Consider the following 226,491-nt stretch of genomic DNA (forward strand, 5'->3'; position numbering starts at 1 on the left):
CCCAAGAAATTGGATTGGTGTCCAACTTCTTGGGGGCAGTCCATTTGATTCGGTTTCGTCAGTTGCGGCACACGTCTGCAATGGCCTCGGCCAGCAGCCCCAGGCGCGTCTCATCAATCCCGGCGACGTTGGCCCGCCCGGAGTTGACCATGTACACGCTGTGTTTTTCCCGCAGCTGTTTCACCTGTTCGGCGCTGAGGCCGGTGTAGGAAAACATCCCGCGCTGCACGCCGACATGGGCAAAACGCTCGGCCAATCCATGGGGCACCAGCGCTTCTACCAACCCCGAACGCAACTGCGCGATGCGCGAGCGCATGCCTTCGACTTCTGCGCTCCAGAGCTGTTTGAGCTCGGCGTCACCCAAGATGGTGGCGACTACCGCCGCACCATGGTCCGGTGGGGTCGACCACAGGTTACGCGCGATAAACGCCAGTTGGCTGCGCACATCCAGCAGTTTCTCGGCATCGTGGGCGCAGACAATCAGCGAGCCTACGCGGTCGCTGTACAAGCCAAAGTTCTTCGAGCAAGAGCTGGTGATCAGTACTTCGGGCAGCTCATCGGCAAACAAGCGCACGGCCCACGCGTCCTGCTCCAGGCCGTCGCCAAAGCCCTGGTAGGCGAAATCGATCAGCGGCAGCAGTTGGCGCTCGCGTACGATCTGCAGCACTTGGCGCCAGTCATCCTGGGACAGGTCGAAACCGGTAGGGTTGTGGCAGCAGGCGTGCAGCAGCACCACGTCACCCTCGGGCACGGTGGCCAGGGTGGCGAGCATGGCTGGCACGTCCAGGCGGTTGTCACTGCCCACGTATGGGTAGTGGCTGACCTTGAGCCCGGCCTTGGCGAAGATGGTTTCGTGGATCGGCCACGTCGGGTTGCTCAACCACACGCCACGGCCGGGCAGGCTGTGGGCGATAAAGTCGGCGCTCAGGCGCAGGGCGCCGGTGCCGCCAGGGGTTTGCGTGGCGCCAGCGCGTTGTGCCTTGAGCAGCGCGGAGCCGGCGCCCAGCACCAGTTCACTGATCAGTCGGCCGAAAGCCGGGTCGCCATGGCCACCGATGTAAGTCTTGGTGGTTTGCTGGTCGACCAGGCGCTGTTCGGCGCGTTTCACCGCCTGCAGGATCGGGGTCAGGCCCTGGGCATCTTTATAGACACCCACGCCGAGGTCGAATTTTTGCGGGTTGGTGTCCTTGGCGTAGGACTCCATCAGCCCGAGGATCGGATCCCCAGGCACCCGGCCAATCGCGGCGAAATGCATCACTTGCGGCCCTCGGCATCCTTGGCCACTTCGTCGGTGCGTGCGGCCATGATGAAGTCGTTGCGGTGCAGGCCCTTGATGGAGTGGCTCCACCAGGTCACGGTGACTTTGCCCCATTCGGTCAGCAGGCCCGGATGGTGGCCTTCGGCCTCGGAGATCTCGCCCATGGCGTTGGTAAAGGCCAGGGCGAATTTGAAGTTCTTGAACAGGAATACTTTTTCCAGCTGCATCACGCCGTCGCGCACTTCGATGTTCCAGTCGGGGATCTGCTTGATCAACACCGGCAGTTCTTCGTCGCTGACTTGTGGGGCGTCGGCGCGGCAGGCTTCGCAATGGGCTTGGTTCAAGGTGGTCATAAAGGTGTTCCTGAAATCGAGTATGTGGAATTCGGTTGCCAGTGGCGTCACCCTAAAGCAACGCGCGGCCAGGGAACAGACTCACCTGGCCTTTAAAGTGGCAGTTCAAGCCGCCTTGGGCTTTGGGGGAAACTTCGGCGCGTGCAACCCCAGCTGCATGCCGCGCTCGACCATGCCCATGATGTCTTCCTGCGCCACTTCGAACAGGCGCTTGAGGTTGGGCAGGGCGAAATACAGCGGCTGCAGGATGTCGATGCGATACGGCGTGCGCATCGCTTCCAGCGGGTCGAAGGCTTGGTGCTCGGGCTCGTCCGACAGGCAGTACACCGTCTCCTTGGGCGAAGACAGAATGCCGCCACCGTAGATGCGCCGGCCTTGCGGCGTGTCCACCAGGCCGAACTCAATGGTCATCCAGTACAGGCGCGCCAGGTACACCCGTTGCTCCTTGGTGGCCGCGAGGCCGAGCTTGCCGTAGGTGTGGGTGAATTCGGCGAACCAGGGGTTGGTCAGCAGTGGGCAGTGGCCGAAGATCTCGTGGAAAATATCCGGTTCTTGCAGGTAATCCAGTTCTTCGCGGGTACGAATAAAGGTCGCCACCGGAAACTGCTTGTTGGCCAGCAATTCAAAGAAAGTCTGGAAGGGAATCAGCGCCGGCACCCGCGCCACTTGCCAGCCGGTGGTCTCGGCCAGCACTTTGTTGATCTCCGCCAGTTGCGGAATACGGTCATGGGGCAGGCCGAGCTTGTCGATGCCGTCCAGGTATTCCTGGCAGGCGCGACCCTCGATCACTTTCAGCTGGCGAGTGATCAGGGTGTTCCACACCGCATGTTCTTCGGGCGGGTAGTGGATAAAACCTTGCGCATCGGGCTCGCGGGCCACGTATTGCGTCTGCTTCATACGGCTCTCCTGCTAGGCATTCGTTCTTGTTATGTCCTGCTATGGGCTTATTGATACTCCGCCTGGCCATGGATTCCACCTGCCTCCAAGGGAAGGCCGTAGGAAAAATCGGCGATTTTCGTAAAGTATTCGTTACGGTTTTGCCGTTGCGCACGCTGCATTGCGATTTGTCGGTTTGAAAAGGTCGGTACCTGTCACATAATCTTGACGACTATCTGCGTCTGGCGACAAAAAGACGCAGCCCGATCAGCCCTCCTACAACAAACCGGGCCTTTACATGCGTATCAAAGTGCATTGCCAGAACCGCATCGGCATCCTGCGAGACATCCTCAACCTGCTGGTGGAGTACGGCGTCAACGTCGCCAAGGGCGAGGTCGGTGGCGAGCACGGCAATGCCATTTACCTGTATTGCCCGAATCTGGTGAACATGCAGTTCCAGGCCCTTCGCCCGCAATTCGAGGCGATTGCCGGGGTATTTGGCGTCAAGCGGGTAGGGCTGATGCCCAGCGAGCGTCGGCATATGGAACTCAACGCCTTGCTGGGTGCGTTGGAATTCCCTGTGTTGTCCATCGACATGGGCGGCTCGATTGTCGCGGCCAACCGGGCGGCGGCGCAGCTGCTCGGGGTGCGCGTGGATGAAGTGCCGGGCATTCCTTTGTCGCGCTACGCCGAGGACTTCGACCTGCCGGAACTGGTGCGCGCGAGCAAGTCGCGGATCAATGGCTTGCGGGTCAAGGTCAAGGGCGATGTATTCCTGGCCGATATCGCGCCGTTGCAATCTTCCGAGCATGACGACAGCGAAGCCATGGCTGGCGCCGTGTTGACCTTGCACCGCGCCGACCGCGTCGGCGAGCGTATCTACAATGTGCGCAAGCAGGAACTGCGCGGTTTCGACAGCATTTTCCAAAGCTCCAAAGTGATGGCGGCGGTGGTACGTGAAGCCCGGCGCATGGCGCCCCTCGATGCGCCGCTGTTAATAGAAGGTGAAACCGGCACCGGCAAGGAACTGCTGGCGCGCGCCTGTCACCTGGCCAGCCCGCGTGGGCAGTCGCCGTTGATGGCGCTCAATTGCGCAGGTTTACCGGAGTCGATGGCCGAGACCGAACTGTTCGGCTACGGCCCCGGTGCGTTTGAAGGGGCGCGTGCAGAAGGTAAGCTCGGGCTGTTGGAGCTGACGGCGGGCGGTACGTTGTTTCTCGATGGCGTGGGCGAAATGAGCGCGCGGTTGCAGGTGAAGTTGCTGCGCTTTCTGCAGGACGGCTGCTTCCGCCGTGTAGGCAGCGATGAAGAGGTTTACCTGGATGTGCGGGTGATCTGCGCGACCCAGGTGGACTTGTCGGAGCTGTGTGCCCGCGGGGAGTTTCGCCAGGACCTGTATCACCGGCTCAATGTGTTGTCGTTGCATATCCCGCCGCTGCGCGAATGCCTCGACGGTTTGCCGCCGCTGGTCGAACACTTTATCGACCAGGCCAGCCGCTTGATTGGCTGCCCATTGCCCAAGCTGGCACCGGCGGCCATGGAGCGCCTCAGTCACTACCATTGGCCGGGCAATGTGCGGCAGTTGGAGAACGTGCTGTTCCAGGCGGTTTCGCTGTGTGAGGGCGGCACGATCAAGGCCGAGCATATTCGCTTGCCGGACTATGGCGTGCGCCAACCGCTTGGCGATTTTTCCCTAGAGGGCGGCCTGGAGGAGATTGTCGGGCGGTTTGAGAAAGCGGTGCTGGAAAGCTTGTATGCCGAGCATCCCAGCAGTCGCTTGCTGGGCAAGCGTTTGGGGGTTTCCCACACCACCATCGCCAATAAACTGCGCGATTACGCAGTGCTCAAGGCCGACAAATAACCCGCTGACACAACGGGATTAAAAATGTGGGAGCGGCGGTGCGACGATTCGACTTGCTCGCTCCCACAATGGATCTGTGTCCATGCCAGGGCCGGTGCTTGCCGCAAGCGGCAGAACTCCGCCGTTTTCCGACTCTCCCCCATCCGCGCAGCAATGCGCAATACCGCCCAACCCCTTGCCCCTCCTGCCTTTCCCCGACTTTTAAAAAGTTGGTGCGCAAATTGCTAAAGACTCCTCAGTACATCGGTGGGCGGCAAACGTCCGTCAGTAAGAGGAATGAGCGTGGACAAGTACCTTTATGTGGCAATGACCGGCGCCAGCCAGAACGCACTGGCGCAGAAGGCTCATGCCAACAATCTGGCGAACATTTCCACCAACGGTTTTCAGCGTGACCTGGAACAGGCCCGCTCGATGCCGGTGTTTGGTGACAGCTTTCCGGCGCGGGCGTTTGCCCTGACCGAGCGGCCGGGCACTGATTTTTCCCCTGGCTCGATGGTCGAGACCGGTCGTGACCTGGACGTTGCCGTCGGCGGCGATGGCTGGATCGCGGTACAGACCCCCGATGGTGGCGAAGCCTACGTGCGCACCGCCAGCATGAATATCGATGCGCTCGGCGTACTGCGGGCCGGCAACGGCATGCCGATCATGGGCAATGGCGGGCCGATTTCCGTGCCGCCCGAGCAGAAGGTCGAAGTCGGCGAAGACGGCACCATCAGCATCCGCGCCATGGGCGAAGGCCCGCGGGTGATGGCTGAAGTGGACCGCATCAAGCTGGTCAAGCCGGACCTGGCCAACATGGTCAAAGGCCTGGACGGCGCGATCCACACCAAGGACGGCCAGCCAGCAGTGGCCGATGCCAGCGTCAAGGTGAATTCGGGCTTTTTGCAGTCGAGCAACGTCAATGCCGTCGAAGAAATGACCGCGGTGCTGGCCCTGTCCAAGCAGTTCGAATTGCACGTGAAAATGATGAACAGCGCCAAAGAAGACGACCAGGCCATGACCCGCGTCATGCAGATGAGCTGATTGCAGCGCCACTGAATACCAATTTCGTAACGCGGCGCCAACAAACAGGCGCACGAAGGAGAACAGCATGCTTCCGGCTCTATGGGTTGCCAAAACCGGTCTGTCCGCCCAGGACACCAACCTGACCGTCATCTCCAACAACCTGGCGAACGTTTCGACCACGGGCTTCAAACGTGATCGCGCCGAGTTCCAGGACCTGCTCTATCAGATCAAGCGCCAGCCGGGTGCGCAGTCGACCCAGGACAGCGAATTGCCGTCGGGCCTGCAAGTGGGTACCGGTGTGTCCATCGTCGGCACCCAGAAGAACTTCACCGCCGGCAACCTGCAGCAGACCGGGCAGCCGCTGGACATGGCGATCAATGGCCGTGGTTTCTTCCAGATCCTGCAACCGGATGGCACTACCTCCTACACCCGTGACGGTACTTTCCACCTGGACTCCAACGGCCAGGTCGTGACCGCCAATGGCTTTGCCCTGGAGCCGGCGATTGTCGTGCCCAACGATGCCCAGACCTTCACGGTCGGCGCCGACGGCACCGTGTCCATCACCATCGCCGGCAACCCGGCGTCGCAAGTGATCGGCAACCTGCAGACCGCTGACTTCATCAACCCGGCCGGCCTGCAAGCCACCGGCAACAACCTGTTCCTGGAAACCGCCGCCAGCGGCGCGCCGCAAGTCGGCACCCCGGGCCTCAACGGGTTTGGCACCACCCTGCAAAGCACCCTGGAAACCTCCAACGTCAGCACGGTGGAAGAGATGGTCAACATGATCACCACCCAGCGCGCCTACGAGATGAACTCCAAGGTGATTTCCACCGCCGACCAGATGCTTTCGTTCGTTACGCAGAATCTGTAATTCAGTCTATGGGGCGCTCGCAAGGCGCCTGCAACACCGTGAGGTAAGGGTCATGAGTCGCTTTGTTTCTGTTCTGGCATTGAGTGGGATTGCCGTGCTCGCGGGCTGCGTTGCCCCGACGCCAAAACCCAATGACCCGTACTACGCGCCGGTGTTGCCGCGCACGCCGCTGCCTGCTGCCGCCAACAACGGTTCGATCTACCAGGCCGGTTTTGAACAGAACCTGTACAGCGACCGCAAGGCGTTCCGGGTCGGGGACATCATCACCATCACCCTGAACGAGCGCACCACGGCGAGCAAGAACGCCAACTCCCAGGTGGCCAAGAACAGCAAGACCGGCATCGGCCTGACCTCGCTGTTTGGCGGAGGCTTGAACACCAACAACCCGCTGGGCAGCGGTGACTTGAGCCTGGACGTCGGCTACAGCGGCGACCGCGCCACCAACGGCAGCAGCAAGGCCGGGCAGGGCAACAGCCTGGTCGGTTCGATCACCGTGACCGTCGCCGATGTATTGCCTAACGGCATCATTGCCGTACGCGGCGAGAAGTGGATGACCCTCAACACCGGCGATGAGCTGGTGCGCATTGCCGGCATGGTGCGGGCAGACGATATCGCCACCGACAACACCGTGCCGTCCACGCGGATCGCCGATGCACGCATTACCTATTCGGGTACGGGTTCGTTTGCCGACGCCAGTCAGCCGGGCTGGTTCGACCGTTTCTTCCTTAGCCCGCTGTTCCCTTTCTAGGTGATCACTTTGAACCTTAAACAGCTGATGGCAGCGGTGTTGTTGCTCTCCTTGAGCGTCGCTGCCCAGGCCGAACGCCTGAAGGACATCGCCAGTATTTCCGGGGTGCGCACCAACCAGTTGATCGGTTACGGCCTGGTGGTGGGCCTCAACGGTACGGGCGACCAGACCACCCAGACCCCGTTCACCCTGCAGACCTTCAACAACATGCTCTCGCAGTTCGGGATCAAGGTGCCGCCGGGTTCGGGCAACGTGCAGTTGAAAAACGTCGCGGCGGTGTCGATCAGTGCCGACCTGCCGGCGTTCTCCAAGCCCGGGCAAGTGGTGGACATCACCGTATCGTCGATTGGCAACTCGAAAAGCCTGCGTGGCGGCACCTTGCTGATGACGCCGCTCAAAGGTATCGACGGCAACGTCTACGCCATCGCCCAGGGCAACCTGGTGGTGGGCGGGTTTGATGCTGAAGGTCGCGACGGTTCGAAGATCACCGTCAACGTGCCATCGGCCGGGCGGATTCCCGGCGGCGCCACGGTGGAACGCACCGTGCCCAGCGGGTTCAACCAGGGCAACAGCCTGACCCTGAACCTCAACCGTTCGGACTTCACCACCGCCAAGCGCGTGGTCGACAAGATCAACGACATGCTCGGCCCTGGCGTGGCCCAGGCCATCGACGGCGGCTCGATCCGCGTGACCGCGCCGCTGGACCCAAGCCAGCGTGTGGATTACCTGTCGATCCTGGAAAACCTTGAGGTCGATCCGGGCCAGGCGGTGGCCAAGGTCATCATCAACTCGCGTACCGGCACCATCGTGATCGGGCAGAACGTCAAGGTGTCGCCAGCGGCCGTGACCCACGGCAGCCTGACCGTGACCATTACCGAAGACCCGATTGTCAGCCAGCCTGGGGCGTTCTCCAACGGCGAAACCGCCGTGGTCCCACGCTCGCGGGTCAACGCCCAGCAAGAAGCCAAGCCGATGTTCAAGTTCGGCCCCGGTACCACCCTGGATGAAATCGTGCGAGCGGTGAACCAGGTGGGCGCGGCGCCCGGCGACTTGATGGCGATCCTCGAAGCCCTGAAACAGGCCGGCGCCTTGCAAGCCGACCTGATCGTGATTTGAGGCCGTAGTCATGGACATGCGCAAGAGCGGTATCGCCAGCACGGCAGACTCGGGTTCCTACTCCGACCTCAACCGGCTTAACCAGCTCAAGTTCGGCGACAAGAACAGCGAAGGCAATATGCGCAAAGTGGCGCAGGAGTTCGAGTCGCTGTTTCTCAGCGAGATGCTCAAATCCATGCGCTCGGCCACCGATGCCCTGGGCAAGGACAACCCGCTGAATACCCCAGCGGCCAAGCAGTATCAGGAAATGTACGACCAGCAACTGGCGGTCTCGCTGTCCCGCGAGGGCGGCGGTATCGGCCTGGCGGACGTGTTGCTGCGCCAGATGCAAAAGAACAAGCCAGTGGAAGGGCAGGCCTCGACGTTGCAGGGCCCGGACGCAGTTGAGAAAAAAGTCGACGTGCCGACACCAATTGCCGCCGGCACCCAGGCCGATGGCCCGCTGGGTCGCGCCAATGGCCAGCGCGCGCTGTGGGCGGCGCGGGTTGAGGTGGCGCCACGGGCCGATGATGGCACCCTGCGCAATGATATGACGCTGATGAATCAGCGGCGCATCGCGTTGCCGAGCAAGCTTACCGATCGCCTGTTGGCCGGCATCGTGCCGGGCGTCGAGGCGACGGGGGCTGCCAAGGCCGCGCCATTGCGCAACAGCGCCGCCGAAGATGGTGTGATCAACGGCGCGGCGCGCACCTTTGCCGCCCGCGATTCGCGCATGCAGATTTACGGCCGCGCCGTGGCCCAGCCACCGCTGGCACCGGCGAAAAAAGCCTTCGGTTCGCAAGATGAGTTTGTCGCCACCATGCTGCCAATGGCCAAGCAGGCGGCCGAGCGCATCGGCATCGACCCACGCTACCTGGTGGCCCAGGCCGCCCTGGAAACCGGCTGGGGCAAATCGGTGATGCGCCAGCAAGACGGCAGCAGCAGCCACAACCTGTTTGGCATCAAGGCCGGCCAAAGCTGGCAGGGGGCCCAGGCGCGCGCGATTACCAGCGAGTTTCGCAATGGCGAGATGGTCAAGGAAACGGCGCAGTTCCGTTCCTACGACTCTTACCAGGACAGCTTCCACGACCTCGTGACCTTGTTGCAAAGCAATGAAAGATATCAAGAAGTGCTGAAGTCGGCCGATAACCCGGAACAGTTTGTACGCGAGTTGCAAAAAGCCGGTTATGCAACGGATCCGGACTACGCCAGCAAGATTTCGCAGATCGCCAAAACCATGAACAGCTACCAACACTACGCTGCCGCTGGCGCATCCACTCATTTATAAGGTTTGAACCATGGGTTTGCTCAATATCGGGATGTCAGGACTCAATGCGGCTCAAGGATCGCTTTCGACCCTGAGTAACAACATTGCCAACGCCAAGACCCCTGGATACTCGCGCCAGCAGACTACGCAGACGGCCAACGGCATGTCCGGCGTCGGCGGTGTGTTCATCGGCAGCGGCACCACGCTGTCGGACGTGCGCCGGGTGTATAACCAGTTTCTTGACACCCAGTTGCAGACCACCACGTCGCTGAACTTCGACGCCAAGGCTTATCTGGACCAGATCGGTTCGGTGGACAAGCTCTTGTCCGACAAGTCCACCGGGGTCGGCGCAGCCTTGAACAGCTTCTTCGCCGCGTTGCAGACGTCTTCGGCAAACCCTAGCGATAACTCCGCGCGCCAACTGGTATTGACCATTGCCCAGACCCTGGGCAACCGCTTCAACTCGATTGCGAGCGAACTGAACAAGCAGAAAGAAGGCATCAACAGCCAACTGGAGACCATCACCGGCCAGGTCAACCAGTTGACCGCCTCGATTGCCTCCCTCAACCAGCAGATCTCCCAGGCCAAGGGCCAGGGCAACGGCGAGCCGGCGAACCTGCTGGACGCGCGCAACGAAGCCGTGCGCTCGCTCAATGAGCTGGTGGGGGTCAAGGTCACTGAGTCGGACGGCCACTTCAATGTGTCCCTGGGCACTGGCCAGACCCTGGTGGCGGACGGCGTGTCGAACAAACTGTCGGCGGTGCCGAGTAAGGATGACAAGAGCCAGTACTCGGTGGTGTTGACCACTGGCGGGCAACCGATGGACGTCAGCTCGGTGGTCAGCGGTGGCTCCATCGGCGGCTTGCTGCGTTATCGCCAGGAGGTGTTGATGCCGGCTATCAACGACCTGGGGCGTACCGCCATGGTCGTTGGTGAAGCGATCAACACCCAGCTGGGGCAGGGTCTGGACGCCAATGGGCAGTTCGGCGCCGCGCTGTTCAATGACATCAACAGCGTGTTTGCCATTGGCCAGCGCAGTGTTGGCGGCTCCAGCAACAGTGCGAACTCCGGCAACCTGAATGTCACGATCAAAGACACCAGCAAACTGAGCACCTTTGACTACAAGGTGACCTTCAGCGACGACAAGATGTACACCGTGCTGCGTTCGGACGGTAAGTCCATGGGCACCTTCGACATCACCCAGACACCGCCGGAAATCGACGGCTTTACCCTGGTCCTTGATGGTAAAGGGCCGGTGGCTGCTGGCGATACGTTCAAGGTCAGCCCGACTGCCGGTGGCGCGATGGACCTCAAGGTGGTGATGACCGACCCCAACAAACTGGCGTTTTCCGCGCCATTGCTGGCCGAGGGCAACAAGAACAACAGTGGTACCGGCGTGTTCACTCCGCCGACCCTGACCTTGCCCCTGGACATCCATGGCGGTGCCGACACCGCGCAGTTGGAAGCGGCAATCAAGAGTTCGATGCCGGTCAAGATGACCTTCGCCAAGCCCGCTGCCGATGGCACCCAGAGCTATGTGATCAATAACGCCCAGGGCCAGCCGATTGGCACCGGCACCATCGTGCCGGGCCAGGACAATAAACTGACGATCAAGGTGCCGTACGTCGACGCCAATGGCGACCCACAGACGTTCGGGGTCGACACGGTGATCCGTGGCGAACCGAAAGCCGATGACAGCTTCAGCGTGTCGTTCAACGCTGGCGGCAAACTGGATAACCGCAACGCCCTGCAATTGCTCGACCTGCAAACCCGCAAGACCGTGGGCGCGACCGATGGCAACGCCGGCGTGAGCATGAGCACCGCGTACAGCCAGTTGGTGTCGACCGTCGGCGGCAAGGCCAGCCAGGCCAACGTCGACAACAGCGCGACCGGGGCCATGCTGGCGGCCGCCACGTCCAATCGCAGCTCCGTGTCCCAGGTCAACCTGGACGAGGAGGCCGGCGACATGATCCGTTTCCAGCAGTACTACACCGCGTCGTCGCAGATCATTAAAGCTGCGCAAGAAACCTTCAGCACGCTGATCAACAGTCTTTAAGGGAGTTTGAGACGATGCGAATCTCGACCGAACAGTATTTCAATACCACGACTGCGCGTTATACCAACAACTTCTCCAACGTCACCAAGACGCAGCAGCAGATCGACTCCGGCGTGCGTATCCAGACCGCAGCAGATGATCCGGTGGGCGCGGCGCGTTTGCTGCTGCTGCAACAGCAGCAGGATATGTTGGGGCAGTACGCGGGCAATATCAGCAGCATGAAGAACTCGCTTAATAGCGAGGAAAGCGTACTTGCCAGTATCGACACCGCCCTGGCGCGCGCGGGTGAGCTGTCGCTCAAGGTGGCGGGCAAGGGCGGTGGCGGTATCAGCGATGACGACCGCAAGGCCGTTGCCGCCGAGATTGGTGAAATCGAGAAACAGGTCCTGAGCCTGCTTAACAGCAAGGATTCGTCCGGCCATTACCTGTTTTCCGGTGGCAAGAGCGATACACCGCCCTATGCGCGCAACAGCGACGGGACCTACAGCTATCAGGGGGATGAGACGCCCTTGAGCCTGAAGGTTTCCGACACCTTGTCGATGGTGGTCAATGACACCGGAAAATCGATCCTGGAAGGTACGGTCAATGCCGGTCGTACTCAGGCCACCGGTTCGGTCAACGATGGCAAGGTGCTGGTTTCGGGCGGGATCGTTACCTCGCCCTCGACCTATGACAGCAGTTTCACCGACGGTCAGCCGTACAAGCTGACCTTTATCAGCAGCACCGAATACACCGTAACGGACGGGGCGGGTAACGACATCACAGCGCAAACGCCCGGCAACGGCAAGTTCGATGCGACCAAGGAAGGCAGTGCTTCGGTCACCGTGCGCGGCGTGACGTTTGATGTCGACCAGAACCTGGGGGGGGCCAAGCCCGGCGCCGAGGCTGATGCGATCTACAAGGATCGTGAATTCACCCTGCAAAGCAAACCGGACAGCTTCAGTATCTCGCGCACGCCGAGCAACCAGTCATCGGCACAGTTGTCGGGCGGCACGGTCACCAGCCAGGCGGACTACAGCAGCACCTTCCCGAACAAAGGTGCGGTGATCAAATTTACCTCGACCACAGAGTACGAGGTGTATGCCCAGCCGATCACCGCCGATAGCAAACCGGTTTCCAACGGCACTGTGGTGCCTGGCACGCCAGCCCAGCCGGGGCCACCGCCTGTTCCCGCAACGCCAGACAGCATCACGGCCGCTGGGGTTAAGTTCGACATCACCGGCGCCCCAGGCATCGGTGACCAGTTCGCCGTGGGCTCCAATACCCACAAGACGCAAAATGCGCTGGATACCCTCAGCCAATTGCGCCAGGCCCTGGAAACCCCGTCCGACGGTGACCCGATTGCCCAGGCCAAGCTGACCGATGTGGTCAACGCAGCCATTACCAACATCAAGGCCTCCCAGGCCCAGGTCGATGGCGTGCGCGGCTCCATTGGCGCGCGGATGAACTCGCTGTCGATCCAGGAAACGGAGAACACCAGCATGGTGCTGGCCAACAAGTCGACCACTGCGGCTATTGGCGACACCGATGTGGCCACAGCCTCGATTGACCTGGCGTTCCAGAAGGCAATGCTGGAGGCCTCGCAGCTGGCCTTTGTGAAAATCTCCCAGTTGAGCCTGTTCAGCCGCATGTAAACGGCCCGGCAAGACCTGACGGCCCACCCTGGAAACAGGGTGGGCCGTTGTCGTTTCTGGCGCAGGCTTTTAAACAAAGCGCACAAAAATGAGTGACCTATGAGTCATAAAGCGCATCTTCACTGTATCGTGTGAAAAGGCCAGACCGCTTTCCAGGCGCTGGCTTCGGTAGTTTCGGCGGGTTTTTGCGGGGTTATCCCCTTTATTGTCAGCGCTCCTGAAGGGTTTTCAGGGGTGTTCTCCAGCTATTTTGTATTGGGAAGCCACAATGATTGGCATAAAAAGCATCGCCAGCTACGTGCCGGCAGAAGGGCTGGACAACTACGCCCAGGGTGCCAAATTCGCCAAGGATGAAGAGTTCATCATTGGCAAGATCGGCTCGGCATTCCTGCCGCGCAAGGATGCAGGCCAGGAAACCTCGGATTTGTGTGTCGAGGCGGTCAACGCCTTGTTTGCCAACAACCCCGAGCTCAAGCGTGAGTCGATTGACGCGCTGATCGTCGTGACCCAGAACGGCGACGAAGAAGGGCTGCCGCACACCGCAGCCATCGTCCAGGACAAACTGGGCCTGCCGACCCACGTCGCGGCCTTCGATATCTCCCTGGGTTGCTCCGGCTACGTCTACGGCATCTACGCGATGAAAGGCTTCATGGAAGCCGCCGGCCTGAAAAACGGCCTGCTGGTGACCGCCGACCCGTACTCGAAGATCGTTGACCCGGAAGACCGCAACACCACCATGCTCTTCGGCGACGCCGCCACCGCCACCTGGATGGGCGAAGACGCCCCCTGGCAGCTGGGCAAGGCCAAGTTCGGTACCGACGGCTCCGGCGCGCCGCATTTGAAGGTCAGCGACGGCGTGTTCTTCATGAACGGTCGCCAGGTCTTCAACTTCGCGTTGCTTAAAGTGCCGGCGCATTTGCACGAACTGCTCAATGAGTCGGACCTGAAGGCCGACGATATTGACGCGTTCTGCATCCACCAGGGCAGTGCGGCGATTGTCGACGCCGTGGCCCGGCGTTTTGAAGATGCGCCGGTGGAGAAATTCATCAAGGACATGGTCGAGACCGGCAACACCGTGTCGTCGAGCATTCCGCTGCTGCTGGAAAAGCACGTGATGGACGCCGAGTGGAAGCGCGTGGCCCTCAGTGGGTTTGGTGTTGGCCTGTCGTGGGGTTCGGCGATTATCTATCGGCCGTGATGCGCTGATAGGCTGCACAAAAAGCGCCCGGGATCGAAAGATCCCGGGCGTTTTTTTGTGCACATCATGGTAGGAGCGAGCTTGCTCGCGAAAAACGTTAACGATAACGCGGGCATTCAGAATGCACGCGGCGCCCTCAGGTTCTTCGCGAGCAAGCTCGCTCCTACAGGGAGGATGTCCTTAACCCGTGATTGCTGGCATTTCGCGCTTCTATAAGGTCTTGAAATACAAGGGGTGGCACAGGGCTAGTAAAAAAATTCAAAAAAATCCTCAAGCAACCTGCTTTCACGACGATAACTATTACGAAGGTTCTCTAGGCCACACCCGGCGGTTGCCAGGGCCGGAAGCCGCAGTATCCAACTCACGAGGATTTCGTCATGGCAATGTCCGTAAACACCAACATTACTTCCCTGGGCGTCCAGAAGAACCTGAACAAAGCATCCGACGCTTTGAGCCAGTCGATGAACCGTCTGTCTTCCGGCCTGAAAATCAACAGCGCCAAAGACGACGCCGCTGGCATGCAGATCGCCAACCGTCTGAACAACCAGGTCAAAGGCCTGAACGTTGCAATCTCCAACGCCAACAACGGCGTGTCGATTGCCCAGACTGCTGAAGGCGCGATGCAAGAATCCACCAACACCCTGCAGCGTCTGCGTGAACTCGCCCTGCAAGCGGCGAACGGTGATAAAAGCGACGCTGACCGTGTTTCCCTGCAACAAGAATTCACCGCTAAAGTCGGCGAGCTGAACCGTATTGCCAGCACCACCACCTTCGGTGGTCGTAACCTGCTGGACGGTTCGTTCAGCAACGTAGCGTTCCAGATCGGCGCCAACGCCAACGAAACTATCTCGTTCGGTATGACCGATGTCAGTTCTACCGCGCTGAAAGGCAACTACAGCGAAGCCACCGTTAACAGCACGGCATTGACCGGTCTGGCCGCTACTACTACTGGCTCGGTAGTTGGTGATAAAGCCACTGCAACGGGTACTGCTGCTGTCGGCACTACTGTGGCTACTGATAGCATCAAAATCAATGGTACAACGATCAATCTGGTTGCTGCCCTTCCTGCTGACAAGGGCGCTGCTGCAGTTGATGCTATCAACAAGCAGACAAGCGTCACCGGTGTTACTGCAAGTGCCGACGCCAACGGCGTTTTGACACTTAGCTCTACCAAAGCCATCACGATTGCAGCGGGTGATGTTGCAGCTGCCATCCCTGGCCCACCTCCTGTCGCCGCTAAAACCGATGGCTTGGCTAACCTCAATCTGGCTGCTGCACCTAGCATTGCCCCTACCAGCAATCTGACCGCTGACGGTTCGATCACTGTGAACGGTGCTGCGGTAACTTGGGCGAAAGGCGATGCCATGTCGACCGTTCTCACCAAGCTCACCAATGCTGCTGGCGGCGCTGCAACTGGTGCTTCCGCTACCTTCACCGATGGTCGTCTCAAGCTGACCTCGGGTAACGGTGCTGACATTAAGCTGGCTAACACTAATAGCGGTTCGCTGTCGCAACTGGGTCTGTCTGCCGGTACCACCCAAGCCAAATTGACCGACGATACCTCTATCTCTGTCAACGGCGTAGAAGTCAAGTTCAAGAAAGGCGACACCTCTGACGCAGTTGTAGCTTCGATCAACAGCGCCAGCACCGGTGTACAGGCCAGCAAAAACGCTGACGGTACTCTGAACCTGTTTGCAGACAAAGACATCACCATCAAGGACGGTAGTGCAGGTACAGGCCTGAAAGCTCTGGGCCTGACGACTGTTGCTGCTGACGGTACCAAAACCGCAGTGACTATGGAAACCAGCGTTTCCGACCTGAGCATCCTGTCTGCCGCTTCTTCCCAGCAAGCCATCCAGGCCCTGGAAGACGCCATGCAGCAGATCGACAGCCAGCGTTCGCAGCTGGGTGCGGTGCAAAACCGTTTCGCCAGCACCGTGGCCAACCTGCAGAGCATTTCGCAGAACTCCTCGGCTGCCAAAGGCCGCGTAGAAGACGCTGACTTCGCTTCCGAAGCCGCTGAACTGACCAAGCAACAAACCCTGCAACAGGCTTCCACTGCGATCCTGTCCCAGGCCAACCAACTGCCATCCGCTGTACTGAAGCTGCTTCAGTAATATCGGCTAGCGGTTAATCAACGGGGGGGTGCTAACGTGCCCTTCCGTTTTTTCAGTTTGGAGGTGATGACATGGACATGAGCATCAAGCTGAACGCGTCTTACCCGGCTGCTACCACCCAGGCTCCTGGTGCTGTGACGACACAGGCCAAACCGCCTGTCGCGCAGACCGATAGCGAGCCCGCCGAGGAACCACAGCGCGTGGCACTGGAAAAAGCTGTCACCGATATGCGTGAGTTTGTGCAGGCTTCACAGCGCAACCTGGATTTTTCCATCGATGACTCCACCGGCAAAGTGGTGGTCAAGGTGATCGCTACCGATAGCGGCGAAGTGATTCGACAAATTCCATCGGAGACTGCGTTGAAACTGGCGCAGAACCTGAGCGATGCCAGCAGCCTGTTGTTTGATACAAAGGCTTGAGTTGGCACGAAACATGTTTCTGATTGCTGCTTGGGCGTTCGTACGCCAAAAAAGCGGCAACCGCAGGACAAGGAGAGTAGCAAATGGCTAGTTCAACGATTTCCGGCCCAGGTTCGGGCTACGACACCCAAGCGATCGTCAAGGCGTTGGTGGGGGCCGAAAGGGCGCCCAAAGACGCGCAGATCACTGCCCAGCAGAAAGACGCCACCGTCAAGCTGTCGGCCGTGGGCTCTGTGAAAACGGCGCTGGAAGCCTACCAGGCGGCAATCACCAAGTTGAACAACCAGGCCGCCTTCAATGGCCTGGCGGCCACGACCTCCGAAGAAAAGAACGCCAAGGTCACCCTGGGTGATGGCGCAGCCCCCGGCAAGTACATCCTCAAGGTCGATAATCTGGCGACCTCGTCGAAGGTCTCCAGCAAAGTTATCGAAGGTGGTGCCTCGGGCAAAGCCAACGCCAGCGATGAAACCCAAACGCTGACGATTACCCAGTCGGGTAAAAGCTACGATGTATTGGTGCCGGGTGGCGCGACCTTGCAGGAGGTTCGCGAATCCATCAATACCCAGCTCTCGGCCCAGGGTATCAGCGCCAACGTACTGAGCGACTCCAACGGCGGGCGTCTGGTACTGACCTCCAATACCAGTGGTAAAGACACTGACATTACCTTGAGTGGTAATTCGGAGCTGGCGGTCGGTTATGACAAGGGTACGGCGCCGGTGAACGCCAAATACTCCATCGACGGCATTGAGATGGAGTCCACCAGCAACAAGATCACTTCCGCGATCAGCGGCGTGACCCTGGAGCTGCTGGATGGCGACCTGACCAAGAAGGTCACGCTGACTGTAGCCAGCAACACCGACACCCTGAAGACCTCGGTGCAGTCGTTCGTCACCGCCTATAACACGTTGATGACCGCCATCAACACCCAGACCAAGGTCACCGCCACCGGCGATGCCTCGACCACCACCGCTGGCGCCCTGACTGGCGATGCGTCGATGCGCCAGTTGGTCTCCAGCCTGCGTTCCGAGCTGGTCAACGGCAAGGGTGCGGGCAGCATGACCAGCCTGGCCCAGATGGGTATCACCACTGACCAGAAAACCGGTTTGCTGAGCCTGGAAGACAAGGCGTGGGACAAGGCTGTGGTCAAGGGCGCAGGGGATATCGCCAAGTTGTTCACCGGCGATACCGGTTTGATCACGCGGATGAACAAGGCGACCAGCAGCTACGTCGGCTCCTCCGGCACCTTGGCGACCCGTGCGACGGATCTCAACACCAAGCTGACCGACCTGACCACCGAGAAGGCTGATCTGGATCGGCGCATGGAAGCGCTGCAAAAATCCCTGTCGGCCAAGTACACCGCCATGGACACCATGATCGCGCAGATCAACGCCAGCAGCTCCAGTATCCTGACCACCCTCAACTCGCTGAACAATCCTAAGTCGAACTGATGGATGGTGCGCCCGCAGGCCCTGAAAAAGGGCCCGGGCACCGGGTAAGGGATTAAAGTTTTTCTCGGCACAGTCGAAAAACTGGTTAAGCAAATCTATTCGACTGTGGCCTGTAACGAGGTAGCAACATGAACCCAATGAGAGCCCTTCGCCAATACCAGAAGGTCAATTCCCACGCCCAGATCTCCGAAGCCAGCCCGCACCGTCTGGTGCAGATGCTGATGGAAGGCGGTCTCGATCGCATGGCCCAGGCCAAGGGCGCATTGAGCCGTGGCGATATTGCCCAGAAGGGCCTGATGCTGGGCAAGGCGATTGAGATCATCTCCGGTCTGCGCGATGGCCTGGAGCCGGAAAAAGCCGAGGATCCAGCGGCGGTGCAACAACTCGATGCGTTGTACGAGTACATGAGTAACCGTCTGGTTGAGGCCAATGGCGTCAACGATGCCGACATGATCGACGAAGTCGCGCGTTTGCTGATTACCGTCAAAAGTGGCTGGGATGCCATCGCGCCACAATAAGGCCGCCGGCCTTGAGGAACACAGCATGAGCCACGCACTGCAACGGATTGACGAAACCCGCGACGCCTTGATCGGCGCGCTGGCAGAACGCAATTGGGATGCTATCGGCGAATTGGACATGGGCTGCCGTGCCTGCATCGACGAGGTGCTCAGTGAAGCGCCGGTGGACGAGGGCGCGCTGCGCGAGAAGCTGGAGAGCCTGTTGGTGGTCTACCAGCAGCTGCTTGAGGTGACGACCGGCGAGCGTCAGGCGATTTTTGAAGAGATGTCGCAGATCAACCAAGCGAAAAATGCGTCAAAGGTTTACCATCTGTTCGGCTGATCTGGCTCAGTTAATCCGAACATAGCGCGTCATAAATTTGACTGTGCAGTCTTTTTTGACTTAACTAGTGCTATTTTCAGACGTCAGATGGCCGTAGCGCAGAAAATGCCTACAGCAATCTAGATTGCCCCGATTCGAGGGCATTAGAGTTTTACTAGGGAAGTTGCTATTGCATGTGGCGTGAAACCAAAATTCTGCTAATCGATGACGATAGCGTTCGCCGCCGCGACCTGGCGGTGATTTTGAATTTTCTTGGCGAAGAAAATTTGCCCTGCGGCAGCCACGATTGGCAGCAGGCGGTCAGCTCTTTGTCATCGAGCCGTGAAGTCATCTGTGTGCTGATCGGGACGGTAAACGCTCCTGGCGCAGTTCTAGGCCTGTTAAAGACACTCTCAACCTGGGATGAGTTCCTTCCCGTGTTGCTAATGGGCGATATTTCTTCCGTGGACTTGCCGGAAGACCAGCGCCGCCGAGTGCTTTCCACCCTGGAAATGCCCCCCAGCTACAGCAAATTGCTCGACTCCCTGCACCGTGCCCAGGTCTATCGCGAGATGTACGACCAGGCCCGCGAGCGTGGCCGTCACCGCGAACCCAACCTGTTCCGCAGCCTGGTCGGCACCAGCCGTGCGATCCAGCACGTGCGCCAGATGATGCAGCAAGTGGCCGATACCGACGCCAGCGTGCTGATCCTCGGCGAGTCCGGCACCGGCAAGGAAGTGGTCGCGCGTAACCTGCATTACCATTCCAAGCGCCGTGACGGACCTTTCGTGCCGGTCAACTGCGGGGCAATCCCTGCAGAGCTGCTCGAAAGCGAATTGTTCGGCCACGAGAAGGGCGCCTTTACCGGGGCGATCACCAGCCGTGCCGGGCGTTTTGAGCTGGCCAATGGCGGCACCCTGTTCCTCGACGAAATCGGCGATATGCCGCTGCCGATGCAGGTCAAGCTGCTGCGTGTGTTGCAGGAGCGTACCTTCGAGCGTGTGGGCAGCAACAAGACCCAGAGCGTCGACGTGCGCATCATCGCGGCCACGCACAAGAACCTCGAAAGCATGATCGAGGTCGGCAGCTTCCGCGAAGACCTGTACTACCGCCTCAACGTATTCCCTATCGAGATGGCTCCGCTGCGCGAGCGTGTGGAAGACATCCCGTTGCTGATGAACGAACTGATTTCGCGCATGGAACACGAAAAGCGCGGCTCGATCCGTTTCAACTCTGCCGCGATCATGTCCCTGTGCCGCCACGGCTGGCCGGGCAACGTACGCGAGCTGGCCAACCTGGTGGAGCGCATGGCGATCATGCATCCGTACGGGGTGATCGGCGTGGTCGAGTTGCCGAAGAAATTCCGCTACGTCGACGACGAAGACGAGCAATTGGTGGACAGCCTGCGCAGCGATCTGGAAGAGCGCGTGGCGATCAACGGCCACACCCCGGACTTCGGTGCCAACGCCATGTTGCCGCCCGAAGGCCTGGACTTGAAGGACTACCTCGGCAGCCTGGAACAAGGGCTGATCCAGCAGGCGCTGGACGACGCCAATGGCATCGTTGCCCGCGCCGCCGAGCGCCTGCGCATCCGCCGCACCACGCTGGTGGAGAAGATGCGCAAGTACGGCATGAGCCGTCGTGAAGGGGATGAACAGGCGGAGGATTGACGCCTGTTTTCCAAGCCGCTGATTAATCAGCGGTTTTTTTTCGGCACGGGTATTGCTACAGCACTCGCAACGTTCCGTTTAACTGACGGTCAGCCAAGCGAGAGAGCACGATGCCCCACGCCGCCCAACTTTCTTCAGTCCCCGACACCCAGGGACTTGTCCCGTCCGTAGAGCAGATCAGCCGGCAAGGGCTTGAGCAGGCGTTTTCGCTGTTCAGCCAGATGTCCAGCCAGTTGACTGACTCCTACAGCCTGCTGGAAGCCCGGGTTTCGGAGCTCAAGGGCGAGTTGGCGGTGGTCAGTGCCCAGCGCATGGAAGAGCTGGCCGAGAAAGAACGCCTGGCCAACCGTCTGCAAAACCTGCTCGACCTGCTGCCCGGTGGCGTGATCGTGATTGACGACCAGGGCCGCGTGCGCGAAGCCAACCCCGCGGCCTGCGACCTGCTGGGCCTGCCGCTGGAAGGCGAGCTGTGGCGCCATGTCATCACCCGCTGCTTTGCCCCTCGTGAAGACGACGGCCATGAAATCTCCCTCAAGGATGGGCGCCGCCTGTCCATCGCCACTCGCTCCCTGGACGCTGAGCCCGGCCAACTGGTGCTGCTCAACGACCTGACAGAAACCCGTCACCTGCAGGACCAATTGGCGCGCCATGAACGCCTGTCGTCCCTGGGGCGGATGGTCGCTTCTCTGGCCCATCAGATTCGTACGCCGTTGTCGGCCGCGTTGATCTACGCCAGTCATTTGACTGATGAGCAATTGCCGGCCGCCACCCATCAGCGTTTCGCCGGGCGCCTCAAGGAGCGCCTGCATGAGCTGGAGCACCAGGTGCGCGACATGCTGGTGTTCGCCCGGGGCGAGTTGCCGCTGACTGATCGCGTCACGCCCGCTGCCTTGATGCAGTCGTTGCAGGCCGCCGCCGCCACCCATGTCCAGGAAGCCTCGGTGCGCTGGCAGTGCGACAGCCACTGGGGCGAGTTGCTGTGCAATCGCGACACCCTGGTGGGCGCGCTGCTCAACCTGATCGAAAATGCCAGCCAGGCCAGCGGCCCGGCAGCGCGCCTCAAAGTGCACTTGTACAGCCGCGAGCAAACCCTGCGCCTGTGCATTAGCGACAGCGGTAGCGGGATTGATCCGCTGGTGTTGCAGCGCCTGGGTGAACCCTTCTTTACCACCAAAACCAACGGGACCGGCCTGGGGCTGACCGTGGTCAAGGCAGTGGCCCGTGCGCATCAGGGAGAATTGCAGTTGCGTTCCCGTGTGGGGCGCGGCACCTGTGCATTGATAACGCTGCCGCTGTTTTCAGGCGCGGCAAGCGCGGAGTAAGGATAAATGGCTATCAAGGTTTTACTGGTTGAAGACGATCGCGCCCTGCGTGAAGCACTGGCTGACACGCTGTTGTTGGCGGGCCATGACTATCGGGCGGTCGGTTCGGCCGAGGAAGCCTTGGAGGCGGTGGAGCAAGAGTCCTTCAGCCTGGTGGTCAGCGACGTCAACATGCCCGGCATGGACGGCCACCAGTTGCTCGGCCTGTTGCGTGCACGCCAGCCGCAATTGCCGGTGCTGTTGATGACCGCTCACGGCGCGGTAGAGCGCGCGGTCGATGCCATGCGCCAGGGCGCGGCAGACTATCTGGTCAAGCCATTCGAGCCCAAGGCCCTGATCGAACTGGTGGCGCGTCACGCCCTGGGGGTGATCGGTGCTGCAGACGGCGAGGGCCCGATTGCCTTCGAGCCGGCCAGTACGCAATTGCTGGAGCTGGCGGCCAAGGTCGCCCGCAGCGACTCCACGGTGCTGATCTCCGGTGAGTCCGGCACCGGCAAGGAAGTGCTGGCGCGCTACATCCACCAGCAATCCCACCGGGCCAGCCAGCCGTTTATCGCGATCAACTGTGCGGCGATCCCCGACAACATGCTTGAAGCGACCTTGTTCGGTCATGAAAAAGGCTCCTTCACCGGCGCCATCGCGGCCCAGGCCGGCAAGTTTGAACAGGCCGACGGCGGCACCATCCTGCTCGACGAAATCTCGGAAATGCCCCTGGGCCTGCAAGCCAAGTTGCTGCGCGTGTTGCAAGAACGCGAAGTGGAGCGGGTGGGTGCGCGTAAGCCGATCCAGCTGGATATCCGCGTGGTCGCCACCACCAACCGTGACCTCGCCGGCGAAGTGGCGGCAGGGCGCTTTCGTGAAGATTTGTTCTACCGGCTCTCGGTTTTCCCATTGGCCTGGCGCCCGCTGCGTGAACGCCCGGCGGATATCGTGCCGCTGGCCGAGCGCCTGTTGAACAAGCACGTCAATAAAATGAAGCACGCCCAGGCGCGCCTGTCGGCCGAGGCCAAGGCTTGCCTGATCAGCTACCCATGGCCCGGTAACGTGCGCGAGCTGGACAACGCGATCCAGCGCGCGCTGATTTTGCAGCAAGGCGGCCTGATCCAGCCCCAGGACTTCTGCCTGGCCATCGGCGTGGGCGCTGCGCCCATGCCGAGCCTGGTTCCGGCGCCGGCTGAAAGCGTTCCGGCAGAAGCAGCCGGTGGCCTGGGGGACGACCTGCGCCGCCGCGAATTCCAGATGATCATCGACACCCTGCGCGCCGAGCGCGGCCGCCGCAAAGAGGCTGCCGAGCGCCTGGGCATCAGCCCACGCACCTTGCGCTACAAGCTGGCGCAAATGCGCGATGCCGGAATGGATGTGGAAGCGTTCCTTTTCGCCAGCTGAGATACACATCAGCTGACAAGGTTTGTCGGCTTTTCTTACAAGTTGCCATGGAGCTGGCACCCTTGTTGCACCACCCGTACTAACCGCTGCGTAGTGTCAAAAAATTGCGGGTCGTCGGAGAGAGAAGTTCATGAGCCAAGGTGTTGAGTTCAATCGGTTGATGTTGGATATGCGATCCATGCAAATGGACGCCATGTCCCAGCCGAAATCCGTCGTGCAAGCGCCGGAATTGGGCCAAAGCAGCTTTGCCGATATGCTCGGCCAAGCCATCAACAAAGTCAGCGATACCCAGCAGGCATCCAGCCAGCTGTCGACCGCCTTCGAAATCGGCAAGAGTGGCGTGGACCTCACCGACGTGATGATCGCCTCGCAAAAGGCCAGCGTTTCCTTCCAGGCCCTGACCCAAGTGCGTAACAAGCTGGTTCAGGCTTATCAAGACATCATGCAGATGCCGGTTTAAGGACGAGATTTAAGTCATGGCAGAAGCAGTCGTGGATAACGTACCCGCCAAGACAGACGGCAAGCCGCCGCTGTTTGGCCTGTCGTTCCTGGAAAACCTCTCCGAAATGACCATGTTGCGTCAGGTAGGCCTGATGGTCGGCCTGGCTGCCAGCGTGGCGATTGGTTTTGCCGTGGTGTTGTGGTCCCAGCAACCCGATTACCGGCCGCTCTATGGCAGCCTGGCGGGGATGGATGCCAAGCAGGTCATGGAAACCCTGGCCGCCTCCGATATCGCCTACACCGTGGAGCCCAACTCCGGTGCCTTGCTGGTCAAGGCCGACGACGTGGCCCGTGCCCGCCTGAAGCTGGCCGGTGCAGGTGTGGCACCGACCGATGGCAACATCGGTTTTGAGATTCTCGATAAAGACCAGGGCCTGGGCACCAGCCAGTTCATGGAAGCCACCCGCTACCGTCGCGGCCTGGAAGGCGAGCTGGCACGCACCATCGCCAGCCTGAACAACGTCAAGGGCGCCCGTGTGCACCTGGCGATCCCGAAAAGCTCGGTGTTTGTGCGTGATGAGCGCAAGCCCAGCGCTTCGGTATTGGTCGAGTTGTTTGCTGGCCGCTCCCTGGAGCCGGGCCAGGTCCTGGCCATCGTCAATCTGGTGGCGACCAGTGTTCCCGAGCTGAGCAAGTCACAGATCACCGTGGTCGACCAGAAGGGCAACCTGCTCTCCGACCAGGCGGAAAACTCCGCGCTGACCATGGCCGGCAAGCAGTTCGACTACAGCCGTCGCATGGAAAGCATGCTCACCCAGCGTGTGCACAACATCCTGCAACCGGTGTTGGGCAATGACCGCTACAAGGCTGAAGTGTCCGCCGACGTGGACTTCAGCGCCGTCGAATCGACCTCCGAGCAGTTCAACCCGGACCAGCCGGCCCTGCGCAGCGAACAATCGACCAGCGAACAACGCACCGCCGCCAATGGTCCTCCGCAAGGTGTGCCCGGTGCCCTGAGCAATCAGCCGCCAGCCCCGGCCAGTGCCCCGCAAACCACCGGCGGCGCCGCCACCGCTGCTGCCGCGATCCAGCCCGGCCAGCCACTGTTGGACGCCAATGGCCAGCAGATCATGGACCCGGCCACCGGCCAACCGATGCTCGCGCCGTACCCGGCCGACAAGCGTTCGCAATCGACCAAGAACTTCGAACTGGACCGCTCCATCAGCCACACCAAGCAACAGCAAGGGCGCTTGAACCGCCTATCGGTGTCGGTGGTGGTGGATGACCAGGTCAAGATCAACGCCGCCAACGGCGAAACCACCCGTGCGCCGTGGACCGCCGATGAATTGGCGCGCTTCACCCGCCTGGTGCAGGACGCCGTGGGCTTCGATGCCAGCCGTGGCGACAGTGTCAGCGTGATCAACATGCCGTTCTCCCAGGAGCGCGGTGAGGTGATCGCCGATATTGCGTTCTACTCTCAACCCTGGTTCTGGGACATCGTCAAGCAAGTGCTGGGGGTGTTGTTCATCCTGGTGCTGGTGTTTGGCGTGCTGCGCCCTGTGCTCAACAACATCACCGGCCACGGCAAGAAGCAGTTGGCACCGTTCGGTGATGTCGAGTTGGGTGGCATGGGCGGCCTGGATGGCGAACTGGCCAACGACCGCGTCAGCCTTGGCGGCCCGCAGAGCATTCTGCTGCCAAGCCCGAGCGAAGGGTATGACGCGCAGTTGAATGCAATCAAAAGTCTGGTGGCAGAAGACCCGGGTCGTGTGGCCCAGGTCGTGAAAGAGTGGATCAACGCAGATGAGTGATAATCGAGCCTCTGTTGCCAAGCTGACCAAGGTCGACAAAGCCGCCGTGCTGTTGCTGTCCCTGGGTGAGACCGACGCGGCCCAAGTGCTGCGCCATATGGGCCCCAAGGAAGTGCAACGGGTTGGCGTGGCGATGGCGCAGATGCGCAACGTGCACCGCGAGCAGGTCGAGCAGGTGATGAGCGAGTTCGTCGAAATCGTCGGCGACCAGACCAGCCTGGGCGTCGGCTCCGACAGCTACATCCGCAAGATGCTCACCTCGGCCCTGGGCGAAGACAAGGCCAATGGCCTGATCGACCGTATCCTGCTGGGCGGCAACACCAGCGGCCTCGACAGCCTCAAGTGGATGGAGCCGCGCGCGGTGGCGGACGTGATCCGTTACGAGCACCCGCAGATCCAGGCGATTGTCGTGGCTTATCTGGACCCGGACCAGGCCGGCGAAGTGCTTGGCCATTTCGACCACAAGGTGCGCCTGGACATCATCCTGCGCGTCTCGTCGTTGAACACCGTGCAGCCAGCGGCCTTGAAAGAGTTGAACACGATCCTGGAGAAGCAGTTCTCCGGCAACTCCAACGCAGCACGCACCACCCTGGGCGGTATCAAGCGTGCGGCCGATATCATGAACTTCCTCGACAGCTCGGTCGAAGGCCAGTTGATGGACTCGATCCGCGAAATCGACGATACCTTGTCGGTGCAGATCGAAGACCTGATGTTCGTGTTCAACAACCTGTCCGATGTCGACGACCGGGGCATCCAGGCGTTGCTGCGCGAAGTCTCCTCCGATGTGCTGGTGCTGGCCCTCAAGGGCTCGGACGAGGGCGTCAAGGAAAAGATCTTCAAGAACATGTCCAAGCGCGCCTCCGAACTGTTGCGCGACGACCTCGAAGCCAAGGGCCCGGTGCGCGTCAGCGACGTGGAAACCGCACAGAAAGAAATCCTCACCATTGCCCGCCGTATGGCCGAAGCCGGAGAAATCGTTCTCGGCGGGAAGGGCGGCGAAGAAATGATCTAAGGCGCCGCGCATGTCGAACAAAGATGAGACGCCCAGCGATCTGATTCGCGCCCGGGACGTCGGCGGGTTCGACGTCTGGTCGCTGCCCAGCTTCGACCCGCACCGGCCCGAACCCGAGCCGGAACCCGTGGTAGAAACCCCGGTGGAAATGGAAGAAGTGCCGCTGGAGGAAGTCCAGCCACTGACCCTCGAAGAGCTCGAAAGCATCCGCCAGGAGGCTTACAACGAAGGCTTTGCCACGGGCGAGAAAGAGGGGTTCCACAGCACCACCCTCAAGGTTCGCCAGGAAGCTGACGCGGCCCTTGTTGTGAAGCTGGCCAGCCTCGAACGGCTGATGGGCAACCTGTTTGCGCCGATCGCCGAGCAGGACTCGCAGTTGGAAAAGGCCATGGTGGATCTGGTGCAGCACATCACCCGCCAGGTCATCCAACGTGAACTGGTGCTGGACTCCAGCCAGATCGAAAGCGTCATGCGCGAAGCCCTCAAGCTGTTGCCCCTGGGCGTCGGCAATGTGCGGTTGTACATCAACCCGCAGGATTTCGAGCAGGTCAAAGCCCTGCGCGAGCGCCACGAGGAAACCTGGCGCATCGTCGAGGATGCCGCGTTGCAGCCCGGTGGTTGCCGGGTCGAGACCGAGCACAGCCGCATCGATGCCACCGTCGAAACCCGCATCACGCAGATCATGGCCAAGTTGTTCGACCAGCTCCATGAACAGGCGCTGCACCCGGCGGCGCCGGACCTGAATATTGACCTGGACGCGCCGGATGCGCCTTGACCGCACCAGCTTTGCCAAGCGCCTGGGGGGTTATATCGAAGCCACCGAGTTGCCCGGCCAGCCGATCCTTGAGGGTCGCCTGCTGCGCATGGTCGGCCTGACCCTGGAAGCCGAAGGCCTGCGCGCGGCCATGGGCAGCCGCTGCCTGGTGATCAACGACGACAGCTACCACCCGGTGCAGGTGGAAGCCGAAGTCATGGGCTTTTCCGGCAGCAAGATCTTCCTGATGCCCGTGGGCAGCCTCGCCGGTATTGCGCCGGGCGCACGCGTGGTGCCGCTGGCTGACACCGGGCGCCTGCCGATGGGCATGAGCATGCTCGGCCGCGTGCTGGATGGCGCCGGCCGTGCGCTGGACGGCAAGGGCGGGATGAAGGCCGAAGACTGGGTGCCGATGGACGGCCCGACCATCAACCCGCTCAAGCGCAACCCGATCAGCCAGCCGCTGGACGTGGGTATTCGTTGCATCAACGGTTTATTGACGGTCGGTCGCGGCCAGCGCCTGGGCTTGTTCGCCGGTACCGGCGTGGGCAAGAGTGTGCTGCTGGGCATGATGACGCGCTTTACCGAGGCCGACATCATCGTGGTCGGCCTGATCGGTGAGCGGGGCCGTGAGGTGAAGGAATTCATCGAGCACATCCTGGGTGAAGAAGGCCTCAAGCGTTCCGTGGTGGTGGCGTCGCCGGCGGACGATGCGCCATTGATGCGCCTGCGTGCCGCCATGTACTGCACGCGGATTGCCGAATATTTCCGCGACAAGGGCAAGAATGTCCTGTTGCTGATGGACTCCCTCACGCGTTTCGCCCAGGCCCAGCGGGAAATCGCCCTGGCCATTGGCGAGCCGCCCGCGACCAAAGGCTATCCGCCATCGGTCTTCGCCAAGCTGCCCAAGCTGGTGGAGCGCGCCGGCAATGCCGAGGCCGGTGGTGGCTCGATCACCGCGTTCTACACCGTGCTGTCCGAAGGCGATGACCAGCAGGACCCGATTGCCGACTCGGCGCGGGGCGTGCTTGACGGGCACATCGTGCTGTCCCGGCGCCTGGCCGAGGAAGGGCATTACCCAGCCATCGATATCGAAGCGTCCATCAGCCGGGTCATGCCGTCGGTGGTCAGCGCCGAGCACATGGTCCGCGCCCAACAGTTCAAGCAGTTGTGGTCGCGTTACCAGCAGAGCCGTGACCTGATCAGCGTCGGCGCCTATGTCGCCGGTGGCGACCGCGAGACCGACCTGGCGATTGCCCTGCAACCGCAACTGGTGACCTACCTGCGCCAGGGGCTGAACGACAACATCAGCATGGCCGAAAGCGAAGCGCACCTGGCGTCGGTGTTCGCACCAGCGCCTGGCGGTTAACCCCTGATGGCCAGCAGTCGCGCCGCGCGTCTTGCTCCGGTGGTGGAGATGGCCGAAAGCGCTGAACGCACCGCCGCCCAGCGCCTGGGGCATTTCCAGGGCCAGGTGCGCCTGGCCGAGAGCAAACTGGGCGACCTGGAGCGCTTTCGCGGCGAATACCAGCAGCAGTGGATCGATCGCGGCAGCAAGGGCGTTTCCGGGCAGTGGCTGATGAACTACCAGCACTTTCTCAACCAACTGGAAAGCGCCGTCGGCCAGCAGCGCCAGAGCCTGGCCTGGCACCAGAACAACCTCGACAAGGCCCGCGAAGGCTGGCAACAGGCCTACGCCCGGGTCGAAGGCCTGCGCAAGCTGGTGCAGCGTTACATCGACGAAGCGCGCGCTCTGGAAGACAAGCGCGAACAGAAGCTGCTCGATGAACTGTCCCAGCGCCTGCCGCGCCAGGATCAATACTAACTACCCGCGCCCGCCCCTGTAGGAGCGAGCTTGCTCGCGAAAAACTGGCGGGCACAGCGGGGCGTCAAGTTTCCCGCGTCATCGTTGACGACCTTCGCGAGCAAGCTCGCTCCTACAGGGGCGGGCGTGAGCAGTTCCGCCAAGGCAAGGTTGCCCACTCTGTGATCACCTGCTACACCTTGTTGCACATGCCCACGACAAGGAAGCAGTCGTATGTCGGTTGAATCAGAAGTATCCCTGGATGGGACGAAGTTGACGATCGCAGTCAAAGGCCGGTTCGATTTCGGCAGTCACCAGGCTTTTCGCGATTCCTACGAGCGGTTCTATAAGGTCCCTGATATCTATGTGGTGGACTTGAAGGAGGCCACCTACCTCGACAGCTCGGCCCTGGGCATGCTGTTGTTGCTGCGTGATCATGCCGGAAGCGATGACGCTGATGTGCGGGTGATCAACAGCAGCTCCGATGTGCGCAAGATCCTCGCCATCTCCAATTTCGACAAGTTGTTTGATATCTCTTGAGCCTGCTGACGGTCCTGATCGCCGAAGACAGCGCTGCCGATCTGTTGTTGCTATCGACCATTGTGCGGCGCCAGGGCCATCGGGTGCTCACCGCGACTAACGGTCAGCAAGCGCTGGAGGTATTCACTCGCGAACGCCCGCAGTTGGTATTGATGGATGCCTTGATGCCGGTGATGGACGGCTTTGAAGCCGCCCGGCAGATCAAGCAACTGGCGGGCGAGACGCTGGTGCCGATCATCTTCCTGACGTCCCTGAGTGGCAGCCAGGCCCTGGCCCGTTGCCTGGATGCCGGTGGCGATGACTTCCTGGCCAAGCCCTACAGCCCGATCATCCTCGCGGCGAAGATCAACGCCATGGACCGCCTGCGCCGGCTGCAGGCCACGGTGTTGCAGCAGCGCGACCAGATCGCCCGCCATCATGAGTACCTGCTGCATGAACAGCGGGTGGCCAAGGCGGTGTTCGATAAGGTCGCCCATTCCGGCTGCCTGAACGCCGCGCGCAATATCCGTTACCTGCAATCGCCTTATGCGCTGTTCAACGGCGACTTGCTGTTGGCGGCCTACACGCCGTCGGGCGACATGCATGTGCTGCTCGGTGACTTCACCGGCCATGGCTTGCCAGCGGCCGTTGGCGCAATGCCGCTGGCCGAGGTGTTCTACGGCATGACCGCCAAGGGTTACGGCCTGGCGCAGACCCTGCGGGAGATGAACGCCAAGCTCAAGCGCATCCTGCCGGTGGACATGTTCTGTTGTGCGACGCTGTTGTGTCTCAGCGCCCAGCGTCGGGTGGTGGAGGTGTGGAATGGCGGGATGCCCGACGGCTACGTCCATGAAGTGGCCACGGGCAGGCGCACGCCGCTGGTGTCGCGGCATCTGCCCTTGGGTGTGCTGGCGCCCGAGGTTTTTGACGACTGCACGCAAGTCTGGCCGATGGCCCTGGGCGATCGGGTGTTCCTGTTGTCCGATGGGGTGATTGATACGGCGGATGCCAATGAGCAATTGTTTGGCGTGGAGCGTTTGCTACAAGTGTTCGCCGCCAACCGTGAGCCTGAGCGCCTGTTTGAGGACATCGAACAAGCCCTTGCCGGCTTTCGCGGCGAGGTGCGTGATGATGTCAGCCTGGTGGAAATCAGCCTGCTGCCTGAGCAGGCTCTGCATGCGTCGGCTATTCAGTACACCGACAGCGGCCAATCCTGCCCGCTGGACTGGTCGGTGAGTTTCGAGTTTCGTGCCGAGACACTCAAGCGTTACAACCCGTTACCGTATTTGCTGCAATTGCTCCTGGAAATCCACGGCCTGCGCGGCCAGAGTGGGGCGTTGTACAGCGTGATGGCCGAGCTGTATTCCAACGCCCTGGAGCATGGGGTGCTGGGCCTGGATTCACGGCTCAAGCGCGATGTGCAGGGTTTTGCCGACTATTATCGCCAGCGCAATGAGCGCCTGGCCCTGTTGAGTAACGGCTATATCCGTGTGCATATCGATGTCTTGCCGACAGGTGCAGGCGGTTGCCTGAGCCTGCGGATCGAAGACAGTGGCGCGGGTTTTGATGTGGAAACAGTCCTGGCGCGGCCGCTGGATATCGACCGTCTGTCCGGGCGCGGGCTGAACCTGGTCCGGCAACTGAGCAGCCATGTACGCTGGTCCGATGGCGGGCGCAGTGTGTGCGTGGAGTTTTGCTGGGAGGCTCTGGCATAATCCGCCGATTCTTGATCAAGGAGCGAACAAGTGACGCAGATACATATGGACCCTGAAGTGTTGATGGGTTTGCAGGAAGTCATGGAAGGCGAATACCCCCATTTGCTCGACACCTTCCTCGATGACTCGCAAAAGCGCGTCGAAGCGCTGCGCCAGGCGCGAGATGATGCCAAGGCGCTTGGGCAGATTGCCCATAGTTTCAAAGGCAGCAGCGGCAACCTGGGGGCCGTGCGTCTGGCGCGGTTGTGCCAGCGCCTGGAGGCCGAGTCGGCCAAGGCGCAGGTCGCCGACCTGGGCAAGCTGGTGGACCAGATCGATCATGAGTTCGCCCTGGTCAAGCCGATGTATGAGTCGGAGCGCCAGCGCTTCTAGGGTTCAATGGGCCGGTTGGCAAAGCTGGCCCGACTTTTGCTCTATCTCTCTTGACTGCGCCCTCGACCCTGCGCAGCGGAGACCAGACCTATGCCTCTCGCCCCTAACTCGCTCCTGCAGGCCGCCCCCGCGGTCAAGCCTCAGGCTTCCTCCGTCAATGCCCAGGCAGTGGCCGTGGACGCGCGGGCCAAAGCGCCAGGCTTTGCCCAGGTGTTCGCCAAGGAGTCCAGCGTTGCGCCTGCCAAGGCCACCGATATGGCGCCCAAGCCAAGCCGTGACAAGCCGGCGGATGTGAGTGCCAAGAAAGAGGTGGGCAACGACAAGCCTGCCGCTGGCACCCCAGCGGTTGCCGATAGCGGCAAGACCTTGCCTGCCAGCCCGCAGGTCAAGGACGACAAGACGGCCAGCCGCGATGACGAGACAAGCACCGGCAAGGATCCGGCATTGGCTGTACAGCCGGTGGCCGATCCGGTGGTTGACCCGGCGCTGATCGCGGCGGTCACGCCGGCTCCGGTTGCTGTCCCGGCCGCCGTGGTGGATGACGCCGTGGCGCCGTTGCTCGTGACCACCGCGCCGGTCACCGAAGAGGTTGCGCCAACCTTCGACCCCGAGGCCGATCCATTGGATGCATTGCCGGCCGTGCGCCTGGCGATGGAGCAGGGCGGGCATGTCTCCGCCAGCAGCCAGGCAGCGCAAAAAGCCGCGCCGACCCAGGCTGAGCCTACCGCCGCGCAGAACTTCACTAACGGCCTGGCGGCGATGGTCGATCAGCAAGCGGCCAAGGACAGTACCGACCAGGGTGGCGAGAAGGCTTTCAGCGGCCTGATCGAAGAGGGCCTCAAGGATTTGAAGGGCGCGAGCAGCGACACCCGCGTCGATGACTTTGCCAATCGCCTGGCCGCCCTGACCCAGGCCGCCACGCCCAAGACCGCCAACGCCTTGCCGCTCAATAACCAGCCGCTGGCCATGCATCAGAGTGGCTGGACCGAGGAAGTGGTGAACCGGGTCATGTACCTGTCCAGCATCAACCTCAAGTCCGCCGATATCCAATTACAGCCTGCCGAGTTGGGCCGCCTGGATATCCGCGTGAACATGACCGCTGACCAGCAGGCCCAGGTCAACTTCATGAGCGGCCACGCCGCCGTGCGCGAGGCCCTGGAAAGCCAGTCCGGGCGCCTGCGGGAAATGTTCGCCCAGCAGGGCATGGGCCAGGTTGACGTGAATGTCTCCGACCAGTCCCGTGGCTGGCAGGGCCAGGGTCAGGAGCAACAGCAGAACCAGGCGCGGGGAGTCAGTGGCAGTGGTGGGCACAACGATGGGCATGACACCGGCCTTGCCGGCGAAGCCACCGAAGTGGCGGCGCCGATAGCCCAATCCGTCATCGGCTCCAGCGCCGTGGACTACTACGCCTGAAACCTGACCTCTGTGGGAGCTGGCTTGCCTGCGATAGCGGTGGGTCAGCAATATAGCTCGTGCCTGACACACCGCTATCGCAGGCAAGCCAGCTCCCACACTGGTTTTGTAGCGTTGCTGAAATCCGTGACAACTCTGGCATAACACTTGCTCTTGCCTTCCCGTGGATCTATGAAACCCCGAATAGTGACGGATTATTGGCATGGCGAAGAGTGACGACGCAGCAACAGCACCTGCAGGCAAGAGCAAGCTCAAGATGATCCTGTTGATCGTCGTGGCCTTGTTATTGGCCATCGGCGTGTCGGTGGGCGCTACCTGGTACTTCATGCACAGCGCCCAGAGCAAGCCTGCACCTGCGGCCGAGACCGCGACCAACGTCAAGCAACCGGCAATCTTCGAGCAGATGCTTCCGGCCTTTGTCGCCAACTACAACCAGAACGGTCGGCAACGCTACCTGCAGGTGAGCATTTCCCTGCTGGCGCGCAACCAGGCGGACCTGGATGCCCTCAAGGTGCATATGCCGGTGATCCGCAACAACCTGGTGATGCTGTTCTCCGGGCAGAGTTTCGACAGCCTGGCCACCCCGGTGGGCCAGGAAATGCTGCGCCAGAAGGTCACTGCCAGCGTGCAGGAAGTGGCCCAGAAAGAACTGGGCAAAGTCGTGGTCGAGCAGGCGCTCTTCACTAATTTCGTATTGCAGTAGGATCACGACATGGCCGTGCAAGACCTGCTGTCCCAGGATGAAATCGACGCCCTGTTACATGGCGTCGACGATGGTCTGGTACAGACCGAAATGGCTGCCGAGCCCGGCAGCGTCAAAAGTTATGACCTGACCAGCCAGGATCGCATCGTCCGTGGACGCATGCCGACCCTGGAAATGATCAACGAGCGTTTCGCCCGCTACACCCGGATCAGCATGTTCAACATGCTGCGCCGTTCGGCAGACGTAGCGGTGGGCGGCGTGCAGGTGATGAAGTTCGGTGAATACGTGCACTCGCTGTACGTGCCCACCAGCCTCAACCTGGTCAAGATCAAGCCGCTGCGCGGTACCGCGCTGTTCATCCTCGACGCCAAGCTGGTGTTCAAGCTGGTGGACAACTTCTTCGGCGGTGACGGCCGTCACGCCAAGATCGAAGGCCGCGAATTCACCCCCACCGAATTGCGCGTAGTGCGCATGGTGCTGGAGCAGGCCTTCGTCGACTTGAAAGAAGCCTGGCAGGCGATCATGGAAGTCAATTTCGAGTACATCAACTCGGAAGTGAACCCGGCCATGGCCAACATCGTCGGGCCCAGCGAAGCCATTGTGGTCTCCACTTTCCATATCGAACTCGATGGCGGGGGCGGCGACCTGCACGTGACCATGCCGTACTCGATGATCGAACCGGTGCGCGAGATGCTCGATGCGGGCTTCCAGTCCGACCTCGACGACCAGGACGAACGCTGGGTCAAGGCCCTGCGCGAAGACCTGCTGGATGTCGATGTGCCGCTGAGCGCCACCGTGGCGCGTCGCCAGTTGCGCCTGCGGGACATTTTGCATATGCAGCCGGGGGATGTGATCCCTGTCGAGTTGCCAGACGAATTGATCATGCGCGCCAACGGCGTGCCGTCGTTCAAGGTCAAGCTCGGTTCCCACAAAGGCAACCTGGCGTTGCAAGTGGTCGAGCCGATCAACCGTCGCTGATTCCCCTCTAACTCCTGTTTTTTGCTGCGCCGAGGACATGTAATGGCTACCGAACACGAAAACACTTCCGCCGAAGACCAGGCCCTGGCCGATGAATGGGCCGCTGCCCTGGAAGAAACCGGCGATGTAGGCCAGGACGATATCGACGCTTTGCTGGCGGCCGATGCTGCCACTGCACCGGTGGGCAACCGCTTGCCCATGGAAGAGTTCGGCAGCGTGCCGAAGAACCATGAGCCGGTATCGCTCGATGGTCCGAACCTGGACGTGATCCTCGATATCCCGGTATCGATCTCCATGGAAGTGGGCAGCACTGAAATCAACATCCGCAACCTGCTGCAACTCAACCAGGGTTCGGTGATCGAGCTTGACCGCCTGGCCGGCGAGCCGCTGGATGTGTTGGTCAACGGCACGCTGATCGCCCATGGCGAAGTGGTGGTGGTCAACGAAAAGTTCGGCATCCGCCTGACTGACGTGATCAGCCCCAGCGAACGCATCAAGAAGCTGCGCTGAGATGAGTCGCTGGGTGGTGGGACTGTTGTGGGCGCTGCCACTGGGCGCATTCGCGGCTGAGCCGGTGGCCTTGGCCGCTGCACCGGCCGTCGGTGGCAATGTGGCCGGGCAACTGACTCAGTTGGTGCTCGGCCTGCTGCTGGTGGTGGGGTTGATCTTCGTCCTCGCCTGGCTGTTGCGCCGGGTGCAGCGGATCGGCCCGGGCAATGCCCAGGTCATCGAGCTGGTGGGTTCGCGGGCCTTGGGCGCGCGGGATCGCCTGGTGCTGGTGCAGGTGGGCGAAGAGCAGATCCTGCTCGGCCTGACGCCTGGTCGTATTACCCCGCTGCACGTGCTCAAGCATCCGGTGAGCGTGGGCCAGACCGAGGCCGCCACCCCGGAGTTCGCCCAGCGCCTGATGGAGCTGATGGGCAAGGACCAGAAGGATAAGAAGTAATGCGCGTTCTATTGGCGCTCATGCTGTTGCTGGCCGCGCCCTTGGCGTTCGGCGCCGACCCGTTGTCGATCCCGGCGATCACCCTGGGCACCAACGCGGCCGGGGCCCAGGAATATTCGGTCAGCCTGCAGATCCTGCTGATCATGACGGCGCTGAGTTTTATCCCGGCGTTCGTCATGCTCATGACCAGCTTCACTCGCATCATCATTGTGTTCTCGATTCTGCGTCAGGCCCTGGGTTTGCAGCAGACGCCGTCGAACCAGATCCTCACCGGCATGGCCCTGTTCCTGACGTTGTTCATCATGGCGCCGGTGTTTGACAAGGTGAACCAGCAAGCCCTGCAACCCTACCTGGCCGAGAAGCTCACAGCCCAGGACGCGGTGGACAAGGCCCAGGGCCCGATCAAGGACTTCATGCTATCGCAGACCCGCTCCAGCGATCTGGAGCTGTTTGTACGCCTGTCCAAGCGTACCGATATTGCCAGCCCCGACCAGGCGCCGTTGACCATCCTGGTGCCGGCGTTCGTGACCTCGGAGCTCAAGACTGCATTCCAGATCGGCTTCATGATCTTCATCCCGTTCCTGATCATCGACCTGGTGGTGGCCAGTGTGCTGATGGCCATGGGTATGATGATGCTGTCGCCGCTGATCATTTCGTTGCCGTTCAAGATCATGCTGTTTGTGCTGGTGGATGGTTGGGCGCTGATTATCGGCACCCTCGCCGGCAGTTTCGGAGGGGTATAGCGCCATGACTCCGGAAGTCGCCGTCGACCTGTTTCGCGAAGCACTGTGGCTGACCACCCTGATGGTCGCGGTGCTGGTGGTGCCCAGCCTGTTGGTGGGTTTGCTGGTGGCGATGTTCCAGGCTGCCACGCAGATCAACGAACAGACCTTGAGCTTCCTCCCGCGTTTGTTGGTGATGCTGGTCACGCTGATCGTTGCCGGGCCCTGGCTGGTGCAGACCTTCATGGAATACATCCTGCAGCTGTACGGCAGTATTCCGCAGTTGATCGGCTGACCTGATGCAGTCCTTGCTGGCATTGACCGACACCCAGATCAGCACGTGGGTGGCCGCGTTCATCCTGCCGCTGTTTCGCGTGGGCGCGATGCTGATGACCATGCCGGTGATCGGCACGACCCTGGTGCCCAAGCGTGTACGCCTGTTCTTCACCGTGGCGATCACTGTGGTCATTGTGCCGACATTGCCGGCGATGCCACCGGTCAATGCCCTGGACCTCAGTGCATTGCTGCTGATTGCCGAACAAATCCTGATTGGCGCCTTGATGGGCTTCTCCTTGACCCTGTTCTTCCAGGCGTTTGTGATTGCCGGGCAAATCGTCTCGATCCAGATGGGCATGGGCTTCGCGTCCATGGTCGACCCCACCAACGGCGTGTCGGTGGCGGTGATCGGGCAATTTCTGACCATGCTGGTGACCCTGCTGTTTTTGGCCATGAACGGCCATCTGGTGGCCTTCGAAATCCTCACCGAGAGCTTCACTACCTTGCCGGTGGGCGAGGGCTTGATCGTCAACCACTTCTGGGAAGTGGTCGGGCGCCTCAGTTGGGTGCTGGGCGCGTCATTGTTGCTGGTGTTGCCGGCGATCACTGCGCTGCTGGTGGTCAACATTGCCTTCGGCGTGATGACCCGTGCCGCGCCGCAGTTGAACATTTTTGCTATTGGTTTCCCGCTGACCCTGGTGTTGGGCCTGGGGATTTTCTGGATCGGCCTGGCCGACATTCTCAATCAGTATCAACCGCTGGCCAGTGATGCCCTGCAGTTCTTACGTGATCTGGCACGGGCGCGCTGAGCCATGGCCGAGAGCGAGAGTGGTCAGGACAAAACAGAAGACCCCACGGAGAAACGGAAAAAGGACTCCAGGGAAAAGGGCGAAATTGCCCGTTCCAAAGAGCTCAACACCCTGGCGGTGATGCTCGCCGGGGCCGGCGGCCTGTTGATCTACGGCGGCGGCCTGGCCCAGGACCTGATGGAGATCATGAAGCACAGCTTTTCCCTGCCCCGGGAAGTGCTGCTTGACCCGCGCGCCATGGGCATCTACCTGCTGCACTCGGGGAAGATAGCGATCCTGGCCTCGCAACCGGTGCTGATCACCTTGCTGCTGGCGGCGCTGATCGGGCCGATTTCCCTCGGTGGCTGGTTGTTCGCGGCCGGCAGCCTGGCGCCCAAATTCAGCCGCATGAACCCGGCGGCCGGGATCAAGCGCATGTTCTCGGCCAAGGCCGTGGTGGAACTGCTCAAGGCATTGGCGAAGTTCTTCATCATCTTGTTTGTGGCGCTGGTGGTGCTCAAGTCGGATATCGACGACTTGTTGCGCATCGCCCATGAACCGCTGGAGCTGGCAATCATTCATAGCGTGCAACTGGTGGGGTGGAGTGCGTTGTGGATGGCCTGCGGGCTGATCCTGATTGCGGCGGTGGATGCGCCGATCCAGCTGTGGGAAAGCCACAAGAAGCTGCTGATGACCAAGCAAGAAGTGCGTGACGAGCACAAGGATCAGGAAGGCAAGCCGGAAGTGAAGCAGCGTATCCGTCAGCTGCAACGCGAGATGTCCCAGCGCAAGATGATGGCTTCGGTACCGGATGCCGATGTGGTCATTACCAACCCGACCCACTATGCCGTGGCGCTCAAGTACGACGCCGAGAAGGGCGGCGCACCGATGTTGCTGGCCAAGGGCAGCGACTTTACCGCCTTGAAAATCCGCGAAATCGCCCAGGCCAACGACATTTTGCTGCTGGAGTCGCCGGCGCTGGCGCGTTCGATCTTCTACTCCACCGACCTTGAACAAGAGATCCCGGCCGGGCTGTACCTGGCGGTGGCGCAGGTGTTGGCCTATGTCTATCAGATTCGCCAATACCGTGCGGGCAAGGGCAAGCGACCGGATCCGCTCAAGGATTTGCCGATTCCGCCGGATTTGCAGCGCGATTCCTGAGTTTTGATGTGCTTGTTCGGACGCCATCGCGGGCAAGCCCGGCTCCCACAGTTGATCTCGGTCAAATGTGGGAGCCGGGCTTGCCCGCGATGGCGTCCGAACAGGTAGCAAGCGCCCGATGCCCGGCCTAACATCGCTTGCCTCCCATGTCTACCTGTCAACTCTGACAGTAGCCACTGCCTCTGCTTCGCGGTTTGATGGCGCGCGGATGTTCAAGCAAGGATTCGGGAGAAGGGCAATGGCAACGGGCACTGTGAAGTGGTTCAACGACTCAAAAGGCTTCGGGTTCATCACGCAGGACGGTGGGGGAGAGGATCTGTTTGTGCACTTCTCGACTATTCAAAGCGGCGGATTCAAGTCCCTGGCGGAGGGTCAGAAGGTGCAGTACGAAGTCGTCGAGGGTCCAAAAGGCAAGCAGGCAGCAAACGTCCAGCCACTCTAGCGGCTAACAATAATCCTCCCCCGGTATGCCTCAAGCAAAAGTTGGAAGGCTTCTTGCACAAGCCCTTCCAAGTCGCCTCCTGGCGTCAAAGTTTTGCTTCAAGGCAACGAGGAATACCGGTGGTGGATCGCTCTCAAATGCTCAACAACGCCCGTGGCACCCTGACGGACCTCTCGCGAGGCAACCTGGGTGTGCCGTTGTTGCTGTTGGTCATGCTGGCAATGATGATGTTGCCGATGCCGCCGTTCCTGTTGGACGTGTTCTTCACCTTCAACATTGCCCTGTCCATCGTGGTGCTGCTGGTGTGTGTATACGCGCTGCGGCCTTTGGATTTTGCGGTCTTTCCCACTATTTTGCTGGTTGCCACGCTGCTGCGCCTGGCCCTTAACGTGGCCTCCACGCGGGTGGTGATGCTCCACGGCCAGGACGGTCACGCCGCCGCCGGCAAGGTGATCCAGGCTTTTGGTGAGGTGGTGATCGGCGGCAACTACGTGGTCGGTATCGTGGTGTTCGCGATCCTGATGATCATCAACTTCGTGGTGGTGACCAAGGGCGCCGGGCGGATTTCCGAGGTGAGCGCACGGTTTACCCTCGACGCCATGCCTGGCAAGCAAATGGCGATCGACGCCGACCTCAACGCCGGCCTGATCGACCAGAACCAGGCCAAGGCCCGTCGTTCCGAAGTGGCCCAGGAGGCCGAGTTCTACGGTTCGATGGACGGTGCCAGCAAATTCGTGCGTGGCGACGCCATCGCCGGCCTGCTGATCCTGTTTATCAACCTGATCGGCGGCATGGCGGTGGGGATCTTCCAGCACGGCATGACCTTCGGCGATGCGGGCAAGGTGTACGCCTTGCTGACCATTGGTGACGGTTTAGTGGCGCAATTGCCATCACTGTTGTTATCCACAGCTGCGGCGATCATGGTGACCCGTGCGTCCGGCTCCGAAGACATGGGCAAGCAGATCAACCGCCAGATGTTTTCCTCGCCCAAGGCCCTGGCCGTGGCGGCCGGCATCATGGCGATCATGGGCATTGTGCCGGGCATGCCGCACTTCTCGTTCCTGAGCATGGCTGCCCTGGCCGGCGGCGGTGCGTACCTGTTCTGGAAGAAGCAGAACACGGTCAAGGTCCAGGCCTTGAAAGAGGTGGAACGCCAGCAGGACTTACTGCCGTCGCCGGCCCGCGCCCAGGAAACCAAGGAGTTGGGCTGGGATGACGTGACCCCGATCGACATGATCGGCCTGGAAGTCGGCTATCGCCTGATCCCGCTGGTCGACCGCAATCAGGGCGGCCAGTTGCTGGCGCGGATCAAGGGTGTGCGCAAGAAATTGTCCCAGGACCTGGGCTTCTTGATGCCCACCGTACACATTCGCGACAACCTCGACCTGGCCCCCAGTGCCTACCGTCTGACGCTGATGGGCGTGACCCTGGCCGAAGCCGAGATCTACCCGGACCGCGAGTTGGCGATCAACCCGGGCCAGGTGTTTGGCACCCTGAGCGGCATCACCGCCAAAGATCCGGCTTTTGGCCTGGACGCGGTGTGGATCGAAGTCAGCCAGCGTAGCCAGGCGCAGTCCTTGGGTTACACCGTGGTGGATGCCAGCACGGTGGTCGCCACGCACCTCAACCAGATTCTGTACAAGCACTCCCACGAGCTGATTGGCCACGAAGAAGTCCAGCAACTCATGCAATTGCTGGCCAAGGCCTCGCCAAAGCTGGCCGAAGAGCTGGTGCCGGGCATCCTGTCGTTGTCGCAGTTGCTCAAGGTGTTGCAGGCACTGTTGGCCGAGCAGGTGCCGGTACGCGACATTCGCAGCATTGCCGAGGCCGTCGCCAACAATGCCGCCAAGAGTCAAGATACTGCCGCTCTGGTGGCTGCGGTGCGCGTCGGTTTGTCGCGTGCCATCGTCCAAAGCATTGTCGGGCTTGACTCCGAGCTGCCTGTCATCACCTTGGAACCAAGGTTGGAACAAATATTGCTCAATAGTATCCAGAAGGCAGGACAAGGCCAGGAAGAGGGCGTCCTGCTGGAGCCAAGCATGGCTGAAAAGCTGCAGCGTTCGTTGATCGACGCCGCACAGCGCCAGGAGATGCAGGGCCAACCGGTGATCCTGCTGGTGGCCGGCCCCGTCCGGGCGATGTTGTCGCGGTTTGGACGCCTGGCAGTACCGAATTTGCACGTATTGGCTTATCAGGAAATTCCTGACAACAAGCAAGTGACTATCGTCGCGACAGTAGGGCCCAACGGCTGAGGTAGTGGGTTATGCAAGTAAAGCGTTTTTTCGCCGCCGATATGCGTCAGGCCATGAAGCTGGTTCGTGATGAACTGGGCGCCGACGCGGCTATTATCGGTAACCGTCGCATTGCCGGCGGTGTCGAGCTGACGGCTGCCCTGGATTACAAACCCCAGGCCTTGGCGCCGCGCGTGCCGAACATGGAACTCGAAGACGAGTTGCGCAAGACCGCCTCGCGCATTGTCTCGGCCCAGGCCGAACTGAGCATGCGTGGCGACAGCGATGCGACCACCAACCGCCAATTGTTTGCCGGCCTGCCGCTGACTGCGGCCGAGCCATTGGTTGAGCCGACCTTCGTCGAGCCGCCGCGTCCTGCTGCGCCGGCGCCGGCTGCGGCGGTCGACCAGCGCGTGTTCGACTCGATGCGTTTTGAACTCAATGGCCTGCGCGAACTGTTGGAAGTGCAGTTGGGCTCGCTGGCCTGGAACCAGTTGCAAGGCAGCAAGCCGCAACAGGCCAACCTCTGGCGTCGCCTGCAGCGCATCGGCCTGTCCGGCCCGTTGTCGCGCGACCTGCTGGAGCTGACCACCGGTATCGAAGAACCTCGCCAGGCCTGGCGCATGCTGCTGGCCCACTTGGCGCGGATGATCCAGACCCCGGAAATCGAACCCCTTGAAGAAGGTGGCGTGATTGCCATGGTCGGCCCTGCCGGCATGGGCAAGACCACCACCCTGGCCAAATTGGCCGCCCGTTATGTACTCAAGTACGGCGCGCACAATATTGCGCTGGTGAGCATGGACAGCTACCGCATCGGTGCCCAGGAGCAGCTCAAGACCCTGGGCCGGATCCTCAATGTGCCGGTGACCCATGTCGACCCGGGCCAGTCCCTGGCCAACGCCCTCGACCCGCTGCTGCGCAAACGCGTGGTGCTGATCGACACCGCGGGCCTGCAAGCCAGCGACCCGGCGTTGCGTATGCAGCTGGAAAGCCTGGCCGGACGCGGGATCAAGTCGAAAAATTACCTGGTACTTGCAACAACCAGCCAAAAACAGGTTCTGACTGCTGCGTACCACAGCTACAAGCGTTGCGGGTTGGCCGGTTGCATCCTGACTAAGCTGGATGAAACCGCAAGCCTGGGCGAAGTGTTGAGCCTTGCCATCAGCCATGAATTACCGGTCGCCTACCTGACCGACGGGCCGCGGATCCCGGATGATTTGCATCTGCCGCGCCGTCATCAACTGGTCAGCCGTGCAGTCAGTGTGCAAATGCAGGACGAACCCAGTGAAGAGGCGATGGCGGACATGTTCGCCGACCTCTATCACAACCCAGCCAAGCGGGTCGGCTGAAGGCAACATGAAACACAGTGCAATGTACCTACATCGATGGTCTGCTACCGCGGCCACCCTATGTAGCCTGCGGCTAAGCAAGACAAGGTAAAGAAAGAACATGGGCAGCATGCATCCCGTACAGGTGATCGCGGTGACCGGCGGCAAAGGTGGCGTCGGGAAAACTAACGTGTCAGTGAATTTGTCCCTGGCCCTGGCAGAGCTTGGCCGCCGTGTCATGCTGCTGGATGCCGACCTGGGACTGGCGAACGTTGACGTTCTGCTGGGACTGACCCCCAAACATACCCTGGCCGATGTCATTGAGGGCCGCTGTGAACTGCGCGATGTGCTGTTGCAGGGGCCAGGGGGGATTCGCATCGTCCCGGCCGCCTCCGGCACCCAGAGCATGGTGCATCTGAGCCCGGCGCAGCATGCCGGCCTGATCCAGGCCTTCAGTGATATCGGCGACAACCTCGACGTGCTGGTGATCGACACCGCCGCCGGGATCGGCGAGTCCGTGGTCAGCTTCGTGCGCGCCGCGCAGGAAGTGTTGCTGGTGGTCTGCGACGAACCCACCTCGATCACCGACGCCTACGCCCTGATCAAGCTGCTCAACCGCGACTACGGCATGAACCGCTTCCGCGTGCTGGCCAACATGGCCCAGAGCCCACAGGAAGGGCGCAACCTGTTCGCCAAGTTGACCAAGGTCACGGATCGCTTCCTCGATGTCGCCTTACAATACGTCGGCGCAGTTCCCTATGACGAGTGTGTGCGCAAGGCTGTGCAAAAGCAGCGTGCAGTCTATGAAGCGTTCCCTCGTTCGAAATGCGCGTTGGCGTTCAAGGCAATTGCTCAGAAGGTCGATACCTGGCCACTGCCCGCCAATCCTCGGGGGCATCTGGAGTTTTTCGTCGAGCGATTGGTGCATCAGACGAGTGCAGGACCGGTGCTATGACAGCCAGCGGCTACAACCTTTACAAAAAATCAGCGCGTGACAGCCAGGGCGAATTGATCGAGCGCTATGCGCCTCTGGTCAAGCGCATTGCCTACCACCTGCTGGCACGCCTGCCCGCCAGTGTCCAGGTCGAAGACCTGATCCAGGCGGGGATGATCGGCCTGCTCGAAGTGTCGACCAAGTACGACGCGAGCAAGGGTGCGAGTTTCGAGACGTATGCGGGTATCCGTATCCGTGGCGCGATGCTCGATGAAGTGCGTAAAGGTGATTGGGCGCCGCGTTCGGTTCACCGCAATACCCGGATGGTGAGTGACGCAATTCGCTCAATTGAAGCAAAAACCGGCCGCGACGCTAAAGATCACGAAGTTGCGGCCGAACTCCAATTGAGTCTCGACGATTACTACGGGATTTTGAACGATACCTTGGGCAGCCGCCTGTTCAGTTTCGACGACCTGCTACAGGACGGCGAACATGAAGGGCTGCACGAGGACGGCGCGAGCGCTCACCAGGAGCCTTCACGCGACCTGGAAGATGAACGCTTCCAGGGCGCCCTGGCAGAGGCGATTGCCAATCTGCCGGAACGTGAGCGACTGGTGTTGGCGCTGTACTACGACGAAGAGCTGAACCTCAAGGAAATCGGTGAGGTCCTGGGGGTCAGCGAATCGCGGGTCAGTCAGCTCCATAGCCAATGCGCGGCCCGCTTGCGGGGGCGTTTGGGAGAGTGGCGAGCGCGCTGACAGGCAGTGTGGGGACAGTGCGAGCGATAACCGCCAGAGCGCAAGCCGGGCGGGAGCGACCTGTGGTGTGCCCTAGCAGTCCTTTTTGTGTAATGCCTGTTGAATGATATGGCGCGCCCAGGTGCTGGACGCGTTTAAGACTGCTTGGAGGTCGAATTGGACAAGAACATGAAAATCCTCATCGTTGATGACTTCTCAACGATGCGGCGGATCATAAAAAACCTGTTGCGTGACCTTGGGTTCACTAACACGGTCGAGGCGGATGACGGCATTACGGCGATTCCGATCCTCAACAGCGGGAGCATCGACTTTCTGGTAACCGACTGGAACATGCCTGGCATGACCGGTATCGATCTGCTGCGCCATGTGCGCGCCGATGAAAAACTGCGCAATCTTCCGGTGTTGATGGTGACCGCCGAAGCCAAGCGTGAACAGATCATCGAAGCCGCCCAGGCCGGGGTCAACGGCTACGTGGTCAAGCCATTCACTGCATTGGCCTTGAAAGAGAAGATTGAAAAAATCTTCGAACGCATCGGTCATTGATGCTGCCACGGGGGAGCTATGGAGCATAAAGAATCATCGCAGGCCGACTTTGAATCGACCCTGAAAAAACATGCTCACCAACTCGTCGAAAGCCTGGAAAAAGGCCAGTTCGGCGACGCAGTGCAGTTGATCCATGAGCTCAACCAGACCCGCGACCGCGGCCTGTACCAGGAAGTGGGCAAGCTCACCCGTGAGTTGCACAGTGCGATCGTCAATTTCCAGATCGACCCGCACATGCCTCAGGCCGAGGAAATCTCGCAGATCACTGATGCCACCGAACGTCTGTCCTATGTGGTCAGGCTGACCGAGGCGGCAGCCAATCGCACCATGGACCTGGTGGAAAACGCCACGCCTTTGGTGAACGGCATGGCCAATGAGGCCAAGGCGTTGAGCGCTGACTGGGGGCGTTTCATGCGCCGCGAAGTGGGCGCAGAAGAATTTCGTGAGCTGGCGCGTCGGGTCGAGGGCTTCCTGTCACGCAGCGAGCAGGACAACCGCACGGTTTCCAGCAACCTCAATGACATTCTGCTGGCCCAGGATTACCAGGACCTCACCGGCCAGGTGATCAAGCGCGTGACCCTGCTGGTCACTGAAGTGGAAAGCAACTTGCTCAAACTGGTGCTGATGGCTGGCCAGGTCGACCGTTTTGCCGGCATCGAACATGACCGCGAAGCGATCCTCTCGGAAAAAGATCCACAAAAACACCTCGCCAAGGGTGAAGGTCCGCAGATTCATGCCGATAAACGTGAAGACGTTATGTCAGGTCAAGATGACGTAGACGATTTGCTGTCCAGTTTAGGCTTCTAAGGAGCACGCAATATGAGCTTCGGCGCCGATGAAGAAATCCTTCAGGATTTCCTTGTAGAGGCCGGCGAAATTCTAGAGCAGTTGTCCGAGCAACTGGTCGAGCTGGAAAGCCGACCGGATGATGCGAACCTGCTCAATGCAATTTTTCGCGGTTTTCACACTGTAAAAGGGGGCGCCGGCTTCCTCCAGCTCCATGAGCTGGTGGAGTGCTGTCACATCGCCGAAAACGTGTTCGACATCCTGCGCAAGGGTGAGCGGCACGTTGATTCGGAACTGATGGACGTGATCCTCGAAGCCCTGGACGCGGTCAACGGCATGTTCAATGAAGTGCGTGAACGCGCACCGATTACCGCCGCCACCCCGGAACTGCTGGCCGCCCTGGCGCGCCTGGCAGAGCCTGCTGCCCTGAATGCCGCCCCGGTGGTTGAAGCCGCGCCTGAACCGGTGGCCGAGCCTGACGTTACCGACAGCGAATTCGAACAACTGCTGGACTCCCTCAATGCCGTCAAGGCGCAGGCAGAAGCACCGGCAGCGGCTGCGCCAGCCATGGTGCCGACCAGCGAAGACATTACCGATGCCGAGTTCGAGTCGTTGCTCGATCAGTTGCACGGCAAGGGCCAGTTCGCCCCGGACGCTGTGGCGGCAACGCCGGCGGCTGTGGAGCCTGCCCAGCCGGTCAGCACCGACATCACCGATGACGAATTTGAAGCACTGCTGGATCAGTTGCATGGCAAGGGCTCGTTTGCGGCTGATGCCTTGCCGGCAGTTGCAGCGGCGGCTGCACCGGTCGCTGCCCCGCCTGCTGCTGTTGCCCCTGCTGCGGATGGCCTGATTACCGATCACGAATTCGAATCTCTGCTCGACGAGCTGCACGGCAAGGGTAAGTTCTCTGAAGTGGCACCTGCAGCAGCGGCCACCGCCACTGCTGCCGTCGCCAAGCCGGCAGCGGTGGCAGCCAAGGCTGCTGCGCCTGCTCCAGCCCGCGCCGCTGCACCGGCACCGGCCCGCGCGCCGGCGGCTGCCGACAAGGCTCCGGCCAGTGAAGCCGAAACCACCGTGCGGGTCGATACCGCGCGCCTGGACGACATCATGAACATGGTCGGCGAACTGGTGCTGGTGCGTAACCGCCTGGTGCGCCTGGGCTTGAGCAGCGGCGATGAAGCCATGCAAAAGGCCGTGTCGAACCTCGACGTGGTCACGGCCGACCTGCAGACCGCGGTGATGAAGACGCGCATGCAGCCGATCAAGAAGGTCTTCGGGCGCTTCCCGCGCCTGGTCCGTGACTTGGCCCGGCAGTTGAAAAAAGAGATCGCCCTGGAACTGGTGGGCGAAGAAACCGACCTCGACAAAAACCTCGTCGAGGCCCTGGCCGACCCGCTGGTCCACTTGGTGCGCAACGCGGTCGACCACGGTGTGGAAACCCCCGAAGAGCGCGAAGCCAGCGGCAAGCCGCGCCTGGGCAAAGTGATCCTGGCGGCCGAACAGGAAGGCGACCATATCCTGCTGTCGATCACCGATGACGGCAAAGGCATGGACTCCAACATCCTGCGCGGCATCGCGGTCAAGCGCGGCGTCATGGACAAGGACGCCGCCGACCGCCTGACCGACACCGAGTGCTACAACCTGATCTTTGCCCCGGGCTTCTCGACCAAGACCGAGATTTCCGACGTGTCCGGCCGTGGCGTGGGCATGGACGTGGTGAAGACCAAGATCAGCCAGCTCAATGGCTCGATCAATATCTATTCGACCAAGGGCCAGGGCTCGAAGATCGTCATCAAGGTGCCGTTGACCCTGGCGATCATGCCGACCCTGATGGTGATGCTGGGCAACCAGGCGTTCGCCTTCCCGCTGGTCAACGTCAACGAAATCTTCCACCTCGACCTGTCGCGCACCAACGTGGTCGACGGCCAGGAAGTGGTGATCGTGCGCGACAAGGCGTTGCCACTGTTCTACCTCAAGCGTTGGCTGGTGGCGTCCGCCGCTCATGAAGAGCAGCGCGAAGGCCACGTGGTGATCCTGTCCGTGGGCACCCAGCGTATCGGCTTTGTCGTCGATCAACTGGTTGGCCAGGAAGAAGTGGTCATCAAGCCATTGGGCAAGATGCTGCAAGGAACGCCAGGCATGTCGGGTGCGACCATTACCGGTGACGGTCGGATCGCGCTGATTCTCGATGTTCCGAGCATGCTCAAGCGTTACGCCGCACGGCGTATTTGATTCGGCCCGGGCAGGGCGGTTGTCCCTCGCCCTGCCTAACGGAGTGGTTATGGTAGTCAAGGTTCTGGTGGTGGACGATTCGGGTTTTTTCCGCCGCCGCGTCTCGGAAATTCTTTCAGCGGATTCCAACATCCAGGTGGTCGGTACGGCCACCAACGGCAAAGAGGCGATTGACCAGGCACTGGCATTGAAGCCGGACGTGATCACCATGGACTACGAGATGCCGATGATGGATGGCATCACCGCGGTGCGCCACATCATGCAGCGCTGCCCGACCCCGGTCTTGATGTTCTCGTCGCTGACCCACGAAGGCGCCCGGGTGACCCTCGATGCGCTGGACGCTGGCGCCGTGGACTTTTTGCCGAAGAATTTCGAAGACATCTCGCGCAACCCGGAGAAGGTCAAGCAGATGCTCTGCGAGAAGGTGCACAGCATCTCGCGCAGCAATCGCAGCAGCTTCCGTGCCCCGGTGGCTCCCGCCCCGGTAGCGGCACCTGCACCGACCAGCAGCAGTTTCGGGCGCCCGGCGCCGGCCCCAGTGGCACGGCCTGCCGTGGCCCCGGCGCGTACAGCGGCGCCGAGCCCAGCGTCGCCTGCGCCCAAGCGCAAGGCCTACAAACTGGTGGCGATCGGTACTTCCACCGGCGGCCCGGTGGCTTTGCAGCGCGTCTTGACCCAGTTGCCGGCCAACTTCCCGGCGCCCATCGTGCTGGTCCAGCACATGCCCGCGGCCTTCACCAAGGCCTTTGCCGAGCGGTTGGACAAGCTGTGCCGCATCAGCGTCAAGGAAGCCGAAGACGGCGATATCCTGCGCCCGGGTCTTGCGTTGCTGGCCCCGGGTGGTAAGCAAATGATGGTCGATGGTCGCGGCGCGGTGAAAATCCTGCCGGGCGACGAGCGCCTGAACTACAAGCCGTGCGTGGATATCACCTTCGGTTCGGCGGCCAAGTCCTACGGCGACAAAGTTCTGGCGGTGGTCCTCACCGGCATGGGCGCCGATGGCCGCGAAGGCGCGCGCCTGCTCAAACAGGGCGGCAGCTCGATCTGGGCCCAGGATGAAGCCAGTTGCGTGATCTATGGCATGCCCATGGCCATCGTCAAGGCTGACCTGGCTGACGCGGTCTACAGCCTGGATGACATTGGCAAGCACCTGGTGGAGGCCTGTCACTGATGGATGTGTTGAGCCTGGTTGGGATACTCCTGGCGTTTGTCGCCATCATTGGCGGCAACTATCTGGAAGGCGGCCATTTGGGCGCCCTGGCCAACGGTCCGGCGGCGCTGATCGTGATCGGCGGCACCGTCGGCGCGGCGCTGTTGCAGTCGCCTTTAAGCTCGTTCAAGCGGGCGATGCAGATCCTGGTGTGGATCATTTTCCCGCCGCGCGTGGACTTGGCCGGCGGCATCGACCGCGTGGTCAACTGGAGCCTTACCGCGCGCAAGGAAGGCCTGCTGGGCCTCGAAGGCGTGGCCGATGCCGAGCCCGACAGCTACGCGCGCAAAGGCCTGCAACTGCTGGTCGACGGCGCGGAGCCGGAAGCCATCCGCAGCATCCTTGAAGTGGACTTCTACACCCAGGAAAGCCGCGATATCAACGCGGCCAAAGTCTTTGAAAGCATGGGCGGCTACGCGCCGACCATCGGCATCATCGGTGCGGTCATGGGCCTGATCCACGTAATGGGCAACCTGGCCGACCCCTCGCAACTGGGCAGCGGCATTGCCGTGGCATTCGTCGCCACCATCTACGGCGTGGCCAGTGCCAACCTGTTGCTGCTGCCGGTTGCCAGCAAACTCAAATCCATTGCCATGCGCCAGTCCCGTTACCGGGAAATGCTCCTGGAGGGCATCCTGTCGATTGCCGAGGGTGAGAACCCGCGTTCCATCGAATTGAAGCTCCAGGGCTTCATGGATTGATGGGCATGAGCATGCGCCTCCCTCTCCCTGTAGGAGCGAGCTTGCTCGCGAAAACCCCGAGAGCGCTGCGTTTAACCTGCCAGCCAGCGTTATCGTTCGCGACTTTCGCGAGCAAGCTCGCTCCTACAGTTGATGTGTGTTGCGAGGGGGATTGCCTGTGAGCCGTCGCCGCCGTGAGCCTGAAGAGCACGTCAACCATGAACGCTGGCTGGTGTCCTACGCCGACTTCATCACCTTGCTGTTCGCGTTTTTCGTGGTGATGTACTCCATTTCCTCGATCAATGAAGGCAAATACAAGGTCATCTCTGAAGCCCTGGTCGGCGTATTCACCGACTCGGACCGGGCCCTCAAGCCGATTCCCATTGGCGATGAGCGGCCCAAGACCACGACCCCGGCCAAGCCCCTGGTCAAGGACAGTGAAGAGACCGACGCCGGCATCAGTGGCGGCAGCGACCCGCTCAAGAGCATCGCCGACGATATCAGCGCGGCATTTGGCGACCTGATCAGCTCCAACCAGATGACCATTCGTGGCAACGAGCTGTGGGTGGAGATCGAGCTCAACTCCAGCCTGCTGTTCGCCAGCGCCGATGCCCTGCCCAGCGATATTGCCTTCAGCATCATCGACAAGGTGGCGGCCATTTTGAAACCCTTCGACAACCCGATCCATGTCGAAGGCTTTACCGATGACCAGCCGATCCATACCGCACAATTCCCCACCAACTGGGAGTTGTCGTCGGCGCGTTCGGCGAGCATCGTGCGTATGTTGGCGATGCAGGGCGTAAACCCTGGGCGCCTGGCGTCGGTGGGGTATGGTGAATTCCAGCCGGTGGCCAATAATGCGACGGCCGAAGGCCGCGCGCGCAATCGCCGGGTGGTCTTGGTGGTGTCGCGTAACCTGGATGTACGCCGCAGCCTGACCGCGACGGGTGCGGCCAATGCACAACCTGATGCAGCAATGAAGCGGGCTGGCACACAAACTGCACCGATGCCCGTAAAACCGCCGGAACGCGGGAGTGCCGTCAATTCTCCGTCACCGGCTCTATAACCTCGTGCTATTTCTCGGTCGAGCCAGCGCCCACCGGAAGGAACAATCCGAATGAGAGTCTGGGCAGTTGCCAATCAAAAAGGTGGGGTCGGCAAGACCACCACCTCCATCGCCTTAGCCGGCTTGCTGGCCGAGGCGGGCAAGCGCGTGGTCATTGTCGACCTGGATCCCCACGGCTCGATGACCAGCTATTTCGGCTATGACCCCGATGCGCTGGAGCACAGCTGCTTCGACCTGTTCCTGCACAAGGGCAGCGTCCCCCAAGGCTTGCCCGGGCAACTGTTGTTGCCCACCAGCAACGACAAAATTTCGCTGTTGCCCTCCAGCACCGCGCTGGCCACCCTTGAGCGCCAATCGCCGGGGCAGAGCGGCCTGGGCCTGGTGATCGCCAAGAGCCTGGCGCAATTGTGGCAGGACTTTGACTACGCAATCATCGACAGCCCGCCATTGCTCGGCGTGCTGATGGTCAATGCCCTGGCGGCCAGCCAGCAACTGGTGATCCCGGTACAGACCGAGCACCTGGCGGTCAAGGGCCTGGAGCGCATGGTCAGCACCCTGACCATGATCAACCGTTCGCGCAAGCAGGCGTTGCCGTTCAGTATCGTGCCGACTCTGTTCGACCGCCGCACCCAGGCCTCCCTTGGCACCTTGCGTGTACTGCGTGACGCCTATCCAGAGACCATCTGGCAAGGCTATATCCCGGTGGATACGCGCCTGCGAGACGCCAGCCGCGCGGGCCTCACGCCTTCGCAGTTCGACGGCAAAAGCCGTGGCGTCCTGGCTTACCGGGCCTTGCTCAAGCATCTGTTGGCCCAACAACTTGTGGCACAGGTGGCGTGAGATGAGCACACATTCAAGTCCACGGGTCATCGCGCCGATAACCTTTGAATACACGGTTAACGGGGCTTGCGCGTGGGCATACAGATGAGCCGTCCAGTCGATATCAAGAGCCGCCCGCAGCTGGCGTTGCAGTCCTACCTGGACGCGCTGCTGCAGGATGCCACCGAGGAAGAACTGCCCGAACCGATCCTGGTGCTGGACGAAGTCGAACCGCTGCCTGTTCTTGAGCCTGAGACCCAGCTGGATGAGTTTCAATTGGCGGTCCTGGAAGAGCAGGCCCGCGATGCGGTGGTGATGCCTGTTGTGGTTGCGGTCGAAGTCCCGGCCCTGGAGGCGCCTGCGCCCCTGGTCCTGGTGCCACCCGTGGCCGAGGTGCATCGCCCGCCAAGCATTACACCGCCACCGGTGGAGACGGATGGCCGGCCGTCCTGGGCCGCCGAGCCGTTTGAATGCCTGCTGTTCGACGTTGCCGGGCTGACGCTGGCGGTGCCGCTGGTGTGCCTGGGTTCGATCTACTCCCTGGAAGGCCAGGAATTGACACCGTTGTTCGGCCAGCCGGAGTGGTTCCTCGGGATCCTGCCGAGCCAGGCCGGCAACCTCAAGGTGCTGGACACCGCGCGTTGGGTGATGCCCGACCGCTACCGCGATGATTTCCGCCAGGGCCTGCAATACGTGATTTCGGTGCAGGGCTACGAATGGGGGCTGGCGGTGCATCAGGTCAGCCGTTCGTTGCGTCTGGACCCCAACGAAATCAAATGGCGCAGCCACCGGGGCCAGCGGCCATGGCTGGCGGGCACGGTGATTGAACATATGTGCGCGCTGCTGGATGTCGCCGAATTGGCGGAGCTGATTGCCAGCGGCGCGGTAAAGGATCTGCCAGGTAACAAACGTACTTGATAAAAGACGCAGCGCCACGGCGCTGCCCAAGAAGAACACACGCCGTGCTCAACGGTATTTGAAGGGGTCAGGGGTATGAACAAGTCAGCGTCCGCACAGGGTTTGGATGATCCGATTCTGCAATGGGTGACCTTCAAGCTGGACAACGAGTCCTACGGCATCAACGTGATGCGTGTGCAGGAAGTATTGCGCTACACCGAGATCGCCCCGGTACCGGGTGCGCCGAGCTACGTACTGGGCATCATCAACCTGCGTGGCAACGTGGTGACGGTGATCGACACCCGCCAGCGCTTTGGCCTGATGCCGACTGAAGTCAACGACAACACCCGTATCGTCATCATCGAAGCCGACAAGCAAGTGGTCGGGATCATGGTCGACAGCGTCGCCGAAGTGGTTTACCTGCGTCAGTCGGAAGTCGAGACTGCGCCGAATGTCGGCAACGAAGAGTCGGCCAAGTTCATCCAGGGCGTGTGCAACAAGAACGGCGAGCTGCTGATTCTGGTTGAGCTGGACAAGATGATGAGCGAAGAAGAGTGGTCGGACCTGGAGAACATCTGATTGATGCTTGAGGTAGCGGTAATCGTCCTGGCCCTGCTGTGGGTCGGGACTCTGGTGGTGTTGCTGCGCCATATGCGCCAGCAACGCGAATTGGCGCTGCAACAGGCCGAGCGCGATGCCGTGCGCGACCAGCGCCTGCGCGAGATGGCCAAGCGCGTCGACAACTACCAGCAAAGCGCCGTGCGGGTAGGGGAGGACGTGCATGAACTGCGCGCCATCCTCGCTCCGTTACCCGACAAATTGTCGGCGCTGGAACAGCGTGACCCGGCCAACCTGTCCTTTGCCCAGGCGGCCAAGCTGGTAGGCATGGGTGCCACGGTGGACGAACTGACCCAATCCTGCGGCCTGACCCAGGCCGAGGCGCAGTTGATGAGCAAGTTGCACAAAAGCTGAGCTTGCCGCAGTTCCAATGTGGGAGCGGGCAAGCCCGCTCCCACATTTTTGATTGGGGTACACCTGCTGGGTTTCAGTAATCATCCCCGCGCGCGGTCACATCCCGCTCAGTCGGCTCAGCCTGAGGGTCATAGCCCACCGGGAACTTGCCCTTCAACGTCCAGGCGAAGGCAATAATCTCGGCGATGGTCCGGTACAACTCTTCCGGGATGCTGTCGCCCAGTTCCATGCGCGCCAGCAATTTCACCAATTCGGCGTTTTCATAAATCGGTACTTCATGTTCCCGCGCCAATTTGAGGATGGCTTCGGCCAGTGCGTCGTCGCCTTTGGCGGTCAGGGCGGGGGCGGCCTTGCCGTCGTATTTGAGGGCTATGGCCTGGCGTGGCGGGTTGGGATTTTTCATGCGGTTTCATCCACCCAGCGTTGTTCAAGCCCGGTCTTTGGCCCGCGTGGCGGGGTGCCGAGGTGGCAGTCGATGTCGCCGACGTTGAGGCCCGATGACACCAGGCGCTCGCGCAGGCTGCCCAGGTGGCTTTCGATCAGGCTGGCGGTGAAGGGGCGGGAGGCCCACAGCTGGCTGGAGAGTTTGCCCTCGCTCAGTTGTGCCTGGACCTGCAACGGGCCCAGAGGCTCCATGTCGAAGGCCAGTTCCACGCGCCACAGCATCTTTTTCGCGTCGCGCTCGATCTTGCGCTCGGGTTCGTCCTTGTCCGGCGCCGGTTCTTCGCGCTGGAACTTGACCTGCAACGGCACGATGTCCTGCAAGGTGCGCAGGGGGATTTCCATCTGCCAGGTGGTTTGCAGGCGACCATCGGCGGTGGTGCCGGTCTGTTCCAGGCTCGACAGTTGATGGCTCTGCAAGCGCGAGATGGCAGCGGCGGCCAGGCGTAGCAGGTTTTCCAGGCTGTTTTCACCGTCCAGGCGCTGCAACAGACGCTCCGGCAGCGGGAAACCGCCCGGCGCGGTGCGGGCGCCCACCTGGCCGAGGGTGCCCAGGGGGCTGCGCACGAAGCTGGGCAGCATCTGCGCCAAGGTGTTGGCGGCCAGGATTGCATTGAGGTTGGTGCTGGCGGGCAGGGCGGGCATCAGTTCGGCCACCAGGCGTAGCAGGCTGCCCTTCATGTCCAAGGGCGGGATCAGCGGGTTTTGCCCGGCCAGCAGTTTGGCTTCGAGGAGCGCGCCACTGTTGTGCAGCAACTGTGCGAGGACCTTGGGGTTGCTGACCTGGGTCAGGTCCGGCATCCCGGCCAGTACCCGTTCCACGGCGGCGCGCAGATCCGCTGGCAGTTCGGCATTGCGCGGCAGGTTTTGCAGGGCGTTGAGCAAACCTTCCAGCGAGCCCTGGCGGCTTTGCTGGGTTGCAAGCTGCTGGCTGATCGCCAGTTGATCCTGGCGTCCGCTCAAGGGCACGAAGTCCAGGGCCTGTGCGCCCTGGACCACGGCACTGAGTAAACTGCCGATGCGCAGCGGCTGCGGGCTTTCCAGGGTCAGGGTCGTGCCGCTCAACGCGTTGTTGAGCACCGATACCAGCGAGCGGTACAGCGCCGGCTGCCCGGCGCCCTGGGGCAGCATCTGCGAGGTCAGCACCTTGGCTTGCAACAACGTGCCCACCGGCAACTGGTTTGTGTCGATACGGGTCAGGGCCGCGACATTGGCACTCAAGGCCTGTTGCAGGCTGATCGCCAGGTCGCCCGAAGCCGTCTGGCTCACCGCCACGTTGCTGCCCAGGGGCAACGGTTGACTGCTGGCGGCCTGCACCAGGGTTTGCCGGCCACCTTCCAGGGTCAGCTTGAGCAGCAGCTGAAAGGCTTCACCGCCTTGTTTGAGCGCCAAGACTTCGGCGTTCACGGTTTTGCCAGCGTCGATCAACCCTGTCTGGGGTTCCAGCAGTTTCAGCAACTCGCCCACCGCAGGCGCAGGCCTGGGCCCGGTAGCGGGTGCTGGGGGAAGGGTCGGAAGGTTGATGTCACCGCTCATCGTGGCCGCCGTCTCAAGGAAATTGCCCTCTTTAGAGTAGGGCATCGCATGTATAATGCCGTCCGTCTGCAAAGAGCGGCGCAAAAACATCACAACTGATTGATCCAGCTCTCTAAAACAGGCCGCCAATGCGTTTATTCTGCATCTCTTTAACGGCCGTTCCACCGCCGACTTGAACCGTAAAGGCCCGCGATCTTGTGACCAGTCCACTACTTGAAGCCGTTGCGCTTGCCTGTGAGCGAGACCTGCGGATGCTGTTCGAACATCTCGAACTGCGTCTGGCGGGCGGCGACATGGTGCAGATCAGTGGGCCCAACGGCAGCGGCAAGACCAGTCTGCTGCGCCTGCTGGCTGGCTTGATGCAGCCGACGGCGGGCCAGGTACGCCTCAACGGCAAGCCCCTGCACGAGCAACGTACGGAGCTGGCGCGCAACCTGGTGTGGATTGGCCACGCCGCGGGCATCAAGGATGTGCTGACGCCTGAGGAAAACCTCAGTTGGCTCAGCGCCCTGCATCACCCGGCCGCGCGCGAGTCAATCTGGCAGGCCCTGGCCGCCGTGGGCCTCAAGGGCTTTGAAGATGTGCCGTGTCACACCCTGTCGGCCGGCCAGCAACGCCGCGTGGCCTTGGCCCGCCTGTATCTGCCGGGCCCGCCGCTGTGGATCCTCGACGAACCCTTCACCGCCCTCGACAAACAAGGTGTGGCGCAACTTGAAGAACATCTGGCAAAGCACTGCGAACAAGGCGGCATGATCGCCCTCACCACCCACCACACCTTGACCCGCATGCCCGCCGGTTACCGTGAGCTGGATCTGGCACGGTGGTCGGTATGAGTGTATTTGCCCTGTTGGTTGCTCGCGAAGCGCGTTTGTTGTGTCGGCGCCCGGCTGAGTTGGCCAACCCGCTGGTGTTCTTCGCGATTGTCATCGCCCTGTTCCCTTTGGCGGTCGGTCCCGAGACTAAACTGTTGCAAACCTTGTCTCCGGGACTGGTGTGGGTCGCGGCACTTTTGTCCGTCCTGCTCTCGCTGGACGGGCTGTTTCGCAGTGATTTTGAAGATGGTTCCCTCGAACAGTGGGTCCTTTCGTCGCACCCCCTGCCTCTTCTGGTACTGGCCAAGGTACTGGCACACTGGGCCTTCTCCGGCCTGGCGCTGGTCCTGCTGGCGCCGCTGCTGGCGATGATGTTGGGCTTGCCTGCCGAATGCCTGCCGGTGTTGCTGGCCTCGTTGTTGCTAGGTACCCCGGTGCTGAGCCTGCTGGGGGCGGTGGGTGCGGCACTGACCGTCGGCTTGAAACGTGGTGGGCTGTTGCTGGCCTTGCTGATTTTGCCTTTGTATATCCCGGTGTTGATCCTGGGCAGCGGTGCCTTGCAAGCCGCGCTCATGGGGATGCCGGCGACCGGTTACCTCTTGTGGCTTGGCAGCCTGACCGCCCTGGCGGTAACCCTGACACCGTTTGCTATAGCGGCCGGCCTGAAGATCAGCGTCGGCGAATAATGAGGTCTGACTAGGCGTTGTCTTAGTCAGTAAAGACCCTAAGCTTCTTGCCACGACAAGAAGCAACCGTGATGGAAACAGCAATGAACTGGACCTGGTTTCACAAGCTCGGCTCGCCCAAGTGGTTCTATGGCATCAGCGGCAAAATGCTGCCCTGGCTCGCCATCGCCGCCTTCCTGCTGATCGGTATCGGCCTGGTCTGGGGCCTGGCCTTCGCGCCGCCGGACTACCAGCAGGGCAATAGCTTTCGCATCATCTATATCCATGTTCCTGCCGCGCTGCTGGCCCAGTCCTGCTACGTGATGCTGGCGGTGTGCGGCATCGTCGGGCTGGTGTGGAAGATGAAGCTGGCCGACGTCGCCCTGCAATGCGCGGCGCCCATTGGTGCGTGGATGACGGCTGTGGCGCTGCTGACCGGGGCGATCTGGGGCAAGCCAACCTGGGGTTCGTGGTGGGTCTGGGATGCGCGACTAACGTCCATGTTGATCCTGCTGTTTCTGTACTTCGGTCTGATTGCCCTGGGCAATGCCATCAGCAATCGTGAGAGTGCGGCCAAGGCTTGTGCGGTGCTGGCGATTGTCGGCGTGATCAACATCCCGATCATCAAGTACTCCGTGGAGTGGTGGAACACCCTGCACCAGGGCGCGACCTTTACCCTCACCGAAAAACCGGCGATGCCCGTGGAAATGTGGGCGCCGTTGCTGCTGATGGTCCTGGGCTTCTACTGCTTTTTCGGCGCGGTGCTGCTGATGCGCATGCGTCTGGAAGTGCTCAAGCGTGAAGCCCGCGCCAGTTGGGTCAAGGTCGAAGTACAAAACAGCCTGGGAGCCCGTGGATGAGCTTCGCCTCTTTCAGTGATTTTCTCGCCATGGGCCATCACGGCCTGTATGTCTGGACCGCCTATGGCATCAGCCTCGCGGTACTGGCCCTGAACGTTGTTGCGCCGATCCTGGCCCGCAAGCGTTACCTGCAACAAGAGGCGCGTCGTCTGCGCCGGGAGACCGAAAAGTGAATCCGCTGCGTAGAAAGCGTCTGTTGATCATCCTTGCCATCCTGGTGGGCGTCGGCATTGCCGTGGGCCTGGCCTTGAGTGCCTTGCAGCAGAACATCAACCTGTTCTATACCCCGACCCAGATCGCCAATGGCGAAGCGCCGCAAGACACGCGCATCCGTGCCGGCGGCATGGTCGAGGCTGGTTCCCTGAAGCGCTCCGGCGACTCCCTGGACGTGACCTTCGTGGTCACCGACTTCAACAAATCCGTGACCATCACCTACCGCGGCATCCTCCCGGACCTGTTCCGCGAAGGGCAGGGCATCGTCGCCCTCGGCAAGCTCAACGCCCAGGGCGTGGTGGTGGCCGATGAAGTGCTGGCCAAGCACGATGAAAAATACATGCCGCCGGAAGTGACCAAGGCCCTGAAAGAAAGCGGCCAATCCGCGCCAACCCCAGCCAAGGAGGGTTAAGCGATGACCTCTACATTGTTTATTCCCGAGTTGGGCCAGTTGGCGATGATCCTCGCCCTGTGCTTTGCCATCGTCCAGGCCATCGTGCCGCTGCTGGGCGCCTGGCGTGGTGATCGGCTGTGGATGAGCCTGGCGCAGCCGGCCGCCTGGGGGCAATTCGCGTTCCTGGCGTTCGCCTTCGCTTGCCTGACCTACGCCTTTATGACCGACGACTTTTCCGTCGCCTATGTCGCCAGCAACTCCAACAGCGCCTTGCCCTGGTATTACAAGTTCAGCGCCGTCTGGGGTGCCCACGAAGGTTCCCTGCTGCTCTGGGCCCTGATCCTCGGCGGCTGGACCTTCGCCGTGTCGGTGTTCTCCCGGCAGTTGCCGCAAGTGATGCTGGCGCGGGTGCTGGCGGTGATGGGCATGATCAGCATCGGCTTCCTGCTGTTCCTGATCATGACGTCCAATCCGTTCGAGCGGATCTTGCCGCAGATTCCTACCGATGGCCGCGACCTCAACCCGCTGCTGCAGGATATCGGCCTGATCGTCCACCCGCCTATGTTGTACATGGGCTATGTGGGTTTCTCCGTGGCCTTCGCCTTTGCCATCGCGGCCTTGCTCGGCGGGCGTCTCGACGCCGCCTGGGCACGCTGGTCGCGACCGTGGACCATCGTCGCCTGGGCCTTCCTCGGTATCGGTATCACCCTGGGCTCGTGGTGGGCCTACTATGAACTCGGCTGGGGCGGCTGGTGGTTCTGGGACCCGGTGGAAAACGCCTCCTTCATGCCCTGGCTGGTGGGCACGGCGCTGATCCACTCCCTGGCCGTCACCGAAAAACGTGGCGTGTTCAAGAGCTGGACCGTGTTGCTGGCCATTGCCGCTTTCTCCCTGAGTTTGCTAGGCACTTTCCTCGTACGTTCCGGCGTGCTGACCTCGGTGCATGCGTTTGCCGCCGACCCTGAGCGCGGTGTGTTTATCCTGATCTTCCTGCTGTGCGTGGTGGGTGGTTCGCTGACGCTGTTCGCCCTGCGCGCGCCGGTGGTCAAGAGCCACGTGGGCTTCAACCTGTGGTCGCGGGAAACCCTGCTGCTGGGTAACAACCTGGTGCTGATAGTCGCTGCCTCGATGATCCTGCTGGGCACCCTGTATCCGCTGGTACTCGATGCCCTGACCGGCGCCAAGCTGTCGGTCGGCCCGCCGTACTTCAACGCGCTGTTCATCCCGTTGATGGGCCTGCTGATGGTGGTGATGGCCATTGGCGTACTGGTGCGCTGGAAAGACACCCCGGTCAAATGGCTGTTGGGCATGTTGACCCCGGTGCTGCTGGGCAGTGCCGCCTTGTCGGTGATTGCCGGGATTGCCTACGGCGATTTCAACTGGGCGGTGCTCGCCACCTTCATGCTCGCTGCGTGGGTGCTGCTGGCCGGTGTGCGCGATATCTTCGACAAGACCCGCCACAAGGGCCTGATCAAAGGCCTGCCGACCCTGACCCGCAGCTACTGGGGCATGCAGATTGCCCACATCGGCATCGCCGTGTGCGCCCTGGGCGTGGTGTTGTCCAGCCAGAACAGCGCCGAGCGCGACCTGCGCCTGGCCCCTGGCGAGTCCATGGACCTGGCCGGTTACCAGTTCGTCTTTGAAGGCGCCAAGCACTTCGAAGGGCCGAACTTCACCTCCGACAAAGGCACCGTGCGCGTCGTGCGCAATGGCAAGCAAATCGCCGTGCTGCACCCGGAAAAACGCCTGTACACCGTACAGAGCTCGATGATGACCGAAGCCGGGATCGACGCCGGGTTCACCCGTGATCTCTACGTGGCCCTGGGCGAACCGCTGGGCGATGGCGCCTGGGCCGTGCGCGTACACGTCAAACCGTTTGTGCGCTGGATCTGGTTCGGCGGCCTGCTGACCGGTTTTGGTGGTCTGCTGGCCGCGATGGACCGGCGTTACCGGGTCAAGGTCAAGAGCCGGGTGCGTGAAGCCCTCGGCATGCAGGGAGCTGCGGTATGAAGCGTTGGTTGATGGTGTTGCCGCTTGCAGTGTTTTTGGTGGTTGCGGTGTTTTTGTATCGCGGCCTGTCCCTGGACCCGGCCGAGCTGCCGTCGGCGATGATCGGCAAGCCGTTCCCGGCGTTCTCGCTGCCGACGGTGCAGGGCGACAAAACCCTGACCCAGGCCGACCTGATCGGCAAGCCGGCGCTGGTCAACGTGTGGGCCACCTGGTGCATCTCGTGCCGCGTGGAGCACCCGGTGCTGAACAAACTGGCCGAGAAGGGCGTGGTGATCTATGGCATCAACTACAAGGACGACAATGCGTCGGCCTTGAAGTGGCTGGCCGAGTTCCACAACCCGTACCAGCTGGATATTCGCGATGAAGACGGCAATCTCGGCCTCAACCTCGGCGTCTACGGTGCCCCGGAAACCTTCTTTATCGACGCCAAGGGCGTGATCCGCGACAAGTTCGTGGGCGTGATCGACGAAGTGATCTGGCGCGAACAACTGGCGGCCAAGTACCAGGCCCTGGTGGACGAGGCCAAGCCATGAAGCGTTGGTTGACCGCCGCTGTATTGGTGCTGGGGCTGGTGGGTGTGGCCCATGCCGCCATCGACACCTATGAATTTGCCCGCGATGGCGACCGCGAGCGTTTCCGCGAATTGACCAAGGAACTGCGCTGCCCCAAGTGCCAGAACCAGGACATCGCCGACTCCAACGCGCCGATTGCCGCTGACCTGCGCAAAGAAATTTTCCGCATGTTGGGCGAAGGCAAGGACAACCAGCAGATCATCGACTTCATGGTTGATCGCTACGGTGATTTTGTGCGCTACAAGCCGGCGCTGACCGGCAAGACCGCTTTGCTCTGGTTTGGCCCCGCCGCCCTGTTGCTGGGCGGCCTGGTGGTCATGGCCGTGATCGTCCGCCGTCGCCGTGCGGCTCCCACCGATGGCTCCGACGCGCTATCTGCCCAAGAGCGCCAACGCCTCGACCAACTGCTGGACAAAAAAACTGATGATTGATTTCTGGCTCGCAGCTGGCCTGCTGCTCCTGGTTGCCTTGAGTTTCCTGTTGATCCCGGTGTTGCGCGTACGTCGCGCCCAGCGTGAAGAAGACCGCACCGCCTTGAACGTCGCGCTGTATCAGGAACGTGTCGCCGAACTGCAAACCCAACAAAGCGAAGGTGTGCTCAACGCGGCGCAACTCGACACCGGCCGCGCCGAAGCTGCCCGTGAATTGCTCGCCGATACCGAAGGCGTGGAAAAACCCCGCGAATCGCGCCTGGGCAAGCCGCTGCCGCTGCTGGCCGCGGTGCTGGTGCCGGTATTGGGCCTTGCGCTGTACCTGCATTACGGCGCCATCGACAAGGTTGAACTGACTCGCGAATTCGCCGAGCCGCCGGTGTCTCTTGCTGATATGACCCAGCGCCTGGAACGGGCGGCGGCGGCGCAACCGGATTCGGCCGAAGGCCTGTACTTCCTGGGCCGCGCCTACATGGCCCAGGACCGTTCGGCCGATGCGGCCAAGGTCTTCGAGCGCGCCGTGGCCGTGGCCGGTCGCCAGCCCGAATTGCTCGGGCAGTGGGCCCAGGCGCAGTATTTTGCCGACAACAAACAGTGGTCACCCAAGCTTCAGGCCCTGACCGACGAAGCGCTGAAGCTCGACCCGAAGGAAGTCACCAGCCTCGGCCTGCTGGGTATTGCCGCCTTTGAAGGGCAGCGTTACCAGGAAGCCATCGACTACTGGAACCGCCTGCTGGCTCAGTTGCCGGAGAAAGACAACTCCCGCGCCGCGCTGCAAGGCGGCATCGACCGCGCAGCCGAGAAGTTGAAAGAGGGCGGCGGTACCGTCGCACCGACTGCCAAGACCGCCGTGATGAAAGTCCGGGTGGACCTGGCGGCCGACGTCAAAGCCCGTGCTCTGCCGACTGACAGCGTCTTCATCTTCGCCCGTGCCGTTTCCGGCCCGCCCGCGCCACTGGCCGCCAAGCGCGTCACCGTGGCTGACCTGCCGGTGACCGTCGAACTGGGCGATGCCGACGCGATGATGCCGCAGTTGAAACTGTCCAACTTTCCCGAAGTCCAACTGGTTGCGCGCATTTCACGGGCCGGTCAACCGACTGCCGGCGAGTGGATCGGGCGCAGTCAACCCCTGGCCAGCAGCACCACCGCGACCCAGCAGTTGACCATCGACAGTCCGGACAAATAATTTCGAGGAAACCCCCATGACCGCCATCGCTCGTATCACCCTGCTCAGCCTGGTATTGGGCCTGAGTGCTTGCGCGGTCCACCGGCCACCTCCTGCCCCTATGGGCCCGACCATTCCACCGTCGGGTCCGTCGACCAAGCCGGTGACCAAACCTTCCGGCCCGGTCACCGCCCCACCCAAAGCACTGCCCAGTTCCTCTCCCACCTTCGCTCCCCCTCCGGGCGCTGCCAGCCACTGGGACGGCAAGATGGGCGTCTACGTGCTGGACGAACAACCGGACACTTTCTACCGCCAGCGCACCTACTACCGCTGGAGCAACGGCTGGAGCCGCTCCATCAGCCCGAACGGGCCATGGGAAGAGACCAATGTGCAGGGCGTACCGCCGGGGTTGAGCAAGCACTACGCGCAATGACAAAAGGCGACCTTCGGGTCGCCTTTTTCTTTCCCGCCTGGAACACCGCCGTCCAGTCAACGCAGATCAAATGTAGGCGCTGGCTTGCCAGCGAAAAACTCCCAGGCGCTGCGGTCATCCTGAATGCCCGCGTCATCGTTGACGTCCATCGCTGGCAAGCCAGCTCCTACAGGGACTCGCTTTCGCGAGCAAGCCCGTTCCCACAAGGGGGCGGCGGCTTCAAGAAACACGTGCTTGCGTCATTCCAACCTTTCACAAAACCTTAACCAAACCGTCCCCCTCCCGTCATGTGCAAGTCATAGGTCTGACACCTGCCGCGCCTACTGTCGTTTGAACTCAAACACAGCCATGGAAGGCTGTTCAAACCAAGACAGAGAAGCCCATGACTCCCGCTATCCATGTCGATCACCTGAACAAGACCTTTGCGAAGAAAACCGCACTGGTCGACCTCGAACTCACCATCGCCACGGGTGAGATGGTCGCGCTGATTGGTGCGTCCGGTTCCGGCAAGTCCACGTTGTTGCGCCATTTGGCGGGCCTGGCCTGTTGCGACAAGGGCAATGGCGGCAGCGTCAAGGTGCTGGGCCGGGAGGTGCAGGCCAGTGGGCGGTTGAATGGCAAGGTGCGCAGGTTGCGGGCAGATATCGGCTATATCTTCCAGCAGTTCAACCTGGTCAATCGCCTGAGTGTGATCGACAACGTGCTGCTCGGTTGCCTGGGCCGCATGCCGCGCTGGCGCGGCAGCCTCGGGTTGTTCAATGCCGAGGAAAAGCAATGTGCCATGCAATCCCTGGCGCGGGTCGGCCTGGCGGACCTGGCCCAGCAACGCGCCTCCACTTTGTCCGGCGGCCAGCAGCAACGCGTGGCGATTGCCCGGGCGTTGACCCAGCGTGCCGAAGTGATCCTCGCCGATGAACCCATCGCCTCACTCGATCCGGAGTCGGCGCGCAAGGTCATGGAAATCCTCGCCGACATCAATCGCCGCGACGGCAAGACCGTGGTGGTGACCCTGCATCAAGTCGATTACGCCATGCGTTATTGCCCGCGTGCCGTGGCGCTCAAGGGTGGGCGCATTCATTTCGACGGGCAGGGTAGCGCGATGAGCAGCCAGTTCCTCAACGATCTGTACGGTGCCGATGTCGACGCCAGCCTGATGATTTGCGACCAGTCCCGCCACGCCGAGCTGCCCCAACGGCTGGCCCTGGCACGCGCTTGAACCCTTACTCACGAGCCACAGGAGCCTGTTCCATGTTGAACCGTATCGGTCATGTTTTTCTGTCTGCGGTGTTGTTGGCCAGCGTCGCCATGGGCAATGCCCAGGCTGCCGACAAGGCGATCAACTTCGGCATCATGTCCACCGAGTCTTCGCAGAACCTCAAGAGCATCTGGCAGCCATTTCTGGATGACATGCACAAGAAGACCGGCCTGACCATCAACGCCACTTTCGCCTCCGACTACGCCGGCCTGATCCAGGGCATGCGTTTCAACAAGGTCGATGTGGCCTGGCTCGGCAACAAGGCGGCAATGGAAGCGGTGGACCGCTCCAACGGCGAGATATTCGCCCAGACCGCCGCCGCCAACGGTGCCGCTGGTTACTGGAGCCTGTTGATCGTGCGCAAGGACAGCCCCCTCAACTCCGTTGAAGACATGCTCAAGAACGCCAAGAACCTGACCTTTGGCAACGGCGACCCGAACTCCACCTCGGGCTATCTGGTGCCGGGCTACTACGTGTTCGCCAAGAACAATGTGGACGCGGCCACCGCCTTCAAGCGCACGCTCAACTCCAGCCATGAAGTCAACGCACTGAGCGTGGCCAAGGGGCAGTTGGACGTGGCCACTTTCAACACCGAAAGCTGGGACCGCCTGGAGGTCACCCAGCCGGACAAGGCCGCGCAACTCAAGGTGATCTGGAAGTCGCCGCTGATCCCCGCCGACCCGCTGGTGTGGAGCAAGGCGTTGACCGACAGCGAGAAAACCAAGATCCGCGACTTCATCTTCAACTACGGCAACACCGATGAAGAGAAGGCGGTACTCAAGAACATGCAACTGGGCAAGTTCCTCGCTTCCAACGACGACCAGTTGCTGCCGATCCGCCAACTGGAGCTGTTCAAGCAGCGCACCACCATCAGCGCCGACAGCAAGCTGGCCGAAGCCGACAAGGCCAAGAAACTGGCAGAGATCGATGCTGACCTGGCCAAGCTGCAACAGCGCCTGACCGAGCTGGACAAGAAAACCGCCGCCAACAGCTAACCCCCTGTGGGAGCGGGCTCCCACAGGGGCCCAGTTCCTACAATCATCGAGAGTGACCCATGACTACGTTGCACGCTGAAGCCGTCGGCAAGCGCACCTGGCCGCAATACCTCGGCTGGGGCCTGTTCCTGGTGCTGCTGGCCTGGGCCTGGAAGGGCGCCGAGATGAACCCGCTGGCGCTGTATCGCGACTCGGGAAACATGGCGACCTTCGCCGCCGACTTCTTCCCGCCGGACTTCCATGAATGGCGCTCTTACCTCAAGGAGATGATCGTCACCGTGCAAATCGCCCTCTGGGGCACGGTACTGGCGATTGTCTGCTCGGTGCCCCTGGGCATCCTCTGCGCCGACAACATCACCCCATGGTGGATTCACCAGCCGCTGCGCCGGGTGATGGATGCCTTCCGTTCGATCAACGAAATGGTGTTCGCCATGTTGTTCGTGGTGGCGGTCGGCCTGGGTCCGTTTGCCGGCGTCCTGGCCTTGTGGATCAGCACCACCGGGGTCCTTGCCAAGTTGTTTGCCGAAGCGGTCGAGGCTATCGACCCAGGCCCGGTGGAAGGGGTGCGCGCCACCGGTGCCAGTGCCTTGCAGGAAGTGATCTACGGCGTGATCCCGCAAGTGATGCCGCTGTGGGTGAGCTACGCGCTCTACCGCTTCGAAGCCAATGTGCGCTCGGCAACGGTGGTGGGCATGGTCGGCGCCGGCGGGATCGGGGTGATCCTGTGGGAGAACATCCGCGCCTTCCAGTTCGTCCAGACCTGCGCGGTGCTGCTGGTGATCATCGTGGTCGTGAGCCTGATCGACGTGCTGTCCCAACGCCTGCGCAAGCGGTTTATCTGACTTCGGAGGGGTGCCTGAGGGCGCTTTTTTAAAGCATGCAGTTGTCTAGACAAGATGAGCCGGTGTACCGCGAACTCGCCGATATCCTGCGTCGCGAACTCAGCGACTACCAGGCCGGTGACTTCCTGCCGGGCGAGGTGCAATTGGCCGAACGTTTTGGTGTCAACCGCCACACGCTGCGTCGGGCCATTGATGAGTTGGTGTTCGAAGGCAGCCTGCTGCGTCAGCAGGGCAAGGGCACGCAAGTGCTGGACCGGCCGCTGATCTACCCGATGGGTGCCGACACTGCCTACAGCCAATCGCTGTCGGCCCAGGGCCACGGGGTGCAGGCGCTGTTGCTCAAGCGCCGTTATTGCTACGCCAGCCGTGACGAAGCGCAGCACCTGGGGATCGCCGAGATGGCGCCGATGATCGAGCTGCAAACCCTGCGCAAACTCGACCAGCAGCCGGTCAGCCTGATCCGCCATCGCTACTGCGCCAGCCATGCACCGCTGCTGGCGGACTACAACGGCGGCTCCCTGCGTCAATACCTGCGCGAGCGCGACCTGCCGCTGACCCGCACCCAGAGCCTGATCGGTGCGCGCCTGCCCAACCGTGATGAAGCCGCGCTGCTGATGATGCCCCGCCACTTGCCAGCCTTGACCGTATTCACCCTTTCCCGCGATCGCGATGGCCGCCCGGTGGAGCTGGCGCAGTCCACCAGCCGTTCGGATCGCTTCCAGTACCAGGTGCTGACCTGATGGAGACTTTGATGAGCCTGTCCCCGCGTCAACACTGGATCGGCGTGCTTGCCCGCGCCCTTCGCAGTGAGCTGATCCCCCACGAAGCGGCCCTGCGCGACGCCGATTACCAACTGATCCGCGCCCCGGAAATCGGCATGACCCTGGTACGCGGGCGCATGGGTGGCAATGGTGCGCCGTTCAACGTCGGCGAAATGAGCGTGACCCGTTGCGTGGTACGCCTGGCCGATGGGCGCACCGGCTACAGCTACCTGGCGGGGCGCGACAAGGTGCATGCCGAATTGGCGGCCCTGGCCGATGCCCATCTGCAAAGCGCACAGCCGAGCCAATGGCTCAGTGATTTGATCCGCGTACTGGCCAACGCCCAGGCCCGGCGCCGCGCGCAAAAAGAAGCCGATACCGCCGCCACCAAGGTCGAGTTCTTCACCCTGGTGCGAGGAGAAAACTGATGAATGCTCAATTATTACAACCGGCGTTTGTCGATCCGGTCCTGGATGCCCAACGCAGTTTTCGTGCAGCGCTCAAGGCCTTGGCCGAACCGGGTTTGATCCAGCCTCTGCCTGCGGCCCCGCACCTCGAAGGCCTGGCGCCGGCCACCTACGCCTTGTGCCTGGGGCTGCTGGATGCAGACACGCCGTTGTGGCTGGCGCCGAGCTTCGATACGCCGCTGATCCGCGCCAACCTGGCCTTCCACTGTGGCTGCCCGCTGGCCGCGCGCCGCGAAGACGCGGTGTTCGCCTTGTTGGGGGAACATGACCTGCACGACCTGAGCGGCTTCGACCACGGCAATGACCGTTATCCCGACCAGTCGTGCACCTTGCTCGTCCAGTTGAGCGACCTCGATAGCGGGCGCGGCCTGAATTGGAGCGGCCCGGGCATCCAGGCCCAGCGCCAGGTCAGCCTGCCACTGCCCCAGGCGTTCTGGCTGGAACGCCAGCGTCGCGAGGCGTTCCCCCGTGGCCTGGACGTGCTGTTCGGCGCCGGCCACTACCTGCTCGGCTTGCCCCGCAGCACCCGCGTCGCAGAGGAGTGTGCCTGATGTACGTAGCCGTCAAAGGTGGCGAACAAGCCATCGACAATGCCCACCGCCTGCTGGCGAAAAAACGCCGGGGCGACACCGCAATTCCTGAGTTGAGTGTGGAGCAGATCCGCCAGCAACTGCCGCTGGCCGTTGCACGGGTGATGACCGAAGGCTCGTTGTACGACGAAGAACTGGCCGCACTGGCAATCAAGCAAGCGGCGGGGGACCTGGTGGAAGCGATCTTCCTGTTGCGCGCCTACCGCACCACGTTGCCACGCTTCAGTCCCAGCCTGCCGATCGACACCGCGCAGATGCAGCTCAGCCGACGCTTGTCCGCAACCTTCAAGGATGTGCCCGGCGGCCAGTTGCTTGGCCCGACGTTCGACTACACCCATCGCCTGCTGGATTTTGCGCTGCTGGCCGAAGGTGAGTATCCCGGCCCGCAGACCTCTGTGGATGCGTGTCTGGAACCTTGCCCGCGTGTGCTGGGGTTGTTGGCCAAAGAAGGCTTGATCAAGAACGAAGCCGACGACAATGCCCGCGTTGCCGATATCACCCGCGACCCGCTGGAGTTCCCCGCCAGCCGTGCCGAGCGCCTGCAAGCCCTGGCCCGTGGTGACGAAGGGTTTCTGCTGGCGCTGGGCTACTCGACCCAGCGTGGCTATGGGCGCAATCACCCCTTTGCCGGGGAAATTCGCATCGGTGACGTAGAGGTGTGGATTGATCCCGAAGAGCTGGGCTTTCCCATTTGCCTGGGCAGCATCGAAGTCACCGAGTGCGAGATGGTCAACCAGTTCGTCGGCTCGGCCACTGAGCTGGCGCAGTTCACCCGTGGCTACGGCCTGGCGTTCGGGCATGCCGAGCGCAAGGCCATGGGCATGGCGCTGGTGGACCGTTCACTGCGCGCCGAAGAGTTCAACGAAGAGGTGGTGTCGCCGGCCCAGCGTGAAGAGTTTGTGCTGGCCCACTGCGACAACGTCGAGGCAGCCGGTTTTGTCTCGCACCTCAAATTGCCTCATTACGTGGACTTCCAGGCCGAACTGGAGCTGATCCGCAAACTGCGCCAACCGGCTGAGGGTTCCCGCCATGAATGACATTACCCAGATACCCACGCGTGATCCGGCGTACAACTTCGCCTACCTCGACGAGCAAACCAAGCGTATGATCCGCCGCGCCTTGCTCAAGGCCGTGGCAATCCCGGGTTATCAGGTGCCATTCGGTGGTCGCGAGATGCCGCTGCCCTATGGCTGGGGCACCGGTGGCATGCAATTGACCGCGGCAATCCTGGGCGCCGAGGACGTACTCAAGGTCATCGACCAGGGCGCCGACGACACCACCAACGCCGTGTCCATCCGCCGTTTTTTTGCGCGCACCGCCGGCATCGCCACCACCGAGGCCACCCCCGACGCGACGGTGATCCAGACCCGCCACCGCATCCCCGAAACGCCGTTGCAGGCCGGGCAGATCATGGTCTATCAAGTGCCGATCCCCGAGCCGCTGCGTTTTATCGAACCGTCGGAAACCGAGACCCGCACCATGCACGCCCTCAATGACTACGGGGTGATGCACGTAAAACTCTACGAAGATATCGCCACCTTTGGCCATATCGCCACGGCCTATGCCTACCCGGTAATGGTCGACGAACGCTATGTGATGGACCCCTCGCCAATCCCCAAATTCGACAACCCCAAACTCGACATGAGCCCGGCGCTGATGCTGTTTGGTGCCGGTCGCGAAAAGCGCTTGTACGCAGTGCCGCCGTACACCCAGGTCAGCAGCCTGGACTTCGAGGATCACCCGTTCGAAGTGCAGAAGTGGCAGCACTGCTGTGCGATCTGTGGCAGCCACGAATCATTCCTCGACGAGCTGATTCTGGATGACGCCGGCACCCAGAGTTTCGTGTGTTCCGATACCTGGTATTGCGCCCAACGGGTCAAGGAGAACAACCAGTGAGCCAGCCCTTATTGCAAGTGCGTGATCTGTCCCTGTTATACGGCCCGCAGAAGGGGTGCCAGGGCGTGAGCTTTGATCTGTACCCCGGCGAAGTGCTGGGGATTGTCGGCGAGTCCGGCTCGGGCAAATCCACCTTGCTCTCGCTGTTGAGCGGACGCTTGCCACCCCAGGCCGGCAGCATCGGTTATCGGAGCAAGGAGGGCGAATGGCTGGACCTGTACAGCGCCAGCGAAGCCGAACGGCGCACTTTGCTGCGCACCGAATGGGGCTTTGTTGAACAAAATCCCCGCGACGGCCTGCGCATGGGCGTTTCGGCTGGCGCCAACATCGGTGAGCGCTTGATGGCCCAGGGCGTGCGCAACTACCAGCAGCTGCGCGGCGCCGGCCTGGATTGGCTGAGCCAGGTGGAAATCGACCCGCAGCGTATCGACGACTTGCCGCGCACCTTCTCTGGCGGTATGCAGCAACGCCTGCAAATCGCCCGCAACCTCGTCTCCAGCCCGCGCCTGGTGTTTATGGATGAGCCGACCGGCGGCCTCGATGTGTCGGTGCAGGCGCGCTTGCTTGATCTGTTGCGCGGCCTGGTGCGCGAGCTGGACCTGGCGGTAGTCATCGTCACTCACGACCTGGCCGTTGCGCGTCTGCTGGCCGACCGCCTGATGGTGATGCGCCGTTCACGGGTGGTGGAAACCGGCTTGACCGACCAGATCCTCGACGATCCACAGCACCCTTATTCCCAACTGCTGGTGTCTTCGGTATTGCAGCCATGATGAATACGTTGATTGAGGTCCGAGACCTGTCTAAAACCTTCACCTTGCACCAGCAGAACGGCGTGGTGCTGAACGTGCTGCGCGGGGTGGATTTCAGTGTGCAGGGCGGTGAGTGCCTGGTGCTCCACGGCCAGTCCGGCGCCGGTAAAAGCACCTTGCTGCGCACCCTGTACGGCAACTACCTACCAGCGGGCGGCAGCATTCGCCTCTGCCACGACGGGCAATGGCTGGAACTGGTGGGCGCACAGCCCCGGGACATTCTGCAGGTGCGCCAGCAGACCCTGGGCTATGTCAGCCAGTTCTTGCGGGTGATCCCACGGGTGGCGTGCCTGGATGTAGTGATGGAACCGGCATTGGCCCGTGGTTGGCCGAAACCTCAGGCCCAGGCGCGGGCCGAGCACTTGCTGGCGCGCCTGAATATCCCGCAGCGCCTGTGGCAGTTGGCGCCGGGCACGTTTTCCGGTGGCGAGCAGCAGCGGGTCAATATTGCACGCGGTTTCATGGTGGCCTGGCCGGTGATGTTGCTGGACGAACCGACAGCGTCCCTGGATGACAGCAACCGCCAGGTTGTCCTGGAACTGATGAACGAAGCCAAGGCCGGCGGTGCCGCACTGATCGGCATCTTCCATGATCGCGCCGCCCGTGAGGCGGTGGCCGATCGTCACTTGGACATGACACCTGCCCATCAAGCCGAAGAGGAATACGCTCATGCCCGCTGAACAGATCCTCAGCAATGCCCGGCTGGTCACGGCTGATCGTGTATTTCTCGGCAGCGTGGTGCTGCGTGACGGGATGATCGTCGATCTCGCCGAAGGCCGCAGCCAGTTGTCCCAGGCCCAGGACCTGGGCGGCGATTTCCTGCTGCCGGGGCTGGTGGAGTTGCACACCGACAACCTGGAAAAGCACATGACCCCACGGCCCGGCGTGGACTGGCCGTCGACTTCGGCGGTGCTCAGCCATGACGCGCAAATCATCGCCGCCGGTATCACCACGGTGTTCGACGCGGTGTCCATTGGCGACGTCAATCCCAAGGGCAACCGCATGCAGAAACTGCCGGCGATGCTCAATGCCATTGCCTCGGCGCAAGAGGCTGGCCTGACCCGCGCCGAACACCGCCTGCATCTGCGTTGCGAGCTGTGCCACCCGGACACCTTGAGCGTGTTCCGCGACCTGGTGGAAAACCCGCTGGTGCAACTGGTGTCGGTGATGGACCACTCACCGGGCCAGCGCCAGTTTGTGCTGGAGTCCAAGTACCGTGAGTACTACATGGGCAAGTACCACCTGAACGACGAGACCATGGACGCGTTTATCGTGCTGCAAATGGCCAATTCCAAGGCCTACAGTGACCGCTATCGTGCGGCGATTGTCGAGCATTGCCTGGGGCGCGGCCTGTCGGTGGCCAGTCATGACGATGCAACGTTGGCCCACGTCGAGGAGTCGGCGCGCTACGGCATGAGCATCGCTGAGTTCCCCACTACCCTGGAAGCGGCGCGTGGTTGCCGGCAACTTGGGATGAACGTGCTGATGGGCGCCCCGAACGTGGTGCGCGGCGGGTCGCACTCGGGTAATGTGGCCGCCGCCGGCCTGGCCGCCGAAGGATTGCTGGATATACTTTCCAGTGACTATTACCCCGCCAGCCTGCTACAGGCGGCGTTCGTCCTGGCCGATCAGCAGGACGGCGGCGATCTTTCGCGTGCGGTCAGGATGATCAGCCTGGCTCCGGCACGCGCTGCGGGCTTGAACGATCGCGGTGAAATTGCCATTGGCCTGCGGGCGGACCTGGTGCAAGCTCGGAGCCGTGAAGGGCTGCCAGTGGTCCAACAAGTCTGGCGACAAGCCAAGAGGGTGTTTTGATGGCAGGCAGGTTGATCTATCTCATCGGGCCATCGGGTTCGGGCAAGGACAGCCTGCTGGATGCCGCACGCCTACATTTGGCCGAGCGCGGTTGCCGCATTGTGCGGCGAGTGATCACCCGCTCGGCGGAGGCGGTGGGTGAGGCGGCCGAGGGGGTCAGCCCCGCACAATTTGCGGCGATGAACGCCGAGGGCGCCTTTGCCCTCAGTTGGCAGGCCAATGGTCTGTCCTATGGCATTCCCCGGCAGATCGACGACTGGCTGGCGGTGGGGGACGATGTACTGGTCAACGGCTCGCGCGGTCATCTGGCGCAGACTCGCGAGCGTTATCCGACGCTGTTGGTGGTGTTGCTGACGGTTGATCAGGCGGTGCTGCGCCAACGCCTGCTGGCGCGGGGGCGTGAGTCGGTGGCAGAAATCGACGCACGCCTGGCGCGCAATACACAGTTCACTGACAGCCTGACGGCGACTCCCGGCGTATTTCTGCTGGATAATTCCGGGTCGCTGGCACATACCGTTGAACGTTTGTTCAGGTGCCTGGACGCAGGGCACTCGGCATGCGCCTGACCTTGTTGGGCACCGGTGACGCCCGCCAGGTCCCGGTGTATGGCTGTGAATGCGCCGCCTGTGCCCTGGCCCGCAGCGATGCACGCTTGCGTCGCCGCGAATGCAGTGCGTTGGTCGAGTGCGGTGACCAGCGCTGGTTGATCGACAGCGGGCTGACGGACCTGACCGAGCGCTTCCCGCCACGCAGCCTCAGCGGCATTCTGCAGACCCACTACCACGCCGATCATGCCCAGGGCCTGCTGCATCTGCGCTGGGGCCAAGGCCTGACTATTGCGGTGCATGGCCCGGCAGACCCCGAAGGCCTGTCGGACCTCTACAAACACCCCGGCATCCTCGATTTCAGCCAGCCCTTCGCCGAGTTCGAGACCCGGCAGTTTGGCGAGCTGACGGTCACCGCGTTGCCGCTGCAACATTCCAAGCTGACGTTCGGTTACCTGCTGCAAGGGCAGGGCCGGCGTATCGCTTATCTCACCGACACCACGGGCCTGCCCCCGGCAACCGTCGACTGGTTGCGGCGCGAACCCCTGGACGTACTGGTCATCGACTGCTCCATGCCGCCGCAACCCCAGGCGCCGCGTAATCACAATGACCTGACATTGGCCTTGCAATGCATCGAAGCATGCGGCGCCGAGCTTGGCGTACTGACCCACGTCGGGCATACGCTCGATGCCTGGCTGTTGCAGTATCGCGGTGAACTGCCGCGCCACGTGACGGTGGGCTGGGATGGGCGGGTGCTTTAACTCAAGGCCTTCAGTTTTTCAATATCCGGCAAAACAACCGCCAGTCTGTTCCGGTAAATCTGTGCTTGAGTAAAGATAACTCTAGGGTTACTTTTATTCGGGCCAGAGCAAGGAGGCTGTGGTGCAAAGCAGGTTATTGATCAAGGAACTGCAAGAGGCGGGCTGGGTGCTGGATCGGGTTACGGGCAGCCATCATATTTTCACCCACCGTTATAACCCGTACACGATACCGGTGCCTCATCCCAAGAAGGACCTACCCTTAGGCACCGTGCGAAGTATCAGGCGGCGCGCCGGGCTGTTTTCGTTCTAGAACGGTTTTTCAGGAGAATATTCATGCAATACCCAATCTGTATCGAATGGGGCGATGACTTTACCGCCTCCGGTATCCAGATCCCCGATATTCCAGGTGCGGTGACCGCCGGGGACAGTTTTGAAGAGGCTTACAACGCCGCAGTGGAAGTGGCCCACATCATGCTGCAAGAGATGGCCAGCGAAGGCCGTGCGATTCCCATGCCGACCTCGGTCGCGGCGCATCATGGCAACACGGAATATGCCGGGATGGGCTGGGGCATGCTGGAGCTGGATATTTCGCCTTACCTGGGCAAGACCGAGAAGGTCAATGTGACCTTGCCAGGGTATGTGATCCAGCGCATTGACCGTTATGTACGCGAGCACAAAGTCAAAAGCCGTTCGTCATTCCTGGCGGATGCCGCGTTGGAGAAATTGGTGCGTTCTTAGTGGGTGGCCCCTCCATAGGTGAGGGAAAGTGCCTGACGTTGAGGTTGAAAATGTAGAGAGGATATTTCTTAAGATAGCGACGGTTTGGATTATACAAGCGTGTTCTTTTTTACGTTTTCTTAGTGGTGTCAGCGACTTGAACGCGCATTTTCGAGGCCGGGTGACACCGGGTAAATGTAAAAAACCATGTGTTTTGTCAGCAAACTAAACCGCAGCTCAACGCGTTTCAATAAGACTCAAAGCCCAGGTGGCGAGGTGGTTTTCTGCATGAAAGATTAGAGACGGATGACGCCGGCTGAGGCAGCTTTCTGCGATGAAAGGCGACGCCATTGGACGCTGTTATCCCTGTCATTAATCGATTTGGAGATCGCCATGAGTCAAATAAACAACGGTGTTACTCATCCTGGTTGCTGCCCGGAAGAAATGTATGGACCGTCCAAGGAGCAATTTTCCGCTCGCGGGAAACGCACCATCAGTACTGATCAGGCCGCCCAGCATCTTACGCGAGAGGGGACGCGCTTTCATGATCGGGATAGGGACGGCAAGACGCAGGTGTCTTTCAACTTGAGTAGTTTCACCGAGCAGCAAAAAACCTGTGCCCGCCGGGCGATGCAGGCTTGGCAAGACGTGGCCGACATCAGTTTTCATGAGAATGCCCGCAAGGCTGACGGTTCTATTCAGGTATCCGGCGCCCATAACTCGGACAGGGGGGTGGCATGGCGATCTGGCGAGCAAAACTCCAAGACAACCGCGCAGATCGGCACAAAAGGTGTGTCACATGACCCAAAGCCTGGGAGTCATTTTCACACCACCATGATTCATGAGATCGGTCATTGTCTTGGGCTCGCCCACCCCGGCCATTACAACGGCGGAGGTACGTACGAGAAGAATGCACAGTTTGCGCAGGACACGAAGGCTGGCACAGTCATGAGTTATTGGTCTGAACGCGAGAACGCTGGCCACAACTTCAACAACAAGGGGCCCTCGGCGCCCATGATGTACGACATCGCGGCCGCCCAACGTCTTTATGGTGCAAACCGCGCTACCCGTAACACGGACACGACCTATGGCTTCAATTCCAACACCGGGCGTGAGTCGCTGAGTGTCAAGAGCGCTGCTGATTCAGCAATATTTTGTGTGTGGGACGGTGGCGGGAACGATACGTTGGATTTTTCCGGGTATTCACAGAACCAGAACATTAATCTTAATGAACAATCATTCTCGGACGTCGGGGGAATGAAAGGTAATGTTTCCATCGCCAAGGGCGTAACACTGGAAAATACCATCGGCGGTTCAGGTACTGACGTGATTACGGGAAATGATGCGGACAATCGTCTCAAGGGTGGCGGGGGCTTAGACAGGTTGAGAGGGGGAGGCGGCGCTGACACATTTGTCTACGACAAAGCCAGCGAGTCCACATCGAAGAACTCAGACCTGATCGAAGATTTTACCAGCGGTGTCGACAAGATCGATGTTTCCGGCGCCTTGAGAGAAGCCGGTATCAAAGGTCTCAACTTTTCCAGTCAATTCAATGGCCGGCCCGGTAACGCAGTGCTGAGCCATGACCCGAACACAGGGCGTGGCAGTTTGGCTATCGATATGAACGGCAATGGCAAGTCTGACTTGCTGGTTACCACAGTGGGCAAAATTCAATCCGCCGATATCGTGACGGGAGGGCAGGTGCCAGCACCGGCACCAACACCGGCACCAACACCGGCACCAACACCAACACCAACACCAACACCAACACCAGAACCCACTGCTTCTCTACTTGCTACGCTGGGAAGTGTTCTGCACGGAACCCTCATGATGTTGCAGGGGCTTGTCCGTCTGTTGGAGAAAAGCCCGTCAGAGCAGCGATAAACGATAGGCAGGATCCTGAGCGTGTTGATGAGATATCGAACGTCAGGCGCTCACTGTCGAAGCGGCTCTGGACACACTCAGGAATCGTAACAGTGCCACCAGCGGGAACAGGCTGCCGACCACAATCACCCCAAGCCAGCCGCCATGTTCATACACACTGCTGGCAATCGCCGAACCGAAGGCCCCGCCGATGAAGATGCTGGTCATGTAGAGCGCGTTCAGGCGACTGCGGCTGTGGGCGTCCAGGGCGTAGATGGTGCGCTGGCCGAGGACCATGTTCATCTGCACGCAAAAATCCAGGACCACGCCGGTGACCATCAAGCCGATGACGCTGTAGGCCGGGTGTACCAGCGCTGGCAGAAAACTCAGGGCCGCCAGCAACATCGCCAGCAATGAGGCGCGATGGGTGTGGCCAGCGTCTGCCAGGCGTCCGCTGATCGGTGCGGCGATGGCGCCCAAGGCCCCAACCAGGGCAAACAGGGCAATCTCGCTTTGGCTCAGGCCATGGTTGCGTGAGAGCTCCAGCGGCACGGCGGTCCAGAACAGGCTGAAGGCGGCGAACATGCAGCCTTGATAGAACGCCCGTTGGCGCAGCGATGGCTGCTCGCGCAGCAAAGTGCCCAACGAGCGTAGCAACTGGCCATAGCTGGCGCTGTGGTCTGGCTGGCGCTTGGGGACAGTCAACAACAGCACCACGCTGATCACGGCCATCATCGCCGCTGCGGTCATGAACATCGCCCGCCAGCCGAAGTGGTCTGCTACCAGGCTGGAAACCGGACGCGCCAGCAGAATGCCCAGCAACAGGCCGCCCATGATACTGCCCACCACCCGGCCCCGTGATTCGGCGGGCGCCAGGTGTGCAGCCAGGGGGATCAGGATTTGCACCGATACCGAACTGAAGCCGATCAACAACGACACCAGCAGGAACAGGTTCGGCTGTTCGGTAAAGGCCGCGCCCAACAGGCTGGCGATGGCAACCACGGTGGTGATGATCATCAACCGGCGGTTTTCCAGCAGGTCGCCCAAGGGCACGAGGAAGAACAGGCCCAGGGCATAGCCGATCTGGGTCAGGGACACGATCAGGCTGGCCATGGCCGGGGTCAGGCCGATGTCCGGGGCAATCAGCTCGATGATCGGTTGGGCGTAGTAGATGTTGGCGACAATAGCCCCGCAGCAGAACGCGAATAGCAGCACCATGCCACGGGTCAGGGTGGCGGTCGCGGGTGGGGTAGCGGTCATGGTGTTCTCGTTAAAGCGGGGAAGGAGGGCGTGAAGGGTAAAGGGTAGGCGAAGGAAGGGAGTAAGTGTTACTGATGATTTCAGTCATGCCTGGCATTGATGCCTTACGCGCAAGCCAATGTGGGAGCGGCGGTGCGACGATTCGACTTGCTCGCGAAGGGGGTGTATCAGTCAAAAACTATTTGTCTGACCCACCGCATTCGCGAGCAAGTCGAATCGTCGCACCGCCGCTCCCACACAAGCCGGCTCTCACGGTCAGTTATTGGCCGCTGTAGATCTGGTCAAACACCCCGCCATCATTGAAGTGGGTCTTCTGCACGGTGCGCCAGTCACCAAAGGTCTTCTCCACCGACAGGAAGTCGACTTTCGGGAAGCGGTCGGTGTACTTGGCCAGTACCGCCGGGTCACGCGGACGCAGGTAATTGTTGGCGGCGATTTCCTGGCCTTCTGGCGACCACAGGTATTTGAGGTAGTCATCGGCCACTGTACGGGTGCCTTTTTTGTCGACCACTTTGTCGACGACCGACACCGGCGGCTCGGCTTCGGCAGAGACGCTTGGGTAGATCACTTCGAACTGATCACGACCGAATTCACGGGCAATCATTTCTGCTTCGTTTTCAAAGGTCACCAGCACGTCGCCGATCTGGTTGGTCATGAAGGTCGTGGTGGCGGCACGGCCACCGGTATCGAGCACCGGTGCTTGTTTGAACAGCTTGCCGACAAACTCCTTGGCCTTGTTTTCATCGCCGCCGTTCTTCAGCACATAACCCCAGGCCGACAGGTAGGTGTAGCGCCCGTTCCCGGAGGTCTTGGGGTTGGGCACGATCACTTGTACGCCATCCTTGAGCAGGTCCGGCCAGTCTTTCAGAGCCTTGGGGTTGCCCTTGCGCACGATGAACACGGTGGCGGAGGTGAACGGCGCGCTGTTGTTCGGCAGGCGCGTGACCCAGTTATCGGGCACCAGTTTGCCGTTGTCCGCCAGGGCGTTGATGTCGGTGGCCATGTTCATGGTGATCACGTCAGCCGGCAGGCCATCGATCACCGAGCGTGCCTGTTTGCTGGAACCACCGAAGGACATCTGCAAGGTCAGCTTGTCGTCTGGGTGCTCGGCTTGCCAGTGCTTCTGGAACGCGGCGTTGTAATCCTTGTAGAAGTCGCGCATCACGTCGTAGGAGACGTTGAGCAGGGTGGTCGATGCGGCCTGGGCGCCGATAGACAGGGCGAGGCCGGCGGCCAGGAGAGAAGCGCTAACGAGTTTTTTCACTGCTCATTCCTTGTTGTTCGAGAAGGTAGTGGCTTATAGCCCACGACTATAGCCGGGGCGGCATAGACGCTTAAAGATTAAAAAGAACTTTGCTTATTCTGCTTTGCGATAAAGCCCGTTGCCACACCGTGAGCAAAAGGCTGCGTTGGGTTCATGGCTGCTTTTCTTGCACACCGGGCAATCGTGTTGCAGTTGCTCTCCGCGCATGGCGTTGGCCAGCTCGGCGGTAAAAATCCCGGTGGGTACGGCGATGATCGAGTAACCGGTGATCATCACCAGCGACGAAATCACCTGGCCCAGCGGGGTCTTGGGCACGATATCGCCAAAGCCCACGGTGGTCAGGGTCACGATAGCCCAGTAGATGCCCTTGGGGATGCTGGTAAAGCCGTGTTCCGGGCCTTCAATCACATACATCAAGGTACCGAACACGGTGACCAGGGTGCACACGCTGACCAGGAACACCACGATCTTCTGCTTGCTGCCGCGCAGCGCCGACATCAGGTAGTTGGCCTGCTTGAGATACGGACCCAGCTTGAGCACGCGGAAGATTCGCAACATGCGGATGATGCGGATGATCAGCAGGTACTGGGCATCGCTGTAGTACAGCGCAAGGATGCCGGGGACGATGGCCAGCAAGTCCACCAGCCCGTAGAAACTGAAGGCATAGCGCAACGGTTTGGGCGAGCAATACAGGCGCAGGCCGTATTCGATGGCGAAGATGATGGTGAAGCCCCACTCGATATAGGCCAGCACATCGGCGTAGTTCTGGTGGATCTGGTCGATGCTGTCGAGCATCACGATCACCAGGCTTGCGAGGATGGTCAGCAACAGGATGCCGTCGAAGCGCCGCCCGGCCGCGGTGTCGCTCTGGAATACCATGACGTAGAGGCGCTGGCGCCAGTCGTTGTTGCTGTCCATGAAGTTCGCCTGAATCGAAGGTCTGCGAAGCCTAGGGGGATTCGAACGGGCTGTCCATGTTGGGCCTTTGCAGCAGGCGCCGCGTCGCGCGTACCAGCCAGCAGGCGAGGATAAACGGCGCAGTCAGCGGCGCCAGGTGCAGGCCGGCGAAGCCTGGGGTCAGGATGATTGCCAGCAGGATGCCGAACAATGGCAGCCAGGGCTGGCGCCGGAACTGGCTGAGGGCCAAGGCGGCGAGTGCCGGGTTATAGCTGTGCAGGCCGAACAGGGCGCCAGCGCGGTCATCGAGCAACAGGCCCATCGCCACGCCGCTGCTGGCGCCGATCAAGGCCCACAGCATCGCGCGTCGGTCAGCCAGCCATAAACCGAAGGCAATCAACAGGCCGGCCAACGGTTGATCGAGCAGGACGATCTGCCCCAGGCCAACCAGCGGTGCGCCGAGCCACGCCAGGGTATCCGGCGGGCTGATCGTCAACGCCGCAGGTGAGACCGTGCCGAGCAACAGCCAGCTCAAACCGACAAAGGGCGCGGTGTAGGCGGGCAAGTCATCGCTATGGGCCACGCGCTTGATCCATTGGCGCGTCAGGATCGCACTCAGGCCGCCGCACGCCAGGATCAGCGGCGGCAACAGTGCCGACCAGGCAAAGTGCTGGCTGATCAGCAACCCCAGCAGCACACCGTTGTAGCTATAGAGCCCGGCCTGGCGCTCGGCCTTGGGATAGTCACGACGCTGGGCCGTGAGCAAACCGGCGACCCCGCCCAGCAGCGCACCGCCGAGCAGGGCCGGGGCACAGGTCAGGATCGCCAGCAGGCAGAGCAGGCCACACAGCGGGTGGCGCTGCAGGAAGATCTGGCTGAAACCGTTGAGCAGGGCTTCGGCCCAGTCGGGGCAGGTTGGGTTGGACATGGTGGTGGTCGCTCCCCTGTAGGAGCGAGCTTGCTCGCGAAGGTCGTTAACGATGACGCGTACTTTTTGAATGGACGCGTCGCTCTCAGGTTTTTCGCGAGCACGCTCGCTCCTACAGTAGCGTCTCGATACGCAGCGAGTTGGTCGACCCCGGCTGCCCAAAGGGCACCCCCGCCGTGATCAACAACGTATCCCCACGCTGGGCCATGCCTTGGGCCTGGGCGATTTCCAGCGCGGTGGAACATACCTCGTCCACCTGCCGCAACCGATCATTGACCACCGAGTGCACGCCCCAGGCCACGCTCAGGCGCCTGGCGGTGGACAGGTTTGGCGTGAGGTTGAGGATCGGCACCGCCGGCCGCTCCCGCGCTGCCCGCAGGGTGGATGTGCCGGACTCGCTGTAGTTCACCAGCACCGCCACCGGCAGGATGCTGCTGATCCGGCGGATCGCACAGCTGATCGCGTCGGACACCGTGGCATCGGCCTTGGGTCGGCTTACATCCAGTTGGGTCTGGTAATCCGGGCCGTTCTCTACCTGGCGGATGATCTTGCTCATCATCTGCACGGCTTCCAGCGGGTATTCGCCAGAGGCGGTTTCGGCCGAGAGCATCACCGCATCGGCGCCTTCGGCCACGGCGTTGGCCACGTCCGTGACTTCGGCGCGGGTCGGGGCCGGTGAGAAGCGCATGGATTCGAGCATCTGTGTGGCGACCACCACCGGTTTACCCAACTGGCGGCAGATGGTGATGATGTCTTTCTGGATTTGCGGCACGCTTTCGGCCGGGACTTCCACGCCCAGGTCCCCTCTGGCGACCATGATTGCATCGCTCAGCTCGGCGATTTCCTGCAAACGCTGCACGGCCGAGGGTTTCTCGATCTTGGCCATCAGGTAGGCTTTGTCGCCAATCAGTTCGCGGGCTTCGCGGATGTCTTCCGGGCGCTGCACAAACGACAGGGCGACCCAGTCCACCCCAAGCTCCAGGCCAAAGCTCAGGTCACGCCGATCCTTGGCGGTCAATGGGCTCAACTCCAGCAAGGCTTGTGGCACGTTCACGCCTTTACGGTCCGACAATTCGCCACCGTTGAGCACGGTAGTGTCGATGGCGTCGCTGTATTTGGCGGTCACCCGCAGGCGCAGCTTGCCGTCGTCCAGCAACAGGTCCATGCCCGGTTCAAGGGCGGCGATGATTTCCGGGTGCGGCAGGTTGACCCGGCGCTGGTCGCCCGGGGTGTCGTCCAGGTCCAGGCGCAGGGCCTGGCCGCGCACCAGTTGCACCTTGCCTTCGGCAAACCGGCCGACGCGCAGCTTGGGCCCTTGCAAGTCCATCAGGATGCCGAGGGGGTAGTTCAATTGCCGCTCGACCTGGCGGATCCACTGGTAGCGCTGGGCATGGTCGGCGTGGTCGCCATGGCTGAAGTTGAGGCGGAAGATGTTCACCCCGGCTTCCACCAGTTCGCGGATGTCATCGATACCGTCGGTGGCCGGTCCCAGGGTGGCGAGGATTTTAACCTTCTTGTCAGGCGTCATGTTCAGGACTCTCAAGGATCAGAATGGCGCGCAAGTCGTTGACGTTGGTCCGGGTCGGCTCGGTGACGATCAACGCGTCGAGTGCCGCGAAATAGCCGTAGCCATTGTTGTTGTCCAACTCATCGCTGGCCGACAGGCCCAGGGCTTCGGCACGGGCATAGCTGGTGGGGGTCATGATCGCCCCGGCGTTGTCTTCGGAACCGTCGATGCCGTCAGTGTCCCCGGCCAGCGCGTAGACACCGGGCAGGCCCTTGAGGCTGTCGGTCAGGCTCAGCAGGAACTCGGCGTTGCGTCCGCCACGGCCATTGCCGCGTACGGTCACGGTGGTTTCGCCGCCGGACAGGATCACGCAGGGCGCTGCCAGTGGCTGGCCGTGCTGGATGATCTGCCGGGTGATGCCGGCGTGGACCTTGGCCACGTCCCGCGCTTCGCCTTCCAGGTCGCCGAGGATCAGCGGGCTGAAACCGGCCTGGCGCACTTTTACCGCCACGGCTTCCAAAGATTGTTGTGGCCGCGCGATCAGCTGGAAATGGCTGCGCGCAAGGCACGGATCGCCGGGTTTGACGGTCTCCGACTCAGGGCTCTGCAACCAACTGCGCACCGAGGCAGGGATGTCGATCTGGTAACGCTTGAGGATCGCCAGCGCTTGTTGCGAGGTGCTCGGGTCGCCCACGGTGGGGCCGGAGGCAATCACCGTGGCTTGATCGCCCGGTACATCGGAAATCGCATAGGTGTAGACGGTGGCGGGCCAGGACGCCTTGGCCAATCGCCCGCCCTTGATTGCCGAGAGGTGCTTGCGCACACAATTCATCTCGCCAATGGTCGCGCCGGATTTGAGCAGGGCTTTGTTGATCGCCTGCTTGTCGGCCAGGGTAATTCCCGCTGCCGGCAAGGCCAGCAGGGCCGAGCCACCGCCGGACAAGAGGAAGATCACGCGGTCGTCTTCGTTGAGGTTGCTGATCAGCTCCAGCACGCGTTTGGCCACGGCCTGGCCTGCGGCATCGGGCACCGGGTGCGCGGCTTCGACCACTTCGATTTTCTGGCAGGGGGCGCCGTGGCCGTAGCGGGTGACCACCAGGCCCGAGACTTGGCCTTGCCAGCTGTTTTCCACGACCAGGGCCATGGCGGCGGCGGCTTTGCCCGCGCCGATCACGATCACGCGGCCGCTGCGGTCGGCAGGCAGATAAGGTTCGAGGACTTGCCGGGGGTGGGCTGCGTCGATGGCTGTGGCAAACAGCTCGCGAAGCAGGTGTTGCGGATCGACCGACATAAGCGGGCTCCCGGATTCTTGTTATTGGATTTGAAATGTGGAATGCAATCAAAATGTGGGAGCTGGCTTGCCTGCGATAGCGGTGTGTGGGGCGATTAATCTGTCACTCAAAGACCGCTATCGCAGGCAAGCCAGCTCCCACAAGGTATTGCTTTCCAAAAGGGGAGGTTACTTATCGCGAATCGAGAAATTCGCCATATGCTCCAGGCCCTTGATCAGCGCCGAGTGGTCCCAGTTGCCGCCGCCGATCGCGGTGCAGGTGCTGAACACTTGTTGGGTGCCGGCGGTGTTGGGCAGGTTGATCCCCAGTTCCTTGGCGCCGGCCAGGGCCAGGTTCAAATCCTTCTGGTGCAGGTTGATGCGGAAACCCGGGTCGAAGGTGCCCTTGATCATCCGCTCGCCATGCACTTCGAGGATCTTCGACGAGGCGAAGCCACCCATCAGCGCTTCGCGCACCTTGGCGGGGTCTGCACCGTTTTTCGAGGCGAACAGCAGCGCTTCGGCCACGGCCTGGATGTTCAGGGCGACGATGATCTGGTTCGCCACCTTGGCGGTCTGGCCGTCGCCATTGCCGCCCACCAGGGTGATGTTCTTGCCCATGCTCTGGAACAGTGGCAGGGCGCGTTCGAAGGTCTGTGGCGCGCCGCCGACCATGATGCTCAGGGTCCCGGCCTTGGCGCCGACTTCACCGCCGGATACCGGGGCGTCGAGGTACTGCGCGCCGGTGGCGTTGATCTTCGCGGCAAACGCCTTGGTGGCGGTGGGCGAGATCGAACTCATGTCGATCACCACTTTGTTCGGTGACAGGCCGGCCGCCACGCCATCGGCACGGAACAGTACGTCGTCGACCTGTGGGGTGTCGGGCACCATGACAATGATAAATTCTGCTTCCTGGGCCACTTGCTGCGGGTTGGCCAGGGCCACGGCGCCAGCGGCGACCAGTTCGGCGGGTGCCTTGCCGTGATGCTCGGAGAGGAACAGTTGGTGACCTGCTTTCTGCAGGTTCGCGGCCATGGGTTGGCCCATGATGCCGGTGCCGATAAAGCCGATTTTAGCCATGATCAAAATCCTCTTTTTATTCGTTATGCAGGTTGTGCACTGCCCCCTGTAGGAGCTGGCTTGCCTGCGATGGCTTCACCTGGGTATGCCTGATACACCGAGGTGTCTGCATCGCAGGCAAGCCAGCTCCTACAGGTTTTTATGGTGTTGGTCAGATCGCGTTATGGGTCTTGAGCCAGCCAAGACCGGCTTGGGTCGTGGTCAGCGGCTTGTACTCGCAGCCCACCCAGCCCTGATACCCGATGCGGTCCAGGTGTTCGAACAGGAAGCGATAGTTGATCTCGCCCGTGCCCGGCTCGTTGCGCCCGGGGTTGTCCGCCAACTGGATATGGTTGATCTGATCCAGGTGCGTTGCCATGGTGCGGGCCAGGTCGCCCTCCATGATTTGCATGTGATAGATGTCGTATTGCAGGAACAGGTTGGCGCTGCCCACCTGTTCACGGATCGCCAGGGCCTGCGCCGTGTTGTTCAGGTAGAAACCAGGGATATCGCGAGTGTTGATCGCTTCCATCACCAGCTTGATACCCACCGCTTGCAGCTTGTCGGCGGCGTACTTGAGGTTGGCGACGAAGGTTTTTTCGACGCTAGCGTCATCCAGGCCTTGTGGACGGATGCCGGCCAGGCAGTTGATCTGGGTATTGCCCAGCACCTGGGCATAGGCGATGGCCAGGTTGACGCCGGCACGGAACTCCTCGACCCGATCCGGGTGGCAGGCCAGGCCGCGCTCACCGTTGGCCCAGTCACCGGCCGGCAGGTTGAACAGCACTTGGGTCAGGCCGTGGGCGTCAAGCTGCGCCTTGATTTCGGCGGAGCTGAACTCGTAGGGGAACAGGTATTCCACACCACTGAAACCTGCGTCGGCGGCGGCTTTGAAGCGGGCTAGGAAGTCCTGCTCGGTGAACAGCATGGACAGGTTGGCGGCAAAACGCGGCATGGGAATCTCCTCAAAAGCGTTCCCGCGTCGGACGCGGGAACGTGCAGTCATTAATCGAGCAGTGAAATCGCGGTAGGCGCGTCATTGCCCACCAGTGCCAGGTCTTCGAATTCGTTGACGGCGTTGATCTCGGTGCCCATGGAAATATTGGTCACACGCTCCAGAATAATCTCAACGATCACCGGAACCTTGAATTCCTCGATCATTTCCTGAGCCTTGCGCAACGCCGGCTGGATCTGTGCCGGTTCGAACACGCGCAGGGCCTTGCAACCCAGGCCTTCGGCGACGGCGACGTGGTCAACACCATAGCCGTTGAGTTCCGGGGCGTTGAGGTTGTCGAAAGACAGCTGCACGCAGTAGTCCATTTCAAACCCACGTTGGGCCTGGCGGATCAGCCCCAGGTAGGAGTTGTTCACCACCACGTGGATGTACGGCAGCTTGAACTGCGCGCCCACGGCCAGCTCTTCGATCATGAACTGGAAGTCATAGTCGCCCGACAGTGCCACCACCTTGCGGCTCGGGTCGGCCTTGACCACGCCCAGCGCAGCCGGAATGGTCCAGCCCAGCGGGCCGGCCTGGCCGCAGTTGATCCAGTGGCGCGGCTTGTAGACGTGCAGGAACTGCGCGCCGGCAATCTGTGACAGGCCGATGGTGCTGACGTAGCAAGTGTCTTTGCCGAACACCTGGTTCATCTCTTCATACACGCGTTGCGGCTTGACCGGTACGTTGTCGAAGTGGGTCTTGCGGTGCAGGGTGGCTTTGCGCTGCTGGCAATCATGCAGCCAGGCGCTGCGGTCCTTGAGCTTGCCGGCGGCTTTCCACTCGCGGGCCACTTCGATAAACATTGTCAGTGCGGCGCCGGCGTCGGAGACGATGCCCAGGTCCGGGGTGAACACGCGGCCGATTTGTGTTGGCTCGATGTCAACGTGAATGAACTTGCGGCCCTCGGTGTACACCTCCACCGAACCGGTATGGCGGTTGGCCCAGCGGTTACCGACGCCCAGCACTACGTCCGACTTGAGCATCGTCGCGTTGCCGTAGCGGTGCGAGGTTTGCAGACCGACCATGCCCACCATCAGCGGGTGATCGTCGGGGATGGTGCCCCAGCCCATCAGGGTCGGGATCACCGGGATACCGGTCAGTTCGGCGAACTCCACCAGCAACTCGCTGGCATCGGCATTGATCACGCCGCCACCGCTGACCAGCAGCGGGCGCTCGGCTTGATCGAGCATGGCCAGGGCTTTCTCGACCTGGATGCGGGTAGCCAGTGGCTTGGCCAGTGGCAATGGCTGGTAGGCGTCGATATCGAACTCGATTTCGGCCATCTGCACGTCGAATGGCAAGTCGATCAACACCGGGCCTGGGCGGCCGGAGCGCATTTCATAAAAGGCTTTCTGGAACGCATAGGGCACTTGGCCCGGTTCCAGCACGGTGGTTGCCCACTTGGTCACCGGCTTGACGATGCTGGTGATATCCACGGCCTGGAAATCTTCCTTGTGCATCCGGGCCCGCGGTGCTTGCCCGGTGATGCACAGGATCGGGATCGAATCCGCCGAGGCACTGTACAGGCCGGTGACCATATCGGTGCCCGCGGGGCCCGAAGTACCGATGCACACGCCGATATTACCGGCCTTAGTACGGGTGTAACCCTCGGCCATGTGCGAAGCGCCTTCCACGTGGCGAGCGAGGACGTGATCGATGCCGCCGACCTTTTGCAGGGCCGAATACAACGGGTTGATCGCGGCACCTGGGATGCCGAAGGCGGTGTCCACACCCTCACGGCGCATCACCAGAACGGCGGCTTCGATTGCTCTCATTTTGCTCATGGTTTTGGTGCCTCTTGCGTTTTGTAATTGTATACAAGTCGGTTGGGTCAAAGTGTATTCACGGCGAGCAGCGCAGGTCAATCCATTTTGTTCTAGCGCCTGTGCATTCGTCGGAAGGCATTTTGCAGGGAGTATTTCGACGTATGGTGCGTATGTTTCGAAAAATTGTATACAAAAAATAAATATATTGTGATCTATTTGTCGTATCAGGCTTCTGATCAGTCAGAGCCCCCAGGCTTTCTCAATAACAAAATAAGGACGGCACCCATGAGCGCTTTAACCTTGAAAGTCGCAGTCAACCTGGTCAGCCAGGCCATCACCGCAGGCCGCACCATTGCCGCTGCACCGCTGACCATCGCGGTGCTCGACAGCGGCGGGCACCTGATCACCCTGCAACGAGAAGACGGCGCCAGCCTGCTGCGCCCGCAAATTGCCATCGGCAAGGCCTGGGGCGCGATTGCCCTGGGCAAAGGCTCGCGCTTGCTGGCACTGGATGCACAGCAGCGACCGGCGTTTATTGCCGCCTTGAACAGCCTGGGGCAGGGCGGTGTAGTGCCGGCGCCGGGTGGGGTGTTGATTCGCGATCAGGCGGGGTTGGTGCTGGGGGCGATCGGGATCAGTGGGGATACGTCGGATATTGATGAGCAGTGCGCGATCAGTGCGATCGAGGGGGTGGGGTTGTTGGCGGATGCGGGGGTGAGTGCTTGATTTTGTAGTGACTGGGAGGGCCTCTTCGCGAGCAAGCCCGCTCCCACATGGTGGGAGCGGGCTTGCTCGCGAAAGCGGCGACTCGGTCTTGCATCTATACCCAAACCGCATCCCACAGCGGATAGTCGCCAACCCTCTCCACCAATCCCGCCCTCAATGGATTGGCCACCACATACCTGGCCATCTTCACCAGGTCATCTTCCTTGCGCAGCGCGCGATCATGAAAGCTGGTCTGCCAAAGCCGACCCTTGCGGCCAGTGGCGCCGTTGACTGATCGAGTGCTTTTGGATTTGACCTGGCACATCAAGTCACCCAGCGAGCCTTTTTGCAGTTCGATCAGCCAGTGGAAATGGTCGGGCATCACCACCCAGGCCAGGGAGTGCGCCAGCCCTTGATAGTGGGCGAGCCTGAACTGCCAGACCACCAGGCGTCCCAGGTAGAAGTCGCTGAAGATCGGCACGCGTTCGTGGGTGTTGGTGGTGATCAGGTAGGTGTGGTTGGTTTCGTTGAACCGGCCAATGCGTAGGCGGTGTGAGGTGGCTCGATCAGGCATTCCGTTGCCTCTCTTCAGATGGGGTCTTGAGAGGCTAGATCGGGGAGTCTGAGGCTGATGGGCAGGCTTTTGGCGGGATGTGTCTGGGAGGGCGCATTCGCGAGCAAGCCCGCTCCCACATTGGCTTTGCGGTGTTCATACAAGCTGTGTCTGGTGCAGATCCAAATGTGGGAGCTGGCTTGCCTGCGATAGCCACACCACCGCCCATCAGTCCGGCTCACACCCCTTCAACACCAACCGGATAATCGTCTGCGCCGCCGCTTCATAATCGGCCTCATCCAGCTTGGCCTTGCCCGTGACCGCTGAGATCTGCCAGTCAAAATCGGCATAGGTCTGGGTGGCCGCCCAGATGCTGAACATCAGGTGATTGGGGTCAATGGCGGCGATCAGGCCGCGATCTACCCAGCTCTGGATGCATTGGATGTTGTGCTTGGCCTGGGCGTTAAGCTGTTCCACCTGTTCGGGGCTCAGGTGCGGTGCGCCGTGCATGATTTCGCTGGCGAACACTTTTGAGGCAAACGGCAGGTCGCGGGAGATGCTGATTTTCGAGCGGATGTAGCCGCTCAGCACTTGCCTGGGATCGCCATCCGGATTGAAGGGCGTGGAAGCGGCCAGGATCGGCTCGATGATGCTTTCGAGCACCTCGCGGTAGAGGTTGTCCTTGGACTTGAAGTAGTAATAGACATTGGGTTTGGGCAGCCCGGCCTTGGCGGCGATATCACTGGTTTTGGTCGCGGCGAAGCCCTTGTCGGCAAACTCCTCGCTGGCAGCCCGCAGGATCAGTTCTTTGTTGCGCTCGCGAATGGTGCTCATAGACCAGATGATTCCTTGCCAGGACAGGCGGTTGCGCATGGTAGCACCGGCGATCCGCGAGCCTCAAGAATGTGCCCGTGACGCCTTGTACCACGCTATGCTGAGAAATATCCCACATTAAGGACGTCCGATTCATGGCAGGAAGCAGCTTGTTGGTTTTGATTGATGACATTGCGGCCGTTCTCGACGATGTGGCCTTGATGACTAAAATGGCCGCCAAGAAAACCGCCGGGGTGCTGGGGGACGATCTGGCGCTCAATGCCCAGCAAGTCTCTGGCGTGCGCGCCGAGCGGGAAATCCCGGTGGTATGGGCCGTCGCCAAGGGCTCGTTTGTCAATAAACTGATCCTGGTCCCCGCCGCGTTGCTGATCAGCGCCTTTGCACCGTGGGCGGTCACGCCGTTGTTGATGCTGGGCGGTGCCTATCTGTGCTTTGAAGGCTTTGAAAAGCTCGCGCACAAGTTCCTGCACAGCAAGGCGGACGATCAGGCCGAGCATGCCCAGTTGGTCGAAGCGGTGGCCGATCCCGCAACGGACCTGGTGGCGTTTGAGAAAGACAAGATCAAGGGCGCGATCCGCACCGACTTTATCCTCTCGGCAGAAATCATTGCCATCACCCTGGGCACCGTGGCCGATGCACCGTTGATGCAGCAAGTGATCGTGCTGTCGGGCATTGCTCTGGTCATGACCGTGGGGGTCTATGGTTTGGTGGCCGGCATCGTCAAACTCGATGACCTGGGCCTGTGGATGGCGCAAAAGCCTGGCCAACTGGTGCGCGATATTGGCAACGGGCTTCTGCGGGCCGCGCCGTACATGATGAAAAGCCTCTCGGTGATTGGCACCGCAGCGATGTTCATGGTCGGTGGCGGTATCCTGACCCATGGCGTGCCTGCGGTGCATCACTGGATTGAGAGCGTGAGCCAGAGTATTGGGGGGATCACCTGGTTGATGCCAACCTTGCTCAATGCCATCGCGGGGGTCATTGCCGGGGCGGTGGTTCTGGCGCTGGTCTCGGTGGTGAGCAAGCTCTGGAGGAGTTTGAAAGCCAAGCCATAGAGAGACAGGCGACGCTTTTTGAGCAACGGCACAGTTTGTGCTGGTGCTCGGCGCTGATAAGGGGTGTTTGAGCATGGTTTCTCGGGCAGTTTCTTTTACAGAGCGATAGTCAGCCACCGTTCTGTCGGTGTTATGGCTTGGGTCTGGCTTTATGTCTGGACCTTGTCACAAAACAGATCTGAATGCCTGGTAACCAATATGAAAAAAACTGGAAAACATATCTGCTTTTGTACGATAGCCTCCGTATCTGGTACCGGGTGTAACATCACCTAGAGGGTTTTCTGAGGTGATATTTATATTTTCTCCTCCTTTCAAGCTTTCAACGTAGTTAAAAGCAGTAATGATGTCATAGAGTGCGTCGGCACGTGATTCCGGGTCGCGGTTGTGTACACTCCAGTCGCCAACTAGATTGTTGAAGGTTAAGTCGTTGTCTCTGATATGAGCATTTTTATTGAAGAAAAATTCAATTTTCTCAAAAGTTTTCTTGTTGTCATTTATAAGCTCTTCTGCTGTTCTATTGTCTCCCCGTGGGCGGCCTGTTGGGTAGGTTGGTGCTTTGAGGACTCGCTGTTCACCTTTGTATATCAGGCTTGAATAGCCTTTTTCGATGAATTCAGAAAGCAAGGCATGTTCTGAGTGTTTTTCAGTACGATTTGAGGGTAATAAACCAGAAAGAAAACCGTCGTTGTGTTGACCGAAACGCACAGTGTGTGCATCCGGTGAGTCTATAAAGTTGAACAAACGAGCAGCGTTGTATGCAGCATCGGCTCGGGACTCCGGGTTTGTGTTGTTCTCTGACCAGTCCCCGGTATGTTTATAAATACCGTTGAGGTAGCTATTCGTTAGAGGCCTCTCTATGGCTTCATTTTTATAGATAGTTGGTTCGAGGTTCAGATTTTTTAGGGTGGGGTTGGCATTGATGATGTCTTCTGCCGTTCGGCGATCGCCTTCCGGCCGACCCGTTGCGCCTGTCGGACGCACCGCGCTGTCCGGGCCTCTTAGTGCCGCTGGTAGGTGGACGTTATGGCTGAAGCGCTCGGTATGTAGTGCTTCACTGTTTTGTGTCGATTTGAATGTGTCGGTGTCTATGCTGTTAGTGTGGTCGATGCTTTTTAAAGAGGTTGTGCCGATAGCGGGGGTAAGATTGATATCCATAGTTGGCCTTTTGTTGGTTTTTGTTAGTGGAAATTTGTGCGTGAAGAAAATCAGTATTTTTATATTGTATTGGTCGGCAGGGCTGTGTGGTTCCATGTGTTTCTGATTCATAGTGTTAACTATTGGAGCGTGAGGCCGTGGCTCCCTGGTCTGGTAATAACTATATAGAAAGAAACAAAGTCAACATGCAGGATTTGGATGTTGGTAGCGAACAAACTATGGCGTGCCTTGGGAGGGGGTTGGCGAGTAGGCTAATGGCTCTCTATTTGAGAGAGCCTGGCCAAAAAGTGACGCTAATTGGATTGTTACAGCGCGCTGTAGCCTTTTTCACTGAAAGCCTTGAGCTTTTGTGCTTCCGATCCTGCTGAAACACTACCGAACTGGCCGAAGCCTTGTATGTGTTGATCGTTCTGTTGGGCCGGATCCTGGCGCTTGATATCTGCGCGGCCATTTAGGTGGTTGACCACCTCAGCCAGGTTATAGGCAGCATCGGCGCGTGATTCGGGGTTGCGGTTGGCAGGGCTCCAGTCGCCGGTTTGATTCTTGAGTTGATTGAAGAAGTTGTTCGCAAAAGGACCGTTTTGTTTAAGAACATCTTTCAGGATCGGGTTGTCCTTGAAGATTTGTTCTGCGCTGCGAGTATCGCCGGCAGGTCGGCCATGGGCGCCTTTGGGGGCTTGTTGGTTGGACGTAGTTGAAGTCTGGGGCTCGATTGTCACTGAGCCGGGGACGGTAGGGGGGGTGATACCAGATATCGTCATGTTGAAATTCCACTGGAAAGTTCGAGGTAGGCAGCGCAGTCAGCCTGTTGTTTGTCAGGCGTATCAGCGCGCGTGCCAGGATGTACGTGGCAAACATGTACGAAAGGGTTCCGAGTGGTACCGAAAGTGACTCCTGCGCGCATTAAAAAAGGCCATCGAGGTGTTCGATGGCCTTTTTGTTTGTACCGAGTATTACTCTGCTATTTGTAGCTTTCGCGACTCGCTGTACACGTACCGAACTTTTTCATACTCGAACGGCGAGTTCATCTGGCCGTAGCGAAAGCTCGTCTGGTAGCGCTTGTCTACCGCACGCAGGGCCCAGATTTCCGGGTGGTTGGAGCTGACTTCGGCGACGTTGAGGAAGTTGATCTGCGATTCGGCGGTGTAGTCCACCAGCAGGCCGCCGGTGTCGCGCAGGTTTGACGGGCCGAGGATCGGCAGGACCAGGTAGGCTCCACCGGGCACGCCGTAGAAACCCAGGGTCTGGCCGAAATCTTCGCTCTGGCGCGGCAGGCCCATGGCGGTCGCCGGGTCCCACAGGCCGGCGATGCCGAGGGTGGTGTTGACCAGCAGGCGGCCAGTGGTTTCCAGGGAGCGGTGGCCCTTGAGTTGCAGCAAGCTGTTCAGCAGGTTGGGCACATCGCCCAGGTTGTTGAAGAAATTGCTGACGCCCGTGCGCAGGAAACTTGGGGTGACGTAGCGATAGCCGTCGACCACCGGCAGGAACACCCATTGGTCGAAGCGATAGTTGAAGTGGTACACCCGACGGTTCCACGACTCCAATGGGTCATAGACGTTGAGGGCGTTGAGGGTCGAGCGCTCGAACTCGCGCTGGTCCAGGCCGGGGTTGAACTTGAGTTTGCTCAAGGGCTCCTTGAAGCCATCCTGATCAACCACGGTCGGCGCGTGAGCCTTGCTGTTGTCCGCGTTGGCAACGCCTGCACAGAGTAAGGCCGCAAGAAGCAGGAGATGTTTAGCCACGGAAGAACTCCAGCATGGCGTCGGCGTTGACGCGGTAATTGAGGTTGCCGCAGTGGCCGCCCAGTGGGTAGACGGTCAAGCGATCGCCGAACGTCTTGCGCAAGAAGCCCAGGTCGCCAGGGCCGAGGATCACGTCGTCGGCGTTGTGCATTACGGCGATTTTCGGGCTGTCGCGCAGATAGTCCTCAAGGGCATACAGGCTGACCTGATCGACCAGTTGCAGCAGGCTGCCGCCGTCGGAGCGGGCGCGCCACATCGGGATCACTTGTTCGGTGAGGTAGCAGTCGAAATCACACTGCAGGGCACGCTTGAGGAATGGTGTGAGGCTGGTGCTTTCGGTGATCGGGTACTTGGGCGGGATGATCAGGCCGCGACGGTTGATCAGGTCCGAAGTGAAGGCGATATCGGCCGCCGAGAAGCGGAACGAGGTGCCGATCAGCATCGCCATCTGCTCGTTGGTCAGGTGCTCCTTGGAGTTCTGGAAGTCGTAGAGCAGGGCGTCGTTAAGGTCGATATAGCCCTTTTCCTGGAAATAGCGGGTCAGTTTGGCCAGTACCAACTCATAGAAAGTCGTGCTGTTGTTGATGCCCTTGACCTCGGTCTGCACCAGCTTGTCGAGGTTGGTGATGGAGGTGTAGAGGTTGACCGGCGGGTTGAGCAGCAACACTTTCTTGAAGTTGAAGCTGCGGCGGGTCTCGTCCAGCTTGCTGACGAATGCCGCGTCCAGCGCACCCAGGCTGTAGCCGGTGAGGTAGAAATCGGTGACCGGCAGCGTGGCATTTTGTGCGCGTACGGCCTGCATTACGCGGTACATGTCCTCGGCGTCTTCCTGGGTGATGCCGGGGGTGGCAAAGCGCGAGGCGGCGCTGATGAAGTCAAAGCTGGTGGGCGACGACAATTGGACGACGTGGTAACCCGCCTTGTAGTACAGCTTTTTCAGGTATTCGTTGAGGGTGCTGTCATAGCGCGCACCGGTACCGGCGATCAGGAAAATCAGCGGTGCGGCGCGGTCTTGCTTGGCAATGCGGTAGGTGAGTTTTTTCACCGGCCAGAAGTTGTCGGGCAGGCTGAATTCACGCTCCGGGCGCATGGTCAGGCTGTAGTCGGATTGGTTGATGTCATCGATGGATGGCAAATCCGGCCGCAGATCCGGTGGCGTGGTGGCGATGGTCGCCTCGAACGGGTTGGTCAAAGGGTAGCCATAGCTGGCCGGGTCGACATCGACCGCCAGTGCTGACGCACTCAGAAAAAGGCCACCCAACAGGGCAGCACAGCGCAAGGAACGGAGCATGACTAAATCCCTAAGAGGAAAACGTGCTGAATGAAGTTCGCAGGCTATGACCACCGCGTTATCGCCGAAGTGCCAACCATCTGCACTAAATATCGGAAAAAAACGTAGGAATCGAGGTAATAGTAGCCAGACGATACACTTTGGCACGCTTTGATGAATAGTTATCTGCGTGCAGCCCTTGCCAATGGCCCCGGGGAGATTAAGCTGGGCGCCGTTTTCGCCTATCGGAGTGCCCTTATGTCCCCTCGTTTGCCGCTGATCCTGCTGCTGTTGACCGTGCCGTTATGGCTGGCCGCCAGTTATGGCGCCCGTTATGGGTTCATGGAAGATGGGCAGTGGGTGGGCATCTGCGCTGACGACGCCAGCCGTTGGGAATGCCAGTTGCGCGCCAATCTGGGGTTGATGATTCACTTTCGGGTGTTGGGCTGGGCTGCGTTGGTCACGTCGGTACTGGCGTTTTTTGTGCCAGGTCGTGCCGGATGGGGCTTGGCGGTGCTGGGGTTGGCGTTCGGGATTCCGGCGTTGGCGTTGTACAACACCAATTTTGCGGTGTTTGCGTTGGTGATTGCCGGGTTGCGGTTGGTCAGGAAATTTCGGGCTGCCTGATAGGGCCAATGGCGAGCAAGCTCGCTCCCACATTTTGATCTGTGAACACATTCAAATGTGGGAGCGGGATTGCTCGCGATAGCAATCTCAAGCCTTGCGCACCCGCAGGCAACGCCACAGGGCAACAACCATCAACCCACTGACCAATGCCCAGCCCAGCGCTTGCTGGTTCATCAGCCCTTCTTGGTAAAGCTGCGGCGCAATGCCGGCACCGATGATGAAGGCCAGCAGGGCAATTTCCCGGCGTGGCCCGGTAACAGGGCGCAGCAGGTAGACCAGTGCTGGCAGCAGTAGGGCTGCACTGGGGAAGCTGCGGTAGCGCGGGTCGAACACCAGCGCCAGCATCATGACCGCCGCGGCGAATCCGGCAAATGCTATCAGCCAGCCAGCGCGTTGCTCCAGCCAGGCAAAGGCCCGCTCGCGCCAGCCCTGGCGAGCGCTCAAGGCCAGGGCGGCGTGTGCCAGCACCAACAGGTTCAATGCCAGCAGCAGTGCTGCCCAGATCCATTCATCGGTGAAGCGTGCGGTCAACCGGGTCAGTTCGGCCCAACTGCCAATCGAACCGGCGGCCACTGCGCCGAGTAACGGCAGCAGCAGGGCAGAGCGGGTCGTGCGCACACGCCCGCCGAGCACCAGGGTACCCAGCAGGATCAACCCGCCAACGCCCAGCCACACCGGCCAGTACGGCACGTTGGTGACCGGGCCGGCCAGAATGCCCTTGTCCTGGCGATCGGCATCAAACAGTCCCCAGTAGCCGCCAACCGCACCTTCGCTGGCGCGTTTCCATGGCTGGTCAAAGGCTTCGATCAGGTTGTAGTGCCAGCCATTGGCTTCGGCCATGGCGACAAAGCCGCGAATGAACTTCGCTTCGTTGACCCGGCTCGGCACGGCGGTTTCGCGCTGGCGGCCTTCGCTGGGCCAGCCGGTCTCGCCAATCATCACGTCCTTGGGCGCAAAGCGGTTACCGAAGGTCTGGCGGATATCACCGACGTGGCGCAGGGCCTGATCAATGCCCGCCGGGTCATCTTCCCAGTACGGCAGCAGGTGGATGGTCAGGAAATCCACTGCCGGGGCGATCTCCGGGTGTTGCAGCCAGAACTCCCAGACGTCGGCGTAGGTGACCGGCTGCTGGATCTGGCTTTTGACCTTCGCGATCAGCTTCACCAACTGCGTGGCGGTGATTTCCTTGCGTAGCAGGGCTTCATTGCCGACGATCACCGACGTGACCACGTCGGGGTTGGCATTGGCCGAGGCGATCAGCAGGTCGACTTCCTTGGCGTTGTCCACCGGGTTGCTGTTGATCCAGGCGCCGATCATCAACTTCAGGCCGTGCTTGCGCGCCAGGTCAGGCAGGGCTTCGAGGCCGGTCATGGAGTAGGTGCGGATGCACTCAAAACGCGTGGCCAGCAGTGCCAGGTCGGCGTCCATGCGCTCGGGGCGCAGTTTGAACGGCTGGTCGAAGGGCGATTGGTCCTTGTCGAATGGCGTGTAGGACGCGCATTGCAGCTTGTGGCTGGCGCTGGCCACATCCGGCAGCACCACCGGCTGGCCAAGGCCGTACCAGTAGCCGCCGAGTGCAAACAGGCCGAGCAGCAAGGCAAATACATAAGGCAGGAAGGGGAAGCGGGCAGTCGCGGTCATGGTCAGGCCGTGTGGGAGCAAAGCCGCGCATCTTACCTGTATTTGCCGGTTTCCAGTGGGGCCGCATAATTTTGACATGCAAAGTTCGGGCGGAATTTTGACGGAATTTCCTACAGTTCGTCCTGCTGGCAACTTGATGTCGTTTCTTGCTTACCCGAGGTCGCAGTCAGAGCAGGTCGCCAGGGGCGGCGGGTTGATGATCGAACAGCACCATAGAACAACAGGTTGACGTCGCTCGGCATCCGTCGGGCGCAGCACTTTCGGGGATGCACTATGAAGATGCGACGACTCTTGGGCGCAGCTGCCACGTTGGTAGTTGCGATGGGTTCCACGCTGGCCAGCGCCGACAGCAAGACCCTGAGCATCGGTTATGTGGACGGTTGGTCGGACAGCGTTGCCACCACCCATGTGGCAGCTGAAGTGATCAAGCAAAAGCTCGGCTATGACGTGAAGCTGCAAGCGGTCGCCACCGGGATCATGTGGCAGGGCGTGGCCACTGGCAAACTCGACGCGATGCTCTCGGCCTGGCTGCCGGTGACTCACGGCGAGTATTGGACCAAGAACAAGGACAAAGTGGTCGACTACGGCCCCAACTTCAAGGATGCGAAGATCGGTTTGATCGTACCGGAGTACGTCAAGGCCAAGTCCATCGAGGACTTGAAGACCGACACCACCTTCAAGAACAAAATCGTTGGCATCGATGCCGGTTCAGGCGTGATGCTCAAGACTGACGAAGCCATCAAGCAATACGGCCTGGACTACAAGCTGCAAGCCAGCTCCGGCGCAGCCATGATCGCCGAATTGACTCGCGCCGAAGACAAACAGGATTCCATCGCGGTAACTGGCTGGGTGCCACATTGGATGTTCGCCAAGTGGAAACTGCGCTTCCTTGATGATCCAAAAGGCATTTATGGTGCTGCCGAGACCGTCAACAGCATCGGCAGCAAGGGCCTGGAAAAGAAAGCCCCGGAAGTCGCGGCGTTCCTGAAGAAATTCCAGTGGGCCTCCAAGGACGAAATCGGCGAAGTCATGCTGGCGATCCAGGAAGGTGCCAAGCCTGATGTGGCGGCCAAGGATTGGGTGGCCAAGCACCCTGAGCGTGTGGCCGAGTGGACTGCCAAATAATCGGATAAACCTGTAGGAGCGAGCTTGCTCGCGAAGAACGCAAAGACGCCGCAATCCTCCAGGGTGTGCGCGTTATCGTTGACGTTTTTCGCGAGCAAGCTCGCTCCTACAATTGTTTCTGGCGCGCCGTAAACCCTCGCTACACGGGTTCTAAGACTAAGGTCGTCTGGAACCTCTCCCGCAGCCGCATACAGTGGATATGTTCCAATAATAAAAAAGCTGTGCTGCGAGGATAAAAACAATGAACGACAGCATTTACCTCTCGATTCAAAACAGCCCGCGCTTCAAGGAGCTGGTCAGTAAAAGGGAAAAGTTCGCCTGGATTCTCTCGGCGATCATGCTTGGGCTGTACTCCGGATTCATCCTGTTGATTGCCTATGGACCACAAGTTCTGGGAGCCAAGATCAGCCCTGAATCGTCCATAACCTGGGGAATCCCGATCGGGATCGGCCTGATTGTCTCGGCCTTTGTGCTCACAGGCATCTATGTGCGACGCGCCAACGGCGAATTCGACGACCTGAACAATGCGATTCTCAAGGAGGCTGCGCAATGATCCGTCGTCTATTGGCTGTATTCGGCGCTTCGCTGTTTGCTCCTGCCGTTTGGGCGGCGGACGCATTGACGGGTGAAGTGCACAAGCAACCGTTGAATGTCGCGGCTATCGTGATGTTTGTCGCCTTCGTCGGCGCTACCTTGTGCATTACCTATTGGGCGTCCAAACGTAACAATTCGGCGGCTGACTACTATGCGGCCGGCGGCAAGATCACCGGTTTCCAGAACGGCCTGGCGATTGCCGGCGACTACATGTCGGCGGCATCTTTCCTGGGGATTTCCGCGCTGGTATTCACCTCTGGCTACGATGGCCTGATCTACTCGATCGGCTTCCTGGTGGGCTGGCCGATCATTCTGTTCCTGATCGCCGAGCGCCTGCGTAACCTGGGCAAGTACACCTTCGCTGACGTGGCGTCCTATCGCCTCGGGCAGACCCAGATCCGCAGCCTGTCGGCCTGTGGTTCGCTGGTGGTGGTGGCGTTCTACCTGATCGCGCAGATGGTTGGCGCGGGCAAGCTGATCCAACTGCTGTTCGGCCTTGATTACCATGTTGCGGTGATCCTGGTGGGTATCCTGATGTGCCTCTATGTGTTGTTCGGCGGCATGCTGGCAACCACGTGGGTACAGATCATCAAGGCAGTGTTGCTGCTGTCCGGTGCTTCGTTCATGGCGCTGATGGTGATGAAACACGTCAACTTCGACTTCAACATGCTGTTCTCCGAGGCGATCAAGGTTCACCCTAAAGGTGAGGCGATCATGAGCCCCGGCGGCCTGGTGAAAGACCCGATTTCGGCGTTCTCCCTCGGCCTGGCCCTGATGTTCGGTACCGCTGGCCTGCCACACATCCTGATGCGCTTCTTCACCGTGAGTGACGCTAAAGAAGCCCGCAAGAGCGTGCTGTATGCCACAGGCTTCATCGGCTACTTCTATATCCTGACCTTTATCATCGGCTTCGGCGCGATTCTGCTGGTCAGCACCAACCCGGCGTTCAAGGATGCAGCAGGCGCTCTGTTGGGCGGCAACAACATGGCGGCGGTGCACCTGGCCAATGCGGTGGGCGGCAGTATCTTCCTGGGCTTCATCTCGGCCGTGGCGTTTGCCACCATCCTGGCAGTGGTTGCCGGTCTGACCCTGGCGGGTGCTTCGGCGGTGTCCCATGACCTGTATGCCAGCGTGATCAAGAAAGGCAAGGCCAACGAGAAGGATGAGATTCGCGTCTCGAAAATCACCACCATCGCCCTGGCTGTCCTGGCGATTGGCTTGGGTATCCTGTTCGAAAGCCAGAACATTGCGTTCATGGTCGGCCTGGCATTCTCCATCGCGGCCAGCTGTAACTTCCCGGTGCTGCTGCTTTCCATGTACTGGAAAAACCTCACCACCCGTGGCGCAATGATTGGCGGTTGGCTGGGCCTGGTCAGTGCCGTAGGCCTGATGATCCTTGGCCCGACCATCTGGGTCTCGATCCTGCACCATGAAAAGGCGATCTTCCCGTACGAGTACCCGGCGTTGTTCTCGATGATCATTGCGTTCGTCGGTATCTGGTTTTTCTCCATCACCGACAAATCGGCGGCGGCGGTGAAAGAGCGTGCGCTGTACTTCCCGCAGTTTGTGCGTTCACAGACTGGTCTGGGGGCGAGCGGGGCGGTTAATCACTAAGGTTGTCGCTCAATAAGAAATGCCCCGGTCGAAAGGCCGGGGCATTTTTTTGCCTGGGGTTCTGTGTTGCCTGGGCTACTGTTTTCGCGGGCAAGCCCGCTCCCACAGTTGACCGTGTACATCCTTTGAAATGCGGTCGAATGTGTGCGGGCGTGCTCGCGAAAACGGTAGGTCAGGCAGCACAAACAAAAACGGCCTCCACTAAGGGAGGCCGTTCTCAATGCAACTAAGCAGTTGAATGCTTACTTGCGGTCTTCCAGCTTGGTAATGTCACGCGACTCGTAGCCGGTGTACAGCTGGCGCGGGCGGCCAATCTTGTACGGGCTGGAGAGCATTTCTTTCCAGTGGGAGATCCAGCCCACGGTCCGCGCCAGGGCGAAGATCACGGTGAACATGCTGGTTGGAATGCCGATCGCCTTGAGGATGATCCCCGAGTAGAAGTCGACGTTCGGGTACAGCGAGCGTTCGATGAAGTACGGGTCGGTCAGCGCGATCTCTTCCAGGCGCATGGCCAGTTCGAGTTGCGGATCGTTGTTGATGCCCAGTTCCTTCAACACTTCGTCGCAGGTCTGCTTCATTACGGTGGCGCGTGGGTCGCGGTTCTTGTAGACCCGGTGACCGAAGCCCATCAACTTGAACGGATCGTTCTTGTCCTTGGCCTTGGCGATGAACTTGTCGATGTTGGACACATCGCCGATTTCATCGAGCATGGTCAATACGGCTTCGTTCGCACCGCCGTGGGCAGGGCCCCACAGAGCAGCGATACCGGCGGCGATACAGGCGAACGGGTTGGCACCCGAAGAACCTGCCAGGCGTACGGTGGACGTCGAGGCGTTCTGTTCGTGGTCGGCATGGAGGATGAAGATCCGATCCATGGCCTTGGCCAGCACCGGGCTGATCGGTTTGATCTCGCACGGGGTGTTGAACATCATGTGCAGGAAGTTTTCCGCGTACGTCAGGTCGTTGCGCGGGTACATCATGGGCTGGCCCATGGAGTACTTGTAAACCATTGCGGCCAGGGTTGGCATCTTGGCAACCAGGCGGATCGCGGAGATTTCGCGATGCTGCGGGTTATTGATGTCCAGGGAGTCGTGATAGAAGGCCGACAGGGCGCCGACTACGCCGCACATGACGGCCATCGGGTGGGCGTCGCGACGGAAGCCGTTGAAGAAAGTCTTCAACTGCTCATGAACCATGGTGTGGTTCTTCACGGTGCTGACAAACTGGGCCTTTTGCTCAGCTGTTGGCAATTCGCCATTTAGCAGCAGGTAGCAGGTTTCCAGGTAGTCCGATTTCTCGGCCAGTTGTTCGATCGGGTAGCCGCGATGTAGCAGAATGCCATTATCGCCATCGATATAGGTAATCTTCGACTCGCAAGAGGCGGTCGACATGAAGCCAGGGTCGAAAGTGAAACGGCCCGTGGCCGTCAGGCCCCGTACGTCGATAACATCGGGACCAACGGTGCCGGTTAAAATGGGCAGCTCGACGGGGGCTGCGCCCTCGATGATCAACTGCGCTTTTTTGTCAGCCATGTGGCCTCCTATTTATGCTTCAAATCATCAGACAGACCCCCCACGCAGGGCCCGCACCACTATATTGATATAAATCCAGATGTCAATTTGCCTAAAGTCTTGCCCCAGAAGGCTTTAACCGTACTTTTTCCTCGAAATTGCCTGCCGTTTACGCCTTTTATCCCGTCAGCGCAATCAGCTATTAGGGTGAGGAGCGCGCGTTGTCATTAGTAGCCTAACTGTCTATACTCGGCCACCGACCGCCAAGGGCTTTTGGGCTTGCTTTCATTGGGGGTCGCACTCCCTGGGTGGTGCTTACCTGACCAGTGCACTCCCCAACAACTTTGCCCTGATTGTTAGGGGCTCTTCAGTGTGAAAAAAAGCCGTGAATAGCCAACGACCTGTAAACCTAGACCTAAGGACCATCAAACTCCCCATCACCGGCGTTACGTCGTTCCTGCACCGTGTTTCCGGCATCATCCTGTTCCTGGGCTTGGGCATCATGCTTTATGCATTGAGCAAATCCCTGGGTTCCGAGGAAGGATACGCCGAGGTGAAGGCATGCTTGACCAGCCCGCTGGCCAAGTTCGTAGCATGGGGCCTCCTGTCCGCTCTGCTGTATCACCTGGTAGCCGGTGTGCGCCACTTGATCATGGACATGGGCATCGGTGAGACGCTGGAAGGCGGCCGCCTGGGCTCGAAAATCATCATCGCCATTTCCGTGGTGCTGATCGTTCTGGCAGGAGTTTGGATATGGTAACCAGCGTTACGAACCTTTCGCGTTCGGGCCTCTATGACTGGATGGCGCAGCGTGTGTCTGCGGTCGTTCTCGCGGCTTATTTCATTTTCCTGATCGGGTACCTCGTTGCAAACCCTGGCATTGGCTACGCCCAATGGCATGGTCTGTTCTCCCACAACGGGATGCGTATCTTCAGTCTGCTCGCCCTTGTGGCCCTGGGCGCTCACGCCTGGGTTGGCATGTGGACCATCGCGACCGACTACCTGACGCCGATGGCGCTGGGCAAGTCCGCGACTGCAGTACGTTTCCTTTTCCAGGCAGTATGCGGCGTCGCGATGTTCGCTTACTTCGTCTGGGGTGTGCAGATTCTCTGGGGTATCTGATTCATGGCTAACATTCCAACGATTTCTTTTGACGCCATCATTATTGGTGGCGGCGGCGCCGGCATGCGCGCCGCGCTGCAGCTGGCCCAGGGCGGTCACAAGACGGCCGTGATCACCAAGGTGTTCCCGACCCGTTCCCACACCGTATCGGCCCAGGGTGGCATCACCTGCGCCATCGCATCTGCTGACCCGAACGATGACTGGCGCTGGCACATGTACGATACCGTCAAGGGTTCCGACTACATCGGTGACCAGGACGCTATCGAGTACATGTGTCAGGAAGGCCCGGCCGCGGTGTTCGAACTGGACCACATGGGTCTGCCGTTCTCCCGTACCGAGCAAGGTCGTATCTACCAGCGTCCATTCGGCGGCCAGTCCAAGGACTACGGCAAAGGCGGCCAGGCTGCACGTACCTGCGCAGCATCCGACCGTACCGGTCACGCCCTGCTGCACACCCTTTATCAGGGCAACCTGAAAGCCGGCACCACGTTCCTGAACGAGTACTACGCGGTAGACCTGGTCAAGAACGCGCAAGGCGAGTTCGTCGGTGTGATCGCGATCTGCATCGAAACCGGTGAAACCACCTACATCCGCGCCAAGGCTACCGTTCTGGCGACTGGCGGTGCAGGTCGTATCTACGCGTCGACCACCAACGCCCTGATCAACACCGGCGACGGCGTTGGCATGGCCCTGCGTGCTGGCGTACCGGTGCAAGACATCGAAATGTGGCAGTTCCACCCAACCGGCATCGCCGGCGCCGGTGTACTGGTTACAGAAGGGTGCCGTGGTGAAGGTGGTTACCTGATCAACAAGCACGGCGAGCGTTTCATGGAGCGTTATGCTCCGAACGCCAAGGACCTTGCTGGTCGTGACGTGGTTGCCCGTTCGATGGTTAAAGAAATCATCGCTGGCAACGGTTGCGGTCCGAACGGCGACCACGTGATGCTGAAGCTTGATCACCTGGGTGAGGAAGTGCTGCATAGCCGCCTGCCAGGTATCTGCGAACTGTCCAAGACTTTCGCACACGTTGACCCGGTGGTTGCTCCGGTTCCAGTAGTTCCAACTTGCCACTATATGATGGGCGGCGTGCCGACCAACATTCACGGCCAGGCAATCACCCAGAACGCCGAAGGCGTGGACGAGATCATTCATGGTCTGTTCGCGGTAGGCGAAGTGGCTTGCGTATCGGTTCACGGTGCCAACCGCCTGGGCGGCAACTCGCTGCTCGACCTGGTGGTATTCGGTCGTGCTGCCGGCCTGCACCTGGAAAAAGCCCTGACCGACGGCATCGAATACGATGACGCCACCGACGCCAACATTGAAGCTGCCCTGGCGCGTCTGAACGCGCTGAACGAGCGCACTGATGGCGAAGACGTGGCAACCCTGCGTCGCGAGCTGCAAAACTGCATGCAGAACTACTTCGGTGTATTCCGTACTGGCGAATACATGCAGAAGGGTATTGCCCAGCTGGCTGACCTGCGCAAGCGGATTGCCAACGTCAAGATCAACGATAAGAGCCAGGCGTTCAACACCGCTCGTATCGAAGCCCTTGAGCTGCAAAACCTGCTGGAAGTGGCTGAAGCGACTGCGATTGCCGCCGAGGTTCGTAAAGAATCCCGTGGTGCCCACGCTCGTGAAGACTTTGAAGATCGCGATGACGAAAACTGGTTGTGCCACACCCTGTACTTCCCGGGTGACAAGCGTGTAACCAAGCGTGCCGTGAACTTCTCGCCGAAGACGGTTCCGACGTTTGAACCGAAGATTCGGACTTACTAAGGGTGGCTGCCATGTTGAAAGTCAGTGTTTATCGCTACAACCCTGATCAGGACGCCGCGCCGTTCATGCAGGAATTTGAGGTCGATACCGGTGGTAAAGACCTGATGGTGCTGGATGTGCTGGCCCTGATCAAAGAGCAGGACGAAGGGTTCTCCTATCGTCGCTCTTGCCGTGAAGGTGTCTGTGGTTCCGACGGTATGAACATCAACGGCAAAAACGGCCTGGCTTGCGTCACGCCGCTGTCTGCCGTGGTCAAGAAGGGCAAGCTCGTTGTACGTCCGCTGCCAGGTTTGCCGGTTATCCGTGACCTGGTCGTCGATATGAGCATCTTCTACAAGCAATACGAGAAGGTTAAGCCATTCCTGCAGAACGACACGCCGGCTCCGGCCATCGAGCGTCTGCAGTCCCCGGAAGAGCGCGAGAAGCTCGACGGTCTGTACGAGTGCATCCTGTGCGCTTGCTGCTCGACCTCTTGCCCGTCCTTCTGGTGGAACCCGGACAAGTTCCTGGGTCCAGCTGCACTGCTGCAAGCCTATCGCTTCCTGGCAGACAGCCGTGACACCAAGACGTCCGAGCGTCTGGCTTCACTGGATGACCCGTTCAGCGTATTCCGCTGCCGCGGGATCATGAACTGCGTCAACGTATGTCCTAAAGGCCTGAACCCGACTAAGGCCATTGGTCACATCCGTAACATGCTGCTGCAGAGCGGCGTGTAAGACGTTGTAGCAAAAGCAGGACCGTTGTGCCCGTAAATGCTACGGCGCAGGCTTCAACCGGCGCCGTAGTTTTAACTTGAGCAGCGACTTACAAAGCCGCAGCTCTTATTTTGAAGAAATGAGACAAGCAGGGGCATTCGGGTTGGTACCCGAACTATCAGCGTGATCCTAAGTGGCTTGTTTTGGTCGCTGCACTTGGCCTTTTGCAAGCAAACTCGGTGTTTTCGCCGGTGGTGTCCCCAAATCGAGGGTGACCAAGCATGCAAGAAAGCGTGATGCAGCGCATGTGGAACAGCGGCTATCTTTCAGGTGGTAACGCTGCCTATGTGGAAGAGCTTTATGAGCTCTACCTGCACGACCCTAACGCTGTGCCAGAAGAATGGCGCACCAAATTTCAGACGTTGTCTTCAGACGGCAACGCTGCCACCGATGTATCGCATGCAACAATTCGCGATCAATTTGTGCTGCTGGCAAAGAACCAGCGCCGCGCCCAACCGGTTTCCGCCGGGAGCGTGAGCAGTGAGCACGAGAAGAAGCAAGTTGAAGTATTGCGACTGATCCAGGCCTACCGTATGCGTGGCCACCAGGCAGCCCAGCTTGACCCGCTGGGGCTGTGGCAGCGTCCTGCACCTGCAGACCTGTCGATCAATCACTACGGCTTGACCAATGCCGATCTTGATACGACCTTCCGTGCCGGCGACCTGTTCATCGGCAAAGAGGAAGCGAGCCTACGCGAAATTCACGAAGCGTTGCAGCAGACATATTGCCGCACCATCGGCGCTGAATTCACGCACATCACCGATTCCGAGCAGCGCCACTGGTTCCAGCATCGCCTTGAAGGCGTGCGTGGGCGTCCGGTGCTGTCCGCCGATGTGCGCGGTCACCTGCTTGAGCGCGTAACCGCTGCCGAAGGCCTTGAGAAATACCTGGGCACCAAATACCCGGGCACCAAGCGTTTCGGCCTGGAAGGCGGCGAAAGCCTGATTCCGATGCTCGACGAGTTGATCCAGCGTTCCGGTTCCTACGGCACCAAGGAAATCGTGATCGGCATGGCTCACCGTGGTCGCCTGAACGTGTTGGTCAACACCTTCGGCAAGAACCCGCGCGAGCTGTTCGACGAGTTCGAAGGCAAGAAGAAGGTCGAGCTGGGTTCCGGTGACGTTAAATACCACCAGGGCTTCTCGTCCAACGTGATGACCACCGGCGGTGAAGTTCACCTGGCCATGGCGTTCAACCCATCCCACCTGGAAATCGTTTCTCCAGTGGTCGAGGGTTCGGTACGTGCTCGCCAGGATCGTCGCAACGATTCCACCGGTGAGAAGGTCCTGCCGATTTCCATCCACGGTGACGCGGCATTCGCCGGTCAAGGCGTGGTCCTGGAAACGTTCCAGATGTCGCAGACCCGCGGCTTCAAGACCGGCGGTACGATCCACATCGTCATCAACAACCAGGTGGGCTTCACCATCAGCAACCCGCTGGACGCGCGCTCTACCGAGTACGCGACCGACGTTGCCAAGATGATCCAGGCGCCGATCCTCCATGTGAATGGGGATGATCCGGAAGCCGTGTTGTTCGTGACTCAACTGGCCATTGACTACCGCATGCAGTTCAAGCGTGACGTGGTCATCGACCTGGTCTGCTACCGCCGTCGAGGTCACAACGAAGCGGATGAGCCGAGCGGCACCCAACCGTTGATGTACCAGCAGATCTCCAAGCAGCGCACTACCCGTGAGCTGTACGCCGAAAGCCTGACCAAGGCCGGCGTGCTGGATGAAGCGCGTGTTCAGGCGAAAATCGATGAATACCGCAACGCGCTGGACAACGGTCTGCATGTAGTAAAAAGCCTGGTCAAAGAACCGAACAAAGAGCTGTTCGTGGACTGGCGTCCATACCTGGGCCACGCCTGGACTGCGCGTCACGACACCTCGTTCGATCTGAAGACCCTGCAGGAACTGTCCGCCAAGCTGCTGGAAATTCCGGATGGCTTCGTGGTGCAGCGCCAGGTTGCGAAGATCTACGAAGACCGTCAGAAGATGCAAGCCGGCGGCCTGCCGATCAACTGGGGTTATGCCGAAACCATGGCATACGCGACCCTGGCGTTCGAAGGTCACCCGATCCGCATGACCGGCCAGGACATTGGCCGTGGTACGTTCTCGCACCGTCACGCGGTATTGCACAACCAGAAAGACGCGGGCACCTACATCCCGCTGCAGCACTTGTACGAAGGTCAGCCACGTTTCGACCTGTACGATTCGTTCCTGTCTGAAGAAGCCGTACTGGCGTTCGAATACGGTTACTCGACCACTACGCCAAACGCGTTGGTGATCTGGGAAGCCCAGTTCGGCGACTTCGCCAACGGTGCCCAGGTGGTTATCGACCAGTTCATCACCAGCGGCGAGCACAAGTGGGGCCGCCTGTGCGGTCTGACCATGTTGCTGCCACACGGTTATGAAGGTCAGGGTCCGGAGCACTCCTCGGCCCGTCTGGAGCGTTACCTGCAATTGTGCGCCGAGCACAACATCCAGGTGTGCGTGCCGACTACCCCGGCCCAGATCTACCACTTGCTGCGTCGCCAGGTGATCCGCCCGCTGCGCAAGCCGCTGGTAGTGTTGACCCCGAAATCGCTGTTGCGTCACAAATTGGCCATCTCGACCCTGGAAGATCTGGCCGATGGTTCGTTCCAGACCGTTATTCCGGAAATCGACACCCTGGACGCGGCCAAGGTCACTCGCCTGATCCTGTGCAGCGGCAAGGTTTACTACGACTTGCTGGAAAAACGTCGTGCCGAAGGCCGCGAAGACATCGCCATCGTGCGTATCGAGCAGCTTTACCCGTTCCCGGAAGATGACCTGATGGAGGCCATTGCGCCTTACACCAACCTCACCAATGTGGTGTGGTGTCAGGAAGAACCGATGAACCAGGGCGCGTGGTACAGCAGCCAGCATCACCTGCGTCGCAGCATCGGCAACCACAACAAGGCCCTGGGCCTGGAGTACGCCGGTCGTGATGCTTCTGCTGCACCTGCTTGTGGTTATGCATCGATGCACGCCGAGCAGCAGGAAAAACTGCTGCAAGATGCTTTCACTGTTTAACGCCTTCGCGCTGACTGAAACCGAATTTTAAGGACCCACAGATAATGGCTATCGAAATCAAAGCCCCGTCATTCCCGGAATCGGTTGCCGATGGCACCGTTGCCACCTGGCACAAGAAACCAGGTGAGGCCGTCAAGCGTGACGACCTGATCGTCGACATCGAGACCGACAAGGTTGTACTGGAAGTGTTGGCCGAAGCCGACGGCGTCCTGGGCGCCATCATTGCTGAAGAGGGCGCTACCGTCCTGTCCAACCAGGTACTGGGTTCGATCGAAGCGGGCAGTGCTGCTGCCGCAGCTCCAGCCGCCGCTGCTGCTCCGGCTGCCGCACCTGCTGCTGCCGCTCCGGCCGCTGGTGGTGAAGATCCAATCGCTGCACCGGCTGCGCGTCAGCTGGCTGAAGAAAACGGCATCAACCTGGCTTCCATCAAGGGCACCGGCAAAGACGGCCGTGTGACCAAGGAAGACGTGGTTGCCGCTGTTGAAGCCAAGAAAAACGCCCCGGCTGCCGCACCTGCCAAGGCTGCTGCCCCGGCTGCCGCTGCTCCTGTGTTCGCTGCTGGCGACCGCACCGAGAAGCGCGTACCGATGACCCGCGTGCGTGCCACCGTGGCCAAGCGCCTGGTTGAAGCACAGTCGAACATGGCGATGCTGACCACTTTCAACGAAGTCGACATGACTGAAGTCATGGCCCTGCGTTCGAAGTACAAGGATCTGTTCGAGAAGTCCCACAACGGCGTACGCCTGGGCTTCATGTCGTTCTTCGTGAAAGCGGCCACCGAAGCACTCAAGCGCTTCCCGGCAGTCAACGCTTCCATCGACGGCAGCGACATCGTCTACCACGGCTATGCGGACGTCGGCGTTGCCGTCTCCAGCGACCGTGGCCTGGTGGTACCGGTCCTGCGTAACGCCGAGCTGATGAGCCTGGCTGAAATCGAAGGCGGCATCGCCGGCTTCGGCAAGAAGGCCCGTGACGGCAAGCTGACCATCGACGAGATGACCGGCGGTACCTTCACGATCACCAACGGTGGTACTTTCGGTTCGATGATGTCGACCCCGATCGTCAACCCGCCGCAAGCTGCGATCCTGGGCATGCACAACATCATCCAGCGTCCGATGGCCATCAATGGCCAGGTCGTGATTCGTCCGATGATGTACCTGGCACTGTCCTACGATCACCGCCTGATCGATGGTAAAGAAGCCGTGACTTTCCTGGTGACCATCAAGAACCTGCTGGAAGATCCAGCTCGTCTGCTGCTGGATATCTGATAAAGCGGCCGTGAGCTGCAAGTTTCAAGCTGCAAGCAATTGCAGCCTGGCTTGTGGCTCGGGCTTGAAGCTTTTTTGCTAAAGAGGATTTTTTTTCATGTCGCAGAAATTTGACGTTGTAGTGATTGGTGCGGGCCCTGGCGGCTACGTTGCCGCCATCAAGGCCGCTCAACTGGGCCTCTCGACTGCTTGCATCGAAAAATACACCGACAAGGAAGGCAAACTGGCGCTGGGCGGTACCTGCCTGAACGTTGGCTGCATTCCTTCCAAGGCGCTGCTGGACAGCTCCTGGAAATTCCACGAAGCCCAGGACGGTTTTGCCATCCACGGCATCAACCACGCTGGCGTGACCATGGACGTGCCAGCAATGGTCGGCCGCAAGGCCAACATCGTCAAAGGCCTGACCTCTGGCGTTGCTACCCTGTTCAAGGCCAATGGCGTCACTTCCCTGCAAGGTCACGGCAAACTGCTGGCCGGCAAGAAAGTTGAAATCACCAAGCCAGACGGTTCGACCGAAATCATCGAAGCCGAGAACGTGATCCTGGCTCCAGGTTCGCGTCCGATCGACATTCCACCGGCTCCAGTTGACCAGAACGTGATCGTTGATTCGACCGGCGCCCTGGAATTCCAATCGGTACCAAAACGCCTGGGCGTGATCGGCGCTGGCGTGATCGGCCTGGAACTGGGTTCCGTCTGGTCCCGCCTGGGTTCCGAAGTGACCGTGCTGGAAGCCCTGGACACGTTCCTGCTGGCTGCCGACACTGCGGTGTCCAAAGAAGCGCTGAAAACCCTGACCAAACAAGGTCTGGACATCAAGCTGGGCGCACGCGTGACCGGTTCGAAAGTCAACGGCGAAGAAGTGGTCGTGACCTACACCGACAAGGATGGCGAGCAGACCATCACTTTCGACAAGCTGATTGTTGCCGTTGGTCGCCGTCCAGTGACCACTGATCTGTTGGCAGCTGACAGCGGCGTGACCATCGACGAGCGTGGCTTTGTCCATGTCGACGATCACTGCGCTACCACCGTTCCTGGCGTCTACGCCATCGGTGACGTGGTTCGCGGCATGATGCTGGCGCACAAGGCATCCGAAGAAGGCATCATGGTGGTTGAGCGCATCAAGGGTCACAAGACCCAGATGAACTACGACCTGATCCCTTCGGTTATCTACACCCACCCGGAAATCGCATGGGTCGGCAAGAACGAACAGCAGTTGAAAGCTGAAGGCGTTGAAGTTAACGTCGGCACCTTCCCGTTTGCCGCTTCTGGCCGTGCCATGGCAGCAAACGACACTGGCGGTTTTGTTAAAGTCATCGCTGATGCCAAGACTGACCGCGTATTGGGCGTCCACGTGATTGGCCCAAGCGCTGCAGAACTGGTTCAGCAAGGCGCTATCGGTATGGAATTCGGCACCAGTGCCGAAGACCTGGGCATGATGGTCTTCTCCCATCCGACCCTGTCCGAAGCGTTGCACGAAGCAGCGTTGGCTGTGAATGGCGGCGCCATCCACATCGCCAACCGCAAGAAGCGCTAAGCGAGATAATAAGAAACCACGGCGGAGTTGCCCGTCGTGAGCCTTGCGCGCAAGACTCACCGCGGAATATCCGCTGGACGCAGTCTTGCGCAGCTTTGCCGGCCTTAGGGCGATGAAGCTGGGCAAGCAGCAGTCACAGGTGGCGCGGCACTCATAATGAGCGCAGCGCCGAATGCGCAGTACCTAACGAAGACGGTAAAAAGCATGAATCTTCACGAGTATCAGGGTAAGCAGCTGTTCGCTGAATACGGCCTGCCAGTTTCCAAGGGCTACGCAGTAGACACCCCGGAAGCAGCAGCAGAAGCTTGCGACAAAATCGGCGGCACCGAGTGGGTTGTCAAAGCCCAGGTCCACGCTGGTGGTCGCGGTAAAGCGGGCGGCGTTAAGCTGGTTCGCAGCAAAGAAGACGCCAAGGCCTTCGCACAGCAGTGGCTGGGCAAGCGTCTGGTGACTTACCAGACTGACGCCAATGGCCAGCCAGTCACCAAGATCCTGGTTGAATCGTGCACTGATATCGCTAAAGAGCTGTACCTGGGCGCTGTCGTTGACCGTTCGAGCCGTCGCATCGTGTTCATGGCTTCCACCGAAGGTGGCGTGGACATCGAGAAGATCGCTCACGAAACCCCAGAAAAAATTCTCAAGGCCACTATCGATCCACTGGTTGGCGCTCAGCCATTCCAGGGTCGCGAGCTGGCTTTCCAGCTGGGTCTGGAAGGCAAGCAAGTTGCCCAGTTCGCCAAGATCTTCGTTGGTCTGGCCAAACTGTTCCAGGATCACGATCTGGCCCTGCTGGAAGTGAACCCGCTGGTGATCAAGGCTGACGGCGATCTGCATTGCCTCGACGCCAAGATCAACATCGACGCCAACGCCATGTACCGTCAGCCTAAGCTGAAGACTTTCCACGATCCGTCGCAAGACGATCCGCGCGAAGCGCACGCTGCCAAGTTCGAACTGAACTACGTAGCCCTGGAAGGTAATATCGGTTGCATGGTCAACGGTGCTGGCCTGGCCATGGGTACCATGGACATCGTCAACCTGCATGGCGGCAAGCCAGCCAACTTCCTCGACGTAGGCGGTGGTGCTACCAAGGAACGCGTTACCGAAGCGTTCAAGATCATCCTGTCCGACTCCAACGTCGCTGCAGTACTGGTCAACATCTTCGGCGGCATCGTTCGTTGCGACATGATTGCCGAAGGCATCATCGGTGCAGTGAAAGAAGTCGGCGTGAAAATCCCGGTTGTTGTACGCCTTGAAGGTAACAACGCTGAACTGGGCGCTAAAGTACTGGCAGAAAGCGGTTTGAACATCATCGCTGCTACCAGCCTGACCGACGCTGCTCAACAAGTTGTCAAAGCTGCGGAGGGCAAATAATGAGCGTCCTGATCAATAAAGACACCAAAGTTATCTGCCAGGGTATTACCGGTTCGCAAGGTAGCTTCCACACCCAGCAAGCCATCGAATACGGCACCAAGATGGTTGGCGGCGTAACTCCAGGCAAAGGCGGCACCGAGCACCTGGGCCTGCCAGTGTTCAACACCGTGAAAGATGCTGTTGCTCAAACTGGCGCTACCGCCAGCGTGATCTACGTTCCAGCTCCTTTCTGCAAGGACTCGATCCTGGAAGCAGCATTCGGCGGCATCAAGCTGATCGTTTGCATCACCGAAGGCATTCCTACCCTGGACATGCTGGACGCTAAAGTTAAGTGCGACGAGCTGGGTGTTACCCTGATCGGCCCTAACTGCCCAGGCGTGATCACTCCAGGCGAATGCAAGATCGGCATCATGCCAGGTCACATTCACTTGCCAGGCAAAGTCGGTATCGTTTCCCGTTCCGGCACCCTGACCTACGAAGCTGTGAAGCAGACCACTGACGCCGGTTTCGGTCAGTCGACTTGCGTCGGCATCGGCGGTGACCCGATCCCAGGTTCGAACTTCATCGACATCCTGAAACTGTTCCAGGAAGACCCGAAGACCGAAGCGATCGTCATGATCGGTGAGATCGGCGGTTCGGCTGAAGAAGAAGCGGCTGCCTACATCAAGGCACACGTGACCAAGCCGGTTGTTTCCTACATCGCTGGTGTGACTGCCCCTGCGGGCAAGCGCATGGGCCATGCTGGCGCAATCATCTCTGGCGGCAAGGGCACTGCAGACGAGAAGTTTGCTGCCCTGGAAGACGCAGGCGTGAAAACCGTGCGTTCGCTGGCAGACATCGGCAAGGCTTTGTCCGAGCTGACTGGCTGGGCTGTCAAGTAAGCCTCGCGCTTAACTGACGCTTCACCACACAAAGGCCACCTTCGGGTGGCCTTTGTGCTTTCTGCCGGTTGCTGAAGATCAAAATGTGGGAGCGGGCTTGCTCGCGAATGCGGTGTATCAGTTGATGCATTCAGTGCTGACCCAGCGCATTCGCGAGCAAGCCTGCTCCCACAGTGGACTGCATTGCCAAATTAAGTATGAAAACGCGACATTCAAGTGTCGCTTATCGGACAGTCCGCCCCGCAACAGTGCGTTTGTCAGGCAAATTCTGTACGCTAGCCGCCTCTTTATGCGCCCGCATCCCAAAAGGAAGCCGCGTGCTAGACCGGTCGGCCACTATCAGGGCCGGCAGCATTTCCCTCATCCATAGGGAATCCCTCTCTAAATTCCGATTCAGTAGTGTGGTATTTCCTCAAATGAAAGTGTTGAAAAGCCAGGATATCCTGGCGTTGGGCTTTATGACTTTTGCCCTGTTCGTGGGCGCCGGCAACATCATCTTCCCGCCTATCGTTGGTTTGCAGTCCGGGCCTCATGTCTGGATGGCGGCGTTGGGCTTCCTGATCACCGCCGTGGGTTTGCCGGTGGTTACCGTTATCGCGCTGGCCAAGGTTGGTGGTGGCATGGATGCCTTGAGCAGCCCCATCGGCAAGGTCGCCGGTGGCATCCTGGCTGCAGCGTGCTACCTGGCTGTCGGCCCATTGTTCGCCACGCCACGTACCGCAACGGTTTCGTTCGAAGTAGGCCTGGCGCCATTGACCGGCGAAAGCCCGCTGGCCCTGTTCCTCTACAGTTCGGTGTACTTCCTGCTGGTGTTCTTCATCTCCCTGTATCCAGGGCGTTTGCTGGATACCGTCGGCCGTTTCCTCGCGCCGCTGAAGATCATTGCACTGGCGGTCCTGGGGATCGCAGCCTTCGCCCTGCCTGCGGGTGATATCGGCGTTGCAACGCCTGAATACGTCGCCGCACCGTTCTCCCAGGGCTTTATCAATGGCTACCTGACCATGGATACCCTGGGCGCGCTGGTGTTCGGCATCGTGATCGTCAACGCCATTCGCTCCCGTGGCGTCGAGTCGCCACAGCTGATTACCCGCTACGCGATCATTGCCGGGCTGATTGCCGGCGTGGGCCTGGCGCTGGTCTACGTCAGCCTGTTCCGCCTTGGTTCGGGCAGCCATGAAGTGGCCGCCGGTGCAGCCAATGGCGCAGCGGTATTGCACGCCTACGTGCAACACACCTTCGGTTCCCTGGGCAGCGGTTTTCTTGCGGTGCTGATCTCCCTGGCGTGCCTGGTCACGGCGGTAGGCCTGACCTGTGCCTGCGCCGAGTACTTCAGCCGGGTGTTGCCACTGTCCTACAAGACCCTGGTGGTAATCCTGGCCGCGTTCTCGCTGCTGGTGTCGAACCTGGGCCTGACCAAGCTGATTGCATTCTCGATCCCGGTACTGACCGCCATCTACCCGCCGTGCATCGTTCTGGTGGCCCTGAGCTTCTGCAAGGACTTCTGGCATGAGCATGGCCGCATCCTTGGCCCGGTGATGCTGGTGTCGTTCATCTTCGGCACCATCGACGCTCTCAAGGGCGCTGGCCTGGCCGGTTGGATGCCTGCGCAAATGGCTAACCTGCCATTGAGCGAGCAAGGCCTGGCGTGGCTGGTACCTTGTGTGATTACCCTGGTGGCTGCATTCGCGGTTGACCGCATGCTGGGTAAGCGCAGCGAAGCCATCGCTTAAAGCGATCTGACATACGCTGAAATCGAAATGCCCCGTATCAATCGATCCGGGGCATTTTTTATGGGCGACGAGCAGTGTCTTTTTTCGTGGACTAACGTCGAAGGGGTACGAAATTCCAAAGTTGGAACGCAGAGCAATGTTGGAGCAAGCCCACTCCCACATTGTTCTGCGTTCGTCAGACTCATCGTGTAAAGGACCCGCATGTCGTTCGTTGAAGCCAACCTGATCCACTTGCTTGCCGCGCTCTGGTTTGTCATCTGCTGGGGCGGTTACACCCGCTACGCCAGTTGGAAAGCCCGGGACACTGCCTGCCTTGCCAGTGTGCTGCATCTGTACCGCGAAGACTGGATGCGTCGCATGCTGCTGCGCGACAACCGCATCGCCGATGCCAGCGTGATCGGCAACCTGGAGCGCAACGCTTCGTTCTTCGCCTCCAGCACCCTGATCATCCTTGCCGGTATCCTCACTGTGCTCGGGGCCTCGGAGCGTGCGGTCTCGCTGCTGGCGGATATTCCCATGGTGCAACAGGCGTCCCAGGGCATGTCGGAGATCAAGCTGCTGTGCCTGGCCCTGGTGTTTGTCTATGCCTTCTTTACTTTCAGTTGGTGCATGCGCCAGTACAACTTCGCAGCGATCCTGATTGGCTCGGCGCCGATGGTCGGTGAGCGGCATGTCTCAGAGCAGGAACGCAAGGCGTTTGCCTCGCGGGCGGCGCGGGTGATTTCCATGGCCGCCAACCAGTTCAACTTCGGCCTGCGTTCCTATTACTTCGGCATGACCATGCTCGCCTGGTTTGTCAGCCCCTGGCTGTTCATGCTGATGAGCAGCGGGGTGGTGCTGGTGCTGTACCGGCGGGAATTTCATTCCGATGTTCTGGAAGTCATGGTTTATACCCCGACAGAGGCACCTTTGCCTGAGGCAAATAAAGAGGCCGCTTCCTGACTAGATCGTTTATTACGGCTGCTTAGTCCGGCTTTCCGGTTTGGCGGCTCACAAAAACAGCGCACAAAGTAAAGCCCGCTATTAAGCGGGCTTTCTTTTGCAACATGGTATTTAAACCGCGGTATCAGGAACCGCTTGCAGGTGTAGCTGGAGCATTTTCTTTAGCCGCGGCTGCGTCAGATTCAGCTTGGGCTTTGGCGGCTTCGGCGTTTTCTTTTGCAGCGTCGTTCACTTTATCCTGAGCTTCGCTCATTTTTTCCTGAGCTTGTTCAGCATGCTGAGTGGCATCCTGAGCTTTGTCCTCGGATTTCTTATCGCAGGCAGCGAGGCCAAGGGCGGCAGCCAACATCAAGGAAACAGCGAAAGTCTTGCGCATGGGGTGTTTCTCCTTATTGAAGATATCTACTGGCCTTTCGAGCATGGGGTGCCTGTATTAGTTCCTTTAATCCCACAGATATATAAGCCGTTTCTCCAAGGAACTTTCTTCCGGGGTACTTGTTTCGCCGGATCACTACTAATAAGAGTCTTTATCGAATGACCGATAACCCCCTTTTAGAGCGTGCCGCACGTTTTGTCTCAGCCCTGCGTCACTGTCAGGTACTGGGTATCGAGGTGCATGACGCGAGCGCGGACGGCATGACCTTGCTCTTGCCGTATAGCCCGCAGATCGTTGGCGATCCGCAAACCGGGATCATTCATGGTGGCGCCTTGACCTCGTTGATGGACACGGCCTGCGGCATGGCCACCTTGTGTGTGCTGCCGGAATTTGAAGTGTGCCCCACCCTGGATTTGCGCATCGATTACATGCACCCGGCCGAGCCGCACAAGCCGGTGTTCGGGTTTGCCCAATGCTACCGGGTGACCACTGATGTGATTTTTACCCGTGGTTTTGCTTATCAGGATGACCCCGAGCAACCGATTGCCCATGTGGTGGGCACATTCATGCGCATGGGCAAGCGTTTGAAGGGCACGCGGGGATTTGGCAGCAGCATCAAGGGAGAACAGGCATGACACACCAATTCAAGACCCGCATGGAGCAGGCCCACCAGCGCGGCGACTACAAGGCGCTGCTCGACCTGATCCCCTATGCCCGGTTAATCGGCATCGAATGCACGCGCCTGGGGGATGAGTTGCTGTTTCGCATGCCTGCCAACAAGGACAATATTGGTAACCCGATATTGCCGGCCATCCATGGGGGCGTCATCGCAGGCTTTATGGAGCTGTCGGCGGCCTTTCATTTATGGGTAGCCACGGAGGCTCCAGGGGTTGAAAGGAGCTTGCCCAAGATCGTCGATTTTTCCCTGGATTACCTGCGGGCCGGGCAGTTTCGCGACACTTACGCCACCTGTCAGGTGTGGCGCCAGGGGAGGCGCGTGGCCAATGTCGCGATCACCGCCTGGCAAAGCACCCCGGCCGAGCCCATTGCCACCGCTCGGGCGCATTTCAAGATTCAGGAGCAGGGCCACCCTTGAAATCCTGGTCTTAGCCCCCAACTTTGATGACAACCCGCCGCCAACCCTTTCGGGGGCGGCCATTGCCATCCAATTGGAGTTTGATGACCATGAGTGTGGAAACTCAAAAGGAAACCCTGGGCTTCCAGACCGAGGTGAAGCAACTGCTGCACCTCATGATCCATTCGCTGTATTCCAACAAGGAAATCTTCCTTCGCGAATTGATCTCGAACGCCTCTGACGCTGTCGACAAATTACGTTTCGAAGCCCTGTCCAAGCCTGAGTTGCTGGAAGGTGGCGCCGAACTGAAAATCCGTGTGAGCTTCGACAAGGACGCCAAGACCGTCACCCTCGAAGACAACGGCATCGGCATGAGCCGTGAGGACGCGATCACCCACCTGGGGACAATCGCCAAATCCGGCACCGCCGATTTCATGAAGAACCTGTCGGGCGACCAGAAAAAAGATTCGCACCTGATCGGCCAGTTCGGCGTGGGCTTCTATTCGGCCTTTATCGTCGCCGACAAGGTTGAAGTGTTCAGCCGCCGTGCCGGCCTCGCTGCTGGCGAAGGCGTGCACTGGTCTTCTAAAGGTGAGGGCGAATTTGAGATCGCCACCATCGATAAGGCCGACCGTGGTACCCGTATCGTGCTGCACCTCAAGGACGGTGAAGACGAATTCGCCGATGGCTGGCGCCTGCGCAATATCATCAAGAAGTACTCCGACCATATCGCGCTGCCAATCGAACTGCCGAAAGAACAAGCGGCAGCCGAAGGCGAAGAGGCTCCAGCCCTGGAATGGGAAGTGGTCAACCGCGCCAGCGCCCTGTGGACCCGTCCTCGCACTGAAGTGAAGGACGAGGAATACCAGGAGTTCTACAAGCACATCGCCCACGACTACGAAAACCCGTTGAGCTGGAGCCACAACAAGGTCGAAGGCAAGCTGGAATACAGCTCGCTGCTCTACGTCCCGGCCCGTGCCCCGTTCGACCTGTACCAGCGTGAAGCGCCCAAAGGCCTGAAGCTGTACGTACAGCGTGTGTTCGTGATGGACCAGGCAGAGTCCTTCCTGCCGCTGTACCTGCGCTTTATCAAGGGCGTGGTCGACTCCAATGACCTGTCGCTGAACGTGTCGCGGGAAATCCTGCAGAAAGACCCGATCATCGACTCGATGAAGTCGGCGCTGACCAAGCGTGTGCTCGACATGCTGGAAAAACTGGCGAAGAACGAGCCTGAGCAATACAAAGGCTTCTGGAAAAACTTTGGCCAGGTCATGAAGGAAGGCCCGGCAGAAGATTTCGCCAACAAGGAAAAAATCGCCGGCCTGTTGCGCTTTGCCTCCACCCAGGGCGAAGACGGCGAGCAGGTTGTGTCCCTGGCCGAGTACCTGGCACGCGCCAAGGAAGGTCAGGACAAGATCTACTACCTGACCGGTGAAACCTACGCCCAGGTCAAGAACAGCCCGCACCTGGAAGTCTTCCGCAAGAAAGGCATCGAAGTGCTGCTGCTCACCGACCGTATCGATGAGTGGCTGATGAGCTACCTCAGCGAGTTCGACGGCAAGAGCTTTGTCGACGTGGCCCGTGGTGACCTGGACCTGGGCAACCTGGATTCGGAAGAGGACAAAAAAGCCGCTGAAGAAGTGGCCAAGTCCAAAGAAGGCCTGGTTGAGCGGATCAAGGCCGCCCTGGGCGATGCTGTCAGCGAAGTGCGGGTTTCCCACCGTCTGACCGACTCCCCGGCGATCCTGGCCATCGGCGAGCAGGACCTGGGCATGCAGATGCGCCAGATCCTTGAAGCCAGTGGGCAGAAGGTGCCGGACTCCAAGCCGATCTTCGAATTCAACCCGGCTCACCCGTTGATCGAGAAACTCGACGGCGAGCAGAGCGAAGAGCGTTTTGGCGACCTGTCGCACATTCTCTTCGACCAGGCGGCGCTGGCCGCAGGGGACAGCCTGAAAGACCCGGCGGCTTATGTACGCCGGCTGAACAAGCTGTTGGTTGAACTGTCGGTTTAACAACGTTGCAAGAAAACCCCGCTTCGGCGGGGTTTTTCGTTCTGGCTCTACTGTAGGAGCGAGCTTGCTCGCGAAAAACGTGAGATCACCGCATTCATTCAGCATTTGCGCGTTATCGTTGACGTTCTTCGCGAGCAAGCTCGCTCCTACAGGGAGCATCGTCAATCCATCTAAATTGGAGAAAATGATGAGCCAAGTCACTGTGCGTTCCGTGGTCTATCAGATTGATGGCCAGCCTTATGAAAGCCGCCTGGCCTTTGATGCCAGTCACAAGGGCCCGCGGCCGGGCTTGCTGATGGCACCGAACTGGATGGGTGTCAGCGCAGGCGCCGAAGAGATTGCCAAGGCCGTGGCCGGCAAGGGCTATGTGGTGCTGATCGCTGATCTGTACGGGCAAACCGTACGCCCGTCCAATGGCGATGAAGCCGGGGCGGCGATGATGCCGTTGAAGAATGACCGTGGGTTGCTGAACAAGCGGATGCAGGCGGCCTTTGAGCAACTGCAAGGCCAGGTCGAAGTCGCTGTCGATACCACGAAACTGGCGACCTTTGGCTTCTGCTTTGGCGGTTGCTGCTCCCTGGAGCTGGCGCGTACCGGGGCGTCGTTGAAGGCTGCGGTGTCGTTCCATGGCACCCTGGACACGCCAAACCCGGCGGACGCGCAGAACATCAAGGGTTCAGTGCTGGTGCTGCATGGCGCTAGCGATCCGTTGGTGCCCAGGGAACAACTGCCTGCATTTGAAGATGAGATGAACGCGGCCGGCGTGGATTGGCAATTACTCAGCTACGGCGGCGCGGTGCATTCGTTCACCGACCCGCAGGCCAATGTGCCAGGCAAGATGATGTATGACGCCAAGACAGCGGGGCGGGCGTTCCAGGCGATGCATAACCTGTTGGATGAAGTGTTCAAGGGCTGAGTCTTCAGCGCCTGTTAGGGCCTTATCGCGGGCTTGCTCGCGATAGCTATTTGACAGGCAACTCAATTCTGCCGGTCTCCCCCGGCACCGTTGGCCAATCCCCTGCCGCCCAACGCTGGCGAGCCTGCTCGATCAACGCCGAGTCACTGGCCACAAAATTCCAGTTGATCCGCCGTGGCCCATCCAGCGGCGCGCCACCGAAGATCACCAGGTGGCATTCTGTCTCGGCAAACAGCGCCATGCTCTGGCCCGCCGGCAACACCGCCAGGCTATGGGCCTCCAGGGGCTCACCGTCCAGTTGCGCATCACCCTGCAGCACATACACCGCGCGCTCGGCATGTTCATCGGGAATTAGCAGGGTGGTGGCCGTCTGCATCTGCACTTCGGCATACAGCGTCGGTGACAGCACCGGTACCGCTGACTCCAGGCAAAACCCATTGCCGGCGATCAGGCGGATGCTTACGCCGAGGTTGTCACTGACCGGCAGGCTCGCCGCCGGGTGATGGCTGTAATGCCCCGGTCCCTGCTCGTGTGCCTTGGGCGACGCCAGCCACACTTGCAGGCCATGCAGGTTGAAACCCTTGGCCTTGAGGGCGTCAGGCGTGCGCTCGACGTGGGCAATCGCGCTGCCGGCAGTCATCCAACTGACGTCACCGGCCTTGACCACCTGATCAGAACCGAGGCTGTCCTTGTGCAGGAGTTCGCCTTCAAACAAGTAGGTCAGTGTCGACAAGCCAATATGCGGATGCTGGCGGATATTCATGCCGCTGCCAGGGGCGTAGCGGGTTTCGAGCATATGGTCGAAGAACACGAAAGGTCCGACGCTGCGGCATTCCCGCGAGGGCAGGGGGCGCAGGATAGGCTGCCCCTCGACATCTTCGGCGCGTGGGCGAATTACGGTCACGGTGGTCATGGTGCATCCCTGTCTGAGCGGGTTAGATGGGTTTGAGCATAACCCGCCCGGCAGGAAATCGGTGTTATTGGCTGAAGGCGCTTTCCGAGAGTCGGGTCTCGATGCTGATCTCGGCGGTGGTCATCAGCTTGTGTACCGGGCACTTGTCGGCCACACGATGCAGTTCATCGCGCTGGGCATCAGTCAGCACGCCCTTGAGGGTCAGCTTGACGTTGAGCTTGTATTTGCCCTTTTGCTCTTCGGTGCTGTCGTGGGTGACTTCCACGGTCACGCCCGTCAGGGGGATATCCTTTTTCTGTGCATACAGCTTGACGGTCAGCGCTTTGCACGAGGCCAGCGCGGCGTCGAAGTAATCGTGGGGCGAAGGCGCCGAGTCGTCGCCACCCAGGCTCTTGGGCAGGTCGGTAAACAGCTCATGCTGATTGATGTTGACGCTGTGTCGAAAGTTGTCGGCATTCAGGGTATTGACGATAACAGGCATGGCAAACCTCGGAAGGTGGCAGGATGAAGGTCATGCAGTTATAGAGCATGCTGGCACTTGAGTGTTCCGCATTTTTTGCGCGGTGAACCCCCGTGCAATGCCTGCGGTCTACCTGACTTGCCCCTGGATTGAGGTTTTATCGTGCCCTGGACCCGCCTGAGTATTGCCCTGTTGCTCGCCGCCAGCAGCCTTGCCGTGCAGGCTCGCGACTATGCCTACAGTGACGCGCACCTGCATTACGTCGATTTCTTCCAGGAGACGGCGGGCATGGACAAGTTACTCAAGGCCATGGCCGATAACCGTATCGAACACGTGATGATTTCCGGCGTCCCGGTGGCGAAGAAATGGCATGAAGACGAACCCAAGCGCCCGCGCTACTACGCCGGCGATGACGCCGATGCCTATTGGTACAGCGCCACCGATGTGATCGTCGCCGCAGCGGTCAACAAGCTGACCCCGCAGCAACGCCAGCATTTTCATCCCTTCTTGAGCGGCTTCAACCCCAATGACAAGAACTCAGAGGCGCATATCCAGCGCATGCTGGACCTCTATCCTGGGCTGTGGCAGGGCATTGGCGAGGTGTTCACCCGTCACGATGACCTGACGGCCCTGACCTCAGGCGATACCCCGCGGGCGAACAACGAGGCGATGACGCGGATCTATCACCTGGCCGCCGAAAACGACCTGCCGGTGCTGGTGCATTCCAATATCACGTCCAAGCGCGAGCGCAATCCCCTGTACCTGGCAGAGATTGAAGCGCCGCTGCGCAATCATCCGCACACTCGGTTCATTTGGGCCCATGCCGGCACCAGCATGGAGATCCACCGTCACCAGACGCAGCTGGATTTCCTGCTGCCCACCTTGAGTCGCATGCTGGAGGCTTATCCCAACCTGTATATCGACCTGTCCTGGAGCATGCTCACGCCTTATCTGCTGGACGAGGCGGGAAAGCCCCGAGCCGAATGGCTGGCGCTGGTAGAGCGCTTTCCGGAGCGCTTTATGCTGGGTTCTGATGTTGTAGGGCGCTTCAACAAGTTGGGTAAGGAAATGCGCAGCTTCAATCCCTTCCTTGATGCTTTGCCGCAAGACGTTGCGCGAAAAGTCGCGCGGGACAATTTCCTGGCGATTTTGCCCAAGCCTCGCTGATCGGGTTTGTCATCGTCCGGTCATACCGGTGTCATAAGCTCCCGCCATCTAATCCAAGGAGCCCACTATGCACCTCACCCGTTTAAGCGCCCTGGCGGCATTGATGATGATCAGCGGCATGGCCAGCGCCGAAGTCCGTATCGAAGGCCCGGTGGAATTCGGCGTGTTTGAAGGCCCGAAAGCCGAGCTGCAGTCGGGCGAGCGCGTGTTGCGCCGCAGCAACGAGCAGATCCAGGCCACCACCGTGGTGCCGGCCAAGCTGGGGACTAAGTTTGGCCTGCGTTACCAGTTGCTTGGCAAGGTCGCCGAAGACACGCCGCTGACCTTGCTCTACTTCACTCCAGGCATCCGCACGGCCGACGGCCAGCGGCATGACAAATTCGAAGTGACCCAGAAGTTGGTGCCTGGCGCGCCTCAGGACGTGATGGCCTACGAGTTCACCGAAAGCCACGAAGTGGTGCCGGGCGAGTGGCGATTCATGGTGTTCCAGGGTGATCGCCTGCTGACCCAGAAGAGCTTTACCGTGCGCTGAATCGCTACAGTTATAGGGTCGGTAGATAAAGGCGTTTTGATATCGCGTTTTCGTCTTACGCAAAAAGTCGAAGACGCCGATACCTTTCATGAGCAACCCGCTGCAGGTGGATGCAGCGCTCTTGAAAGGAATCCGAGCAATGAGTATCAGAAGTCTCAATATCGCTCCTCGTGCAGGCCTGGGTTTTGGATTGTTGGCGTTGATGGTGTTTGTACTGGGCGGGTTCGCCTTGATGCAAATGGCCAACATGCGCGAGCAGTCGGACCAGGTGGAAACCAACTGGCTGCCCAGCGTGATGGCGGCCGGCGAAATGAATCAGGACCTGCTGCGGATACGCGCCTTGACCTTGCGTCTGCTGATTAACCGCGATCCTCAGGCGGTGGCCCAGAATGAACAAAAAATCCTCGATATCAAAAAGCAGCTGCATACCGCACAGAAGCTGTATGAAGCGTTGATTATCCTGCCCGAAGACCAGGTGCTGTTCGACCGCTTCAAGGTTGAGCAGCAACAGTATTTGCAACGCCAGGAGCAGGTCATGGCGTTTTCCCGGCAGAATCAGCTGGAAGACGCGCTCAAGGTGGTCAATGGCGAGATGAATCACCTGGCGGATACCTTGGCCGGTACCCTGGGCGAGTTGGTCATCCTCAACAAGGTCAGCGCCAACCAGGCGGCAGACTTGGCGCAGCAGGTATTCAGCCAGTCGCGGATCTGGGTGATCGGCATGATCGCCATGACCGCGTTGATTACCATCGGTCTGGCCGTCCTGTTGACCCGTAGTATCGTGTTGCCACTGGCGCAGTCGGTGAGGGTCGCCCAGGGAGTGGCCAGCGGCGACTTGACCGGCGAGATCACCGTCAGCGGCAAGGACGAGCCGGCGCGCCTGCAGCAGGCGCTCAAGAGCATGCAGGAAAACCTGCGTGAGACGATCCGGCGCATTTCCGATTCCTCCAACCAACTGGCCTCCGCTTCCGAGGAGCTCAGTTGTGTCACCGAAGACGCTACCCGTGGCCTGCACCAGCAAAGCCAGGAAATCGAACAGGCTGCCACGGCGGTCAATCAGATGACGGCGGCGGTGGAGGAGGTGGCCAGTAATGCGGTGGCCACTTCGCAGGCCTCGCGCGAATCCGATCGCATTGCCCAGCAAGGGCGTGAGCAAGTGCATCAGACGGTGTTGTCGATCGAGTCGCTGGCTGATGACGTGACGGCCAATGCCACCCAGGTCGAGGACTTGGCGCAGAAGGTATACGGCATCAGCAAGGTGTTGGATGTGATTCGCGCAATTGCCGAGCAAACCAATCTGCTGGCGCTTAACGCGGCGATTGAGGCGGCACGGGCTGGTGAGGCCGGGCGCGGGTTTGCGGTGGTCGCTGATGAGGTGAGGGCCCTGGCTCATCGTACTCAGCAATCGACCCAGGAAATCGAGCAGATGATCGGCGGGATCCAGCAGGGCACCGATCAGGCGGTCAACTCGATGCAGCAGAGCAACAGCCGGGCGCGTTCGACCCTGGATATCGCCAAGTCGGCGGGCACCGCGCTGGAGGAAATTGCCTCGGCGTTCACCCTGATCAACGAACGCAACCTGGTGATTGCCAGCGCTTCGGAGCAGCAGGCGGCGGTGGCACGGGAGGTGGATCGCAACCTGATGAACATTCGCGACCTGGCGATGCAGACGTCGGCGGGCGCCAACCAGACCAGTGCGGCGAGCCAGGAGTTGTCGCGGTTGGCGGTAGACCTGAACACCATGGTGGCGCGGTTTTCGGTGTAGGGCTTTAAACCGGGTTGATGCTATCGCAGGCAAGCCAGCTCCCACATTTTGATTTGCGAATACAGTCAATGTGGGAGCTGGCTTGCCTGCGATGAAGACGACTCGGTCTACTGGTAAACCCGCCCAATAAAAAACGCCCCGAACCAGTCGGGGCGTTTTCACATGATCAACCTGCGGGGCTTACTTGCCCTGCCAGCGTTTCAGTACCAGGGTAGCGTTGGTGCCACCGAAGCCGAAGCTGTTGCTCATCACGGTGTTGATGGTTGCATCTTCACGGGTCTTGGTCAGGATCGGCATATCAGCAACGGCTGGATCCAGCTCGTCGATGTTGGCCGAACCCGCCATGAAGTTGCCTTCCATCATCAGCAGGCAGTAGATCGCTTCGTGCACGCCAGCGGCGCCCAGGGAGTGACCCGACAGGCTCTTGGTGGAGCTGATGGCCGGTGCCTTGTCGCCGAATACCGCACGTACGCCTTCCATTTCCTTGGCATCGCCCACTGGAGTGGAGGTGCCGTGGGTGTTCAGGTAGTCGATTGGCGTATCAACGGTGGCCATGGCCATCTGCATGCAACGAATGGCACCTTCGCCGCTTGGCGCAACCATGTCGTAGCCGTCGGAAGTCGCGCCGTAGCCGACGATTTCCGCGTAGATCTTTGCGCCACGGGCCAGGGCGTGTTCCAGCTCCTCGACCACGACCATGCCGCCACCGCCGGCGATGACGAAACCGTCACGCTTGGCGTCGTAGGCACGGGAGGCCTTTTCCGGGGTTTCGTTGTATTGAGTGGACAGCGCGCCCATCGCGTCGAACAGGAACGATTGGCTCCAATGCTCTTCTTCACCGCCACCGGCGAACACGATGTCTTGCTTGCCCAACTGGATCTGTTCGACCGCAGTCCCAATGCAGTGAGCACTGGTGGCGCAGGCGGAGGAGATCGAGTAGTTCACGCCCTTGATCTGGAATGGAGTGGCCAGGCACGCAGAAACGGTGCTGCCCATGGTCCGCGTGACACGGTACGGGCCGACGCGCTTGACGCCTTTCTCGCGCAGGATGTCCAGCGCTTCCATCTGGTTCAAGGTCGACGCGCCGCCGGAGCCGGCGATCAGGCCGGTACGCACGTTGGACACCTGGTCGTCGCTCAGGCCGGAATCGGCAATCGCGTCTTTCATGGCCAGGTAGGCATAGGCTGCTGCGTGGCCGACGAAGCGATAGATCTTGCGATCGATCAGTTCTTCGAGTGGTAGGTCAATGGAGCCGGAAACCTGGCTACGCAGACCCATTTCGGCATATTCCGGGTTGAAGCGGATGCCAGGGCGACTTGCACGCAGGTTAGCGGTGACGGTCTCTTTGTCATTGCCCAGGCACGAAACGATGCCCAGACCAGTGATAACGACGCGGCGCATGCGGATAACCCTTAAAAGTTGTCAGTGGAAGTGAACACGCCGACCCGAAGGCCTTCGGCAGTGTAGATCTCGCGCCCGTCGACAGTGACCGAACCATCGGCGATGGCCAGGTTCAGCTTGCCCTTGAGGACGCGTTTGATGTGAATGTTGTAGGTGACTTTCTTGGCGGTCGGCAGGACCTGGCCAAAGAACTTCACTTCGCCCGAACCCAGGGCACGCCCGCGGCCCGGCAGGCCTTGCCAGCCCAGGTAGAAACCGACCAGCTGCCACATGGCGTCGAGGCCCAGGCAGCCCGGCATGACCGGATCGCCTTCGAAATGGCAGGCGAAAAACCACAGGTCAGGGGTGATATCCAGCTCGGCGACCAATTCACCTTTGCCGTACTTGCCACCCTCTTCGCTGATATGGGTGATGCGATCCACCATCAGCATGTTCGGGGCGGGCAGTTGCGCGTTACCTGGGCCGAACAGCTCACCGCGACTGCAGCGCAGCAGGTCTTCCCGGGTAAAGGCGTTTTGTTTGGTCATGCGAGCTCCTCAATAATCCCATGCGGCAGGGCCGGGTAAATCTTCCCGACCGACTGAAGCGTGCTTGCCTCACGTCGGCAGCCTACAGGTAGACTATTGCGTTGTAGTGAAAGTCACAGCATCAAGGACATGAATGTACACTTGTGCACTGAAATTTTAAACCGGGCTTATTTATGGGCCCGCTCGGGTGCCTAAGACTGCCGCACTTTCGCCTTTCACGCCAGTCGCAGTTGGCTGATGATGCCCATCTAATGCACCCAGCGCTGTAGGATTTGCTGCAAATCCGTACGTTTGAACGGCTTGGCCAGGTAATCGTTCATCCCGGCGGCCAGGCACGCTTCGCGATCGCCCTGTAACGCATTGGCCGTCAGGGCAATGATCGGCAGGTCGGCGCAGCCAGGCAGCTGACGAATCTGACGGGTGGCTTCATAGCCGTCGATCACCGGCAGTCGGCAATCCATCAAAATCGCCGTGAAAATCAGGCTTTCGGCACTGCGAATCGCTTCGGCGCCATCAGTGGCGATGCTCACCTCGAACCCCAGGCTGCGCAGCATGGCCTCGACCACGGTGCGGTTGACCGGGTTGTCTTCCACCAGCAGCACATTGCGGCCGTCACCGGCGCTGGCTTTATGCGGGGTGTCCGCAGCAATCTGCGGCAGGCTTTGCTGGTAGATCGCCAGCGGGATTTCCAGGGTGAACACCGAACCCAGGCCTTCTTCGCTCTGGGCGCGCAGGGTGCCGCCCATCCGCTCGGCCAGGGTGCGGGCAATCGGCAGGCCCAGGCCGGTACCGCCGTAACGCCTGGAGATAGAGCTGTCAGCCTGTTGAAAGGCGTCGAACATCAGCTCCAGGCGCTCGGCCGAAATACCAATCCCGGTGTCGCGTACCGTGCAGGTGAACCACAGCAGTTCATGGTCCAGGGTTTGCCAGTTGGGCTCGACGCTGACCGTGCCCTGTTCGGTGAACTTCAGTGCATTGCCGATCAGGTTCACCAGGATCTGCCGGATCCGCGTCGGGTCACCCTGCACGCGCAACGCTTCCATGCCCGGCGGGATTGGCAACTCCAGGACCAATCCGCGCTGTATGGCGCTGTGCTGGAACGCTTGGGCGCAGCTGTTGATCAGGTCAACCAGATTGAACGGAATATGCTCCAGCTCCAGGGCCGAGCGTTCGATACGCGAGAAGTCGAGGATATCGTTGATGACTTTGAGCAGGTGTTCGGTGGACTCCGAGGCCAGTGCGGCGTACTCGGTCTGTTCGTCGGTCATGGAGGTGGTTTCGAGCAATTGCAGCATGCCCAGTACGCCATTCATCGGCGTGCGCAATTCGTGGCTCATCATCGCCAGGAAGTCGGATTTGGCGCTGTTGGCACGCTCGGCTTCCTCGCGCGTCTGGATCAACTGGGCCATGGCTTGCTGCTGCTCGCGACTGGCGTGGTGCAAGCCTTCGGCCAGGTTGTTGATATGGCGGGACAGGTCACCCAGTTCGGAGTCATCGACAATTGGCAGTGGGGTTTTGTAGTCGCCCCGCTGGATTGCCTTGACCGCATGCCCCATGGCGCTGATCGGTTGCGACAGGCTGGCAGCCAGGCGCCGCGCCAGCAGGAAGGTAAAGAGCAGGGCAAACAACGCAAGGATCCCGGCCTTGAAGAGGATTTCCTGTTGGCGCTGACTGAAGGCGTCGTTGGACATGCCGACGATCACCCGGCCCAGATAGTCGGCCTTGGGGGCCTTGGGCTGCGCGGTGTTGTCCTGGAAAAAGTCGTTGCCCAGCTGGATATGCTGCAAGCGAATCGGGGCCTGGAAGATTTTTACCGACAACGAGCGGTCATGCTTTTCCGTGGGTTGTTCGACATAGACCAGGATGTTTTCTGCGCTGTCCTGGATTTCCAGGAAGCGCACATGCGGCGTGGCCAGGGTCGCCCGCAGCAGGCTGTCGAGCACGTCGTTGTTGCCCGAGATCACGCCATACTCGGTGGCTGGCGCCAGTTGGTTGGCGATCAACTGGCCGGTGTGGTCCAGTTCCTGGCGCAGGTCCTGGATCCGCACGAAGGTAAAGAAGCTGATCAGCAGCAGTGTCAGCAACAGGGCCGGGCCCAGGGTGATGATTTGGGTTCGGGTATTGATATCCCAACGGCGACGCAAGGTCATGGGTGTTTCTCCCCTTCGGCCAATCGGGTCGCGACGGCGGTCTCGTCCACCTGTTCGATCCCCAGCGAGCGCGCCACTTGCGGGTTGCCCACGACTTTGAAGTGTTCCGGGTACAGCGAGCGCGGCCAGCCGGCCGGCGGGTGATCGAGCAGGCGGTTGAGCACATCCAGCCAGTCAGCCTGGTCGCTGTAGGTACTGGCCAGGCTGCCGGCCCGCACGAAACCGGCGTTGGGCCCGATCAGCGGCAATTGCCTGGCGTAGCTGCTCAACAGCAGGTTTTTCACGGTCTTCGGGTTGTATAGCTTTGGATCATCCAGGCCCAGTAACACATCGCTGCTTTTAAACAGGCTGAGCAGAGGGCGACTGTCATTAATGTTGTCCCAGGGCTGGGCGACGATTTCCAGGCCCAGGGCCGTGGCATGCTGGCGCAGTTCCGGCAGCAGGAACTCGCTGTCGTTGCCGTACAACACGCCAATGCGCTGGGCCTGGGGCAAGATATTGGCGATCAGGCGCAACTGCCGGTCCAGGGACGGGTCGCTCCACAGCAGGCTGATCTTGCCGGGCACATGGTTGCCCAGGCGTTGGCGGGCTTGCAGGCGGCTGATGCGCAGCACCAGCGTCGCCGGGCCCTGGGTGTCCTGCAGGCGCCAGTCGAGGCTGGGCAAGTCCAGCAGGATCAGGCGGGTGCTGGCCGGCAATTGACCGGGTGCGGGCATGTCTTGCAGCGCCTTGAAGGTGACCTCATCAACGGGGCGTTGCACGCGCAGGGCCTGGGCAAAGGCCTGCACGCCAGGGCTGTCTTGGGCGGCGGTCAGCAGGATTTCGGCGCTCCACGCGGGCATGGCCAATGCCAGGCTGGCGAGCAGCAGGCAGCGGCGCCAGAACCTGGTGCCGGGAAGGGCGGTCATCCTTGACTGGGCAGGGGTCATGTCAGAACTCTAACTCCGCGCTGAAGTAGAGCACATGGCGTTGGTCGTAGTTGTTGTCGATCTGGGTGGTGGGCTGGTTATCGAGGCGTTGTTGCAGCATGCCGGCCAGCTCCAGGTTGGCCTTGCCCAGGGCGATGCGCTTGGCGACCCGCATGTCGACCCGTTCAAAGCGATATTGGTTAAGTGCATCGTCCCCATAATAGAACAGCGCGCTGGACCAGCCATGCCCCCACTCGCGCATCCAGCCGGCCGAACCGCTGTTGCGCGCGGTCTGTTGCTGGTCCAGCGGGTTGCTGGCGCTGGCATCGACGTAAGCATAGGTCAGGCGTAGCCGGTCGGCGCTACTGACGTGCCAGTCCAGTTGGGTTTCGGCGCCGGCAAACCGTGAGCGGTTACTGTTGCTGGCAATGTACTGGTTATTGCGCAGGGGCTCGCTGATCATGCCGGTGATTTCGTCATAGAACAGCTTGATGTCGAGGTTCAGCCCGCTATCGGCAAAAAAGCCGTTGTAGCCCAACTCCCGGGAGCGCATCAGTTCCTTGTCGAGGTTGCCCGGGCCGCGGGTCTTGACGAAATACTGGCCGGTTGTCTGCCCGTAGGCGGGGGAGCTGAGGCCAGTGACCCGGTAGCTCCAGTTGACGTTGTTCTCGAACATGTCCGGCGAGCGGATCGCTTCGGAGTACACCGCGCGCAACCCGTGGCGCGGGTTGATCAGGTAATTGACCGCAACCCTGGGCGTGAGCGAGTTACCGCTCAAGTGGGTGTTTTCGTACATCGCCCCGCCCTGCAACAACCAGTGTTCGCTGGCCCGCCATTCCAGATGGCCGAACAGGCGCCAGGTGGTGTCGTCCAAGGTGCCATTGAAATAGGTGTCAGAGTCGGCGCGGTCGTAGCGGTAATTCATCCCACTGACCAGTCGCAGGCTGTCGGACAGGCTCAGGGTGTCTTGTACTTCGAGGTCGTAGCGGCTTTCCTTGGTGCTCTGGTCGATATTGCCGCAGACGCTTTCCTTGCCGCCGTTATTCCATTGCTTCAGGACCTCTTCGGCCAGCGCCTGCTCGGCGGCAGAGCCTGGCGGTGGGCTGCCGTTTTCATAGTCCTTCATGTGCCGCGCCAACTGCTCGGCGTAGTTGGGGTTCATCTGCCACAGTTGCGTCAACTGCGGGCTGAACGACACCTTGGCGTCGCAGGCTTTCCAGACCTGCCGACGGTCCCATTGTTGCGCCGAACCCTGGATATACAGGCTGTGATCGGGGTTGAAGTCGAAGTTCCAGCGCAGGGATGCGGCGTAGTCCTTGGCGGTGACGTCGGAGTCGGTGCCACCGTCGGTAATCCCGGCGAACACTGGCTTGTAGGTGTATGGCCGCTGATTGGTCCCTTCCTTGGCGTTGAGTTGCCAGTCGATGCTCTGCTGCTGGTTCAGCACCTGGCTGACCGCCAGGCTGAAGCGGCTGAGCCGCCGGCTGTCGCGGTAGTCGGCGCCGACCCGGTCGCTGTCAAAGCCATCATCCTGTTGCCCGGACAGCGACAGTCGCAGGTTGCCGGTGTCCCAGCCCAGGCCCTGGCTGGCATACCAGTCGTTGATCCCGCGCTCGCCCCGGGTCATTTTCATCCGGGTACCCAGGCTGTTGGCCGGCGAGCGAGTGAGGATATTGACCACCGCCATCAGCGCATTGGCGCCATAGCTGACGGTATTGGGGCCACGGAACACTTCGATCCGCTCGATATCTTCCATGGCGACTGGAATGTCGCTCCAGTCCACGGTGGCCAGGCCGGCGCGGTACACCGAGCGGCCATCGATCAGCACTTGCATGCGCCGCGCTTCGTTGGCGCTGGTGCCGTGGTAGTTGACGGCGGCCTGGTTGCCCGAGGTGTAGCCCACCATCATCCCCGGCACCAGGCGCAGCAGCTCGGCAATATCGCGTGCACCACTGGCCTTGATCAATTCGCTGTCGATCACCGTCATGCTGCCAGGCACGGCGGCGGCCGACTGCTTGAGCCGGGTTGCCGTCAGGACTTGGGGCAGCGGCTGGTTGTCGAGGAACAAATCGTCGGCCAGCAACGGCGTACTGACCAGCAGCGCCAGTAACAGAGATGAACGAGGAGGAGGGCCCAAATACACGGCACGGCCTTGATAATTACGGATAGCCGACCATGTTAACTGAGGCGAGCGCTTTTGCCAGTCGGCGCTATCGCAATTACTGTGGTCCATTCGGCCATTTTCCGACAATCGTGGGAAATCACAGAAGGGCTGGTCGCCGTCAGGTCGGCCCGTATAATGCCGCCATCGCCACTGGTATGGATTAACGGATTGCATATGACTGAACAGCGCCCAATTGCGGTCCTGGGAGGCGGAAGTTTTGGTACCGCCGTGGCTAATCTACTGGCTGAAAACGGCCATCAGGTGCGCCAGTGGATGCGCGATCCCGAACAGGCCGAGGCCATCCGGGTCAACCGGGAGAACCCGCGTTACCTCAAGGGTATCAAGATTCATGCGGCGGTCACGCCGGTCACCGACCTGCAGGCCACCCTGGATGACTGCGACCTATGCTTTGTCGCGTTGCCCTCCAGCGCCCTGCGCACGGTGTTGGCACCCCATGCCGAGCGGCTGGCGGGCAAGATGCTGGTCAGCCTGACCAAAGGCATCGAGGCCCAGACCTTCAAGCTGATGAGTGAAATTCTTGAGGAAATCGCGCCCCAGGCCCGTATCGGTGTGCTTTCCGGGCCGAACCTGGCACGCGAAGTGGCTGAACATGCCTTGACCGCGACCGTGGTCGCCAGTGAAGACGAGGCTTTGTGCGAGCGCGTGCAGGCGGTGCTGCATGGCCGTACCTTCCGGGTCTACGCCAGTGCCGACCGCTTTGGCGTGGAACTGGGCGGTGCGTTGAAAAACGTCTACGCCATCATCGCCGGCATGGCCGTGGCCCTGGGCATGGGCGAAAACACCAAGAGCATGCTGATCACTCGCGCCCTGGCGGAAATGACCCGCTTTGCGGTCAATCAGGGTGCCAACCCCATGACTTTCCTCGGCCTGGCCGGAGTCGGTGACCTGATCGTCACCTGTTCGTCACCCAAAAGCCGCAACTATCAGGTGGGTTTCGCCCTGGGCCAGGGCCTAAGCCTGGAAGACGCCGTCACCCGCCTCGGTGAAGTGGCCGAAGGGGTCAATACCCTCAAAGTACTGAAGGCCAAGGCCCAGGAAACCGGGGTCTATATGCCGTTGGTCGCCGGCCTGCACGCGATCCTGTTCGAAGGGCGCACCTTGAACCAGGTCATCGAGTTGCTGATGAGGGCCGAACCCAAGACCGATGTCGACTTTATTTCCACCAGTGGTTTCAACTGAGGAACGCGCGATGAACGATCCGAAAACAGCACCCAAGTATGAATCCATCGGCCTGCGCATCCTGTGGATGCTGGTGTTTGCCCTGGTATGGCAAGTGGCCCAGTTCCTCCTCGGGGCGTTGGTGGTGGTGCAGTTGATCTACCGCCTGATCTACGGCGCGCCGAACCTGGGCCTGATGAACTTTGGCGATAGCCTCAGCCAGTTCCTCGCCCAGGTTGGCCGTTTTGGCAGCTTCCACAGCGAGCAGAAACCCTGGCCCTTCGCCGACTGGCCAACCGCGCGCGCCCCGGAAGGCGAGGCCGCCCACAGCGTGCCGCCGGCCCCGCACCCGGTGCGTGATGAAGAGCCCAAGCTATGAAACTGTGGGTATTGCGTCACGGTGAAGCCGAGTCCCATGCGCCGAGCGATGCCCAGCGCAACCTGACCGAGCGTGGTCGCCAGGAGGCGTTGCATAGCGCTGCCCACCTGATCGGCGCTGACATCAAGGCCATCATCGCCAGCCCCTACGTGCGGGCGCAGCAGACCGCGCAACTGGTGCGTGAGGCGTTGGGCTTTGCTCCTGAAATTCGCACGGCTGCGTGGCTGACGCCGGATGGCAATCCGTTGCAAGTGCTGGAGAAACTCGACACCGATGACAATGTGCTGCTGGTCAGCCATCAACCCTTGGTGGGCAACCTGATCAGCTTTTTGCAGCACGGTCACCAGCGCCAGCCCCAGCCGATGCACACCGCCAGCCTGGCGGAGCTGGAAGGGGACTTTCCGTTGGCGGGGTTGATGAGCCTCAATAGCGTCAAAAACCCCTGATTTTTCAGGCACAACACAATCAAGCTGTGGGAGCGGGCCCTTTCCCAAATAAGTATTTTCCACCGTTTGATTGTGTTATGCCTGCAAGGAACTTGCAGTGCTCCTTTGTGCATGGAATAGTCAACCAAGCAAGTGCTTGGTTGGCTGCCATCTGAACACACAGGAGCGCGTCCCATGTCTGTCGCTTTTCGTTTGCCGCTGCAGGTCTTCTTTGAACGTGAGGCGCGCCATCCGCGCCAGCGCTTCCTGGTCCAGCCCATTGGTGGCGGCGAGGTGCAGACCCTCACCTGGGGCGAGGTCGGCCATCAGGCACGTTGCGCTGCCCATTGGCTGCGCGCTCGTGAACTGCCCCAGGGCTCGCACATTGCCCTGATCTCGAAAAACTGCGCGCACTGGATCATCGCCGACCTGGCGATCTGGATGGCCGGGCATGTCTCGGTGCCGCTGTATCCCAACCTTACCGCCGACTCCGTGGCCCATGTGCTGGAGCACTCCGAGGCGGCGTTGGTGTTTATCGGCAAGCTCGACGACTGGCCGGCCATGGCCCCGGGCGTCAAGGCCGGGCTTGCGACTATCAGCCTGCCGCTGTGCCCCGAGGGCCAGTTCGATTTCACCTGGGCCGACCTGCAAGCCTGCTCGCCGATCCAGGATGACCCTGCGCCGGCGGCCACAGATCTGGCCACCATCATCTACACCTCCGGCACCACCGGCTTGCCTAAAGGCGTGATGCACACCTTCGGCGGCCTGGGGTTTGCGGCGACCCGCGGCACCGAGCTGTTTGGCCTGGGGGAGGGCGACCGCCTGCTGTCCTACCTGCCGCTGTGCCATGTGGCCGAGCGCATGTTTGTCGAAATGGCCTCGATCTACACCGGGCAAACCGTGTTTTTTGCCGAAAGCCTCGACACGTTCCTCTCCGATCTCCAACGCGCCCGGCCCACGGCCTTGTTTGGCGTGCCGCGGATCTGGACCAAGTTCCAGATGGGCGTCTACGCAAAAATCCCGGAAAAACGCCTGGAATGGCTCTTGCGTCTGCCGTTTATCGGCAAGCGGGTTGGCCACAAAGTCCTCGCCGGCCTTGGGCTGGACGCGGTGCGGGTGGCCCTGTCCGGCGCCGCGCCAGTGCCCGAAGCGCTGCTGCGCTGGTACCTGCGCCTGGGCCTGGATGTGCTGGAGGTATATGGCATGACCGAAAGCTGTGGCTATTCCCATGTCTGTCGCCCCGGCCAGCAGAAGATCGGCTGGATCGGCCTGGCGTGCCCGGACGTGGAGGTGCGCATTGATCCGGCCGGCGAAGTCCAGGTGCGCAGCGGCGCGACCATGCTCGGCTACTTCAAGGACCCGCAGAAAACCGCCGAGACCCTCACCGAGGACGGTTTCCTGCGCACAGGTGACAAGGGCGAGCAGGATGGCGAAGGCCGCTTGCGCCTGACCGGGCGTCTCAAGGAGATCTTCAAGACCAGCAAGGGCAAGTACGTCGCCCCGGCGCCCATCGAAAACCGCCTGGCGGAGCATGGGCGCATCGAACAGGTGTGCGTGGTCGGTGATGGCCTGAGCGCACCGATGGGCTTGTGCGTACTGTCTGCGGTGGGCCTGCAGGAGGCCGCCAGCGAGGCCCGGCATTCATTGCACGGCAGCCTGGAGCGCTTGCTGGAGGAGGTCAACCAGGCGCTGGATAAACATGAGCGCTTGCGTCAACTGGTGGTAGTGAAAGACAGTTGGGCGGTGGAAAACGGCTTTCTGACGCCGACCCTGAAGATCAAGCGCAACGTCATCGAGTCAACCTACGGCCCACAGTTCCAGGCCTGGAGCACGCGCTCCGAGGCCGTGCTGTGGCAGGATTGAGCATTCAATAAAATCAATAAGGACACTGCAATGAGCCTGTGGCGCACCGTTCCCAACATCGAGCAAATCAACGCCAGACAGAAAAACACCATTGGTGAAATGCTGGATATCCGCTTCGAGAGCTTCGACGACGAATCCCTGACCGCGAGCATGGTGGTCGACCATCGCACCCATCAACCCTATGGGCTGCTGCACGGCGGGGCCTCGGTGGTGTTGGCCGAAACAGTGGGCTCCGTGGCCAGCTACCTGTGCATCGACGCCAGCAAGTTCTATTGCGTGGGTCTGGAAATCAATGCCAACCACTTGCGCGGCCTGCGTTCCGGGCGGGTGACGGCGGTGGCCCGGGCGATCCATATCGGGCGCACCACTCATGTCTGGGATATTCGCCTGACCAGCGACGAGGGCAAGGCCAGTTGCGTATCGCGCCTGACCATGGCCGTGGTGCCCCTGGGCGAAAACCCGCCGGCGCGATAGGCGTGGCGTGAGTGTCATCATTCCTGGCAGTTACAGTCATTGCTGTGGCGGCCGGGCATGGGGACAATCGATTTCTGTTTTGGATGATGGGCTGGTTATGTCGCAACATGTGTTTTTCACTCATGCCAATGGCTTCCCTTCGGCGACCTACGGCAAATTGTTCGACGCCCTGGCGCCGGAGTACGCGGTGGCGCACCTGTCGCAGCACGGTCACGATCCGCGGTTTCCGGTGGACGACAATTGGCAGAACCTGGTGGACGAGCTGATCCACCACCTGGAGCAGCAACCGGAGCCGGTGTGGGGCGTGGGCCATTCACTGGGTGGGGTGTTGCATTTGCACGCGGCCCTGCGCTGCCCGCAGTTGTATCGCGGGGTGGTAATGCTCGACTCGCCGGTGCTGACCCTTGCCGACCGTTGGGTGATTCGCGCGGCCAAGCGTTTTGGCTTGATTGATCGCCTGACGCCTGCTGGCCGCACCCTGGGCCGGCGCGAAGAGTTCTCCGACCTGGACGCCGCCCGCCAATATTTTTCCGGCAAGACGCTGTTTCGCGGGTTTGACCCCGAATGCCTGGAGGCCTACCTGCAACACGGCTTGCACCAGGTTGGCGATCGCCTGCGCCTGCGGTTTGACCCGGCAACCGAAATCAGTATTTACCGGGGCGTGCCGCATACCAGCCCTGGCCAGACTCGCCAATTGAAAGTGCCACTGGCCGTGGTGCGCGGTCGGCAGAGCCGGGTAGTGATGCGCCACCACGCCAGCGGCGTCGCGCGCCTGCCCATGGGCGAGATGCTGACTATGCCCGGCGGCCACATGTTCCCCCTTGAGCGTCCGCAGGACACGGCGGCCTTGATCAAGAACCTGTTTACCCGCTGGGAAGCCCGCGAGCGCAGCTGCGCATGACCACACCCGTCGAAGAAGTACGCCTGAGCCTGCCGCATATCGAGCTGGCGGCCCACCTGTTCGGCCCGGAAGACGGCCTGCCGGTGATAGCCCTGCATGGCTGGCTGGACAACGCCAACAGTTTCGCGCGCCTGGCGCCCAAACTGCAGGGCTTGCGCATTGTCGCCCTGGACATGGCCGGTCACGGCCACTCGGCCCACCGCCCGGCTGGCGCCGGTTATGCCGTGTGGGATTACGTGTTTGATGTGTTGCAAGTGGCCGAGCAACTGGGCTGGAAACGTTTTGCATTACTTGGCCACTCCCTCGGCGCGATTGTCTCTACGGTGTTGGCCGGGGCCTTGCCAGAACGTGTGACGCACCTGGGGTTGATCGACGGTGTGATCCCGCCGACTGCCACCGGCGAGAACGCCGCCGAGCGCCTGGGCATGGCCTTGCAGGCGCAAATCAATCTGCAAGACAAGCGCAAACCGGTGTACAGCACCCTCGACCGGGCCGTGGAGGCGCGGATGAAAGGCGTGGTCGCCGTCAGCCGCGAAGCCGCGGAACTCCTGGCCCAGCGCGGCTTGATGCCGGTGCCGGGCGGTTATACCTGGCGCAGCGACAGTCGCCTGACCCTGGCATCCCCGATGCGCCTGACGGAAGAACAGGCCATGGCCTTCGTGCGTCGGGTGGCGTGTCCTACGCAGTTGGTCGTTGCGCAAGAGGGCATGTTGGCCAAGCATCCCGAGTTGCTTGCGCAGCTTCCTTTCACTGTAACCACCCTTGCAGGTGGCCATCATTTGCACCTGAACGACGAGTCGGGGGCTGCTCTTGTTGCAGACTGTTTCAATCGGTTCTTCACCGCGCCTTGACTTGACGGGGTCAACTGTCGAGGCTGGGCGGATTGAAAGGGAGTCAACCATGAACAATCCGAATACCGCGAAGGCATCCACCGGCCAAGGCGCACCGATCCGATGAGTAGTGCCAAGGGAGTTATCCGTGTACTTGGGCTGTGCTGTATCAGCCCGTTGGTCTTCGCTGCCGATGTACCAGGGAGCCAGGATTTGCCCAGCGTAGTCCGTCAGGTGGATGCGCAGATTGTCGACTACCGGCCCGCCGAAGAAAAAGAACGCATCTACCCCATGGGCGCGATCCGCAAGATCAGCGGCCAGTTGCGTTACGAAGGCCAGGCCACGGCGCGTGGCCAAGTGACAGCCATTACCTATGAGTTGCCCGCCGAACACAGCTCCAGCGCGGCCTTCAAATCCACGCGTGAGGCATTGCAAGAGCAGGGTGCGCAGTTGCTGTTCTGGTGCCAGGCCCGCGATTGTGGCGAAAGCAGCCTCTGGGCCAATGAAGTGCTGGGTAATGCCAAGCTGGTCGGTGCCGATGGCCAGCAGGAATTCCTGCTGCTACGTCTCGCAGCCCCCCAGGACAATTCCCTGGTGGCGCTGTACGGCATCACTCGCGGCAATCGTCGGGCTTACCTGCATGTCGAACAAATGGACGCCAGTGCGCCACTGGGGCAATTGCTGCCGACCTCGGCCACGCTGCTGCGCGAATTGAAAAGCACCGGCGACCTGGATTTCCCCTTGTTGGGCACTGAGCCCGACACAACGTGGTTGACCCTGATTTCCCGTGGATTGAACCTCGATACTACCTTGCGGGTCAGTTTGAGCGGGCCCAACGCCGAAGCCTGGCGCCAGGGCCTGATCGACAAGGGCGTACGCGCGGCGCGATTGGAAACCGGCACGGGTGAGGCCAAGGGCCTGCATCTGCAAGTGATCCGCTGATCGTTCCAGGGCGAACGGACCCGTGCCGTTCGCCTAAGCTCTAGCTCTACAAACTTCTTTTCGAGAAACCACATGCTCAACAATGATCGCCTGCTGGTGCAGATCCTGCTCCTGGTGCTGTTTGGTGCCAGTTTCTGGGTGATGGCGCCGTTCTGGTCGGCGCTGTTCTGGGGCGCGGTGCTGGCATTTGCCAGTTGGCCGCTGATGCGCCTGTTGACCCGCGCCCTGGGCGGCCGCGAATCCTTGGCGGCCGGGATCCTGACCTTGGGCTGGATGTTACTGGTGGCGGTGCCGCTGGTGTGGTTGGGCTTCAACCTGGCCGACCATGTACGTGACGCCGTGACGCTGATCAAGGATGTGCAGGTCGATGGCTTGCCCGAAGCACCGACGTGGCTGGGTTCGATTCCCTTTGTCGGGGAACGGCTGGTGGGCATGTGGGACAGCATCGACCAGCAGGGCGCGGCCTTGATGGTCACGATCAAGCCGTACCTGGGACAGGTCGGCAACTGGTTGCTGGCCCGTAGCGCACAGATTGGCGGCGGCATCCTGGAACTGACCCTGAGCCTGGTGTTTGTGTTCTTTTTCTACCGCGATGGCCCGCGCCTGGCGATGTTCGTCCACCGTTTGCTGGAGCGCTTGATCGGTGAGCGTGCCGGTTACTACATCGACCTGGTGGCCGGTACGGTGCAGCGGGTGGTCAACGGTGTGATCGGCACTGCTGCCGCCCAGGCACTGCTGGCACTGATCGGCTTCCTGATCGCCGGAGTGCCCGGGGCGCTGGTACTGGGTATCGTCACCTTCCTGCTGAGCCTGATTCCCATGGGCCCGCCACTGGTCTGGATCCCGGCCACTGCCTGGCTGGCCTGGAAGGGCGATTACACCTATGCGGTGTTCCTCGGCGTCTGGGGCACATTCGTCATCAGCGGCGTGGACAACGTACTCAAACCGTACCTGATCAGCCGCGGCGGCAACCTGCCGTTGGTGATCGTGTTGCTGGGGGTGTTTGGTGGGTTGATTGCGTTTGGCTTTATCGGCTTGTTTATCGGGCCGACATTGTTGGCGGTGGCGTACAGCCTGTTGACGGATTGGAGTGCGAGCCAGGCGCAGGTGCGCCGGGAAGACAAGGCAGGCTGATCCCTTTAGGAGCCTGCAAGCCGGCTCTGACGGCCTTGAGGCTTGCGGTAAACGAATGTATCGGCTTTGAAATATTAGCCCGTTCTCCCTGTTAAATGAGCGCTTGCCGAGGATTTACCGATCATCGGATCCCGCAAAGCCGCTGCTTGCGCTACAATCCGCGCCGATTTCGACTTGCCTGAGAGCCCATTCCAATGTCCGTCTGCCAGACTCCTATCATCGTCGCCCTGGATTACCCCACCCGTGACGCCGCACTGAAGCTGGCTGATCAGTTGGACCCCAAGCTTTGCCGGGTCAAGGTTGGCAAGGAACTGTTCACCAGTTGCGCCGCAGAAATCGTCGGCACCTTGCGTGACAAGGGCTTCGAAGTATTTCTCGACCTGAAATTCCACGATATCCCCAACACTACCGCGATGGCGGTCAAGGCTGCTGCCGAAATGGGCGTGTGGATGGTCAATGTCCACTGTTCCGGTGGCCTGCGCATGATGGCCGCGTGCCGTGAAGTGCTGGAGCAACGCAGCGGTCCCAAGCCCTTGCTGATCGGTGTGACCGTGCTGACCAGCATGGAGCGTGAAGACCTGGCCGGTATCGGCCTGGATATCGAGCCTCAGGAGCAGGTCTTGCGCCTGGCGGCCCTGGCGCAGAAGGCCGGCCTCGATGGCCTGGTCTGCTCGGCGCTGGAAGCCCAGGCGTTGAAGGCCGCCCATCCGGCGCTGCAATTGGTGACTCCGGGGATTCGTCCAGCGGGCAGCGCCCAGGACGACCAGCGTCGTATCCTGACCCCGCGCCAGGCGCTGGATGCCGGTTCCGATTACCTGGTGATCGGTCGCCCGATCAGCCAGGCGGCTGACCCGGCCAAGGCCCTGGCGGCCGTGGTCGCCGAAATCGCCTGATGTCCTTGGGCTAAAAATGTGGGAGCTGGCTTGCCTGCGATAGCATCACCTCGGGGTTACTGAAAAACCGAGGCGTCTGCATCGCACGCAAGCCAGCTCCCACATTGGTTTGTGGTGTATCAGTTGACCTTCAGCACCAACTTGCCAAAGTTCTCGCCGTTGAACAGCTTCATCAGCGTCTCCGGGAATGTCTCCAGTCCTTCGACAATATCTTCCTTGCTCTTGAGCTTGCCCTGGGCCATCCAGCCGGCCATTTCCTGCCCGGCCGCGGCAAAGTTCGCCGCATGATCCATCACCACAAAGCCTTCCATGCGCGCCCGATTGACCAGCAGTGACAAGTAGTTGGCCGGGCCCTTCACGGCTTCCTTGTTGTTGTACTGGCTGATGGCTCCACAGATCACCACCCGCGCTTTCAACGCGAGGCGGCTGAGCACTGCGTCGAGGATATCGCCGCCGACGTTATCGAAATACACATCCACGCCTTTCGGGCATTCGCGCTTGAGGGCCGCCGGCACGTCTTCGCTCTTGTAGTCGATGGCCGCGTCGAACCCCAGTTCATCCACCAGAAACTTGCACTTGTCGGCGCCACCGGCAATCCCCACCACACGACAGCCCTTGATCTTGGCGATCTGCCCGGCAATGCTGCCCACCGCACCGGCGGCGCCGGAGATCACCACGGTATCGCCAGCCTTGGGCGCGCCGGTATCGAGCAGGGCGAAGTAGGCGGTCATGCCGGTCATGCCCAGCGCCGACAGATAACGCGGCAGCGGTGCCAGTTTCGGATCGACCTTGTAGAAACCACGCGGCTCGCCGAGGAAGTAATCCTGCACGCCCAGGGCACCATTGACGTAATCGCCGATCGCGAACTTCGGGTTGTTCGAGGCGATGACCTGGCCTACGCCCAGTGCACGCATGACTTCGCCGATGGCTACCGGCGGGATGTAGGATTTGCCTTCATTCATCCAGCCACGCATGGCCGGGTCGAGGGACAGGTATTCGTTGCGCACCAGCACCTGGCCATCTGCCAGGTTACCCACCGGCACTTCCTGATAGGTGAAGGTGTCCCGTGTGGCCGCGCCGACCGGGCGTTTGGCAAGCAGGAATTGGCGGTTGGTCTGGGCAGTCATGGCAAGGACTCTGGGTAAATGGACCTCAAGTGATAGACCTTCCAGGCCATGGGAGCAAGCTCGGCCGATCACTGCGAATGCTCGCCGATAGGCTGGGTTGATAGTGAGCCCAGCAGGCTTATCACTGCCACGCATGGGCGTCCAACCGGCCCTCTGATAGTGCTGACGCGCGGCGCTGGCTCCTGGCTATGCTGGGTCCAAAGGCATTCATCCAAGGATAATAAGCATGAGCATGACGTTTTCCGGCCAGGTTGCCCTGGTCACCGGCGCCGCCAACGGCATTGGCCGCGCCACGGCGCTGGCATTTGCCCAGGAAGGCTTGAAAGTGGTGGTCGCCGACCTGGATGTGGCGGGCGGCGAGGGTACGGTCGCGTTGATCCGCGAGGCAGGCGGCGAAGCGGTGTTCGTGCGCTGCAACGTCACCCTGGAGGCGGATGTACAACAACTGATGCAGCAGGTGTTGAACAGCTATGGTCGCCTGGACTATGCGTTCAACAATGCCGGCATCGAGATTGAACAGGGCAAGCTGGCTGACGGCACCCTGGACGAGTTCGACGCCATCATGGGCGTCAACGTCAAGGGCGTGTGGTTGTGCATGAAGTATCAGTTGCCATTGCTGCTGGCCCAGGGCGGTGGGGCGATCGTCAATACCGCATCGGTGGCCGGGTTGGGGGCTGCGCCGAAGATGAGCATTTATGCAGCGTCCAAGCATGCGGTGATCGGCCTGACCAAGTCGGCGGCCATCGAATATGCGAAAAAGAAAATCCGCGTCAACGCGGTGTGCCCGGCGGTGATTGACACGGACATGTTCCGCCGTGCCTATGAAGCCGATCCGCGCAAGGCCGAATTTGCCGCCGCCATGCATCCGGTCGGGCGTATTGGGACAGTCGACGAGATTGCCAGCGCGGTGCTCTATCTGTGCAGCGATGGTGCTGCGTTCACCACCGGTCATGCGTTGGCCGTAGATGGTGGTGCGACGGCTATTTAGGACCTGCTGCCCTGCGCCACTGAGAAAGTGATTTCGAGTGCTGTGGGGCGTTTCCGCAGGTGGCAAGATGCCCTGATTCATTGTGTTTCAATAGGTAAATATCTCAATAAAATCAATGATTTAATAAAAATATGAGCGAAGTGATCCTGACCTTCTGTGCTTAACTGTTTTGAGTTAAATGCCAAACAGTTGAAGGGGGTGGCTCATGGATTTAGGGATCAATCGACAAGCCCTTGTACCGGTGGTTCAGCAAATCGTCAGTGCCATTGCTGCGTGGATTCGGGAGAGCGGGGTCAGCCCTGGAACGCGCCTGCCTTCCATCCGGCAACTGGCCCATGACAACCTGCTCAGTCAATCCAGTGTGATCGAGGCCCTTGAGCGCATGGTGGCTGAAGGGGTGCTGGCCTCAAGAGCCGGCTCGGGGTTTGTGATCGCGGCACAACCGACTGCCAGCAGCTCACTGGCTGAGTGCCAGTGGTATGAGGGCGCGGAGCGCAGGTGGGGGGCCTTTACCGATAACCAGTTGGGCGAATTGAAGCTGGGGTGCGGTTGGCTGCCGGACTCCTGGCGTGAAGCGGATGACATCAGCTACGCGATTCGCGAAATCAGCCGCACCGATACCGCAGGGGTTTTCAACTACAGCACGCCCCTGGGGTTGCCGGTGTTGCGTGAACAGTTGCACAAACGCCTGGCCCAGATTCAGGTAGCCAGCAGCGCCGAGCGGATCCTCACCACCCACGGTGCCAGTCATGCCCAGGATTTGTTGATACGCACCTTGCTCAAGGCTGGCGACACAGTGGTGGTTGAAACGCCTGGCTACGGCAACTTGTATCGTCAGTTGGCTTTTCATGGTGTCAGGTTGCTGGAGGTCCCCAGGACCCGCAGCGGCCCGGATATTCAAACCCTGGAAACGCTTTTGGTCAGCCACCACCCCAAGTGCCTGTTCATCAACAGCCTCTACCACAACCCGACTGGCACCAGCCTTTCACGCGGGGTGGCCGAGCGCCTGTTGCACCTGGCCAGCACCCACGACTTCCTGATTGTCGAGGAAGATGTCTATGGCGACCTGCAACACGCTTCCTGTATCCGGCTGGCGGCGCTGGCCCATGATGATCGGGTCATCTATGTTTCAAGCTTTTCCAAGACCCTGAGCAGCGCCCTGCGGGTCGGCTATCTGACCGCCAGCACGGCGCTTATCAGCCAGGTGCTCAAGCTCAAGACCTTGACGGGCATGGGCACCTCACGCTTCGCCGAAGCCATGGTGGCCAGCCTCTTGGCCAATGGCACCTACCGCAAATGGGTGCAACGCCTGCGCCGACGGTTGAGCGCGGAGATGGCGAAGACCTTGCAGGCGCTGGAGGACGAAGAGTGGGAAGTCTTTGCAGTGCCAGCGGGCGGCATGTTTGTTTGGGCGCGCCCAGGGCCAGGGGGTGGCTCAAGGTTGCACGCACGGGCCCGACAGCTTGGGGTCTTGCTGTCTTCCGGGGAGCTGTTCAGCCCGACTGGCGAGCATGCTGACTGGCTACGGATCAATGTGGCCTACGCCTGCGATCATCGGGCCTTGGCGTTGTTCAAGGCCATGGGGCCTGCGGGATCGACCTCCACCATTCTGAAAACGACGGGGATGTAGCTTTTTGCCATTATTGTGCTGGCAATGACTTGTGCTCCGGGGGGTGTCGTTGCGAATCTCGTTGCATGCAAACCCGGCCTGCCGGGATTCGCCACGCCAAGAGGGTTAAGCGTAATGATTTCGGCCGTGCAACGACGATTTGCCAATCTTGGGTTGGCCCGGAAACTGGCGCTGGGCTTTGCCCTGGTCTTGCTGTTGACTGCCTTGGTGGCGGCGATTGGCGTGTGGTCCCTGCAAAGCGTTGGCCAGCGTTTTGTGGGGCTCAAGGGCATGTCCTCGCTCAATCAGGGGCTGCTGAACGTGCGCTTGATCGAGCAGGAGTATGCGTTGCGCACCGATGCCAAGTCGGTCGAGACCCTGCATGAACGGGTCGACAGCCTGGTGGCCGAAGCCCTGGCACTCGACATGACCGAGGTCGAGCAGGCGTTGGGTGCCTATCGCAAGGCGTTTGACGAGTTTGTCGAGCTGACCCAGGCCAAGGACCTGGCACTGGAAATGGCCAGTTGGTCGGTGTCCAGCGTCGCCAATAACCTTGATGTCTTGCAGGCCGGCCTGGCCGACGACGGGGCCTATGGCCTCAAGGAAAGCCAGGGCAGGGAGGGCGGCGAGTTTATCGAGCAGGCCGGGCAGGTGGGGCAGGTCTCGCGACTGATGTTGCAAGCCATGAATGAAGCGCGGGTGCGCCTGGACCAAAGCCGCAAGGGTGATGAGGACAGTGCCGGGCAGGGCCGCATCGAACAGGCTGACCAGGCCCTGGCCCAGGCCGAGCAACTGAAGACCCTGGTCAAGGACCCTGGCTATCAGACCGTGCTCAATGAAGTGGTTGGGCATATCGGCGCCTTCAGCGAAAAACTCACCGAATACACCGGCCTGCTGGCCCAGGAGAAAATCGTCTACCAGCAGTTGCATGAGCGGGCGGCGCAGGTGGTGTCACAGGTCAACCAGGCCTATGCGACGCAGGACCAGTCGATGCAGGCGCAGTTGGCCAAGAGCAGCCTGCTGATCATTGTTTCATCGGCCCTGGCCTTGTTGGTGGGGGTGATTGCGGCGTGGGTGATTACCCGGTTGATCGTCATGCCGCTACGCAGCGTGATTGCCGTGGCCCGGCAGATTGCCGCAGGGGATCTCAGCGGGCGCATGGAGATGAGCCGACAGGACGAGATGGGCCAATTGATGCAGGCGATGCAGCAGATGGGCGGTGGCCTGAGCAACATGGTTAGCGGGTTGCAGGCTGGGATTGAGCAGTTGGCCAGCTCGGCCCAGTCGCTGTCCAGCGTGACCGAGCAGACGAATATCGAAGTCAGCAGCCAGAAAGAAGAGACCGAGCAAGTCGCCACCGCCATGAACCAGATGGCCGCCACGGTGCACGATGTGGCTCGCAATGCCGAGCAGGCCGCGCAAGCGGCACAGACCGCCGACGATAAAGTCGACAGCGGCCAGCAGGTGGTACGCCAGAGCTTGCAGCGCATCGAGTTGCTGGCCAGTTCGGCGACATCCGCCAGCTCCAGCATCGAGAGCCTGAGTGCCGAGATCCAGAACATCGGCAGCGTGTTGGAGGTGATCAAAAGCGTCGCCGAGCAGACCAACCTGTTGGCGCTCAACGCGGCCATCGAGGCGGCACGCGCCGGCGAGCAGGGGCGAGGTTTCGCGGTGGTCGCCGATGAAGTGCGTGCATTAGCCAGGCGCACCCAGCAATCGACGGAGGAAATCGAACGTCTGGTCAGCACCTTGCGCAGTGCTGCACAGTCTTCAGTGCGGGATATCCAGCACAGCGGCGAGCTGGTGAAACTGGCCGTCAGTGATGCCCTGGAAACCGAAAGCGCCTTGGGCAGCATTGCGGCGGCGGTCTCGCTGATTCAGCAGATGAACCAACAGATCGCGGCTGCGGCCGAGCAGCAGAGTTCAGTGGCCGAAGAGATTAACCGCAGCGTCACCAGCATTCGCACGAGTGCCGATCAATCGGCGCTGAGTATGCAGGGCAACGCTGCATCGAGTGTCGAGCTGGCGCAGTTGGGCGCGCAGCTCAAGGGCATGGTGGGGCACTTTCGTCTGTGATCAGGTGTGAGTGGCCAGGAAGGTCAGCAGCGCCCCGTTGACGAACTCGGGGTTTTCCCTGCTGGAGATATGCCCAGCGTCCGGGATCAACACCCATGGGCAGCCGATCAGCTCGGCCATTTCCTTGGTTTCTGCAGGTGGGCGCGGCTGGTCCTCGTTGCCGCACATCACCAGCGTGGTGTCGGCAGGCAGGCGGCACAACCCTTCCAGCGCATCCTCGCGACCGAAGATCAGGCGGCCCAGGGGAACAATGCTGTCGAGAAGGCGCTCCCTGGGGAATTCGCGCAGGGACTGACGGAAGTCCTGATACAGCGCGCAGGTGGGGTCGATGCCGGGACGAAAGAAGATCGGCACGATGATATCCAGCAGCGGCTCGGGGATAGCGCCAGCGGCCTCGATTGCATTGAGCAGGGCGAAGTATTTTTCGCGGGTCGCGTCGGGCTCTGCGCCCAGGTAAGTGTCCATCAGCACCAGGCTGTTGATCCGCTCGGGTGCCAGTAGCGCCAGCGGGGCGCCCCACATGCCGCCTACCGATAAACCGACCAGGTTGACCTTGGCGATATTCAGGTGGTCCAGCAGTGACAGCATCTGGCGCGCCAGATCGTTTATGGAGCGGGTCTGGGATGGCAGTGGCCCGGATTTACCGTGGCCCCACAACTCGGGAACAATCACCCGGTAGTGTTGTGACAGGGCCTCGATCTGCGGCGCCCACATCTGGTGGTCCCACAGGTAGCTCTGCCCAAGCAGGACAGCCGGACCGCAGCCTTGGTCCACGTAGTGCAAGGGTTGATCATCAATGACGACAATAGGCATAGCGGGCCTCGTTCGTTAAAAGAAGCGCTATTTTCTACGCGAATGTCAGGGGCGGCGATAGGTGCAGAATGATGGCAACGGATGCAGAAAATGCACCCGTCAGTCCAGTGCAGGAGGGATCAATCGTAGATGACTTTCTTTTTCCATTCGGCATCCGCGTCATCGGCTTTCAAGCCTTCGGTCAGCTCATTGACCTCTTCTGCGGTTTGCTGGCTGTTGGTCAGCACCATGGAGTTGGCGCGTGCCAATTGTTTCTCCAAAAGTTGCAAGTGCTGGCTGTAGGTCGCCGGTTCAGGCTGCTTGCGCAGGTACTGCACACCGCGTTCGAACGCCAGGCGTGCCTGGCCGGGTTGCGCCTGTTGCAGGGCGTGCTGGCCCAGATTGTTGAAAAACTCGATATGCAGCAGCACCAGCAGGTGGCGGATTTCACGGATCCAGTGCTTGGCCTCATTGGTCGGCAAAAAACCGTCCTGGGCGGCACGGGTGACTTGACCGTGCAGCGCTTCCAATAAGAAGCGCACATCCTTGGCCTTGGCTTCGGTCTGGATCGGCCCCGGCGGGTTGTTCACCGGAATCGATTCGCCCTGGCCAACCAGTGTTTCCAGTTCGGCAATACGCGCCTTGATGGTTGCGCTGGATTTGTTGAGGTGGAGCATGCGTTGGTTGACGTTCAGTTCCAGGCGGGTCAGCAGCAGTTTGAGCTGCGGTGTCATCAATTGACCGGGGAACGTCTCGGTGATCTCTCCGCAGCGCCGCAGCCGGTCGTTGAGCTCAATCTGGGCCCGGGCCTTTTCCAGTTTGTTGTTTTCCACCACATGGTTCATGTAGCCAATGGCGATCAGTATTACGATCCCGGCTATTACCAGCAGGGTGATCATGAGTGGTGTCACCGGTGTGACCTCTTTATGGGATGTGCGTTGAAGTGTAGTGATTGGCGCATGCGGCGGATAGGACTCTTCGACGAGATGAGTCAGTGCTTTCCTCTATATAGATAGGCTTTGCCTGAGTAGATGCACATTGCCATCATTTGCCGGCGGGGACTATAACGTCTTGTCGGGCGTCAGAATATAGGCGTCAAAGCCTGGACAGCGAGAAACCCTGACGGTGCTTGTAAAGCAGGGCGAAGTCATTGATTTAAATAAATTTATCCTTGGGGGTTGACGACCTTTCAATCCATCCATAGAATGCGCGCCACTTACAGCGTAAAGCACACAGCGAAACGCGGTAGGGAGTGAATGTTGTACGTGTGTCCCCTTCGTCTAGTGGCCTAGGACACCGCCCTTTCACGGCGGTAACAGGGGTTCGAGTCCCCTAGGGGACGCCATTTGCGGGAATAGCTCAGTTGGTAGAGCACGACCTTGCCAAGGTCGGGGTCGCGAGTTCGAGTCTCGTTTCCCGCTCCATTTTTAAACAGTGTGGCTTTCGGGCGGCACTGAGTGAAACCAGGACCAAGTCTTCGGACAAGGCCTCTGGGCACTGGAATACACACCATGTGTTTCAGTTAGCGTGTCCCCTTCGTCTAGTGGCCTAGGACACCGCCCTTTCACGGCGGTAACAGGGGTTCGAGTCCCCTAGGGGACGCCATTTGCGGGAATAGCTCAGTTGGTAGAGCACGACCTTGCCAAGGTCGGGGTCGCGAGTTCGAGTCTCGTTTCCCGCTCCATATTCAACAAAAACGCCGATCAGTGATGATCGGCGTTTTTGTTTGTCTGCGATTTATGGCTGGCGGGCTCAAACGGCTGGTCAATGGTTCGATAAACCCGAATGAGCCTCTGATTCATGGGAGGCCGCATCTCACTGGTGAGTATTCTCATGGAGTCGCTCGGGGGTGGATTATGACTGGCCGTAAGTGCGGTCACTTTAACGTGGCGGCTTGCGGGTCTATCGCGTCATAACAGCCAATGGGAAGTGTCATGAAAAATGTTAGCGAATTGATCGAAAGCCGAATCTCAGCGAATGCGTTCGATACGAGCCGTCGGCTCTCGGATGAGCAAATCGAAGAGTTGGTTCGTCTCGCCACGCTGGCCCCTTCATCATTCAATGCGCAAAACTGGAAAGTGATTGCCGTGCGCACGGCCGAGGCCAAGCAGCGCTTGAAAAAAGTTGCTTATGAGCAGCCAAAAATCGCCGAGGCGGCCGTTACCTTTATCATCTGCGGAACGCTGGCCCCACACAAAGGCTTGCCGGATGCTCTGCTGCCATCGGTTGAACAAGGCATTATCGAGCGTTCGGTTTTCGACACTTGGGTTGCCATGGCCAATGGGATGTACGAAGGCAATGAGGTGTTTCAGCGTGATGAAGCCATTCGCTCGGCATCACTGTGTGCAATGACCTTGATGCTGGCAGCGCAGGGGCAAGGGCTGGCTTCAGGCCCGATGATCGGCTTTGACCCGGCCGGAGTTGCCCGTGAGTTCCAACTGGCTTCGTCCGAAGTGCCTGTGATGCTGATTGCTGTCGGCTATGCACTGGCTGAAAACTGGCCACAAAAACCGCGCAAGGCCCTCAAGCAAGTACTGACTCTGGTCTAACAGCCAACACGCTCACGGGTTGTTGATTCAGCCTGTGGGTGTGTGACGGGTGACGGTTGAGCCAAAGAAGGGCACCAGTGCTGCAAATACTCCTGGCAGAAGTCCAGGTAGACGCGCACCAGTCGCGAAGGGTGACGGTGAGACTGATAGAGCAAATGCACAGGGTTTTCTGGCATTGGGTAGTTGTCCAGCACTGACCGCAGGCTGCCTTCTTTAATGGCCTGTACCGCCAGAAAGGGGGGTAGTTCGGTAATGCAGTCGCCATTAAGTGCGCAGTTGCGCAGGTGCAGGTAGTTGTTTGTCGTAACGATGGCAGCAGGTTCGAGAGTCTGGTTACCCAGGGTCCACTGGCTGCGCGTGCTGGAGTCTTTTGACCAGGTTGCACAAGGAAACCTGAGCAGGTCATCAGGTATATGAGGTTCGCCCAGACGCTCAAGCAGGGCTGGACTGGCAACGAGTTGATGTCGATAGCTGATCATATAGCGTGCAATCAACGTATCTTGTTCAATGGCGCCAACGCGAAGCGCTACATCAATACCTTCGGCGATAAGGTCCATGCGTTGCTCCGTAAAGTAAACCGCCAGCTCTATTTGCGGATAACGCCGTTGGAAGTCGCGCAGCAATTGCCCCCAGGGTTCAAATGCGACGGGAAGTGCCACTCTCAGGCGGCCCCTGAGTTCGTCCTGATCACTTATCAGCGCTGATTTACCTTGCGCAAAGGCTTCTATGCCGCGGCTGGCATACTCATAGAGTTTCTCTCCAGCCTGAGTCAACCTTGTGCCCCGCATAGAGCGCTGCAGGAGTTGCACGTTCAATTCATGTTCCAGCTCACGAATGCGTCGACTTAAGGTTTGCAGTGGAATGTCCAGATGGATGGCGGCAGCTGACAGGCTTCCCATCTGGGCGACAGCCACGAACATTTGTATCGCGTTGAGATCCATCGTCACCTCTCTTATCGTTATCTGAGGTCTTGACCATGGCAGATGTTGATCGTTGCATCGCTCTGGCTGAAAAACATCAATACCTTCTGGCTTGCCATCTCGTCCTGCCCGCAGGTGCGGGCAGTTACATGAGGCGCTTTACATGTAGCAGAGCAAAGTTCAGGTAGGTTCGCACGAGGTTGGATGGATGCCGGTGCGATGGATAAAGCAGATTGATCTCCATTTCCGGGAAGGGGTGCTTTTCCAGGAGCACGACTAATTGCTTGTTCCTTATCGCCTCCATGGCCATGAACGGTGGTAACTCGGTTACCAGGTCCCCGGCCAGCGCTCGGGTGCGTAAATGAGCATAATCGTTGGTTGCTATTATGGGGTCTGGCTTGAATGCCTCTTTGCCGAGTTGCCAGGTAGCCGTAGCGTCCTGGCTCCAGGCGCCGCAGGGATAATTGTGTAAGTCCGCGACTTTATCGGGCATGCCTGAACGCGTCAGCAGGGTGGGAGAAGCGACGAGGATGTGGCGATAGGCCAACATCCGGCGAGCCACCATGGAGTCATGGGTAATAGGACCGATGCGCATGACCACATCAATGCCATCTTCGATCATGTCAATCCGCCTGTCGCTGGTATAGACCTGCAACTGGATGTTTGGATAGCACTGCTGAAACGCCGACAACACTTCCCACCAGGGCTCCAGCGATGGGGGAAGCGAAAGCCGTAAGCGCCCCCTGAGTTGTGCCTGGTCGCTGATCAGGGCCCGTTCGCCATCGACCAGCATTTCCAGCCCTCGGCTGGCGTGTTCGTACAGCCGTGTGCCCGCGTCGGTGAGGCGCGTGCCATGGACCGAGCGCTCCAGCAACTGCACTTGCAATACACGTTCTAGTTCCCGGATTCGCCGGCTGAGTGTTGCGAGTGGCATTTCCAGGCGCTCGGCCGCGGCCGTGAAGCTGCCACATTTGGCAGTGGTGACAAACATTCGAATGGCATTGAGGTCCATGGTGCTACTTCTATTCTCTGAGTGCAGTCTTGACCGTAAAGACATTGTTTGTTGTGGTGCAGTTAAAGGCTGTACCAAGAGGGAAGGTTTAAAAAGGGGCAGGCTTGTGGAACGGGGTGTGAAGGTGGGTTCGCACCCCGTTAGTACACTTTTATGCTGTTCGAAATTAACCTTCGCCCTGTATGGGGTCAGTGTTAAACGTATACAAGACAATCTTCCAACCTTGGCTGGTTTTGTTGAGCACGAAAACTTCGCGGTTCAGGTCAGTGACAGGCTTGCCATTCTCCATAACGGTCGCACCTTTATGGTGATGTGTACGGATGACCGCCGCATCGCCATACAGGTTAATTGCGTCATAGGCGAAGACGGTTTTGAATTTGGCTATTTTAAATAATGCATCGTAGCCTTCGGTCTTTTGCTGGGCGGTCGTATAGGTAGGCTTGTTATTCCACTCTGCAACGCTGTCGGCGGCAAACAAACTTACTATTTTTTTGGTGTTGCCTTCGTTCAGTGCTTGCTCATATTGGCGGACGACATTGTAGGCTTCTTGTTGCACGCTCTTTATTTGCGGATCACTGGAGTACGGCAGTGCATCATTGCCTTCTGCCGCGGTTGCGCTGGCGGCGGTGAAGAAGGTAAAGGCGCTGGTCATGGCTAATGTAAGAAGCTGGCTGCGAATCAGATTTGTTGTTTTCATGCATTCCCTCTACAGGTGTTTCGTGTGGCATTGATTACGAAGTTGTAATGTAGGCATCGGTCAATGCACTACTGGCCGCCAGTGGCAAACAGTGATTGTCATGTCGCTGGTGTCAGTATCCTGCCTTACTTTTATCCCAGGATGAACTGTCAGGGATGATAGGGAGCCATCTATAAATGAGAGGATGTTGTTTTGCAGCGAGAAAGTGTTTGCGCTTCAATACTGTTTCTCTTGGAAGGTCCTGTGCTGTTTTGTTTAAAGGGTTCGGGTTTTATTGCCTTTCACATATGGGAGTCGGTATCTCATTTCTGAGGGTTAACACTCAGTGGTGATTGCTGGATATTAAATTTAGATAGCGCCGGGCAAGCCATTGACTGAGGTGAGATGATGAAAGGTAAAATCGTTCTTGAGGAACACGTAAGTTCTGAGCTGAACAACAGTGTGTGGGACTCTTCGGGCGAGGCAGCCAGGAATGGTCAGGCTTATATGGATGACGTTGAATGGCGCTTGCTCGACAGTGACCGTCGAGTTGAGGAAATGGATGAGAACGCTATTGATATCTCAATCGTCTCCCTGACGTCGCCTGGTGCCCAGGGCCTACTCGATACTAAAAAATCTATCGATTTTGCCAGGCAAACCAATGACTACATTCGTGAGCGCTTTGTGGACAAGCATCCCTCGCGTTTAAAAGCATTTGCCACTGTAGCGCTTCAGTCACCTGCTGCTGCGGCTGACGAATTGGAGCGTGCGGTCAAGGATTTGGGGTTTGTCGGTGCATTGATCAACGGTTACACCAATATAGGCAATGTCGACAGCGCCCAATACCTGGATGAGTCGCCTGTCTGGGAGTTTTGGGAGCGTGTAGCGGCGTTGAATGTTCCCGTCTACCTGCACCCTCGTGAACCGTTGCCCAGTCAGCGCCGTATCTATGAAGGTTATCCATCTCTTGTCGGTTCAGCCTGGGGGTTTGCCCATGAAACGGCCACCCATGCGATTCGTTTGATGCTCAGTGGGCTTTTCGACAAGTATCCCAACCTGACTGTCATTCTCGGGCATTTGGGTGAAGGTTTACCGTTGATGCTGCCACGGTTGCAGCATCGTCTGAACATGCAGCGTGAGGGTGTGGGGCTTGGCAATGCCAAACAATCAGTCGGGCATTATTTATCGAACAACTTTTATTTAACCACGGCAGGGCACTTTCACACGAAAGGCTTGCTGGACTCCATCAGTGAAATTGGCGTAGACCGCATGCTGTTCTCCGCTGATTACCCTTATGAAAGCATGAAGACCGCCAGCACATGGTTTGATAATGCGCTGATCAGTGATAACGACCGTATGAAAATCGGCCGTGAGAATGCGCTCAAGTTATTTGCGTTGTAAATAGTCACCGTGTTGTCGCGGGTGGAAGTTGTTTTGATCCGCTGGTGGAGGTCTTTTCCGTGTTGAGAATATTGGCTCTTAAAAATACGCGTCTCTGGATATTAGTGGTTGCATTGTCTGGCGCTCCGATCTCGATGGTCAGTGCTGACTCATCCAGAGCTGATAACCGTACAGAAGTGAATGCTGCACAACAGGCGATCACACAATTGATTGATCAGTTTGTTGCGAGTTGGAATCTGCATGATGCCAAAAAACTCAGCGAGCTTTTTGCGGTGGATGGAGATTTTATCGGTATTACCGGAAGCAAATGGGATAACCCGGCAAAGATTTACCAAGTTCACAGTGAATTATTCAAGGGGCGTTATGACAAGAGCGTCTATGCCATCAGCGGTGTTCCGCAAATCAATCTTGTCAGCCCGGATGTAGCGATTGTGCACTGGCGCTGGAGCATCAAAGATGTTCGAGACGACAGCGGCAAAGTAATGCCTCCCTATTCGGGGATATTTACCTGGGTCCTGGTGAGGAGCAATTCGAACTGGAAAGTGCGCTCGGCACAAAACAATACCATTACCCAGCCTTAGCGATTGAGCAGGAGAAATAATATGACGAGTACTCTTGGTACTATAAACGTGATTATTGTCGGTGGTGGCTCCGCCGGTGCGGTACTTGCCCGTCGCTTGAGTGAAAGCAACGGGCGCCAGGTAGTCCTGCTCGAAGCTGGGCATAGTTATAACTCCAGCAACTATCCCGAGATCATCGCCAAGAGCGATATTGTCGGAGCCAATGGCAACCCCGAGTTTGAATGGGGATACAAGACCCAGCCCGGCTACATCGACCATCCCATTGGTGCCGTGCGCGGCAAGGTGCTGGGAGGCAGTTCGGGTGTCAATGGTGCTGTAGCGATTCGTGCCCGGGAGGCTGATTTCCAGCGCTGGAATCTGCCTGGCTGGAGCTTCGAGCAAATGCTGCCCTGGTTCAAAAAACTGGAAACCCACAGCGGCGGCGAGAGTGCCTTGCATGGTCATGACGGGCCGCTTCCCGTGCATCAATTGAGCCGCGCGGATGTGACCCCCATGCAGCGTGCTTTTATCGACGCTACGGTGGCCAATGGTTTCAAGGTGATCGAGGACTTTGACGGGTCGCAGGCCGACGGAGTCGGGCCATATCCGATGAACGTGGTCAACGGCGTGCGCGTCAATACGGGCATGGCCTATCTGACAGACCCCGTCCGCTCGCGCCGCAACCTGCATATTCGTCCCGACACGTTGGTGGATAAGGTGTTGTTCGATGGCAAGCAGGCCACGGGGGTGCAACTGGCCAATGGCGAAAAGCTCCTGGCCGACGAAGTTATCCTTTGTGCCGGTACCTATGGCAGTGCCGCGATCCTGCTGCGCTCTGGCATTGGTCCTGCTGCGGATCTGCAGGGCCTGCAGATTCCACTGGTGGCGGACCTGCCAGTGGGTCAGCACCTGGTGGATCATCCGTTCTACTACAACGCGTATGCCGCGCAGCCCGATGAGATCGGCAGTCAATCCCCGGCAATCGGCGCCAAGCTCTGGACTCATAGCAGCACAGCCCAGGGCGGTGAACTGGATTTGCATATCACCGCCACCCACTTGTTCCCGCATGAGCAGAGCCCGACCAAGGTGGGGTTTGTGCTTGCCGTGGCGCTGACTCGGCCTTTGTCCACGGGCAAGGTGACGCTGGTCAGTCGCGACCCGCTGGTGGCCCCGAAGATCGACCTCAACTTTCTTGCCCAAGAGCAAGACCGCCAGCGCCTGCTGGAAGGGATTCGCTTGTCTCGCAGGATCGGTGCGAGCGCGCCCTTGAGCCAGTTTGTTCATTCAGAACTCAATCCCGGTGCGGGCGCCGACTCCGACGAGGCGCTGCTGGCCAGTGTTCGGGCAAGTCTTGATACCTACCATCACCCCACGTCTACCGCGCCTATGGGCCATGCAGGCGATCCGCGGGCGGTGGTTGACCTGGAAGGCCGGGTCCTGGGGCTGCATGGCCTGCGGGTGGTGGATGCTTCGATTTTTCCTGATGTGCCTTCTGTCGCGATCAATATCACGGTGATTGCCACCGCCGAAAAAATTGCCCACCTCTATCGCTGAGTGAATTTATAAAATGAATCCAACTACCGCGCTGAACTGGATTGATGGTCAATGGCTTGATTCTGGCGACTACAAAGAGTCCTTTGATCCCGCGACCTCCAACGTCATTGGTCGCTATGCCAATGGCGGACAGAATGAGGCACAGAAAGGCATCGAGGCGGCACGTCGGGCATTTGTGCAAACGGCCTGGAAAGACGACCGCCACTTGCGTGCCCAGGTATTGCTGGAGTTGGCGGATGCGTTTGAGCGTAACACTCCCGCGTTGATCGAAATCCTCGCGCTGGAAAATGGCAAGATCAAGCCCGAGGCACAGTTTGAAGTCAGCATGGTGCCCTCCAAATTGCGTTATTACGCGGCGCTCGCCAGGGCCGAATACGGACGGGCCGCCGAGCCGAAGCCCGGCAAGATTTCCCTGGTCATCCGCCAGGCCGTCGGGGTGGCAGGCATCATTGCGCCTTGGAACTCACCGGTTGTACTGATGATTCGCTCCCTGGCCCCGGCCCTGGCGGCGGGCTGTACGGCGGTAATCAAAATGCCCGGCCAGACAGCCCAGACCAACACGTTGGTATCGCGGATCATGTCGCAAGCCGTCTCGTTGCCCAAGGGGGTCATCAACTTGTTCAGCGAGCTCGGGCCGCAAGGTTCCAAGCATCTGGTTGAGTCCCCCGACGTACCGGTGATCAGCTTTACCGGCAGCACGAGTACCGGTCGCAGCATTTCAGCCGTCGGCGCGCAACACCTCAAGCGCTTCGGCCTGGAGCTGGGGGGGAAAACCCCCATGGTGGTGTTTGCCGATGCTGATCTTGAGGCGGCAGTGCCGACCCTGGAAAAGGCCCTGACGGTTTTCGCCGGACAGTTTTGCATGACCGGCTCGCGTCTGCTGGTGCAGCGCGATATTGCACCTGTATTGATTGAGCGCCTGGCCGCCCGTCTCAAAGCGGTGCGCGTCGGCCCGGCAGCGGATCCCGCGAGTGAAATGGGACCCTTGATCGACAAGGCCAACGTGCAACGCGTCAATAAGGTGGTTGAGGCGGCGATTGCTGCCGGAGCGCAGGTCATCGTGCGCGGTGGTCCGGTCACTGAGGGACCGTTGGCGCAGGGGGCGTTTTACCGTCCGACGCTGCTGCAAGTAAACGACGCGGATATGTCGATCGTGCAGTATGAAACCTTTGGGCCGGTACTGACCCTGCAAGTCTTCGACACTGAAGCCCAAGCCATCGAGTTGGCCAACAACAGCGAATACGGCCTGGCCGCGAGCATCTGGACACGGGATATCGACCGTTCCCTGCGGGTTGCCCGTGAGCTTGAGGCGGGGACGGTGTGGGTCAACGATTGGGCGGTGGTCTACGACGAGTTCGAAGAGGGCGGGTTCAAACAATCAGGTCAAGGGCGGCTCAACGGGATGGCGGCCATGGATGATTTCGTTGAATACAAACACATTGCCCTCAACCCTGGCCCGCGCCAGTGACTGTGCAGGTTTGAGTTCGTGGGCTTCTTGAAACCACTGGCGACGGTAGTGCTGACAGGGATGCTCGCAATCTCTGGGCCAGTAGTCGCCAATCAGGATAAGTTGCAGATCCAAAGGAGCGTGCCTATGTCACAGAGTCAGCTGTACGACGCGTTGCTAGACGCTCTCTACGCAACGTTTGGCAACCATCCGGGGTTTCGCATTGCGCATGCCAAAGGCGTATTGGTCGGCGGTACATTTGTTGCGTCACAAGCTGCGCAAGGCCTGAGTAGGGCGGCTCACTTTCAGGGAGAAGGTGTGCCCGTGCTGGTACGGTTCTCGAACTTCAGCGGTGTGCCGTCCACCCGCGATGGTGATCCCAGTGCGAGTCCCCATGGCATGGCCATTCGATTTGAACTGCCGGGTGGCCAGTCAACGGATATTGTCGCGCACTCTTTCGACGGCTTTCCCGTTGCCACCCCTCAAGCGTTTCTGGCATTTTTGCAGGGGATTGCTGCCAGCGTCGCATCGCCTGCCAATCCGGCGCCGCTACAGGCGTTCCTGGCAGATCACCCCAGGGCGCAGGCATTCCTTGAAGCGGTTAAGCCGGCTCCTCGCAGTTACACTTCGATCGAGTATTTTGGGGTCAATAGCCTGGTGTTTGTTGATGCCCAAGGCGGGCGCCATATTGGTCGTTATCGCATCGAGCCGCAGATCAGGGAGCCGTTGCTCGGTGATGAGCAATTGGCCACGATGCCTGATGATTATTTGCAACAGGCAATGGCTGGGCGCCTGGGTGTCGGGCCTGTGAATATGCGCCTGATTCTGCAACTGGCCGCGCCCGGCGATGCCGTTGATGACGGTTCCATCCCGTGGCCTCGCAAAGGGGCGCAGGCCCACCGTGAAGTCGAACTGGGCATATTGACGTTGCGCACCCTGGTCCCGGCATCGCAGCAAGCCTTGGCCCAGCAAGTCATGGCCTTTGACCCTGGGCGCCTGGTAGATGGCATAGAAACCAGTAGTGATCCGATGATTGCTGCGCGGCACGAGATCTATCGGCGCGCCGCTTTGCGTCGGCGTCAACCGTAAGGGCGCGCGCGGTGTTATCGACCAACGCTTGCTTTTTCATGATCGACTCTCGCCACCAGGGCTGATGTAAGCGGCAGTCTCAAGCACCCGCCACAGGATGGGGGTGCTCAAGTGCGACGGTTAGCGGCTGCAGGCGGTAACAGCGGCCTGATCAATAAACGCGGCAACTTCGACCGGTCTTGATGCCAGCGAAGCGTGACTGGCGTGCAGGGTGATGACCTTTTGCGCATTGAGTCGGTTGGCCATGCGCTGTTCGTTTTCGGGGGCGATCATGCGGTCATCACTGGAGATCTGATACCACGAAGGTTTTTTCTTCCAGGCCGGGGTGCTGATGGTGTTGGCGAAGGTACTGACCAATGGTGCTTTTTGCGTGACGCCCATCACGATGGCTTCATCGGCGCTGAGGTCCTGGCAGAAGCTCTCATGGAACAGTTCGGGCTTGACCCAAAGATAGCCGTCGCTGTCAGGCACAAGGTTGGCGGCTGCGACAGGCGGGTGTGCCTGGGTGATGCTTGCAGGGCTCTCGCCTGCGTCAGGTGCAAAGGCGGCTATGTACACCAGGCCGATGACATTGGGTTGGTCACCCGCCTCGGTAATGACTGCACCGCCATAAGAATGGCCCACCAGCAGAACCGGCCCCGATTGTTGGGCGATCATCTTGCGAGTGCGTTCAGCGTCTTCGGCCAGTGAGGTCAGCGACAGTTCAACGGCATGGATGTTCGTATAGCCTTTGTGTGTCAGCTCAACGATAACCTTGCTCCAGTGTGCAGCCCCGCCCCAAAAACCGTGTACCAATAGCACAGCAGGTTTAGTTGTCATGTGTGTCACTCCTCAGTGCATGGATGCGTTTGCACGCTTTGAAAAAGCTAATGCCATTTGAATTTCATGAGTAGGGTCGCTGGCGAGAGGCAGGATCCCGTTCTTGAGAGAGGAGATGACTTATGCGTGAGTCAGCTCGGTCGAATGGGCATCGAACCGTGCAGGATGCTTTATGTGCTGCCGGGCAAAATCCAGATAGGTCTGCACAATGGGCGAGGGATGCGGGTGTGAAGCGTAGTGCAGTGTGATCTCCAGGTCAGGGAGCGGGTGATCCTCCAGCAAGGCAACCAACTGCTGGTTTTTGATGTGCTCCATTGTCATGAAGGGAGGCAGCTCGGTCACCACGTCACCGGCCAGGGCGCGGTTGCACAAATGGGTGTAGTCGTTGGTGACGATCGTCGGCTCAGGTTTGAATATTTCCTTTCCCAGGCGCCAATAAGCCGTGGTGCCTTGGCTCCAGACGCCACAAGGGAACTGGTGCAAGTCTTTGACCCTGGCGGGCACCCCCAGGCGCTGAAGCAATGCGGGGGCCGCCACCAGCACATGGTGGTAAGCGAGCATCCGTTGAGTGCTCAAGGAGTGCCCGGTGCAACGGCCAATGCGCATGCTCACATCGACACCTTCTTCGATCATCTTGATGGGCCTGTCGCAGGTCCGGACCTGCAGCACAATGCCTGGGTAACGCTGCTGGAACCTTGAGAGCATCTCCCACCATGGCGTGAGCGAGGACGGTAGTGAAAGCCGCAAGAGCCCTTTAAGCCGAGCCTGATCGTTGAGCAAGGCGCGTTCGCCATTGGCCAGTATCTCAAGGCCCCGGTTGGCGTGCTGGTATAGGCGCATGCCGGCGTCGGTGAGGCATGTGCCGTGCACCGAGCGTTGCAACAGCTGCACATTGAGCTCGCGCTCCAGGTCCCGGACCCGACGGCTGATGGTGGCAAGTGGAATGCCCAGGTGCTCGGCAGCGGCCGTCAGGCTGCCGGATTGCGCCGTGGCCGCGAACATGCGGACCGCATTCAGATCCATGCTGCAGTTTCTTGGGGTTTTGAGTCACAGGCACATCGCCTGGATAAGGTTGTCGTGGCGACGGCGTCTGCCAGGCCCTGAAGCAGCCGCCGCTCACTGTTCTCGCTATCGGGGTTGGCGCACACGATCAAGGGGTTCTTGAAGGCCGCCCGTAGCCATCGGCAAAAGCCTTCGGGGTAGGCCGGCCCTGTGCCCGGCAGCCATTGCACCAGGTGCAGGTAAGCAATGTTGCGGTGGTTAAGTTCCTCGGCCAGGTACAGGGCCATGGCGTGGGGTTCGCGATCTTCAATGTCATTGAGGGTGCCCCAGGGGGACAGGCGCACACCAATGCGCTGCGCGCCTAGCACCCTGATCAACTGATCGACGATTTCCAGCAGGAACCGGGCACGGCTTTCCAGCGATCCGCCATATTCGTCCTGGCGCAAATTGGTACCAGTGGCCAGGAACTGCTCAATCAGATAGCCGCTGGCGCCATGAATCTCAACCAGGTCAAACCCGGCAGCCATTGCATTGATGGCGGCGTCCACAAACGCCTGTTGGGTCACGTGAATGTCTGCCAGGGTCATTTGCCTGGGGCTCGCGGCCGGCACTCCGATGCCTGCGCCTTGGCCATTGCAGATGAACACCTCTGAGCGGGCTCGGATTGCCGAGGGGGCAAGGGGCGGGTGATTGTCCGGTTGCAGGTCACGGTGGGACACGCGACCCACATGCCAGAGCTGGGCGGCAATCAAGCAGCCGGCTTGATGAAAACGGTCGGTAACGACTTTCCAGCCGGCGACCTGCTCGGCTGAATAAAGACCCGAGGCATCGGTATGGCCCTGGCCTTCGGGGCAGACAGGTGCCCCCGATGCAATCACCAGCCCGGCATCCACGCATTGAACGCTGCAAGGCCTGGCTGACTGGGACGAGGAGGGCACTTGGGGGGTAAAAATCCTGCGGTTTTTCAGCGTCACAGTCCCGATATCCAGGGGTGTAAGTAAGCGCGTTGTCACGGAGTGCATCCTCTGGTACCGCCAGGAAAACCGGGGCTATATACATAACGATCGCTATGTAATAATTCAGGGCAAGTGATCGTGTCAATATTTTTTGTAGTGATCGTTATTGTCAGGAGGGGGAAACATGGCTGAACGAGGAAGGCCGCGCGCCTTTGACCGCGGGCACGTGCTGGAACAGGCAATGGATGTGTTTTGGTTGCGGGGATACGAAGGGGCATCGTTGACCGCACTGACCCAGGCCATGGAGCTCAACCCGCCAAGCCTGTATGCCGCCTTCAAGAACAAGGAAGGTTTGTTCCGCGCCGCGCTGGATCACTACCTCACCCATCATGGCGCCTATCGCTACAGCGTCCTGGCAGACGCTGCGACGGCTCGCGAGGCGGTGGAGGTTTTGCTCAAGGAGACGGTCACGCGGTTTTATCGCAGCCATCCGCCCCGTGGCTGCCTGGTGGTGCTGGCGGCGTTGTCCGGAACCCCGGAAAGCCAGGTAATCCAGGACGAGCTCAGCGCACAGCGCAGAGAAACCCACCGACTGATCGAGTCGCGCATTCACCAAGGCCTGTGCGACGGAGATGTGCCGGCAGAGACGAATGTTCAAACCCTGTCGTGTTTCTACACCACCGTCATGTTTGGCCTGAGCGTGCAGGCCAAAGACCAGGTCCCGTATGAACAGATGATTGCGTTTGTGGACACCGCGATGGGCGTATGGCCACCGTTGCCGGTGTGATTCTGTAAGACGTCAGGGCGATACCCTACTGTTCTTGTCCTTCCATAGATGAGAGAAAGGTTGTCATTCTGAGTGGTTAATATCCAAACCTGATTGATAGATAGTGACGTCACTGGCTCAACGCCGGAACCTTCAAATCAATCGGAGCTTCATGATGACCATCAAATCTGTTCTCAGCCGTTACGAAACAGCCCTCAACACTAACGACATCAAAACCATCCTCGACTTGTACGGCAGCGAGCCGGTGTTCATGCCTCAGCATGCACCTGCCCTGGTCGGCCGTGACGCCGTGCAAGCTGGTTACGAGCAGGTCTTCGCCACCCTCAAACTGAATGTCAAGTTCACCATCCACGAGATAGAGGAAGTCGGTAACTGGGCCTGGGTGCGCACCTCCTCGGCGGGTACCACACACATTCTGGCGGCCGGGATTGATGTGACCGAGGGCAACAATGAGTTGTTTGTGTTCCGCAATGAACAAGGTAACTGGAAGATTCATCGCTACCTGTTCGCCACCACTCAACCACGCGCCTGAGGTCATCACCATGAAAGCTTTTGTCATTGAACAAGCTGGCACGCCTGATGCCTTGAAGCTACGCGACATTCCCTCTGTGCAACCCTCGGACGATGAAGTCAGGATCCGTGTCCGGGCATTGGGCCTCAACCGTGCCGAGACCTACCTGCGTGCCGGGAAAATGGGCCCGATCACCGCTCCCCGAGTGCCAGGTATCGAGGCAGTGGGTGAGGTGATTCATGACCCGTCGGGCACTTTTCGCACCGGCCAGCGTGTTGCTACGGCCATGGGAGGGATGCAGTTCGCCCGCAATGGCAGTTATGCCGAAGAGGTGACGGTGTTGCGCAGCAACGTGATCTCCCTGGACGGTTCGACGCTGTCATGGGAAGAGCTTGCCGCATTGCCTGAAGCCTACCTCACGGTGTGGGGCGCGCTGGACAAGAGCCTGGCGATTGAGCCAGGGCAGACGTTGCTGGTGCGGGGTGCGACGTCTTCGGTCGGCCTGGCGGCACTGACCTATGCCAAGGCCCGTGGCTTGAAAGTGATTGCCACGACCCGTTCGGCAGACAAGATCCAGCGTCTGCGTGAGATGGGGGCTGATGAGGTGGTGGTCGACAACGGCGCGATTGCCGAGCAAGTGCGCCAGTGGGTGCCTCAAGGGGTGGATGCGGTACTGGAGGTGGTCGGTGCGGCAACCCTGCGCGACAGCCTCAAGACCGTGCGCCCATTCGGGGCGGTCAGTGTGATCGGTTTGCTGGGCGGCGCGCCGATCCTGGAGCAGTTGCACTTGATGCAGGACCTGCCTTCGGCGGTGAAGCTGAACTTCTTTGGCAGTGGCTTGCTGGGCACGCCGGACATGCCCCTCAAGGACAGCCCCCTGTTGTGGATTGCCAAAGAAGTCGAAGCGGGGCGCATACCGTCGATCCGCACGAAAACCTTCGATTTCGAACAGATCCCTGATGCTCATCGCCTGATGGAAAGCGATGGGGCCCTGGGCAAACTGGTTGTAAAACTCTGACATTAAGGAGTACATCATGCGGACTTCATTCCTGGCGCTGACCTTGGGCGCCTTGCTCCTCCCCGCCCTTGCCCTGGCCGCTCAACCGGCCCCTGAAAAAGAGGATGTGAAAGAGGCGGTCACAGCCCAACTGAACCATTATCAGGCGGCGCTGAACGCTTCTGACCTGGATCAGGTGATGGCGCTTTATGCACAGGACGCGGTGTTCATGCCGCAAAACAGTTTGCCGGCGGTCGGGCGTGACGCCGTACGCCAGGCCTACCAGCAGGTCTTCGCCGCGATCAAACTCAACATACGCTTTACGATTGACGAGATTCGACCGCTGTCACGGGATTGGGCTTTTGCCCGCACGCGCTCCAATGGCACCGCCACGCCACTGGCAAGTGCTCAACCTGGTGGTGCTGAAGGGAATCAGGAAATCTTCTTGCTGCATCGGGAGGCCGATGGGAAATGGCGTTTTGCGCGTTACATTTTCTCTTCTACCAACGCTCCCAGGTAGTTGCGAATGGAGGCCATGCCTCGGATGGCAGGCACACAAAAACGCCGCTCGGTTATGAGCGGCGTTTTTGTGTGTCAGCGATTCAAACTCGGGGAAATGGACCCGCCAACAGAGCGGATCCAGACAATCAGTCAGAGTTTCGGCAACTGCCCGATACGCCCCATCATTTCGGTGACGATCTGCAGGTCCAGCAGGAACTGCTCGGTGGTCTTGAACTCGTTGTCGGTGTGGCCGGTGTATTTGACTTCAGGTCGTGCCAGGCCGAATTGCACGCCGTTGGGCAGGTCATGCACCGACGTTGCTCCGGCCGAAGTACCGAACTCGGGCTTCATGCCCAGGTTCTCGGTGGACACGGCCAGCAACGCCTTGACCCACTCGCCCTCGGGGTTGCGATACATCGGCGCGGCGATCGAGTAATCGAAGGCCGGCGTGATATGGGCCTTGGTGCTCCAGGCGCTCAACTTGTCGGCGATTTCTTTCTTGAGTGTTTCTGGCGACTTGCCTTTTGGCACCCGCAGATTGACGGCCAGCTTGAAGGCTTTTGCATCCATGCCGACAAACGTCAGGGAGGTGGTCAGCGGGCCCATGAAGTCATCGGAGAAGCCCACGCCCAACTTGCCACCCAGGTAATCCAGGCCCCAGTTGTCGGCGGCATAGCGGGCGGCGTCGGTGATCTCGTTGTGCTTGAGCGCTACCTTGCCGTCCAGGCCATTGATGAAGCCCAGCATCCGCGCCACCGGGTTGATGCCCGATTCGGGTTCGGAGGAGTGCGCCGAGACGCCCGTCACGGTCAACTTGACCTCTTTGCCGACGACTTTGGCATCTACCGTGAAGTCACCACCATTGGCCTTGGCATACGCAGCGCCAGCCTGTTGCAGGCTGGCGGCCAACTCGGTGGGCTTGTCGCTGCGTAGCGTTACCACCGATGCCGAAGGAATTTGGTTGGTCGCAAGCCCGCCGGTCATCGAGAGGATTTCGGCACCTTTGCCCTCGGCCTTGCGCTTGGCGAAGGTTGCCATGACGGTGCCATAGCCTTTCTCGGCGATGACTACCGGATAGCCGCCATCCAGGGCCAGGTTGTAGTTGGGCGTCGGGTTGCGTTCAAAGTAATAGGGGATGGCGTCGCCGGTGGTTTCTTCGGTGGTGTCCACCAGCAGCTTGAAGTTGCGTGCCAGTGGCAGGTTTTCTTCCTTGATCACTTTCATGGCGTACAGCGTGACCACGATGCCGTTCTTGTCATCTTCGGTGCCACGGCCATACATGCGGTCGCCGATCAGCGTGACTTTGAAGGGATCGAGTCGGGTGCCGTCCTTTAACACCCAGTTTTCCGGGGTTACCGGCACCACGTCGGCGTGGGCATGAATGCCGACGACCTCATCACCTGCGCCTTCCAGGGAGATTTCATAGACGCGGTCGTCGACATTGCGAAAGTTCAGGTTGAAGGACTGGGCCAGGGCCTTGATCTTTTCGGCAATCTTTTTGAATTCAGGGTTGTCGTGCTGGGCAACACCCTCAACCTGGAAGGTCGGGATGGCCACCAGTTCACGCAGGGTTTCGGTGGCGGCTGTACCGTATTTCACTCGGGCATAGAGGCCCAGCAGGCGATGGATATCGTTCTGTTGCTCGGCGGTCAGCGTCTTGTTGTCGAGGAAGGCAGTGATGGCCGGGCCGAGATTGGCGGTTTTCGCTACGTCACTTTTGCCCAGGTTGCCGAGGAACGTGCGGAAATCCTTGATCGAGGCGTCATTCAGGGTTTTGAGAATAGTCGCACTCTGTTGCGGGTTGATGCTGGCGACGGCAGACACGCTAACCGAAGACAGGCTGGCAATCATCAAGGTGGCAGCGGCCAGGTGCTTAAGGGAGAAGTCCATTGCTGGGGCATTCCTTTGCTGGTGGTGTGTGAGAAATGTCTGAATTGTGTATCGGAAACATTTCCACACACTAGCATCACCGACGCGGTGCTGGGGAGCCCTCGGCGGGGTCATGTCCTATCGCAATACGAAAACGCCGCCTCTGGCCAACACGGATGCCCTCAGGTTGATAGCGGTTGAGTCAGTCCAGGCTGTAGCGCACCGACAGGGTGCCTTTTTTCTCGGACAGGCCGAGGATGGTGACCTGGCCCACTTGGGCAAGCGCTTGCACATGGGTGCCGCCACACGCGTAGGGCGGCAGGTCGCCAAAGCCGACTTCCCGGCTATCGCCGTCCAGCACCATGTGGCGTGGCAAGTCTGCGGCGATCCACTGGTTGACCTGGTCCTGCAGGGTTTCGGCCTCCATGACTTGCGCCGACTCGCCACGGATAAAGCTGATCTTGCCTTCGCCGGGCCAGTGGTGGGCCTTGATCGGCATCCAACCCAGGGTTTCGCCAGCGTTGCCGATCAAATGCCCGGCCGAATGCAGGCGCGTATGCAAGGCGCGCCGTTGTGCGTCGATGCGGGCCTGGGTGGGGCCCGGCGTGAGGGGGCGGTCGACGTAATGCACGATGCGCCCGGCTTCCTGCACGACTTTCACGACGGTGCTATCCCCCAGCCAGCCGGTGTCAAAGGGCTGGCCGCCGCCCTGGGGGTGGAAAATGGTCGATTGCAGTACCACTGCAAACTGCTGTTCATGGGGCGTGCACTCCAGCACATCGACATCGGCAACCAGGTGGTCGTGGGTAAAAAACAGGCGCTGGGTCATGGTCTACATCCGCATCAGGGTTCTACCGGGCAGTATAAATAGTGCTCAAATGAGTGATAATCCATTCAAATATCAATGGACCTGTGCGTCATGAGCATCAATCTTCCTCTGCCACTGCTGGGCGAAATGGCGATTTTCGTCAAGGTTGTGGAAACCGGCAGTTTCTCCGAAGCGGCGCGCCAACTGGGCGCTTCGCCATCGTCCGTGAGCCGCAGCATCTCGCGCCTGGAGCAGGCCCTGGCCACGCGTTTGTTGCAGCGCACCACGCGCAAGTTGCGCCTGAGTGAGGGTGGCGAAGAAGTCTTCAAGCGCTGCCAGGAGATGGTCAACGCGGCGCGCTCGGTGATGGAAATCAGCGGCCAGTACACCCACGAGGCCGAAGGACTGGTGCGGGTCAGCGTGCCCAAGGCGGTGGGGCGGTTTGTGGTGCATCCGCACATGCCGGAGTTTTTGCGGCGTTATCCCAAGGTCGATGTGCAATTGATCCTGGAGGATCGGCAGGTGGATATGATCGATGACAATGTCGACTTGAGCATCCGTATCACCGACAGCCCGCCGCCGGGGTTGGTGGGGCGCCAGCTGTTGCCGATCGAGCATCTGCTCTGTGCCACGCCGCAGTATTTGGCCGCGCACGGCACACCGCTGCATCCCCATGACTTGCTGGAACACAGTTGTATTTACCTGGGAGAAACCCCCGGGGACGCACGCTGGAAATTCCGCCAGGCAGGCAAGACGGTGACGGTCGGCGTGCGCGGCCGGTACGCGGCCAACCACACGGGAGTGCGGTTGGATGCGGTGCTGCAGGATGTCGGGATTGGCAGCTTGCCGTACTTCACCGCGCGGCATGCATTGGAGGAGGGGCGCCTGGTGCAGGTCTTGCCGCACTGGGATTTCATTGCCTCGTACCATGGGGATGCCTGGTTGCTGCATTCACCCACGCGGTACCTGCCGCCGAAGCTGCGGGTGTTTATTGATTATCTGGTGGAATGCATGGCGAAGGAGCCGACGTTGCGCAGGCCGTAGGAACAATGCGGTCGAAAACAATATGGGAGCGGGCTTGTGTGGGAGCGGGCTTGCTCGCGAATACGGTGTGTCATTCAACACATCCAGCGACTGATTCACCGCTTTCGCGAGCAAGCCCGCTCCCACACAAGCCCGCTTCCACATTTGATATCCAGTGCTTTCGGGATCAGTGCTTGGACTGGTCGTGGGGCATGGCCAGCAGCTGTTTTTCCTGGTTCCAGTCGAACGGTTCGTCGTTTTGTTCGGCTTCGAAGCGGCGTTCTTCCAGGGCCTGGTACATATCCAGTTCATCGTCGGGCATGAAGTGCAGGCAGTCACCGCCGAAGAACCACAGCAGGTCGCGCGGTACCAGATGGGCAATCTGCGGGTAGCGCAGGATGACCTGGCTCATCATGTCCTGGCCCAGGTATTGGCTTTCGATCGGGTCGATGGGCAGCAGGGCCCGCAGTTCATCAAAGCGTTCCAGGAACAAGACGTGGCTTTCCTCGGGAACCTGTTCGGCTTCGCCGACGGCTACCAGGATGCTGCGCAGGTGGTCGAGCAAGACGAGATGATCGGCAACGACGTTGGACACGAGAGTAAGTCCTCAAAAGCAAAAACGGGCGCGAGAGTATATAGCTCTCGCGCCCGCTTTTATATGACCGCTGGCTTAACGGACCCTGCCAGGGGCCTGGGCCAGCTCCTCCTTGCTGAAGTCATCCACGTCGATCACCTTGCGTCGCGCCGCTTCAGCCTCACGCAGGGTCTGTGCTTCAGCCGCTTGCAATACGCCAGCTTCCAATGCGGCATCGATGGCGTGTTCCCCGGCGCGAGGCTTGACCTGGCCACTCTTGAGCGCGCTGTGGAGTTTTTTCTGCAGCGGGTGGCTGGCACCCAGCAGGTCGTAGGCCTGTTGCAACGCGCCCACCGGGTCTTCGGCTGATTGTGGGCGGTAGCAGCCAGCCAGTAGTTCTTCGAGGGTCGGATCGCCCTTGGCCCGGCCAATCACGGCGGCGACTTCGGCATCCAGTGCATCGGATGGGCCTGTATGGCGACGGCCGAACGGGAACACGATTACCCGCAGCAGGCAGCCCAGCACTTTATTAGGGAAGTTGCTGAGCAGTTCATCCAGCGCACGCTCCGACTGGCCGAGGCTTTCTTCCATGGCCCAGGCAAACAGCGGTTCCAGGTGATCCGGTGAATCCAGGTCGTGGTAGCGCTTGAGTGCCGCCGAGGCCAGGTACATGTGGCTGAGCACATCCCCCAGCCTTGCCGACAGGCGTTCGCGACGCTTCAACTCGCCGCCCAGCAGCATCATGCTCAGGTCAGCCAGCAGGGCAAACGCGGCGGCCTGGCGATTGAGCGCGCGGAAGTAGCCCTGGCTCAAGCGGTTGCCTGGCGCTTTTTCGAAGTGGCCCAGGCCGAGGTTCAACACCAGGGTACTGGCGGCGTTGCTCACGGCAAAGCCGATGTGCTGCATCAACAGGCCATCGAACTCCTTGAGCGCCTGGTCGCGGTCTTCACGACCGGCGAGGGCCATTTCCTTGAGCACGAATGGGTGGCAGCGGATCGCGCCCTGGCCGAAGATCATCAGGTTGCGCGAAAGGATGTTCGCGCCCTCCACTGTGATGAAGATCGGCGCCCCTTGCCAACTGCGCCCCAAGTAGTTGTTGGGCCCCATGATGATGCCCTTGCCGCCGTGCACGTCCATGGCGTGGCTGATGCACTCGCGGCCGCGCTCGGTCAGGTGATACTTGAGAATGGCCGAGAGTACCGAGGGTTTTTCGCCCAGGTCGACGGCGTTGGCGGTGAGCATGCGGGCGCTGTCCATCAGCCAGGCGTTGCCGCCGATGCGGGCCAGGGCCTCCTGGATGCCTTCGAAAGCCGACAGCGGCACATTGAACTGTTCGCGCACCTGGGCATATTGGCCGGTCACCAGGCTGGTGAACTTGGCGGCCCCGGTGCCCACCGCCGGCAGGGAAATCGAACGGCCTACCGACAGGCAGTTCATCAACATCATCCAGCCCTTGCCGAGCATCTCCTGGCCGCCGATCAGGAAGTCCAGGGGAATGAACACGTCCTTGCCAGAGTTGGGGCCGTTCATGAACGCGGCACCGAGTGGCAGGTGACGGCGGCCGATGTCCACGCCCGGGGTGTCGGTGGGGATCAGCGCCAGGCTGATGCCCAGGTCTTCTTCTTCACCCAGCAGGTGGTCCGGGTCATGGGCCTTGAAGGCCAGGCCCAGCAGGGTTGCGACTGGACCGAGGGTTATGTAGCGTTTTTCCCAGTTCAGGCGCAGGCCGAGGGTTTCCTTGCCTTCCCATTCGCCTTTGCAGATCACCCCGGTGTCGGGCATCGCACCAGCATCGGAGCCGGCCAGCGGGCCGGTCAGGGCAAAGCACGGGATGTCATCGCCACGCGCCAGGCGCGGCAGGTAGTGGTTGCGTTGCTCGTCGGTGCCGTAGTGCAGCAGCAGTTCGGCAGGGCCCAGGGAGTTGGGGACCATGACGGTGGAAGCGAGGTCGCCGCTGCGGGTCGCCAGTTTCATCGCTACCTGGGAGTGGGCGTAGGCCGAAAAGCCCTTGCCGCCGTATTCCTTGGGGATGATCAGGGCGAAGAAGCCATGTTGCTTGATATGGTCCCAGGCCGCCGCCGGCAGGTCCATGGCCTGGCCGATTTCCCAGTCGGTGACCATGGCGCACAGTTCTTCGGTCGGGCCGTCGATAAAGGCCTGTTCTTCTTCGGTCAACTGCGCCTTGGGGTAGGCCAGCAGTTTGTCCCAGTCGGGGCGGCCGCTGAACAGCTCTCCGTCCCACCACACGGTGCCGGCGTCGATGGCATCGCGCTCGGTCTCGGACATCGGCGGCAGCACTTTCTGGAACCAGTTGAACAGCGGTGCGGTGAAGTACTGGCGGCGCAGGTCGGGCAACAGCAGCGGTGCGGCGACTACCGCGATCAAGACCCAGAACACCAGTAGCAGCCAGCCCGGTGCATGGCTGAAGGCACCCATCGCCAACAGGTAGACGGCGACCACACCCAGGGCGGGCAGGGGCGCGGTGCGACGGTGTGCCAGGTAGGCAATGCCGAGCACCAGAACCAGTATCCACAACAACAGCATATTCAATCCTCCGTGAAACCAGGGGCAGAAGCACCCTCAGAGCTTAGTCGGCATCCGAAAAAGCGGTGCCTGAGGGTGTTACGTGTGTGGCGGGAAGTGCTCTCCAGTCACAGGCAGCAGGCGCCGACATTTGGCCGAATCGTCGTTATCCCTCGGTCGGGCCTGTGGTTAGACTCCAGGCTCGCCTCGGAGAAAATCCCCATGAATGCGTACTTGAGTCCCAGCCGCTTCATCGATAGTGACCACCCCACGGTGGTGGAGTTCGCCGAAAAACACCGCGGTGCGAGCCGCGACCCCCGTGACCAGGCAGTCAGTCTGTACTACGCCGTGCGTGAAGCGGTGCGCTACAACCCTTACACCTTCAGCCGCGATCCGCAAACCCTGGCGGGCAGTTACGCCCTGGCCACCGGGCAGAGTTATTGCGTGCCCAAGGCCACCCTGCTGGCCGCCTGCGCCCGGCATTGCGGCATACCGTCGCGTATTGGCCTGGCGGACGTGCGCAATCACTTATCGACCCCGCGCCTGATCGAGCTGCTCAAGAGTGATGTGTTCGCCATGCACGGCTACACCGAACTGTATCTGGACGGGCGCTGGGTCAAGGCCACGCCAGCGTTCAACAGCCAGTTGTGCGAATTGTTCGATGTGCCGCCACTGGATTTCGACGGGATCAATGACAGTGTGTTCCACCCCTTCAACCGCCAGGGCAAGCGCTCCATGGAGTACGTGGTGGACCATGGGCAATTTGCCGAGGTGCCCGAGGAATTCTTCTTTGCCCACCTGGAGAAATGTTACCCACACCTGTTTGGCGAGCAGTCGCCGCAGCTGTTAGGCGATATGCAGAGCGATTTGAGTCGCGGCTGAACCGGCGTATGCTGCCCCGGCATTCATCTATTCAGAGGTCGATCATGCTGAAGATCTGGGGTCGTAAAAATTCATCAAACGTCAGGAAAGCACTGTGGTGCGCCGAGGAACTGGGCCTGGACTATGAGGCAATTGATGCGGGCGGGGCTTTTGGCGTGGTCGATACCCCGCAATACCGGGCGCTGAACCCCAATGGCCGGGTGCCGATGATCGAAGATGGCGATTTTGTGTTGTGGGAATCCAACACCATCGTGCGCTACCTCTGCGCCAAACAGGCATCGAGTTGGTACCCAAGCGACCTGCAGGCGCGGGCCAATGCCGAGAAATGGATGGATTGGACCACCTCCACACTGGCCGAGCCGTTCAAGATCGTATTCTGGGGCGTGCTGCGCACCCCCGCCGAGAAACAGAACTGGGACAACATCCATGCCGGTCGCCAGGCCTGCATCGAGGCTCTGGGCACGGTGGAGCAGGCCCTGGCCACGCAGCCCTACCTGTCGGGCAACGAGATCGGCATGGGCGATATTCCCCTGGGCAGCTTTATCTACGCCTGGTTCGAGATGCCTATCGAACGGCCCTCGATGCCTAATCTGGAGGCCTGGTACCAGCGTTTGCAGCAACGCCCGGCCTATCAAAAAGCGGTGATGACCGCGTTGACTTAATACTGACTATTAATACGGGTGACTGTACTTGTGCGGCGCACGCAAGCACCATGCCTGCCGTGCCCCGCAGTTGTATTGCGTGCAGTGCGCCCTTATCTATTGTTTCTATTCCCTTCCTTGGTGCGTAATCCGATATGAGTTCCGCTCTGTCCATCCGGCAGCTAACCAAAACCTACGGCAACGGTTTCCAGGCCCTGAGTGGTATCGATCTGGATGTCGCTGAAGGTGATTTCTTCGCCTTGCTCGGCCCTAACGGCGCCGGCAAGTCCACCACCATTGGCATTCTCTCGACCCTGGTCAACAAAACCAGTGGCACGGTGAATATCTTTGGCCATGACCTGGATAAATCCCCGGCCGCGCTCAAGCGCAGCATTGGCGTGGTGCCCCAGGAGTTCAACTTCAACCAGTTTGAAAAGACCTTCGATATCGTGGTGACCCAGGCCGGTTACTACGGCATCCCGCCGAAAATCGCCAAGGAACGCGCCGAGCAGTACCTGACCCAGTTGGGCCTGTGGGACAAGCGCGACGTGCCATCACGCTCCCTGTCCGGCGGCATGAAGCGCCGCCTGATGATCGCCCGCGCCCTGGTGCACGAGCCGCGCCTGCTGATCCTCGACGAGCCGACGGCCGGGGTGGACATCGAATTGCGTCGCTCGATGTGGACTTTCCTCACCGAGCTGAACCAGAAAGGCATCACGATCATCCTCACCACCCATTACCTGGAAGAGGCTGAACAGTTGTGCCGCAACATCGGCATCATCGACCACGGCACCATCGTCGAAAACACCAGCATGCGTAACCTGCTGGGCCAGTTGCATGTCGAGACGTTCCTGCTCGACCTGAAGAACAACCTGTCCGTGCCGCCCCAACTGATCGGCTACCCAAGTCGCCTGGTGGACAGCCACACCCTGGAAGTGCAGGTCGATAAAGCCATGGGCATCACTGCGCTGTTCAGCCAGTTGGCCACGCAGAACATTGAAGTGCTGAGCCTGCGTAACAAAACCAATCGCCTTGAGGAGTTGTTCGTGTCCCTGGTGGAGAAAAATCTGGCGAAGGTGGCGGTATGAGTTCCGAGTTCCAACCCAACCTGGTAGCGCTTAACACCATCGTCTATCGCGAAGTGAAGCGCTTCATGCGCATCTGGCCGCAGACCCTGCTGCCGCCAGCGATCACCATGGTTTTGTACTTCGTGATCTTCGGCAACCTGATCGGCCGGCAGATTGGCGATATGGGTGGCTTCACCTACATGGAATACATCGTGCCGGGGCTGATCATGATGTCGGTGATCACCAACTCCTACGGCAACGTGGTGTCGAGTTTCTTTGGCAGCAAGTTCCAGCGCTCCATCGAAGAACTGATGGTCTCGCCGGTCTCGCCGCACACCATCCTGATCGGCTACACCCTGGGCGGCGTGCTGCGTGGCCTGATGGTCGGGGCGATTGTGACGGTGCTGTCGATGTTTTTCACCGACCTGCAGGTGCATCACCTGGGGGTGACCATCCTGGTGGTGGTACTGACGGCGACCATCTTCTCGCTGCTGGGTTTTATCAACGCAGTGTTTGCGCGCAACTTCGATGACATCTCGATCATCCCGACTTTTGTGCTGACGCCGTTGACCTACCTGGGCGGGGTGTTTTACTCGATCACCTTGCTGCCGCCGTTCTGGCAGACCGTATCGCTGGCCAACCCGGTGCTGCATATGGTCAACGCCTTCCGCTACGGGATCCTCGGCGTGTCGGATATCAAGATCAGCGTGGCGATCACCTTCATGATCGTGGCCACGGTGGTGTTGTATATCGGGTGCGCGCGGTTGCTGGTGAGTGGGCGTGGGATGCGGACCTAAGCATCCAGCCGAACAGGCTCAAAAATGTTGGGGTAGGCTTGTGTGCGGGCTTGCCCTAATGCCAGTCAGTTAAGCGGTCATCGCCCTCTGTAGGAGCGAGCTTGCTCGCGAAGGACGTCAACGATAACGCGTGTTTGCTAGATAACCGCGGCGCTCTCAAGTTCTTCGCGAGCAAGCTCGCTCCTACATTTGGATTTGTGTGTGGCTCAGGGCTGCAGGGCGATTTCGATTAGTTCATGCAGCTCTTCAATCTGCATCGGCTCGGTAGCAAATAGAATCCGAAATACTGTTGGCGCCGCCAGCAAGTTGATCAGCCGATCTACGCTGGGCAATGCCTGGCCGCTACCCTGGTAACGATCCAGGATCACCTGCAACTGCCCGCCCAGAATCGTCACGCAATACCCCGGCGTCTGGCTGCACTGCACGTCGCGCATCATGTTACGCCCCGGTTCCGAACTCATCTCGTCCAGGTATTGCTCGGCCCAGGCCCGCAGGTCGCCGCGCAAGCTGCCGGTGTTGGCCGGTTCGCTGTCCGGGCGCATGCGCGCCAGGGCGACGTCGGCGAGCAGGGCGGCCAGATCGCCCCAGCGCCGGTAAATCGTCGAAGGTGTCACGCCTGCGCGCGCGGCGATCTGGGGCACGGTCACGCTGGTGCGCTCTTGCTCCTGGAGCAACTGACGCACCGCCGAATGAACCGACTCTTGTACCCGGGCACTGCGGCCCCCCGGGCGGAGGCCTTCTTTTATCGCCATGCCAAAACCTTAACACAAAGAATTTGCTTTAAGCTCGATGCAGTAGCACACTGCGCAAAAGCAAAATATTAGCTTTAGCGGAGCGTGCCCATGTCCAGCGTCACTTCTCACCGTTTCAGCCTGGTGTTCCTGGCGATCACTCTGCTGACGTTTCTCGCGGCCTCCAGCGCGCCGACGCCGTTGTATCACCTTTACCAGGAAGGCCTGCATTTTTCCGCCGGTACCCTGACGCTGATCTTTGGGGTGTATGCCTTGAGCCTGTTGGCGGCGTTGCTGACGGTCGGCTCGTTGTCGGATCACCTGGGGCGCAAACCCGTGATCTTTGTCGCGTTGGTCCTGAATATGCTGGCGATGCTGCTGTTTATCCACGCGGACAGTGTCGCCTGGCTGATCGCTGCCCGTACCTTGCAAGGGTTTGCCACGGGCATGGCCACCGCCGTGCTGGGGGCCGCGTTGCTCGATACCGACCGCCAGCAGGGCCCGTTGGTCAACAGTGTCGCGCCGTTGCTGGGCATGGCCTGTGGCGCCATGGGCAGCAGTTTGCTGGTGGAGTTCGCGCCGCTGCCCACCCAGTTGATCTACTGGGCCTTGTTCGGGCTGATGCTGTTGCAGAGCCTGTCTGTGTGGCGGCTGCCGGAGAGTGTCAGCCGCATGCCGGGTGCGCTGGCTTCGCTATGGCCGACTTTGCACGTGCCGCCCCAGGCGCGCAGGGCCTTGTGGCTGTCGTTGCCGGTGGATATCGCCGTGTGGGCGATGGGCGGTTTCTACTTGTCGCTGGCACCGTCGCTGGTGCGGGCGGCGACCGGATCGACCTCCAACCTGATCGGTGGCGGTCTGGTCGCGGTGCTGACCTTGAGCGGTGCGCTGATGATCTTCAGCCTGCGCAATCGCCCGGCAGACAAGGTGCTGCGCCTGGGGGCAAGCCTGTTGGCTGTGGGTGTCGCGTTGATCCTCGGCGCTGTCCACAGCGCCAGCCTGCCGCTGTTTTTCTTCGCCACGCTGATTGCTGGCAGCGGATTTGGTGCAGGTTTTCTTGGGGCGGTGCGCAGCGTGGTGCCCCTGGCGTTGCCCCATGAGCGGGCCGGGTTGATGTCGGCGTTTTACGTCCTGAGTTACCTGGCGTTTTGCCTGCCGTCTTTGCTGGCAGGCAACCTGACCCGCAGTTTTGGCCTGATCGCGACCACTGACGGCTACGGTGTGGTGCTGATCATATTGGCGCTTGGCGCCTTGATTGGCCTGATGAAGCAAGCACCCGTCAAAGCTGTATATAGGTAAAACAGATAACAGTTAGAGATATTACCCGTTATATAGATATTCGTTCGGCTTCTATCATGGGCTCAACCTCATACGAGGAAGAGGATTTAGCCATGACGTGCCCCAATAGCATCACCAGCAGTTACAAACCGTTCAGCCACCTGGCCGGCCCCAGGGAAGTGATTCGCCAGTTCACCCCCAACTGGTTCGCCGCCACCATGGGGACCGGCGTGCTGGCATTGGCCCTGGCGCAATTGCCGGTGCAACTGCCGGGCGTCTATGCCATCGCCGAAGGGCTGTGGCTGCTGACGATTTTCCTGTTTGTGTTGTTCAGCGGCTTATATGCGGCGCGCTGGGTGATGTTCTATGACGAGGCACGGCGGATTTTCGGGCACTCCACGGTCTCGATGTTTTTCGGCACCATCCCCATGGGCCTGGCGACCATCATCAATGGCCTGCTGCTGTTTGGCCTGCCGCGCTGGGGCGAGGGCGTGGTGCAACTGGCTCAAGCCCTGTGGTGGCTGGACGTGGCCATGGCCTTGGCGTGCGGGGTGTTGATCCCGTTCATGATGTTTACCCGTCAAGAGCACAGCATCGACCAGATGACGGCCGTCTGGCTGCTGCCGGTGGTGGCCGCCGAAGTCGCCGCCGCCAGTGGTGGCTTGTTGGCGCCGCACCTGGCCGATGCCCATGCGCAACTGGTGATGCTGGTGACCAGCTACGTGCTCTGGGCATTTTCCCTGCCCGTGGCCTTCAGCATTCTGACCATCCTGATGCTGCGCATGGCTCTGCATAAACTGCCCCACGCCAATATGGCGGCGTCGAGCTGGCTGGCCCTTGGCCCGATCGGCACCGGCGCCCTGGGCATGTTGCTGCTGGGCCAGGACGCGCCGGCCATCTTCGCCGCCAATGGTTTTGCCGGGATCGGTGAGATTGCCGCAGGCCTGGGGTTGGTTGCCGGCATCACCCTGTGGGGCCTTGGCTTGTGGTGGATGTTGATCGCGGTGCTGATCACCCTGCGTTACCTGCGCGCCGGTATTCCGTTCAACCTGGGCTGGTGGGGCTTTACCTTCCCGTTGGGGGTGTATGCCCTGACCACGCTGAAACTGGGCAGTACCTTGCACCTGGCATTTTTCAGCGTGACCGGCAGCGTGCTGGTCGCCGCCCTGGCCCTGATGTGGCTGGTTGTCAGCAAGCGCACGGTGCAGGGGGCCTATAAAGGTGAGCTGTTTGTTTCACCGTGCATTGCAGGATTGGGGAATAAGTAAGCAGGATTAGGTAAAGTCGTGGCCTGAAAACCAATAAAGCCTTCAGGCCACGCAGGAACACGGACCGATGAGTCACCCCTCGCAATTCACTTTGCTGCGCAAACGGCGCTTTTTGCCGTTCTTCATCACCCAGTCCCTGGGGGCGTTCAACGACAATATCTTCAAGCAGTCGTTGATCCTCGCCATTCTCTACAAGCTGGCCATCGAGGGCGACCGCTCGATCTGGGTCAACCTCTGCGCTTTGTTGTTTATCCTGCCGTTTTTCCTGTTCTCGGCCCTGGCCGGACAGTTTGGCGAGAAATTCAACAAGGATGCGCTGATCCGCGCGATCAAGATCGGCGAGATCGTGATCATGGCCGTCGGCGCCGTGGGCTTCATGACCAACCACCTGGAACTGATGCTGCTGGCCCTGTTTGCCATGGGTACCCATTCGGCGCTGTTTGGTCCGGTGAAGTACTCGATCATGCCCCAGGCCCTGCGTGAAGAAGAGCTGGTGGGCGGCAACGGCCTGGTGGAAATGGGCACGTTCCTGGCGATCCTCGCCGGGACCATCGGTGCCGGGGTCATGATGTCCTCAACCCACTACGCGCCGGTGGTGTCCACCGCGATTGTCGCCATTGCCGTGCTGGGTTACCTGGCCAGCCGTGGCATCCCTCGCGCGGCGGCATCGAGCCCCGAGATGCGCCTGGACTGGAATATCTTCAGTCAATCCTGGGCCACCTTGCGCCTGGGCCTGGGGCAAACGCCCGCCGTGTCGCGCTCGATTGTCGGCAACTCGTGGTTCTGGTTTGTCGGGGCGATCTACCTCACGCAAATCCCGGCCTACGCCAAAGAGTGGCTGTATGGCGATGAGACCGTGGTCACCCTGATCCTCACCGTATTCTCGGTCGGTATCGCCCTGGGCTCGATGCTCTGCGAAAAACTCTCCGGGCGTAAGGTGGAAATCGGCCTGGTGCCTTTTGGCTCGTTCGGCCTGACGGTATTTGGCCTGTTGCTGTGGTGGCACTCTGGCGGCTTCCCGCAGAACGTCCAGGCCAATGACTGGCTGACGGTCTTGAGCTATGGCCAGGCCTGGTGGGTATTGGCCGATATCCTTGGCCTTGGGGTGTTTGGCGGTTTCTACATCGTGCCGCTGTACGCCCTGATCCAGTCGCGCACCGCCGAGAACGAGCGGGCGCGGGTGATTGCCGCCAATAACATCCTCAATGCGCTGTTCATGGTGGTTTCGGCGATTGTCACGATCCTGCTGCTGAGCGTGGCCAAGCTGTCGATCCCCGAGCTGTTCCTGGTGGTGTCGCTGCTTAACATTGCGGTCAATACCTACATCTTCAGGATTGTCCCCGAGTTCACCATGCGCTTCATGATCTGGCTGCTCGGCCACTCCATGTACCGCGTGCAGCATCGCAACCTGGAACATATCCCGGACGAAGGCGCGGCGTTGCTGGTGTGCAACCATGTGTCGTTTGTCGATGCATTGCTGATTGGCGGTGCGGTGCGTCGGCCGATTCGTTTTGTGATGTATTACAAGATCTACCGTTTGCCGGTGCTCAACTTTATCTTCCGCACGGCCGGGACGATTCCGATTGCCGGGCGCCATGAAGACCTGGAGATCTACGAAAAGGCCTTCCAGCGTATCAGCCAATACCTGAAGGACGGTGAGCTGGTGTGTATCTTCCCGGAAGGCAAATTGACCGCCGACGGTGAGATGAACGAGTTCAAGAGTGGGGTGACGCGGATTCTTGAGGAAACCCCGGTGCCGGTGATTCCCATGGCGTTGCAAGGGTTATGGGGGAGCTTTTTCAGCCGCGATCCGAACAAGGGGATCTTTCACCGGATCTGGTCGCGGGTGACGTTGGTGGCGGGGCCGTCGTTGACGGTGGAGCAGGCGACGCCAGAGGCATTACAGGAACAAGTGCTGGCATTGCGTGGCACCACCCTGTAGGTGCCCGGCTTGCCGGCGATGGCGTCCGCAAATCCATTACGGGATTCAAGGGCCTCATCGCCGGCAAGCCGGCTCCTACAACAGCATCAGGCGCTGACCTTGAGACCAATCAACCCGGCAATGATCAACGCCACACTGGCCAACCGGAACAGCGCCATGGACTCGCCAAACAGGATAATCCCGGCGATCACCGTGCCCACGGCGCCGACACCGGTCCAGATGGCATAGGCGGTGCCCAGCGGCAACTCCTTCATGGCCAGCCCCAACAGGCCAAGGCTGACGGCCATGGCGGCAATCGTCAGGGCGGTGGGCAGCGGTTTGCTGAAACCATCGGTGTATTTCAGGCCGACGGCCCAGCCAACTTCAAACAGCCCGGCGAAAAACAGAATGACCCAGGACATAAAGACCTTCCTTTTAGAAGTGGGGCCGTCCCCGGATTGAATGCTCAAACGAGTCGCGGGGTCGTCCCCGCGAAGGTGCGTAGAGTGCCGAAAAGCCCGCGTCCGATCAAGTTTCGGCGAGGGCCTTGCGGTCTTCTTTTTCGCTCATCCGGCGGAAATACGTCGACAATAACGCCCCGGAAATATTGTGCCAGACGCTGAACAAGGCGCTGGGTACCGCCGCCAGCGGCGAAAAGTGCACGCTGGCCAGCGCGGCTCCCAACCCCGAGTTCTGCATGCCCACTTCCAGCGCCAACGACTTGCGTTGCGCCAGCGGCAGTTTGAACACATGGCCGGTGAAGTAACCGAGCAAGTAGCCGAAGCTGTTGTGCAGCATCACCACCGCCATGATCAGCAGGCCCGATTCGGCGATCTTCGCCTGGCTCGCTGCGACTACGGCTGCGACGATCAGCACGATGCTGACCACCGATACCAGTGGCAATACCTCAACGGCGTGCCGCACACGAGCCCCCAGCAGGCGTTGGGCTGCTACGCCAAGGACGATAGGCAGCACCACCACTTGCAGGATCGACCAGAACAACTCCATGAACGACACCGGCAGCCAGGCCGAAGCCAGCAGCCAGATCAGCGCTGGCGTCAGCAACGGGGCGAGGAGGGTGGTGATGGAGGATATGGCCACCGACAGCGCGAGGTCGCCACGGGCCAGCCAGGTCATGACATTGGAGGAGGTGCCGCTTGGGCAACAACCGACCAGGATCACACCGACGGCGATTTCCGGCGGCAGTTGGAAAACCTGGCACAGCAACCAGGCCACGCTGGGCATGATCACAAACTGTGCGGCCACACCCAGTGCCACACGCCACGGGTGACGAGCGACCTCGGCGAAATCTTCAAGTTTGAGGGTCAACCCCATGCCAAACATCACCAGGCCCAGCAGCGGCACGATGGCGCCTTTGAGGCCGATAAACCAAGTGGGCTGCAGGAACGCAACCACGGCAAAGATCAGCACCCAGTAGGCGAAGGTATTGCCGACGAAGCGGCTCAGGGCGGCGAGTGCACGCATGGGGATGTCCTTATTATTAGAGTGCTGGGAGTGGCAACCCAATCAACTGTAGGAGCTGGCTTGCCAGCTCCTACATTGATCGTGCCTGTTTAGATACCTTGCGGGGTCTCTTCACCGCCGAGTGCTTCCACCAGCGCCGGCAGGAAGTCGCCAAAGGTCAGCATCATCAAGGTAAAGCTGGCATCCAGTTGGCCCAGGGCTTCGTCACCGCCGTCCTGTTCAGCCTGGTCTTGCAGCAGGTCTTCGAACTTCAGGCGCTTGACCGTCATCTTGTCGTCGAGCATGAAGGACAATTTGTCCTGCCAGGCCAGGGACAGTTGGGTCACGACTTTGCCGGTGCTCAGGTGCAGCTGGATTTCTTCGCCAGTCAGGTCCTGGCGCTTGCAGCGCACGATACCGCCGTCTTCGTGGGTGTCGCGCAGTTCGCACTCGTCGAGGACGAAGAAGTCATCGGCCGGTTTCTGGGTGGTGACCCAGTCGGTCATGACGGCGGTTGGCGCGGTTTTCACGGTCAGTGGGCGTACCGGCAGGGTGCCGATCACTTCACGCAGGGTCGACAGCAGGTCTTCGGCGCGCTTGGGGCTGGCCGAATTCACCAGGATCAGCCCCTGTTTCGGCGCGATGGCGGCGAAGGTCGACGAGCGACGGATAAAGGCACGTGGCAGGAACGCCTGGATGATTTCATCCTTGATCTGGTCGCGTTCCTTTTTGTAGACCTTGCGCATTTGCTCGGCTTCGATCTCTTCGACCTTTTCCTTCACCGCATCACGCACCACGCTACCCGGCAGGATACGTTCTTCCTTGCGCGCAGCGATCAGCAGGAAGTCACCGCTGACGTGCACCAGGGGCGCGTCTTCACCTTTACCAAAAGGCGCGACGAAACCGTAAGTGGTCAACTCCTGGCTTGCACAAGGGCGCGCCGGTTTGGTGGCCATTGCAGTTTCCAACGCCTCGGCATCAACAGGCAGATCTTGGGTCAGGCGATAGATAAGCAGGTTCTTGAACCACATGGGGTGAGTCTCTCCTTTATACAAAGTGGGGCATTATTCTCTTGATAGCGTCTGAGGCCAACCCTGCCTAAGCCATTGGAAGGGCTGAAAAAAAAGATTTAAGAAAGTGCTTGCCAGACTTGGGGTCGCTCCGTAGAATGCGCGCCACACCGAAACGAAGGGTGATTAGCTCAGCTGGGAGAGCATCTGCCTTACAAGCAGAGGGTCGGCGGTTCGATCCCGTCATCACCCACCATTCGCTTCATGTGTTACGCGCAGCGGTAGTTCAGTCGGTTAGAATACCGGCCTGTCACGCCGGGGGTCGCGGGTTCGAGTCCCGTCCGCTGCGCCATATTCGGTAACCTGGAATGCTGAACGCCAGGTGACCACAGAAAGCCCGCTCATTGAGCGGGCTTTTTGCTGTCTGGGGTTTGTCTTACTATCTGTAGGAGCGAGCTTGCTCGCGAAGATTGTTAATGATGACGCGGGCATCCTGAGTGCACGCGGTGCTCTCAGGTTCTTCGCGAGCAAGCTCGCTCCTACAGGGGTTGTGTTAAAAAACGCCCCCGGTCATTTCCGATGACCGGGGGCGTTTTTTATTGGAGGTTTAGAAGTTCCAGGGTGTGGTGACCCTGAAGTTGCGCGGTTCACCGTAGGCGGCGCAGCTATAGAAGCCGATAAGCGCCGGTTTTCAAGGGTGTATGCCGTTGTGGAAAAGATATTTCAAATAAATTGCATTTAAATCAACACATTGCGAAATTTTCGTATATGATGCGTCCCACACCGAAAGTGAAGGGTGATTAGCTCAGCTGGGAGAGCATCTGCCTTACAAGCAGAGGGTCGGCGGTTCGATCCCGTCATCACCCACCATTCGCTTCATGTGTTACGCGCAGCGGTAGTTCAGTCGGTTAGAATACCGGCCTGTCACGCCGGGGGTCGCGGGTTCGAGTCCCGTCCGCTGCGCCATATTCGGTAACCTGGAACGCTGAACGCCAGGTCACCACGCAAAGCCCGCTCACTGAGCGGGCTTTTTTGTGCCTGGGGTTTGCTGTTCTACAACCCCACCAGCCGGTAACCCACCTGCAGTTCGGTAATGAAATACTGTGGCTGCGCCGGATCCACCTCCAGCTTTTGCCGCAAATGCGCCATATGCACCCGTAGATAATGTGCGCGGTCGACGTAATCCAGCCCCCACACTTCCAGCAGCAACTGCCGGTGCGTCAGTACGCGGTTCTGGCCGCGAATCATTGCGCAGAGCAAGCGGTATTCAATGGGCGTCAAGTGTACCGGTTGGCCTGAGCGCCACACTTGATGGGTCGCCAGGTCGACTGCAATCTCGCCAAACGCCACCTTGCTGGTGGCCACCACGGTGCCGGTATGCCCATGCCGGCGCAGTTGGGCGCGGATGCGTGCGAGTAACTCGGGCACGCCGAACGGCTTGGTCAGGTAATCATCGGCACCCGCATCCAGGGCGGCGACTTTCTCTTCTTCACGGTCACGCGCCGACAACACCAGGATCGGCACCGCCAGCCAGCCACGCAGTTCGCTGATCAGTTGCTTGCCATCGCTGTCTGGCAAGCCAAGGTCGACAATCACCAGGTCCGGCTGACGGCTGGCGGCATGGATCAGCGCACGCTTGACGCTGTCGGCCTCGAACACCTGAAAGCCTTCATCTTGCAGGGCTATGCGTACAAAACGGCGGATATTGGCCTCATCTTCAACGATCAGAATGCGTGCAGTGCTCATTAGGGTTCCATGGCAGGCGGGGTGCCTGCGGGTAGCGTGAGGGTGAAATGCATGCCGCCCTTGCGGCCGGGGTTTGCTTCGATATGCCCGCCGTGGGCCTCGACGATGCGCTTGACCAATGCCAGGCCCAGGCCGATGCCGGCCACCGACGATTCCTGCTGGCCGCGCGTGAAGGGCTCAAACAGATTGGCCGGCGCGCAACCGGGGCCAGTGTCGCTGACCTCCAGCACAATGTGCTCGCCGGCCTGGCTGGCGGTCACGCTGATGGTGGTGCCTGGCGGGGTGTATTTGGCGGCGTTGTCCAGCAGGTTGACCAGCACCCGCTCGATCAGCAGCGCGTCGACTTCCACCAGCGGTAAGTTTGCGTCGAGCGTGGTGTGTACGCGGTGCCGCGCCAACGGTTCGCGCAATTGGCGCAGGGCGCTGCCGACGATTTCTTCCAGCAAGTGCCATTGGCGGTTCAGGCGCACGCCGCGCTCTTGCATGCGCGCCATGTCCAGCAGGTTTTCGATCAGCCGCTGCATGGAAGTGGCTTGTTCATGGATGCCGTGCAGCAGCTCGTTCAGTGGCCCCGGCGGGGCGTGGGGCAGGGCGGTCTCGGCGGCGCCGATCAAGGTGGTCAGTGGGGTGCGCAGGTCATGGGAAATCGCCGCGAGCAGGGTGTTGCGCATTTTCTCGCCTTCCATCTGCACCAGGGTACTTTGCGCCACTTCGACGAAATGCACACGCTCCAGGGCAATCGCCAGTTGGCTCATGCAGGCTTCCAGCAGGCGGCGTTCCTGCGGGTCGTGCAAGCGATCGCGTTGGGCCAACTCCAGCACCAGCACGCCGCGCACGCGCATCGGCGCCTTGAGCGGCAAGTAGCAGCCCTTGGCCGCCGACAAGGTGTCGGTGCCGTGGCCGGCGGGGTGGCCGTGGTCGTAGGTCCATTGCGCGATGCTGTCGTCGATCGGCAGCCCACCGGCGCTCACGCTGTGTACACCATCGGCGGCGTCCGGCAGGGCCAGGCCCACCCGTGCTTCGAAGACGCCGCTGAAGGTGCGTAGCGCGACTTCGCTGATTTGTTCTACGGTCAGCGCCGCCGACAGGTCGCGGGCCAGGCGCGCCAGGGAAGTTGCGCGGCGCTCGCGTGCGGCGGCGGTGCGCGCTTCGTGCCGCAGGCGCGCGGTGAGTTGGCCGGTGATCAGGGCGATGCCGAGCATCAGCGCAAAGGTGAAGAAATACTGGGTGTCGTTGACGGTGAATGAATAGCGCGGCTGTACAAAAAAGAAGTCGAAACACAGTACTGCAAGCATCGCCGCCCACACGCCGGGGCCGCGTCCAAAGCGTAGCGCTACCAGCACCACCGTGAGCAAAAACAACATGACCACGTTGGCCAGGTCGAACACTTGCAGCAGCAGCGCGGCGACGGCGCTGGCGGCGAAGCAGGCCAGGCTGGCCCAGAGGTAGGCCAGGCGAGTGCCAGGCAGCGTTGCGGTTTTTTCGAGCGCGACGGGCTTGCTCGGCAGCAGGCCGTGGGCAATCACGATCTGATCGATTTGCGGGTGGTGGCGGCTGATCCGATCGCTGACCGACTGATGCCAGAACCGCCACCGACGGCGCGGATGATGGCCGAGTACCAGGCGATTGGCATTGTGCTCACGGGCACAGGCCACCAGGGCTTCGGCGACTTCCATGCCCGGCAGTGTGGCGGTATCGGCGCCGAACTCTTCGGCCAGGGCCAGGGCTTTCATCGCGCTCAGGTAGCGCTTGGCGCCGCGCCCCTGGGCCGAGGCGACATGGACGACAATCCAGTCGGCTTCCAGTTTTTGCGCCAGGCGCGCCGCTTCACGCACCAGGCGTTCATCGCCGGTATCACCGGCGATACCGACCAACAGCCGTTCGCGGGCCGGCCACAGGGTCTTGATCGACTGTTCGCGGCGGTACACGCGCATCTGCGTGTCGACCCGGTCGGCCGTGCGCCGCAGGGCCAGCTCGCGCAGTGCCAACAGGTTGCCCTTGCGGAAAAAATGCCGTGACGCGCGCGCCGCCGCCGGACCCAGGTACACCTTGCCGTCCTTTAAGCGTTGCAGTAGATCGTCTGGCGGCAGGTCGATCACCACCACTTCGTGGGCGTTGTCGAACACATGGTCTGGCACCGTTTCCCGCACGCGTATGCCGATGATCCCGCTGACCAGGTCATTCAGGCTTTCCAGATGCTGGACGTTGAGGGTGGCCCACACGTCGATGCCGGCGCTGAGCAGTTCTTCCACGTCTTGCCAGCGTTTGGGGTGGCGCGAGCCGGGCACGTTGCTGTGGGCCAGTTCGTCCACCAGTACCACGGTAGGATGGCGCAATAGGGCGGCATCGAGATCAAATTCGGTCAGGGCGAATTCACGGTGCAGGTGCTGGGCGCGGGGCAGTTGTTCGAGGCCGTGGAGCAGCTTGGCGGTTTCCTCGCGGCCGTGGGTTTCCACCACGCCGGCCAGCACATCGCGGCCCAGTCCGGCTTCACGGCGCGCCGCCGCAAGCATCGCGTAGGTCTTGCCCACGCCGGCGTTGGAGCCAAAGTAGATACGCAGCTTGCCGCGCAAGGCGGCCTGTTCTTCCTGTTGGACACGTGCCAGCAGGGCGTCGGGATCGGGGCGTTCGTTGTTTAAGGCAGGCATGTCATTCCTCTAGTTGTCTGTAGGAGCGAGCGTGCTCGCGAAAAACCTGATGGCGCCGCTGGGTGTCAGGTTTTCCGCGTTCTCGTTAACGCCCTTCGCGAGCAAGCTCGCTCCTACAGTGGATGGGGCGTTACACGAGGCCCAATCCCGTCAGCAGCATGTCGATCAGCTTGATCCCGGCAAACGGCACCAACACCCCGCCCAGGCCATAGATCAGCAGGTTGCGGTTGAGCAGCGCCGCCGCGCCGATCGCGCGGTAAGTCACGCCACGCAGGGCCAGGGGAATCAACGCGACAATGATCAGCGCGTTAAAAATCACCGCACTGAGAATCGCCGAGTTGGGGCTGCTCAACTGCATCACGTTCAATGCGCCGAGCTGTGGATAGGTCGCGACAAACGCCGCCGGGATGATTGCAAAGTACTTCGCCACGTCATTCGCCACGCTGAAGGTGGTGAGGGCGCCGCGGGTCATCAGCATCTGTTTGCCGACCTCGACCACTTCGATCAGCTTGGTCGGGTTGCTGTCGAGGTCGACCATGTTGCCGGCCTCCTTGGCGGCCTGGGTGCCGCTGTTCATTGCCACCGCCACGTCCGCCTGGGCCAGCGCCGGTGCGTCGTTGGTGCCGTCGCCGGTCATGGCCACGAGCTTGCCCTTGGCCTGGTAGTCGCGGATCAATTGCAGTTTGTCTTCCGGGCGAGCCTCGGCGAGGAAGTCATCCACGCCGGCTTCTACCGCAATGGCGGCGGCGGTCAGGCGATTGTCGCCGGTGATCATCACGGTCTTGATGCCCATGCGCCGCAGCTCGGCGAAGCGCTCCTTGATGCCACCTTTGACCACGTCCTTGAGTTCCACCACGCCCAGCGCCGTGGCGCCGTCGCTGACTACCAGCGGTGTGCTGCCGCGCCGTGAGACTTCATCGACCTTGGCCTGCAAGGCTGTCGGAAAACTACCGCCCAAGGCCTCGACATGGCGGCGAATCGCGTCCGCTGCACCCTTGCGAATCGCCCGGCCTGCGGGCAGGTCGACACCGCTCATGCGGGTTTGTGCGGTGAAGTGCACAAAGCTTGCGCCCAACTGGTTGATGTCCCGCGCGCGAATGTCGAACTTCTGCTTGGCCAGGACCACAATACTGCGGCCTTCCGGGGTTTCATCAGCCAGGGAGGCCAGTTGTGCGGCGTCCGCCAAGTCGGCCTCCTTTATTCCCGGCGCCGGCAAAAAGCTGCTGGCCTGACGATTGCCCAGGGTGATGGTGCCGGTCTTGTCCAGCAGCAACACGTCCACGTCACCTGCGGCCTCGACCGCCCGCCCGGAGGTGGCGATGACATTGGCCGACATCATCCGGCTCATGCCGGCCACGCCGATGGCCGAGAGCAGGCCGCCGATGGTGGTGGGGATCAGGCACACCAGCAGGGCCACCAGTACCGTGGCGCTGACCACACTGCCGCTGCCGCTCATGGCCACGGCGAAGATCGAGTAAGGGCTCAGCGTGGCGATCACCAGCAGGAACAGCAGGGTCAAGCCCACCAGCAGGATGGTCAGGGCTACTTCGTTTGGGGTTTTCTGGCGCTTGGCCGACTCGACCATCGAGATCATGCGGTCCAGAAACGACTCGCCCGGGTTGACGCTGATGCGCACCACCAGCCAGTCCGACAGCACGCGCGTGCCGCCGGTGACCGAGGAAAAATCGCCACCGGACTCACGAATAACCGGCGCCGATTCGCCGGTGATCGCGCTTTCATCCACCGACGCCACGCCCTCGATCACGATGCCATCGAGCGGCACCAGGTCGCCGGCTTCGACCAGCACCACCTGATCCTTGCGCAGCAGCGACGCTTCGGTCGGCAGCCACGCCGCACCGTGCTTGGGTTGTTGCAGCAGCTTGGCCAATGTCTGGCGTTTCATCCCGCGCAGGCTGGCGGCCTGGGCGCGGCTGCGGCCCTCGGCCAAGGCTTCGGCGAAGTTGGCGAACAGCACGGTGAACCACAGCCACAAGGTGATGCTGAGGATAAAGCCACTGGGCGCTTCCCCCTGGCCACCCAGGGACTGGAACCACAGCAGGGTGGTGAGGATGCTGCCCAGGTAGACCACGAACATCACCGGGTTTTTCCATTGCGCCTGGGGCAGCAGTTTCTTCAGCGCATCCCCACACGCGGTGAGCACGATGGCGCGATCAAACAGAGGTAAACGAGCATTCTTCATAAGGGCAATCTCTTACTCACTGGCCGCAATAGGAGGCGATGGCAGGCGGGCGTCCAGCGCAAGGTTGAGTTGCAGCACATTGACCCGGGGTTCGCCGAGCAGGCCGAGAGTACGTGCGCTGGTGTGCTGGCTAACCAGTTGCAGCAGCTCGGCTTCGGGGATCTGCCGCAGACGTGCCACCCGTGGCAATTGCAGCCGCGCGTTGGCCACCGAGATATGCGGGTCGAGGCCCGAGGCGGAGGCGGTGACCGCGTCCACCGGCACCTGGGCGTCGGCGGCCAGGCCGTTGGCCAGGCGATAGACCTGCACGCGTGCGGCCACCTGGTCCACCAGTTTCTGACTGGTTGGCCCCAGGTTGCTGGCGCCGCTTGCGCCGGCGTTATACGGCTGCGACACGCTTTTGCTCGGGTCTTGTGGGTCGGCGCCCAGGGTCATGCTCGGGCGGCCGTGGAAGTATTCCGGCCGGGTGAAGTGCTGGCCAATCAGGGTCGAGCCCATGACCAGCCCATCGCGTTCAATCAGCGAGCCGCGGGCTTGGAACGGGAACATCAGTTGCGCGGTCACGGTGGTGAACGCGGGGTAGGCGAACCCCGTCAACAGCATGAAAAACACCGCCGAAACCAGTACCGGGCGCAACAGCCCCTTGAATATCGATTGAGTCGTCATCTACGTGTCCTCAGTTGTACGTCTGGCCGGACAGCAACTGCAGTTGCTCCACCAGCGGGCCGAGCGCGAGCGCTGGCAAAAAGGTCAGGCCGCCAACCACCAGCACCACGAACACCACCAGCAGCATGAACAGCGGGGTTGCGGTGGGGATGGTGCCGGCACCGGCCGGTACGGTCTTTTTCATCGCCAGGGAGCCGGCCACGGCCAGCATCGGCAGCATGGTGAAGAAGCGCCCGATCAACATCGCCAGGCCAATGGTGGTGTTGAAAAATGGCGTGTTGGCGTTCAAGCCGGCAAAGGCCGAGCCGTTGTTGGCGGTGCCGGAGGTGTAGGCGTACAACACCTCGCTGAACCCATGGGGGCCGAGGTTGTTGAGGCTGGCCATGGTGTCGGGCCACAGGGCGGCGAGGGCGGTGAAGCCGAGGATGCTGATGGGGTGCGCGAGCACCGAGAGCATCACCAGCTTGATCTCCCTCGCCTCGATTTTTTTGCCAAGGAACTCCGGGCTGCGGCCGATCATCATGCCCACCAGGAACACCGTCAGCAGGGCGTACTGGATCAGGTTGATAAAGCCCACGCCGTCACCGCCGAACACGCAGTTGAGCATCATCTGCGCCAGGGGCACGAAGCCACCCATGGGGGTCAGCGAGTCGTGCATGGTGTTGACTGAGCCAGTGGTCGCCGCCGTGGTGGTGGCAATGAACAGGCTGCTGTCGGCGATGCCGAAGCGCAGTTCCTTGCCTTCCATGTTGCCGCCGCTGTGCTCCAGCGACAGGGTCTGGTTGGCGCCGGCCTGGGTCAGCAGCGGGTTACCGTTTTGTTCGGCGCCATAGACCAGGGCGAGGAAGCCGATGAACATCACCAGGAAGGTGCCGAAAAACACCCAGCCCTGACGACGTTGCAGCAGCATGCTGCCGAAGGTGTAAGTCAATGCCGAAGGGATCAGCAACATGCTGAGGATATGCAGGATGTTGGTCAGCGGCGTCGGGTTTTCGAACGGGTGCGCGGCGTTCATGCTGAAGAAACCGCCGCCGTTGGTGCCGATGTGCTTGATCGATTCAAAGCTGGCCACTGCGCCGACAATCAACTGTTGCTGCGCCCCTTCAAGGGTGGTGGCCAGGGCCTGGGAGGCGAAAGTCTGTGGCATGCCCTGCCAGACATACACCAGCGCCATGCCCACGCACAGCGGCAGCATCACGCGGTACAGCGTGCGGGTGAAGTCGACCCAGAAGTTGCCGATATCGCCCGAACTTGAGCGGCTCAAACCACGAATGAAACCGGCCGCCGCGACCACGCCGGAGGTGGCGCCGACGCACATCAGAAAGGTGATGACCGCCATCTGGCTGAAGTTCGACAGGCTGGTCTCGCCTGCGTACGCCTGCCAGTTGGTGTTGGTAATAAAGGACGCGGCGGTGTTGAACGCCAGGTCCGGCGTTTGTGCGGCTAGCCCCAGCGGGTTGATCGGCATAACCGCCTGCAAGCGCAGGACCCAGTAGCCCAGCAGCATCATCGCCGCGTTCGACAACAACAGCGCCGAACCGAAGCGGGCCCAGCCCATGGTTTCCTGTGGGTCGATGCCCAACAGGCGATAGGTATAACGTTCCGGCAAGGCATGGTGGGTCCCGGTGAATACCCGGGTCAGCCATTTGCCCATCAGTACGGCGAGCCCCGTCATTACCCCCAGGACCAGCGCAAATTCCAGCAGCGTGCTTAACATGTCGTGGCTCCGTTCAAATCTTGCCCATGGCGACAATGGCCATGGCAGTCGCAACAAAAAACACCAGGGAAAGGCTGATAAACATCAGGTCGTACATGGCCAGCTCCCTAGAATTTCTCTGCGCGAATAAGGGCGTAGCCCAAGTAAACGAACAGCCCCACAGCACATAAGCCGCTGGCGATATAAATGAACGTGAGTGTGAGCACGGTGTAACTCCCCTGAATGAATAAGCCGCAATTGCGGACGCGGGGAGGTTAATCCCTGGGGTATCAAGTTCTGGCACTGATTACACGAAGCGGTATTAAGACGACATATAGAAAAGTTATGTCGGGCGCACGAAAAAAAGGGATAGCCCGCCGCCCGGGTATCCCTTTAAACACTGGGGTGCTGCTGGTGTTGACGAGCCGCTTATTTGGCTTTCTTTTTCTTCTCGCCGCGGGTGGCGAGGTGTTCAAAGCAAAATGCGGCGGTACCGAAGAGCGCAATCATTGACAGGACGATCATGCCTAAAGTTGAACTTTCCACGATGACTTTCTACGGGTGTTGGGGGTAGGAAGTGACGGTAGAGTGTCTGGGCTTAGTGCTCAATAGAGGCGACGTAATCGTTATGGGGAATAGGGAATTTATATGAACTCTTTACGTGGGAGTGGGTAAGTTCACGGGACTTGCCCGCGACCCTCACCCATTTTACGAGCCGCCCGGTCAGCGGCCTTCCAGCAACGCCCCAGCCTGGTCCAACAAAGCCAACGGGTCGCTAGCTTTATGAATGTCCACCGACAACAACTGTCGAAACTTGCGCGCCCCAGGAAACCCAGTACCCAAACCCAACACATGCCGCGTAATGTGATGCATCGACCCTCCATTGGCCAAATGCTCAGCGATATAAGGCCGCAACTGCGCCAACGCCTCGGCCCGGCTGATGACCGGCGCCGTACTGCCAAACAAGCGCTGATCCACCTCTGCGAGCAAATACGGATTGTGATACGCCTCACGCCCCAGCATCACCCCATCAAACACCTGCAAATGCTCGTCGCATTGCTCCAGTGTCTTGATCCCGCCATTGAGAACAATCTCCAGCTCGGCAAAATCCCGCTTCAACTGCGCCGCTACGTCATAGCGCAACGGTGGAATGTCCCGATTTTCCTTGGGCGACAAGCCCTCCAGAATCGCAATCCGTGCATGCACGGTAAAACTGGTACAGCCCGCGTCTTTCACCTGTCCGACAAAATCACACAACTGAGCATAACTGTCCCGGCCATTGATCCCGATGCGATGCTTCACCGTAACCGGAATCGACACCGCATCACGCATCGCTTTCACACAATCAGCCACCAGGGCCGGGTGCCCCATCAGGCACGCGCCGATCATATTATTCTGTACCCGGTCGCTGGGGCAGCCGACGTTCAGGTTCACTTCGTCGTAGCCTGCATCCTGGGCCATGCGAGCGCAGGCGGCTAAATCTGCTGGAACACTGCCGCCCAGTTGCAACGCTAACGGGTGCTCGGCTTCGTTGTGGCGCAGGAAGCGTTCGTGGTCGCCGTGCAGGATTGCGCCGGTGGTGACCATTTCGGTGTAGAGCAGGGCGTTTTTGGAGAGTAGGCGCAGGAAGAAGCGGCAGTGGCGGTCGGTCCAATCCATCATAGGTGCAACGCTAAAGCGCCGAGACAGTGCGGGGCTTGATTCTGCTGGGCTAAAGCTCTGTTTATCTAGCATTTTACTCAACGTGTTCTTGGCGTGTTTTAGGGCGTTTTCAGGCGTTTTTCAGGGCTCGGTGGTACGATGTACCACCTCAAAACTGACGCGTACCACTTTCGATATGGCGACTATCAGGGCAAGAAAACTGGCGGATGGGACTGTGAGCTACACGGCTCAGATCCGCATCAAGCGCGACGGAGTGCAAGTCTACCAAGAGAGCTAGACCTTCGCCCGAAAACAGGCAGCCCAAGCGTGAATCGGAGCTGGACCAGCCCGGCGCGATCGAACGGGCGAGCCGGCAGGGCGTCACCGTCAAAGACATGATCAAGCAGTACTTGCTGGAAGTGGAAAAGGCCCGGCCGTTAGGCAAAACCAAGAAGGCCACGCTTGAAGCCATCGGCAAGATGGATATCGGTAAGCTCAACGATACCGACGTCACAACCCAGTGCCTGGTCGACTTCGCCCTATGGCGAATGAGCCGTGAGGGTGGTGGGGTTCAGCCACAAACCGCTGGCAACGACCTGGCGCATCTCGGCGCTGTCCTGGCCATCGCCAAAGATGCCTGGGGCTACCAGGTCGATCCGCTCTCCATGGGCGGTGCCAGGCGTGTGCTGCGCAAGCTGGGCTACAACCTGAAAAGCCGGGAGCGTGATCGCCGGCCGACCTTGGACGAGTTGGGAAAGGTGCTTGTGTACTACCAGGCCATGCAGGCCAGGCGCCCGACCGCCATCAATATGTTGAAAGTCGTTGGGTTTGCCCTCTTCTCCACACGCCGCCTGGATGAAGGTGCGCGATATGAAGAACCCCGGCCAGAAGATTGGCAACGATGTTTGGTGTTTCCTGCCGGACGAGCTGGTACCGCCGCTGGCGAAGTACATGCGCCTCTGGCAAGGATGGTCGGCAGTTCATGGTTCAAGGGTGGAAGGAAGAACATGAATTTGAACCGGGCACCGTCTTCCACCTACGCGAGGTGGATCTGCACCAGGAGGTGTACGGGCTGCCTGAGTGGATCAGTGCGTTGCAGTCGGCGTTGCTGAATGAATCGGCCACGCTGTTCCGACGCAAGTATTACGAGAACGGCAGTCATGCCGGCTTCATTCTCTACATGACCGATGCGGCGCAGAACGAAGCGGACGTCGACTCACTGCGCAAGGCGCTGAAGGACTCCAAGGGGCCTGGCAACTTCCGCAACCTGTTTGTGTACTCGCCGAACGGCAAAAAGGACGGACTTCAGATCATCCCTGTAAGCGAAGTGACCGCCAAGGACGAATTCAACTCTATCAAAAACCAGACGCGGGACGATGTACTGGCCAGCTTGCGCATTCCTCCGCAGCTAATGGGCATCGTTCCTCAAAACGCTGGGGGCTTTGGATCGATCAGGGAGGCGGCGGAGATCTATGTGGCAAATGAGATTGAGCCCATTCAGGCGCGTATGCAGCAACTAAATGATTGGCTGGGAGAGAACGTCATCCTTTTCCGCCCTTACGCAATTGGCAGGGAGGCGTAAAGCTCCTGTGTAATAAACGTAGCGAGTAAGTGCGGTAAGACCAAATCGACTCTGAATTACTCGAACATTGCGAGCTAAAACTTTGTATGCCTAAGCGTGTAAAACACTCCACCACAGTTGCGCCCTATGAGGTATTCAGCAACTCCGTTGGTGATGTTCAGTTTTGACATGAAGGTATGGCTGTGCCCCTATTTGCGGTAGTGTCGGTTCCTGCCCCGCATACGAGGCGATGGAAAGGCCTGAGCCGGAACCTCCTTTCCTACTCCAGCTCAGGCAGTGAGGCATCAAAAGTCGGTGGGTAGTTCAGGCTGGCCCACCATAGCGACCATGGGAACATTATGCTGTTCGACAGTATTAGGAGCTCGTATCACTTCAATGCGGGGTGCAGATTTTACTGTAGCTATAGTGTCGACAAAGCTTTGCGTTTGTTGTTCTAAACTCAGAGCGAATGGATCACTTGCCATCTTGTTCGCTATAGCCGAAGTAGGCTTGCTGTAGGTGAAATAGACATCGGCAATTTCCCGTGTTTCACCCGATTCCAGCATGTAGTCGGATACCCACTTAATAGTGTTGCCATTCTTGTCTGGGCGATAGGTTGCCTCAACATCTTCAAGCGATATTGATCTGATTTTTGCTTCTTGCAAGCTCATCAGCTCTCCTGCTTCGGAGATGGTGTTCTGGTTTTTGTCCTGCCACACTCTCAGCTTATCGAAAAAATCGTCAGCAGCGTCAATCCGTCCATCTAGGTTAGAGTCAAGTCTACTTAGCAAAGTAAACCCATCTTCTGAAGCACTACCGAATAACTCTCTACCGTTGTCAATGATGCCATTATCATTCTCGTCAAAAGCAAGAAATCCACTTTCGCGATCTAGCCAGCCGTGGTATGCATTCTTTTCGCCTGGAACAAACTCAAACCCTTTAATTTTATCGAAAATTGACCGGGTCTTGATTCCATCCCCACTTAGATCGAGTACTAACGGTGTGAATTCTCCAAACGCCTCTTGCATGTCAGCCTTTTTTTCCTCAGTCTTTTTACTGACCTCGGCGGCTTTTCCCCCAAGAGCTTTGTCGGCTTTACCGAAATCGCTATTAATGAACTCTTGCATGCTTTTTTCCGCTGAATTAATGCGGTCCATCTTCTGGTTGAAGTTACTTTGCCAGCTGTAACCGCCGTTGAAAATATCAAGACCGTTGTTCTCAAATACATGTTCCTGGAATGCAGCTACACCTCCATTCCAGCTCGTTATACCGTTATAGTCCTGGTAGAGAAAGCCATTGCCAGGCTTGACCAAATCCGATAGTGAGAAGTTGAACTCGTTTATTTCTTTTTGCATTTGCGCTATAAAATCGCGCTCGGCGATTCGCTCATTTCGCAGTCCAGTGTCTGATAGATTGCTCGACACATCTCTCTCGTCAAGCCACAAACACATCTGAAGTTCATCTGAGTTGTAGTAATCTCCACGGCGGGTTAGGTCGTCACGAATAATTTGGGCGCCAAAACTATCCAGGAGATTTTTTATTGGAACTATATTTGCTGCCGGTAAAAGGGAGCCTTCAAATTCCTTTTCGTTATATCCGATGGTTTTTAGTGATGAGTAAACGAAGTCTACACAGCTGTTGGTTAGAACGTTATATGTTGAAGCATCAAAACCAGCTAGTTCGGGGTTTTTTGAAAAGCTAATTAGATTGCTATATTGAGCCTCAGTTAGTTGTATGGTGACTTCGTAAATTGTTTTTTGATACGCTGCGTCATCAAATGCAGAAACAGCTCCTTCTCCACTCATCTGTTCAAATGCTGAAGTAAAACCATAACTGTTTTTTGTTGTGCCATCACTAACGCTATACCACATATGCCCAGCAAGGGATTGATGAGTGTCCCCTGCTTTATTGCCCGCCTTATCTTGTTGATAAATGTAATCTGCTCCCATTCCTGCTACTTTATAGGTGACGCTGTGATTTTTATCAGGCATGCCATCAAGTCCTTTGATAGTTGGGTAGGGTGGTGGTGTTAGATTTTAGGGTTGTAGTAAGAGAACTTAACGTAAGTTTCTGTTTCGCTAAAAGCTTCTGTGGCCTCAGTTGTGCTGACTTCAACTAGGTATCTGCCCGGTGGTAAAGTGAGGTGCTTTATATCTCTAAGCTGTACGCTCTTGCGTGCACCGTCGTAATCAAAGGAAAAAGTCGAATTGGTACCGCGAGTCAGGATTAGTTCGTTAAAGAAGATCTTGTCATCTTTCATTATGCGTAGATGAATAGGTATGGGAGTGCCCCCGTTATTCTCGCCCCATACGCCCCATAATTTACTTTGCGCATCCATCTTGGATTTGTCTTTTCCCCAAGCAAATAATAGCGCAAACCTATAGTCGCCAACCTCTTTTACCTCAAACTCTGCCCTAACGGTTTGATCTGGTGTAGAGATATTAATTGGCTTGGTTATCGAGATTGGGCTCGAACAGCCAAGTAATACAGAAAATAAATAAAGTACAGAGAATACTTTGCATGTTGCTAAGGCCCTGCTAAATACAGTTTTATTTTTAATCATAGATCCCTCTTAATAAAAAGTTGCATTTCAAATCTCCAGTTCCCCGGCTGTACTCTAAGCCCGGTAATTTTGGGCCTGTCGGGTACCAGTCCAAGTACACTCCAGTTCCCGTTTCAACCGACTATCGAAATCGCAGGCAGAATGGTTGGAAACCAAAACTTTGCTTTGACTGGCCATTCGCTCCCTTACGAAAGGTTCAATTTCGGCAGTCTGCTCAGACAAACGTTTGTAGATCTGCCTGAGCACCATTTGGATTGCGAATCCCAAGTGCCTCTTTCAAGTCGTGCCTGATAGTAGAGTCAGCTCATCCTCAAGCAAGGTCCAAATCTCCTTCGCTATGCGAATCAGCCATAGCAATACCTACAGTTGCATTGACGAGAAACACGAGGATAGCACCAATGATGATATTGATTCTCATTAAAAAATAAATGTAAGCCGAATTCATTTTTGGGGTTTCGCTAACGCACATCCGGCGCGCGCCGTCGTCCCCCCACCTCGCCTGCGGGCTAAAGGGGTCGTTTTTTCTGCACACCTGCAACCCCCTCAACACGGCGCTGGCTGGGGGCCGCTTTCCGATTTCCGAACCCGGAAATACCTGCGGAACCCTGCACCGAGGGAGTATTTTGTGGAAGGGCCTTGGAGGCTCTGCTGTTGATGGGGAGGGGGGGGAGTCTCAAAAAGAGTAATTTCAGTAATCTCCCCACGGAAACGGTCTGGAGGCCGCGTATTCTGTGGGTTAGGAGATTACAAAAAGGAGTAACAGAGAAGTAATTGAAAAGGTAATTTTCTATCAAAGTATTGATTTTAAAGGGTTTTATAAAAGGTGGAGAATTACATTTATAAAGAGTAATCAGATTACTTCAATGTTACTTAAATATTACCTTTTGCCGTGATGAAAAATCCTTTGTTTTCAATAGGTTGGTTGGGTCAGGCGCAAAAAATTACTGATGTTACTCTTTTTTATAGCCCAGAAAATTTCGAGGCATTGGCGTCCAATGCGCATGCGCGCACGTACGATTGCCAGCTGCGGGTTGTGATGATTCGTTGGGGGCGTAGCTATTAGCTATGGGCGACTGGATAGCGCAGGAATTTGAGCTATGGGCAATTGCAACATCAGGAGACGGTGTGACTGTTGGGCAGGGGGGGATGTTGTGGAGCAAGTTAGAATCAACGGTGATGTAGGTTACTATGGTCTGGTGGTGCGCCTACTTCCCCCAGATGAGCGGCACATGAGCCGATACTTATCAACTCTTGGGCCGCTATTGTTGCTTTTTTAGTGTTACTTGAAATGTTTGGCCTCGCCCTCTACAGCTTTCAATGATTCTATTTCGTTATTGAAAGAGTTTATGAAGTATGAATAGTTGTGAGCGTATGAGGGGCGGCTCTTTATCCACGCCTCAGGGTTCCATCCGCATTCAATAATGTCAGATGCGGAGAATACAAACTCTAAAGCGTCCGTGAAAAATGGCAAAAAACTTTCATACTTTTTATAGTCGAAATCGTCACTGCCGTGGACGAAATGGTTTCGCATTTTTATTGCTAAAACTAGTGCGCGATCAATTCCATTGTTTATGTTCGGAATATTGTTTTTTACGATTTGAGCTCTGTGAAGAACTTTGCTACGAAGGTTAGCTCTACCCCATCGTTTCATCACCCCGATGGCTGCGGCTCGGTCTTCTGAATGGGGTAAGGCTTCGAGTATTTTAATGCACTCGGTTCGTGCATCAATATATTGTTCGGAGATTTCTTTATTTGGTACGGTTGCTGCTGACGGCAATATGTCAAAGGCATTTGCGGCAGATACAAGTCTATCGGTATCGTAGGAGCGATTTTTATTTAATCCATTTAAATATTGAGTCCGTCCCACGCTCCATTCGGACTCTCTCTCGATCCAGGCTTGTAGTACGGTGGAAAACTCAACGGGCCTATGAATTGGGCTTAAAGGGGTATCGTTTATGCCTCGAAGAGGAGGGGCTGTGACTGTTGAGCTGTAGCTGCAGTATATGTCTATGTATTTACCTGGTAAGGAATCAGTTTTTTTGATTTTTATATCGCTGGCTTTTTGAGTGCGGCCGGCGATGATTGAAAAAAATCTAGCAAAAGTCGAAATGTGGCTAATTGTCTTTTCGAAATTAATAGGCTCATCGAGCTTAAGGTTTGCGCTAATATTATTTTCGCAAGTTATGCCGGTTTTTCCGTCTGTGGAAAAGCTAGGGCTATGAGTTATCGTCAACAAGCCAATTTTTGTTTGACATTGAAAGATATCTATCTTGCCGGTCCAATAGAACAGGTGTGGGGTCTCTGCGATTTCTGGTAGTAGGAGTTCGTAGTTGAAGGATGAGCTATTTATTATTTCATCGTGGTTGTCGGATAATAGAGTCTTCAATTTGTTTTCAGTGCTAAATAAATGACCAAATGCACTGCGATCATTGAATAATGTTGGTAGATCGTTTGTCGTAAAGCAAATTTCGATAATGGTGTTTTCGTTGGAGTCGAGTCCCTGATCACCAATTGAAACGAAATGAGGAAAGACCGACGCGGTATATTCGACGCCACCATGATGGTAGCTATGTTGGAACCCTACATCAATGCAGTTTAAGCATGAGATGATTTTGTGGTCGAATCCAGCCCCATTTACGGTGTGGATCGTGGTGAGGGAGGGTATAGGGGATTTGCTTTTAAATGTGAGTAGAGTGTCTTCGTTGTCAAGTTTTAAAGTGCCAAAAAAATCTTGATCAAGGATTTTAAAAAAGCCATTCACTTCTTTTAAGTTTGCGTCCATTTGGAAGTCCTATTGGTGCTATTCCTTGGTGGAACGATATGTCTCTAGGTCGAATATAGACTGGCAGCATACAGGTCTTTTAGCAGATGCATTATGGAGCGTTGTGAGTGTTAACGCTGAAATATAGTGATTGGTTTGTATGGCGGTGGTACGAAAATGGTACGCGAAAAATTGGGTTGGTTTGGAGGCCTTTAGGAATGGGGTCTGTGTAGATAGTTTGTCCAATCCATAACCGAAAAGGCTGATGTTTTTCACTCATGATCGGCAGCAGTCGACCCAAAGCAGCCCCCGCGACGCATAGCGCCCCATTCGCGTGTGGCTGCTACTCGGCCAGGAGCTGCGTGATTTATACTGAATTCAGTAAACCCTCATCGTTAGGCTTTCAGAATGTATAAGCGTGCCGCAATCACTATGCTGGCCTTTCTCATAGCACTCCCTTCAGCCTACTGGTTGCTTGGTGAAGCAGTTGTGATGTTTGAAATGGCGAGCACGGGAGCCAAATCAAGAGCTGAGTTAGCAGATGACTTTGGTCTTGGCTTACTGGTGCTCTTCGTTGTCATGCCAGGAGCCGTAATTGGTGCATTTATCACCGCGGCATTAGTGTGGCGGGTAATGAGACCCAGAAGGGTGGGCTAAGTGATTAACACATCATCCCTGCCGGCTCGTTAACGCTAACGCTGAATTTCACTGGCAGCGTCCGCTTCTGGCCGGTAGCTGCCTGCCACGACGGGTAGCAACCGGCCAAAAGTGGCCTTTCATGACCGGCTGTAAGCCACCTGTAACCTCGCGCTGCACCCGGATCGCGACCCATCGTCAGGCTTTGCGAAATGTCAGGCAGGCCATACCATACCTTCACGTCATCAAAGGCTAATGGAATGGCACTACAACTCAGACAAGCACGTGTTACCGATCTTCCGGCCATCTACAGAGGCGAGGAGAGCTATATCCGCTGTTGGGAGCCCGAGCATGAAGCATCGTGGCGAGCTCAACTGGAACGGCACATGACGCGTTGGGTAGAGAATTTTGACCGTCTGAACGTCGCGTTCATGGGTAATGCCTTCGCAGGTTACTCACTCTGGATACCTGAGCAGAGTTACGCAGAACTTTGCACTATCCATGTAAGTCCAGAACATCGGCGTAGCGGGGTGGGAATGGCCCTCTTGGAAGCCTATGCACTGGACGCGGCACGGCACGGATTCACGCAGTTGCGGTTGAGTGTGCGACCTGATAACCCCGCGAAGAGGATGTACGAGAAGGCGGGGTTTTTATGCACCGGTACCGGTGCCCATGATTACCTGACGTATAAGCGCCACGCGTGAGGGGTGTTCGGTGCGGGTCCGCTTCTGGCCGATTGCCGCATGTCTTGAGGAGCACGGCGTCACTGCTTGGAAGTAGTGTTGGTACGAAAGTGGTACGCAGCTTTCAGGTCGGCTCTGTAGAGCAAGGAGTACGTGGCCTACAGGATTAGTAATTCCAATCCATCATAGGTGCAACGCTAAAGCGCCGAGAGAGTACGGGTGATGCAATGTGTAGGGGCATTGGGGTATCTGGATGGGGGCGGCGAAGGGCGATCAGTTTATCAGGATCGGAGTGGCCTCGTTGAGGCCAGGTATTGAGCGCCTCCGCATATTCAGTCGACACGGCCCGGTAGCATGCCTGTCAGTACCTTGTCTTTATCAATAAAGTGATGTTTCAGCGCTACAACCACATGCCCACCCACAAGGACTCCGCATAGCCAGGAGGTGTAGGTATGGATCGCCTTTGCCAGGTCATAGAGGCTTTTATCTGCCTCCACCAGCGGCGGCAGCAAGAATAAGCCCGCAACCAGGATGGGTTTGTCGGCGACCGAACTCCAGTACCAGCCGGATATTGGCAATCCAACTAGCGCTACGATGTACAGCAGCAGATGGCCGATGAACGCCGCACGTTTGATCAGTGGCGTCATCGTATCGGGCATCGCGGGTGCTGGATGGGCCAGGCGCCAGGCGATGCGCAGGACGATAAGGAATAGCAGCGTGCTGGCCATCGCCTTGTGTAAAAAGGTGAGTTGATGCTGTGGATTGAATTCATCGCGCCAGTGAACGGCCACGATCCCCACGACCCAGGCGACAATCCAGATGAGCGCCATGCCCCAGTGCAGCCACTTTGCCGTGGCCGTATAGCTTTTTGCCTCAGTCATCTGGATACGCGCCTCCCTTTTGAGAAGACGCGATTATCGACAATTGGGCCTGTCGGAAAACCGTAAAAACTCGATGATTCCCATCGGTTTTTCTGATTTCTGAATTTCCCGACTTTGCCCCGTTACTCGTCTGGCACGAAGTCTCAGACTTCAGGATGCGCCAGCAAAAAGCCGAGCAAGTGTTCCAAAAAAGCCTCCGGTGCCTCCTCCATTACAAAATGCCCACAATTCGTGATGATCGCCCCGCGCAGGTCAGTTGCGCGACCCTGGAGCGTTATCAGTGGCGCATCGTTGGTGGCATGTTCAGCACCGATGGCCAGTACTGGCATTTCCAGCATGCGGGTAGCGCGTTCGGTGTTTTGCCGGATTGTTTCGGGAATCGCGCGGTAATAGTCGAACCCCGCACGCAAGCCGCCGGGTGTCGAGTAGGCGCGAATGTAGACGTCGGAGGCGACGGCGTCGCGGTGGAATGACCAGCGATCGAACATGAAGTTGAGGTAGGTTTCTTCCCGACCGGTAATCAGGGCCTCGGGCAGGTCCTGGATCTGGTTGAAGAGGAAGTGCCACAGGAAGATGTTGTGTTCCGGCGCGACAAAAATCGGTGGCGGTGTGGCCAGGCCGGGTATGACGGCTTCGGTTACGGTTAGTGTGCGCACGGCGTGTGGCTGGTCGCTTGCCAGGGCATAGGCTACCCACATGCCGACATCGTGCCCGACCAGGTGATAGCGTGGGATCCCGAGCCCCAGCATCGTCCGATGGAGCACGTCGGCAATATTACCGGTGTCGAAGCCCAGTGCAGGCCGGTCTGAGTTGCCAAGGCCGGGCGGGTCGACAGCAATGGCCTGGAAGCCCTGAAGTGCGAGGGCTTGCATGATATGCCGGAAGGCGTACCAGGTTTGTGGCCAGCCCGGGATCAGCAACACTGGCTCCCCAGTTCCGGCCATGACGCAGTGGATTTTCTTGCCATCGATTCGCACATAGTGATGTGTGAAATCGTCGCCCGTACGCAGCGATGTGGCGGTGTGCGCGCTCATGGTCTTGCCTCGTGCTGCAGGCCGAGCATAGCCTGGATCTGCCGCTGATCGACCGGTGCACCGGCGAAGTCGTCAAAGGCCCGGTTGGTGACTTCAATGATGTGTCGATTGATAAACTCGACGCCTTCGCGGGCTCCGTCTTCCTGGTTTTTCAAGCAGCACTCCCATTCCAGCGTGGCCCAGCCTGGATAGTCGTATTGGGCCAGCTTGGAGAAAATGCCTTTGAAATCCACCTGACCGTCACCCAGTGAGCGGAAGCGTCCGGCACGGTCGGCCCAGTCGCTGTATCCGCCGTAGATACCCTGGCGGCCGGTGGCGTTGAACTCGGCGTCCTTGACGTGAAACATGCGGATGAACGACTGGTAAATGTCGAGGTAGCTCAAGTAGTCCAGTTGTTGCAATACGAAATGGCTGGGGTCGAACAGGATTCGGCAGCGCGGATGCTGGTCAACCCGTTCGTAGAAGCGCTCGAAGCTGGTGCCGTCGTGGAGGTCTTCGCTGGGGTGGATTTCGTAGCAGAGGTTGATGCCTTTCTCATCGGCGAGATCCAGGAGCGGTCGCCAGCGTCGGGCCAACTCATCGAATGCGGCATCGATAAGACCTTCTGGGCGTTGCGGGAAGGGGAATAGATAAGGCCAGGCGAGGGCGCCGGAAAATGTGCCCAGGTCTTCAAGACCGAGCCTTTGCGAGGCAGTGATGGTCAATTTCATGCGCTCGATCGCCCATTCTGTACGGGCCTGGGGTTTACCTCGCAGCGGCGCTGGAATGGAGGCGTCCCACAGGGCGTCATAGGCAGGATGAACCGCCACCAGTTGGCCAAAAATGTGGCTGGTCAGTTCACTGATCTGCAGGCCATGGTCGCCGAGCATGCCCTTGATGTCATCGCAGTACGCTTGGCTTTGCGCGGCCAGTTCAACATTGAAGAATCGGCTGTCCCACGCCGGAATCTGCAGCGCCTTGAAACCTTGTGTCCTGGCCCACTGGGCGATGTTCTCCAGGCTATTGAAAGGCGGCTCGGCGGCGCTGAATTGCGCCAGGTGCAAACTAGGTCCTTTAAGCGTACGCATCAGATTGTTCCTATTGTTTGTCGATCGACAAAGAATAGGCCTGCCCATTCATTACCGTCAACTCGATATGAGTTAAAGTGATGAAATCACACCCACAGGTAAGCAATTAATGGCCGGACGTCCGCGCGAATTTGATAGGGAAGCGGCATTGCAGCGCGCCATGTTGTTGTTCTGGGAGCAAGGGTACGAGGGCACCAGCATGTCGGCGCTGGTGGAGGCGCTGGGCATTGCCTCGGCGAGGATTTACGCCGCTTTTGGCAGCAAGCAGGCGCTGTTCCGTGAGGCGGTGGCTTTATATGAAAGCGGCGAGGGTGGCTTTGCCGACTATGCGCTGGCGCAGGCAGACCTGAGAAGCGCGATCAGGGGCATGTTGGACGATGCCATCAGCACATACACGCAATCGGGTCGTCCCGGCGGCTGCCTGGTGGTGAGTGCCGCAAGCAGCACCAGCCCGGACGGTGTCGAGGTTCAGCAATGGCTGTGTGAGCACCGCCGGCAACGTACCCAGTCGATTATCGACAGATTGCAATACGGGCAGGAAAGCGGCGAGCTTGGCGAGGATGTCGATGTGCAGGCGCTGGGGGACTTTTATGCGACCTTTTTGCACGGTATTTCCATCCAGGCGAGGGATGGCGTTACGCCTGAGCGTCTTCGCCAGTCTGTCGAGGTAGCGCTGGGCCTGTTGCCAACACGACCACCAAGTCCAGAACAGACGCCCGATCCAGCCGGACCATGATATTCTGCGCGCCATCTTGGTCTATTCTCTCTCTGGTACGCACTCCCGAATGCGTACCGGCAGGGTAGCTGTCGCCGAGGTAGCTGAAGCCAATAATGATAAGAAGTCAGCGCAGAAGGGACATAAAAGTGAGGTCGATACGTCGGCCTTGTGTGCCCACCCTGCAGTTCTTGCGAGTACGGGAACCAGCAAAACATTGCCTGATGTTTTGTGAACAACGGTTGCCGGAAGGTCGAGGACGGTAGGGCGGAAGGCGTTTTATCATAGGTGCTACGATGTTTAAAAAAGTGAACACTGCCCTGCTGGGGCTGGCTTTGTCGATGGGGATTACTTCCGTTCAGGCGGAAGAGGCAAAGAAAGTTGATGTGCTGCTGATCGGCGGGGGCATCATGAGTGCGACCCTGGGTGTCTGGCTCAATGAGCTGGAGCCGCAATGGTCGATGGAGATGGTCGAGCGCCTGGACGGCGTCGCCGAAGAAAGCTCCAACGGTTGGAACAACGCCGGTACCGGTCACTCGGCCCTGGCTGAGTTGAACTACACCCCGGAAAACAAGGACGGCACCGTTGAGATCCCGAAAGCGGTCGAGATCAACGAAGCATTCCAGATTTCCCGCCAGTTCTGGTCGTGGCAGGTTCAGCAAGGCGTTCTGAAGAACCCGCGCTCGTTCATCAATTCCACTCCGCACATGAGCTTTGTGTGGGGCGATGACAACATCAAGTTCCTGAAGAAGCGTTACGAAGCATTGCAGGCAAGCCCGTTGTTTGCCGGCATGGAATACTCCGAAGATCCGGTACAGATCAAGAAGTGGGTTCCGTTGATGATGGAAGGGCGTGACCCGAGCCAGAAAATCGCGGCTACCTGGTCTCCGATCGGTACCGACGTGAACTTTGGCGAGATTACCCGTCAGTTCGTTGCTCACCTGCAGACCACGCCGAAGTTTGATCTGAAACTGTCGAGCGAAGTGCAGGACATCACCAAGAACGCCGACGGTTCGTGGCGTGTCAGCTACAAAAACCTGAAAGACGGCACCAAGACCGAGACCGACGCCAAGTTCGTGTTCATCGGCGCGGGCGGCGGTGCTTTGCACTTGCTGCAAAAATCGGGCATTCCTGAAGGCAAGGAATATGCAGGCTTCCCGGTTGGCGGCTCGTTCCTGGTAACCGAGAACCCAACGATTGCCGAGCAGCATCTGGCCAAGGCCTACGGCAAGGCTTCGGTGGGTTCGCCACCGATGTCGGTTCCGCACCTGGACACCCGTGTGCTGGATGGTAAGCGCGTGATCCTGTTTGGCCCATTCGCGACCTTCTCCACCAAGTTCCTGAAAGAAGGCTCGTACCTGGACCTGCTGACCAGCACCACCACCCACAACATCTGGCCAATGACCAAAGTCGGTATCCGCGAATACCCACTGGTCGAGTACCTTGCCGGCCAACTGATGCAGTCGGATGACGACCGCTTCAAGGCGCTGCAAGAGTACTTCCCGAACGCCAAGAAAGAAGACTGGCGCCTGTGGCAAGCCGGTCAGCGTGTGCAGATCATCAAGCGTGACGAAGAGCAGGGCGGCGTCCTGAAACTCGGTACCGAAGTGGTCAGCTCCGCCGACAACACCATCGCCGGCCTGCTGGGTGCATCGCCTGGTGCGTCCACCGCAGCGCCGATCATGTTGACCGTGCTGGAAAAAGTGTTCAAGGACAAGGTCGCCACCCCGGCCTGGCAGGAAAAACTGAAGCAGATCGTGCCTAGCTATGGCACCAAGCTGAACGGTAGCCCTGAGCGTGTTGCGCAAGAATGGGCCTACACCGCCAAGGTTCTGCAACTGACGCCTCCGCCTGCCATTCCTGCAATGCCCGCTCCGCAAGCGACCGAGGCTGCCAAGCCTGCGACCGAGCCGAGCAAGCCGGCGGCTGATATCGCGCTGTAAGCGGTTGACCAGGTTCTGAAACAGGATTGAGTCGACACTTGAAAACCCGCTGAACCGGTAACGGTCAGCGGGTTTTTTGATTGCGGCTTTTTATCGAAGAGGTTTAGGGCTGGGCTCTAGCTCGGTTTTTTTGTTCCCAACAGCCGCACTTCCTTGAGCAACGCCGCCCCCAGTTGCTCGGTACCCAGTTCCTTGTACCCCACCGCCTTGATCTCACCATTTTGTTCCGCCTGGATGATGATTACTGGTGTCTCCTTGCCTGTACCCGCTTCGACGTGCAGGGCGTATTGGGGAATATCCATCTTGATCGGTGTACCTGCCGCCTTGCCTTTCACATTGATCAGAAACGCCGCACAACCATTGTCGACATCGTCGTTGGTGGCAGACCGCCCGCTGACGAAACAACTCTCGGGCAGGTCGGGCCAGGCGATGGTTTGCGCCTGGGCCAGGGCGGGTGTCAGGAGCAAGGCAGCGAGCAGAAGCGTGCGCACGTTGGGCGGTCTCTCAAGGGGCGGTGGAATACAGGTTTTACCAAAGCAGATGCATTGCAGCAACGCCAGGGATCAGTCCAGGCGTCGCATGCCGGTGGCCTTTGCGGCGTCGATATCAAAGGTGGCGGTGTATTCGCACCCGGCAGCGTGGGCACAGCGCTCGATCAGACAGTCGGCGAAATCAGCCTTGGTCGTGGTAAATCGGCGCACAGCCTGCCAGATGAGTTCGGTATGTTCGATGATCAGCTCACGGGTGCGCAGCAGGGTTTCCAGAACCGCCACCACTTGCGTCTTGGGGCATTGGTAGCAGCTTTGTAATACCCACACCAACTCCACCACCGAAACCAGGCTGACAAACCCCGGTGAAGTGGCAGTGAAGGATTCGATCAGGCTTGAGGCCTTGGCCGATTGAACCGGATCATCCTGGGTGACATAGCGCACCAGCACATTGGTATCCAGGCCTATCATCCAGCCTTCGCTCCCTGTGTGGCGATGGCCTGGTTCATCTGTTCAATGCTGACGGCCTGGGCGGGTTTGCGGATCAGGCCCTTGAGGTCCTGGACGCTATGGTTGGCGGCGATGATGGCAAACTTGCCATCTTCCATTTCGACAAACTCCACCCGGTCTCCGGTGTCCAGGCCCAATGCGGTCCGAACTTGAACGGGGATAGTGATTTGCCCTTTTGAGGTGAGTGTGGCGGTGGCCATAATGAAGATCTCCATCGGGATATTCCTTACCCTAGGGTAAGGAATGATGGAAGACAAGATCCGTTGGTCCATAGGTCGCTCTTTAGGTGTCGGTGGGTCGGAATAGATAAAACCTAGTCCGGATTCCTGCCAACGACACCTGTAAAAGGCCCTTAAAACACTACAACATATGACCTGGCAGTTTGCCTGTTACTGCACCACGCGATAGCACGGCACATACGCCGCTCCACCGGGCAATTTCATCCGGTGCTGTTCCACAAATGCCTTCAGCAGCTCATCTAGTGGCTTCATGATGGCCAGGTCGCCGTGGATTTCGTACGGGCCGTTTTGCTCGATAAGGCGGATGCCTTTGTCCTTGACGTTACCCGCCACGATCCCGGAGAACGCCCGGCGCAGGTTGGCTGCCAGCTCATGGGGCGGCAGCGCGTGGCTCAGTTGCAGGCTGGCCATGTTTTCGTGGGTCGGGTCGAACGGGCGCTGGAAGCCTTCGTCGATCTTCAGCAGCCAGTTGAAGTGGAAGGCGTCGTTGCGCTCGCGGCGGAATTGTTTCACGGCTTTTAAACCGGCAGTCATCTGCCGCGCGACTTCAGCGGGGTTGTCGATGATGATCTGGTAGTGGGCCTGGGCCGCCTCGCCCAGGGTCGCGCCGACAAACGCATGCAGTTGTTGCAGGTACGGCGCGGCCTGTTTTGGCCCGGTGAGGATCACCGGGAACGGCACGTCGCGGTTGTCCGGATGCATCAGGATACCCAGCAGGTACAGGAACTCTTCGGCCGTGCCCGCGCCGCCCGGGAAGATGATGATGCCATGGCCTACGCGCACAAAGGCTTCCAGGCGTTTTTCGATATCCGGCAGGATCACCAGTTCGTTGACGATCGGGTTTGGCGCTTCGGCGGCGATGATGCCGGGCTCGGTAAGGCCCAGGTAGCGCCCGCCGGTGATACGTTGTTTGGCGTGGGAAATGGTCGCACCCTTCATCGGACCTTTCATCACGCCAGGGCCGCAACCGGTACATACATCAAGGCTGCGCAGGCCCAGTTCATGCCCGACTTTCTTGGTGTATTTGTATTCTTCGGTATTGATCGAGTGCCCGCCCCAGCACACCACGATCTTCGGCTCGACTCCGGGCCGCAGCGTACGCGCGTTGCGCAGCAGGTGGAACACGTAGTCGGTGATGCCCTGGGAGGTGCTCAGGTCGATGCGCTGGCTGTCCAGTTCGTTCTCGGTATAGACGATGTCGCGCAGGGCGCTGAACAGCATCTCGCGGGTACTGGCGATCATTTCGCCATCCACGAACGCGTCAGCCGGTGCGTTCAACAGTTCCAGGCGCACGCCACGATCCTGTTGATGGATGCGCACCTCAAAGTCCTTGTAGGCGTCGAGGATGGTCTTGGCGTTGTCGATATGAGCGCCGGTGTTGAGGATTGCCAGGGCGCACTGGCGAAAAAGTGTATAGATGCTGCCGGAGCCGGCTTCGCTCAGTTGCTGGACTTCACGTTGCGACAGCGTTTCGAGGCTGCCCTTGGGGCTGACGGAGGCATTGATGACTTGGCGTTGAGGCATTCTTATTCCCTGAAAGCGCAGCCACCGGGTGATGAACAGCCAGTGGCATGAGGATGACGAGCGCCGAATACGGTCGCACAGGACGGGCATTTTCCCTGCCCTACAGGCAGGACGCAAACTCCGTACAGCCTCATCATGCCGCAGAATGTGCTGAATCTGCGTTCATGTCGGAAAAATAGAGTGCCTTTCCCCGCTGTGGATTGGATTTTGAGAACAGAAGAATTGCGACTATCGTGACGCTTCGGTTTTTCGGACGTCATAGACCAGTACGATTGACGCCGTAATGGCCACCATTGGCCATCGGCACCTTGGAAGAGGCAGAAATTTTATGATCATCAAACCGCGGGTTCGTGGCTTTATCTGTGTGACCGCTCACCCTGTTGGCTGCGAAGCGAACGTCAAAGAGCAGATCGACTACGTGACCGAACACGGTGCCATCGAAGGCGGCCCGAAGAAAGTCCTGGTGCTCGGTGCGTCCACCGGCTATGGCCTGGCAGCGCGTATCAGTGCCGCTTTTGGTTGTGGCGCCGATACCCTCGGCGTGTTTTTTGAGAAAGAAGGCGAAGAAGGCAAGCTCAGCTCTGCCGGCTGGTACAACAGCGCCGCTTTCCACAAGTTTGCCGCGCAAAAAGGCCTGTACGCCAAGAGCATCAATGGCGATGCGTTCTCTGACGAGATCAAGCGCCTGACCATCGAAACCATCAAGAAAGACCTGGGCAAGATCGACCTGGTGGTCTACAGCCTGGCCGCGCCACGCCGTACCGACCCGCAAGGCGTGGTGCACAACTCCACCCTCAAGCCGATCGGCAAGGCTGTGACCCTGCGCGGGATCAACACCGACAAGGGCGTTGTGGTCGACACCACACTGGAACCTGCAACCCAGGAAGAAATCGACGGTACCGTCAAAGTGATGGGTGGCGAAGACTGGCAGCTGTGGATCGACGCCCTGCGCGACGCCGACGTGCTGGCCGAAGGCGCCAAGACCACTGCGTTCACCTACCTGGGTGAAAAGCTGACCCAGGATATCTACTGGAACGGCTCCATCGGCGAGGCCAAGAAAGACCTCGACAAGAAAGTCCTGACCCTGCGCGACAACCTCGCGGCACTCAAGGGCGATGCCCGTGTATCGGTGCTCAAGGCCGTGGTCACCCAGGCCAGTTCGGCGATCCCGATCATGCCGCTGTACCTGTCGCTGCTGTTCAAAGTGATGAAAGAGCAGGGTACCCACGAAGGCTGCATCGAGCAGGTCTACGGCCTGTTCAAGGACAGCCTGTACGGCAGCGAGCCTAAGCTGGACGCCGACGGTCGCCTGCGTGCCGACCTGGCTGAGCTGGAGCCGAAGGTCCAGGACGCCGTAGCGGCGCTGTGGAACCAGGTCACCGACGACAACGTCAACGAGATCAGCGATTTTGCCGGCTACAAGGCTGAGTTCCTGCGTCTGTTCGGTTTTGAGATCGATGGCGTGGATTATGAGGCCGACGTCAATCCGACCGTGAAGATCGAAGGTCTGGTCCAGGCTTAACCCTCTGTAGGAGCCGGCTTGCCGGCGAAAAACCTGAGAACAACGCGGGGTGCCAGGCACCCCGCGTGATCATTGAAGATTTTCGCCGGCAAGCCGGCTCCTACAAAAAAGCTCACATTTACGAACCGTCCTACCGTCCCTCGTTTGTCCTTTCGTAACCTCGCTGTGCCAGACTGCATCCGTTATCACACTGAGCTAACGGAGGATCTCCATGACGATTCGTGCAGTAGTTTTTGATTTCGGCGGTGTCCTGTTTGATTGGAGCCCGCAGCACCTGTATCGCAAACTGATTACCGGTGACGAGGAGCGGCAATGGTTCCTCGACAACATCTGCACCCAGGCCTGGAATACTGAACAGGATGCTGGGCGCACCCTGGCCGAGGCCACCCGCACCCTGATCGCCAAACACCCGCAACATGAGGCCTTGATTCGGGCCTACTACGAGCGCTGGCATGAAATGCTGCGCGGCCCGCTCGCAGATGGCGTGGCGATTCTTGAAGACCTGCATGAAGCCAAAGTGCCGCTATTCGGCCTGACCAACTGGTCGGCTGAAACCTTCCCCTATGCCCGCGCCAACTATCCATTCCTGAAATACTTTCGCAATATCGTGGTGTCCGGCGAGGTCAAGCTGATCAAGCCTGACCCGGCGATCTACCGCGCGAGCCTCGATCAGGTGCGTGCTGATTTGCCGGACATCGAGCCTGAGCAAGTGGTGTTTATCGACGATGTGGCCGAAAACGCCAATGCCGCCAGTGCCTTGGGCTGGCGTGGCATTCATCACGTATCACCCGAGCAGACCCGCCGCCAACTGCAGGCCCTGGGGCTGAGTTTCTAGCGCGCCCATTGTTCGATCACGAAGTCGACAAAGGCCCGCAGCTTGGGCAGGCGATAGCGGTCCTGCGCATAGAGAAGATGCATCGAGCGCGAAGGTGACTGATAGCCTGGCAGCAGCGCCACCAGCCTGCCCGCCAGCAGGTCGGCGCCGACCAGGGCGTCGGGCAGCATCACGATGCCCATGCCTTCGACGGCGGCACGATGCAGGGCCTGGGAACTGTTGATGGTCATGGGGCCGGACACGGCGACTTCAACTTCACCCTCGGGGCCCCGCAGGCGCCAGAGTTTGTCGGCGTTGCGCCAGTCATCGGTCGAAGGGTAGGCAAACGCGAGGCAGTCATGGTCCTGCAAATCCATGGGCTGCTGGGGCGTACCCCGGCGCGCCAGGTATTGCGGCGAGGCGCACAGGGTCATGGTGTAGTCCTGCAACGGCCGGGCGATCAGGCTGGAAGGTTGCAGCTCACCCAGGCGGATTGCCACGTCGAAGCCGCTGTCGATCAGGTCCATGGCTTGATTGCTCAGCACCACGTACAGCTGGATCTGTGGATAGCGCCGGGAAAACTCACTGAGCGCCGGTGCCAGGCGCTCGGCACCAAACGCCGGCGGGGCGGTGATGCGCAGCAGCCCTTGTGGCGCCTCGGTATGGATTTGCTCAGCCAACTGCTCGGAGTTGGCCACCAGCCCCAGCACCTCCAGGCAGCGCTGGTAATACAGGCCACCGAACTCGGTCAGGCTTTGCTTGCGGGTGGTGCGCTTGAGCAGGCTGACGCCGAGGCGGTGTTCCAGGGCACGCAGGTGATTGCCGACCATGGTGGTCGACAGTCCACAGGCCTGGGCTGCCGCAGTCATGCTGCCGGCCTCCACCACTTTGACGTAGACGGTCATTGCCTGGAACAGATCCATTATCAACCCTTGATTCAAAGTCATTGCATATATGTGCAGTTTATCCAGCTTGAGTGGCTAACGATACTAAGGCCCTGACCCCGATGGAGCCCGATGCCATGACCGCCGCTTGCCTGATGACCACCTATCAACCCCTGGCCCTGAGTTTTACCCGTGGCCTGGGCACACGCCTGTGGGACCAGCAAGGCCGTGAGTACCTCGACGCCGTGGCCGGGGTGGCCGTGACCAATGTCGGTCACTCCCACCCACGGCTGGTGACGGCAATCAGCGAGCAGGCCGGGTTGCTGTTGCATACTTCCAACTTGTACGGCATTGACTGGCAGCAGCGCCTGGCGCAACGGCTGACCCAGTTGTCGGGCCTGGATCAGGCGTTCTTCAACAACTCCGGCGCCGAAGCCAATGAAACAGCGTTGAAACTGGCGCGCCTGCATGGCTGGAAAAAAGGCATAGAGCAGCCGCTGGTGGTGGTCATGGAGAATGCCTTCCACGGCCGTACCCTAGGCACCATGGCCGCCAGTGATGGGCCATCAGTGCGCCTGGGGTTTCAGCGTTTGCCGGGGGATTTCATCAAGATTGGCTTTGGTGACCTGGCGGCATTGGAGGCGCTGACCCGTGAGTTCGGTCCCAGGGTCGTCGCGGTGTTGCTGGAGCCGATCCAGGGTGAAAGTGGCGTGCAACTCGCCCCGCCGGGCTATCTGAAAGCCTTGCGTGCGCACTGTAGCCAGCACGGTTGGCTATTGATGCTCGATGAGATCCAGACCGGCATTGGCCGTACCGGCACCTGGTTTGCCTTCCAGCAGGAGGGCATTGTCCCGGACGTCATGACCCTGGCCAAGGGGCTGGGCAACGGTATCCCGATTGGCGCCTGCCTGGCGCGTGCCCCGGTAGCCAAGCTCTTCACCCCCGGCAGCCATGGCAGCACCTTTGGCGGTAACCCACTGGCGTGCCGTGTGGGTTGTACGGTGCTGGATATCATTGAGGAGCAAGGCCTGCTGGAGAACGCCGCGCGTCAAGGCGAGCGGCTGCTGGCGCGGCTGCGGGTGGAATTGAGCGAGCACCCGCAAGTGCTGGCGATCCGTGGGCGCGGTTTGATGATCGGCATTGAACTGGCTACGCCGCAGCGCGACCTGGCCGAGCGGGCCGCACGGGAGCAGGGTTTGTTGCTCAATGTCACGCGGGGCAAGGTCATTCGCCTGCTGCCGCCCCTGACCCTGGATAGCAAGGAAGTGGAGATGATCGTGCGGGGCATCGCGCGGTTACTGTAAACCTGGCCCGTTCAGCCATTCCTGGTTCATCGTTTCGCTATCCCCCAGGTATTCCAGCAGCCAGGTCATGGCCGGGGACAGTTTGTTCTGCGCCCAGGCCACGCAGGACGGGCTGGCCGGGAAGGGCCGGGACAGTTGCAGGGCGGCCAGTTCGCCGCTGTCGATCAGCGGTTGCACCAGGTGCGCCGGAACCATGCCGACGCACAGCCCGTCTTGCAGGCAATCCATGGCCGATGCCCAGTTGGGGACTACCAGGCGTCGCTGGTTGTCCAGGGTCCAGGTATCGCGCTTGGGCAGGTTGCGCGAGGTGTCGGTCATACACAGTGATGCAAAAGGCCGCAGTTGATCGTCACTGAGTAAACCCTCGACCTGCGCCAGCGGATGCCGGGCGCTGACCACGCACAGCCAGTTCAACAGCCCCATGTCGCGAAACGTGAAGTGGCTGGCCACCGGCACCGCACTGGTGGCGCCGATCACGATGTCGGTGCGCTCGTCCGCCAGGGCGTCCCACACCCCGTTGTACACCTCGTATTCCAGCAACAATTCCACTTCCGGGAACTGGCGATAGAAATCCAGTACCAGTTGCCGGCACCGCTGCTGCTTGACGATGGAATCCACCGCCACTTTCAACTGGCCGCTCCAGCCATTGGCCACCTGCTGGCACAGCCGGCGGGTGCCGAGCATGGTTTTCATCACGCCGCGGGCTTCGTCGATAAACAGGCGGCCGGCAGGTGTCAGTTCCACATCACGGTGGCGACGGATAAACAACGGTACTGCCAACCATTCCTCGATCTGTCGTACTGTGTAGCTGATGGCCGAGGGCACGCGGTGCAGTTCCTGGGCGGCGGCGCTGAAGCTGCCGTGACGCGCCACCGCATCCACCACATCCAGGGAGTATTCGGACCACATGGGTTCTGCCTTCAAAAATATTGATAAGAGTGTCCAACTATTATCGCTTCACAGGGCGGCTGTCAGCTTCATAATAGGCGCCAGTCAGCAAATTGTTTGATGGCAGGACCTACAAGGCTTCAATGAAAAACTCTTTTGGTTTCACCTGGTACCTGGCGGGGCTGAGCATGCTCGGCTACCTGGCCATGGATATGTACTTGCCCGCGTTCGGCGCCATGGGCGAACACCTGCAGATTTCACCCGGTGCGGTGGGCGCCAGTCTGAGCATCTTCCTCGCCGGTTTTGCCGTGGGGCAACTGCTCTGGGGGCCGCTGTCTGACCGCCTGGGGCGCAAGCCAATCCTGCTGGCCGGCCTGAGTCTGTTTGTGCTCGGCTGCCTGGGGATGTTCTGGGTCGAGACCGCGCCGCAACTGCTGGCGTTGCGGTTTGTGCAGTCGATCGGGGTGTGCAGCGCCGCTGTCAGTTGGCAGGCGCTGGTGATTGACCGTTACCCGGCCGACAAGGCGCATCGGGTGTTTGCCAGCATCATGCCGCTGATGTCCCTGTCACCGGCGCTGGCGCCGCTGTTGGGCGCGGTGGTGTTGAATCACTGGGGCTGGCAGGCGATCTTCGCCGTGTTGCTGGGCGTCTCGCTGTTATTGCTGGTGCCAACGTTGTTGCTCAAATCCATGCCCAAACGCCTGGCTGGCGACGGCGAAAAAGCCCGGTTGGGCTACGGGCAACTGTTCAAGTCGCGGGTGTTCACCGGCAACGTGATGATCTTTGCCGCATGCTCCGCCAGTTTCTTCGCCTGGCTGACCGCATCGCCGTTTATTCTCGGTGGCATGGGTTACAGCCCCAATGACATTGGCCTGAGCTATGTCCTGCCGACCCTGGCGTTTCTGGTGGGTGGCTACAGTTGCCGCAGTGCCTTGCAACGGTTCCAGGGCAAAGTCCTGTTGCCCTGGTTGCTGGTGGCGTACTGCATCAGCATGGTGGCGCTGTATCTGGTGGCGACCCTGACGGTGCCGACACTGACCACCTTGCTGATTCCGTTCTGCCTGATGGCCCTGGTCAACGGCGCCAGCTACCCGATTGTGGTGGCGAATGCGCTGATGCCTTTTTCGGAAAACTCCGGCAAGGCTGCCGCGCTGCAAAACACCCTGCAACTGGGCTTGTGCTTTGTCGCCAGCCTGCTGGTGTCGTCGCTGATCGAGGAACCCTTGCAGATCACCGCAATCGTGATGCTGGCGACCGCGCCGCTGGCAGTGCTGGGGTATTGGCTGGCGCGGCCCAAGTCGGATGAGTCGGAGCTGGCGGCGGCTTAAAACGTCACTTCCATGTTCACGGTTGGTGTCGAGGTGCGGCTACCACGGCCGCCATCCACACCGAACTTGTTATGCCAGTATTCGTAGCCCACGCCCAGGTACAGGTTGGGCTTGACGCTTTTGCCTGGCCGTACCGCGACCATCAGCGCGGTGCGCATCAGGGTCTCGGCCGCAGTGTCGCGACTGTTGTAGTCGTGGCCCTTGTCTCCGACATGGTTGATGAACCCCTGGAATTTTGCGCCATGGTTGCCGATCTCGAACGGGCGCATCCAGGTCAGGTTGAGCATGTAGGTGTCGTCGAAGGTGTGGTTCGGATCCTTCGCCCCGGGGATGCCGGAATGGTTGTTTTCCTTGTAGTACATCAGGCTCAGGTCCAGCACCCCGACCGTGTTGAACTTCAGGGTCGGCCCGATCACCAGGGCGCGCTTTTTCGCCGAGGCCAGGTTGTTGTTGCGGTTGGCGTCGAACCCCAGGGTCAGCGCGTAATCCTTGATCAGCCCCGTGCCCAGCGGCTGGTCAAATATCCGTGACGCATACAGCTGGTGCCGATAGACCGCATACACTTCACTGCCGCCGTGATCGGTGCCCTTGCGCGGGTCGCGGCTGTCGGACAGGAACACGTCGAGGTTGAGGAAGTTACTGCCGTACTGGTAGCCGCTGGCGTGGGTGAAGCTGTAGATGCGTTTGCTGAAGTCGTCGGGGTTGTTCGGATTGGTGAACTGTTGCCCGTAGCGAAATCCTACGCTGTTGTTCATCCACTCCACCGCGACAGCCTCCCCGCCGCCGAGGAGGGTGAATAATACGGTTGCGCCGTGCAGTGCCTTTTTCATTGTTTTAATTCCTTTGGCGTTTTGGCTCTTGGCAGCCGTGCAAGGGCTGCCGGGCGCAGTATCGGCACAACCGCGGTGACGCTCAAAGAACAGAATGTCGACTGGGCCGCTGCCGAATCGGCAGCACTGAAGTTGGCCGAAAGGTCAGGAAATGCGTGGTGTACAGGGTAATTCCTCGCGTTCACGCAAAGCGATTTCCTCGCTGATCAGGTGGGCCATCGACTCGACTGCCGTAGGCAAATCCCGACCCTTGCGCGCATACAGCCCCAGGTCGCTGAACATTCCGCCCTGATCACTCAGGGGGATATGCAGCAACTCACCCCTGGCCAAATCGGCCTCGATCCCGATCCGCGTCTGGAACGCCACCCCCAACTGCTGACGCGCCAACTGCCGCGCCAGTTCCATGGAGTTGCTTTGCAGCAACGGCTTGTGCGCAGCCGGCGAACGCTTGTGCAGCGGGGCGATCAAGTGATGGATCGACAGCTCGCTGTTGGCCTGGATCACCCCGTGTTCAGCGCACAGGGTGTAGCTGACGCTGGCGTGGGAGGCCAGTGGGTGACCCGGAGCCACCAACGCACCAAGGCGGAAATGGCCGACACACAGTTGCGTGGTTTCTGCGCTGCGCGGCAGGGCAAAAGCCAGCCCCAGGTCCGCCTGGCCGTTGATCACCGCTGCCGGAATCGATTGTGAACCCTGTACGGTCACACCGATGGTCACCGCCGGATAGCGCTGGCGCATGCGCTTGAGCACGGCCGGCAACAACTCCACCGTGGCGCCTTCCACCGTGGCGATTTCCACATGCCCGGTCTGCACTTGGTTCAATCCTTCCAGTTCGCCGCGTACCCGTTCCACATCCTGCAGCACCAGGGTCACATGGCGGGTCAGGATTTCCCCGGCAGCGGTCAGGCGCAGCCCGCCGGGCAGGCGTTCGAACAGAGGCGCGCCGACTTCGCCTTCAAGCTTGAGAATTTGCCGGTTCACTGCGGACGATGCCACGTTCAGCCGGCGTGCGGCTTCGCGGATCGAATGGCAGCGACGGACCATATCGAAGTAGCAAATGGCCGCAGAGTGAATGCGCAGCGTGCGGTTGAGCATTTTTTTCAGGTCCTTGTGGGCACGGCTTCAAGCCTTGGGGCAGGGCGGCTGAATGGATTTTTGTAACGTCGATGGCAGGTATCTTGTGGAAATGATTGTATACAACTCTATGGACATCCAATCTTTCTATTGCATACAGTGAGCGCACAACAAAAACAGAGATCCCCTCACCATGACTATCCCGAAGGCGTCACCGCAACGGCCAGAAGATGAGAATCTTGGCGTCGCTGCCAACATGGCTTACGGCCTGCAGCATGTACTGACCATGTACGGCGGCATCGTCGCCGTGCCGTTGATCGTTGGCCAGGCGGCCGGGTTATCTCCAGCCGATATTGGCCTGTTGATCGCGGCGTCGTTGTTTGCCGGTGGCCTGGCCACGTTGTTGCAAACCCTGGGCCTACCGTTTTTTGGCTGCCAGTTGCCGCTGGTGCAAGGGGTGTCGTTTGCCGGCGTGGCGACCATGGTGGCGATTGTCGGCAGCGATGGTGCGGGCGGTGTGCCGGCGATCCTTGGCGCGGTGATGGCCGCGTCGTTGATCGGGTTGCTGATCACCCCGATCTTTTCGCGAATTACCAAGTTTTTCCCGCCCCTGGTGACCGGGATCGTGATTACCACCATCGGCCTGACGCTGATGCCGGTCGCCGCCCGTTGGGCCATGGGCGGCAACAGCCGTGCCGCGGATTTCGGCAGCATGCCGAACATTGGCCTGGCGGCCATCACCCTGGTGCTGGTGCTGCTGTTGAGCAAGGTGGGCAGCGCCACGATCTCGCGCCTGTCGATCCTGCTGGCGATGGTGTTTGGTACGCTGATCGCAGTGTTCCTGGGCATGGCGGACTTCTCTACCGTGACCCAAGGCCCGATGATCGGTTTCCCCACGCCGTTCCATTTCGGCATGCCGACCTTCCATGTGGCCGCGATCCTTTCCATGTGCATCGTGGTCATGGTGACGCTGGTGGAAACCTCGGCGGATATCCTCGCGGTGGGCGAGATCATCGACACCAAGGTTGACTCCAAGCGCCTGGGCAACGGCCTGCGTGCGGACATGTTGTCGAGCATGTTCGCGCCGATCTTCGGCTCGTTTACGCAAAGCGCCTTCGCCCAGAACGTCGGCCTGGTGGCGGTGACCGGGGTCAAGAGTCGTTATGTGGTGGCCACGGGCGGCCTGTTCCTGGTGATCCTTGGCCTGTTGCCCTTTATGGGCCGGGTGATTGCGGCGGTACCGACCTCGGTACTGGGCGGCGCCGGGATCGTGTTGTTCGGCACCGTGGCGGCCAGTGGGATCCGTACGTTGTCCAAGGTCGATTACCGCAACAACATGAACCTGATCATCGTCGCCACCTCCATCGGTTTCGGCATGATCCCCATCGCGGCACCAAGTTTCTACGATCAGTTCCCCAGCTGGTTCGCCACCATTTTCCACTCGGGGATCAGCTCCTCGGCGATCATGGCGATCCTGCTGAACCTGGCGTTCAACCACTTCACCGCCGGTAACTCAGACCAGCAGTCGGTGTTCGTCGCCGGCACCGAGCGTAGTCTGTGCTTCCAGGATGTGGCGGCACTGCGGGATGGGGATTACTTCAGCAAAGGCAAATTGTTCGATGCCGACGGTAAGGAAATTCCGGTGGTGGCGAACTCGCAGCACACAGCGACGGCGCCGGGCAGGGCTGAAACCAGCGAGGTTTAGCCCGAACACCACGCACTAAATGTGGGAGCGGGCTTGCTCGCGAAAGCGGTGGATCAGTCGGTACATCCGGCGACTGAAAAACGGCTTTCGCGAGCAAGTCGAATCGTCGCACCGCCGCTCCCACATTTGATATGTGTGGTTTCAACATCGGGGGTGACAGGCCTCATCCAAAAACTTCACCACAGTGCCCATGCAAGCCTGGCGCTCTTCGACATGGGGCATATGGCTGGAGTCTTCGAACAACGCCTCGCGCACATCGGTGATTTCATCGAGGAACACCTTGAATTCCAGTGGTATGACCTGGTTATGGCGCCCGCAAATCATCAGGGTCGGTACTCGGATCTGCGTTAGCTGGCCAATCCTGATCGGGCCGTGCAGGGCGTTGTACACCGTAGGATCGGCCGCCATCTGGGCGAAGGTGCGTGCCACTTCTTCGGGCCACGGGTTGATCCGGCACAGAGGCTGGTCATCGAAGCCGGCAGCCAGGTTGGCGGCGATAAGTGCGCACAGGCCCTTGGGTTGGCGAATCGCGTGTTCACTGCCGAGCCTGGCGCCCCAGGCGTGCCCGAGGATCGCGTAATGGTTGCTGATGCGCAGATGGTCGAGCAGGTTGTCCAGCTCTTCGAGAAACAGTTCAACCGTCCAGAAATCGGCGGGCTGGTGGGGCAGGTGGGTGGAATGGCCATTGCCCAGTTGGTCGTAATGAATCACCGCATGGCCACTGGCAGCTACGTCCTTGAAGGCGTCCAGATAGTCATGGGTACCGCCGGGGCCACCATGGAGGATGACCAAGGGGGGCTTGCCGCTGTCGAGGTTCCCGGTCACGCGATACCAGGTCTGGTAGCCGCGAAAGGCGGCGTAGCCCTGGTGGGTCTGTTCGATGAATTCCATTTCCGGCCCTGCCATCAGCAATTGGTCGGGTACACGATAGTTTGAACAAAGCGTTTAAGTAACTGGCAAAACGGCTAGGTTTTCCTGCTGACCCAGGTGGGAACCGGTAACCCGGCTCCCGCCCAGGTTTGGCTTATTGCTTCTGCGGATCAAACTGCTTGTCACGGATAAACAGCGCCGGGATCACCCCGCAGATAAAGTACGCCGCGCCCATCACCATAAAGCCCACGCCAATCGAGCCGTGGGACGCCAGGAAGCCAATGGCCGCCGGCGCTACTGCCGCGCCAACCCGGCCGATGTTGTAGGCGCCGCCCACGGCCGAGCCGCGGAATTTCGCTTCGAAGCTTTCGGTCATGTAGGTCGCATTCACGCCGTAGGGAATGCCGTACAGGAAGCCGAAGGCAATCAGCAGCCAGAGGATGTTGTCCGGGCTCTGGTACAGCACGATCACCGGCAGGAACACCGCCGTGCCGAGGGCACCGAAGGCAAACACCACACGCCGACCCAGGCGATCAGCCGCGAGGCCGGCGAGGATCTTGCCGAAAATCATCGCCGCGTAGGTACCGACCATGTAGCTGGTCATCGACTTGAAGTTCATCCCCAGTTCGCCTTCCAGGTAGGACGGCATCCAGTTGTTGACCCCGTAGTAGCCGAACTGCAGGAAGCCTGCGGTCAGCGCCCAGAGCAGGAACATGCGGCTGGCCCTGGGGTCGCTGAAGATCAGCTTGAACATGCCATCGGGCTTTTTCGCCGAAACGCGCTGGATGCCTTCGGCTTTTTCCCGCGCACGTTCGGCCTGGGCGTTGAGCCAGGCCTGGGGTTCTGGCACCAGGCGTTGCATCAGTACGGCGAGGATCACCGGGATGATCGCCACGTAGAACAGCCAGCGCCAGCCGTGGTCCGGCAGGATCCAGCCGGCCAGCAAGGTGGCGACGATGTAACCCACCGACCAGCCGGCCTGCAGGGTGCCGAGCACGGTGGTGCGGTAGCGGGTCGGTACGTATTCGGCCATCAGGGTATTGCACGCGACATACAGTGCGCCCAGCCCGAGGGAGGCGAAAAAGCGGGTGGCCGCGAACTGCCAGTAGCTGTGGGTCAGGCCGAGGATCGCGGTGCCTACCGAGAACAGCACGATGCTCCACACCACGGTCTTGACCCGGCCAAAGCGGTCACAGGCCCAGCCCCCATAAATCCCGCCGACCGCCATCCCGGCCAGGGTGAAACTGCCCAGGCTGCCAGCTTCGACACTGGTCAGGCCGAACTCGGCCTTCAGGCTGCTGAGGCTGTAGGAAAGTAGCATCAAGTCTGCGCCGTCGATCAAAAGACCGAGGAAGCAGAAGATGAAGACAATGATCCACAGGTTGTTTTTTGCGGGCGACAACGCCCCCGTCGATGTGGCGACTTCCATAGCGATACCTTGTTGTAGTTGTAGGGCACTGGTTATGGGTGTTGCATGAACAATGAATATCTACTGTGGGAGCGGGCTTGCTCGCGAAAGCGGTGGGTCAGTTAATAAAAAGTTGACTGACACTGCGCCTTCGCGAGCAAGCCCGCTCCCACACAAGCCCGGTTCCCCCCAAAGGGTTGTGTGGGGTTTAGTGCTGGGCCTCGCGAATCATGTTGCGCGCGATCACCAACTGCTGGATCTGCGTGGTGCCTTCATACAGCCGGAACAGGCGCACATCGCGATAGAACCGCTCGATCGCGTATTCGCTCACATAGCCCGCGCCGCCGTGGATCTGCACGCAACGGTCAGCCACCCGACCGCACATTTCCGTGGCGAACATTTTTGCGCAGGAGGCTTCGGTGCCGATATTCAGGCCCTCGTCACGCTTGCGCGCGGCGTCCAGCACCATGCAGCGGGCCGCATAGATTTCAGCCTTGCTGTCGGCGAGCATGGCTTGGATCAACTGGAACTCGGCAATCGGCTGGCCGAATTGCTTGCGGTCGATGGCGTAGTGCAGGGCATCGTCGAGCATGCGCTCTGCTGCACCGACGCTGATAGCCGCGATATGCAGCCGACCCTTGTCGAGTACCTTCATTGCCGTCTTGAAACCCACACCCTCGATGCCGCCGATCAGTTGCTCGGCAGGCACCCGTACATTGTCGAAAATCACGTCGCTGGTATGGGCGCCTTTCTGGCCCATCTTATGGTCGCGCTTGCCCAGGGACACGCCCGCCGTGTTGCGCTCGATGATAAATGCGCTGATGCCACCGGAGCCCTTGATGTGCGGGTTGGTGCGGGCCATCACCGTGAAAACCCCGGCGTGGGGCGCGTTGGTGATAAAGCGCTTGGTGCCATTGATCACGTAATGCTCGCCATCGCGCACGGCGGTGGTTTTCAGCGAGGCGGCGTCAGAGCCGGAATCCGGTTCGGTCAGACAGAACGAACTGAGCAACTCGCCGCTGGCAAGCTTGGGCAAGTAGTGTTGTTTCTGCGCCTCGGTGCCGTCCAGCAGAATGCCAATGGCGCCGATGCCATTGTTGGTGCCGAAGTAGGAGCGGAACGCCGGCGAGGTGCGACCCAGCTCGAAGGCAATGCTCACTTCTTCTTCCATGGTCGCGCCCAGGCCGCCATAGGCTTCGGGCAAGGTCAGGCCGAACAGGCCCATGTCCTGGAATTGCTGGACGATATCCGCCGGGATTTCATCAGTCTCGGCGACTTCGTTTTCCCGGGGGATCAGCGCTTCGTTGACGAACTGGCGAATGGAGTCCAGCAGCAGGTCAAGCGTTTGCGGGTCTCGGATCATGTACATTCCTCGGCGGCCCGTTCGGCGGGCCTGTTGTATTGAATCTGCCGAGGCCATGCACCGATCTGTCTAGCGGGCGGCGGCCTCGATGTTATTGACCATGTGCTTGAGACGCGGCCCGATGTCGTCTTCGAGTTTTTCCCGGGAAAGGTGAAAACTCGGCCCGCCACAGTTGAACGTCAACAGCCCATGTTGTGAGTGCAGCATGGGCACGGCGATGGCGTTGACATCGCGGTGCCACTCACCGATCGACATGCAGTAGCCGAAGTCGGTGTAATCCCGGAACGCGCGCTCCAGCCCTTTGCGAATCTTTGGCCAATCCTCCGGATGGCGCTGGCGGATATGCTCAAGCATGAATTCACGCTCGTTCCCCGGCATCGCCGCCAGGCACGCGCGCCCCGCAGAACTCAAGTGCAGCGGCAAGCGCGTGCCGACCTGGCGGCGCATGGTCATGTTCGCTTCGCCCTGGACCACGTCCAGGTACACCATGTCCAGGCGGTCCCGGGTAGCCATCGCGACGGCGGCCTGGGCGTACTTGGCCATGGTCTCCATCACCGGGTGGGCCACGGCCCGCACCGACAGGTTGGAAAGCATCGCGTAACCAAACGCCATCACGCCCACATTCAACTGGTACCGGCCCGACTGCGGCAGGTGCTTGAGGTAACCCAAGCGGGTCAGGGTGTGGGTCATGCGGGTAATCGTCGGTTTCGGCAGGCCGGTCTTGCGCGCCAGCTCCTGATTACTCAACACGCTTTCGCTAGGGGTAAAGCAGCGCAGCAACTCCAGGCCACGGGCCAGTGCCGTGATGAACTGGCGATCCTTGTCTTCCTCCTCTTCGGTGTTCATCGGATCCACCAGCAGGTGTTCGAAAGCAGTGCTGCCTGCAGGTGTCTCTGGTGTGTTCGGGTCCTGGCTTCGACGGCGCATGGTAGACATCCTTCTTTTATAAAATCAACAAAACAAAACCATATTCCGCAGTGCGAAACAACTGGAATTGTTGAGTTTTAACGGTGTCTTTATATTTATTCGTTTTTAAACAGTCACTTAGGATTATTTTTATTGGTGTTTTAGGTTTTTACGTTTACATCCTCCATGCCGCTACATATGATTTGTGGAAAATACGAAATGTTGTTTCGCACTGCAAAATTAGTCATGGGTTTTTAATCTATAATCCACAGTCGGCGATACAGACCTTCAGGAATAAAAACAATGGGTGCTTTAACAGGTTTGCGGGTACTGGATTTGAGCCGGGTATTGGCCGGTCCCTGGTGTGGCCAGGTGTTGGCGGACCTGGGCGCAGAAGTGATCAAGATCGAACGCCCGCACAGTGGCGACGACACACGAGGCTGGGGGCCGCCGTGGATGAAGACCGACACCGGCGAGTCGTCCGGGCAGGCGTCGTATTACCAGTCCACCAACCGTGGCAAGCTGTCGGTGGCCATCGACCTGGCCAGTGCGCAAGGCCAGGAACTGGTGCGGGCACTGGCGGCCAGCTCCGACGTGCTGATCGAGAACTACAAGGCCGGCTCCCTGGCGCGCTACGGCCTGGACTATGCGACTCTGGCCGAGGTCAATCCACGTTTGGTGTATTGCTCCATCACCGGTTTCGGCCAGACCGGCCCACGTGCCGAAGAGCCCGGTTACGATTTCATCATCCAGGGTATTGGTGGGCTGATGAGCATCACCGGCGAGCGCGATGACTTGCCGGGCGGCGGCCCGCAAAAGGTCGGCGTGGCATTTTCTGATCTGATGACCGGGCTGTATTCCACCGTGGCGATCCAGGCCGCGCTGCTCAGCCGCGAACGCAGCGGCGTCGGCCAGCATATCGATATGGCCCTGCTGGATGTGCAAGTCGCGACCCTGGCCAACCAGAGCATGAACTACCTGGCCTCCGGCAAAGTGCCCCAGCGCTTTGGCAATGCCCACGCCAACATCGTGCCGTACCAGGTGTTCCGTGCGGCCGACCGCGACTTCATCATCGCCTGCGGCAACGACAGCCAATTTATCGCGTTGTGCCAGAGCATCGGCCTGCCACACCTGCCGGATGATCCGCGCTTTCGGCGCAATGCCGATCGCGTTGCTCATCGCGCCGAGATCGTCGAGCTGTTGTCGGCGCACTTTCTTGGACGCACGGCGGATGAGTGGGTCGCCTGTATCCATGCCTCGAAAGTCCCGGTGGGCGCGATCAACAACATCGCCCAATCCCTGGAAGAGCCACAGGTAATCGCCCGCGAACTGATGGTGAAGATTCCCCATCCGCAAAACCCTGACTTCGCCATGGTCGGCAGCCCGATCAAGATGTCCGGCACCC

General features: G+C 59.8%; 213 protein-coding genes, 8 tRNA genes and 5 pseudogenes (1 of these 226 only partly in view). 152 read left to right on the forward strand and 74 right to left on the reverse strand.

From position 1 onward, the window contains the following. Positions 1–58 precede the first annotated feature (58 nt). The 3 genes from H097_RS08560 to phhA form a co-directional block, all read right to left on the reverse strand. Positions 59–1,258, reverse strand: coding sequence for an amino acid aminotransferase (locus H097_RS08560; RefSeq protein ID WP_162237636.1), 1,200 nt, complete (start codon positions 1,256–1,258; stop codon positions 59–61). Next, on the reverse strand, positions 1,255–1,611 hold the full coding sequence (locus H097_RS08565; RefSeq protein ID WP_017134918.1) for a 4a-hydroxytetrahydrobiopterin dehydratase: 357 nt from the start codon (positions 1,609–1,611) through the stop codon (positions 1,255–1,257). Before H097_RS08565 ends, H097_RS08560 begins: the two co-directional genes overlap by 4 nt. Before the next feature lie 105 nt (positions 1,612–1,716). Beyond that, positions 1,717–2,508, reverse strand: coding sequence for a phenylalanine 4-monooxygenase (phhA, locus tag H097_RS08570; RefSeq protein WP_032858996.1), 792 nt, complete (start codon positions 2,506–2,508; stop codon positions 1,717–1,719). A gap of 277 nt (positions 2,509–2,785) precedes the next feature. Here phhA and H097_RS08575 point away from each other — a divergent pair, with 277 nt between their 5' ends. The 23 genes from H097_RS08575 to fliJ all read left to right on the forward strand — a co-directional run bounded on the left by H097_RS08575 (position 2,786) and on the right by fliJ (position 29,246). Further along, positions 2,786–4,348, forward strand: coding sequence for a sigma-54-dependent phenylalanine hydroxylase transcriptional regulator PhhR (locus H097_RS08575; protein WP_029292472.1), 1,563 nt, complete (start codon positions 2,786–2,788; stop codon positions 4,346–4,348). Between the two features lie 282 nt (positions 4,349–4,630). Continuing rightward, positions 4,631–5,371, forward strand: a complete 741-nt coding sequence (locus H097_RS08580; protein WP_032859644.1) for a flagellar basal body rod protein FlgF — start codon at positions 4,631–4,633, stop codon at positions 5,369–5,371. 67 nt (positions 5,372–5,438) lie between these two features. Further along, complete coding sequence (flgG, locus tag H097_RS08585; protein ID WP_032858999.1) at positions 5,439–6,224, forward strand: flagellar basal-body rod protein FlgG; 786 nt, start codon at positions 5,439–5,441, stop codon at positions 6,222–6,224. 52 nt (positions 6,225–6,276) lie between these two features. After that, positions 6,277–6,972, forward strand: a complete 696-nt coding sequence (flgH, locus tag H097_RS08590; protein ID WP_032859002.1) for a flagellar basal body L-ring protein FlgH — start codon at positions 6,277–6,279, stop codon at positions 6,970–6,972. A gap of 27 nt (positions 6,973–6,999) precedes the next feature. Then, complete coding sequence (locus tag H097_RS08595; protein ID WP_029292480.1) at positions 7,000–8,088, forward strand: flagellar basal body P-ring protein FlgI; 1,089 nt, start codon at positions 7,000–7,002, stop codon at positions 8,086–8,088. Positions 8,089–8,098: 10 nt separating this feature from the next. Beyond that, positions 8,099–9,355, forward strand: coding sequence for a flagellar assembly peptidoglycan hydrolase FlgJ (flgJ, locus tag H097_RS08600; RefSeq protein WP_032859005.1), 1,257 nt, complete (start codon positions 8,099–8,101; stop codon positions 9,353–9,355). 10 nt (positions 9,356–9,365) lie between these two features. Beyond that, entirely contained in the window at positions 9,366–11,390 is a 2,025-nt protein-coding gene (gene flgK, locus H097_RS08605; protein WP_032859008.1) for a flagellar hook-associated protein FlgK, read from the forward strand. Between the two features lie 14 nt (positions 11,391–11,404). After that, the gene (locus H097_RS08610; protein ID WP_032859010.1) at positions 11,405–13,024 is read left to right on the forward strand and encodes a flagellar hook-associated protein 3; all 1,620 of its coding nucleotides are present in this window, start codon (positions 11,405–11,407) and stop codon (positions 13,022–13,024) included. A 268-nt stretch (positions 13,025–13,292) separates the two neighbouring features. Then, a complete protein-coding gene (locus tag H097_RS08615) occupies positions 13,293–14,222 on the forward strand; it encodes a ketoacyl-ACP synthase III (RefSeq protein WP_032859011.1) in 930 nt (309 codons plus the stop codon). A gap of 377 nt (positions 14,223–14,599) precedes the next feature. After that, entirely contained in the window at positions 14,600–16,339 is a 1,740-nt protein-coding gene (locus H097_RS08620; protein ID WP_032859013.1) for a flagellin, read from the forward strand. Positions 16,340–16,410: 71 nt separating this feature from the next. Next, complete coding sequence (locus H097_RS08625; protein WP_032859016.1) at positions 16,411–16,758, forward strand: flagellar protein FlaG; 348 nt, start codon at positions 16,411–16,413, stop codon at positions 16,756–16,758. An 83-nt stretch (positions 16,759–16,841) separates the two neighbouring features. Next, on the forward strand, positions 16,842–18,206 hold the full coding sequence (gene fliD, locus H097_RS08630) for a flagellar filament capping protein FliD (protein ID WP_032859018.1): 1,365 nt from the start codon (positions 16,842–16,844) through the stop codon (positions 18,204–18,206). A gap of 128 nt (positions 18,207–18,334) precedes the next feature. After that, positions 18,335–18,724, forward strand: a complete 390-nt coding sequence (gene fliS / locus H097_RS08635) for a flagellar export chaperone FliS (protein ID WP_029292498.1) — start codon at positions 18,335–18,337, stop codon at positions 18,722–18,724. 25 nt (positions 18,725–18,749) lie between these two features. Next, entirely contained in the window at positions 18,750–19,046 is a 297-nt protein-coding gene (gene fliT / locus H097_RS08640; RefSeq protein WP_029292500.1) for a flagellar protein FliT, read from the forward strand. A 173-nt stretch (positions 19,047–19,219) separates the two neighbouring features. Further along, positions 19,220–20,695: a sigma-54 dependent transcriptional regulator gene (locus H097_RS08645; protein WP_032859021.1), complete on the forward strand. Its 1,476-nt coding sequence runs from the start codon at positions 19,220–19,222 to the stop codon at positions 20,693–20,695. A gap of 110 nt (positions 20,696–20,805) precedes the next feature. Next, the gene (locus H097_RS08650; RefSeq protein WP_032859024.1) at positions 20,806–22,017 is read left to right on the forward strand and encodes an ATP-binding protein; all 1,212 of its coding nucleotides are present in this window, start codon (positions 20,806–20,808) and stop codon (positions 22,015–22,017) included. 6 nt (positions 22,018–22,023) lie between these two features. Continuing rightward, on the forward strand, positions 22,024–23,403 hold the full coding sequence (locus H097_RS08655) for a sigma-54 dependent transcriptional regulator (protein ID WP_032859026.1): 1,380 nt from the start codon (positions 22,024–22,026) through the stop codon (positions 23,401–23,403). A 130-nt stretch (positions 23,404–23,533) separates the two neighbouring features. Then, positions 23,534–23,863, forward strand: coding sequence for a flagellar hook-basal body complex protein FliE (fliE, locus tag H097_RS08660; protein ID WP_029292509.1), 330 nt, complete (start codon positions 23,534–23,536; stop codon positions 23,861–23,863). Positions 23,864–23,879: 16 nt separating this feature from the next. Beyond that, entirely contained in the window at positions 23,880–25,655 is a 1,776-nt protein-coding gene (gene fliF, locus H097_RS08665) for a flagellar basal-body MS-ring/collar protein FliF (protein ID WP_032859033.1), read from the forward strand. Continuing rightward, positions 25,648–26,667, forward strand: a complete 1,020-nt coding sequence (fliG, locus tag H097_RS08670) for a flagellar motor switch protein FliG (protein ID WP_032859035.1) — start codon at positions 25,648–25,650, stop codon at positions 26,665–26,667. Before fliF ends, fliG begins: the two co-directional genes overlap by 8 nt. Before the next feature lie 10 nt (positions 26,668–26,677). After that, a complete protein-coding gene (fliH, locus tag H097_RS08675; RefSeq protein ID WP_032859037.1) occupies positions 26,678–27,442 on the forward strand; it encodes a flagellar assembly protein FliH in 765 nt (254 codons plus the stop codon). Further along, positions 27,432–28,790 (forward strand): flagellar protein export ATPase FliI, encoded by a 1,359-nt coding sequence (fliI, locus tag H097_RS08680; protein ID WP_032859039.1) that lies wholly within the window; start codon positions 27,432–27,434, stop codon positions 28,788–28,790. Before fliH ends, fliI begins: the two co-directional genes overlap by 11 nt. Before the next feature lie 6 nt (positions 28,791–28,796). Further along, complete coding sequence (gene fliJ, locus H097_RS08685; protein ID WP_029292520.1) at positions 28,797–29,246, forward strand: flagellar export protein FliJ; 450 nt, start codon at positions 28,797–28,799, stop codon at positions 29,244–29,246. 17 nt (positions 29,247–29,263) lie between these two features. Here fliJ and H097_RS28655 read toward each other — a convergent pair. After that, positions 29,264–29,380 (reverse strand): annotated as a pseudogene (locus H097_RS28655) (outer membrane lipoprotein carrier protein LolA); the annotation flags it as partial. A gap of 79 nt (positions 29,381–29,459) precedes the next feature. On the opposite strand from H097_RS28655, the gene H097_RS08690 reads away from it, so the two are divergent. The 27 genes from H097_RS08690 to H097_RS08820 all read left to right on the forward strand — a co-directional run bounded on the left by H097_RS08690 (position 29,460) and on the right by H097_RS08820 (position 53,719). After that, positions 29,460–29,765, forward strand: coding sequence for an STAS domain-containing protein (locus tag H097_RS08690; RefSeq protein ID WP_032859041.1), 306 nt, complete (start codon positions 29,460–29,462; stop codon positions 29,763–29,765). Then, positions 29,762–31,459 carry a fused response regulator/phosphatase gene (locus H097_RS08695; RefSeq protein ID WP_032859043.1) on the forward strand — a complete coding sequence of 566 codons (1,698 nt, stop codon included), beginning with the start codon at positions 29,762–29,764 and terminating at the stop codon, positions 31,457–31,459. The genes H097_RS08690 and H097_RS08695 overlap by 4 nt, the downstream gene beginning before the upstream one ends. A 30-nt stretch (positions 31,460–31,489) precedes the next feature. Continuing rightward, the gene (locus H097_RS08700; RefSeq protein ID WP_032859044.1) at positions 31,490–31,831 is read left to right on the forward strand and encodes an Hpt domain-containing protein; all 342 of its coding nucleotides are present in this window, start codon (positions 31,490–31,492) and stop codon (positions 31,829–31,831) included. 90 nt (positions 31,832–31,921) lie between these two features. After that, entirely contained in the window at positions 31,922–33,244 is a 1,323-nt protein-coding gene (locus H097_RS08705; RefSeq protein ID WP_032859046.1) for a flagellar hook-length control protein FliK, read from the forward strand. 202 nt (positions 33,245–33,446) lie between these two features. Beyond that, positions 33,447–33,947, forward strand: coding sequence for a flagellar basal body-associated protein FliL (gene fliL, locus H097_RS08710; RefSeq protein ID WP_032859047.1), 501 nt, complete (start codon positions 33,447–33,449; stop codon positions 33,945–33,947). Positions 33,948–33,956: 9 nt separating this feature from the next. After that, complete coding sequence (fliM, locus tag H097_RS08715; RefSeq protein WP_032859049.1) at positions 33,957–34,925, forward strand: flagellar motor switch protein FliM; 969 nt, start codon at positions 33,957–33,959, stop codon at positions 34,923–34,925. 42 nt (positions 34,926–34,967) lie between these two features. Then, complete coding sequence (fliN, locus tag H097_RS08720) at positions 34,968–35,435, forward strand: flagellar motor switch protein FliN (RefSeq protein WP_032859051.1); 468 nt, start codon at positions 34,968–34,970, stop codon at positions 35,433–35,435. A gap of 1 nt (position 35,436) precedes the next feature. Next, positions 35,437–35,871: a flagellar biosynthetic protein FliO gene (fliO, locus tag H097_RS08725; protein ID WP_032859052.1), complete on the forward strand. Its 435-nt coding sequence runs from the start codon at positions 35,437–35,439 to the stop codon at positions 35,869–35,871. Further along, a complete protein-coding gene (gene fliP / locus H097_RS08730; RefSeq protein ID WP_032859054.1) occupies positions 35,871–36,614 on the forward strand; it encodes a flagellar type III secretion system pore protein FliP in 744 nt (247 codons plus the stop codon). Before fliO ends, fliP begins: the two co-directional genes overlap by 1 nt. A gap of 4 nt (positions 36,615–36,618) precedes the next feature. Then, entirely contained in the window at positions 36,619–36,888 is a 270-nt protein-coding gene (gene fliQ, locus H097_RS08735) for a flagellar biosynthesis protein FliQ (RefSeq protein WP_003192936.1), read from the forward strand. 4 nt (positions 36,889–36,892) lie between these two features. Next, positions 36,893–37,678, forward strand: coding sequence for a flagellar biosynthetic protein FliR (gene fliR, locus H097_RS08740; protein ID WP_032859057.1), 786 nt, complete (start codon positions 36,893–36,895; stop codon positions 37,676–37,678). A gap of 3 nt (positions 37,679–37,681) precedes the next feature. Next, positions 37,682–38,818 carry a flagellar biosynthesis protein FlhB gene (gene flhB / locus H097_RS08745; RefSeq protein WP_032859059.1) on the forward strand — a complete coding sequence of 379 codons (1,137 nt, stop codon included), beginning with the start codon at positions 37,682–37,684 and terminating at the stop codon, positions 38,816–38,818. 238 nt (positions 38,819–39,056) lie between these two features. After that, positions 39,057–39,260, forward strand: coding sequence for a cold-shock protein (locus H097_RS08750; protein WP_032859645.1), 204 nt, complete (start codon positions 39,057–39,059; stop codon positions 39,258–39,260). Between the two features lie 122 nt (positions 39,261–39,382). Next, positions 39,383–41,512, forward strand: coding sequence for a flagellar biosynthesis protein FlhA (gene flhA / locus H097_RS08755; protein ID WP_032859647.1), 2,130 nt, complete (start codon positions 39,383–39,385; stop codon positions 41,510–41,512). An 11-nt stretch (positions 41,513–41,523) separates the two neighbouring features. Then, complete coding sequence (flhF, locus tag H097_RS08760) at positions 41,524–42,840, forward strand: flagellar biosynthesis protein FlhF (RefSeq protein ID WP_029292553.1); 1,317 nt, start codon at positions 41,524–41,526, stop codon at positions 42,838–42,840. Positions 42,841–42,940: 100 nt separating this feature from the next. Then, a complete protein-coding gene (fleN, locus tag H097_RS08765; RefSeq protein ID WP_003192912.1) occupies positions 42,941–43,774 on the forward strand; it encodes a flagellar synthesis regulator FleN in 834 nt (277 codons plus the stop codon). Beyond that, positions 43,771–44,511, forward strand: coding sequence for an RNA polymerase sigma factor FliA (fliA, locus tag H097_RS08770; RefSeq protein ID WP_029292560.1), 741 nt, complete (start codon positions 43,771–43,773; stop codon positions 44,509–44,511). Before fleN ends, fliA begins: the two co-directional genes overlap by 4 nt. Before the next feature lie 168 nt (positions 44,512–44,679). Then, positions 44,680–45,054 carry a chemotaxis response regulator CheY gene (locus H097_RS08775; protein ID WP_162237637.1) on the forward strand — a complete coding sequence of 125 codons (375 nt, stop codon included), beginning with the start codon at positions 44,680–44,682 and terminating at the stop codon, positions 45,052–45,054. A gap of 18 nt (positions 45,055–45,072) precedes the next feature. Then, positions 45,073–45,861 (forward strand): protein phosphatase CheZ, encoded by a 789-nt coding sequence (locus tag H097_RS08780; RefSeq protein ID WP_032859063.1) that lies wholly within the window; start codon positions 45,073–45,075, stop codon positions 45,859–45,861. Between the two features lie 12 nt (positions 45,862–45,873). After that, positions 45,874–48,075 carry a chemotaxis protein CheA gene (locus H097_RS08785; RefSeq protein WP_032859065.1) on the forward strand — a complete coding sequence of 734 codons (2,202 nt, stop codon included), beginning with the start codon at positions 45,874–45,876 and terminating at the stop codon, positions 48,073–48,075. A 49-nt stretch (positions 48,076–48,124) separates the two neighbouring features. Further along, positions 48,125–49,246 carry a chemotaxis response regulator protein-glutamate methylesterase gene (locus H097_RS08790; RefSeq protein ID WP_032859067.1) on the forward strand — a complete coding sequence of 374 codons (1,122 nt, stop codon included), beginning with the start codon at positions 48,125–48,127 and terminating at the stop codon, positions 49,244–49,246. After that, positions 49,246–49,986, forward strand: a complete 741-nt coding sequence (locus H097_RS08795) for a flagellar motor protein (RefSeq protein ID WP_032859068.1) — start codon at positions 49,246–49,248, stop codon at positions 49,984–49,986. Before H097_RS08790 ends, H097_RS08795 begins: the two co-directional genes overlap by 1 nt. Positions 49,987–50,143: 157 nt before the next feature. Beyond that, entirely contained in the window at positions 50,144–51,031 is an 888-nt protein-coding gene (gene motD, locus H097_RS08800) for a flagellar motor protein MotD (protein ID WP_032859070.1), read from the forward strand. 51 nt (positions 51,032–51,082) lie between these two features. Continuing rightward, complete coding sequence (locus H097_RS08805; protein WP_032859072.1) at positions 51,083–51,871, forward strand: ParA family protein; 789 nt, start codon at positions 51,083–51,085, stop codon at positions 51,869–51,871. 84 nt (positions 51,872–51,955) lie between these two features. Then, positions 51,956–52,768 carry a CheW domain-containing protein gene (locus H097_RS08810; RefSeq protein WP_032859074.1) on the forward strand — a complete coding sequence of 271 codons (813 nt, stop codon included), beginning with the start codon at positions 51,956–51,958 and terminating at the stop codon, positions 52,766–52,768. 75 nt (positions 52,769–52,843) lie between these two features. Next, positions 52,844–53,326, forward strand: a complete 483-nt coding sequence (locus tag H097_RS08815; protein ID WP_032859076.1) for a chemotaxis protein CheW — start codon at positions 52,844–52,846, stop codon at positions 53,324–53,326. Further along, positions 53,327–53,719, forward strand: a complete 393-nt coding sequence (locus H097_RS08820) for a DUF2802 domain-containing protein (protein WP_032859078.1) — start codon at positions 53,327–53,329, stop codon at positions 53,717–53,719. A 73-nt stretch (positions 53,720–53,792) separates the two neighbouring features. Here the strand turns inward: H097_RS08820 and H097_RS08825 are convergent, their stop codons facing one another. Beyond that, entirely contained in the window at positions 53,793–54,122 is a 330-nt protein-coding gene (locus H097_RS08825; protein WP_032859079.1) for an EscU/YscU/HrcU family type III secretion system export apparatus switch protein, read from the reverse strand. Then, a complete protein-coding gene (locus tag H097_RS08830) occupies positions 54,119–55,696 on the reverse strand; it encodes a flagellar hook-length control protein FliK (protein WP_032859082.1) in 1,578 nt (525 codons plus the stop codon). The genes H097_RS08825 and H097_RS08830 overlap by 4 nt, the downstream gene beginning before the upstream one ends. A gap of 197 nt (positions 55,697–55,893) precedes the next feature. On the opposite strand from H097_RS08830, the gene ccmA reads away from it, so the two are divergent. The 26 genes from ccmA to H097_RS28400 all read left to right on the forward strand — a co-directional run bounded on the left by ccmA (position 55,894) and on the right by H097_RS28400 (position 76,588). Continuing rightward, positions 55,894–56,529 carry a cytochrome c biogenesis heme-transporting ATPase CcmA gene (ccmA, locus tag H097_RS08835; RefSeq protein WP_032859084.1) on the forward strand — a complete coding sequence of 212 codons (636 nt, stop codon included), beginning with the start codon at positions 55,894–55,896 and terminating at the stop codon, positions 56,527–56,529. Then, entirely contained in the window at positions 56,526–57,194 is a 669-nt protein-coding gene (ccmB, locus tag H097_RS08840; protein ID WP_032859085.1) for a heme exporter protein CcmB, read from the forward strand. The genes ccmA and ccmB overlap by 4 nt, the downstream gene beginning before the upstream one ends. Before the next feature lie 83 nt (positions 57,195–57,277). Beyond that, positions 57,278–58,033, forward strand: coding sequence for a heme ABC transporter permease (locus H097_RS08845; RefSeq protein ID WP_032859086.1), 756 nt, complete (start codon positions 57,278–57,280; stop codon positions 58,031–58,033). Continuing rightward, the gene (gene ccmD / locus H097_RS08850; RefSeq protein ID WP_032859088.1) at positions 58,030–58,206 is read left to right on the forward strand and encodes a heme exporter protein CcmD; all 177 of its coding nucleotides are present in this window, start codon (positions 58,030–58,032) and stop codon (positions 58,204–58,206) included. Before H097_RS08845 ends, ccmD begins: the two co-directional genes overlap by 4 nt. Further along, entirely contained in the window at positions 58,203–58,658 is a 456-nt protein-coding gene (gene ccmE / locus H097_RS08855; protein WP_032859090.1) for a cytochrome c maturation protein CcmE, read from the forward strand. Before ccmD ends, ccmE begins: the two co-directional genes overlap by 4 nt. 3 nt (positions 58,659–58,661) lie before the next feature. Beyond that, complete coding sequence (locus tag H097_RS08860) at positions 58,662–60,650, forward strand: heme lyase CcmF/NrfE family subunit (protein WP_032859092.1); 1,989 nt, start codon at positions 58,662–58,664, stop codon at positions 60,648–60,650. Then, the gene (locus H097_RS08865; RefSeq protein WP_032859094.1) at positions 60,647–61,183 is read left to right on the forward strand and encodes a DsbE family thiol:disulfide interchange protein; all 537 of its coding nucleotides are present in this window, start codon (positions 60,647–60,649) and stop codon (positions 61,181–61,183) included. Before H097_RS08860 ends, H097_RS08865 begins: the two co-directional genes overlap by 4 nt. Further along, on the forward strand, positions 61,180–61,653 hold the full coding sequence (locus H097_RS08870; protein ID WP_032859095.1) for a cytochrome c-type biogenesis protein: 474 nt from the start codon (positions 61,180–61,182) through the stop codon (positions 61,651–61,653). Before H097_RS08865 ends, H097_RS08870 begins: the two co-directional genes overlap by 4 nt. Then, positions 61,646–62,839, forward strand: coding sequence for a c-type cytochrome biogenesis protein CcmI (ccmI, locus tag H097_RS08875; protein WP_032859097.1), 1,194 nt, complete (start codon positions 61,646–61,648; stop codon positions 62,837–62,839). Before H097_RS08870 ends, ccmI begins: the two co-directional genes overlap by 8 nt. Positions 62,840–62,855: 16 nt before the next feature. Then, positions 62,856–63,251: a lipoprotein gene (locus tag H097_RS08880; RefSeq protein WP_032859100.1), complete on the forward strand. Its 396-nt coding sequence runs from the start codon at positions 62,856–62,858 to the stop codon at positions 63,249–63,251. A 382-nt stretch (positions 63,252–63,633) separates the two neighbouring features. Next, positions 63,634–64,467, forward strand: coding sequence for a phosphonate ABC transporter ATP-binding protein (gene phnC, locus H097_RS08885; protein ID WP_032859101.1), 834 nt, complete (start codon positions 63,634–63,636; stop codon positions 64,465–64,467). Positions 64,468–64,499: 32 nt separating this feature from the next. Further along, positions 64,500–65,501, forward strand: coding sequence for a phosphonate ABC transporter substrate-binding protein (gene phnD / locus H097_RS08890; protein ID WP_032859102.1), 1,002 nt, complete (start codon positions 64,500–64,502; stop codon positions 65,499–65,501). 59 nt (positions 65,502–65,560) lie between these two features. Continuing rightward, positions 65,561–66,343: a phosphonate ABC transporter, permease protein PhnE gene (gene phnE / locus H097_RS08895; RefSeq protein WP_032859104.1), complete on the forward strand. Its 783-nt coding sequence runs from the start codon at positions 65,561–65,563 to the stop codon at positions 66,341–66,343. Positions 66,344–66,378: 35 nt separating this feature from the next. Next, a complete protein-coding gene (phnF, locus tag H097_RS08900) occupies positions 66,379–67,083 on the forward strand; it encodes a phosphonate metabolism transcriptional regulator PhnF (protein ID WP_166647836.1) in 705 nt (234 codons plus the stop codon). Between the two features lie 11 nt (positions 67,084–67,094). Further along, positions 67,095–67,532: a phosphonate C-P lyase system protein PhnG gene (gene phnG / locus H097_RS08905; protein ID WP_032859108.1), complete on the forward strand. Its 438-nt coding sequence runs from the start codon at positions 67,095–67,097 to the stop codon at positions 67,530–67,532. Further along, positions 67,532–68,122 (forward strand): phosphonate C-P lyase system protein PhnH, encoded by a 591-nt coding sequence (phnH, locus tag H097_RS08910; protein ID WP_032859110.1) that lies wholly within the window; start codon positions 67,532–67,534, stop codon positions 68,120–68,122. The genes phnG and phnH overlap by 1 nt, the downstream gene beginning before the upstream one ends. Beyond that, a complete protein-coding gene (locus H097_RS08915) occupies positions 68,122–69,198 on the forward strand; it encodes a carbon-phosphorus lyase complex subunit PhnI (protein ID WP_032859113.1) in 1,077 nt (358 codons plus the stop codon). Before phnH ends, H097_RS08915 begins: the two co-directional genes overlap by 1 nt. After that, complete coding sequence (locus H097_RS08920; protein ID WP_032859115.1) at positions 69,191–70,057, forward strand: alpha-D-ribose 1-methylphosphonate 5-phosphate C-P-lyase PhnJ; 867 nt, start codon at positions 69,191–69,193, stop codon at positions 70,055–70,057. The genes H097_RS08915 and H097_RS08920 overlap by 8 nt, the downstream gene beginning before the upstream one ends. Continuing rightward, positions 70,018–70,827: a phosphonate C-P lyase system protein PhnK gene (gene phnK, locus H097_RS08925; protein WP_162237639.1), complete on the forward strand. Its 810-nt coding sequence runs from the start codon at positions 70,018–70,020 to the stop codon at positions 70,825–70,827. Before H097_RS08920 ends, phnK begins: the two co-directional genes overlap by 40 nt. Further along, a complete protein-coding gene (phnL, locus tag H097_RS08930; RefSeq protein ID WP_032859120.1) occupies positions 70,827–71,546 on the forward strand; it encodes a phosphonate C-P lyase system protein PhnL in 720 nt (239 codons plus the stop codon). The genes phnK and phnL overlap by 1 nt, the downstream gene beginning before the upstream one ends. After that, positions 71,536–72,681, forward strand: coding sequence for an alpha-D-ribose 1-methylphosphonate 5-triphosphate diphosphatase (locus H097_RS08935; RefSeq protein WP_032859122.1), 1,146 nt, complete (start codon positions 71,536–71,538; stop codon positions 72,679–72,681). Before phnL ends, H097_RS08935 begins: the two co-directional genes overlap by 11 nt. Beyond that, a complete protein-coding gene (phnN, locus tag H097_RS08940) occupies positions 72,681–73,247 on the forward strand; it encodes a phosphonate metabolism protein/1,5-bisphosphokinase (PRPP-forming) PhnN (RefSeq protein WP_032859124.1) in 567 nt (188 codons plus the stop codon). Before H097_RS08935 ends, phnN begins: the two co-directional genes overlap by 1 nt. Next, positions 73,238–73,987, forward strand: a complete 750-nt coding sequence (phnP, locus tag H097_RS08945) for a phosphonate metabolism protein PhnP (RefSeq protein WP_032859126.1) — start codon at positions 73,238–73,240, stop codon at positions 73,985–73,987. The genes phnN and phnP overlap by 10 nt, the downstream gene beginning before the upstream one ends. Before the next feature lie 121 nt (positions 73,988–74,108). After that, positions 74,109–74,297: a type II toxin-antitoxin system HicA family toxin gene (locus H097_RS08950; RefSeq protein ID WP_032859128.1), complete on the forward strand. Its 189-nt coding sequence runs from the start codon at positions 74,109–74,111 to the stop codon at positions 74,295–74,297. Positions 74,298–74,320: 23 nt separating this feature from the next. Further along, the gene (locus tag H097_RS08955; protein ID WP_032859130.1) at positions 74,321–74,725 is read left to right on the forward strand and encodes a type II toxin-antitoxin system HicB family antitoxin; all 405 of its coding nucleotides are present in this window, start codon (positions 74,321–74,323) and stop codon (positions 74,723–74,725) included. Between the two features lie 372 nt (positions 74,726–75,097). After that, positions 75,098–76,588, forward strand: a complete 1,491-nt coding sequence (locus H097_RS28400) for a M10 family metallopeptidase C-terminal domain-containing protein (RefSeq protein WP_050593333.1) — start codon at positions 75,098–75,100, stop codon at positions 76,586–76,588. A 42-nt stretch (positions 76,589–76,630) separates the two neighbouring features. On the opposite strand, the gene H097_RS08965 is transcribed toward H097_RS28400, so the two are convergent. From H097_RS08965 to H097_RS08980, 4 genes are all read right to left on the reverse strand, one after another. Continuing rightward, positions 76,631–77,827: an MFS transporter gene (locus tag H097_RS08965; protein WP_032859132.1), complete on the reverse strand. Its 1,197-nt coding sequence runs from the start codon at positions 77,825–77,827 to the stop codon at positions 76,631–76,633. 259 nt (positions 77,828–78,086) lie between these two features. Continuing rightward, on the reverse strand, positions 78,087–79,091 hold the full coding sequence (locus H097_RS08970) for a sulfate ABC transporter substrate-binding protein (protein WP_032859134.1): 1,005 nt from the start codon (positions 79,089–79,091) through the stop codon (positions 78,087–78,089). 93 nt (positions 79,092–79,184) lie between these two features. After that, positions 79,185–80,009, reverse strand: a complete 825-nt coding sequence (locus tag H097_RS08975) for an ion transporter (RefSeq protein WP_032859137.1) — start codon at positions 80,007–80,009, stop codon at positions 79,185–79,187. Between the two features lie 31 nt (positions 80,010–80,040). Next, a complete protein-coding gene (locus tag H097_RS08980; RefSeq protein ID WP_032859140.1) occupies positions 80,041–80,916 on the reverse strand; it encodes an urea transporter in 876 nt (291 codons plus the stop codon). 30 nt (positions 80,917–80,946) lie between these two features. Here H097_RS08980 and H097_RS28660 point away from each other — a divergent pair. Then, positions 80,947–81,036: pseudogene (locus H097_RS28660) on the forward strand (outer membrane lipoprotein carrier protein LolA); the annotation flags it as partial. Here H097_RS28660 and pyk read toward each other — a convergent pair. The 5 genes from pyk to gcl all read right to left on the reverse strand — a co-directional run bounded on the left by pyk (position 81,029) and on the right by gcl (position 87,533). After that, positions 81,029–82,444 carry a pyruvate kinase gene (pyk, locus tag H097_RS08985; RefSeq protein WP_032859143.1) on the reverse strand — a complete coding sequence of 472 codons (1,416 nt, stop codon included), beginning with the start codon at positions 82,442–82,444 and terminating at the stop codon, positions 81,029–81,031. The pseudogene H097_RS28660 and the gene pyk overlap by 8 nt on opposite strands. Further along, positions 82,434–83,714, reverse strand: coding sequence for a glycerate kinase (locus H097_RS08990; RefSeq protein WP_032859144.1), 1,281 nt, complete (start codon positions 83,712–83,714; stop codon positions 82,434–82,436). The genes pyk and H097_RS08990 overlap by 11 nt, the downstream gene beginning before the upstream one ends. Before the next feature lie 168 nt (positions 83,715–83,882). Further along, entirely contained in the window at positions 83,883–84,773 is an 891-nt protein-coding gene (locus H097_RS08995; RefSeq protein ID WP_032859145.1) for a 2-hydroxy-3-oxopropionate reductase, read from the reverse strand. Positions 84,774–84,924: 151 nt separating this feature from the next. Continuing rightward, a complete protein-coding gene (gene hyi / locus H097_RS09000) occupies positions 84,925–85,707 on the reverse strand; it encodes a hydroxypyruvate isomerase (RefSeq protein WP_032859147.1) in 783 nt (260 codons plus the stop codon). Between the two features lie 50 nt (positions 85,708–85,757). Beyond that, positions 85,758–87,533, reverse strand: coding sequence for a glyoxylate carboligase (gcl, locus tag H097_RS09005; protein ID WP_032859149.1), 1,776 nt, complete (start codon positions 87,531–87,533; stop codon positions 85,758–85,760). A 267-nt stretch (positions 87,534–87,800) separates the two neighbouring features. On the opposite strand from gcl, the gene H097_RS09010 reads away from it, so the two are divergent. After that, entirely contained in the window at positions 87,801–88,241 is a 441-nt protein-coding gene (locus tag H097_RS09010) for a heme-binding protein (RefSeq protein ID WP_032859150.1), read from the forward strand. A 94-nt stretch (positions 88,242–88,335) separates the two neighbouring features. Here the strand turns inward: H097_RS09010 and H097_RS09015 are convergent, their stop codons facing one another. Continuing rightward, entirely contained in the window at positions 88,336–88,794 is a 459-nt protein-coding gene (locus tag H097_RS09015) for a transposase (protein ID WP_032859151.1), read from the reverse strand. Between the two features lie 207 nt (positions 88,795–89,001). Further along, a complete protein-coding gene (locus H097_RS09020) occupies positions 89,002–89,607 on the reverse strand; it encodes a TetR/AcrR family transcriptional regulator (RefSeq protein WP_032859153.1) in 606 nt (201 codons plus the stop codon). Positions 89,608–89,741: 134 nt separating this feature from the next. Between H097_RS09020 and H097_RS09025 the strand changes: the two genes are divergently transcribed. Beyond that, the gene (locus tag H097_RS09025; RefSeq protein ID WP_032859155.1) at positions 89,742–90,662 is read left to right on the forward strand and encodes a DUF808 domain-containing protein; all 921 of its coding nucleotides are present in this window, start codon (positions 89,742–89,744) and stop codon (positions 90,660–90,662) included. Between the two features lie 165 nt (positions 90,663–90,827). Here H097_RS09025 and H097_RS28150 read toward each other — a convergent pair whose 3' ends face one another. The 4 genes from H097_RS28150 to H097_RS09040 form a co-directional block, all read right to left on the reverse strand. After that, positions 90,828–91,928 (reverse strand): hypothetical protein, encoded by a 1,101-nt coding sequence (locus tag H097_RS28150; RefSeq protein ID WP_156356782.1) that lies wholly within the window; start codon positions 91,926–91,928, stop codon positions 90,828–90,830. A 194-nt stretch (positions 91,929–92,122) separates the two neighbouring features. After that, positions 92,123–92,578, reverse strand: a complete 456-nt coding sequence (locus tag H097_RS09030; protein WP_055725671.1) for a hypothetical protein — start codon at positions 92,576–92,578, stop codon at positions 92,123–92,125. A 192-nt stretch (positions 92,579–92,770) separates the two neighbouring features. Further along, on the reverse strand, positions 92,771–93,559 hold the full coding sequence (locus H097_RS09035) for a VacJ family lipoprotein (RefSeq protein ID WP_032859157.1): 789 nt from the start codon (positions 93,557–93,559) through the stop codon (positions 92,771–92,773). Beyond that, positions 93,552–94,850: a serine/threonine protein kinase gene (locus H097_RS09040; protein ID WP_032859159.1), complete on the reverse strand. Its 1,299-nt coding sequence runs from the start codon at positions 94,848–94,850 to the stop codon at positions 93,552–93,554. The genes H097_RS09035 and H097_RS09040 overlap by 8 nt, the downstream gene beginning before the upstream one ends. 237 nt (positions 94,851–95,087) lie before the next feature. Here H097_RS09040 and H097_RS09045 point away from each other — a divergent pair, with 237 nt between their 5' ends. After that, complete coding sequence (locus H097_RS09045; RefSeq protein WP_032859161.1) at positions 95,088–95,456, forward strand: hypothetical protein; 369 nt, start codon at positions 95,088–95,090, stop codon at positions 95,454–95,456. 87 nt (positions 95,457–95,543) lie between these two features. On the opposite strand, the gene H097_RS09050 is transcribed toward H097_RS09045, so the two are convergent. Continuing rightward, the gene (locus H097_RS09050) at positions 95,544–97,097 is read right to left on the reverse strand and encodes a glycosyl hydrolase family 17 protein (RefSeq protein ID WP_032859162.1); all 1,554 of its coding nucleotides are present in this window, start codon (positions 97,095–97,097) and stop codon (positions 95,544–95,546) included. A gap of 273 nt (positions 97,098–97,370) precedes the next feature. Here H097_RS09050 and H097_RS09055 point away from each other — a divergent pair, with 273 nt between their 5' ends. From H097_RS09055 to H097_RS09065, 3 genes are all read left to right on the forward strand, one after another. Then, entirely contained in the window at positions 97,371–98,222 is an 852-nt protein-coding gene (locus H097_RS09055) for a glycine betaine ABC transporter substrate-binding protein (RefSeq protein WP_032859165.1), read from the forward strand. A 241-nt stretch (positions 98,223–98,463) separates the two neighbouring features. Then, complete coding sequence (locus H097_RS09060) at positions 98,464–98,775, forward strand: DUF485 domain-containing protein (RefSeq protein WP_032859167.1); 312 nt, start codon at positions 98,464–98,466, stop codon at positions 98,773–98,775. Further along, positions 98,772–100,430 carry a cation acetate symporter gene (locus H097_RS09065; RefSeq protein ID WP_032859168.1) on the forward strand — a complete coding sequence of 553 codons (1,659 nt, stop codon included), beginning with the start codon at positions 98,772–98,774 and terminating at the stop codon, positions 100,428–100,430. Before H097_RS09060 ends, H097_RS09065 begins: the two co-directional genes overlap by 4 nt. A 242-nt stretch (positions 100,431–100,672) precedes the next feature. Here H097_RS09065 and gltA read toward each other — a convergent pair whose 3' ends face one another. Then, positions 100,673–101,962: a citrate synthase gene (gltA, locus tag H097_RS09070; protein ID WP_003222994.1), complete on the reverse strand. Its 1,290-nt coding sequence runs from the start codon at positions 101,960–101,962 to the stop codon at positions 100,673–100,675. Between the two features lie 364 nt (positions 101,963–102,326). On the opposite strand from gltA, the gene sdhC reads away from it, so the two are divergent. From sdhC to H097_RS09130, 11 genes are all read left to right on the forward strand, one after another. Continuing rightward, positions 102,327–102,701 (forward strand): succinate dehydrogenase, cytochrome b556 subunit, encoded by a 375-nt coding sequence (gene sdhC / locus H097_RS09080; RefSeq protein WP_003172804.1) that lies wholly within the window; start codon positions 102,327–102,329, stop codon positions 102,699–102,701. Continuing rightward, positions 102,695–103,063: a succinate dehydrogenase, hydrophobic membrane anchor protein gene (sdhD, locus tag H097_RS09085; protein WP_029292670.1), complete on the forward strand. Its 369-nt coding sequence runs from the start codon at positions 102,695–102,697 to the stop codon at positions 103,061–103,063. Before sdhC ends, sdhD begins: the two co-directional genes overlap by 7 nt. Positions 103,064–103,066: 3 nt before the next feature. After that, positions 103,067–104,839 carry a succinate dehydrogenase flavoprotein subunit gene (gene sdhA, locus H097_RS09090; RefSeq protein ID WP_032859173.1) on the forward strand — a complete coding sequence of 591 codons (1,773 nt, stop codon included), beginning with the start codon at positions 103,067–103,069 and terminating at the stop codon, positions 104,837–104,839. Positions 104,840–104,850: 11 nt separating this feature from the next. Beyond that, positions 104,851–105,555 carry a succinate dehydrogenase iron-sulfur subunit gene (locus H097_RS09095; RefSeq protein ID WP_029292674.1) on the forward strand — a complete coding sequence of 235 codons (705 nt, stop codon included), beginning with the start codon at positions 104,851–104,853 and terminating at the stop codon, positions 105,553–105,555. A 260-nt stretch (positions 105,556–105,815) separates the two neighbouring features. Continuing rightward, complete coding sequence (locus tag H097_RS09100; protein ID WP_032859176.1) at positions 105,816–108,647, forward strand: 2-oxoglutarate dehydrogenase E1 component; 2,832 nt, start codon at positions 105,816–105,818, stop codon at positions 108,645–108,647. 44 nt (positions 108,648–108,691) lie between these two features. Further along, positions 108,692–109,915, forward strand: coding sequence for a 2-oxoglutarate dehydrogenase complex dihydrolipoyllysine-residue succinyltransferase (gene odhB / locus H097_RS09105; protein WP_032859178.1), 1,224 nt, complete (start codon positions 108,692–108,694; stop codon positions 109,913–109,915). Positions 109,916–110,012: 97 nt separating this feature from the next. Further along, complete coding sequence (lpdA, locus tag H097_RS09110; RefSeq protein ID WP_032859179.1) at positions 110,013–111,449, forward strand: dihydrolipoyl dehydrogenase; 1,437 nt, start codon at positions 110,013–110,015, stop codon at positions 111,447–111,449. Positions 111,450–111,653: 204 nt separating this feature from the next. After that, the gene (sucC, locus tag H097_RS09115) at positions 111,654–112,820 is read left to right on the forward strand and encodes an ADP-forming succinate--CoA ligase subunit beta (RefSeq protein ID WP_003233235.1); all 1,167 of its coding nucleotides are present in this window, start codon (positions 111,654–111,656) and stop codon (positions 112,818–112,820) included. Next, positions 112,820–113,701 (forward strand): succinate--CoA ligase subunit alpha, encoded by an 882-nt coding sequence (sucD, locus tag H097_RS09120; RefSeq protein WP_032859181.1) that lies wholly within the window; start codon positions 112,820–112,822, stop codon positions 113,699–113,701. The genes sucC and sucD overlap by 1 nt, the downstream gene beginning before the upstream one ends. 416 nt (positions 113,702–114,117) lie before the next feature. Continuing rightward, positions 114,118–115,431 carry a branched-chain amino acid transport system II carrier protein gene (gene brnQ, locus H097_RS09125; RefSeq protein ID WP_032859183.1) on the forward strand — a complete coding sequence of 438 codons (1,314 nt, stop codon included), beginning with the start codon at positions 114,118–114,120 and terminating at the stop codon, positions 115,429–115,431. 201 nt (positions 115,432–115,632) lie between these two features. Continuing rightward, on the forward strand, positions 115,633–116,373 hold the full coding sequence (locus H097_RS09130; RefSeq protein ID WP_032859185.1) for a DUF599 family protein: 741 nt from the start codon (positions 115,633–115,635) through the stop codon (positions 116,371–116,373). 124 nt (positions 116,374–116,497) lie between these two features. Here H097_RS09130 and H097_RS09135 read toward each other — a convergent pair whose 3' ends face one another. Further along, positions 116,498–116,749, reverse strand: coding sequence for a hypothetical protein (locus H097_RS09135; protein WP_032859653.1), 252 nt, complete (start codon positions 116,747–116,749; stop codon positions 116,498–116,500). Between the two features lie 158 nt (positions 116,750–116,907). Here H097_RS09135 and H097_RS09140 point away from each other — a divergent pair, with 158 nt between their 5' ends. From H097_RS09140 to H097_RS09155, 4 genes are all read left to right on the forward strand, one after another. Beyond that, positions 116,908–117,384 (forward strand): PaaI family thioesterase, encoded by a 477-nt coding sequence (locus H097_RS09140; protein WP_032859187.1) that lies wholly within the window; start codon positions 116,908–116,910, stop codon positions 117,382–117,384. After that, entirely contained in the window at positions 117,381–117,845 is a 465-nt protein-coding gene (locus H097_RS09145) for a PaaI family thioesterase (protein ID WP_032859188.1), read from the forward strand. Before H097_RS09140 ends, H097_RS09145 begins: the two co-directional genes overlap by 4 nt. An 89-nt stretch (positions 117,846–117,934) precedes the next feature. Further along, the gene (gene htpG, locus H097_RS09150) at positions 117,935–119,839 is read left to right on the forward strand and encodes a molecular chaperone HtpG (RefSeq protein WP_032859654.1); all 1,905 of its coding nucleotides are present in this window, start codon (positions 117,935–117,937) and stop codon (positions 119,837–119,839) included. Positions 119,840–120,026: 187 nt separating this feature from the next. Beyond that, positions 120,027–120,755, forward strand: coding sequence for a dienelactone hydrolase family protein (locus tag H097_RS09155; RefSeq protein ID WP_032859191.1), 729 nt, complete (start codon positions 120,027–120,029; stop codon positions 120,753–120,755). A gap of 46 nt (positions 120,756–120,801) precedes the next feature. Here H097_RS09155 and H097_RS09160 read toward each other — a convergent pair whose 3' ends face one another. After that, on the reverse strand, positions 120,802–121,668 hold the full coding sequence (locus tag H097_RS09160) for a pirin family protein (protein ID WP_032859193.1): 867 nt from the start codon (positions 121,666–121,668) through the stop codon (positions 120,802–120,804). 64 nt (positions 121,669–121,732) lie between these two features. Then, on the reverse strand, positions 121,733–122,149 hold the full coding sequence (locus tag H097_RS09165; protein ID WP_032859195.1) for an OsmC family protein: 417 nt from the start codon (positions 122,147–122,149) through the stop codon (positions 121,733–121,735). Positions 122,150–122,290: 141 nt separating this feature from the next. On the opposite strand from H097_RS09165, the gene H097_RS09170 reads away from it, so the two are divergent. The 3 genes from H097_RS09170 (at position 122,291) to H097_RS09180 (ending at position 125,592) form a co-directional block, all read left to right on the forward strand. Then, entirely contained in the window at positions 122,291–123,295 is a 1,005-nt protein-coding gene (locus tag H097_RS09170; protein WP_032859197.1) for an amidohydrolase family protein, read from the forward strand. Positions 123,296–123,362: 67 nt separating this feature from the next. Then, a complete protein-coding gene (locus tag H097_RS09175; protein ID WP_032859199.1) occupies positions 123,363–123,827 on the forward strand; it encodes a DUF3859 domain-containing protein in 465 nt (154 codons plus the stop codon). Positions 123,828–123,966: 139 nt separating this feature from the next. Then, the gene (locus H097_RS09180) at positions 123,967–125,592 is read left to right on the forward strand and encodes a methyl-accepting chemotaxis protein (RefSeq protein WP_032859202.1); all 1,626 of its coding nucleotides are present in this window, start codon (positions 123,967–123,969) and stop codon (positions 125,590–125,592) included. 180 nt (positions 125,593–125,772) lie between these two features. On the opposite strand, the gene fabB is transcribed toward H097_RS09180, so the two are convergent. The 5 genes from fabB to H097_RS09205 all read right to left on the reverse strand — a co-directional run bounded on the left by fabB (position 125,773) and on the right by H097_RS09205 (position 132,721). Further along, positions 125,773–126,993: a beta-ketoacyl-ACP synthase I gene (fabB, locus tag H097_RS09185; protein WP_032859205.1), complete on the reverse strand. Its 1,221-nt coding sequence runs from the start codon at positions 126,991–126,993 to the stop codon at positions 125,773–125,775. A gap of 11 nt (positions 126,994–127,004) precedes the next feature. After that, positions 127,005–127,520: a 3-hydroxyacyl-[acyl-carrier-protein] dehydratase FabA gene (fabA, locus tag H097_RS09190; RefSeq protein ID WP_032859207.1), complete on the reverse strand. Its 516-nt coding sequence runs from the start codon at positions 127,518–127,520 to the stop codon at positions 127,005–127,007. Between the two features lie 248 nt (positions 127,521–127,768). Further along, a complete protein-coding gene (locus tag H097_RS09195; RefSeq protein WP_032859209.1) occupies positions 127,769–129,670 on the reverse strand; it encodes an ATP-binding protein in 1,902 nt (633 codons plus the stop codon). Further along, positions 129,667–130,599 (reverse strand): ABC transporter substrate-binding protein, encoded by a 933-nt coding sequence (locus tag H097_RS09200; protein WP_032859211.1) that lies wholly within the window; start codon positions 130,597–130,599, stop codon positions 129,667–129,669. The genes H097_RS09195 and H097_RS09200 overlap by 4 nt, the downstream gene beginning before the upstream one ends. A gap of 1 nt (position 130,600) precedes the next feature. Next, the gene (locus tag H097_RS09205; RefSeq protein WP_032859213.1) at positions 130,601–132,721 is read right to left on the reverse strand and encodes a TonB-dependent receptor; all 2,121 of its coding nucleotides are present in this window, start codon (positions 132,719–132,721) and stop codon (positions 130,601–130,603) included. 195 nt (positions 132,722–132,916) lie between these two features. On the opposite strand from H097_RS09205, the gene H097_RS09210 reads away from it, so the two are divergent. From H097_RS09210 to pyrF, 10 genes are all read left to right on the forward strand, one after another. Next, positions 132,917–133,942 (forward strand): NAD(P)H-dependent glycerol-3-phosphate dehydrogenase, encoded by a 1,026-nt coding sequence (locus H097_RS09210; RefSeq protein ID WP_032859214.1) that lies wholly within the window; start codon positions 132,917–132,919, stop codon positions 133,940–133,942. A 10-nt stretch (positions 133,943–133,952) separates the two neighbouring features. Further along, positions 133,953–134,300 carry a DUF4389 domain-containing protein gene (locus tag H097_RS09215; RefSeq protein ID WP_032859216.1) on the forward strand — a complete coding sequence of 116 codons (348 nt, stop codon included), beginning with the start codon at positions 133,953–133,955 and terminating at the stop codon, positions 134,298–134,300. After that, positions 134,297–134,746 carry a phosphohistidine phosphatase SixA gene (gene sixA, locus H097_RS09220; protein WP_032859218.1) on the forward strand — a complete coding sequence of 150 codons (450 nt, stop codon included), beginning with the start codon at positions 134,297–134,299 and terminating at the stop codon, positions 134,744–134,746. Before H097_RS09215 ends, sixA begins: the two co-directional genes overlap by 4 nt. A gap of 174 nt (positions 134,747–134,920) precedes the next feature. After that, complete coding sequence (locus tag H097_RS09225; protein ID WP_032859220.1) at positions 134,921–136,588, forward strand: AMP-binding protein; 1,668 nt, start codon at positions 134,921–134,923, stop codon at positions 136,586–136,588. Between the two features lie 30 nt (positions 136,589–136,618). Continuing rightward, positions 136,619–137,062 (forward strand): hotdog fold thioesterase, encoded by a 444-nt coding sequence (locus H097_RS09230; protein WP_032859221.1) that lies wholly within the window; start codon positions 136,619–136,621, stop codon positions 137,060–137,062. A 97-nt stretch (positions 137,063–137,159) separates the two neighbouring features. After that, positions 137,160–137,963 (forward strand): alpha/beta hydrolase, encoded by an 804-nt coding sequence (locus H097_RS09235; protein ID WP_032859223.1) that lies wholly within the window; start codon positions 137,160–137,162, stop codon positions 137,961–137,963. Beyond that, positions 137,960–138,814 (forward strand): alpha/beta hydrolase, encoded by an 855-nt coding sequence (locus H097_RS09240; protein ID WP_032859224.1) that lies wholly within the window; start codon positions 137,960–137,962, stop codon positions 138,812–138,814. The genes H097_RS09235 and H097_RS09240 overlap by 4 nt, the downstream gene beginning before the upstream one ends. Positions 138,815–138,916: 102 nt before the next feature. Next, the gene (locus H097_RS09245; protein WP_032859226.1) at positions 138,917–139,735 is read left to right on the forward strand and encodes a DUF4892 domain-containing protein; all 819 of its coding nucleotides are present in this window, start codon (positions 138,917–138,919) and stop codon (positions 139,733–139,735) included. Between the two features lie 72 nt (positions 139,736–139,807). Then, positions 139,808–140,869: an AI-2E family transporter gene (locus H097_RS09250; protein ID WP_032859229.1), complete on the forward strand. Its 1,062-nt coding sequence runs from the start codon at positions 139,808–139,810 to the stop codon at positions 140,867–140,869. A 194-nt stretch (positions 140,870–141,063) separates the two neighbouring features. Next, positions 141,064–141,762 carry an orotidine-5'-phosphate decarboxylase gene (pyrF, locus tag H097_RS09255; RefSeq protein WP_029292743.1) on the forward strand — a complete coding sequence of 233 codons (699 nt, stop codon included), beginning with the start codon at positions 141,064–141,066 and terminating at the stop codon, positions 141,760–141,762. Between the two features lie 119 nt (positions 141,763–141,881). On the opposite strand, the gene H097_RS09260 is transcribed toward pyrF, so the two are convergent. Further along, complete coding sequence (locus H097_RS09260; RefSeq protein ID WP_032859232.1) at positions 141,882–142,889, reverse strand: NADP-dependent oxidoreductase; 1,008 nt, start codon at positions 142,887–142,889, stop codon at positions 141,882–141,884. A gap of 226 nt (positions 142,890–143,115) precedes the next feature. Here H097_RS09260 and H097_RS09265 point away from each other — a divergent pair, with 226 nt between their 5' ends. From H097_RS09265 to H097_RS09275, 3 genes are all read left to right on the forward strand, one after another. Further along, positions 143,116–143,877: an SDR family oxidoreductase gene (locus H097_RS09265; RefSeq protein ID WP_032859235.1), complete on the forward strand. Its 762-nt coding sequence runs from the start codon at positions 143,116–143,118 to the stop codon at positions 143,875–143,877. Between the two features lie 205 nt (positions 143,878–144,082). Next, positions 144,083–145,507 (forward strand): PLP-dependent aminotransferase family protein, encoded by a 1,425-nt coding sequence (locus H097_RS09270; protein ID WP_032859237.1) that lies wholly within the window; start codon positions 144,083–144,085, stop codon positions 145,505–145,507. Between the two features lie 114 nt (positions 145,508–145,621). Next, on the forward strand, positions 145,622–147,562 hold the full coding sequence (locus tag H097_RS09275) for a methyl-accepting chemotaxis protein (protein WP_032859239.1): 1,941 nt from the start codon (positions 145,622–145,624) through the stop codon (positions 147,560–147,562). On the opposite strand, the gene H097_RS09280 is transcribed toward H097_RS09275, so the two are convergent. Both H097_RS09280 and H097_RS09285 read right to left on the reverse strand, forming a co-directional pair. Beyond that, complete coding sequence (locus H097_RS09280) at positions 147,563–148,375, reverse strand: alpha/beta fold hydrolase (RefSeq protein ID WP_032859241.1); 813 nt, start codon at positions 148,373–148,375, stop codon at positions 147,563–147,565. A 119-nt stretch (positions 148,376–148,494) separates the two neighbouring features. Next, positions 148,495–149,265: a hypothetical protein gene (locus H097_RS09285; RefSeq protein ID WP_032859244.1), complete on the reverse strand. Its 771-nt coding sequence runs from the start codon at positions 149,263–149,265 to the stop codon at positions 148,495–148,497. 358 nt (positions 149,266–149,623) lie between these two features. Between H097_RS09285 and H097_RS09290 the strand changes: the two genes are divergently transcribed. The 5 genes from H097_RS09290 to H097_RS09310 all read left to right on the forward strand — a co-directional run bounded on the left by H097_RS09290 (position 149,624) and on the right by H097_RS09310 (position 150,903). Further along, positions 149,624–149,699 (forward strand) — tRNA-Glu (locus H097_RS09290). 3 nt (positions 149,700–149,702) lie between these two features. Continuing rightward, a tRNA-Gly gene (locus H097_RS09295) sits at positions 149,703–149,778 on the forward strand. A gap of 105 nt (positions 149,779–149,883) precedes the next feature. Next, positions 149,884–149,959: transfer RNA gene (locus H097_RS09300), tRNA-Glu, on the forward strand. Between the two features lie 3 nt (positions 149,960–149,962). Further along, positions 149,963–150,038: transfer RNA gene (locus H097_RS09305), tRNA-Gly, on the forward strand. Positions 150,039–150,288: 250 nt separating this feature from the next. Next, positions 150,289–150,903 (forward strand): nitroreductase family protein, encoded by a 615-nt coding sequence (locus tag H097_RS09310; protein WP_090290690.1) that lies wholly within the window; start codon positions 150,289–150,291, stop codon positions 150,901–150,903. Here the strand turns inward: H097_RS09310 and H097_RS09315 are convergent. The 3 genes from H097_RS09315 to H097_RS09325 all read right to left on the reverse strand — a co-directional run bounded on the left by H097_RS09315 (position 150,900) and on the right by H097_RS09325 (position 153,532). Next, positions 150,900–151,844, reverse strand: coding sequence for a LysR family transcriptional regulator (locus tag H097_RS09315; protein ID WP_065943524.1), 945 nt, complete (start codon positions 151,842–151,844; stop codon positions 150,900–150,902). The genes H097_RS09310 and H097_RS09315 overlap by 4 nt on opposite strands. A gap of 124 nt (positions 151,845–151,968) precedes the next feature. Next, complete coding sequence (locus H097_RS09320) at positions 151,969–152,835, reverse strand: LysR family transcriptional regulator (RefSeq protein ID WP_032859247.1); 867 nt, start codon at positions 152,833–152,835, stop codon at positions 151,969–151,971. A gap of 166 nt (positions 152,836–153,001) precedes the next feature. Continuing rightward, entirely contained in the window at positions 153,002–153,532 is a 531-nt protein-coding gene (locus H097_RS09325) for a nuclear transport factor 2 family protein (protein WP_206575972.1), read from the reverse strand. Between the two features lie 387 nt (positions 153,533–153,919). Between H097_RS09325 and H097_RS09330 the strand changes: the two genes are divergently transcribed. The 5 genes from H097_RS09330 to H097_RS09350 all read left to right on the forward strand — a co-directional run bounded on the left by H097_RS09330 (position 153,920) and on the right by H097_RS09350 (position 159,562). Then, a complete protein-coding gene (locus tag H097_RS09330; protein WP_032859659.1) occupies positions 153,920–154,912 on the forward strand; it encodes an amidohydrolase family protein in 993 nt (330 codons plus the stop codon). 59 nt (positions 154,913–154,971) lie between these two features. Then, positions 154,972–155,493, forward strand: a complete 522-nt coding sequence (locus H097_RS09335) for an SgcJ/EcaC family oxidoreductase (protein ID WP_139115698.1) — start codon at positions 154,972–154,974, stop codon at positions 155,491–155,493. 21 nt (positions 155,494–155,514) lie between these two features. Then, a complete protein-coding gene (locus H097_RS09340) occupies positions 155,515–157,026 on the forward strand; it encodes a GMC oxidoreductase (protein WP_050593318.1) in 1,512 nt (503 codons plus the stop codon). A 13-nt stretch (positions 157,027–157,039) separates the two neighbouring features. Then, positions 157,040–158,494: an aldehyde dehydrogenase family protein gene (locus H097_RS09345; protein WP_032859251.1), complete on the forward strand. Its 1,455-nt coding sequence runs from the start codon at positions 157,040–157,042 to the stop codon at positions 158,492–158,494. Positions 158,495–158,620: 126 nt separating this feature from the next. Next, the gene (locus tag H097_RS09350) at positions 158,621–159,562 is read left to right on the forward strand and encodes a catalase family peroxidase (protein ID WP_032859253.1); all 942 of its coding nucleotides are present in this window, start codon (positions 158,621–158,623) and stop codon (positions 159,560–159,562) included. Between the two features lie 120 nt (positions 159,563–159,682). Here H097_RS09350 and H097_RS09355 read toward each other — a convergent pair whose 3' ends face one another. From H097_RS09355 to H097_RS09365, 3 genes are all read right to left on the reverse strand, one after another. Further along, on the reverse strand, positions 159,683–160,381 hold the full coding sequence (locus H097_RS09355; RefSeq protein WP_032859255.1) for an alpha/beta hydrolase: 699 nt from the start codon (positions 160,379–160,381) through the stop codon (positions 159,683–159,685). A 120-nt stretch (positions 160,382–160,501) separates the two neighbouring features. Next, entirely contained in the window at positions 160,502–161,404 is a 903-nt protein-coding gene (locus H097_RS09360; RefSeq protein WP_032859256.1) for a LysR family transcriptional regulator, read from the reverse strand. After that, positions 161,395–162,396: an alkene reductase gene (locus tag H097_RS09365; RefSeq protein ID WP_157695973.1), complete on the reverse strand. Its 1,002-nt coding sequence runs from the start codon at positions 162,394–162,396 to the stop codon at positions 161,395–161,397. The genes H097_RS09360 and H097_RS09365 overlap by 10 nt, the downstream gene beginning before the upstream one ends. A gap of 127 nt (positions 162,397–162,523) precedes the next feature. Between H097_RS09365 and H097_RS09370 the strand changes: the two genes are divergently transcribed. From H097_RS09370 to H097_RS09385, 4 genes are all read left to right on the forward strand, one after another. Beyond that, complete coding sequence (locus tag H097_RS09370) at positions 162,524–163,126, forward strand: TetR/AcrR family transcriptional regulator (protein WP_032859258.1); 603 nt, start codon at positions 162,524–162,526, stop codon at positions 163,124–163,126. Positions 163,127–163,280: 154 nt separating this feature from the next. Next, a complete protein-coding gene (locus H097_RS09375; protein WP_032859259.1) occupies positions 163,281–163,658 on the forward strand; it encodes a nuclear transport factor 2 family protein in 378 nt (125 codons plus the stop codon). Between the two features lie 10 nt (positions 163,659–163,668). Further along, a complete protein-coding gene (locus H097_RS09380; protein ID WP_032859260.1) occupies positions 163,669–164,655 on the forward strand; it encodes a zinc-binding alcohol dehydrogenase family protein in 987 nt (328 codons plus the stop codon). Positions 164,656–164,671: 16 nt separating this feature from the next. Continuing rightward, positions 164,672–165,154 carry an SgcJ/EcaC family oxidoreductase gene (locus tag H097_RS09385; protein WP_032859262.1) on the forward strand — a complete coding sequence of 161 codons (483 nt, stop codon included), beginning with the start codon at positions 164,672–164,674 and terminating at the stop codon, positions 165,152–165,154. Between the two features lie 131 nt (positions 165,155–165,285). Here H097_RS09385 and H097_RS09390 read toward each other — a convergent pair whose 3' ends face one another. Together H097_RS09390 and H097_RS09395 are read right to left on the reverse strand one after the other, a co-directional pair. Continuing rightward, the gene (locus tag H097_RS09390) at positions 165,286–167,025 is read right to left on the reverse strand and encodes a dipeptidase (RefSeq protein ID WP_032859264.1); all 1,740 of its coding nucleotides are present in this window, start codon (positions 167,023–167,025) and stop codon (positions 165,286–165,288) included. Between the two features lie 181 nt (positions 167,026–167,206). Beyond that, entirely contained in the window at positions 167,207–167,833 is a 627-nt protein-coding gene (locus H097_RS09395) for a serine-tRNA(Ala) deacylase AlaX (RefSeq protein WP_032859266.1), read from the reverse strand. 90 nt (positions 167,834–167,923) lie between these two features. On the opposite strand from H097_RS09395, the gene H097_RS09400 reads away from it, so the two are divergent. Then, complete coding sequence (locus H097_RS09400) at positions 167,924–168,856, forward strand: LysR family transcriptional regulator (RefSeq protein WP_032859665.1); 933 nt, start codon at positions 167,924–167,926, stop codon at positions 168,854–168,856. Positions 168,857–169,022: 166 nt separating this feature from the next. On the opposite strand, the gene H097_RS09405 is transcribed toward H097_RS09400, so the two are convergent. Next, positions 169,023–169,430 carry a PA2817 family protein gene (locus H097_RS09405; RefSeq protein ID WP_032859267.1) on the reverse strand — a complete coding sequence of 136 codons (408 nt, stop codon included), beginning with the start codon at positions 169,428–169,430 and terminating at the stop codon, positions 169,023–169,025. Between the two features lie 75 nt (positions 169,431–169,505). After that, positions 169,506–171,953 carry an acyl-CoA dehydrogenase gene (locus H097_RS09410; protein WP_032859269.1) on the reverse strand — a complete coding sequence of 816 codons (2,448 nt, stop codon included), beginning with the start codon at positions 171,951–171,953 and terminating at the stop codon, positions 169,506–169,508. A gap of 201 nt (positions 171,954–172,154) precedes the next feature. Between H097_RS09410 and H097_RS09415 the strand changes: the two genes are divergently transcribed. The 4 genes from H097_RS09415 to H097_RS09430 all read left to right on the forward strand — a co-directional run bounded on the left by H097_RS09415 (position 172,155) and on the right by H097_RS09430 (position 175,319). Then, the gene (locus H097_RS09415) at positions 172,155–172,814 is read left to right on the forward strand and encodes a transglutaminase family protein (protein WP_032859270.1); all 660 of its coding nucleotides are present in this window, start codon (positions 172,155–172,157) and stop codon (positions 172,812–172,814) included. Between the two features lie 44 nt (positions 172,815–172,858). Continuing rightward, positions 172,859–173,476, forward strand: coding sequence for a glutathione S-transferase (locus H097_RS09420; protein ID WP_032859271.1), 618 nt, complete (start codon positions 172,859–172,861; stop codon positions 173,474–173,476). A gap of 134 nt (positions 173,477–173,610) precedes the next feature. Continuing rightward, positions 173,611–174,543 carry an ABC transporter ATP-binding protein gene (locus H097_RS09425; RefSeq protein ID WP_032859273.1) on the forward strand — a complete coding sequence of 311 codons (933 nt, stop codon included), beginning with the start codon at positions 173,611–173,613 and terminating at the stop codon, positions 174,541–174,543. Next, a complete protein-coding gene (locus H097_RS09430; RefSeq protein ID WP_032859275.1) occupies positions 174,540–175,319 on the forward strand; it encodes an ABC transporter permease in 780 nt (259 codons plus the stop codon). The genes H097_RS09425 and H097_RS09430 overlap by 4 nt, the downstream gene beginning before the upstream one ends. Positions 175,320–175,525: 206 nt before the next feature. On the opposite strand, the gene H097_RS09435 is transcribed toward H097_RS09430, so the two are convergent. Beyond that, positions 175,526–176,071 (reverse strand): TetR/AcrR family transcriptional regulator, encoded by a 546-nt coding sequence (locus H097_RS09435; RefSeq protein ID WP_032859276.1) that lies wholly within the window; start codon positions 176,069–176,071, stop codon positions 175,526–175,528. Between the two features lie 90 nt (positions 176,072–176,161). Here H097_RS09435 and H097_RS09440 point away from each other — a divergent pair, with 90 nt between their 5' ends. The 3 genes from H097_RS09440 to H097_RS09450 all read left to right on the forward strand — a co-directional run bounded on the left by H097_RS09440 (position 176,162) and on the right by H097_RS09450 (position 180,535). After that, the gene (locus H097_RS09440) at positions 176,162–177,346 is read left to right on the forward strand and encodes an MFS transporter (protein WP_032859277.1); all 1,185 of its coding nucleotides are present in this window, start codon (positions 176,162–176,164) and stop codon (positions 177,344–177,346) included. A gap of 92 nt (positions 177,347–177,438) precedes the next feature. Then, positions 177,439–178,593: a TDT family transporter gene (locus H097_RS09445; RefSeq protein WP_032859279.1), complete on the forward strand. Its 1,155-nt coding sequence runs from the start codon at positions 177,439–177,441 to the stop codon at positions 178,591–178,593. 67 nt (positions 178,594–178,660) lie between these two features. Continuing rightward, positions 178,661–180,535: an MFS transporter gene (locus tag H097_RS09450; RefSeq protein ID WP_032859282.1), complete on the forward strand. Its 1,875-nt coding sequence runs from the start codon at positions 178,661–178,663 to the stop codon at positions 180,533–180,535. An 86-nt stretch (positions 180,536–180,621) separates the two neighbouring features. On the opposite strand, the gene sugE is transcribed toward H097_RS09450, so the two are convergent. From sugE to rdgC, 3 genes are all read right to left on the reverse strand, one after another. Further along, positions 180,622–180,936, reverse strand: coding sequence for a quaternary ammonium compound efflux SMR transporter SugE (gene sugE, locus H097_RS09455; protein WP_032859283.1), 315 nt, complete (start codon positions 180,934–180,936; stop codon positions 180,622–180,624). Between the two features lie 106 nt (positions 180,937–181,042). After that, the gene (locus H097_RS09460) at positions 181,043–181,999 is read right to left on the reverse strand and encodes a bile acid:sodium symporter family protein (protein WP_032859285.1); all 957 of its coding nucleotides are present in this window, start codon (positions 181,997–181,999) and stop codon (positions 181,043–181,045) included. An 89-nt stretch (positions 182,000–182,088) separates the two neighbouring features. Further along, the gene (rdgC, locus tag H097_RS09465) at positions 182,089–183,009 is read right to left on the reverse strand and encodes a recombination-associated protein RdgC (RefSeq protein ID WP_032859287.1); all 921 of its coding nucleotides are present in this window, start codon (positions 183,007–183,009) and stop codon (positions 182,089–182,091) included. A gap of 159 nt (positions 183,010–183,168) precedes the next feature. Between rdgC and H097_RS09470 the strand changes: the two genes are divergently transcribed. From H097_RS09470 to H097_RS09485, 4 genes are all read left to right on the forward strand, one after another. Further along, positions 183,169–183,244 (forward strand) — tRNA-Val (locus H097_RS09470). A gap of 19 nt (positions 183,245–183,263) precedes the next feature. Continuing rightward, positions 183,264–183,340, forward strand: a tRNA-Asp gene (locus H097_RS09475). A gap of 442 nt (positions 183,341–183,782) precedes the next feature. After that, a tRNA-Val gene (locus H097_RS09480) sits at positions 183,783–183,858 on the forward strand. Positions 183,859–183,877: 19 nt separating this feature from the next. Then, a tRNA-Asp gene (locus H097_RS09485) sits at positions 183,878–183,954 on the forward strand. Between the two features lie 87 nt (positions 183,955–184,041). Here H097_RS09485 and H097_RS09490 read toward each other — a convergent pair. The 7 genes from H097_RS09490 to dusA all read right to left on the reverse strand — a co-directional run bounded on the left by H097_RS09490 (position 184,042) and on the right by dusA (position 193,678). Further along, the gene (locus H097_RS09490) at positions 184,042–184,734 is read right to left on the reverse strand and encodes a response regulator (protein ID WP_032859288.1); all 693 of its coding nucleotides are present in this window, start codon (positions 184,732–184,734) and stop codon (positions 184,042–184,044) included. Beyond that, positions 184,734–187,382 carry a sensor histidine kinase KdpD gene (locus H097_RS09495; protein ID WP_032859289.1) on the reverse strand — a complete coding sequence of 883 codons (2,649 nt, stop codon included), beginning with the start codon at positions 187,380–187,382 and terminating at the stop codon, positions 184,734–184,736. The genes H097_RS09490 and H097_RS09495 overlap by 1 nt, the downstream gene beginning before the upstream one ends. A 130-nt stretch (positions 187,383–187,512) precedes the next feature. Next, on the reverse strand, positions 187,513–189,582 hold the full coding sequence (kdpB, locus tag H097_RS09500; protein WP_032859291.1) for a potassium-transporting ATPase subunit KdpB: 2,070 nt from the start codon (positions 189,580–189,582) through the stop codon (positions 187,513–187,515). 12 nt (positions 189,583–189,594) lie between these two features. Beyond that, positions 189,595–190,248, reverse strand: a complete 654-nt coding sequence (kdpC, locus tag H097_RS09505) for a K(+)-transporting ATPase subunit C (RefSeq protein WP_032859293.1) — start codon at positions 190,246–190,248, stop codon at positions 189,595–189,597. 10 nt (positions 190,249–190,258) lie between these two features. Further along, positions 190,259–191,965: a potassium-transporting ATPase subunit KdpA gene (kdpA, locus tag H097_RS09510; RefSeq protein WP_032859294.1), complete on the reverse strand. Its 1,707-nt coding sequence runs from the start codon at positions 191,963–191,965 to the stop codon at positions 190,259–190,261. A 107-nt stretch (positions 191,966–192,072) separates the two neighbouring features. Beyond that, positions 192,073–192,171, reverse strand: a complete 99-nt coding sequence (gene kdpF, locus H097_RS29000) for a K(+)-transporting ATPase subunit F (protein WP_076964610.1) — start codon at positions 192,169–192,171, stop codon at positions 192,073–192,075. Between the two features lie 496 nt (positions 192,172–192,667). Beyond that, positions 192,668–193,678 (reverse strand): tRNA dihydrouridine(20/20a) synthase DusA, encoded by a 1,011-nt coding sequence (dusA, locus tag H097_RS09515; protein WP_032859295.1) that lies wholly within the window; start codon positions 193,676–193,678, stop codon positions 192,668–192,670. 103 nt (positions 193,679–193,781) lie between these two features. Here dusA and H097_RS27635 point away from each other — a divergent pair. Beyond that, positions 193,782–194,512, forward strand: a pseudogene (locus H097_RS27635) (site-specific integrase); the annotation flags it as partial. Then, positions 194,510–195,167 (forward strand): annotated as a pseudogene (locus tag H097_RS09520) (phage portal protein); the annotation flags it as partial. The pseudogenes H097_RS27635 and H097_RS09520, both read left to right, overlap by 3 nt. 284 nt (positions 195,168–195,451) lie before the next feature. Here H097_RS09520 and H097_RS09525 read toward each other — a convergent pair. From H097_RS09525 to H097_RS09535, 3 genes are all read right to left on the reverse strand, one after another. Beyond that, complete coding sequence (locus tag H097_RS09525) at positions 195,452–197,137, reverse strand: hypothetical protein (RefSeq protein WP_032859298.1); 1,686 nt, start codon at positions 197,135–197,137, stop codon at positions 195,452–195,454. A 38-nt stretch (positions 197,138–197,175) separates the two neighbouring features. Beyond that, on the reverse strand, positions 197,176–197,709 hold the full coding sequence (locus tag H097_RS09530; protein WP_032859300.1) for a DUF5625 family protein: 534 nt from the start codon (positions 197,707–197,709) through the stop codon (positions 197,176–197,178). Between the two features lie 1,279 nt (positions 197,710–198,988). Continuing rightward, positions 198,989–200,491 (reverse strand): HEPN domain-containing protein, encoded by a 1,503-nt coding sequence (locus H097_RS09535; RefSeq protein ID WP_032859302.1) that lies wholly within the window; start codon positions 200,489–200,491, stop codon positions 198,989–198,991. Between the two features lie 387 nt (positions 200,492–200,878). Here H097_RS09535 and H097_RS09540 point away from each other — a divergent pair, with 387 nt between their 5' ends. Beyond that, a complete protein-coding gene (locus H097_RS09540; protein ID WP_032859303.1) occupies positions 200,879–201,127 on the forward strand; it encodes a hypothetical protein in 249 nt (82 codons plus the stop codon). 239 nt (positions 201,128–201,366) lie between these two features. Continuing rightward, positions 201,367–201,810, forward strand: coding sequence for an N-acetyltransferase (locus H097_RS09545; protein WP_032859305.1), 444 nt, complete (start codon positions 201,367–201,369; stop codon positions 201,808–201,810). Between the two features lie 311 nt (positions 201,811–202,121). On the opposite strand, the gene H097_RS09550 is transcribed toward H097_RS09545, so the two are convergent. The 3 genes from H097_RS09550 to H097_RS09560 form a co-directional block, all read right to left on the reverse strand. Further along, positions 202,122–202,670: a cytochrome b gene (locus H097_RS09550; protein WP_032859306.1), complete on the reverse strand. Its 549-nt coding sequence runs from the start codon at positions 202,668–202,670 to the stop codon at positions 202,122–202,124. A 143-nt stretch (positions 202,671–202,813) separates the two neighbouring features. Next, positions 202,814–203,704, reverse strand: a complete 891-nt coding sequence (locus H097_RS09555; RefSeq protein WP_032859308.1) for an alpha/beta hydrolase — start codon at positions 203,702–203,704, stop codon at positions 202,814–202,816. After that, positions 203,701–204,771, reverse strand: coding sequence for a sugar phosphate isomerase/epimerase family protein (locus tag H097_RS09560; RefSeq protein ID WP_032859309.1), 1,071 nt, complete (start codon positions 204,769–204,771; stop codon positions 203,701–203,703). Before H097_RS09560 ends, H097_RS09555 begins: the two co-directional genes overlap by 4 nt. 109 nt (positions 204,772–204,880) lie before the next feature. On the opposite strand from H097_RS09560, the gene H097_RS09565 reads away from it, so the two are divergent. Together H097_RS09565 and mqo are read left to right on the forward strand one after the other, a co-directional pair. Next, the gene (locus H097_RS09565) at positions 204,881–205,507 is read left to right on the forward strand and encodes a TetR/AcrR family transcriptional regulator (RefSeq protein ID WP_050593320.1); all 627 of its coding nucleotides are present in this window, start codon (positions 204,881–204,883) and stop codon (positions 205,505–205,507) included. Between the two features lie 275 nt (positions 205,508–205,782). Then, complete coding sequence (gene mqo, locus H097_RS09570; protein ID WP_032859310.1) at positions 205,783–207,429, forward strand: malate dehydrogenase (quinone); 1,647 nt, start codon at positions 205,783–205,785, stop codon at positions 207,427–207,429. A 116-nt stretch (positions 207,430–207,545) separates the two neighbouring features. On the opposite strand, the gene H097_RS09575 is transcribed toward mqo, so the two are convergent. From H097_RS09575 to ppnN, 4 genes are all read right to left on the reverse strand, one after another. Further along, the gene (locus H097_RS09575; RefSeq protein ID WP_032859314.1) at positions 207,546–207,920 is read right to left on the reverse strand and encodes a hypothetical protein; all 375 of its coding nucleotides are present in this window, start codon (positions 207,918–207,920) and stop codon (positions 207,546–207,548) included. Between the two features lie 72 nt (positions 207,921–207,992). Further along, positions 207,993–208,388, reverse strand: coding sequence for a type II toxin-antitoxin system VapC family toxin (locus H097_RS09580; protein WP_032859317.1), 396 nt, complete (start codon positions 208,386–208,388; stop codon positions 207,993–207,995). Further along, the gene (locus H097_RS09585) at positions 208,385–208,642 is read right to left on the reverse strand and encodes an AbrB/MazE/SpoVT family DNA-binding domain-containing protein (protein WP_032859669.1); all 258 of its coding nucleotides are present in this window, start codon (positions 208,640–208,642) and stop codon (positions 208,385–208,387) included. The genes H097_RS09580 and H097_RS09585 overlap by 4 nt, the downstream gene beginning before the upstream one ends. Before the next feature lie 174 nt (positions 208,643–208,816). After that, a complete protein-coding gene (ppnN, locus tag H097_RS09590; protein WP_032859320.1) occupies positions 208,817–210,190 on the reverse strand; it encodes a nucleotide 5'-monophosphate nucleosidase PpnN in 1,374 nt (457 codons plus the stop codon). A gap of 328 nt (positions 210,191–210,518) precedes the next feature. Between ppnN and fabV the strand changes: the two genes are divergently transcribed. Continuing rightward, the gene (fabV, locus tag H097_RS09595; RefSeq protein WP_032859321.1) at positions 210,519–211,712 is read left to right on the forward strand and encodes an enoyl-ACP reductase FabV; all 1,194 of its coding nucleotides are present in this window, start codon (positions 210,519–210,521) and stop codon (positions 211,710–211,712) included. Between the two features lie 5 nt (positions 211,713–211,717). Here fabV and H097_RS28670 read toward each other — a convergent pair. Beyond that, a pseudogene (locus H097_RS28670) lies at positions 211,718–211,828 on the reverse strand (outer membrane lipoprotein carrier protein LolA); the annotation flags it as partial. 95 nt (positions 211,829–211,923) lie between these two features. On the opposite strand from H097_RS28670, the gene H097_RS09600 reads away from it, so the two are divergent. Then, positions 211,924–212,547: an HAD family phosphatase gene (locus tag H097_RS09600; protein ID WP_032859323.1), complete on the forward strand. Its 624-nt coding sequence runs from the start codon at positions 211,924–211,926 to the stop codon at positions 212,545–212,547. Here the strand turns inward: H097_RS09600 and H097_RS09605 are convergent. Then, positions 212,544–213,449, reverse strand: coding sequence for a LysR family transcriptional regulator (locus tag H097_RS09605; RefSeq protein ID WP_032859326.1), 906 nt, complete (start codon positions 213,447–213,449; stop codon positions 212,544–212,546). The two genes, H097_RS09600 and H097_RS09605, sit on opposite strands and share 4 nt — an antisense overlap. Before the next feature lie 98 nt (positions 213,450–213,547). Between H097_RS09605 and H097_RS09610 the strand changes: the two genes are divergently transcribed. After that, positions 213,548–214,714 (forward strand): aspartate aminotransferase family protein, encoded by a 1,167-nt coding sequence (locus tag H097_RS09610; RefSeq protein ID WP_032859327.1) that lies wholly within the window; start codon positions 213,548–213,550, stop codon positions 214,712–214,714. On the opposite strand, the gene punR is transcribed toward H097_RS09610, so the two are convergent. Next, complete coding sequence (gene punR, locus H097_RS09615) at positions 214,706–215,623, reverse strand: DNA-binding transcriptional activator PunR (RefSeq protein WP_032859329.1); 918 nt, start codon at positions 215,621–215,623, stop codon at positions 214,706–214,708. The genes H097_RS09610 and punR overlap by 9 nt on opposite strands. Positions 215,624–215,745: 122 nt before the next feature. Here punR and punC point away from each other — a divergent pair, with 122 nt between their 5' ends. Further along, entirely contained in the window at positions 215,746–216,930 is a 1,185-nt protein-coding gene (gene punC / locus H097_RS09620) for a purine nucleoside transporter PunC (protein WP_032859332.1), read from the forward strand. Here the strand turns inward: punC and H097_RS09625 are convergent. Together H097_RS09625 and H097_RS09630 are read right to left on the reverse strand one after the other, a co-directional pair. Then, complete coding sequence (locus H097_RS09625; RefSeq protein ID WP_032859335.1) at positions 216,927–217,760, reverse strand: hypothetical protein; 834 nt, start codon at positions 217,758–217,760, stop codon at positions 216,927–216,929. The genes punC and H097_RS09625 overlap by 4 nt on opposite strands. A gap of 144 nt (positions 217,761–217,904) precedes the next feature. Next, positions 217,905–218,855: a LysR family transcriptional regulator gene (locus H097_RS09630; protein WP_032859338.1), complete on the reverse strand. Its 951-nt coding sequence runs from the start codon at positions 218,853–218,855 to the stop codon at positions 217,905–217,907. Positions 218,856–219,027: 172 nt separating this feature from the next. Between H097_RS09630 and H097_RS09635 the strand changes: the two genes are divergently transcribed. Next, the gene (locus H097_RS09635; protein ID WP_032859341.1) at positions 219,028–220,539 is read left to right on the forward strand and encodes a nucleobase:cation symporter-2 family protein; all 1,512 of its coding nucleotides are present in this window, start codon (positions 219,028–219,030) and stop codon (positions 220,537–220,539) included. 141 nt (positions 220,540–220,680) lie between these two features. Here the strand turns inward: H097_RS09635 and H097_RS09640 are convergent, their stop codons facing one another. The 4 genes from H097_RS09640 to H097_RS09655 all read right to left on the reverse strand — a co-directional run bounded on the left by H097_RS09640 (position 220,681) and on the right by H097_RS09655 (position 225,107). Further along, on the reverse strand, positions 220,681–221,430 hold the full coding sequence (locus tag H097_RS09640) for an alpha/beta fold hydrolase (protein WP_032859344.1): 750 nt from the start codon (positions 221,428–221,430) through the stop codon (positions 220,681–220,683). A gap of 133 nt (positions 221,431–221,563) precedes the next feature. Then, a complete protein-coding gene (locus H097_RS09645) occupies positions 221,564–222,838 on the reverse strand; it encodes an MFS transporter (protein ID WP_032859347.1) in 1,275 nt (424 codons plus the stop codon). 187 nt (positions 222,839–223,025) lie between these two features. Beyond that, positions 223,026–224,180, reverse strand: a complete 1,155-nt coding sequence (locus H097_RS09650) for an acyl-CoA dehydrogenase family protein (RefSeq protein ID WP_032859350.1) — start codon at positions 224,178–224,180, stop codon at positions 223,026–223,028. 69 nt (positions 224,181–224,249) lie between these two features. Next, complete coding sequence (locus tag H097_RS09655) at positions 224,250–225,107, reverse strand: IclR family transcriptional regulator (protein ID WP_032859351.1); 858 nt, start codon at positions 225,105–225,107, stop codon at positions 224,250–224,252. 282 nt (positions 225,108–225,389) lie between these two features. Here H097_RS09655 and H097_RS09660 point away from each other — a divergent pair, with 282 nt between their 5' ends. Beyond that, positions 225,390–226,491 carry the 5' portion of a CaiB/BaiF CoA-transferase family protein gene (locus H097_RS09660; RefSeq protein WP_032859353.1) on the forward strand. It continues 131 nt past the right edge of the window, so the window shows 1,102 of its 1,233 coding nt (coding positions 1–1,102); the start codon lies at positions 225,390–225,392; its stop codon lies beyond the right edge, outside the window.

This window comes from Pseudomonas sp. FH4 (assembly GCF_000510915.2).
GTDB lineage: Bacteria > Pseudomonadota > Gammaproteobacteria > Pseudomonadales > Pseudomonadaceae > Aquipseudomonas > Aquipseudomonas brenneri.

What these genes read in the sequence shown, in the direction of transcription:
- H097_RS08705 (WP_032859046.1), top strand. Translation starts at nt 31,922, where the DNA reads ATGCCTCTCGCCCCTAACTCGCTCCTGCAGGCCGCCCCCGCGGTCAAG.
- phnP (WP_032859126.1), top strand. Translation starts at nt 73,238, where the DNA reads ATGCGCCTGACCTTGTTGGGCACCGGTGACGCCCGCCAGGTCCCGGTG.
- fliN (WP_032859051.1), top strand. Translation starts at nt 34,968, where the DNA reads ATGGCTACCGAACACGAAAACACTTCCGCCGAAGACCAGGCCCTGGCC.
- H097_RS08620 (WP_032859013.1), top strand. Translation starts at nt 14,600, where the DNA reads ATGGCAATGTCCGTAAACACCAACATTACTTCCCTGGGCGTCCAGAAG.
- H097_RS09060 (WP_032859167.1), top strand. Translation starts at nt 98,464, where the DNA reads ATGAACGACAGCATTTACCTCTCGATTCAAAACAGCCCGCGCTTCAAG.
- H097_RS09380 (WP_032859260.1), top strand. Translation starts at nt 163,669, where the DNA reads ATGAAAGCTTTTGTCATTGAACAAGCTGGCACGCCTGATGCCTTGAAG.
- punR (WP_032859329.1), bottom strand. Translation starts at nt 215,623, where the DNA reads ATGTGGTCCGAATACTCCCTGGATGTGGTGGATGCGGTGGCGCGTCAC.
- H097_RS09275 (WP_032859239.1), top strand. Translation starts at nt 145,622, where the DNA reads ATGATTTCGGCCGTGCAACGACGATTTGCCAATCTTGGGTTGGCCCGG.
- H097_RS09425 (WP_032859273.1), top strand. Translation starts at nt 173,611, where the DNA reads ATGAGTTCCGCTCTGTCCATCCGGCAGCTAACCAAAACCTACGGCAAC.
- fliG (WP_032859035.1), top strand. Translation starts at nt 25,648, where the DNA reads ATGAGTGATAATCGAGCCTCTGTTGCCAAGCTGACCAAGGTCGACAAA.
- H097_RS09580 (WP_032859317.1), bottom strand. Translation starts at nt 208,388, where the DNA reads ATGATAGGCCTGGATACCAATGTGCTGGTGCGCTATGTCACCCAGGAT.
- H097_RS09010 (WP_032859150.1), top strand. Translation starts at nt 87,801, where the DNA reads ATGAGCGCTTTAACCTTGAAAGTCGCAGTCAACCTGGTCAGCCAGGCC.
- H097_RS09145 (WP_032859188.1), top strand. Translation starts at nt 117,381, where the DNA reads ATGACACACCAATTCAAGACCCGCATGGAGCAGGCCCACCAGCGCGGC.
- phnL (WP_032859120.1), top strand. Translation starts at nt 70,827, where the DNA reads ATGAATACGTTGATTGAGGTCCGAGACCTGTCTAAAACCTTCACCTTG.
- H097_RS09370 (WP_032859258.1), top strand. Translation starts at nt 162,524, where the DNA reads ATGGCTGAACGAGGAAGGCCGCGCGCCTTTGACCGCGGGCACGTGCTG.
- H097_RS08845 (WP_032859086.1), top strand. Translation starts at nt 57,278, where the DNA reads ATGAACTGGACCTGGTTTCACAAGCTCGGCTCGCCCAAGTGGTTCTAT.
- H097_RS09040 (WP_032859159.1), bottom strand. Translation starts at nt 94,850, where the DNA reads ATGCTCCGTTCCTTGCGCTGTGCTGCCCTGTTGGGTGGCCTTTTTCTG.
- H097_RS09175 (WP_032859199.1), top strand. Translation starts at nt 123,363, where the DNA reads ATGCACCTCACCCGTTTAAGCGCCCTGGCGGCATTGATGATGATCAGC.
- sucD (WP_032859181.1), top strand. Translation starts at nt 112,820, where the DNA reads ATGAGCGTCCTGATCAATAAAGACACCAAAGTTATCTGCCAGGGTATT.
- H097_RS09195 (WP_032859209.1), bottom strand. Translation starts at nt 129,670, where the DNA reads ATGACCTTGCGTCGCCGTTGGGATATCAATACCCGAACCCAAATCATC.
- H097_RS08750 (WP_032859645.1), top strand. Translation starts at nt 39,057, where the DNA reads ATGGCAACGGGCACTGTGAAGTGGTTCAACGACTCAAAAGGCTTCGGG.
- punC (WP_032859332.1), top strand. Translation starts at nt 215,746, where the DNA reads ATGAAAAACTCTTTTGGTTTCACCTGGTACCTGGCGGGGCTGAGCATG.
- H097_RS09415 (WP_032859270.1), top strand. Translation starts at nt 172,155, where the DNA reads ATGAATGCGTACTTGAGTCCCAGCCGCTTCATCGATAGTGACCACCCC.
- H097_RS09540 (WP_032859303.1), top strand. Translation starts at nt 200,879, where the DNA reads ATGTATAAGCGTGCCGCAATCACTATGCTGGCCTTTCTCATAGCACTC.
- fabA (WP_032859207.1), bottom strand. Translation starts at nt 127,520, where the DNA reads ATGACCAAACAAAACGCCTTTACCCGGGAAGACCTGCTGCGCTGCAGT.
- H097_RS09225 (WP_032859220.1), top strand. Translation starts at nt 134,921, where the DNA reads ATGTCTGTCGCTTTTCGTTTGCCGCTGCAGGTCTTCTTTGAACGTGAG.
- H097_RS08965 (WP_032859132.1), bottom strand. Translation starts at nt 77,827, where the DNA reads ATGACCGCTACCCCACCCGCGACCGCCACCCTGACCCGTGGCATGGTG.
- H097_RS09155 (WP_032859191.1), top strand. Translation starts at nt 120,027, where the DNA reads ATGAGCCAAGTCACTGTGCGTTCCGTGGTCTATCAGATTGATGGCCAG.
- H097_RS09420 (WP_032859271.1), top strand. Translation starts at nt 172,859, where the DNA reads ATGCTGAAGATCTGGGGTCGTAAAAATTCATCAAACGTCAGGAAAGCA.
- H097_RS09650 (WP_032859350.1), bottom strand. Translation starts at nt 224,180, where the DNA reads ATGATCCGAGACCCGCAAACGCTTGACCTGCTGCTGGACTCCATTCGC.
- H097_RS08915 (WP_032859113.1), top strand. Translation starts at nt 68,122, where the DNA reads ATGTACGTAGCCGTCAAAGGTGGCGAACAAGCCATCGACAATGCCCAC.
- H097_RS09165 (WP_032859195.1), bottom strand. Translation starts at nt 122,149, where the DNA reads ATGCCTGTTATCGTCAATACCCTGAATGCCGACAACTTTCGACACAGC.
- H097_RS08615 (WP_032859011.1), top strand. Translation starts at nt 13,293, where the DNA reads ATGATTGGCATAAAAAGCATCGCCAGCTACGTGCCGGCAGAAGGGCTG.
- H097_RS09535 (WP_032859302.1), bottom strand. Translation starts at nt 200,491, where the DNA reads ATGGACGCAAACTTAAAAGAAGTGAATGGCTTTTTTAAAATCCTTGAT.
- H097_RS09635 (WP_032859341.1), top strand. Translation starts at nt 219,028, where the DNA reads ATGACTATCCCGAAGGCGTCACCGCAACGGCCAGAAGATGAGAATCTT.
- H097_RS09030 (WP_055725671.1), bottom strand. Translation starts at nt 92,578, where the DNA reads ATGACGATATCTGGTATCACCCCCCCTACCGTCCCCGGCTCAGTGACA.
- H097_RS08595 (WP_029292480.1), top strand. Translation starts at nt 7,000, where the DNA reads ATGGCAGCGGTGTTGTTGCTCTCCTTGAGCGTCGCTGCCCAGGCCGAA.
- H097_RS09450 (WP_032859282.1), top strand. Translation starts at nt 178,661, where the DNA reads ATGAGTCACCCCTCGCAATTCACTTTGCTGCGCAAACGGCGCTTTTTG.
- fliT (WP_029292500.1), top strand. Translation starts at nt 18,750, where the DNA reads ATGAGCCACGCACTGCAACGGATTGACGAAACCCGCGACGCCTTGATC.
- lpdA (WP_032859179.1), top strand. Translation starts at nt 110,013, where the DNA reads ATGTCGCAGAAATTTGACGTTGTAGTGATTGGTGCGGGCCCTGGCGGC.
- H097_RS08795 (WP_032859068.1), top strand. Translation starts at nt 49,246, where the DNA reads ATGGATGTGTTGAGCCTGGTTGGGATACTCCTGGCGTTTGTCGCCATC.
- H097_RS08955 (WP_032859130.1), top strand. Translation starts at nt 74,321, where the DNA reads ATGCAATACCCAATCTGTATCGAATGGGGCGATGACTTTACCGCCTCC.
- H097_RS08995 (WP_032859145.1), bottom strand. Translation starts at nt 84,773, where the DNA reads ATGGCTAAAATCGGCTTTATCGGCACCGGCATCATGGGCCAACCCATG.
- H097_RS09100 (WP_032859176.1), top strand. Translation starts at nt 105,816, where the DNA reads ATGCAAGAAAGCGTGATGCAGCGCATGTGGAACAGCGGCTATCTTTCA.
- fliR (WP_032859057.1), top strand. Translation starts at nt 36,893, where the DNA reads ATGCAGTCCTTGCTGGCATTGACCGACACCCAGATCAGCACGTGGGTG.
- H097_RS08780 (WP_032859063.1), top strand. Translation starts at nt 45,073, where the DNA reads ATGGAGCATAAAGAATCATCGCAGGCCGACTTTGAATCGACCCTGAAA.
- H097_RS08990 (WP_032859144.1), bottom strand. Translation starts at nt 83,714, where the DNA reads ATGTCGGTCGATCCGCAACACCTGCTTCGCGAGCTGTTTGCCACAGCC.
- mqo (WP_032859310.1), top strand. Translation starts at nt 205,783, where the DNA reads ATGTTTAAAAAAGTGAACACTGCCCTGCTGGGGCTGGCTTTGTCGATG.
- H097_RS09310 (WP_090290690.1), top strand. Translation starts at nt 150,289, where the DNA reads ATGAAAAATGTTAGCGAATTGATCGAAAGCCGAATCTCAGCGAATGCG.
- kdpB (WP_032859291.1), bottom strand. Translation starts at nt 189,582, where the DNA reads ATGAAGAATGCTCGTTTACCTCTGTTTGATCGCGCCATCGTGCTCACC.
- H097_RS28400 (WP_050593333.1), top strand. Translation starts at nt 75,098, where the DNA reads ATGAGTCAAATAAACAACGGTGTTACTCATCCTGGTTGCTGCCCGGAA.
- fliQ (WP_003192936.1), top strand. Translation starts at nt 36,619, where the DNA reads ATGACTCCGGAAGTCGCCGTCGACCTGTTTCGCGAAGCACTGTGGCTG.
- H097_RS09605 (WP_032859326.1), bottom strand. Translation starts at nt 213,449, where the DNA reads ATGGATCTGTTCCAGGCAATGACCGTCTACGTCAAAGTGGTGGAGGCC.
- fliI (WP_032859039.1), top strand. Translation starts at nt 27,432, where the DNA reads ATGCGCCTTGACCGCACCAGCTTTGCCAAGCGCCTGGGGGGTTATATC.
- H097_RS09315 (WP_065943524.1), bottom strand. Translation starts at nt 151,844, where the DNA reads ATGGATCTCAACGCGATACAAATGTTCGTGGCTGTCGCCCAGATGGGA.
- H097_RS09585 (WP_032859669.1), bottom strand. Translation starts at nt 208,642, where the DNA reads ATGGAGATCTTCATTATGGCCACCGCCACACTCACCTCAAAAGGGCAA.
- H097_RS09050 (WP_032859162.1), bottom strand. Translation starts at nt 97,097, where the DNA reads ATGACCGCGACTGCCCGCTTCCCCTTCCTGCCTTATGTATTTGCCTTG.
- H097_RS08825 (WP_032859079.1), bottom strand. Translation starts at nt 54,122, where the DNA reads ATGAAAAATCCCAACCCGCCACGCCAGGCCATAGCCCTCAAATACGAC.
- phnE (WP_032859104.1), top strand. Translation starts at nt 65,561, where the DNA reads ATGACTACGTTGCACGCTGAAGCCGTCGGCAAGCGCACCTGGCCGCAA.
- H097_RS09245 (WP_032859226.1), top strand. Translation starts at nt 138,917, where the DNA reads ATGAGTAGTGCCAAGGGAGTTATCCGTGTACTTGGGCTGTGCTGTATC.
- ccmD (WP_032859088.1), top strand. Translation starts at nt 58,030, where the DNA reads ATGAGCTTCGCCTCTTTCAGTGATTTTCTCGCCATGGGCCATCACGGC.
- H097_RS08815 (WP_032859076.1), top strand. Translation starts at nt 52,844, where the DNA reads ATGAACAAGTCAGCGTCCGCACAGGGTTTGGATGATCCGATTCTGCAA.
- H097_RS09355 (WP_032859255.1), bottom strand. Translation starts at nt 160,381, where the DNA reads ATGACAACTAAACCTGCTGTGCTATTGGTACACGGTTTTTGGGGCGGG.
- H097_RS09530 (WP_032859300.1), bottom strand. Translation starts at nt 197,709, where the DNA reads ATGATTAAAAATAAAACTGTATTTAGCAGGGCCTTAGCAACATGCAAA.
- H097_RS09325 (WP_206575972.1), bottom strand. Translation starts at nt 153,532, where the DNA reads ATGAAAACAACAAATCTGATTCGCAGCCAGCTTCTTACATTAGCCATG.
- phhA (WP_032858996.1), bottom strand. Translation starts at nt 2,508, where the DNA reads ATGAAGCAGACGCAATACGTGGCCCGCGAGCCCGATGCGCAAGGTTTT.
- H097_RS09565 (WP_050593320.1), top strand. Translation starts at nt 204,881, where the DNA reads ATGGCCGGACGTCCGCGCGAATTTGATAGGGAAGCGGCATTGCAGCGC.
- H097_RS09435 (WP_032859276.1), bottom strand. Translation starts at nt 176,071, where the DNA reads ATGGCGATAAAAGAAGGCCTCCGCCCGGGGGGCCGCAGTGCCCGGGTA.
- H097_RS09240 (WP_032859224.1), top strand. Translation starts at nt 137,960, where the DNA reads ATGACCACACCCGTCGAAGAAGTACGCCTGAGCCTGCCGCATATCGAG.
- H097_RS09655 (WP_032859351.1), bottom strand. Translation starts at nt 225,107, where the DNA reads ATGCGCCGTCGAAGCCAGGACCCGAACACACCAGAGACACCTGCAGGC.
- H097_RS28150 (WP_156356782.1), bottom strand. Translation starts at nt 91,928, where the DNA reads ATGAATCAGAAACACATGGAACCACACAGCCCTGCCGACCAATACAAT.
- phnG (WP_032859108.1), top strand. Translation starts at nt 67,095, where the DNA reads ATGAGCCTGTCCCCGCGTCAACACTGGATCGGCGTGCTTGCCCGCGCC.
- htpG (WP_032859654.1), top strand. Translation starts at nt 117,935, where the DNA reads ATGAGTGTGGAAACTCAAAAGGAAACCCTGGGCTTCCAGACCGAGGTG.
- flgJ (WP_032859005.1), top strand. Translation starts at nt 8,099, where the DNA reads ATGGACATGCGCAAGAGCGGTATCGCCAGCACGGCAGACTCGGGTTCC.
- H097_RS09495 (WP_032859289.1), bottom strand. Translation starts at nt 187,382, where the DNA reads ATGCCTGCCTTAAACAACGAACGCCCCGATCCCGACGCCCTGCTGGCA.
- H097_RS09280 (WP_032859241.1), bottom strand. Translation starts at nt 148,375, where the DNA reads ATGCCTATTGTCGTCATTGATGATCAACCCTTGCACTACGTGGACCAA.
- fliM (WP_032859049.1), top strand. Translation starts at nt 33,957, where the DNA reads ATGGCCGTGCAAGACCTGCTGTCCCAGGATGAAATCGACGCCCTGTTA.
- H097_RS08860 (WP_032859092.1), top strand. Translation starts at nt 58,662, where the DNA reads ATGACCTCTACATTGTTTATTCCCGAGTTGGGCCAGTTGGCGATGATC.
- H097_RS09065 (WP_032859168.1), top strand. Translation starts at nt 98,772, where the DNA reads ATGATCCGTCGTCTATTGGCTGTATTCGGCGCTTCGCTGTTTGCTCCT.
- kdpA (WP_032859294.1), bottom strand. Translation starts at nt 191,965, where the DNA reads ATGTTAAGCACGCTGCTGGAATTTGCGCTGGTCCTGGGGGTAATGACG.
- fliP (WP_032859054.1), top strand. Translation starts at nt 35,871, where the DNA reads ATGCGCGTTCTATTGGCGCTCATGCTGTTGCTGGCCGCGCCCTTGGCG.
- H097_RS08880 (WP_032859100.1), top strand. Translation starts at nt 62,856, where the DNA reads ATGACCGCCATCGCTCGTATCACCCTGCTCAGCCTGGTATTGGGCCTG.
- H097_RS08920 (WP_032859115.1), top strand. Translation starts at nt 69,191, where the DNA reads ATGAATGACATTACCCAGATACCCACGCGTGATCCGGCGTACAACTTC.
- flgH (WP_032859002.1), top strand. Translation starts at nt 6,277, where the DNA reads ATGAGTCGCTTTGTTTCTGTTCTGGCATTGAGTGGGATTGCCGTGCTC.
- H097_RS09440 (WP_032859277.1), top strand. Translation starts at nt 176,162, where the DNA reads ATGTCCAGCGTCACTTCTCACCGTTTCAGCCTGGTGTTCCTGGCGATC.
- H097_RS09130 (WP_032859185.1), top strand. Translation starts at nt 115,633, where the DNA reads ATGTCGTTCGTTGAAGCCAACCTGATCCACTTGCTTGCCGCGCTCTGG.
- H097_RS09460 (WP_032859285.1), bottom strand. Translation starts at nt 181,999, where the DNA reads ATGCGTGCACTCGCCGCCCTGAGCCGCTTCGTCGGCAATACCTTCGCC.
- gcl (WP_032859149.1), bottom strand. Translation starts at nt 87,533, where the DNA reads ATGAGCAAAATGAGAGCAATCGAAGCCGCCGTTCTGGTGATGCGCCGT.
- H097_RS09270 (WP_032859237.1), top strand. Translation starts at nt 144,083, where the DNA reads ATGGATTTAGGGATCAATCGACAAGCCCTTGTACCGGTGGTTCAGCAA.
- fliD (WP_032859018.1), top strand. Translation starts at nt 16,842, where the DNA reads ATGGCTAGTTCAACGATTTCCGGCCCAGGTTCGGGCTACGACACCCAA.
- sdhA (WP_032859173.1), top strand. Translation starts at nt 103,067, where the DNA reads ATGGCTAACATTCCAACGATTTCTTTTGACGCCATCATTATTGGTGGC.
- kdpC (WP_032859293.1), bottom strand. Translation starts at nt 190,248, where the DNA reads ATGACGACTCAATCGATATTCAAGGGGCTGTTGCGCCCGGTACTGGTT.
- H097_RS09640 (WP_032859344.1), bottom strand. Translation starts at nt 221,430, where the DNA reads ATGGAATTCATCGAACAGACCCACCAGGGCTACGCCGCCTTTCGCGGC.
- H097_RS09410 (WP_032859269.1), bottom strand. Translation starts at nt 171,953, where the DNA reads ATGCTGTTGTTGTGGATACTGGTTCTGGTGCTCGGCATTGCCTACCTG.
- H097_RS09360 (WP_032859256.1), bottom strand. Translation starts at nt 161,404, where the DNA reads ATGGATCTGAATGCGGTCCGCATGTTCGCGGCCACGGCGCAATCCGGC.
- phnN (WP_032859124.1), top strand. Translation starts at nt 72,681, where the DNA reads ATGGCAGGCAGGTTGATCTATCTCATCGGGCCATCGGGTTCGGGCAAG.
- H097_RS08645 (WP_032859021.1), top strand. Translation starts at nt 19,220, where the DNA reads ATGTGGCGTGAAACCAAAATTCTGCTAATCGATGACGATAGCGTTCGC.
- H097_RS09525 (WP_032859298.1), bottom strand. Translation starts at nt 197,137, where the DNA reads ATGCCTGATAAAAATCACAGCGTCACCTATAAAGTAGCAGGAATGGGA.
- H097_RS09350 (WP_032859253.1), top strand. Translation starts at nt 158,621, where the DNA reads ATGTCACAGAGTCAGCTGTACGACGCGTTGCTAGACGCTCTCTACGCA.
- pyk (WP_032859143.1), bottom strand. Translation starts at nt 82,444, where the DNA reads ATGACGCCTGACAAGAAGGTTAAAATCCTCGCCACCCTGGGACCGGCC.
- H097_RS08775 (WP_162237637.1), top strand. Translation starts at nt 44,680, where the DNA reads ATGAAAATCCTCATCGTTGATGACTTCTCAACGATGCGGCGGATCATA.
- H097_RS09340 (WP_050593318.1), top strand. Translation starts at nt 155,515, where the DNA reads ATGACGAGTACTCTTGGTACTATAAACGTGATTATTGTCGGTGGTGGC.
- H097_RS09025 (WP_032859155.1), top strand. Translation starts at nt 89,742, where the DNA reads ATGGCAGGAAGCAGCTTGTTGGTTTTGATTGATGACATTGCGGCCGTT.
- H097_RS09055 (WP_032859165.1), top strand. Translation starts at nt 97,371, where the DNA reads ATGAAGATGCGACGACTCTTGGGCGCAGCTGCCACGTTGGTAGTTGCG.
- H097_RS08980 (WP_032859140.1), bottom strand. Translation starts at nt 80,916, where the DNA reads ATGTCCAACCCAACCTGCCCCGACTGGGCCGAAGCCCTGCTCAACGGT.
- H097_RS09445 (WP_032859279.1), top strand. Translation starts at nt 177,439, where the DNA reads ATGACGTGCCCCAATAGCATCACCAGCAGTTACAAACCGTTCAGCCAC.
- H097_RS09015 (WP_032859151.1), bottom strand. Translation starts at nt 88,794, where the DNA reads ATGCCTGATCGAGCCACCTCACACCGCCTACGCATTGGCCGGTTCAAC.
- H097_RS09135 (WP_032859653.1), bottom strand. Translation starts at nt 116,749, where the DNA reads ATGCGCAAGACTTTCGCTGTTTCCTTGATGTTGGCTGCCGCCCTTGGC.
- H097_RS09400 (WP_032859665.1), top strand. Translation starts at nt 167,924, where the DNA reads ATGAGCATCAATCTTCCTCTGCCACTGCTGGGCGAAATGGCGATTTTC.
- H097_RS09395 (WP_032859266.1), bottom strand. Translation starts at nt 167,833, where the DNA reads ATGACCCAGCGCCTGTTTTTTACCCACGACCACCTGGTTGCCGATGTC.
- H097_RS09230 (WP_032859221.1), top strand. Translation starts at nt 136,619, where the DNA reads ATGAGCCTGTGGCGCACCGTTCCCAACATCGAGCAAATCAACGCCAGA.
- H097_RS09560 (WP_032859309.1), bottom strand. Translation starts at nt 204,771, where the DNA reads ATGCGTACGCTTAAAGGACCTAGTTTGCACCTGGCGCAATTCAGCGCC.
- fliE (WP_029292509.1), top strand. Translation starts at nt 23,534, where the DNA reads ATGAGCCAAGGTGTTGAGTTCAATCGGTTGATGTTGGATATGCGATCC.
- H097_RS08790 (WP_032859067.1), top strand. Translation starts at nt 48,125, where the DNA reads ATGGTAGTCAAGGTTCTGGTGGTGGACGATTCGGGTTTTTTCCGCCGC.
- H097_RS09320 (WP_032859247.1), bottom strand. Translation starts at nt 152,835, where the DNA reads ATGGACCTCAATGCCATTCGAATGTTTGTCACCACTGCCAAATGTGGC.
- H097_RS09345 (WP_032859251.1), top strand. Translation starts at nt 157,040, where the DNA reads ATGAATCCAACTACCGCGCTGAACTGGATTGATGGTCAATGGCTTGAT.
- H097_RS09235 (WP_032859223.1), top strand. Translation starts at nt 137,160, where the DNA reads ATGTCGCAACATGTGTTTTTCACTCATGCCAATGGCTTCCCTTCGGCG.
- H097_RS09625 (WP_032859335.1), bottom strand. Translation starts at nt 217,760, where the DNA reads ATGAAAAAGGCACTGCACGGCGCAACCGTATTATTCACCCTCCTCGGC.
- H097_RS09550 (WP_032859306.1), bottom strand. Translation starts at nt 202,670, where the DNA reads ATGACTGAGGCAAAAAGCTATACGGCCACGGCAAAGTGGCTGCACTGG.
- H097_RS09390 (WP_032859264.1), bottom strand. Translation starts at nt 167,025, where the DNA reads ATGGACTTCTCCCTTAAGCACCTGGCCGCTGCCACCTTGATGATTGCC.
- H097_RS08655 (WP_032859026.1), top strand. Translation starts at nt 22,024, where the DNA reads ATGGCTATCAAGGTTTTACTGGTTGAAGACGATCGCGCCCTGCGTGAA.
- H097_RS09020 (WP_032859153.1), bottom strand. Translation starts at nt 89,607, where the DNA reads ATGAGCACCATTCGCGAGCGCAACAAAGAACTGATCCTGCGGGCTGCC.
- fliO (WP_032859052.1), top strand. Translation starts at nt 35,437, where the DNA reads ATGAGTCGCTGGGTGGTGGGACTGTTGTGGGCGCTGCCACTGGGCGCA.
- H097_RS09490 (WP_032859288.1), bottom strand. Translation starts at nt 184,734, where the DNA reads ATGAGCACTGCACGCATTCTGATCGTTGAAGATGAGGCCAATATCCGC.
- H097_RS09330 (WP_032859659.1), top strand. Translation starts at nt 153,920, where the DNA reads ATGAAAGGTAAAATCGTTCTTGAGGAACACGTAAGTTCTGAGCTGAAC.
- H097_RS09610 (WP_032859327.1), top strand. Translation starts at nt 213,548, where the DNA reads ATGACCGCCGCTTGCCTGATGACCACCTATCAACCCCTGGCCCTGAGT.
- H097_RS08565 (WP_017134918.1), bottom strand. Translation starts at nt 1,611, where the DNA reads ATGACCACCTTGAACCAAGCCCATTGCGAAGCCTGCCGCGCCGACGCC.
- H097_RS09545 (WP_032859305.1), top strand. Translation starts at nt 201,367, where the DNA reads ATGGCACTACAACTCAGACAAGCACGTGTTACCGATCTTCCGGCCATC.
- sixA (WP_032859218.1), top strand. Translation starts at nt 134,297, where the DNA reads ATGAAACTGTGGGTATTGCGTCACGGTGAAGCCGAGTCCCATGCGCCG.
- dusA (WP_032859295.1), bottom strand. Translation starts at nt 193,678, where the DNA reads ATGCTAGATAAACAGAGCTTTAGCCCAGCAGAATCAAGCCCCGCACTG.
- H097_RS08785 (WP_032859065.1), top strand. Translation starts at nt 45,874, where the DNA reads ATGAGCTTCGGCGCCGATGAAGAAATCCTTCAGGATTTCCTTGTAGAG.
- fliF (WP_032859033.1), top strand. Translation starts at nt 23,880, where the DNA reads ATGGCAGAAGCAGTCGTGGATAACGTACCCGCCAAGACAGACGGCAAG.
- pyrF (WP_029292743.1), top strand. Translation starts at nt 141,064, where the DNA reads ATGTCCGTCTGCCAGACTCCTATCATCGTCGCCCTGGATTACCCCACC.
- sugE (WP_032859283.1), bottom strand. Translation starts at nt 180,936, where the DNA reads ATGTCCTGGGTCATTCTGTTTTTCGCCGGGCTGTTTGAAGTTGGCTGG.
- H097_RS09265 (WP_032859235.1), top strand. Translation starts at nt 143,116, where the DNA reads ATGAGCATGACGTTTTCCGGCCAGGTTGCCCTGGTCACCGGCGCCGCC.
- fliH (WP_032859037.1), top strand. Translation starts at nt 26,678, where the DNA reads ATGTCGAACAAAGATGAGACGCCCAGCGATCTGATTCGCGCCCGGGAC.
- sucC (WP_003233235.1), top strand. Translation starts at nt 111,654, where the DNA reads ATGAATCTTCACGAGTATCAGGGTAAGCAGCTGTTCGCTGAATACGGC.
- ccmB (WP_032859085.1), top strand. Translation starts at nt 56,526, where the DNA reads ATGAGTGTATTTGCCCTGTTGGTTGCTCGCGAAGCGCGTTTGTTGTGT.
- H097_RS09215 (WP_032859216.1), top strand. Translation starts at nt 133,953, where the DNA reads ATGAACGATCCGAAAACAGCACCCAAGTATGAATCCATCGGCCTGCGC.
- H097_RS09375 (WP_032859259.1), top strand. Translation starts at nt 163,281, where the DNA reads ATGACCATCAAATCTGTTCTCAGCCGTTACGAAACAGCCCTCAACACT.
- H097_RS09630 (WP_032859338.1), bottom strand. Translation starts at nt 218,855, where the DNA reads ATGCTCAACCGCACGCTGCGCATTCACTCTGCGGCCATTTGCTACTTC.
- H097_RS08870 (WP_032859095.1), top strand. Translation starts at nt 61,180, where the DNA reads ATGAAGCGTTGGTTGACCGCCGCTGTATTGGTGCTGGGGCTGGTGGGT.
- H097_RS08810 (WP_032859074.1), top strand. Translation starts at nt 51,956, where the DNA reads ATGAGCCGTCCAGTCGATATCAAGAGCCGCCCGCAGCTGGCGTTGCAG.
- phnF (WP_166647836.1), top strand. Translation starts at nt 66,379, where the DNA reads ATGCAGTTGTCTAGACAAGATGAGCCGGTGTACCGCGAACTCGCCGAT.
- fabB (WP_032859205.1), bottom strand. Translation starts at nt 126,993, where the DNA reads ATGCGCCGCGTCGTTATCACTGGTCTGGGCATCGTTTCGTGCCTGGGC.
- hyi (WP_032859147.1), bottom strand. Translation starts at nt 85,707, where the DNA reads ATGCCGCGTTTTGCCGCCAACCTGTCCATGCTGTTCACCGAGCAGGAC.
- H097_RS08935 (WP_032859122.1), top strand. Translation starts at nt 71,536, where the DNA reads ATGCCCGCTGAACAGATCCTCAGCAATGCCCGGCTGGTCACGGCTGAT.
- H097_RS08650 (WP_032859024.1), top strand. Translation starts at nt 20,806, where the DNA reads ATGCCCCACGCCGCCCAACTTTCTTCAGTCCCCGACACCCAGGGACTT.
- H097_RS09210 (WP_032859214.1), top strand. Translation starts at nt 132,917, where the DNA reads ATGACTGAACAGCGCCCAATTGCGGTCCTGGGAGGCGGAAGTTTTGGT.
- flgG (WP_032858999.1), top strand. Translation starts at nt 5,439, where the DNA reads ATGCTTCCGGCTCTATGGGTTGCCAAAACCGGTCTGTCCGCCCAGGAC.
- flhB (WP_032859059.1), top strand. Translation starts at nt 37,682, where the DNA reads ATGGCCGAGAGCGAGAGTGGTCAGGACAAAACAGAAGACCCCACGGAG.
- H097_RS08805 (WP_032859072.1), top strand. Translation starts at nt 51,083, where the DNA reads ATGAGAGTCTGGGCAGTTGCCAATCAAAAAGGTGGGGTCGGCAAGACC.
- H097_RS08690 (WP_032859041.1), top strand. Translation starts at nt 29,460, where the DNA reads ATGTCGGTTGAATCAGAAGTATCCCTGGATGGGACGAAGTTGACGATC.
- H097_RS09385 (WP_032859262.1), top strand. Translation starts at nt 164,672, where the DNA reads ATGCGGACTTCATTCCTGGCGCTGACCTTGGGCGCCTTGCTCCTCCCC.
- H097_RS09600 (WP_032859323.1), top strand. Translation starts at nt 211,924, where the DNA reads ATGACGATTCGTGCAGTAGTTTTTGATTTCGGCGGTGTCCTGTTTGAT.
- H097_RS08610 (WP_032859010.1), top strand. Translation starts at nt 11,405, where the DNA reads ATGCGAATCTCGACCGAACAGTATTTCAATACCACGACTGCGCGTTAT.
- gltA (WP_003222994.1), bottom strand. Translation starts at nt 101,962, where the DNA reads ATGGCTGACAAAAAAGCGCAGTTGATCATCGAGGGCGCAGCCCCCGTC.
- H097_RS09645 (WP_032859347.1), bottom strand. Translation starts at nt 222,838, where the DNA reads ATGGAAGTCGCCACATCGACGGGGGCGTTGTCGCCCGCAAAAAACAAC.
- H097_RS08830 (WP_032859082.1), bottom strand. Translation starts at nt 55,696, where the DNA reads ATGAGCGGTGACATCAACCTTCCGACCCTTCCCCCAGCACCCGCTACC.
- H097_RS09250 (WP_032859229.1), top strand. Translation starts at nt 139,808, where the DNA reads ATGCTCAACAATGATCGCCTGCTGGTGCAGATCCTGCTCCTGGTGCTG.
- H097_RS08575 (WP_029292472.1), top strand. Translation starts at nt 2,786, where the DNA reads ATGCGTATCAAAGTGCATTGCCAGAACCGCATCGGCATCCTGCGAGAC.
- fliL (WP_032859047.1), top strand. Translation starts at nt 33,447, where the DNA reads ATGGCGAAGAGTGACGACGCAGCAACAGCACCTGCAGGCAAGAGCAAG.
- flhF (WP_029292553.1), top strand. Translation starts at nt 41,524, where the DNA reads ATGCAAGTAAAGCGTTTTTTCGCCGCCGATATGCGTCAGGCCATGAAG.
- H097_RS09140 (WP_032859187.1), top strand. Translation starts at nt 116,908, where the DNA reads ATGACCGATAACCCCCTTTTAGAGCGTGCCGCACGTTTTGTCTCAGCC.
- phnD (WP_032859102.1), top strand. Translation starts at nt 64,500, where the DNA reads ATGTTGAACCGTATCGGTCATGTTTTTCTGTCTGCGGTGTTGTTGGCC.
- fliJ (WP_029292520.1), top strand. Translation starts at nt 28,797, where the DNA reads ATGGCCAGCAGTCGCGCCGCGCGTCTTGCTCCGGTGGTGGAGATGGCC.
- fabV (WP_032859321.1), top strand. Translation starts at nt 210,519, where the DNA reads ATGATCATCAAACCGCGGGTTCGTGGCTTTATCTGTGTGACCGCTCAC.
- fliA (WP_029292560.1), top strand. Translation starts at nt 43,771, where the DNA reads ATGACAGCCAGCGGCTACAACCTTTACAAAAAATCAGCGCGTGACAGC.
- H097_RS09160 (WP_032859193.1), bottom strand. Translation starts at nt 121,668, where the DNA reads ATGACCACCGTGACCGTAATTCGCCCACGCGCCGAAGATGTCGAGGGG.
- rdgC (WP_032859287.1), bottom strand. Translation starts at nt 183,009, where the DNA reads ATGTGGTTCAAGAACCTGCTTATCTATCGCCTGACCCAAGATCTGCCT.
- odhB (WP_032859178.1), top strand. Translation starts at nt 108,692, where the DNA reads ATGGCTATCGAAATCAAAGCCCCGTCATTCCCGGAATCGGTTGCCGAT.
- ppnN (WP_032859320.1), bottom strand. Translation starts at nt 210,190, where the DNA reads ATGCCTCAACGCCAAGTCATCAATGCCTCCGTCAGCCCCAAGGGCAGC.
- sdhD (WP_029292670.1), top strand. Translation starts at nt 102,695, where the DNA reads ATGGTAACCAGCGTTACGAACCTTTCGCGTTCGGGCCTCTATGACTGG.
- H097_RS09555 (WP_032859308.1), bottom strand. Translation starts at nt 203,704, where the DNA reads ATGAGCGCGCACACCGCCACATCGCTGCGTACGGGCGACGATTTCACA.
- fliS (WP_029292498.1), top strand. Translation starts at nt 18,335, where the DNA reads ATGAACCCAATGAGAGCCCTTCGCCAATACCAGAAGGTCAATTCCCAC.
- H097_RS09180 (WP_032859202.1), top strand. Translation starts at nt 123,967, where the DNA reads ATGAGTATCAGAAGTCTCAATATCGCTCCTCGTGCAGGCCTGGGTTTT.
- ccmI (WP_032859097.1), top strand. Translation starts at nt 61,646, where the DNA reads ATGATTGATTTCTGGCTCGCAGCTGGCCTGCTGCTCCTGGTTGCCTTG.
- H097_RS09045 (WP_032859161.1), top strand. Translation starts at nt 95,088, where the DNA reads ATGTCCCCTCGTTTGCCGCTGATCCTGCTGCTGTTGACCGTGCCGTTA.
- H097_RS09260 (WP_032859232.1), bottom strand. Translation starts at nt 142,889, where the DNA reads ATGACTGCCCAGACCAACCGCCAATTCCTGCTTGCCAAACGCCCGGTC.
- H097_RS09430 (WP_032859275.1), top strand. Translation starts at nt 174,540, where the DNA reads ATGAGTTCCGAGTTCCAACCCAACCTGGTAGCGCTTAACACCATCGTC.
- phnH (WP_032859110.1), top strand. Translation starts at nt 67,532, where the DNA reads ATGAATGCTCAATTATTACAACCGGCGTTTGTCGATCCGGTCCTGGAT.
- flgK (WP_032859008.1), top strand. Translation starts at nt 9,366, where the DNA reads ATGGGTTTGCTCAATATCGGGATGTCAGGACTCAATGCGGCTCAAGGA.
- H097_RS09200 (WP_032859211.1), bottom strand. Translation starts at nt 130,599, where the DNA reads ATGACCCCTGCCCAGTCAAGGATGACCGCCCTTCCCGGCACCAGGTTC.
- H097_RS08625 (WP_032859016.1), top strand. Translation starts at nt 16,411, where the DNA reads ATGGACATGAGCATCAAGCTGAACGCGTCTTACCCGGCTGCTACCACC.
- phnC (WP_032859101.1), top strand. Translation starts at nt 63,634, where the DNA reads ATGACTCCCGCTATCCATGTCGATCACCTGAACAAGACCTTTGCGAAG.
- fleN (WP_003192912.1), top strand. Translation starts at nt 42,941, where the DNA reads ATGGGCAGCATGCATCCCGTACAGGTGATCGCGGTGACCGGCGGCAAA.
- H097_RS09095 (WP_029292674.1), top strand. Translation starts at nt 104,851, where the DNA reads ATGTTGAAAGTCAGTGTTTATCGCTACAACCCTGATCAGGACGCCGCG.
- H097_RS08865 (WP_032859094.1), top strand. Translation starts at nt 60,647, where the DNA reads ATGAAGCGTTGGTTGATGGTGTTGCCGCTTGCAGTGTTTTTGGTGGTT.
- H097_RS08975 (WP_032859137.1), bottom strand. Translation starts at nt 80,009, where the DNA reads ATGGACAGCAACAACGACTGGCGCCAGCGCCTCTACGTCATGGTATTC.
- brnQ (WP_032859183.1), top strand. Translation starts at nt 114,118, where the DNA reads ATGAAAGTGTTGAAAAGCCAGGATATCCTGGCGTTGGGCTTTATGACT.